The organism is Agromyces sp. Y575, assembly GCF_059445445.1.
Genome location: NZ_JCAIUI010000003.1, coordinates 1 through 221,246, shown reverse-complemented (window position 1 = coordinate 221,246; position 221,246 = coordinate 1). Strand labels below are relative to the sequence as shown.

230 protein-coding genes and 1 pseudogene are annotated in these 221,246 nt (G+C 68.5%); 119 read left to right on the top strand and 112 right to left on the bottom strand.

Annotated elements, in window-relative coordinates; genetic code table 11:
• Positions 1-210 precede the first annotated feature (210 nt).
• The 8 genes from AC1C2U_RS13145 to aceB all read right to left on the bottom strand — a co-directional run bounded on the left by AC1C2U_RS13145 (position 211) and on the right by aceB (position 8,496).
• Complete coding sequence (locus tag AC1C2U_RS13145) at positions 211-1,485, bottom strand: saccharopine dehydrogenase family protein (RefSeq protein ID WP_495362215.1); 1,275 nt, start codon at positions 1,483-1,485, stop codon at positions 211-213.
• Between the two features lie 61 nt (positions 1,486-1,546).
• Positions 1,547-2,446, bottom strand: coding sequence for a factor-independent urate hydroxylase (pucL, locus tag AC1C2U_RS13140; protein WP_495362214.1), 900 nt, complete (start codon positions 2,444-2,446; stop codon positions 1,547-1,549).
• A gap of 2 nt (positions 2,447-2,448) precedes the next feature.
• A complete protein-coding gene (uraH, locus tag AC1C2U_RS13135) occupies positions 2,449-2,796 on the bottom strand; it encodes a hydroxyisourate hydrolase (RefSeq protein WP_495362213.1) in 348 nt (115 codons plus the stop codon).
• Positions 2,793-3,377: a 2-oxo-4-hydroxy-4-carboxy-5-ureidoimidazoline decarboxylase gene (gene uraD / locus AC1C2U_RS13130; protein ID WP_495362212.1), complete on the bottom strand. Its 585-nt coding sequence runs from the start codon at positions 3,375-3,377 to the stop codon at positions 2,793-2,795. The genes uraH and uraD overlap by 4 nt, the downstream gene beginning before the upstream one ends.
• Positions 3,367-4,788 (bottom strand): allantoinase AllB, encoded by a 1,422-nt coding sequence (gene allB, locus AC1C2U_RS13125; RefSeq protein WP_495362211.1) that lies wholly within the window; start codon positions 4,786-4,788, stop codon positions 3,367-3,369. The genes uraD and allB overlap by 11 nt, the downstream gene beginning before the upstream one ends.
• A complete protein-coding gene (locus AC1C2U_RS13120; RefSeq protein ID WP_495362210.1) occupies positions 4,785-5,636 on the bottom strand; it encodes a bifunctional allantoicase/(S)-ureidoglycine aminohydrolase in 852 nt (283 codons plus the stop codon). The genes allB and AC1C2U_RS13120 overlap by 4 nt, the downstream gene beginning before the upstream one ends.
• Entirely contained in the window at positions 5,633-6,895 is a 1,263-nt protein-coding gene (locus AC1C2U_RS13115) for a DUF6986 family protein (protein WP_495362746.1), read from the bottom strand. The genes AC1C2U_RS13120 and AC1C2U_RS13115 overlap by 4 nt, the downstream gene beginning before the upstream one ends.
• A 2-nt stretch (positions 6,896-6,897) precedes the next feature.
• Positions 6,898-8,496, bottom strand: a complete 1,599-nt coding sequence (aceB, locus tag AC1C2U_RS13110; protein WP_495362209.1) for a malate synthase A — start codon at positions 8,494-8,496, stop codon at positions 6,898-6,900.
• Between the two features lie 124 nt (positions 8,497-8,620).
• Between aceB and AC1C2U_RS13105 the strand changes: the two genes are divergently transcribed.
• The 3 genes from AC1C2U_RS13105 to xdhC are packed head-to-tail and all read left to right on the top strand — an operon-like array spanning position 8,621 to position 13,433.
• Positions 8,621-10,111: a xanthine dehydrogenase small subunit gene (locus tag AC1C2U_RS13105; RefSeq protein WP_495362208.1), complete on the top strand. Its 1,491-nt coding sequence runs from the start codon at positions 8,621-8,623 to the stop codon at positions 10,109-10,111.
• Positions 10,108-12,498, top strand: a complete 2,391-nt coding sequence (xdhB, locus tag AC1C2U_RS13100; protein WP_495362207.1) for a xanthine dehydrogenase molybdopterin binding subunit — start codon at positions 10,108-10,110, stop codon at positions 12,496-12,498. Before AC1C2U_RS13105 ends, xdhB begins: the two co-directional genes overlap by 4 nt.
• A 14-nt stretch (positions 12,499-12,512) precedes the next feature.
• Positions 12,513-13,433: a xanthine dehydrogenase accessory protein XdhC gene (xdhC, locus tag AC1C2U_RS13095; RefSeq protein WP_495362206.1), complete on the top strand. Its 921-nt coding sequence runs from the start codon at positions 12,513-12,515 to the stop codon at positions 13,431-13,433.
• On the opposite strand, the gene AC1C2U_RS13090 is transcribed toward xdhC, so the two are convergent.
• On the bottom strand, positions 13,427-13,966 hold the full coding sequence (locus tag AC1C2U_RS13090) for a nucleoside deaminase (protein ID WP_495362205.1): 540 nt from the start codon (positions 13,964-13,966) through the stop codon (positions 13,427-13,429). The two genes, xdhC and AC1C2U_RS13090, sit on opposite strands and share 7 nt — an antisense overlap.
• Before the next feature lie 130 nt (positions 13,967-14,096).
• Between AC1C2U_RS13090 and AC1C2U_RS13085 the strand changes: the two genes are divergently transcribed.
• Together AC1C2U_RS13085 and AC1C2U_RS13080 are read left to right on the top strand one after the other, a co-directional pair.
• The gene (locus AC1C2U_RS13085) at positions 14,097-15,374 is read left to right on the top strand and encodes a molybdopterin molybdotransferase MoeA (protein WP_495362204.1); all 1,278 of its coding nucleotides are present in this window, start codon (positions 14,097-14,099) and stop codon (positions 15,372-15,374) included.
• Positions 15,371-16,393: a DUF6457 domain-containing protein gene (locus tag AC1C2U_RS13080; RefSeq protein ID WP_495362203.1), complete on the top strand. Its 1,023-nt coding sequence runs from the start codon at positions 15,371-15,373 to the stop codon at positions 16,391-16,393. Before AC1C2U_RS13085 ends, AC1C2U_RS13080 begins: the two co-directional genes overlap by 4 nt.
• A gap of 31 nt (positions 16,394-16,424) precedes the next feature.
• Here the strand turns inward: AC1C2U_RS13080 and AC1C2U_RS13075 are convergent, their stop codons facing one another.
• Entirely contained in the window at positions 16,425-17,642 is a 1,218-nt protein-coding gene (locus AC1C2U_RS13075) for an MFS transporter (protein WP_495362202.1), read from the bottom strand.
• Between the two features lie 222 nt (positions 17,643-17,864).
• On the opposite strand from AC1C2U_RS13075, the gene AC1C2U_RS13070 reads away from it, so the two are divergent.
• The 9 genes from AC1C2U_RS13070 (at position 17,865) to moaA (ending at position 29,238) form a co-directional block, all read left to right on the top strand.
• A complete protein-coding gene (locus AC1C2U_RS13070) occupies positions 17,865-21,620 on the top strand; it encodes a nitrate reductase subunit alpha (protein WP_495362201.1) in 3,756 nt (1,251 codons plus the stop codon).
• 31 nt (positions 21,621-21,651) lie between these two features.
• Entirely contained in the window at positions 21,652-23,319 is a 1,668-nt protein-coding gene (gene narH / locus AC1C2U_RS13065) for a nitrate reductase subunit beta (protein WP_495362745.1), read from the top strand.
• On the top strand, positions 23,316-24,035 hold the full coding sequence (gene narJ / locus AC1C2U_RS13060; protein ID WP_495362200.1) for a nitrate reductase molybdenum cofactor assembly chaperone: 720 nt from the start codon (positions 23,316-23,318) through the stop codon (positions 24,033-24,035). Before narH ends, narJ begins: the two co-directional genes overlap by 4 nt.
• Entirely contained in the window at positions 24,032-24,790 is a 759-nt protein-coding gene (gene narI / locus AC1C2U_RS13055; protein WP_495362199.1) for a respiratory nitrate reductase subunit gamma, read from the top strand. Before narJ ends, narI begins: the two co-directional genes overlap by 4 nt.
• Before the next feature lie 78 nt (positions 24,791-24,868).
• Positions 24,869-25,276 (top strand): TOBE domain-containing protein, encoded by a 408-nt coding sequence (locus AC1C2U_RS13050; RefSeq protein WP_495362198.1) that lies wholly within the window; start codon positions 24,869-24,871, stop codon positions 25,274-25,276.
• Positions 25,273-26,124, top strand: a complete 852-nt coding sequence (gene modA / locus AC1C2U_RS13045) for a molybdate ABC transporter substrate-binding protein (RefSeq protein ID WP_495362197.1) — start codon at positions 25,273-25,275, stop codon at positions 26,122-26,124. The genes AC1C2U_RS13050 and modA overlap by 4 nt, the downstream gene beginning before the upstream one ends.
• Positions 26,121-26,972: an ABC transporter permease gene (locus tag AC1C2U_RS13040; protein WP_495362196.1), complete on the top strand. Its 852-nt coding sequence runs from the start codon at positions 26,121-26,123 to the stop codon at positions 26,970-26,972. Before modA ends, AC1C2U_RS13040 begins: the two co-directional genes overlap by 4 nt.
• Positions 26,969-28,111, top strand: coding sequence for a sulfate/molybdate ABC transporter ATP-binding protein (locus AC1C2U_RS13035; protein WP_495362195.1), 1,143 nt, complete (start codon positions 26,969-26,971; stop codon positions 28,109-28,111). The genes AC1C2U_RS13040 and AC1C2U_RS13035 overlap by 4 nt, the downstream gene beginning before the upstream one ends.
• A 41-nt stretch (positions 28,112-28,152) precedes the next feature.
• Positions 28,153-29,238 (top strand): GTP 3',8-cyclase MoaA, encoded by a 1,086-nt coding sequence (gene moaA / locus AC1C2U_RS13030; RefSeq protein ID WP_495362194.1) that lies wholly within the window; start codon positions 28,153-28,155, stop codon positions 29,236-29,238.
• 87 nt (positions 29,239-29,325) lie between these two features.
• On the opposite strand, the gene AC1C2U_RS13025 is transcribed toward moaA, so the two are convergent.
• Together AC1C2U_RS13025 and AC1C2U_RS13020 are read right to left on the bottom strand one after the other, a co-directional pair.
• Positions 29,326-29,739, bottom strand: coding sequence for a molybdenum cofactor biosynthesis protein MoaE (locus AC1C2U_RS13025; RefSeq protein ID WP_495362193.1), 414 nt, complete (start codon positions 29,737-29,739; stop codon positions 29,326-29,328).
• A 52-nt stretch (positions 29,740-29,791) separates the two neighbouring features.
• On the bottom strand, positions 29,792-30,970 hold the full coding sequence (locus AC1C2U_RS13020) for a ThiF family adenylyltransferase (protein WP_495362192.1): 1,179 nt from the start codon (positions 30,968-30,970) through the stop codon (positions 29,792-29,794).
• Positions 30,971-31,099: 129 nt separating this feature from the next.
• Between AC1C2U_RS13020 and AC1C2U_RS13015 the strand changes: the two genes are divergently transcribed.
• Genes AC1C2U_RS13015 through AC1C2U_RS13000 form a run of 4 tightly spaced genes read left to right on the top strand, consistent with a single transcriptional unit; the run spans position 31,100 to position 33,628 of the window.
• Positions 31,100-31,348: a MoaD/ThiS family protein gene (locus tag AC1C2U_RS13015; protein ID WP_495362191.1), complete on the top strand. Its 249-nt coding sequence runs from the start codon at positions 31,100-31,102 to the stop codon at positions 31,346-31,348.
• Positions 31,349-31,363: 15 nt separating this feature from the next.
• Positions 31,364-32,659: a molybdopterin molybdotransferase MoeA gene (locus AC1C2U_RS13010; protein ID WP_495362190.1), complete on the top strand. Its 1,296-nt coding sequence runs from the start codon at positions 31,364-31,366 to the stop codon at positions 32,657-32,659.
• Entirely contained in the window at positions 32,652-33,128 is a 477-nt protein-coding gene (gene moaC, locus AC1C2U_RS13005) for a cyclic pyranopterin monophosphate synthase MoaC (protein ID WP_495362189.1), read from the top strand. The genes AC1C2U_RS13010 and moaC overlap by 8 nt, the downstream gene beginning before the upstream one ends.
• Positions 33,125-33,628, top strand: coding sequence for a MogA/MoaB family molybdenum cofactor biosynthesis protein (locus AC1C2U_RS13000; RefSeq protein ID WP_495362188.1), 504 nt, complete (start codon positions 33,125-33,127; stop codon positions 33,626-33,628). The genes moaC and AC1C2U_RS13000 overlap by 4 nt, the downstream gene beginning before the upstream one ends.
• Before the next feature lie 35 nt (positions 33,629-33,663).
• On the opposite strand, the gene AC1C2U_RS12995 is transcribed toward AC1C2U_RS13000, so the two are convergent.
• Positions 33,664-35,073 (bottom strand): FAD-binding oxidoreductase, encoded by a 1,410-nt coding sequence (locus AC1C2U_RS12995; protein WP_495362187.1) that lies wholly within the window; start codon positions 35,071-35,073, stop codon positions 33,664-33,666.
• Positions 35,074-35,248: 175 nt separating this feature from the next.
• Here AC1C2U_RS12995 and AC1C2U_RS12990 point away from each other — a divergent pair, with 175 nt between their 5' ends.
• Positions 35,249-36,250 carry an AraC family transcriptional regulator gene (locus AC1C2U_RS12990; protein ID WP_495362186.1) on the top strand — a complete coding sequence of 334 codons (1,002 nt, stop codon included), beginning with the start codon at positions 35,249-35,251 and terminating at the stop codon, positions 36,248-36,250.
• 194 nt (positions 36,251-36,444) lie between these two features.
• Here the strand turns inward: AC1C2U_RS12990 and AC1C2U_RS12985 are convergent, their stop codons facing one another.
• From AC1C2U_RS12985 to AC1C2U_RS12970, 4 genes are all read right to left on the bottom strand, one after another.
• Positions 36,445-36,579 (bottom strand): hypothetical protein, encoded by a 135-nt coding sequence (locus tag AC1C2U_RS12985; protein ID WP_495362185.1) that lies wholly within the window; start codon positions 36,577-36,579, stop codon positions 36,445-36,447.
• A 127-nt stretch (positions 36,580-36,706) separates the two neighbouring features.
• Positions 36,707-37,324, bottom strand: a complete 618-nt coding sequence (locus AC1C2U_RS12980) for a response regulator transcription factor (protein WP_495362184.1) — start codon at positions 37,322-37,324, stop codon at positions 36,707-36,709.
• A complete protein-coding gene (locus tag AC1C2U_RS12975) occupies positions 37,321-38,289 on the bottom strand; it encodes a sensor histidine kinase (protein WP_495362183.1) in 969 nt (322 codons plus the stop codon). Before AC1C2U_RS12975 ends, AC1C2U_RS12980 begins: the two co-directional genes overlap by 4 nt.
• A 227-nt stretch (positions 38,290-38,516) precedes the next feature.
• Positions 38,517-38,906 carry an MmcQ/YjbR family DNA-binding protein gene (locus AC1C2U_RS12970; RefSeq protein ID WP_495362182.1) on the bottom strand — a complete coding sequence of 130 codons (390 nt, stop codon included), beginning with the start codon at positions 38,904-38,906 and terminating at the stop codon, positions 38,517-38,519.
• A 217-nt stretch (positions 38,907-39,123) separates the two neighbouring features.
• Here AC1C2U_RS12970 and AC1C2U_RS12965 point away from each other — a divergent pair, with 217 nt between their 5' ends.
• Genes AC1C2U_RS12965 through AC1C2U_RS12950 form a run of 4 tightly spaced genes read left to right on the top strand, consistent with a single transcriptional unit; the run spans position 39,124 to position 42,683 of the window.
• Positions 39,124-40,050: an ABC transporter ATP-binding protein gene (locus tag AC1C2U_RS12965; RefSeq protein ID WP_495362181.1), complete on the top strand. Its 927-nt coding sequence runs from the start codon at positions 39,124-39,126 to the stop codon at positions 40,048-40,050.
• A gap of 56 nt (positions 40,051-40,106) precedes the next feature.
• Complete coding sequence (locus AC1C2U_RS12960) at positions 40,107-40,811, top strand: ABC transporter permease (RefSeq protein ID WP_495362180.1); 705 nt, start codon at positions 40,107-40,109, stop codon at positions 40,809-40,811.
• Positions 40,812-40,813: 2 nt separating this feature from the next.
• Entirely contained in the window at positions 40,814-42,061 is a 1,248-nt protein-coding gene (locus AC1C2U_RS12955; RefSeq protein WP_495362179.1) for a sensor histidine kinase, read from the top strand.
• A complete protein-coding gene (locus tag AC1C2U_RS12950; protein WP_495362178.1) occupies positions 42,054-42,683 on the top strand; it encodes a response regulator in 630 nt (209 codons plus the stop codon). The genes AC1C2U_RS12955 and AC1C2U_RS12950 overlap by 8 nt, the downstream gene beginning before the upstream one ends.
• On the opposite strand, the gene AC1C2U_RS12945 is transcribed toward AC1C2U_RS12950, so the two are convergent.
• The 4 genes from AC1C2U_RS12945 to AC1C2U_RS12930 form a co-directional block, all read right to left on the bottom strand.
• Complete coding sequence (locus tag AC1C2U_RS12945; RefSeq protein ID WP_495362177.1) at positions 42,611-42,910, bottom strand: hypothetical protein; 300 nt, start codon at positions 42,908-42,910, stop codon at positions 42,611-42,613. The genes AC1C2U_RS12950 and AC1C2U_RS12945 overlap by 73 nt on opposite strands.
• A 133-nt stretch (positions 42,911-43,043) precedes the next feature.
• Entirely contained in the window at positions 43,044-43,727 is a 684-nt protein-coding gene (locus AC1C2U_RS12940; protein ID WP_495362176.1) for a phosphatase PAP2 family protein, read from the bottom strand.
• A 147-nt stretch (positions 43,728-43,874) separates the two neighbouring features.
• A complete protein-coding gene (locus tag AC1C2U_RS12935; RefSeq protein ID WP_495362175.1) occupies positions 43,875-45,149 on the bottom strand; it encodes a multidrug effflux MFS transporter in 1,275 nt (424 codons plus the stop codon).
• A 339-nt stretch (positions 45,150-45,488) separates the two neighbouring features.
• Complete coding sequence (locus AC1C2U_RS12930) at positions 45,489-46,658, bottom strand: ROK family transcriptional regulator (RefSeq protein WP_495362174.1); 1,170 nt, start codon at positions 46,656-46,658, stop codon at positions 45,489-45,491.
• A 145-nt stretch (positions 46,659-46,803) separates the two neighbouring features.
• Here AC1C2U_RS12930 and AC1C2U_RS12925 point away from each other — a divergent pair, with 145 nt between their 5' ends.
• From AC1C2U_RS12925 to AC1C2U_RS12910, 4 genes are all read left to right on the top strand, one after another.
• The gene (locus AC1C2U_RS12925; protein WP_495362173.1) at positions 46,804-48,102 is read left to right on the top strand and encodes an ABC transporter substrate-binding protein; all 1,299 of its coding nucleotides are present in this window, start codon (positions 46,804-46,806) and stop codon (positions 48,100-48,102) included.
• 2 nt (positions 48,103-48,104) lie between these two features.
• Positions 48,105-49,097, top strand: coding sequence for a carbohydrate ABC transporter permease (locus AC1C2U_RS12920; protein ID WP_495362172.1), 993 nt, complete (start codon positions 48,105-48,107; stop codon positions 49,095-49,097).
• 2 nt (positions 49,098-49,099) lie between these two features.
• Positions 49,100-50,008, top strand: coding sequence for a carbohydrate ABC transporter permease (locus AC1C2U_RS12915; RefSeq protein WP_495362171.1), 909 nt, complete (start codon positions 49,100-49,102; stop codon positions 50,006-50,008).
• 115 nt (positions 50,009-50,123) lie between these two features.
• Positions 50,124-52,505: a beta-xylosidase/alpha-l-arabinosidase gene (locus AC1C2U_RS12910; RefSeq protein ID WP_495362170.1), complete on the top strand. Its 2,382-nt coding sequence runs from the start codon at positions 50,124-50,126 to the stop codon at positions 52,503-52,505.
• 35 nt (positions 52,506-52,540) lie between these two features.
• Here the strand turns inward: AC1C2U_RS12910 and AC1C2U_RS12905 are convergent, their stop codons facing one another.
• Positions 52,541-53,566 carry a LacI family DNA-binding transcriptional regulator gene (locus AC1C2U_RS12905; RefSeq protein ID WP_495362169.1) on the bottom strand — a complete coding sequence of 342 codons (1,026 nt, stop codon included), beginning with the start codon at positions 53,564-53,566 and terminating at the stop codon, positions 52,541-52,543.
• 203 nt (positions 53,567-53,769) lie between these two features.
• Between AC1C2U_RS12905 and xylA the strand changes: the two genes are divergently transcribed.
• Together xylA and xylB are read left to right on the top strand one after the other, a co-directional pair.
• Positions 53,770-54,960: a xylose isomerase gene (gene xylA / locus AC1C2U_RS12900; RefSeq protein ID WP_495362168.1), complete on the top strand. Its 1,191-nt coding sequence runs from the start codon at positions 53,770-53,772 to the stop codon at positions 54,958-54,960.
• A gap of 226 nt (positions 54,961-55,186) precedes the next feature.
• Positions 55,187-56,581, top strand: coding sequence for a xylulokinase (gene xylB, locus AC1C2U_RS12895; RefSeq protein ID WP_495362167.1), 1,395 nt, complete (start codon positions 55,187-55,189; stop codon positions 56,579-56,581).
• A gap of 126 nt (positions 56,582-56,707) precedes the next feature.
• On the opposite strand, the gene AC1C2U_RS12890 is transcribed toward xylB, so the two are convergent.
• On the bottom strand, positions 56,708-57,751 hold the full coding sequence (locus AC1C2U_RS12890; RefSeq protein WP_495362166.1) for a DUF1648 domain-containing protein: 1,044 nt from the start codon (positions 57,749-57,751) through the stop codon (positions 56,708-56,710).
• Entirely contained in the window at positions 57,748-58,098 is a 351-nt protein-coding gene (locus tag AC1C2U_RS12885; protein ID WP_495362165.1) for a GntR family transcriptional regulator, read from the bottom strand. Before AC1C2U_RS12885 ends, AC1C2U_RS12890 begins: the two co-directional genes overlap by 4 nt.
• Positions 58,099-58,228: 130 nt before the next feature.
• Between AC1C2U_RS12885 and AC1C2U_RS12880 the strand changes: the two genes are divergently transcribed.
• Positions 58,229-58,549: a hypothetical protein gene (locus tag AC1C2U_RS12880; protein ID WP_495362164.1), complete on the top strand. Its 321-nt coding sequence runs from the start codon at positions 58,229-58,231 to the stop codon at positions 58,547-58,549.
• A gap of 15 nt (positions 58,550-58,564) precedes the next feature.
• On the opposite strand, the gene AC1C2U_RS12875 is transcribed toward AC1C2U_RS12880, so the two are convergent.
• The 4 genes from AC1C2U_RS12875 to AC1C2U_RS12860 form a co-directional block, all read right to left on the bottom strand.
• The gene (locus AC1C2U_RS12875) at positions 58,565-59,668 is read right to left on the bottom strand and encodes a glycerate kinase (protein ID WP_495362163.1); all 1,104 of its coding nucleotides are present in this window, start codon (positions 59,666-59,668) and stop codon (positions 58,565-58,567) included.
• Positions 59,665-60,447: a ThuA domain-containing protein gene (locus AC1C2U_RS12870; RefSeq protein ID WP_495362162.1), complete on the bottom strand. Its 783-nt coding sequence runs from the start codon at positions 60,445-60,447 to the stop codon at positions 59,665-59,667. Before AC1C2U_RS12870 ends, AC1C2U_RS12875 begins: the two co-directional genes overlap by 4 nt.
• A 191-nt stretch (positions 60,448-60,638) precedes the next feature.
• Complete coding sequence (locus tag AC1C2U_RS12865; RefSeq protein ID WP_495362161.1) at positions 60,639-61,724, bottom strand: M24 family metallopeptidase; 1,086 nt, start codon at positions 61,722-61,724, stop codon at positions 60,639-60,641.
• Positions 61,721-62,731, bottom strand: a complete 1,011-nt coding sequence (locus tag AC1C2U_RS12860; RefSeq protein WP_495362160.1) for a LacI family DNA-binding transcriptional regulator — start codon at positions 62,729-62,731, stop codon at positions 61,721-61,723. Before AC1C2U_RS12860 ends, AC1C2U_RS12865 begins: the two co-directional genes overlap by 4 nt.
• 163 nt (positions 62,732-62,894) lie before the next feature.
• Here AC1C2U_RS12860 and AC1C2U_RS12855 point away from each other — a divergent pair, with 163 nt between their 5' ends.
• Genes AC1C2U_RS12855 through AC1C2U_RS12840 form a run of 4 tightly spaced genes read left to right on the top strand, consistent with a single transcriptional unit; the run spans position 62,895 to position 67,475 of the window.
• A complete protein-coding gene (locus AC1C2U_RS12855; protein ID WP_495362159.1) occupies positions 62,895-63,857 on the top strand; it encodes an NAD-dependent epimerase/dehydratase family protein in 963 nt (320 codons plus the stop codon).
• On the top strand, positions 63,854-64,795 hold the full coding sequence (locus tag AC1C2U_RS12850; RefSeq protein ID WP_495362158.1) for a 5-dehydro-4-deoxyglucarate dehydratase: 942 nt from the start codon (positions 63,854-63,856) through the stop codon (positions 64,793-64,795). The genes AC1C2U_RS12855 and AC1C2U_RS12850 overlap by 4 nt, the downstream gene beginning before the upstream one ends.
• Before the next feature lie 5 nt (positions 64,796-64,800).
• Positions 64,801-66,003 carry a mandelate racemase/muconate lactonizing enzyme family protein gene (locus AC1C2U_RS12845; protein WP_495362157.1) on the top strand — a complete coding sequence of 401 codons (1,203 nt, stop codon included), beginning with the start codon at positions 64,801-64,803 and terminating at the stop codon, positions 66,001-66,003.
• Complete coding sequence (locus AC1C2U_RS12840) at positions 66,000-67,475, top strand: aldehyde dehydrogenase (NADP(+)) (RefSeq protein ID WP_495362156.1); 1,476 nt, start codon at positions 66,000-66,002, stop codon at positions 67,473-67,475. The genes AC1C2U_RS12845 and AC1C2U_RS12840 overlap by 4 nt, the downstream gene beginning before the upstream one ends.
• Positions 67,476-67,622: 147 nt before the next feature.
• Here the strand turns inward: AC1C2U_RS12840 and AC1C2U_RS12835 are convergent, their stop codons facing one another.
• Both AC1C2U_RS12835 and AC1C2U_RS12830 read right to left on the bottom strand, forming a co-directional pair.
• The gene (locus tag AC1C2U_RS12835; RefSeq protein ID WP_495362155.1) at positions 67,623-67,760 is read right to left on the bottom strand and encodes a hypothetical protein; all 138 of its coding nucleotides are present in this window, start codon (positions 67,758-67,760) and stop codon (positions 67,623-67,625) included.
• Positions 67,757-68,131, bottom strand: a complete 375-nt coding sequence (locus AC1C2U_RS12830) for a Gfo/Idh/MocA family oxidoreductase (protein WP_495362154.1) — start codon at positions 68,129-68,131, stop codon at positions 67,757-67,759. Before AC1C2U_RS12830 ends, AC1C2U_RS12835 begins: the two co-directional genes overlap by 4 nt.
• Before the next feature lie 210 nt (positions 68,132-68,341).
• Here AC1C2U_RS12830 and AC1C2U_RS12825 point away from each other — a divergent pair, with 210 nt between their 5' ends.
• Both AC1C2U_RS12825 and AC1C2U_RS12820 read left to right on the top strand, forming a co-directional pair.
• Positions 68,342-69,394, top strand: coding sequence for a LacI family DNA-binding transcriptional regulator (locus AC1C2U_RS12825; RefSeq protein WP_495362153.1), 1,053 nt, complete (start codon positions 68,342-68,344; stop codon positions 69,392-69,394).
• 469 nt (positions 69,395-69,863) lie between these two features.
• On the top strand, positions 69,864-70,382 hold the full coding sequence (locus tag AC1C2U_RS12820) for a sugar phosphate isomerase/epimerase family protein (RefSeq protein WP_495362744.1): 519 nt from the start codon (positions 69,864-69,866) through the stop codon (positions 70,380-70,382).
• On the opposite strand, the gene AC1C2U_RS12815 is transcribed toward AC1C2U_RS12820, so the two are convergent.
• On the bottom strand, positions 70,372-71,112 hold the full coding sequence (locus AC1C2U_RS12815; RefSeq protein ID WP_495362152.1) for a TetR/AcrR family transcriptional regulator: 741 nt from the start codon (positions 71,110-71,112) through the stop codon (positions 70,372-70,374). The two genes, AC1C2U_RS12820 and AC1C2U_RS12815, sit on opposite strands and share 11 nt — an antisense overlap.
• 90 nt (positions 71,113-71,202) lie before the next feature.
• On the opposite strand from AC1C2U_RS12815, the gene AC1C2U_RS12810 reads away from it, so the two are divergent.
• From AC1C2U_RS12810 to AC1C2U_RS12800, 3 genes are all read left to right on the top strand, one after another.
• Entirely contained in the window at positions 71,203-72,384 is a 1,182-nt protein-coding gene (locus AC1C2U_RS12810; protein WP_495362151.1) for an FAD-dependent monooxygenase, read from the top strand.
• A gap of 58 nt (positions 72,385-72,442) precedes the next feature.
• Positions 72,443-73,774, top strand: coding sequence for a GNAT family N-acetyltransferase (locus tag AC1C2U_RS12805; RefSeq protein WP_495362150.1), 1,332 nt, complete (start codon positions 72,443-72,445; stop codon positions 73,772-73,774).
• A gap of 152 nt (positions 73,775-73,926) precedes the next feature.
• Positions 73,927-75,468, top strand: a complete 1,542-nt coding sequence (locus AC1C2U_RS12800) for a peroxidase family protein (protein ID WP_495362149.1) — start codon at positions 73,927-73,929, stop codon at positions 75,466-75,468.
• 42 nt (positions 75,469-75,510) lie between these two features.
• On the opposite strand, the gene AC1C2U_RS12795 is transcribed toward AC1C2U_RS12800, so the two are convergent.
• Positions 75,511-76,653: an AI-2E family transporter gene (locus AC1C2U_RS12795; protein WP_495362148.1), complete on the bottom strand. Its 1,143-nt coding sequence runs from the start codon at positions 76,651-76,653 to the stop codon at positions 75,511-75,513.
• A gap of 186 nt (positions 76,654-76,839) precedes the next feature.
• Complete coding sequence (locus AC1C2U_RS12790; RefSeq protein ID WP_495362147.1) at positions 76,840-78,279, bottom strand: lipase maturation factor family protein; 1,440 nt, start codon at positions 78,277-78,279, stop codon at positions 76,840-76,842.
• Between the two features lie 254 nt (positions 78,280-78,533).
• On the opposite strand from AC1C2U_RS12790, the gene AC1C2U_RS12785 reads away from it, so the two are divergent.
• A complete protein-coding gene (locus tag AC1C2U_RS12785) occupies positions 78,534-79,469 on the top strand; it encodes a hypothetical protein (RefSeq protein ID WP_495362146.1) in 936 nt (311 codons plus the stop codon).
• Positions 79,466-79,912, top strand: a complete 447-nt coding sequence (locus tag AC1C2U_RS12780; protein ID WP_495362145.1) for a GntR family transcriptional regulator — start codon at positions 79,466-79,468, stop codon at positions 79,910-79,912. The genes AC1C2U_RS12785 and AC1C2U_RS12780 overlap by 4 nt, the downstream gene beginning before the upstream one ends.
• A 69-nt stretch (positions 79,913-79,981) precedes the next feature.
• On the opposite strand, the gene AC1C2U_RS12775 is transcribed toward AC1C2U_RS12780, so the two are convergent.
• Complete coding sequence (locus AC1C2U_RS12775; RefSeq protein ID WP_495362144.1) at positions 79,982-81,430, bottom strand: phytoene desaturase family protein; 1,449 nt, start codon at positions 81,428-81,430, stop codon at positions 79,982-79,984.
• 21 nt (positions 81,431-81,451) lie between these two features.
• Positions 81,452-82,180: an NUDIX hydrolase gene (locus AC1C2U_RS12770; RefSeq protein ID WP_495362143.1), complete on the bottom strand. Its 729-nt coding sequence runs from the start codon at positions 82,178-82,180 to the stop codon at positions 81,452-81,454.
• A gap of 78 nt (positions 82,181-82,258) precedes the next feature.
• Between AC1C2U_RS12770 and AC1C2U_RS12765 the strand changes: the two genes are divergently transcribed.
• Complete coding sequence (locus tag AC1C2U_RS12765; RefSeq protein WP_495362142.1) at positions 82,259-83,080, top strand: MBL fold metallo-hydrolase; 822 nt, start codon at positions 82,259-82,261, stop codon at positions 83,078-83,080.
• Between the two features lie 5 nt (positions 83,081-83,085).
• Here AC1C2U_RS12765 and AC1C2U_RS12760 read toward each other — a convergent pair whose 3' ends face one another.
• A complete protein-coding gene (locus AC1C2U_RS12760; RefSeq protein ID WP_495362141.1) occupies positions 83,086-83,658 on the bottom strand; it encodes an NADPH-dependent F420 reductase in 573 nt (190 codons plus the stop codon).
• Between the two features lie 101 nt (positions 83,659-83,759).
• On the opposite strand from AC1C2U_RS12760, the gene AC1C2U_RS12755 reads away from it, so the two are divergent.
• Positions 83,760-84,278: a MarR family winged helix-turn-helix transcriptional regulator gene (locus AC1C2U_RS12755; protein ID WP_495362140.1), complete on the top strand. Its 519-nt coding sequence runs from the start codon at positions 83,760-83,762 to the stop codon at positions 84,276-84,278.
• Between the two features lie 167 nt (positions 84,279-84,445).
• Here the strand turns inward: AC1C2U_RS12755 and AC1C2U_RS12750 are convergent, their stop codons facing one another.
• A complete protein-coding gene (locus tag AC1C2U_RS12750) occupies positions 84,446-84,748 on the bottom strand; it encodes a DUF1540 domain-containing protein (RefSeq protein ID WP_495362139.1) in 303 nt (100 codons plus the stop codon).
• A 176-nt stretch (positions 84,749-84,924) separates the two neighbouring features.
• Here AC1C2U_RS12750 and AC1C2U_RS12745 point away from each other — a divergent pair, with 176 nt between their 5' ends.
• The gene (locus AC1C2U_RS12745) at positions 84,925-85,407 is read left to right on the top strand and encodes a hypothetical protein (RefSeq protein ID WP_495362138.1); all 483 of its coding nucleotides are present in this window, start codon (positions 84,925-84,927) and stop codon (positions 85,405-85,407) included.
• A 71-nt stretch (positions 85,408-85,478) separates the two neighbouring features.
• On the opposite strand, the gene AC1C2U_RS12740 is transcribed toward AC1C2U_RS12745, so the two are convergent.
• On the bottom strand, positions 85,479-86,414 hold the full coding sequence (locus AC1C2U_RS12740; RefSeq protein WP_495362743.1) for a cytochrome b/b6 domain-containing protein: 936 nt from the start codon (positions 86,412-86,414) through the stop codon (positions 85,479-85,481).
• 230 nt (positions 86,415-86,644) lie between these two features.
• On the opposite strand from AC1C2U_RS12740, the gene AC1C2U_RS12735 reads away from it, so the two are divergent.
• Together AC1C2U_RS12735 and AC1C2U_RS12730 are read left to right on the top strand one after the other, a co-directional pair.
• A complete protein-coding gene (locus AC1C2U_RS12735) occupies positions 86,645-87,286 on the top strand; it encodes a ClpP family protease (protein WP_495362137.1) in 642 nt (213 codons plus the stop codon).
• Positions 87,283-87,909, top strand: coding sequence for a ClpP family protease (locus AC1C2U_RS12730; protein ID WP_495362136.1), 627 nt, complete (start codon positions 87,283-87,285; stop codon positions 87,907-87,909). The genes AC1C2U_RS12735 and AC1C2U_RS12730 overlap by 4 nt, the downstream gene beginning before the upstream one ends.
• On the opposite strand, the gene AC1C2U_RS12725 is transcribed toward AC1C2U_RS12730, so the two are convergent.
• The 3 genes from AC1C2U_RS12725 to AC1C2U_RS12715 form a co-directional block, all read right to left on the bottom strand.
• Positions 87,891-88,406 (bottom strand): helix-turn-helix domain-containing protein, encoded by a 516-nt coding sequence (locus AC1C2U_RS12725; RefSeq protein WP_495362135.1) that lies wholly within the window; start codon positions 88,404-88,406, stop codon positions 87,891-87,893. The genes AC1C2U_RS12730 and AC1C2U_RS12725 overlap by 19 nt on opposite strands.
• A 76-nt stretch (positions 88,407-88,482) precedes the next feature.
• Positions 88,483-88,716, bottom strand: a complete 234-nt coding sequence (locus AC1C2U_RS12720) for a hypothetical protein (RefSeq protein WP_495362134.1) — start codon at positions 88,714-88,716, stop codon at positions 88,483-88,485.
• A gap of 388 nt (positions 88,717-89,104) precedes the next feature.
• The gene (locus AC1C2U_RS12715; RefSeq protein WP_495362133.1) at positions 89,105-89,743 is read right to left on the bottom strand and encodes an NAD(P)H-binding protein; all 639 of its coding nucleotides are present in this window, start codon (positions 89,741-89,743) and stop codon (positions 89,105-89,107) included.
• Between the two features lie 83 nt (positions 89,744-89,826).
• Between AC1C2U_RS12715 and AC1C2U_RS12710 the strand changes: the two genes are divergently transcribed.
• On the top strand, positions 89,827-90,300 hold the full coding sequence (locus AC1C2U_RS12710; protein ID WP_495362132.1) for an NUDIX hydrolase: 474 nt from the start codon (positions 89,827-89,829) through the stop codon (positions 90,298-90,300).
• 141 nt (positions 90,301-90,441) lie between these two features.
• Here the strand turns inward: AC1C2U_RS12710 and AC1C2U_RS12705 are convergent, their stop codons facing one another.
• Complete coding sequence (locus AC1C2U_RS12705; RefSeq protein WP_495362131.1) at positions 90,442-91,149, bottom strand: NAD-dependent deacylase; 708 nt, start codon at positions 91,147-91,149, stop codon at positions 90,442-90,444.
• 74 nt (positions 91,150-91,223) lie between these two features.
• Here AC1C2U_RS12705 and AC1C2U_RS12700 point away from each other — a divergent pair, with 74 nt between their 5' ends.
• On the top strand, positions 91,224-92,201 hold the full coding sequence (locus tag AC1C2U_RS12700; RefSeq protein ID WP_495362130.1) for a hypothetical protein: 978 nt from the start codon (positions 91,224-91,226) through the stop codon (positions 92,199-92,201).
• Positions 92,202-92,470: 269 nt separating this feature from the next.
• Here the strand turns inward: AC1C2U_RS12700 and AC1C2U_RS12695 are convergent, their stop codons facing one another.
• Together AC1C2U_RS12695 and AC1C2U_RS12690 are read right to left on the bottom strand one after the other, a co-directional pair.
• Entirely contained in the window at positions 92,471-92,671 is a 201-nt protein-coding gene (locus tag AC1C2U_RS12695) for a hypothetical protein (protein ID WP_495362129.1), read from the bottom strand.
• Between the two features lie 97 nt (positions 92,672-92,768).
• The gene (locus tag AC1C2U_RS12690) at positions 92,769-93,374 is read right to left on the bottom strand and encodes a class I SAM-dependent methyltransferase (RefSeq protein ID WP_495362128.1); all 606 of its coding nucleotides are present in this window, start codon (positions 93,372-93,374) and stop codon (positions 92,769-92,771) included.
• Positions 93,375-93,463: 89 nt separating this feature from the next.
• On the opposite strand from AC1C2U_RS12690, the gene AC1C2U_RS12685 reads away from it, so the two are divergent.
• The gene (locus tag AC1C2U_RS12685) at positions 93,464-94,255 is read left to right on the top strand and encodes an EI24 domain-containing protein (RefSeq protein WP_495362127.1); all 792 of its coding nucleotides are present in this window, start codon (positions 93,464-93,466) and stop codon (positions 94,253-94,255) included.
• A 33-nt stretch (positions 94,256-94,288) separates the two neighbouring features.
• Here the strand turns inward: AC1C2U_RS12685 and AC1C2U_RS12680 are convergent, their stop codons facing one another.
• Positions 94,289-95,455, bottom strand: a complete 1,167-nt coding sequence (locus AC1C2U_RS12680; protein WP_495362126.1) for an epoxide hydrolase family protein — start codon at positions 95,453-95,455, stop codon at positions 94,289-94,291.
• Positions 95,456-95,568: 113 nt separating this feature from the next.
• Here AC1C2U_RS12680 and AC1C2U_RS12675 point away from each other — a divergent pair, with 113 nt between their 5' ends.
• Entirely contained in the window at positions 95,569-96,507 is a 939-nt protein-coding gene (locus tag AC1C2U_RS12675; RefSeq protein ID WP_495362125.1) for a helix-turn-helix transcriptional regulator, read from the top strand.
• A 43-nt stretch (positions 96,508-96,550) separates the two neighbouring features.
• Here AC1C2U_RS12675 and AC1C2U_RS12670 read toward each other — a convergent pair whose 3' ends face one another.
• A complete protein-coding gene (locus AC1C2U_RS12670) occupies positions 96,551-97,735 on the bottom strand; it encodes a hypothetical protein (RefSeq protein WP_495362124.1) in 1,185 nt (394 codons plus the stop codon).
• A gap of 91 nt (positions 97,736-97,826) precedes the next feature.
• Here AC1C2U_RS12670 and AC1C2U_RS12665 point away from each other — a divergent pair, with 91 nt between their 5' ends.
• Positions 97,827-98,228 (top strand): RidA family protein, encoded by a 402-nt coding sequence (locus tag AC1C2U_RS12665; protein ID WP_495362123.1) that lies wholly within the window; start codon positions 97,827-97,829, stop codon positions 98,226-98,228.
• Positions 98,229-98,267: 39 nt separating this feature from the next.
• Here the strand turns inward: AC1C2U_RS12665 and AC1C2U_RS12660 are convergent, their stop codons facing one another.
• Complete coding sequence (locus AC1C2U_RS12660) at positions 98,268-99,260, bottom strand: ArsR/SmtB family transcription factor (protein WP_495362122.1); 993 nt, start codon at positions 99,258-99,260, stop codon at positions 98,268-98,270.
• An 80-nt stretch (positions 99,261-99,340) separates the two neighbouring features.
• On the opposite strand from AC1C2U_RS12660, the gene AC1C2U_RS12655 reads away from it, so the two are divergent.
• The 5 genes from AC1C2U_RS12655 (at position 99,341) to AC1C2U_RS12635 (ending at position 103,866) form a co-directional block, all read left to right on the top strand.
• Positions 99,341-99,766: a cupin domain-containing protein gene (locus AC1C2U_RS12655; RefSeq protein ID WP_495362121.1), complete on the top strand. Its 426-nt coding sequence runs from the start codon at positions 99,341-99,343 to the stop codon at positions 99,764-99,766.
• Between the two features lie 267 nt (positions 99,767-100,033).
• Positions 100,034-100,810 (top strand): class I SAM-dependent methyltransferase, encoded by a 777-nt coding sequence (locus AC1C2U_RS12650; protein WP_495362742.1) that lies wholly within the window; start codon positions 100,034-100,036, stop codon positions 100,808-100,810.
• A gap of 31 nt (positions 100,811-100,841) precedes the next feature.
• Complete coding sequence (locus AC1C2U_RS12645) at positions 100,842-101,081, top strand: hypothetical protein (protein ID WP_495362120.1); 240 nt, start codon at positions 100,842-100,844, stop codon at positions 101,079-101,081.
• A 71-nt stretch (positions 101,082-101,152) separates the two neighbouring features.
• The gene (locus AC1C2U_RS12640; RefSeq protein WP_495362119.1) at positions 101,153-103,315 is read left to right on the top strand and encodes an ATP-binding protein; all 2,163 of its coding nucleotides are present in this window, start codon (positions 101,153-101,155) and stop codon (positions 103,313-103,315) included.
• A gap of 32 nt (positions 103,316-103,347) precedes the next feature.
• Positions 103,348-103,866, top strand: a complete 519-nt coding sequence (locus AC1C2U_RS12635) for a gluconokinase (RefSeq protein WP_495362118.1) — start codon at positions 103,348-103,350, stop codon at positions 103,864-103,866.
• A gap of 48 nt (positions 103,867-103,914) precedes the next feature.
• On the opposite strand, the gene AC1C2U_RS12630 is transcribed toward AC1C2U_RS12635, so the two are convergent.
• Positions 103,915-104,520, bottom strand: coding sequence for a TetR/AcrR family transcriptional regulator (locus AC1C2U_RS12630; protein ID WP_495362117.1), 606 nt, complete (start codon positions 104,518-104,520; stop codon positions 103,915-103,917).
• A 268-nt stretch (positions 104,521-104,788) separates the two neighbouring features.
• Between AC1C2U_RS12630 and AC1C2U_RS12625 the strand changes: the two genes are divergently transcribed.
• The 3 genes from AC1C2U_RS12625 to AC1C2U_RS12615 are packed head-to-tail and all read left to right on the top strand — an operon-like array spanning position 104,789 to position 107,068.
• Positions 104,789-105,313 (top strand): hypothetical protein, encoded by a 525-nt coding sequence (locus AC1C2U_RS12625; RefSeq protein ID WP_495362116.1) that lies wholly within the window; start codon positions 104,789-104,791, stop codon positions 105,311-105,313.
• Positions 105,310-106,758 carry a dihydrolipoyl dehydrogenase family protein gene (locus AC1C2U_RS12620; protein ID WP_495362115.1) on the top strand — a complete coding sequence of 483 codons (1,449 nt, stop codon included), beginning with the start codon at positions 105,310-105,312 and terminating at the stop codon, positions 106,756-106,758. Before AC1C2U_RS12625 ends, AC1C2U_RS12620 begins: the two co-directional genes overlap by 4 nt.
• A gap of 4 nt (positions 106,759-106,762) precedes the next feature.
• The gene (locus AC1C2U_RS12615) at positions 106,763-107,068 is read left to right on the top strand and encodes an EthD family reductase (protein ID WP_495362114.1); all 306 of its coding nucleotides are present in this window, start codon (positions 106,763-106,765) and stop codon (positions 107,066-107,068) included.
• Positions 107,069-107,210: 142 nt separating this feature from the next.
• Here AC1C2U_RS12615 and AC1C2U_RS12610 read toward each other — a convergent pair whose 3' ends face one another.
• Positions 107,211-107,804 carry a helix-turn-helix domain-containing protein gene (locus AC1C2U_RS12610; protein WP_495362113.1) on the bottom strand — a complete coding sequence of 198 codons (594 nt, stop codon included), beginning with the start codon at positions 107,802-107,804 and terminating at the stop codon, positions 107,211-107,213.
• Positions 107,805-107,871: 67 nt separating this feature from the next.
• Here AC1C2U_RS12610 and AC1C2U_RS12605 point away from each other — a divergent pair, with 67 nt between their 5' ends.
• Positions 107,872-108,828: an NAD(P)/FAD-dependent oxidoreductase gene (locus tag AC1C2U_RS12605; protein WP_495362112.1), complete on the top strand. Its 957-nt coding sequence runs from the start codon at positions 107,872-107,874 to the stop codon at positions 108,826-108,828.
• 9 nt (positions 108,829-108,837) lie between these two features.
• Here the strand turns inward: AC1C2U_RS12605 and AC1C2U_RS12600 are convergent, their stop codons facing one another.
• A complete protein-coding gene (locus AC1C2U_RS12600; protein ID WP_495362111.1) occupies positions 108,838-109,470 on the bottom strand; it encodes an MBL fold metallo-hydrolase in 633 nt (210 codons plus the stop codon).
• Positions 109,471-109,552: 82 nt separating this feature from the next.
• Positions 109,553-109,942, bottom strand: coding sequence for a hypothetical protein (locus AC1C2U_RS12595; RefSeq protein ID WP_495362741.1), 390 nt, complete (start codon positions 109,940-109,942; stop codon positions 109,553-109,555).
• An 82-nt stretch (positions 109,943-110,024) separates the two neighbouring features.
• Between AC1C2U_RS12595 and AC1C2U_RS12590 the strand changes: the two genes are divergently transcribed.
• Positions 110,025-110,633, top strand: a complete 609-nt coding sequence (locus AC1C2U_RS12590) for a dihydrofolate reductase family protein (RefSeq protein WP_495362110.1) — start codon at positions 110,025-110,027, stop codon at positions 110,631-110,633.
• Positions 110,634-110,760: 127 nt separating this feature from the next.
• Here the strand turns inward: AC1C2U_RS12590 and AC1C2U_RS12585 are convergent, their stop codons facing one another.
• From AC1C2U_RS12585 to AC1C2U_RS12570, 4 genes are all read right to left on the bottom strand, one after another.
• Positions 110,761-112,284 carry an ATP-dependent DNA ligase gene (locus AC1C2U_RS12585; RefSeq protein ID WP_495362109.1) on the bottom strand — a complete coding sequence of 508 codons (1,524 nt, stop codon included), beginning with the start codon at positions 112,282-112,284 and terminating at the stop codon, positions 110,761-110,763.
• A 46-nt stretch (positions 112,285-112,330) separates the two neighbouring features.
• The gene (locus AC1C2U_RS12580) at positions 112,331-112,816 is read right to left on the bottom strand and encodes a hypothetical protein (protein WP_495362108.1); all 486 of its coding nucleotides are present in this window, start codon (positions 112,814-112,816) and stop codon (positions 112,331-112,333) included.
• 156 nt (positions 112,817-112,972) lie between these two features.
• The gene (locus tag AC1C2U_RS12575; RefSeq protein ID WP_495362107.1) at positions 112,973-113,812 is read right to left on the bottom strand and encodes an alpha/beta fold hydrolase; all 840 of its coding nucleotides are present in this window, start codon (positions 113,810-113,812) and stop codon (positions 112,973-112,975) included.
• 70 nt (positions 113,813-113,882) lie between these two features.
• On the bottom strand, positions 113,883-114,509 hold the full coding sequence (locus tag AC1C2U_RS12570) for a TetR/AcrR family transcriptional regulator (protein ID WP_495362106.1): 627 nt from the start codon (positions 114,507-114,509) through the stop codon (positions 113,883-113,885).
• An 84-nt stretch (positions 114,510-114,593) separates the two neighbouring features.
• Between AC1C2U_RS12570 and AC1C2U_RS12565 the strand changes: the two genes are divergently transcribed.
• The gene (locus AC1C2U_RS12565; protein WP_495362105.1) at positions 114,594-115,394 is read left to right on the top strand and encodes an alpha/beta fold hydrolase; all 801 of its coding nucleotides are present in this window, start codon (positions 114,594-114,596) and stop codon (positions 115,392-115,394) included.
• A gap of 77 nt (positions 115,395-115,471) precedes the next feature.
• On the opposite strand, the gene AC1C2U_RS12560 is transcribed toward AC1C2U_RS12565, so the two are convergent.
• Positions 115,472-115,774, bottom strand: a complete 303-nt coding sequence (locus tag AC1C2U_RS12560) for a hypothetical protein (RefSeq protein WP_495362104.1) — start codon at positions 115,772-115,774, stop codon at positions 115,472-115,474.
• A 9-nt stretch (positions 115,775-115,783) separates the two neighbouring features.
• On the opposite strand from AC1C2U_RS12560, the gene AC1C2U_RS12555 reads away from it, so the two are divergent.
• Entirely contained in the window at positions 115,784-115,927 is a 144-nt protein-coding gene (locus tag AC1C2U_RS12555) for a hypothetical protein (RefSeq protein WP_495362103.1), read from the top strand.
• Positions 115,928-115,980: 53 nt separating this feature from the next.
• Here the strand turns inward: AC1C2U_RS12555 and AC1C2U_RS12550 are convergent, their stop codons facing one another.
• The 4 genes from AC1C2U_RS12550 to AC1C2U_RS12535 all read right to left on the bottom strand — a co-directional run bounded on the left by AC1C2U_RS12550 (position 115,981) and on the right by AC1C2U_RS12535 (position 121,074).
• Positions 115,981-118,587, bottom strand: coding sequence for a purple acid phosphatase family protein (locus AC1C2U_RS12550; RefSeq protein ID WP_495362102.1), 2,607 nt, complete (start codon positions 118,585-118,587; stop codon positions 115,981-115,983).
• A gap of 257 nt (positions 118,588-118,844) precedes the next feature.
• Positions 118,845-119,579, bottom strand: coding sequence for a hypothetical protein (locus AC1C2U_RS12545; RefSeq protein WP_495362101.1), 735 nt, complete (start codon positions 119,577-119,579; stop codon positions 118,845-118,847).
• Positions 119,576-120,361, bottom strand: a complete 786-nt coding sequence (locus AC1C2U_RS12540) for an ABC transporter permease (RefSeq protein ID WP_495362100.1) — start codon at positions 120,359-120,361, stop codon at positions 119,576-119,578. Before AC1C2U_RS12540 ends, AC1C2U_RS12545 begins: the two co-directional genes overlap by 4 nt.
• Positions 120,358-121,074 carry an ABC transporter ATP-binding protein gene (locus tag AC1C2U_RS12535; RefSeq protein WP_495362099.1) on the bottom strand — a complete coding sequence of 239 codons (717 nt, stop codon included), beginning with the start codon at positions 121,072-121,074 and terminating at the stop codon, positions 120,358-120,360. Before AC1C2U_RS12535 ends, AC1C2U_RS12540 begins: the two co-directional genes overlap by 4 nt.
• Positions 121,075-121,258: 184 nt before the next feature.
• Between AC1C2U_RS12535 and AC1C2U_RS12530 the strand changes: the two genes are divergently transcribed.
• Both AC1C2U_RS12530 and AC1C2U_RS12525 read left to right on the top strand, forming a co-directional pair.
• Positions 121,259-122,059, top strand: a complete 801-nt coding sequence (locus AC1C2U_RS12530; protein ID WP_495362098.1) for a sensor histidine kinase — start codon at positions 121,259-121,261, stop codon at positions 122,057-122,059.
• A 29-nt stretch (positions 122,060-122,088) separates the two neighbouring features.
• A complete protein-coding gene (locus AC1C2U_RS12525; RefSeq protein WP_495362097.1) occupies positions 122,089-122,733 on the top strand; it encodes a response regulator in 645 nt (214 codons plus the stop codon).
• Between the two features lie 234 nt (positions 122,734-122,967).
• Here AC1C2U_RS12525 and AC1C2U_RS12520 read toward each other — a convergent pair whose 3' ends face one another.
• Positions 122,968-123,429, bottom strand: coding sequence for a MarR family winged helix-turn-helix transcriptional regulator (locus tag AC1C2U_RS12520; RefSeq protein ID WP_495362096.1), 462 nt, complete (start codon positions 123,427-123,429; stop codon positions 122,968-122,970).
• A 20-nt stretch (positions 123,430-123,449) separates the two neighbouring features.
• Complete coding sequence (locus AC1C2U_RS12515; protein ID WP_495362095.1) at positions 123,450-123,956, bottom strand: MarR family winged helix-turn-helix transcriptional regulator; 507 nt, start codon at positions 123,954-123,956, stop codon at positions 123,450-123,452.
• 88 nt (positions 123,957-124,044) lie between these two features.
• Between AC1C2U_RS12515 and AC1C2U_RS12510 the strand changes: the two genes are divergently transcribed.
• The 9 genes from AC1C2U_RS12510 (at position 124,045) to AC1C2U_RS12470 (ending at position 132,713) form a co-directional block, all read left to right on the top strand.
• Positions 124,045-124,977: an SDR family NAD(P)-dependent oxidoreductase gene (locus tag AC1C2U_RS12510; protein ID WP_495362094.1), complete on the top strand. Its 933-nt coding sequence runs from the start codon at positions 124,045-124,047 to the stop codon at positions 124,975-124,977.
• Positions 124,978-124,987: 10 nt separating this feature from the next.
• Entirely contained in the window at positions 124,988-125,869 is an 882-nt protein-coding gene (locus AC1C2U_RS12505) for an amidohydrolase family protein (protein WP_495362093.1), read from the top strand.
• A 4-nt stretch (positions 125,870-125,873) separates the two neighbouring features.
• Positions 125,874-127,064 (top strand): acyl-CoA dehydrogenase family protein, encoded by a 1,191-nt coding sequence (locus AC1C2U_RS12500; protein ID WP_495362092.1) that lies wholly within the window; start codon positions 125,874-125,876, stop codon positions 127,062-127,064.
• A gap of 22 nt (positions 127,065-127,086) precedes the next feature.
• The gene (locus tag AC1C2U_RS12495) at positions 127,087-127,539 is read left to right on the top strand and encodes a MaoC family dehydratase (RefSeq protein WP_495362091.1); all 453 of its coding nucleotides are present in this window, start codon (positions 127,087-127,089) and stop codon (positions 127,537-127,539) included.
• A gap of 69 nt (positions 127,540-127,608) precedes the next feature.
• Positions 127,609-128,598, top strand: coding sequence for an ABC transporter substrate-binding protein (locus AC1C2U_RS12490; RefSeq protein ID WP_495362090.1), 990 nt, complete (start codon positions 127,609-127,611; stop codon positions 128,596-128,598).
• Positions 128,599-128,673: 75 nt separating this feature from the next.
• Entirely contained in the window at positions 128,674-130,227 is a 1,554-nt protein-coding gene (locus AC1C2U_RS12485) for an acyl-CoA synthetase (protein WP_495362089.1), read from the top strand.
• The gene (locus tag AC1C2U_RS12480; protein WP_495362088.1) at positions 130,224-131,075 is read left to right on the top strand and encodes an ABC transporter permease; all 852 of its coding nucleotides are present in this window, start codon (positions 130,224-130,226) and stop codon (positions 131,073-131,075) included. Before AC1C2U_RS12485 ends, AC1C2U_RS12480 begins: the two co-directional genes overlap by 4 nt.
• Positions 131,072-131,848, top strand: coding sequence for an ABC transporter permease (locus AC1C2U_RS12475; protein WP_495362087.1), 777 nt, complete (start codon positions 131,072-131,074; stop codon positions 131,846-131,848). The genes AC1C2U_RS12480 and AC1C2U_RS12475 overlap by 4 nt, the downstream gene beginning before the upstream one ends.
• The gene (locus AC1C2U_RS12470) at positions 131,838-132,713 is read left to right on the top strand and encodes an ABC transporter ATP-binding protein (RefSeq protein WP_495362086.1); all 876 of its coding nucleotides are present in this window, start codon (positions 131,838-131,840) and stop codon (positions 132,711-132,713) included. The genes AC1C2U_RS12475 and AC1C2U_RS12470 overlap by 11 nt, the downstream gene beginning before the upstream one ends.
• Before the next feature lie 140 nt (positions 132,714-132,853).
• On the opposite strand, the gene AC1C2U_RS12465 is transcribed toward AC1C2U_RS12470, so the two are convergent.
• Positions 132,854-135,097: a tannase/feruloyl esterase family alpha/beta hydrolase gene (locus tag AC1C2U_RS12465; protein WP_495362085.1), complete on the bottom strand. Its 2,244-nt coding sequence runs from the start codon at positions 135,095-135,097 to the stop codon at positions 132,854-132,856.
• A 289-nt stretch (positions 135,098-135,386) separates the two neighbouring features.
• Here AC1C2U_RS12465 and AC1C2U_RS12460 point away from each other — a divergent pair, with 289 nt between their 5' ends.
• Entirely contained in the window at positions 135,387-135,872 is a 486-nt protein-coding gene (locus AC1C2U_RS12460) for a 2'-5' RNA ligase family protein (RefSeq protein WP_495362084.1), read from the top strand.
• 137 nt (positions 135,873-136,009) lie between these two features.
• Positions 136,010-136,309 carry a DUF1905 domain-containing protein gene (locus tag AC1C2U_RS12455; RefSeq protein ID WP_495362083.1) on the top strand — a complete coding sequence of 100 codons (300 nt, stop codon included), beginning with the start codon at positions 136,010-136,012 and terminating at the stop codon, positions 136,307-136,309.
• A gap of 42 nt (positions 136,310-136,351) precedes the next feature.
• Here the strand turns inward: AC1C2U_RS12455 and AC1C2U_RS12450 are convergent, their stop codons facing one another.
• The 3 genes from AC1C2U_RS12450 to AC1C2U_RS12440 all read right to left on the bottom strand — a co-directional run bounded on the left by AC1C2U_RS12450 (position 136,352) and on the right by AC1C2U_RS12440 (position 138,197).
• Complete coding sequence (locus AC1C2U_RS12450) at positions 136,352-136,729, bottom strand: PLDc N-terminal domain-containing protein (protein ID WP_495362082.1); 378 nt, start codon at positions 136,727-136,729, stop codon at positions 136,352-136,354.
• A gap of 34 nt (positions 136,730-136,763) precedes the next feature.
• On the bottom strand, positions 136,764-137,639 hold the full coding sequence (locus tag AC1C2U_RS12445; protein WP_495362081.1) for an LLM class flavin-dependent oxidoreductase: 876 nt from the start codon (positions 137,637-137,639) through the stop codon (positions 136,764-136,766).
• A 126-nt stretch (positions 137,640-137,765) separates the two neighbouring features.
• The gene (locus AC1C2U_RS12440) at positions 137,766-138,197 is read right to left on the bottom strand and encodes a hypothetical protein (protein WP_495362080.1); all 432 of its coding nucleotides are present in this window, start codon (positions 138,195-138,197) and stop codon (positions 137,766-137,768) included.
• A 318-nt stretch (positions 138,198-138,515) separates the two neighbouring features.
• On the opposite strand from AC1C2U_RS12440, the gene AC1C2U_RS12435 reads away from it, so the two are divergent.
• Together AC1C2U_RS12435 and AC1C2U_RS12430 are read left to right on the top strand one after the other, a co-directional pair.
• Positions 138,516-138,878, top strand: coding sequence for a hypothetical protein (locus AC1C2U_RS12435; RefSeq protein ID WP_495362079.1), 363 nt, complete (start codon positions 138,516-138,518; stop codon positions 138,876-138,878).
• Positions 138,879-139,306: 428 nt separating this feature from the next.
• Positions 139,307-139,597 (top strand): DUF4287 domain-containing protein, encoded by a 291-nt coding sequence (locus AC1C2U_RS12430; RefSeq protein ID WP_495362078.1) that lies wholly within the window; start codon positions 139,307-139,309, stop codon positions 139,595-139,597.
• Between the two features lie 41 nt (positions 139,598-139,638).
• On the opposite strand, the gene AC1C2U_RS12425 is transcribed toward AC1C2U_RS12430, so the two are convergent.
• The 5 genes from AC1C2U_RS12425 to AC1C2U_RS12405 form a co-directional block, all read right to left on the bottom strand.
• Positions 139,639-140,322 (bottom strand): NUDIX hydrolase, encoded by a 684-nt coding sequence (locus tag AC1C2U_RS12425; protein ID WP_495362077.1) that lies wholly within the window; start codon positions 140,320-140,322, stop codon positions 139,639-139,641.
• A 25-nt stretch (positions 140,323-140,347) separates the two neighbouring features.
• A complete protein-coding gene (locus AC1C2U_RS12420) occupies positions 140,348-140,758 on the bottom strand; it encodes a DoxX family protein (RefSeq protein ID WP_495362076.1) in 411 nt (136 codons plus the stop codon).
• A 65-nt stretch (positions 140,759-140,823) separates the two neighbouring features.
• Entirely contained in the window at positions 140,824-141,027 is a 204-nt protein-coding gene (locus tag AC1C2U_RS12415) for a hypothetical protein (RefSeq protein WP_495362075.1), read from the bottom strand.
• Positions 141,028-141,094: 67 nt separating this feature from the next.
• The gene (locus AC1C2U_RS12410; RefSeq protein WP_495362074.1) at positions 141,095-141,634 is read right to left on the bottom strand and encodes a PspC domain-containing protein; all 540 of its coding nucleotides are present in this window, start codon (positions 141,632-141,634) and stop codon (positions 141,095-141,097) included.
• Positions 141,631-141,954, bottom strand: coding sequence for a PadR family transcriptional regulator (locus AC1C2U_RS12405; RefSeq protein ID WP_495362073.1), 324 nt, complete (start codon positions 141,952-141,954; stop codon positions 141,631-141,633). The genes AC1C2U_RS12410 and AC1C2U_RS12405 overlap by 4 nt, the downstream gene beginning before the upstream one ends.
• Before the next feature lie 233 nt (positions 141,955-142,187).
• On the opposite strand from AC1C2U_RS12405, the gene AC1C2U_RS12400 reads away from it, so the two are divergent.
• The gene (locus AC1C2U_RS12400; RefSeq protein WP_495362072.1) at positions 142,188-142,841 is read left to right on the top strand and encodes a class I SAM-dependent methyltransferase; all 654 of its coding nucleotides are present in this window, start codon (positions 142,188-142,190) and stop codon (positions 142,839-142,841) included.
• A gap of 141 nt (positions 142,842-142,982) precedes the next feature.
• Here the strand turns inward: AC1C2U_RS12400 and AC1C2U_RS12395 are convergent, their stop codons facing one another.
• The 5 genes from AC1C2U_RS12395 to AC1C2U_RS12375 form a co-directional block, all read right to left on the bottom strand.
• Positions 142,983-146,057, bottom strand: coding sequence for a sugar-binding protein (locus AC1C2U_RS12395; RefSeq protein ID WP_495362071.1), 3,075 nt, complete (start codon positions 146,055-146,057; stop codon positions 142,983-142,985).
• 130 nt (positions 146,058-146,187) lie between these two features.
• Entirely contained in the window at positions 146,188-147,006 is an 819-nt protein-coding gene (locus AC1C2U_RS12390; protein ID WP_495362070.1) for a carbohydrate ABC transporter permease, read from the bottom strand.
• Complete coding sequence (locus AC1C2U_RS12385) at positions 147,003-147,908, bottom strand: carbohydrate ABC transporter permease (protein WP_495362069.1); 906 nt, start codon at positions 147,906-147,908, stop codon at positions 147,003-147,005. The genes AC1C2U_RS12390 and AC1C2U_RS12385 overlap by 4 nt, the downstream gene beginning before the upstream one ends.
• Positions 147,901-149,256: an ABC transporter substrate-binding protein gene (locus AC1C2U_RS12380; RefSeq protein ID WP_495362068.1), complete on the bottom strand. Its 1,356-nt coding sequence runs from the start codon at positions 149,254-149,256 to the stop codon at positions 147,901-147,903. The genes AC1C2U_RS12385 and AC1C2U_RS12380 overlap by 8 nt, the downstream gene beginning before the upstream one ends.
• Entirely contained in the window at positions 149,253-150,350 is a 1,098-nt protein-coding gene (locus tag AC1C2U_RS12375; protein ID WP_495362067.1) for a carbohydrate kinase family protein, read from the bottom strand. Before AC1C2U_RS12375 ends, AC1C2U_RS12380 begins: the two co-directional genes overlap by 4 nt.
• 117 nt (positions 150,351-150,467) lie before the next feature.
• Between AC1C2U_RS12375 and AC1C2U_RS12370 the strand changes: the two genes are divergently transcribed.
• Positions 150,468-151,217: a DeoR/GlpR family DNA-binding transcription regulator gene (locus AC1C2U_RS12370; RefSeq protein WP_495362066.1), complete on the top strand. Its 750-nt coding sequence runs from the start codon at positions 150,468-150,470 to the stop codon at positions 151,215-151,217.
• The gene (locus tag AC1C2U_RS12365) at positions 151,214-152,542 is read left to right on the top strand and encodes a 6-phospho-beta-glucosidase (protein ID WP_495362065.1); all 1,329 of its coding nucleotides are present in this window, start codon (positions 151,214-151,216) and stop codon (positions 152,540-152,542) included. Before AC1C2U_RS12370 ends, AC1C2U_RS12365 begins: the two co-directional genes overlap by 4 nt.
• A gap of 136 nt (positions 152,543-152,678) precedes the next feature.
• Here the strand turns inward: AC1C2U_RS12365 and AC1C2U_RS12360 are convergent, their stop codons facing one another.
• On the bottom strand, positions 152,679-153,296 hold the full coding sequence (locus AC1C2U_RS12360; protein ID WP_495362064.1) for a TetR/AcrR family transcriptional regulator: 618 nt from the start codon (positions 153,294-153,296) through the stop codon (positions 152,679-152,681).
• 68 nt (positions 153,297-153,364) lie between these two features.
• Between AC1C2U_RS12360 and AC1C2U_RS12355 the strand changes: the two genes are divergently transcribed.
• Positions 153,365-154,174: a DUF998 domain-containing protein gene (locus tag AC1C2U_RS12355; RefSeq protein ID WP_495362063.1), complete on the top strand. Its 810-nt coding sequence runs from the start codon at positions 153,365-153,367 to the stop codon at positions 154,172-154,174.
• Between the two features lie 115 nt (positions 154,175-154,289).
• Positions 154,290-154,457: a hypothetical protein gene (locus AC1C2U_RS12350; protein ID WP_495362062.1), complete on the top strand. Its 168-nt coding sequence runs from the start codon at positions 154,290-154,292 to the stop codon at positions 154,455-154,457.
• Positions 154,458-154,683: 226 nt separating this feature from the next.
• On the opposite strand, the gene AC1C2U_RS12345 is transcribed toward AC1C2U_RS12350, so the two are convergent.
• Both AC1C2U_RS12345 and AC1C2U_RS12340 read right to left on the bottom strand, forming a co-directional pair.
• Positions 154,684-155,049, bottom strand: coding sequence for a VOC family protein (locus tag AC1C2U_RS12345; protein ID WP_495362061.1), 366 nt, complete (start codon positions 155,047-155,049; stop codon positions 154,684-154,686).
• 394 nt (positions 155,050-155,443) lie between these two features.
• A complete protein-coding gene (locus AC1C2U_RS12340) occupies positions 155,444-156,805 on the bottom strand; it encodes a serine hydrolase domain-containing protein (RefSeq protein ID WP_495362060.1) in 1,362 nt (453 codons plus the stop codon).
• Positions 156,806-157,019: 214 nt separating this feature from the next.
• Here AC1C2U_RS12340 and AC1C2U_RS12335 point away from each other — a divergent pair, with 214 nt between their 5' ends.
• From AC1C2U_RS12335 to AC1C2U_RS12295, 9 genes are all read left to right on the top strand, one after another.
• Entirely contained in the window at positions 157,020-157,457 is a 438-nt protein-coding gene (locus tag AC1C2U_RS12335; RefSeq protein ID WP_495362059.1) for a DUF4190 domain-containing protein, read from the top strand.
• A gap of 212 nt (positions 157,458-157,669) precedes the next feature.
• Entirely contained in the window at positions 157,670-158,512 is an 843-nt protein-coding gene (locus AC1C2U_RS12330; RefSeq protein WP_495362058.1) for an alpha/beta fold hydrolase, read from the top strand.
• Positions 158,513-158,543: 31 nt separating this feature from the next.
• Positions 158,544-158,885 carry an ArsR/SmtB family transcription factor gene (locus AC1C2U_RS12325; RefSeq protein ID WP_495362057.1) on the top strand — a complete coding sequence of 114 codons (342 nt, stop codon included), beginning with the start codon at positions 158,544-158,546 and terminating at the stop codon, positions 158,883-158,885.
• A gap of 4 nt (positions 158,886-158,889) precedes the next feature.
• Positions 158,890-159,396, top strand: a complete 507-nt coding sequence (locus tag AC1C2U_RS12320) for an SRPBCC family protein (RefSeq protein ID WP_495362056.1) — start codon at positions 158,890-158,892, stop codon at positions 159,394-159,396.
• A complete protein-coding gene (locus AC1C2U_RS12315; protein WP_495362055.1) occupies positions 159,396-160,016 on the top strand; it encodes a dihydrofolate reductase family protein in 621 nt (206 codons plus the stop codon). The genes AC1C2U_RS12320 and AC1C2U_RS12315 overlap by 1 nt, the downstream gene beginning before the upstream one ends.
• A 79-nt stretch (positions 160,017-160,095) precedes the next feature.
• Entirely contained in the window at positions 160,096-160,824 is a 729-nt protein-coding gene (locus AC1C2U_RS12310) for a TetR/AcrR family transcriptional regulator (protein WP_495362054.1), read from the top strand.
• Complete coding sequence (locus AC1C2U_RS12305; protein WP_495362053.1) at positions 160,811-161,563, top strand: SDR family NAD(P)-dependent oxidoreductase; 753 nt, start codon at positions 160,811-160,813, stop codon at positions 161,561-161,563. Before AC1C2U_RS12310 ends, AC1C2U_RS12305 begins: the two co-directional genes overlap by 14 nt.
• An 89-nt stretch (positions 161,564-161,652) precedes the next feature.
• Entirely contained in the window at positions 161,653-162,048 is a 396-nt protein-coding gene (locus tag AC1C2U_RS12300) for a nuclear transport factor 2 family protein (protein WP_495362052.1), read from the top strand.
• 132 nt (positions 162,049-162,180) lie between these two features.
• The gene (locus tag AC1C2U_RS12295) at positions 162,181-162,537 is read left to right on the top strand and encodes an Imm8 family immunity protein (protein WP_495362740.1); all 357 of its coding nucleotides are present in this window, start codon (positions 162,181-162,183) and stop codon (positions 162,535-162,537) included.
• Positions 162,538-162,673: 136 nt separating this feature from the next.
• On the opposite strand, the pseudogene AC1C2U_RS12290 reads toward AC1C2U_RS12295, so the two are convergent.
• Positions 162,674-162,796: pseudogene (locus AC1C2U_RS12290) on the bottom strand (transposase); the annotation flags it as partial.
• 76 nt (positions 162,797-162,872) lie between these two features.
• Complete coding sequence (locus tag AC1C2U_RS12285; protein ID WP_495362051.1) at positions 162,873-163,448, bottom strand: hypothetical protein; 576 nt, start codon at positions 163,446-163,448, stop codon at positions 162,873-162,875.
• Positions 163,449-163,680: 232 nt separating this feature from the next.
• Between AC1C2U_RS12285 and AC1C2U_RS12280 the strand changes: the two genes are divergently transcribed.
• Positions 163,681-164,256 (top strand): hypothetical protein, encoded by a 576-nt coding sequence (locus AC1C2U_RS12280; RefSeq protein ID WP_495362050.1) that lies wholly within the window; start codon positions 163,681-163,683, stop codon positions 164,254-164,256.
• Between the two features lie 155 nt (positions 164,257-164,411).
• On the opposite strand, the gene AC1C2U_RS12275 is transcribed toward AC1C2U_RS12280, so the two are convergent.
• On the bottom strand, positions 164,412-166,493 hold the full coding sequence (locus AC1C2U_RS12275) for a hypothetical protein (RefSeq protein ID WP_495362049.1): 2,082 nt from the start codon (positions 166,491-166,493) through the stop codon (positions 164,412-164,414).
• 236 nt (positions 166,494-166,729) lie between these two features.
• Between AC1C2U_RS12275 and AC1C2U_RS12270 the strand changes: the two genes are divergently transcribed.
• Positions 166,730-168,004, top strand: a complete 1,275-nt coding sequence (locus AC1C2U_RS12270; RefSeq protein ID WP_495362048.1) for a matrixin family metalloprotease — start codon at positions 166,730-166,732, stop codon at positions 168,002-168,004.
• A 116-nt stretch (positions 168,005-168,120) separates the two neighbouring features.
• On the opposite strand, the gene AC1C2U_RS12265 is transcribed toward AC1C2U_RS12270, so the two are convergent.
• From AC1C2U_RS12265 to AC1C2U_RS12255, 3 genes are all read right to left on the bottom strand, one after another.
• The gene (locus tag AC1C2U_RS12265; RefSeq protein WP_495362047.1) at positions 168,121-170,805 is read right to left on the bottom strand and encodes an ATP-dependent Clp protease ATP-binding subunit; all 2,685 of its coding nucleotides are present in this window, start codon (positions 170,803-170,805) and stop codon (positions 168,121-168,123) included.
• Between the two features lie 308 nt (positions 170,806-171,113).
• Entirely contained in the window at positions 171,114-172,847 is a 1,734-nt protein-coding gene (locus tag AC1C2U_RS12260; RefSeq protein WP_495362046.1) for an AAA family ATPase, read from the bottom strand.
• Positions 172,848-172,981: 134 nt separating this feature from the next.
• Entirely contained in the window at positions 172,982-174,604 is a 1,623-nt protein-coding gene (locus AC1C2U_RS12255; RefSeq protein ID WP_495362045.1) for a P-loop ATPase, Sll1717 family, read from the bottom strand.
• Positions 174,605-175,038: 434 nt separating this feature from the next.
• Here AC1C2U_RS12255 and AC1C2U_RS12250 point away from each other — a divergent pair, with 434 nt between their 5' ends.
• The 3 genes from AC1C2U_RS12250 to AC1C2U_RS12240 all read left to right on the top strand — a co-directional run bounded on the left by AC1C2U_RS12250 (position 175,039) and on the right by AC1C2U_RS12240 (position 177,520).
• Entirely contained in the window at positions 175,039-175,998 is a 960-nt protein-coding gene (locus AC1C2U_RS12250) for an Rv1352/Rv1906c domain-containing protein (RefSeq protein WP_495362044.1), read from the top strand.
• Positions 175,999-176,343: 345 nt separating this feature from the next.
• Positions 176,344-176,817 carry a hypothetical protein gene (locus AC1C2U_RS12245; RefSeq protein ID WP_495362043.1) on the top strand — a complete coding sequence of 158 codons (474 nt, stop codon included), beginning with the start codon at positions 176,344-176,346 and terminating at the stop codon, positions 176,815-176,817.
• 88 nt (positions 176,818-176,905) lie between these two features.
• The gene (locus AC1C2U_RS12240) at positions 176,906-177,520 is read left to right on the top strand and encodes a Rossmann-fold NAD(P)-binding domain-containing protein (RefSeq protein ID WP_495362042.1); all 615 of its coding nucleotides are present in this window, start codon (positions 176,906-176,908) and stop codon (positions 177,518-177,520) included.
• Positions 177,521-177,573: 53 nt separating this feature from the next.
• On the opposite strand, the gene AC1C2U_RS12235 is transcribed toward AC1C2U_RS12240, so the two are convergent.
• On the bottom strand, positions 177,574-177,888 hold the full coding sequence (locus AC1C2U_RS12235; protein ID WP_495362041.1) for a DUF6966 domain-containing protein: 315 nt from the start codon (positions 177,886-177,888) through the stop codon (positions 177,574-177,576).
• An 87-nt stretch (positions 177,889-177,975) separates the two neighbouring features.
• Between AC1C2U_RS12235 and AC1C2U_RS12230 the strand changes: the two genes are divergently transcribed.
• On the top strand, positions 177,976-178,326 hold the full coding sequence (locus AC1C2U_RS12230; protein ID WP_495362040.1) for a hypothetical protein: 351 nt from the start codon (positions 177,976-177,978) through the stop codon (positions 178,324-178,326).
• Here AC1C2U_RS12230 and AC1C2U_RS12225 read toward each other — a convergent pair.
• Together AC1C2U_RS12225 and AC1C2U_RS12220 are read right to left on the bottom strand one after the other, a co-directional pair.
• The gene (locus AC1C2U_RS12225) at positions 178,323-178,895 is read right to left on the bottom strand and encodes a DUF6036 family nucleotidyltransferase (RefSeq protein ID WP_495362039.1); all 573 of its coding nucleotides are present in this window, start codon (positions 178,893-178,895) and stop codon (positions 178,323-178,325) included. The genes AC1C2U_RS12230 and AC1C2U_RS12225 overlap by 4 nt on opposite strands.
• Positions 178,892-179,470 carry a helix-turn-helix domain-containing protein gene (locus AC1C2U_RS12220; protein WP_495362038.1) on the bottom strand — a complete coding sequence of 193 codons (579 nt, stop codon included), beginning with the start codon at positions 179,468-179,470 and terminating at the stop codon, positions 178,892-178,894. The genes AC1C2U_RS12225 and AC1C2U_RS12220 overlap by 4 nt, the downstream gene beginning before the upstream one ends.
• Before the next feature lie 309 nt (positions 179,471-179,779).
• Between AC1C2U_RS12220 and AC1C2U_RS12215 the strand changes: the two genes are divergently transcribed.
• From AC1C2U_RS12215 to AC1C2U_RS12205, 3 genes are all read left to right on the top strand, one after another.
• Entirely contained in the window at positions 179,780-180,301 is a 522-nt protein-coding gene (locus tag AC1C2U_RS12215) for a hypothetical protein (protein WP_495362037.1), read from the top strand.
• Between the two features lie 239 nt (positions 180,302-180,540).
• A complete protein-coding gene (locus tag AC1C2U_RS12210; protein ID WP_495362036.1) occupies positions 180,541-181,716 on the top strand; it encodes a Fic family protein in 1,176 nt (391 codons plus the stop codon).
• On the top strand, positions 181,713-182,615 hold the full coding sequence (locus AC1C2U_RS12205; protein ID WP_495362035.1) for an NAD(P)H-binding protein: 903 nt from the start codon (positions 181,713-181,715) through the stop codon (positions 182,613-182,615). The genes AC1C2U_RS12210 and AC1C2U_RS12205 overlap by 4 nt, the downstream gene beginning before the upstream one ends.
• Before the next feature lie 21 nt (positions 182,616-182,636).
• Here AC1C2U_RS12205 and AC1C2U_RS12200 read toward each other — a convergent pair whose 3' ends face one another.
• Together AC1C2U_RS12200 and AC1C2U_RS12195 are read right to left on the bottom strand one after the other, a co-directional pair.
• Entirely contained in the window at positions 182,637-183,875 is a 1,239-nt protein-coding gene (locus AC1C2U_RS12200) for a type II toxin-antitoxin system HipA family toxin (protein ID WP_495362034.1), read from the bottom strand.
• A complete protein-coding gene (locus AC1C2U_RS12195; RefSeq protein ID WP_495362033.1) occupies positions 183,868-184,149 on the bottom strand; it encodes a helix-turn-helix domain-containing protein in 282 nt (93 codons plus the stop codon). The genes AC1C2U_RS12200 and AC1C2U_RS12195 overlap by 8 nt, the downstream gene beginning before the upstream one ends.
• Positions 184,150-184,359: 210 nt before the next feature.
• On the opposite strand from AC1C2U_RS12195, the gene AC1C2U_RS12190 reads away from it, so the two are divergent.
• Both AC1C2U_RS12190 and AC1C2U_RS12185 read left to right on the top strand, forming a co-directional pair.
• Positions 184,360-184,536, top strand: a complete 177-nt coding sequence (locus tag AC1C2U_RS12190; protein ID WP_495362032.1) for a hypothetical protein — start codon at positions 184,360-184,362, stop codon at positions 184,534-184,536.
• A 42-nt stretch (positions 184,537-184,578) separates the two neighbouring features.
• Entirely contained in the window at positions 184,579-185,370 is a 792-nt protein-coding gene (locus tag AC1C2U_RS12185; protein ID WP_495362031.1) for an aminoglycoside adenylyltransferase domain-containing protein, read from the top strand.
• 150 nt (positions 185,371-185,520) lie between these two features.
• On the opposite strand, the gene AC1C2U_RS12180 is transcribed toward AC1C2U_RS12185, so the two are convergent.
• Positions 185,521-186,039, bottom strand: a complete 519-nt coding sequence (locus AC1C2U_RS12180) for a nitroreductase family deazaflavin-dependent oxidoreductase (RefSeq protein WP_495362030.1) — start codon at positions 186,037-186,039, stop codon at positions 185,521-185,523.
• Positions 186,036-186,497: a hypothetical protein gene (locus AC1C2U_RS12175; protein WP_495362029.1), complete on the bottom strand. Its 462-nt coding sequence runs from the start codon at positions 186,495-186,497 to the stop codon at positions 186,036-186,038. Before AC1C2U_RS12175 ends, AC1C2U_RS12180 begins: the two co-directional genes overlap by 4 nt.
• A 122-nt stretch (positions 186,498-186,619) precedes the next feature.
• Between AC1C2U_RS12175 and AC1C2U_RS12170 the strand changes: the two genes are divergently transcribed.
• The 3 genes from AC1C2U_RS12170 (at position 186,620) to AC1C2U_RS12160 (ending at position 188,626) form a co-directional block, all read left to right on the top strand.
• Positions 186,620-187,222, top strand: coding sequence for a TetR/AcrR family transcriptional regulator (locus AC1C2U_RS12170; protein WP_495362028.1), 603 nt, complete (start codon positions 186,620-186,622; stop codon positions 187,220-187,222).
• A 167-nt stretch (positions 187,223-187,389) separates the two neighbouring features.
• A complete protein-coding gene (locus AC1C2U_RS12165; protein WP_495362027.1) occupies positions 187,390-187,980 on the top strand; it encodes a hypothetical protein in 591 nt (196 codons plus the stop codon).
• Positions 187,981-188,053: 73 nt separating this feature from the next.
• Entirely contained in the window at positions 188,054-188,626 is a 573-nt protein-coding gene (locus AC1C2U_RS12160) for a dienelactone hydrolase family protein (protein WP_495362026.1), read from the top strand.
• Between the two features lie 17 nt (positions 188,627-188,643).
• On the opposite strand, the gene AC1C2U_RS12155 is transcribed toward AC1C2U_RS12160, so the two are convergent.
• Positions 188,644-188,994 carry a metallopeptidase family protein gene (locus tag AC1C2U_RS12155; RefSeq protein WP_495362025.1) on the bottom strand — a complete coding sequence of 117 codons (351 nt, stop codon included), beginning with the start codon at positions 188,992-188,994 and terminating at the stop codon, positions 188,644-188,646.
• Positions 188,995-189,249: 255 nt separating this feature from the next.
• Between AC1C2U_RS12155 and AC1C2U_RS12150 the strand changes: the two genes are divergently transcribed.
• Entirely contained in the window at positions 189,250-191,247 is a 1,998-nt protein-coding gene (locus tag AC1C2U_RS12150; protein WP_495362739.1) for an acyl-CoA dehydrogenase family protein, read from the top strand.
• Between the two features lie 48 nt (positions 191,248-191,295).
• Here the strand turns inward: AC1C2U_RS12150 and AC1C2U_RS12145 are convergent, their stop codons facing one another.
• The 3 genes from AC1C2U_RS12145 to AC1C2U_RS12135 all read right to left on the bottom strand — a co-directional run bounded on the left by AC1C2U_RS12145 (position 191,296) and on the right by AC1C2U_RS12135 (position 193,293).
• Positions 191,296-192,171 (bottom strand): RNA polymerase sigma-70 factor, encoded by an 876-nt coding sequence (locus AC1C2U_RS12145; RefSeq protein WP_495362024.1) that lies wholly within the window; start codon positions 192,169-192,171, stop codon positions 191,296-191,298.
• On the bottom strand, positions 192,168-192,761 hold the full coding sequence (locus AC1C2U_RS12140) for a carboxymuconolactone decarboxylase family protein (protein WP_495362023.1): 594 nt from the start codon (positions 192,759-192,761) through the stop codon (positions 192,168-192,170). Before AC1C2U_RS12140 ends, AC1C2U_RS12145 begins: the two co-directional genes overlap by 4 nt.
• 187 nt (positions 192,762-192,948) lie before the next feature.
• On the bottom strand, positions 192,949-193,293 hold the full coding sequence (locus tag AC1C2U_RS12135) for a RidA family protein (protein WP_495362022.1): 345 nt from the start codon (positions 193,291-193,293) through the stop codon (positions 192,949-192,951).
• 328 nt (positions 193,294-193,621) lie between these two features.
• On the opposite strand from AC1C2U_RS12135, the gene AC1C2U_RS12130 reads away from it, so the two are divergent.
• Together AC1C2U_RS12130 and AC1C2U_RS12125 are read left to right on the top strand one after the other, a co-directional pair.
• Complete coding sequence (locus tag AC1C2U_RS12130; protein WP_495362021.1) at positions 193,622-194,230, top strand: hypothetical protein; 609 nt, start codon at positions 193,622-193,624, stop codon at positions 194,228-194,230.
• Positions 194,231-194,279: 49 nt separating this feature from the next.
• Complete coding sequence (locus AC1C2U_RS12125) at positions 194,280-195,059, top strand: PspA/IM30 family protein (protein WP_495362020.1); 780 nt, start codon at positions 194,280-194,282, stop codon at positions 195,057-195,059.
• Between the two features lie 65 nt (positions 195,060-195,124).
• On the opposite strand, the gene AC1C2U_RS12120 is transcribed toward AC1C2U_RS12125, so the two are convergent.
• Both AC1C2U_RS12120 and AC1C2U_RS12115 read right to left on the bottom strand, forming a co-directional pair.
• Positions 195,125-195,607: a recombinase family protein gene (locus AC1C2U_RS12120; protein WP_495362019.1), complete on the bottom strand. Its 483-nt coding sequence runs from the start codon at positions 195,605-195,607 to the stop codon at positions 195,125-195,127.
• 238 nt (positions 195,608-195,845) lie between these two features.
• Positions 195,846-196,916 carry an epoxide hydrolase family protein gene (locus AC1C2U_RS12115; protein ID WP_495362018.1) on the bottom strand — a complete coding sequence of 357 codons (1,071 nt, stop codon included), beginning with the start codon at positions 196,914-196,916 and terminating at the stop codon, positions 195,846-195,848.
• A 144-nt stretch (positions 196,917-197,060) separates the two neighbouring features.
• Between AC1C2U_RS12115 and AC1C2U_RS12110 the strand changes: the two genes are divergently transcribed.
• Complete coding sequence (locus tag AC1C2U_RS12110) at positions 197,061-197,375, top strand: hypothetical protein (RefSeq protein ID WP_495362017.1); 315 nt, start codon at positions 197,061-197,063, stop codon at positions 197,373-197,375.
• Positions 197,376-197,412: 37 nt separating this feature from the next.
• On the opposite strand, the gene AC1C2U_RS12105 is transcribed toward AC1C2U_RS12110, so the two are convergent.
• The 4 genes from AC1C2U_RS12105 to AC1C2U_RS12090 are packed head-to-tail and all read right to left on the bottom strand — an operon-like array spanning position 197,413 to position 199,201.
• Positions 197,413-197,739, bottom strand: a complete 327-nt coding sequence (locus tag AC1C2U_RS12105) for an ArsR/SmtB family transcription factor (RefSeq protein ID WP_495362016.1) — start codon at positions 197,737-197,739, stop codon at positions 197,413-197,415.
• Positions 197,736-198,203, bottom strand: coding sequence for an SRPBCC family protein (locus tag AC1C2U_RS12100; RefSeq protein ID WP_495362015.1), 468 nt, complete (start codon positions 198,201-198,203; stop codon positions 197,736-197,738). Before AC1C2U_RS12100 ends, AC1C2U_RS12105 begins: the two co-directional genes overlap by 4 nt.
• Before the next feature lie 36 nt (positions 198,204-198,239).
• Entirely contained in the window at positions 198,240-198,371 is a 132-nt protein-coding gene (locus AC1C2U_RS12095; protein WP_495362014.1) for a hypothetical protein, read from the bottom strand.
• A 5-nt stretch (positions 198,372-198,376) separates the two neighbouring features.
• Positions 198,377-199,201, bottom strand: coding sequence for an SDR family NAD(P)-dependent oxidoreductase (locus tag AC1C2U_RS12090; RefSeq protein WP_495362013.1), 825 nt, complete (start codon positions 199,199-199,201; stop codon positions 198,377-198,379).
• 185 nt (positions 199,202-199,386) lie between these two features.
• Between AC1C2U_RS12090 and AC1C2U_RS12085 the strand changes: the two genes are divergently transcribed.
• The 6 genes from AC1C2U_RS12085 to ectB all read left to right on the top strand — a co-directional run bounded on the left by AC1C2U_RS12085 (position 199,387) and on the right by ectB (position 205,342).
• Positions 199,387-200,715 carry a glycosyltransferase gene (locus AC1C2U_RS12085; RefSeq protein WP_495362012.1) on the top strand — a complete coding sequence of 443 codons (1,329 nt, stop codon included), beginning with the start codon at positions 199,387-199,389 and terminating at the stop codon, positions 200,713-200,715.
• A 286-nt stretch (positions 200,716-201,001) separates the two neighbouring features.
• A complete protein-coding gene (locus AC1C2U_RS12080; RefSeq protein WP_495362011.1) occupies positions 201,002-201,883 on the top strand; it encodes an RNA polymerase sigma-70 factor in 882 nt (293 codons plus the stop codon).
• A complete protein-coding gene (locus AC1C2U_RS12075) occupies positions 201,870-202,235 on the top strand; it encodes a hypothetical protein (protein ID WP_495362010.1) in 366 nt (121 codons plus the stop codon). The genes AC1C2U_RS12080 and AC1C2U_RS12075 overlap by 14 nt, the downstream gene beginning before the upstream one ends.
• 95 nt (positions 202,236-202,330) lie before the next feature.
• Positions 202,331-203,089, top strand: coding sequence for an SDR family oxidoreductase (locus AC1C2U_RS12070; RefSeq protein WP_495362009.1), 759 nt, complete (start codon positions 202,331-202,333; stop codon positions 203,087-203,089).
• Between the two features lie 6 nt (positions 203,090-203,095).
• Positions 203,096-203,878, top strand: coding sequence for an SDR family oxidoreductase (locus tag AC1C2U_RS12065; protein WP_495362008.1), 783 nt, complete (start codon positions 203,096-203,098; stop codon positions 203,876-203,878).
• A gap of 189 nt (positions 203,879-204,067) precedes the next feature.
• A complete protein-coding gene (gene ectB / locus AC1C2U_RS12060) occupies positions 204,068-205,342 on the top strand; it encodes a diaminobutyrate--2-oxoglutarate transaminase (protein ID WP_495362007.1) in 1,275 nt (424 codons plus the stop codon).
• A 91-nt stretch (positions 205,343-205,433) separates the two neighbouring features.
• Here the strand turns inward: ectB and AC1C2U_RS12055 are convergent, their stop codons facing one another.
• The 9 genes from AC1C2U_RS12055 to AC1C2U_RS12015 form a co-directional block, all read right to left on the bottom strand.
• Positions 205,434-206,000: a hypothetical protein gene (locus AC1C2U_RS12055; RefSeq protein WP_495362006.1), complete on the bottom strand. Its 567-nt coding sequence runs from the start codon at positions 205,998-206,000 to the stop codon at positions 205,434-205,436.
• A 66-nt stretch (positions 206,001-206,066) separates the two neighbouring features.
• Positions 206,067-207,698, bottom strand: a complete 1,632-nt coding sequence (locus AC1C2U_RS12050) for an ABC transporter ATP-binding protein (RefSeq protein ID WP_495362005.1) — start codon at positions 207,696-207,698, stop codon at positions 206,067-206,069.
• A gap of 7 nt (positions 207,699-207,705) precedes the next feature.
• Positions 207,706-208,821 carry a serine hydrolase domain-containing protein gene (locus tag AC1C2U_RS12045; protein ID WP_495362004.1) on the bottom strand — a complete coding sequence of 372 codons (1,116 nt, stop codon included), beginning with the start codon at positions 208,819-208,821 and terminating at the stop codon, positions 207,706-207,708.
• Positions 208,818-209,339 carry a GNAT family N-acetyltransferase gene (locus tag AC1C2U_RS12040; RefSeq protein ID WP_495362003.1) on the bottom strand — a complete coding sequence of 174 codons (522 nt, stop codon included), beginning with the start codon at positions 209,337-209,339 and terminating at the stop codon, positions 208,818-208,820. The genes AC1C2U_RS12045 and AC1C2U_RS12040 overlap by 4 nt, the downstream gene beginning before the upstream one ends.
• 3 nt (positions 209,340-209,342) lie before the next feature.
• The gene (locus tag AC1C2U_RS12035) at positions 209,343-210,515 is read right to left on the bottom strand and encodes an anhydro-N-acetylmuramic acid kinase (protein WP_495362002.1); all 1,173 of its coding nucleotides are present in this window, start codon (positions 210,513-210,515) and stop codon (positions 209,343-209,345) included.
• Positions 210,512-211,423 (bottom strand): N-acetylmuramic acid 6-phosphate etherase, encoded by a 912-nt coding sequence (gene murQ, locus AC1C2U_RS12030; protein WP_495362001.1) that lies wholly within the window; start codon positions 211,421-211,423, stop codon positions 210,512-210,514. The genes AC1C2U_RS12035 and murQ overlap by 4 nt, the downstream gene beginning before the upstream one ends.
• The gene (locus tag AC1C2U_RS12025) at positions 211,420-212,307 is read right to left on the bottom strand and encodes an ABC transporter permease (RefSeq protein WP_495362000.1); all 888 of its coding nucleotides are present in this window, start codon (positions 212,305-212,307) and stop codon (positions 211,420-211,422) included. Before AC1C2U_RS12025 ends, murQ begins: the two co-directional genes overlap by 4 nt.
• Positions 212,304-213,275 (bottom strand): ABC transporter permease, encoded by a 972-nt coding sequence (locus AC1C2U_RS12020; protein ID WP_495361999.1) that lies wholly within the window; start codon positions 213,273-213,275, stop codon positions 212,304-212,306. The genes AC1C2U_RS12025 and AC1C2U_RS12020 overlap by 4 nt, the downstream gene beginning before the upstream one ends.
• Before the next feature lie 79 nt (positions 213,276-213,354).
• Positions 213,355-214,905, bottom strand: coding sequence for an ABC transporter substrate-binding protein (locus tag AC1C2U_RS12015; protein WP_495361998.1), 1,551 nt, complete (start codon positions 214,903-214,905; stop codon positions 213,355-213,357).
• A gap of 190 nt (positions 214,906-215,095) precedes the next feature.
• Between AC1C2U_RS12015 and AC1C2U_RS12010 the strand changes: the two genes are divergently transcribed.
• The gene (locus AC1C2U_RS12010; protein WP_495361997.1) at positions 215,096-215,998 is read left to right on the top strand and encodes a MurR/RpiR family transcriptional regulator; all 903 of its coding nucleotides are present in this window, start codon (positions 215,096-215,098) and stop codon (positions 215,996-215,998) included.
• 53 nt (positions 215,999-216,051) lie between these two features.
• Positions 216,052-218,901, top strand: a complete 2,850-nt coding sequence (locus tag AC1C2U_RS12005; RefSeq protein ID WP_495361996.1) for an FAD-binding and (Fe-S)-binding domain-containing protein — start codon at positions 216,052-216,054, stop codon at positions 218,899-218,901.
• A 288-nt stretch (positions 218,902-219,189) separates the two neighbouring features.
• On the opposite strand, the gene AC1C2U_RS12000 is transcribed toward AC1C2U_RS12005, so the two are convergent.
• Positions 219,190-220,230: a ScyD/ScyE family protein gene (locus AC1C2U_RS12000; protein WP_495361995.1), complete on the bottom strand. Its 1,041-nt coding sequence runs from the start codon at positions 220,228-220,230 to the stop codon at positions 219,190-219,192.
• 392 nt (positions 220,231-220,622) lie between these two features.
• Here AC1C2U_RS12000 and AC1C2U_RS11995 point away from each other — a divergent pair.
• Positions 220,623-221,246 (top strand): DUF222 domain-containing protein (locus AC1C2U_RS11995; RefSeq protein WP_495361994.1); only part of this gene is annotated, 624 nt, incomplete at its 3' end.

Below are 221,246 nucleotides of genomic sequence, written 5' to 3'. Positions count from 1 at the left end.
GTCGCCAGATCGTCATCGAAAGTGCGCTTCCGGTCGCTTCGATGAGATCAGAGCGACACGAAGCGCACTTTCGACGAAGGGGATACGAAGAGGATAGGGAACGGGCGGGGATGGAGCGAGGGATGGAGTGAGGGCGAGGGACGGACGGGAAACGGGCGGACGGGACGGGAAACGGGCGGATGGACGGGAAACGGGCGGATGGGGCGAGGCTCAGGCGAGGCGGTCTTCGAAGCCCCAGGGTTGGCCGTAGCCGCCGTCGGTGATGGGGCGGGCCATGAGGTCGAGGAAGGGTGCGGCGTCGAAGGCTTCGGGTCCGAGCACGCCCCGGCCCGACCACGCACCGGTCGCGAGGAGCTCGAGGGCGATGACGGGGTTCAGGGCGGTCTGCCAGACCACGCACTGGCTGTCGTACTCGGCCATTGTCCATTCGTTGTCGGCGACGTGGTACAGGTACACCTCGCGCGGTCGCCCGTCGATGCCGATGCCCGTGACCCAGAGCCCGGCGCAGGTCTTGCCCGTCATGCGCGGGCCGATCGTTGCGGGGTCGGGCAGGGACGCGGCCACCACGTCGCGCGGGGCGACGTGCACCGGGCCGTCGTCACTGCGTACTCTGACGGGGCTCGTCGAGTCGAGGCCGAGCAGGTGCAGCACCTGCAGCACGTTGATGAACTCGGCACCGAGGCCGTACTTGAAGGTGACGCGTTTCGCGTCGATCCAGCGAGGCATGAGCAGCACCTCTTCGTGCTCGACGTTGACGCACTCGACCGGCCCGATGCCCTCGGGGAAGACGAAGACCTCGGGCTCGGAGAACGGCATTGTCGTGTACCAACCGGTCTTCATCTCGAATATGACGGGCGGGTTCAGGCACTCCTCGATCGTGGTCCAGATCGAGAACGAGGGCGCGAAGATCTCGTTTCCCGCCTCGTCGGTGACCACGAGGTTCGCGCCGTCGCGCACGCCGAGCTCGTCGATCTCGGCGAAGAGGTGATCGGCGGCGTACCGGGCGAATACGTCGCTGAGGCCCGGCTCGACGCCCATGCCCACGAGGGCGAGCCGGCCCGCGGCATCCCAGTCACCCGATTGTGCGAACTGGTCGTCGCCGAGCTTCACACCCGTGATGTCGTACGGGGCGACCGGATGCGGCTCTGACAGGCTCATCGCCATGTCGAGGTAGTCGGCTCCCGCAGCGAGCGCTCCGGCGAAGATCGACGGCACGAACTTCGGCTCGACCGCGTTCATCACGTGCGTCGCATCGAACTCGAGGGCGACGGCAGTGACGACGTAGGGGTCGCTCGCGTCGATCTGGGCGGTGTCGAATCGACTCGCGACCTCGTCGCCGTGCCTGGCGCGGATCCACGCGAGCGTGCGCTCGGCGCGTGTCTCGTCGTAGTCGGCGATCACGAGCAACTCGAAGAAGTCTCGGCGAGCGGCGATCTTGGCGATGGAGTCTCCGACGCCTCCGGCGCCGACGAGGAGGATGCGCATGAGCCGACGCTATCGTGACCCGGCGCAGGCGCCAACGGTCGATCCTGCCCGTATCACCGCCTCAGCAGAAGCCCGCGATGCCCTCCCAGGCGACGGCCGCGGGAGCGAGGCCCTCGCGGGTGACCGTCGCCTCGATGAGCCCGTAGGGCCGGTCGGCGGCGAAGAACACCTCGTTCGGGTTGTCGAGGCCGAACGCGCCGAGGTCGACGACGAAGTGGTGCTTGTTCGGCATCGAGAAGCGGACCTCGGCGATCTCGGAGTGCGCCTCGAGCACACGAGCGCCCATGTCGAAGAGGGTCGTCTGCAGCGCCGCCGAGTACCCGTCCGTGAACGCCTCGAGCAGCAGGGCCCGCACGCTGTCGTAGACGTCGTTGTACTCGACGTCGGCGCTGGAGTACCGCCATCTGGCGGCGACATCCGTTGCGAGGATGCGGTCGGTCGTCTCCTGCAGGGTCGTGTAACGGTCTCTGGGAAAGCCTTCGAAGCCCGACTGTGTGGTCTTGAGCACCGTGAGTCCCTTGAGCCCGGCGATGACGTGCCGGTCGGAGCCGTCGGCGACGACGACGGCAGTGCGGGTCTCCTGCCCGGACCGCACGAAGGAGTGGTCGTGCGGCACCCCGTGCGCCTGGATGCGCTGCCACGGGAAGCTCTCGGCCTCCCAGCGACCGCCGGTCACCCAGTCGAACGACGAGGTGAAGTGATCGGCGAGGCGCAGGAGGAACGCCTCGGGCGAACCGATTCCATCGCGGGCGAACGCGAAGACGGTGTTCTTCTGCGTGTCGGTGGCCACGACGTGCGAGTTGTCGCCGACGAGGTGCGCCGCGACGAAGTCGCCGCGCAACTGGGAGGTGACGCTCAGGTCTTCGATCTCGTGCCGCGCCGTGTCGCGGGTGACCTTCACGACGCGAACCTCGGCCTTGCCGTACTGGTTCGCCCCGAGCACGATGGCGGGTTCGTCCATGGTCAGCTCCCTCGGTAACTCGAATAGGCGAACGGGCTCAGCAGGAGCGGCACGTGCACGTGCCGTCCGTCGTCGGCCACGACGAAGCTGATCTGCACGTGCGGGTAGAACGTCTCGGTGTCTCGAGCGGCGAAGTAGGCGCCCGTGTCGAAGCTCAGCCGGTACTCCCCGGCCGCGATCGTCTCGGGGCCGAGCCGGGTCACGCGACCGTCGGCATCGGTGACGGATGTCGCGACGAGACGCCAATCGTCACCGTCGCCGTCGCGGGCGTGGAGCTCGACGGCGACGCCCTCGGCCGGGCGACCGACCGTCGTGTCGAGCACGTGCGTGGTGATCCGGGAAGTGCTCATGCGAAGAGTCCCTTCAGTCGCAGCACGGCGATCTGACGCAGCTGCTCGGCGACGACGAGGTCCTCTTCGACGCTCGTGTGCCGCAGTCGCTCGGTCAGCACCTCGAGTATCTCGCTCGAGGTGCGGCCTGCGGCCCGGATGAGGAAGATCCGGCCGAACCGGCGCTCGTACGCGGCGTTGCCCGCCGCGAGTGCTGCCGCGACGGAGGCATCGCGCGGGTCGACTCCGGCCTGTTCGGCGCGCGAGAACGCCGCCTCGCGGCGCTCGCCGTCGCCGCGCTCGCCATCGTCGCGCCCGCTCGCAGCGTGCTCGCCCGTTTCGTGCGCTCCCGCGTCGCGCCAGGCCGACCCCCGCTCGCCCACAGCGCGCTCGCCGATGCGGGGATGGCGCGCAAGCGCCTCGTCGACCTCCTCGCCACTGAACGGCGACGCCGCGGTACCCGCGCGCGCGACGAGCTCGCCGACGGAGTCGTACGGGCGCCCGTCGACGAGAGCCTCGCACCAGCGGGTGATGTCGAGGCAGGGCCGGAGCAGCGCGATCGCCGCTTCGCGGTCGGCGGCATCGAACTCCTCAAGCAGCATGATGTTCCCCCTGCTCTTCGACATTCCGGCGCAGCAGCCGGCCGCGCGGCGTCGTGCGGTCGATCGGCGTGCCGGCGAGGTACGCGGCTCGCACGACGCCCGTGAGCTCACGACCGTCGTACGGCGTGATCGGGTGCCGGTGCTCGAGCGCCTCGGCATCGACCGTGAACGTCGCGTCGGGGGCGACGACGGCGAAGTCGGCCGCGGCCCCCTCGATGATGCGGCCCTTGGTCGTGAGGCCGACGCGTCGGGCAGGTTCGGTCGACATCCACTCGACGACCCTGGCGAGCGGGATGCCGCGGCGCCTCGCTTCGGTCCACACGAGCGGCAGCCCGAGCTGGAGTGAGGCGATGCCGCCCCAAGCCGCTTCGAAGTCGCCGTCGCCCGCGTACTTGAATTCGGCCGGCGCGGGTGAATGGTCGGAGACGACGAAGTCGATGACGCCCTGCTCGAGGCCGTGCCAGATGGCGTCGCGATTCTCTGCCTCACGGATCGGCGGACAGCACTTGAACTCGGTGGCTCCCGGCGGCACCTCCTCGGCGGCGAGCACGAGGTAGTGCGGGCACGTCTCGACGGTGAGCCGCACGCCGTGACGCTTGGCCGCCGCGATCCGGTCGAGGGCGTCGGCCGCGCTCAGGTGCACGATGTGGGCGCGCACCCCGGTGCGTGCTGCGCGCTCGATGACGGCGGCGATGGCAACGCCCTCGGCCTCGCGCGGGCGGGAAGCGAGGAAGTCGGCGTAGGCGGGGCCGTGCCGGTGGGGCGCCCCGCCGATGACGGCTGCGTCCTCCGCATGCACGACGAGCAGCGAATCGGCGGCACCGGCGAGCACCGACATCGCGGCCTCCATCTCGTCGGCACTGAGGGCGGGGAACTCGTCGACCCCCGAGTGCACGAGGAAGCACTTGAACCCGAACACGCCCTCGGCGACGAGCGGCTCGAGATCGGCCGCATTGCCGGGCACCGCACCGCCCCAGAACCCGACGTCGACGAAGACCTGCCCCTCGGCCGCAGCACGCTTCACTGCCAACGCCGCCACGTTCGTCGTCGGCGGGATGCTGTTGAGCGGCATGTCGATGATCGTCGTGACGCCGCCCGCCGCGGCCGCCCGGGTCGCCGAGGCGAACCCTTCCCACTCGGTGCGGCCGGGCTCGTCGACGTGCACGTGCGTGTCGACGAGGCCGGGGATCAGCACCTCGTCATCGGCGAGCTGCACGACGCGCGCGGCGCCGAGCCCGCTGCCGAGCCCGGCGCCGAGTGCTGCAATGCGCACCACGACGCCGTCGCGCACGCCGACTTCCGCGGGGGAGAACGCACCGTCGACGAACACCCGATCGCCCCTCAGCACGAGATCGAAGTCGAGGTCGGGGTCGAGGTCGAGATCGGGGTCGGGCCCCGCGGCATCCGTCATCGCAGTTCGCTCGGCTGCCGGGCGCCCGCTGCAGGGCCCGTCAGCCGAACCTGCCGATTGACGTCTTTGTAGAGCAGGTACCGGAACGGCCCGGGCCCGCCTGCGTAGCAGGCCTGGGGGCAGAACGCCCTGAGCCACATGAAGTCGCCCGCCTCGACTTCGACCCAGTCCCCGTTCAGCCGGTAGACGCCCTTGCCCTCGAGCACGAAGAGGCCGTGCTCCATGACGTGCGTCTCGGCGAACGGGATCGACCCGCCCGGCTGGAACGAGACGATGTTCACGTGCATGTCGTGCGCGAGGTCCTCGGGATCGACGAACCGGCTCGTCGCCCAGGCGCCATCGGTGCCCGCCATCTCGTCGGGCGTAACCTCGGCATCGCTCGAGATGAACGAGGCGGGCGGCCCCTCGCCCTCGAGCGGCTCGTAGGCCTTGCGGATCCAGTGGAAGCTCGTGAGCACGGCGCCGTCGTTCGCGAGCGACCACTCGGATCCCGCCGCGAGGTAGGCGTAGCCGCCGGGCCCGAGCACGTGGCGCTGCCCGGCGAGCGTCAGGCCGAGTTCGCCGGAGGTCACGAATACGACGCCCTCGACGCCCGCCTCCTGCTCGGGGTGCGGGGCGCCGCCGCCGGGCGCGATCTCGACGATGAGCTGCGAGAAGGTCGTCGCGAAGCCGGCGATCGGTCGCGCGAGGATCCACGATCGGGACTTCGCGAACCCCGGCAGCCTGCTCGTGACGATGTCGCGCAGCACTCCCTTCGGGATCACCGTGTACGCCTCGGTCACGATCGCGCGGTCGGTGAGGAGTTCGTTCTGGGCGGGCAGCCCGCCCTGCGGGGTGAAGTAGCTCATGCGACCTCCTGGTGGCGTCTCGGATGTGCAAGCCCGACGAGCGCCCCCTCGTCGAGGCCGGTGCCGGCGGTGACCTCGGCGACGGAGATCGCGCCGCAGCGCACGCCACGAAGCACGAAGCCCGCGAGCGCCCGCACACTGGCCGGTTCGTCGAGCACGGCACCGGAGATGCCGGCGCGGTGATCGCGAAGCCGGGCGGATGCCTCGGGGTACCCGTCGCGGTAGAACGCGTAGGTCGCGATGAACCGCGTCGGCAGCTGGTGGGCGTGCAGATCCCAGCCCTGGGGGAAGCCCCGTTCGAGCGACCGCTGCACGAGCCGGGCGTGCAGCCGCCACGCCTCTGCGGCTCGATCGCCGACCGGCAGGATGTTCGTCGAACCGTCGGAGAGTCGGATCCCCGTGCCTGCAACCGCGAGCTGCATGACGCCCTTCGCGAGGTCAGCAGCCGGGTGCTCCAGCGACTGGTGGCCGGCTGCGATCTGCAGCGCGGCGCTGTAGTCGTAGGTGCCGTAGTGCAGCCCACTGATGCGGCCGGGCGCAGCGAGCGGCAGCTTCGCGACGGGCGATGTGCCGTCGGCGCCGAGAACCAGTTGCGGCGTCTCGACCTGCACCTCGAATCTGAGCCGGCCCTCCGGCAGTCCGTGCGCGCTCTCGAGGGCCGCCGCGACCTCCGCCATCGCTTCCACCTGCTCGACGGTCGAGACCTTCGGCAGCGTCAGCATCAGGCCGCTCGGCAGGCCGCCGCGCTCCATGAGGGCCGTCACGAACACATCGAGGGTGCGGATGCCGCGGGCCCGCGTCGCCGCTTCGAAGCTTTTGAACCGGATGCCGATGAACGGCGGTGAGAATCCGGCGCCCGCCGCGGCGAGCACCCGTCTCGCGGCGCGGACCGCGTCGGCGTCCTCGACGTCGTCGCTGCGTTCGCCGTAGCCGTCCTCGAAGTCGATCCGCAGATCCTCGATCGGTTCGCGGTCGAGCTTGTCTCGCACGCGGGGCGCCACTTCGGCCGCGAGCGCGGCATCGAGCCCGACTTCGACGGCGAGCGCTTCGAGCCCTCCGAACCGGTCGACCGCGACGAGCGCTGCCCGCCCCCATTCGACGGACAGCTCGGGCGTGAACCGGTCGGCGGGCACATAGACGGTGTGCACTGGCTGACGCGATCCGTCGTCGCCCGGGTACGCGGTCGCGAGCAGCCGGTCGCTCGCGCTGAGGCGGGCTTCGATCGCGGCGAGCTCGGCAGCACGCAGGACGGTGCGCACGCTCACTCCAGCAACTCGTAGGCGGGCAGGGTGAGGAAGTCGACGTAGGCGCCCCCGAGGCAGAGCTGGGCGACGAGCTGGGCCGCGGGCTCGTAGTAGGCGACGAAGCGTTCGGGCGTCACGCCGGGGCGGAGCGCCTCGACCTCCTCGGCGAGCGCGGCGCTGACGAGGTCGAGTGTCACCGTGCGTCCGGTGTCGGCGAGCACGACTTTGTGGTGTCGCTGCTGCCACACCTGCGAGCGCGAGATCTCGGCCGTCGCGGCATCCTCCATGAGGTTGTGGAGCGCGACCGCGCCATTGCCCGAGAGCCACACCGCTGTGTAGGCGACGGCGATGGAGAGGTTGTCTCGAAGGCCGGCCTCGGTGACCTCGCCGCCCGCGGAGGCGACGTCGAGCAGTTGCGCCGCGGTGACCTCGACCTCGGGCCGCAGTCGGTCGATCTGGTTCGGCCGGTCGCCGAGCACGGTGTCGAAGACCTCGCGGCAGACGGGCACGAGGTCGGGGTGGGCCACCCAGGATCCGTCGAAGCCGTCGTTCGCCTCGCGGGCCTTGTCTGCGCGGACCTTCTCGAACGCCGCGGCCGTCACTTCGGGGTCCGCGCGATTCGGCACGAAGGCCGACATGCCGCCCATCGCCACGGCACCGCGCCGATGGCAGGTCTTCACGAGAAGCTCGGTGTATGCGCGCATGAACGGCGCCGTCATCGACACGGTCGCGCGATCGGGCACGATGAACTCGGGCCCGGCGTCGCGGAACACCTTGATGAGGCTGAACAGGTAGTCCCACCGGCCGGCGTTCAGGCCCGAGGCGTGCTCGCGCAGTTCGAAGAGGATCTCGTCCATTTCGAATGCGGCGGGGATGGTCTCGATCAGCACGGTCGCGCGGATGCTGCCGACCGAAATGCCGAGGTGCTGCTCGGCGAAGGTGAACACGTCGTTCCAGAGCCGAGCCTCGAGGTGGCTCTCGAGCTTGGGCAGGTAGTAGTACGGGCCGTGGCCGTTCTCGATGAGCCGGTGCGCTGTGTGGAAGAAGTGCATCCCGAAGTCGACGAGCGAGCCCGAGCCCCGCTCGCCGTCGATGAGCACGTGACGCTCGGGCAGGTGCCAGCCGCGTGGCCGGGTGACGACCGTCGGGCGACGGATGTCGGTGCGGAGTGTGTACGTCTTACCCTCGGGCGACGTGAAGGCGAGCGTGCCGCGACCTGCATCGCGGAGGTTCAGGATGCTTCCCACGACGTTGCCCCATGTGGGGCTCGACGCGTCCTCGAGGTCGGCGAGCCAGACCCGAGCACCCGAGTTCAGGGCGTTGATCGCCATCTTCGCCGGCGACGCAGGGCCGGTGATCTCGACCCGCCGATCGAGGAGCGCCTCTGGCGCGGGCGGCACGCGCCACTCGCGCTCACGGATCTCTGCCGTCTCGGGGAGGAAGTCGAGCCGTTCCCCGTTCGCGATGCGCTCACGGCGGGCGTGCCTCGCGGCGAGCAGCTCACGACGTCGAGCGTCGAAGCGGTGATGCAGTTCCTCCACGAAGGCGAGCGCGTCGGCGGTGAGGATCTCCTCGCCGCCCGCGACGTCATCGGCACGGGCGATCTCGATGGTCATATGGCTGCCGCTCCCTTCGAGGGATTTGCTCCAGACGCTCAGCTCATCTTCGCGCAGATGCCCTCGCGACGTAACCGGAATGTCGGGAATGCCGCGGCGTAGACTCGCGGCACGAGGAGAGACCATGGATCACATCGCTGTGACGGTCAACGGGCGGGAGCGCCCGTTGCGGGGCATCAGCCCGCACACGACGGCGCTCGACTGGCTGCGTGAGACCGGCCTCACGGGTGCCAAGGAAGGCTGCGCCGAAGGTGAGTGCGGTGCCTGCTCCGTGCTGCTCGCGACATCCGACGATCGAGGCGGCACCGCCTGGACGGCTGTGAACGCGTGCCTCGTGCCCGCTGCCGCGCTCGACGGCCAGGAGCTCGTCACCGCCGAGGGGCTCGGCTCCCCCGACTCATTGCACCCCGTGCAGGCGGGGCTCGCCCAGGGCGGCGGCTCCCAGTGCGGATACTGCACGCCCGGGTTCGCCTGCAGCATGGCGGCCGAGTTCTACCGCGCCGGCCGCGTGCGTGCGGCTGCTGCTGCGGCTGCGGCTTCTGAAGAAGGTGCAGCGGGCGAAGCGGATGCATCCGCCGATGAGCACGGACCGAACGGCTTCGACCTGCACGCGCTGAGCGGCAACCTCTGCCGTTGCACCGGCTACCGGCCGATCCGCGATGCCGCCTACGCCCTCGGCGAGCCCGAACCGGGCGACCCGCTCGCTGAGCGACGCGCGCAACCGGCGCCGGAGCCCCGGGCGACCCGGCTCGAGGCCGATGGCGAGCGGTTCCTCCGTCCGCCATCGCTCGACGAGGCGCTTCGGGTGCTGCACGAGCAACCCCACGCGGCGGTCGTCGCGGGCTCCACCGACTGGGGCGTCGAGGTGAACCTCCGAGGCCGGCGCGCGCCGCTCACTATCGCGATCGAGCACCTGCCCGAGCTCCGCACCGTCACGTTCGGCGACGCCGCGATCGAGATCGGCGCGGCACTGTCCCTCACCGAGATCGAGCGCCGCCTCGACGGTCGCGTGCCGCTGCTCGCCGACGTCTTCCCGCAGTTCGCCTCCCCACTCATCCGCAATCGCGCCACAATCGGCGGCAACCTCGGCACCGCCTCGCCCATCGGCGACACCACGCCGGCCTTGCTCGCACTCGAGGCGCGCGTCGTGCTCGTCTCCGCCGCCGGCGAGCGCGAGGTCGACCTCGCCGACTACTTCACCGGCTACCGCCGGACGCTGCGCCGGCGCGACGAGCTGATCCGCGCGGTGCGCATCCCCCTGCCGCTTGCCCGACTCACCGCCTTCCACAAGATCGCGAAGCGCCGGTTCGACGACATCTCGAGTGTCGCCGTGGGCTTCGCCCTCGATCTCGACGACGGCGTCGTAGCCTCGGCCCGAATCGGGCTCGGCGGCGTCGCGGCCACCCCGCTCCGCGCCCGTGCAACCGAAGCCCTGCTCGTGGGCAGGCCGTGGAGCCTCGAGACCGTCCGCGACGCGGCATCCGTGCTCGGGTCGGAGGGCACCCCGATGTCCGACCACCGGGCGAGCGCCGAGTACCGCTCGCTCATGTTGGGCACGGTGCTCCTGAAGCTCTTCCGCACCCATCCCCGCATCGCCGAGGAGGTGAAGGCATGAGCGAGCTCGCCGCCCGCCCCGCGTACCCGGTCGTCGGTACCCCGATGGCGCACGAGAGCGCTGCCCTGCATGTGACGGGCGCGGCCGTGTACACCGACGACCTCGCCGCACGACGCCCCGATGTGCTCACCGCCTGGCCCGTGCAGTCAGAGCACGCGCACGCGATGGTGGCCCTCGAGGTGCAGGCTGCACTCGCGGTTCCCGGTGTCGTGCGGGTGCTCACCGCCGACGACGTGCCTGGGCACAACGACGCCGGCGTCAAGGACGACGAGCCGCTCTTGCCGAGCGAAGCGATGTTCCACGGGCACGCGCTCGCGTGGGTCCTCGCCGAGACGGCCGAGGCCGCGCGACTCGGGGCCGCTGCCGTGAAGGTCGAGTACGAGCCGCTGCCCTCGATCATCACCGTGCCAGAGGCGGTCGAGGCGGGGTCCTTCCAAGGCATCCCCCGCACCGTGCGCCGAGGCGACCCCGAGACCGCCCTGACGACGGCGCCGCACGTCTTCGAGGGCGTCGCCGAGATCGGCGGCCAGGAGCACTTCTACCTCGAGACGCATGCCTCGCTCGCCCACGTCGACTCCGAGGGCCAGGTGTTCGTCGAGTGCAGCACCCAGCACCCGTCCGAGACGCAGGAGATCGTCGCGCACGTGCTCGGCGTGCCGAACAACCGGGTCACGGTGCAGTGCCTGCGCATGGGCGGCGGCTTCGGCGGCAAGGAGATGCAGCCGCACGGCCTCGCCGCGATCGCCGCGCTCGGTGCCGTGCTCACTGGCCGGCCGGTGCGCCTGCGCCTGAACCGCACGCAAGACCTCACGATGACCGGCAAGCGGCATCCGTTCCACATCGTCTGGAAGGCGGGGTTCGACGACGACGGCCACATCCTGGCGCTCGCGACGACGCTCACCTCCGACGGCGGCTGGAGCCTCGACCTCTCCGAGCCCGTCATGGGCCGGGCGCTCTGCCACGTCGACAACGCGTACTGGATCCCGAACTTCGTCGCGCAGGGGCGCATCGCGAAGACGAACAAGACCTCGCAGACGGCGTTCCGCGGCTTCGGTGGCCCGCAGGGCATGTTCGTGATCGAGAACATCTTCGGCCGGGTCGCGCCGGTGCTCGGCATCGATGCGGCGACCCTCCGCCGGCGCAACTTCTACGAGCCCGGCCAGACGACGCCCTACGGTCAGCCCGTGCGTCACGCCGAACGCCTGCACGAAATCTGGCAGCAGGTGCGCGACGACAGCGAATTCGACGCGCGACGAGCGGCGATCGCCGCGTTCAACGCCGATCACCCCGACACCAAACGGGCGCTCGCCATCACACCCGTGAAGTTCGGCATCTCCTTCACGCTCACCGCCTACAACCAGGCCGGCGCGCTCGTGCACGTCTACAAAGACGGCTCCGTGCTGATCAACCACGGCGGCACTGAGATGGGGCAGGGGCTGCACACCAAGATGCTGCAGGTCGCGGCCACCGCCCTCGGTGTCGAAGTCGAGACGGTGCGGCTCGCACCGACCCGCACCGACAAGGTGCCGAACACCTCGGCGACGGCCGCCTCGTCGAGCGCCGACCTCAACGGCGGCGCCGTGAAGGATGCCTGCGAGCAGATCCGCGACCGCATGGCCACGGTCGCCGGGCGGCTGCTCGGCATCGACCCGCGCGATGTGCGATTCAGCCGCGGGCAGGTCTCGGGGCTCGGGGCATCCGCGCCCTCGCTGCGCTTCGCCGCACTCGCGACCGCCGCTTACGACGCGCGCGTGCAGCTCTGGGCCGCGGGCTTCTATCGCACCGAGGGTCTGCACTGGGACACCGAGGCGATGCAGGGCTCGCCGTTCAAGTACTTCTCGTACGGCGCAGCGGCGACCGAGATCGAGATCGACGGCTTCACCGGCGCGACGCGCATCCTGCGCGTCGACATCGTGCACGACGTCGGCGACACGCTCTCGCCGCTCATCGACCTCGGCCAGATCGAGGGCGGCTACGTGCAGGGCGCTGGCTGGCTCACGCTCGAAGAGTTGCGCTGGGACACGGGCGACGGCGCCGGGCGAGGCCGCCTGCTCACGCAATCGGCGAGCACCTACAAGCTGCCGAGCTTCTCGGAGATGCCCGAGGTGTTCAACGTGAGCCTGTTCGAACGCGCGACCGAAGACGGCGTGGTCTACGGGTCGAAGGCGGTGGGCGAGCCGCCGCTCATGCTGGCGTTCAGTGCACGCGAGGCGATCCGCGAGGCCGTGGCCGCGTTCGGGCCCGTCGGGCACAGCGTCGAGCTCGCCTCACCGGCAACGCCCGAGGCCGTGTTCTGGGCGATCACGGACGCTCATCGTGCGACCGAGTCGGTCGAGGCGGATGCCCCGGCAGACGCCGCGCACGAACTCGCGCCCTCCGAGCGCTGAGGGCAGGTCACGCGATGGACTGGTTGGAGGCCGTGCAGCGGCTGCGGGCGGCACGCACGCCGTCGGTGATCGTGACCATGGCGATGGTGCGCGGGCACGCACCGCGCAACGGCGGCGCGAAGCTGGTCGTCTCTGCCGACACGCTCTTCGGCACGGTCGGCGGCGGCAACCTCGAGGCCACCGCGATCGCGCGGGCCCGCGAGATGCTCAGCGGCGGCGGCGCCGAGCCCGAACTGATGACGCTCACACTGAGCGACAAGGCCACGACGGAGTACGGCGTGCAATGCTGCGGAGGAGAGGTCACCATGCTGCTCGAACCGGTGCGGGTCGCTCCCGTGGTCGCCGTCTTCGGAATCGGGCACGTCGGGCTGGAGCTCGCGCGCATCCTCAGCCGACAGCAGCTCGAGCTCCATCTCGTCGACTCCCGTGCCGAGATGCTCGCCCCTGAGCGCATCGGCGCGCCGGGATCGAGCGGTCCCCTCGCGGACGCCGAGGCCGCCGTGCTGCTCCACCACCTGCCCGTGCCCGAGTCGGCGCTCGGATTGCTGCCCTCCGGCGCCCATGTACTCGTGATGACGCACGATCACGTCGAGGACCTCGCGATCGTCGAGGCCGCGCTGAACACCGACGGCATCGCCTCGATCGGGTTGATCGGCTCGAGATCGAAATGGGCGCGCTTCGAGAAGCGGCTCCGCGAGGCCGGTCATGATGACGCGTCACTCGCGCGCGTCGCGACTCCCATCGGCATCGCCGGCATCAGCTCGAAGGATCCCGCCGCGATCGCCGTGAGTGTCGCGGCACGCGTGCTTCAGCAGATCGAGGAGCAGTCGATGGCGGATGCGCCAGTCGATCACGAATCCACTGAGCCCGAACCCGCCGCATCGGCTGCGCCCACCGAGCACGCTCCGGCGTCGGCGGCGTCGACGACTCAGTAATCGATGCGCGCGGCGTTGTGCTTCCACGCGGTGAACGGGGCGACCGCTTGCTCGTGGCCGAGGTCGATGCGGCCCACCGGCATGGTGCGGCGGTCCTGCTCACCGCCCTCGAAATAGCGATAGAAGACCGCATCGTCGAAGCCGGCGTCCGCCGCGTCGTCGCGGTCCGCTGCGAAGTAGACGCGATCGATGCGCGCCCACAGTGATGCGGCGAGACACATCGGGCACGGTTCGCAGCTCGTATAGAGCGTGGCACCGCTCAGGTCGAAAGTGCCGAGGCCCTGGCACGCGGCCCGAATCGCGGTGACCTCCGCGTGGGCCGTCGGGTCGAGGTTCGCGGTCACGCGATTGACGCCCTCGAAGACCCGCCCGTCGGCGGCGACGACGATCGCGCCGAACGGGCCGCCCCCGCCCCGCACATTCTCGGTCGCGATCTCGATGGCGCGAACGAGGTGGTCGGTCGTGGTGGGCCCCGCGTCGGCGGCTCCGCTCCCGGAGCCGGACCGAGGTGTGCCGGTGCCTGGCGAGTCCATGGGTCGACGCTACCGCGGATCCGTCGCCGCGCCGAGGCGCCGACCCGGCCGCCCGAGCCGCGGTGCCCGGTTCAATGGCACCGTCCCAGTAACGTGGACGCATGGACGCGAAGCGTGTCAGGCGCGGCGCATGAGCCGCGGGGCCCACGAATCGGTCGAGGCCCATCTCGATCATGTGCTCGCGGGCATCCGTCCGCTCACCGCGATCGACCTACCGCTCGCCGAAGCCACCGGACTCGTGCTCGCTGAGGCGGTCGTGACCCGGCTTCCCATCCCCGCCTTCGACAACTCCGCGATGGACGGCTACGCGGTGCGCCGAGCGGATGTCGCGGGCGCAAGCATCGATCGACCCGTCACCCTCTCCGTCGTCGCCGAGGTCGCGGCCGGAAGTTCGCTCGATCCGGCGATCGGGCCGGGCGAGGCGGTGCGGATCATGACCGGCGCGGCGGTGCCCTCCCAAGCCGACGCGATCGTGCCGTTCGAAGACACCGACTCCGGCATCAGCACGGTACGAGTGACGACGGCGCCGAAGCCGCCGGCGCACATCCGTCGCGCCGGTGAGGATGTCGCGGCGGGCCGGCCGCTCCTCGATGCGGGTGCGATCCTGACCGGCGCGCGCCTCGCCGCAGTGGCGGCGGCCGGACACGCGCGGGTGGCGGTGCACCCCGCGCCGCGGATCGCCGTCATCGTGACGGGCAGCGAACTCGTCGAGCCCGGCACGCGGCTCCGGCGCGGGCAGCTCCCCGAATCGAACTCGCTGCTCCTGACCGGCTTGGTGGTCGAAGCGGGCGGCACCGTGGTTCGACTCGAACACGTGCCCGACGACGACGCCTCGTTCGCCGCGGCGCTCGCCCGGGCCGCCGCCGAGGGGCCCGACCTCGTCGTGCTCTCGGGCGGGGTGGGCCGGGGCGATCACGACATCGTGCGCGCGGCCCTCTCGCCGCTCGGCAGCGTCGACTTCCACTCCGTCGCGATGCAGCCCGGCAGTCCGCAGGCGTTCGGCACCCTGCCCGGCGGCGCGTTCGCCTTCGGCCTGCCGGGAAACCCCGTCGCGGCTGCCGTGTCGTTCGAGGCGTTCGTTCGGCCGGCGCTGCAGCAACTTCGCGGCGCGGCGCGGCGCGACCGCCGGCGGCTCACCGCCATCACCGACACGGGATGGCGTTCCCCGCCGTCGCGGACGCAATACCTGCCGATCGCACTCGTCGACGAGTCGAGCGTCGCGAGCGCCGCGAGCGACCGCGCCGTCACTCGGCCGGGGCAACTCCTGGTGCGGCCGGCGACCGCAGGCGGGTCCGCCTCGCACCTCGTCGGCGGACTCGCCGCAGCTGATGGCTTCGCCATCATCGGGCCGGGCATCGACGAGGTTCGCCGGGGTGACGAGGTGCAGATCGTGCTGGTCGGCGGATGACCGAGCGCACACCCCCGCAGGCCGCGAATCCGACTCGGTTCGCGCTCGACGCGGTGATCCTCGCGGGCGGTCGCTCCAGTCGCCTCGGCGGCACGCCGAAGGCCGAGCTCGAGGTCGGCGGTGTGCGCCTCGTCGACCTCGCGGTCGCCGCCGCCGATGCCGCCGGTGCGCGCCGAACGGTCGTCGCGGGTCCGTCGGGGCTCGTCGCGCCGCCGACGATCACTCGTGCCGAAGACCCGCCGTTCGGTGGACCGGTGGCGGGATTGGCGGCCGCGCTCGACGCACTGCACGTCGCTGAACTGCACGCCGCCGATGCGCATGCCGAGACGGAAACCGCGTGGGTGCTCGTGCTCTCCTGCGACCTCCCGCGCGCGGCTGGCGTCGCCGCTGCGCTGGCCGACGCCGCCCGCACTGCGGCGGCGTCGAGCACGACCGCCGCGTCGAGCACGAGCCGCATCGCGCCAGACGAGGACATCGATGGGATCTGCCTCGACGACGGTCGGCCCCAGTGGCTCGCCGCCGTCTACCGTCGCGATCGGCTGGGCGCCGCGCTCGCCCGACTCGGCGCGGTGCGCGACGCGTCGGTCTCGGCGCTCGTCGGGGGTCTCAGGCTCGACCGCCTCGCCGACCCCGACGGCCTCGCCGCCGACGTCGACACCTGGGCAGACCTTGCACATGCGCGCGAGGCATCCGCTCGCCCTGATCCGACGTCGCACCGCCCCGAGGAAGGAACCTCCATGACCGAATCCGCCGCCCCGCCCCCTTCGCCCGACGACCTCGACGAATGGGTCGCCGCCCTCGCCGCGGAGCTCGGCGTCGACGCCTCCGGCATCGCGATCGGCGAGGTGCTCGACCTCACGCGTGAGATTGCGCACGGCGTCGCCCGACCGGCGGGCCCGCTCAGCACGCTGCTCGTCGGCCTCGCCGCCGGCGCTGGCAAGGGCTCAGTCTCCGAACTCTCGGCCCGGGCCGGCGCGCTCGCCGCACGTTGGCCCGAACGCGGCGGACGCGACGCCTGAACTGTCGCTGCGCTCCCTCCCCCGTCGGAGCTCAGGAGCCGGATCGCGCGTCGCGAAGCATTCCGGCGACGACGAGTGCAACCGCACCGACGAGCACGAGCAGCCAGAGCCCGAGCGCATAGGAGTTCGTCTCCGGATGGTACGTGGCGCCCATCACGAGCGGGGGGAAGTAGCCGCCGAGGCCGCCCGCGGCTGCCACGACGCCGGACACCGCGCCGACCTTGTCCTTCGGAGTCGACGGCCCCACCCAAGCGAAGACCGCACCCATGCCGAGTCCCATCGCCGCAGCCATACCGATGAAGACGGCGCCGGTGAGCACCCCCTCGGCCGGCTGTTGGCCCACGATGTAGGCCAGCGAGACGATGCCCGCGAGCGAGATGAGGGAGACGATCTTCGGGCCGAATCGGTCTGAGAGCGCTCCGCCGATCGGGCGGGCGACCACCGCCGCCAAAGCGAACAACGCAGTGCGGGTGCCCGCGCCGATCGGATCGACGTCGTCGGGGTAGATCGTGGTGAGGTACTTCGGCAGGAACGTCGCGAAGGCGACGAAGCCGCCGAACACGATGCCGTAGAGGAACGCCATCGCCCAGGTGATGCGGAGCCGCAGCGCTCCCATGACCTTGGGGACGAGCCGCTGACGGCTCGGCTCCCACTCGGGCGAGTCCCGCAGGAACACCCACACCACGATCGCGGTCGCCACCATGATCGCCGCGATCAGCAGGTGCGTCGGCAGGTATCCGATGCTCTCGGCCAGTCGCGGCGTGAAGAATGACGCGACCGCGGTGCCGATCATGCCCATGCCGAACACGCCCGTCGCGAACCCCCGACGTTTCGCCTCGTACCAGGCACTCGAGAACGGAACACCGACGGCGAAGATCGTGCCGGCGACGCCCAGGTAGAAGCCGGCGACCATCAGCAGCGGGAAGTTCTGCAGCACACCGGCCAGGGCGACCAGAAGCACGGCCGGAACCGAGCCGAGCAGCACGAAGGTGAACATCTTGCGTCCGCCGAACCGGTCGGTGAGTGCACCGACGACGACGCGGCCGAGCGCACCGACCAGCACCGGCATGGCGAGCATGAGCGAGATCTGCCCCTCGTCGAGCCCGAGTTCGGTCGCATAGGTCTTCTGCAGCGGCGCGATCACCATCCACGCCCAGAAACCGATCGTCGAGGCGAAGGTCGCCAAGAGCACTTGACCGAGCTGCCCCCGCAGTCCTGTGCTTTTCTGTTTCGACGACGATTCGTTCATGCTGCCCCCTCGGCACGCTGGAGATCGTGACGTTCCTGAGGCAGACAGTACACATCGACGGCCGGGAGCGCACGCGTTCGCCACACGGCCCGAACGTGCGGCGACGCGCTGATACGCACGAGTCACTTCCCATTCGGCGGATCGCCGAGCACAATGACCGTAGGACGTGTCGGAACGCGGCCGTGGCCGACGCGAAGCACCAGCTGAACCGAGGAGGCTTCGATGAGCCGAACGCCCAGCCCTGCAGTCGAACCCGCCACCGATGGCCCGCTCGCCGACGCCCTCGTGAAATTCGGCCGGTTCCTCCGGCCTGGCGAGGTCTCGCCCGACCTCCGCACGGTCACCCTCGAGGGAGGGCGCCAGGGCGACATCTTCTACCGCGACCGCTGGTCGCACGACAAGGTCGTGCGTTCGACCCACGGTGTCAACTGCACGGGTTCGTGCTCGTGGAAGGTCTACGTGAAGGACGGCATCATCACGTGGGAGACCCAAGAGACCGACTACCCCTCGGTCGGGCCCGACTCTCCGGAGTACGAGCCCCGCGGATGCCCCAGGGGTGCCGCCTTCAGCTGGTACACGTACTCCCCGACCCGGGTGCGCTACCCGTACGTGCGCGGGACACTGCTCGGCCTCTACCGCGCGGCGAAGGAACGGGTCGGCGGCGACCCCGTGCTCGCGTGGGAGTCGCTCATGGCCGACGACGCGGCATCCCGCAGCTACAAGCGCGCCCGCGGCAAGGGCGGACTCGTGCGGGCCTCGTGGGACGAAGTGCTCGAGATCATCGCGGCCGCCCACGTGCACACGATCAAGGTGCACGGCCCCGACCGGGTCGCGGGCTTCTCGCCGATCCCCGCGATGTCGATGGTCTCCCACGGCGCCGGATCCCGGTTCATCAACCTCATCGGCGGCACCATGCAGTCGTTCTACGATTGGTACGCCGACCTGCCGGTCGCGAGCCCACAGGTGTTCGGCGACCAGACCGACGTTCCCGAGTCGGCCGACTGGTGGAACTCCACGTACCTCATGATGTGGGGCTCGAACGTGCCGGTCACCCGCACCCCCGACGCCCATTTCATGACCGAGGCGCGCTACCGCGGCCAGAAGGTCGTGACGGTGTCGCCCGACTACGCCGACAACACGAAGTTCGCTGACGAGTGGCTGGCCCCGCACCCCGGCACCGACGGCGCACTCGCGCTCGCGATGGGTCACGTGATCTTGCGCGAGTTCCTCGTCGAGCGGCGCACCGAACGCTTCGAGCAGTACCTGAAGAGCTATGCGGATGCTCCGTACCTCGTGAGCCTCCAGCCGCGCGGCGACGGCTTCGTGCCGGGCAAGTTCCTGACCGCGTCCGACCTCGGCGGGGCGGCGGCCGACGTCGACAATCCGCAGTTCAAGACGGTGCTGATGGGAGGCGACGGCGAACCGGTCGTGCCGAACGGTTCGCTCGGGCATCGCTTCGGGGCATCCGATCAGGGCAAGTGGAACCTCGATCTCGAAGGGGTCGACCCGAAGCTCTCGATCATGGACGGCACCGGCTGGACGGGCGGAACGGCGGCAGTCGACCTGCCGCGCTTCGACGTTGCGCCCGAGCCGGGCGCCGAACAGGAGGGCGGATCCGGCATCGTGCGCCGCGGCGTGCCCGTCGCGAGCGTCGCCGGGCGCACTGTGACGACCGTGTTCGACCTGCTGCTCGCCCAGTACGGGGTCGGCCGCGAAGGGCTCCCGGGGGTCTGGCCGACCGGATACGACGATGCGTCGACACCCGGCACTCCGGCCTGGCAAGAGGAGATCACGGGAGTGCCGGCAGAGAAGGCGGAACGCATCGGGCGCGAGTTCGCCGACAACGCCGAACGCTCGGGCGGCCGCTCGATGATCCTCATGGGCGCTGGAACCAACCACTGGTTCCACTCCGACACGATCTATCGCACCTTCCTCGCCCTGACCACCATGACCGGGTGCCAGGGCGTGAACGGCGGCGGCTGGGCGCACTACGTCGGCCAGGAGAAGGTGCGCCCCGTCACGGGATACACCCAGTACGCCACCGGTTCCGACTGGTCGCGCCCTGGCCGCGCCATGATCGGCACCGCATTCTGGTACCTCGCCACCGACCAGTGGCGCTACGACGGCCTGCCGGCCGATCAGCTCGCCTCCCCGCTCGCCGCGGGCCTCTTCGAGGGTCGCACCACCGCGGACTGCCTCGTCGAGTCGGCCAAGCGCGGCTGGATGCCGAGCTACCCGACCTTCGATCGCAACCCGCTCGACCTCGTCGACGACGCCCGAGCCGCCGGCAAGGAACCTGCCCAGTACGTCGTCGACAGCCTGAACGACGGCTCGCTACGGTACGCGTGCGAAGACCCCGACGCCCCCGAGAACTTCCCGAGGGTGCTGAACGTGTGGCGGGCGAACATCCTCGGCTCCTCGGGCAAGGGCAACGAATACTTCTTGAAGCACCTGCTCGGCACGGATTCGGCGGTGCGCGCTGCCGAGGCATCCGAAGACCGCAGGCCGAAGACGATCGACTGGCGCGATGACGCCCCAGAGGGCAAGCTCGACCTGCTCGTGACGACCGATTTCAGGATGACGTCGACCACGCTCTTCTCCGACGTCGTGCTGCCGGCGGCGACCTGGTACGAGAAGTACGATCTCTCGTCGACCGACATGCACCCCTTCGTGCACTCGTTCAACCCGGCGATCGCCCCACCCTGGCAGACGAAGACCGACTTCGAGATCTTCCACCTCATCGCGGGACGCTTCTCCGAGTACGCGGCGACGCACCTCGGCACCCGTGAAGACCTCGTCGCCGCACCCCTCATGCACGACACCCCCGACGCGATGGCGACCCCGCACGGCACGGTCGAGCACGATCTGCCGCTCGTGCCGGGCGTGACGATGCCGAAGCTCATCGTCGTCGAGCGCGACTACACGGCGATCGCCGACAAGATGGCGACCCTCGGCCCGCTCGCTGTGAAAGCCGGCATGACGACGAAGGGCATCGTCTTCGATCCGACACCCGAGGTCGCCGAGCTCGGGCGCCTGAACGGCGTCGCCCGGGCGGGCGCCGGGGCGGGGCAGCCGCTGCTCGACACCGACGTGAAGGCCTGCGAAGCGATACTCGCCCTCTCGGGCACCACCAACGGACGACTCTCGGTGCAGGGCTTCCGCCAACTCGAGCAGAAGACCGGACAGCAGATCGCGCAGCTCTCCCTCGACCACGAGGGCACGCGGATCCGCTTCGCCGACGTACAGGCCCGCCCCGTCTCGGTCATCACGAGCCCCGAATGGTCGGGTTCGGAGCACGGCGGACGCCGCTACACCGCCTTCACGATCAATGTGGAACATCTGAAGCCGTGGCACACGCTCACCGGCCGCCAGCACTTCTTCCTCGATCACGATTGGATGGCCGAGCTCGGCGAGAACCTGCCGATCTACCGGCCGCCGCTCGACCTGGCGCGACTGTTCGGAGATTCGCCACCGGTCGGTTCGACGAAGCCGAGCGGCGACCCCGCGGCCGCCGGTCATGCCGAGGTCGCCGTGCGCTACCTCACCCCGCATTCGAAGTGGTCGATCCACTCCGAATACCAGGACAACCTCTTCATGCTCTCGCTCTCGCGAGGCGGCCCGACGATCTGGATGAGTCCGCAGGACGCAGCGAAGATCGGCGTGCGCGACAACGAGTGGATCGAGTCGTACAACCGCAACGGCGTCGTCGTCGCGCGTGCGATCGTCTCCCACCGCATGCCGGAGGGAACCGTGTACATGTACCACGCGAAGGATCGCACGGTCGATGTGCCGCGCACCGAGACGAGCGGCCAGCGCGGCGGCATCCACAATTCACTCACCCGGGTGCTCCTGAAACCGAGCCACCTCATCGGCGGCTACGCGCAGCTCTCCTTCGCCTTCAACTATCTGGGGCCGACCGGCAACCAGCGAGACGAGGTCACCGTGATACGCCGTCGCAACCAGGAGGTCGTGTACTGATGTGTCGAGTACTGATGATGGGGGCAATCAGATGAAGGTCATGGCTCAGATGTCGATGGTCATGAACCTCGACAAGTGCATCGGATGCCACACCTGCTCGGTCACGTGCAAACAGGCCTGGACGAACCGCTCGGGGGTCGAGTACGTCTGGTTCAACAATGTCGAGACGCGGCCCGGAGTCGGGTATCCGCGCGGGTACGAAGACCAGGAGAAGTGGGGCGGCGGCTGGGTGCGCACGAAGCGCGGGCGCCTGAAGCTCAGGAGCGGCGGGCGCTTGAAGAAGCTCGCGACGATCTTCTCGAACCCGAAACTGCCTGAGATCCACGACTACTACGAACCGTGGACCTACGACTACGACATGCTGCTGAACGCCCCGGCGGGCGAGCACACCCCGGTCGCCAAGCCGAAGAGCCTGCTCACCGGTGAAGACATGAAGATCTCCTGGTCGGCGAACTGGGACGACGACCTCGGCGGCTCAGGCGAGACCATGGCGCAGGACCCCATCCTCCAGCACATGTCCGAGCACGTCGCAGCGGAGTTCTCGGACACCTTCATGTTCTACCTCCCGCGCATCTGCGAGCACTGTCTGAACCCCTCGTGCGTGGCATCCTGCCCCTCCGGGGCGATGTACAAGCGCGAGGAAGACGGCATCGTGCTCGTCGACCAAGACCAGTGCCGCGGGTGGCGCATGTGCGTCTCAGGATGCCCGTACAAGAAGGTGTACTTCAACCACAAGACCGGCAAGGCCGAGAAGTGCACTCTCTGCTACCCGCGGCTCGAGGTCGGCCTGCCGACCGTGTGCTCCGAGACCTGCGTCGGGCGCCTGCGCTACCTCGGCCTCGTGCTCTACGACGCCGACAAGGTGGCGGCCGCCGCGAGCGTCGAGAACGAGCACGCGCTGCTCGACGCCCAGCGCGACGTCTTCCTCGACCCCCACGACCCGGCCGTCATCGAAGCCGCGCGCGCCGAGGGCATTCCCGAGGACTGGATCGACGCGGCCCAGCGCAGCCCCATCCGGCGCCTCATCAGCGAGTACAAGGTGGCGTTGCCGCTGCATCCCGAGTACCGCACGATGCCGATGGTCTGGTACATCCCCCCGCTGTCTCCGGTCGTCGACGTGGTCGCCTCCTCGGGCAGCGACGGAGAAGACGCGAAGACCCTGTTCGCCGCGATCTCCAAGCTGCGCATCCCCCTCGAGTACCTCGCCGGGCTCTTCACCGCGGGCGATACGCGGCCCGTCGAGGCGTCGCTGCGCAAGCTCGCCGCGATGCGCTCGTACATGCGGGGCATCAACCTCGGCGAGGGCAAAGACGAGCGCATCGCCGATGCCGTGGGCATGACCGGTGAAACGCTCGAGGAGATGTACCGGCTGCTCGCGATCGCGAAGTACGAGGAGCGCTACGTCATCCCGGCCGCCCACACCGAGCAGGCGCGCGAGCTCGACGAGCTCGCCTGCTCGCTCGACTACGACGGCGGCCCCGGCATGGGCGGTGCCGGGCCCTTCGGGTCGTCCAGCGGCGAGCAGGTGCCGGTCGCGGTCGAGAACTTCCATGCACTGAAGAACCGGCAGACCGCCGACCGCCCCTCGACGCCGGGCCGGGTGAACCTCTTGAACTGGGACGGAAACGGATCAGCGGGCGGGCTGTTTCCGCCGAAGGGCAAGGGCGAGGCCGAGGGCGAGGGCGAGGGCGAGCAATGAGCACACGACTGCGCCTGCCGATGCAGATCACCCTGAATCGGATGCCGCGGCCGACGAAATCCCTGACGCTCACGCGCGATCAGCGGAATGCGTCGCAGATGGCGGCCTCGCTCCTCCTCGACTATCCAGGACCAGGCTTCGCCGCACGGCTCGGCCCGATCGGCGCAGCCGTCGCCTCGCTGCCCCGGCCCATCGCCGGCGAGTTCGCCATCTTCCTCGACCATGCGCGCGCCACGCCGCAGACCGAACTCGAAGCGCAGTATGTGGCGACGTTCGACGTCAAACGCAAGTGCTGCCTCTACCTCAGCTACTACACGGCCGGCGACACCAGGCGGCGGGGCACTGCGCTCGTCGCGTTCCTCGAGGCGTACCGGGCAGCGGGGTGGGAGTTCGATGCCGACGAGCTGCCCGATTTCCTGCCGGCCGTGCTCGAACTCGCGGCGCGCAGCGACTCGCCCGTGGCATCCGAGCTGATCGCATCGCATCGTGAAGGACTCGAGGTGCTCCGCACCGCGCTCGAACGACTCGACAGCCCGTACGCTGCGGTCGTTCGCGCCGTGTGCCGCTCGCTTCCCGAGATCGACGACGCGACCCGCGAACGCGTCCTCGCGCTGATCGACGAGGGGCCCCCGACCGAGACGGTCGGACTTTCGTTCCTCGGCAATCTGCCGCCGTTCACCCCGGCCGGGGGCCCGCCGGAGGAGGTCCGCACATGAATGCATTCGAGATCGTGCTGTGGGTGGCGCTGCCCTACGCCGCGTTCGCCGTGTTCGTCGTCGGCCACGTCTGGCGGTACCGCTACGACAAGTTCGGCTGGACCACGAGGTCGAGCCAGGTGTACGAGAACCGGCTGCTGCGCTGGGGGTCGCCGATGTTCCACCTCGGCATCCTCTTCGTCATCGCCGGACACTTCGTCGGCCTCATCATCCCGCGCGAATGGCTCTACGCCATCGGCATCGACGAGCACATGTACCACATCGGTGCGACCACGCTGGGCACTGCTGCCGCGGTGCTCACGATCGCGGGACTCGTGATCCTCATCTACCGACGCCGCACGGTCGGCCCGGTGTTCCTCGCGACGACCAGGATGGACAAGGTCATGTACGTCTTCCTGGGCGCCACGATCGCGTTCGGCACGGCCGCGACCGTGCTGCACCAGTTGCTCGGGCCCGGTTACGAGTACCGCGGCACGATCGGGCCGTGGACCCGCAGCCTGATCGGCCTGCAACCGCAGCCCGAACTCATGGCCGACGTGCCGCTCTCGTTCCAGCTCCATGTGGTCGCCGCGACCCTGCTCTTCGCCCTTTGGCCGTTCACCCGGCTCGTTCACGTCTTCTCCGCGCCGGTCGGGTATCTCTTCCGCCCCTACATCGTCTACCGTTCGCGCGATGCGCAGCGGCCAAATCGGCCCACCCGCCGCGGATGGGAGCCAGTGGAGCAGCCCGACCCCGAGAAGCTCACCCGGCTCTGAACGGCAGCTGGTCGTTGAGCGGCAGCTGGTCGCGCATCCTGCTTGCAATTCCGCAGCTGCGGATCTAACGTCGATTTTGTGACGCATTATCGGATCAGCGAAGCTGCCTCGCTCGTCGGCGTCAGCGACGACACCGTGCGCCGATGGGTGAACGACGGCCTCCTGACTGCGAGCAGAGACGCGTCAGGCCGTCAGGTCGTGCCGGGCGCCGAGCTCGCTGCCCGGGCGGTCTTGATCGCGACGGCACCCGCCGACCGCAGCCAGGTGCAGCGCAGCGCCCGCAATCGCATCGTCGGTCTCGTCACCCGGGTCGAGATCGACGGCCTGATGGCACAGGTCGAGCTGCAATGCGGCCCGCACCGGGTCGTCTCGCTGATGTCGGCCGAAGCGGCACGCGAACTCGCCCTCGACGTCGGCTCCCGGGGCGTCGCGGTGGTCAAGGCGACCATGGTCGCGATCGAGACCGACAAGGACCCCGTCGAATGACACGTCGCGCCCGCTCGGCAGCAGCGACCGTGACAGCCGCCGCGGCTGCCACCGCCGCCCTCGTGCTCGCGCTCACCGGTTGCGTCGTCTCCGACGGTGCCCCCGGGGCATCCGCGCAGCCAGAGACTGCGCCAGCGACCGAGCTCGAAGGGGAACTCACCATCTTCGCCGCCGCATCGCTCGGCGGCGCCTTCGATGAGCTCGCCACGCGGTTCGAGCAGCTGCATCCGAGCCTCGAGGTCGCGCCCATCAGCTACGACGGCTCCTCGGTGCTCGCCACCCAGCTCATCGAGGGTGCACCGGCCGACGTGTTCGCCTCTGCCGACGAGAAGAACCTCGACAAGGTCGTTGCCGAAGGTCTCGTCGAGGGCGAAGCCGAGACCTTCGCCACCAACGTGCTCGAGATCGCGGTGCCACCGGGCAATCCGCTCGGCATCGATCGTCTCGACGACCTGGCAGATGCGACGGCGAACGGCGCCGCGCCGATAGTCGTCGTCTGCGCTCCCGAGGTGCCGTGCGGCAACGCGGCGGTCACCCTCCTCGAGCGGGCCGGCGTCGACCTGGTGCCCGCGAGCGAGGAGCAGAACGTCACCGCCGTGCTCACGAAGGTGCGCGCCGGCGAGGCTGACGCCGGGCTCGTCTACGTCACCGATGTGCTGGCCGCAGGCGACGAGGTCGCGGGGGTCGCAGGGGTCGAGATCGAAGGTGCGGATGCCGCGACCAACGTGTACCCGATCGCCGCGCTCACGGGGGCGGCGAACCCCGAGGCTGCTGTGGCCTTCATCGCCTTCGTGCGCTCGGCCGAGGGCGTCGAGGTGCTCGCCTCGTTCGGCTTCGGGACGCCGTGACGACTCTTCTCCAGACATCGCACCGCGGCGGCTCCGAGCGCTTCGGCCCCGGCCGAGGCGCAACGCGCCTTCCCATCTGGCTCGTCGCGCCCGCCGCACTCGGCGGCGCGGTGCTCGTGCTGCCCATCGCGGCGCTCCTCGTACAACTCGACTGGGCGAACGTCCCGGCCGCGATGGGCTCCCCCGCAGCGCTCGAGGCTCTGTCGCTCTCGCTCATGACCGCGACGATCGCCACCCTCTGCTGCGTCATTCTCGGTGTGCCGCTCGCGGTCGTCATCGCCCGCAGCGCCCCGGCCCTCGGCGCGGTGCTGCGCACCCTGACCACGCTCCCCCTCGTGCTGCCGCCGCTCGTCGGCGGCATCGCCCTGCTCGCGCTCCTCGGCCGCAACGGGATGCTGGGCGACTCGCTCGCCCTGCTGGGCCTGCGTATCCCGTTCACGACCGCGGCGGTCGTGATCGCACAGACCTTCGTCGCCCTGCCGTTCCTCGTGATCTCGGTCGAGGGGGCACTGCGCAGCTTCGGGACCCGGTACGAGGCGGTCGCCGCGGGCCTCGGCGCCGGCCGCTTCACGGTGTTCCGTCGCGTCACCTTGCCGCTCGTCGGTCCGGGGCTGCTCGCCGGCACCGTGCTGTGCTTCGCGCGCGCACTCGGCGAGTTCGGCGCGACGGCGCTGTTCGCGGGCAACGCGGCCGGAGTCACCCGCACGATGCCGCTCGCGATCTACACCGCCTTCAACGGCGCGGGCGTCGGCGAAGACACGGCGATCGCCCTGTCGCTCATGCTCATTCTGGTGGCGGTCGCCGTGCTGCTCTCGATGCGGGCCTGGCGAGAGGATGCCACGCAGTGAGCACGCCGCCCGCGCAGCGCACGCCCGCGGCGAGCACGCTCGCCGTCGAGGTCGTCGCCGGCCGCGGCGACTTCACGATCGACGTCGCGCTCGGCGTCGGGGCGGGCGAGACGCTCGCGGTGCTCGGCCCGAACGGCTCGGGCAAGTCGACGCTGCTCGCGATCATCGCCGGGCATCTCGCGCCGACCGCGGGAACGGTGCGGCTCGGCGGTCGCACGCTCGTTGCACGACGAAGCGACGGCAAGGTCGATTCGCTTCCGATCGAGCGCCGGCGGGTCGCACTGCTCGGCCAGGAGGCGTTGCTCTTCCCCCACCTCACTGCCCTCGAGAACATCGCATTCGGCCCGCGGGCGACAGGCGCGCCGGCCGCCGACGCACGTCGCAGCGCCCTCGGCATGCTCGACCGGTTCGGTCTCGCCGAGTTCGCCCGCCGCCGACCGCGGGAGCTCTCCGGCGGTCAGCAGCAGCGTGTCGCGATCGCCCGGGCGCTCGCCTCGCGCCCCGACGCGTTGCTCCTCGACGAACCGTTCGCCTCGCTTGACGTGCAGACCGCCGCCGAGATGCGCAGCGTCATCGCCGAACAGCCCGGCGATCGGCCGATCCCGACGCTCCTCGTCACGCACGACCCGCTCGATGCGATCATGCTCGCCGATCGAGCCGCGATCCTGCAGTCGGGCCGAATCGTGGCGGAGGGGCCGACCGCCGAGGTGCTCGGCCACCCGGCAACGCCGTTCGCAGCCGCCCTCGCCGGCGTCAACCTCGCCACGGGCATCGGCACCGCCGACGGCTCGGTCGAGGTGACCGGACCGCGTGGCGCGCGACTCGTCCTCCACGCCGCCACCGGCAGCGTCGACCCGGGAGGCAAAGCTTCGGCGGTGTTCAGCCCGGGGGCCGTGCACGCAACTCCCACGGATGAACGGCAGCCAGCGGCATCCGTCGACCCGGTGCCGAACCGCTGGGTCGGAACCGTCTCGTCGCTGCAGAGCGCGCCCGGCGGGGTGCGCATCGTGATCACGGAGCATCCCGGACTCGTCGTCGATGTCCCGTCGGCGGCGGCGGTCGCATTGGGGCTCGCCGCCGAAACCCGGCTCACGTTCACCATCGCCGCGTCGGATGTCTCGGTGAGGGCGGTCGGCTGACCCCTCGGTGTTAGCGTTGACGCCAGACGAGGGGGTGAGCTGTGAAGACCGTGCCCTCAGACGCGCGCTCGGTCGTGCGCCGCCTGCCTGCCACCGGCCGTCTCGCCGACCAGCTCGATCGCCCGATGCGCGATCTGCGGATCTCCGTCACCGACCGGTGCAACTTCCGCTGCGTGTACTGCATGCCGAAGACCGTGTTCGGCCGCGACTACGCCTTCCTCGACCGTGACGAGCTGCTGAGCTTCGAAGAGATCACCAGGCTCGCTCGAGTGGCGGCGGCGCACGGCGTCGAGAAGCTGAGGCTCACCGGCGGCGAACCGCTGCTGCGGCGCGGCCTCGAAGACCTCGTCGCGAGTCTGGCCGAACTGCGCACGCCCGACGGCCGCCCGCTCGAGATCGCCCTGACCACGAACGGCGCCGCACTTGCCGTGAAGGCGGCCTCGTTGAAAGCGGCGGGCCTGACCCGGGTGACGGTCTCCGTCGACTCGCTCGACGACGCCGTGTTCCAGGCGATGAACGATGTGAAGTTCCCGGTCGCACGCGTGCTCGACGGCCTGCGCGTCGCGCACGAGGCCGGACTCGGCCCGATCAAGGTCAACATGGTCGTCAAGCGCGGCCTGAACGATCACGAGGTGCTGCCGATGGCCCGGCACTTCAAGGACACCCCGTACAGCCTGCGCTTCATCGAGTACATGGATGTCGGCAACTCCAACGGCTGGAGCCTCGACGAAGTCGTGCCGTCGTCCGAGATCGTCGAGACGATCGACCGCGAGCTGCCCCTCGAGCCGGTCGGCGCGCGGGCGCCCGGCGAGACGGCCGCGCGCTGGCGTTACCGCGACGGCGGCGGCGAGATCGGCGTCATCTCGAGCGTCACGCAGGCGTTCTGCGGCACCTGCAATCGCGCCCGAATCTCGACCGAAGGGCGGCTCTACACGTGCCTGTTCGCCTCGGAAGGGCACGATCTGCGGGCGCTGCTGCGCGGCGGCATCGACGACGACGGGATCGCGTCGGCCATGGGCGCGATCTGGGGCGCCCGCTCGGATCGCTATTCCGAGGTGCGGTCGAGCCTCACGCCAGAGCTGCGCGCGGCCCTGCCGAAGATCGAGATGTCGTACATCGGCGGCTGAGGCGCGTGCGGGGCCTCAGCTGGGCCGGGCCGAACACCACGCCCGGCGCGCGCGTCAGTACAGCTCACCCGAGATCGAGTCGCGAGGTCAGAGGCCGACCCACTCCGAGACGCCGTCGGTGAAGTGCTGTCGCTTCCAGATCGGCACCTCGTGCTTGATGAGCTCCACGAGGCGCTCGCAGGCGTCGAAGGCCTCGGCCCGGTGGGCAGCGGATGCCGCGGCGAAGAGTGCCACGTCGCCGATGCGCAGCTCGCCCACGCGGTGCGCCGCTGCCACGACGAGCCCGGTCTCGTCGGCGATGCGACGCACGCAGTCGGCGAGGAAGCGCTCGGCGTCGGGGTGGCCCCGATAGTCGAGCGCCTGCACACTGCGGCCGCCGTCGTGGTCGCGCACCACCCCGCAGAACATGACGACGGCACCGCTCGAATCGGTCTCGACGGCGGCCCGCACGGCGCCTTCGTCGATCGGCTCCGCCGTGATGACGGCCAGGAGTTCGGTCATGCGCGTCTCGTCTCTCGCGTGTGGTGGTCGATGGTGAGCGGATGCCCCGTGCTCAGCGCTGCACGAGGTCGTCGGCGACCGCCGCGAACGTCACGATGCCGCCCGCGAGGTAGACCACGTCGGAGTGCCCGCGGTCGCTGAGTATTCGCGCCGCGCGCCGCGAGCGCAGGTCCCGTTCGCAGTACACGACGACCGGCCGACACCCGGGTTCGGGGCCGGCGCCGCCGGCGAGCGCGGCGAGCGGCACGAGCACGCTGTCGCGGATACGGCCGAGCTCGGCCTCGGCCGGCTCCCGCACGTCGATCAGCGTGATCGGCGCGCCGTCGCGGAGACGCTGCAGGAGCTCGGCGGCGGACACCGCCTGGATCGCCGTCGACCGCCCCTCGGTGGGGATGGTGCCGCAGAACGCCTCGTAGTCGATGAGGCTCGTGATCTCGGGGGCGTCGGCGATCGACTCGTAAGCGATCTCGCGAGACCGGCCCGTCAACGTGTCGACCGTCGTCACCCGGCCGAGCAATGGCTCGCCGACTCCCGTGATGATCTTCACGATCTCGGTGGCCATGAGGCCGCCGATGGTCGCGCACAGGCTCGGCAGCACGCCGCCGAGCTCGCACGACAGCACCTCGTCGGGCGAGGGCGGCACGGGGAAGAGGTCGCGATAGCCGGGGCCGTGCGCGTGCCATGCGACGCCGACCTGGCCGTGGTAGCGGAGGATCGCACCCCAGACGAGCGGCACGCCCGCGAGCGAGGCGGCATCGTTCGTGAGGTACCGGGTCGGGAAGTTGTCGCTGCCGTCGACCACGAGGTCGTATCCCGTGAGGATGTCGCGGATGTTCGCCGAGGTGAGCCGGGTGCGGTGCCGCACCACTCGGCACTCGGGATCGATCGCAGCCACGGTGTCGGCGAGCGAGTCGACCTTCGCCCGGCCGACGTCGGCAACGCCGTGGCTCGTCTGCCGGTGCAAGTTCGAGAGCTCGACGAGGTCGTCGTCGACGATGCCGATGGTGCCGACGCCGGCACCGGCGAGGGAGGGCACGAGGGCGCTGCCGAGGCCGCCTGCGCCGACCACGAGCACGCGCGCGGCGGCGAGCCGACGCTGGGCGAGCTCGCCGAAGCCGGGCAGCATGAGCTGACGGCTGAACCGCGCGATGCGCTCGGGCACGAGCGGCGGGCCCGGCTCGACGAGCGGGCCGGGTCGCGTGCCGGCCTGCGGCAGCGTCGGCGGTTGCATGGACGTCATTGTACGCAGCACCGCCCGGAACGGGCCCCCGAACGACCGCCCGCTCGACCGCCCGCTCGACCGCCCGATCGTCTGCGCGATCCCCTCACCGCCCCGACCGGGCGGGGTAGCATCGTGGGCATGACCCTCGTGACCGTGCGGTACTTCGCCGCCGCCGCCGAAGCGGCCGGTCTCGACGAGGAGCACCTCGAATTGGGCGATGCAGCGACACTCGGCTCGCTTCGTGAGCTGCTGGTCGACCGCTACGGCGAGCCGATGGCCCAAGTGCTGAAGTCCGGCTCGTTCCTCGTCGACGGCACCGTGCGACGCGACCCCACCCATCCGCTCGCCGCACAGGTCGACATCCTGCCGCCCTTCGCGGGCGGCTGAGACCGAAGGGGTCGGATGCGCACGTTCGCCGAGCATCAACGCGTCGTTCGCGAGCTCCTGGAGCCGCTGAAGGCGCGGCTCGATGAGCCCGCCGGGTTCGAGGAGATCTCGATCCTGTCGGGGCGACAGGGAACGGATGCGCTCGGCCGGGTGCTCGCCGTCGACGTCGACTCCCCCACCGACCTTCCGGCGTTCGCCAATTCGCAGATGGACGGGTACGCCGTTCGCTCGGCCGACCTCGCCGGCGCCCGTTCCGACGCACCCGTTTCGCTGCCCGTCGGAACGACGGTGGCCGCAGGCGACCCGGTACGCACTCACGTGCCCGGCACCGCAGGCCCGGTCATGACGGGTGCTCCGATGCCCGACGGTGCCGATGCGGTCGTGCCGATCGAAGCCGCGGACCCACCCCGGTTCCAAGGGCTTGGTGGCGGTCGCCGCGACTCCGGGCCCGGCACCACCGTCGCCTTCGCCCGGCCGGTCGAACCCGGCACGTTCGTGCGCGATGCCGGCTCCGACGTCGCGCGCGGTGAACGACTCCTTCCCGCCGGGATGCGGCTCGGGCCCGCCCAGCTCGGCGCGCTCGCCGCCGCGGGGATCACCCGGGTGAAGGTGCGCCGGCCCGTCGCGGTGCTGCTCATCTCGACCGGTCACGAGCTCCGCCGCCCAGGTGAGCCGCTCGCGTCCGGGCAGATCCACGACTCGAACACCGCCATGCTCGCCGCCGCGCTGCGCGAGAGCGGGGCGAGCGTGCACGAATCGCTCGCCCCTGATGAGGCGAGCGCCGTTCTGGCGGCGGTCGAGGCATCCGCTGGACTCGTCGACCTGGTGGTGACCACCGGCGGAGTGAGCGCCGGTGCGTTCGAAGTCGTGCGCGATGCGCTCGCGCCCCTCGGGGTGGAGTTCGCCAAGGTCGCCCTGCAGCCCGGAGGCCCGCAGGGCGTGGGACTCGCACGAGTGCTCGGCCGTGACGGCGATCCGTTGGCCGTGCCCGTCGTGTCGTTCCCCGGCAACCCGGTGAGCGCCCTCGTCTCGTTCGAGTTGTTCCTGCGACCCGTGCTCCGCGCCTTCGCGGGCCTCGCCCCCGATCGAGCCCGCGCCCGAGTGCGGCTCGCACACGACGTGACCTCACCGCTCGGCCGCCACCAGGTGCGGCGCGGCGTCATCGACGGCAATGGCGACGTCGAGGTCGGCGCGCCGAGCTCGCACCTGCTGCACGCCTACGCGAACGCCACCGTGCTCGTGCACCTTCCCGTGGGAGTCGCCGCCATGCCGGCCGGCGCCCACGTCGACGTCTGGAGGATCGATGACTGAACCACGGCTCACCCACTTGCGCGGTGACGGCTCCGCGCACATGGTCGACGTGACCGACAAGGCGGTGACGCGGCGCACCGCGAGCGCGCAGGCGGTGCTCGTCACTCGCGCCGATGTCGTCGCCGCCATCAGCGATGGCACACTGCCGAAGGGCGAGGCGATCGGCACCGCGCGCATCGCCGGCATCATGGCGGCGAAGCAGACCTCGTCGCTCATTCCGCTCTGCCACCCGCTGCCGCTCACGAAGCTCGACGTCGACATCACGCCCGAGGGCGACCGGGTGCGCGTCGTCGCGACCGTCACCACGAAGGGCGTCACCGGAGTCGAGATGGAGGCGCTGACCGCCGCGACCGTCGCCGCGCTGACGCTCTACGACATGATCAAGGCCGTCGACAATCGAGCGGTCATGACCGACGTGATGGTGCTCGCGAAGGCGGGCGGCAAGAGCGGCGACTGGTCGCGCGAATGACCGAGGCCGAGCGGATGCCGCGCACCGCCGTCGTCATCGTCGCCTCGACCCGTGCGGCCGCCGGTGTGTACACCGATCGAACCGGCCCCGTCATCGCGGCGTGGTTCGCCGAGCGCGGCTTCGACGTCGCGCCGCCCGCGGTTTTCGCCGACGGGGAGGCCGTGCGCACGGCGCTGCGCGACGCCGTCGCTGCTTCGCCCTCCGTGATCGTCACGACGGGTGGTACCGGGCTCTCGCCGAGCGATGTCACCCCCGAGGCCACCGCGACCGTGATCGATCGCGAGGTGCCGGGCTTCATGGAGGAACTGCGTCGTCGCGGCGCCGCGACGACGCCCACCGCGCTACTCTCGCGCGGTCTCGCGGGCGCGGCCGGCTCGACGTTCGTCGTCAACCTGCCGGGCTCCGCCGGTGGCGTGCGCGACGGGCTCGCGGTGCTCGGCGAGGTGCTCGAGCACGTGCTCGATCAACTCGCCGGCGGCGACCACCCAGCTGCGAGCTGAGCTCGACGCGCCGTCGAGCTGGGTCGGCGGTCGTCTCAATCGACTCGAGGATCGATGTTCTGATTGATCCGGAAGAGATTGTGCGGGTCGTAGCGCCGTTTGAGCTCGACGAGCCGGTCGTAGTTTCCTCGGTACGCTGCACGCACGCGCTCCTGCCCTTCGTCCATCATCATGTTGACGTAGCCCCCGCCGACCGAGGTGGGGTGGAGATCCGCCCAGTAGCGCTGGGCCCAGTCCGTCACGGTGGCAAGATTGGCGGGATCAGGGTCGATGCCGGCGATCACCCCGTTCCACCCGCCGCTGCGGAATGCGAATGCGGTGGCATCCACCGCCACCCGGGCCGCCGCCCCGCTGATCGGGTAAAGATGCATCGTCGACGACGGCGTGGGGATGGTCTCGCCGTACGCCCGATGCATGTCGATGGCCTCATCCGTGATCTCCACGAAGACATCAGCCTTCCAGTACCACTGCAGTCCAGCCGGCAGCAGGCCGTCGAACGCGCTCTGGAGCGTCGGGTAGGGCATCGGTTGAACGCCCACCAGCAGGGGTGAACCGAACTCCCGCAGCTGGGCCAACAGGTCTTCGGCTCCGTCGTCGTGCGGCCCGGAATAGCACCAGACGATCCCGCAGACCTTCCGGCCCCACAGCTCCTCGGGGAACGGCGCCGCCGATGGGACCTCCAGCACGCCGATCCAGCCGTTGAGATCGTCCGGCAGGGCGGGGAGCAGATCCCGGTACCACCGGAACACCTCCTCGGCGTCGGCGATGTCATAGAGCACTGGGCCACCGATGATCACTCCGTCCTCGCCGACGGGGTGACACCGGAACGTGAACGACGTGGCCACACCGAAGTTGCCGCCACCGCCACGCAGCCCCCAGAACAGATCCGCATGGTCGTCTTCGCTCGCGGTGACGAACCCGCCGTCGGCGAGCACCACATCGACGGAGCGCAGGTTGTCGATGGTGAGCCCGAAGTGTCGGGTGAGATAGCCCGTGCCGCCGCCGAGGGTCAGCCCCGCGACGCCCGTTGTTGAGACGAAGCCCGACGGCGTGGCCAAGCCGAACGCGCCGGTCGCATGGTCCACGTCACCCCAGGTGCACCCGGCATCGACTCGCACCGTTCGTGCCGCCGGGTCGACGTTGGTCGACTTCAGCCCCGAGAAGTCGATGACCAGGGCGTCGTCCCAGACCGCGAACCCGGCGCCGTGGTGGCCGCCACCGCGCACGGCGAGTGGGATCCGGTGTTCGCGTGCGACGTCCACACACGCGATCACGTCTCCGACATCGGCGACCCGAACGACGGCCAACGGGCGGCGATCGATCGCGCCGTTGTAGACCGCTCTGGCATCGTCGAATCCGGGGTCGGTGCGCTCGACGAGCGTGCCCCGCAACCGTTCGCGCAGGCTCTCGAGTCCAGTCGTCACGCCGATTTTCACTGTGCTCATCTTCCGGTTCCTTCCGGGCACATCACCCTTGTGGGAGAATTGGACTTTCACACTAGGAGCGTCGGTCCACGGATCGGAACGCCCGCAGCGCCGGACTTCTTGCCCGTTCGTCCGGCGGCAACATCGATCGTGGCCGTGAGTCCGGCCGCGTTGCCTGAACGTCCGGAGGCACCGCATGGATGTCCTGTCCGACGTCCTCCTCGCTATACGCCTCAGTGGGGCCGTCTTCTTCGACATCGACGCACGATCACCGTTCATGTTGCAGAGCCCACCGACCGAGGCGATCGCAGCGAAGATCGCGGTGGACTCCGAGCACATCATCGCCTTCCACGTGCTGACGTCCGGCTCCTGCTGGGTGGAAGCAGTCGACGAGCCAGAGCCGGCCGTGTTGCTGCAGGCGGGCGACATGGTGATCTTTCCCGCTGGCGAAGCGAACATCCTCGAGTCAGCGCCAGGGATGCGGGGACAGCCCGACCTCCCGCTCTACTATCGTCCGGTGTCCGAAGCGCTGCCGTTCGTCATCAACATCAACGGCGACAGCACGGTCGACCCGTGCCGGATCGTGTGCGGCTACCTGGCATGCGACGAACGGCCGTTCAACCCGTTGCTCGAATCACTCCCGCGGATGGTCCATGCGCCCGTGTCCGAGCGGAGCTGGCGATGGATGACCGGCCTGTTGGACGCCGCCATCGAGGCCAGCGTCGGGCGCGACGCAGGGCAGGAGGCGATGCTGGCCAAGCTGTCGGAACTGATGTTCGTGGAAGCGCTCCGAGCACACATCGGCGGGCTGCCCCGAGAGGCGCGCAGCTGGGTGGCCGGACTCCGTGACCCCGAGGTCGGCGCATCACTGCGCCTCATCCACGGCCGGTTCGCCGAGCCCTGGAGCCTGGAGCGACTGGCAGGCGAGATCAGGATGTCGCGCTCAGTTTTCGCTGAACGGTTCACCTCGTTCGTGGGTGTACCCCCGATGACCTACCTGGCCCGGTGGCGGCTGCAGGTCGCCGCCGGCCTGCTGACGGGCGGCTCCCTCAATGTGTCCCAGGTGGCGGCCGCCGTCGGCTACCAGTCCGAGTCCGCGTTCAACCGGGCCTTCAAGCGACAGGTCGGCCGGGCCCCGGGCATCTGGCGGCGCGGAAGCTCAGGACCCGTGACGAGAGATCGACGGGAGCCGGGATGACGATGCCGTGACGCTACGCGGACCCGAGAGTTCGATCCGGTGAGGGATCGTCTACTGCTCGGCCGGATGCACCCGACGGCGGGTCAGAACCGGGGCTGCGTGAGCAGGTGCCAGACGAGCGCCACTCCGGCCACGTCGTACCCGATGCCGCCCCTCGTCCGTGAGCACCAGCGCCGGTCGTTCGTTGGCGTGGTTCATGCGGTCGGTTCGCTGTCGGCTGCCGGAAGGTAAGCGGTGATATCGATCGAGGTGTGTGGTGGCATGCTGATCGCGGTCGGATCAACGCGCGGCATCTCGCGGTCGGGCAAGGCAGCGTCGTACGGGTTCACGTCGTCTCATCTCAGGTCGCTGGCGGTCGGGATACGGGTAACGTACGTCGGGTCAGTCGGCGCGTCGATACGACCTTCGCGACATTCCGCCTGCCCGAACGCGAGAGCGGATCGGACGGCTGCTCGCTCATGACCCCGGTGATTCGATCTCACCGAGCCGTGACGCCTTCCCCACGGCGTCGGTGCGAGAGCTCGCTCCGAGCTTGGTGAAGATGTTGGTGTTGTGGCGTTTGACCGTGCCGACTGAGATCGACAACGATCGACCGATCTGCTCGTTGGACATCCCTTGACCGATCAGCCTCATCACGTCCTTTTCGCGCAGAGACAGGATCGAGACGACGAGCTCTGGCCGGTGAGCGGCGTCGAAGACGTCGATCGCGGAATGGATCGCGTCGACCAACTCGCTGGCCGGAGCCGACTTGGATACGAACCCGGCCGCGCCGGCCGCCCGCAGGTGATTCGCGAGGACTCGGTCGCGGTGCATCGTGACGATGAGGATCCGCGTCTCCGGCGCCTCAGCTCGAACCCGGCTGATCGTCGACAGCACCGGAATGCCGGGCATTTCGACATCGAGCAGCAGCACGTCGGGTCGCGTAGCGATCGCCTGTTCGTACGCTTGATCGTGCGTGGCAGCCTCACCGACCACCTGTACCCCATCGGCGGCGGAGAGCATCGCCCGCAGCCCTTCCCGGAAGAGCTCGTGGTCATCCGCGATGACCACGGTCACGGATGCCGCGCCCGTCACGTCGCAGCTCTCGCCACGAACGGCAACGTCAATCGGATGCCCGCAGCACCTGGAGCGTTGAGGAACTCAACCGTCGCTCCGATCACCCCGGCTCGCTCCGCCATTCCACGCAGGCCGAGTGAGGTCGGCCCGCGAGTGGCATCGTCGTAGCCGAGTCCGTCGTCGGTGACCGTGACCTGCAACTCGACCGGTGACCACGCCAGACGCGCCTGCACCGCGGTTGCCTGCTGTCCGTGCGAGCGAGCGTTGCGGGTGGCCTCGGCGACGATCGTGAACAGCTCCTCACGGGCAAGGTCGCTCAGTGGCCTGACCGTGCCGACCTGCGTGACGTGGACGGGCAGCGTGCCACGCCCACCGGTCGCGTAGGCGTATTCCTCGAGGGCTTCAGCCAGTTCACCGTCCCCGACCTGTACTCGGAGGTCGACGGCGATGTCCTGAGTGTCCAAGAGCGCATCACGAAGGATCCCGATCGCCGTGGCGACCTCCTCATCCGGTCGACGCAGTTGGGCCGCCTCCAACCGCTGTACGCCTGCCGCAATGCCGTGGGCGATCCGATCGTGCAGCTCACGCGCGAGACGCAGCCGCGCTTCACGGTCCGATGACCGCAGCTGATCCCGAAGCACCTCCACGTAGGCGATGGCGCCGGGCGGGAACCGCCGCCAGATCGCATGATGCAACGCCCGGGCGACGTCCAGATCCCGGCGCTGACCCCCCGCTTCGGCGACCGCATCTGCAACGAGCGGCAACGCCACTCCGAACAGCACCTCTGCCGCCATCAGCGGCTCCGACGGATCGATGTCCAACGTGGCCGTCCGCTGCCCGTGCGCGCTCAACACCTCGAGGTCGCTGTACTCAACTGCGACCAGCGGCGACTCGCCGCCGCCGCCCGACAGCGAGAAGGTCTCCGCAAGGATCGACTGGACTTGAAACTCCAGCCCGCCATCGAGCACCTCGGCGGTCGCCAACACGCTTCCTCGCTGCAGCAGCCGCGTATGCAACTCAGTGATCACCGCGCCGGAGACCTTGGGCACATCAATCCGCATACCGTTCCCCACTTGCCGTTCTCCGGCATTCGGCCATGGCCATTCCGCGCATGGCGCTCATCTGGACGGTACCCCGAAGCCGTCCATGGGTCGATACGACCTCCGGCACATCACGTGCCCGAAAGTTCGAGCACCCGATGAGGGAACCTCTACGAGCCGACGTCGTCGAACTCACGCCGCAGGTACTTCGGAGCCTGCACGCGCCACGCTTCCGTCATGAGCTCGGCGAGATGGTCTTCGTCGATGTCGGCCATGCGGAATGCGACCTTCGGCTCGCCCCAGCGGGTTGTGGTGCGCAGGAACACGTCGGGCGCCATTTCGACGAGGGCGAGCGCGTCCAGGCGCTCGGCGACCTTCACCCCGACGACGAGCTCGGCGGCGACTATCTTGCGTATGTCGGCGGGGATGCTCGGCCACGGATGGCACTCCCACGCGTACAGCTTGCCGCGAACGAACCACGCGGCGCCGCCCGTCGTCGCGCGCTCCTCGCTACCGGGCAGCGCGACGGCGGTGCGCCGCAGGTCGTCGAGGGTGGCCACGATGTGAGCCTACGTAGCACTTCCGACAGGAAGGCACGAGGTGTCGGTTGATTGATCCCCGCGCGGGTCGTTGCGGTCGCACAGCTCGGCGAAGTCGTCCCAGCGCGTGTGGTGCAGTGTCATCAACCGATCGGTTGATTCGTCGATCATCCGCTCACCCCGCGGCCATGGCCGCATGGGCGATGGCACCCTGCCCGCACCTCGCGAGACTCGAGACATGTCAATCATCGAAGTCTCCGAACTCACCAAGAGTTACGCCGGTCGCACCGTGCTCGACCGAGTCTCGTTCTCCGTCGAAGAGGGTGAGATCTTCGGCATCCTCGGCCCCAACGGCACCGGCAAGACCACGACGGTCGAGATCATCGAGGGCCTGCGCCGCGCCGACAGCGGCTCCGTTCGCGTGCTCGGATTGGACCCGGTCAGCGACGGCCGCGCCCTGCGTGAACTGGTCGGCGTGCAACTCCAGCACACCGCGATGCCCGACAACCTGAAGGTGTGGGAGGCCCTCGACCTCTACGCGTCGTTCTACTCGAATCCGCGCGATTGGCGAGAACTCCTCACCGAGTGGGGCCTTGCCGAACAGCGCAACGTGCGCTTCGCCAAACTCTCGGGCGGGCAGAAGCAGCGCCTCATCATCGCCCTGGCCCTCGTGGGCAACCCGCGCGTGGCATTCCTCGACGAGCTGACCACCGGGCTCGACCCGCATGCCCGCCGCGCGACGTGGCAGCTGATCAAGCAGATCCGCGACACCGGCGTGACCGTGGTGCTGGTCAGTCACTTCATGGACGAGGTCGAGGAGCTCTGCGATCGAGTCGCCGTCTTCAGCAACGGCACCATCGCCGCGATCGACTCGCCGGCCGGTCTGATCGACGGCGTCGGCGCCGAGCACCAGATGCGTTTCACCGTCGCGGCCGCCGGCGACTTCGATCCCGACCTCCTGTTCGAGCTGCTCCGAGCGGTACCCGGGGTGTCTGCGGTGCGCCGGGACGGCGGACAGGTGACCGTCGCGGGCACGGGCGACTTCGCCACGGCCGTCACCGGCGTGCTCGCCAGGAATCAGGCGGTGGTCTCCGAGCTACGCATCGACAAGCGCACGCTCGACGACGCGTTCACCGCGCTGACCGGTCGCCCGCTCGGGCTGTGACCATGACCGGTACGCCCGCCGTACGATCCCGATTCGATTCACCAGGAGCCCCCCGAATGACTGCCACCGCCAAACTCACCGTCGTCGAGACGAAGCTGCTCGTGCGCGATCCGGGTTCGATGTTCAGCTTCCTCATCCCCGTGTTCATCCTCATCGTCTTCGGCAGCTCGACCGGGCCCGGCGACACCGTGCTGCTGCCCATGACACTGGCCATCTCCATCGGCCTCGTCGGCCTGTACCTCATGCCGACCGCACTCGCGAGCTATCGGGAGAAGGGCATCCTGCGCCGGCTCGCGACCACACCGGTGCGCCCGGGGAGCCTATTGGTCGTGCAGTTGCTGCTGCAGTTCATGCTGACGCTCGTCAGTTGCGGGGTGCTGCTCGCCGTCGCGGGAACCGTGCTGGGCGTGCAACTTCCGGCGAGCGTGCTCGGCTTCGGCGTCGTGTTCCTGCTGGGCACGGCATCCGTCTTCGCAATCGGGCTGCTCATCGCCGCTCTCGCACCGAGCGGCCGCGCGGCGAACGGCATCGGGGTGCTGCTCTACTTCCCGATGGCCTTCCTCGCGGGGTTGATGCAGCCCGTCGGGCAGATGCCCGCTATCGTGGTGAAGATCGGGGAGTTCACCCCGTTGGGTGCGTTCCGGCAGTCGCTCCAAGACGTCTGGAACGGGGGCGCTCCCGATCCGCTGCTGATGGGCGTCATGGCCGTGTACGCAGTCGTCGTCAGCCTCGCGGCGGCGAAGTTCTTCCGCTGGGAGTGATCATGACGGCAGCGACGCCCGAGCAGCTCGAGCGGCACGAACGGCAGCTCGAGCGGCTCATCGCCGCGGTGCCCTATGTGTTGCTCCTGATCTCGACGACCCTCTCGGTGCTCACCGGACCGCAGGACTGGGGCGACCGTTTCGCCGCACTCGGTCTCGCCGTCGCGGCAGCAACATGGATGTGGGTGATGAGCGTCCGCCGCACCCCCGGGCCGACGTACGTCATCGGACTCATCGTGCTGATCGCGCTGCTCAGCCTCCAGGACACGTGGTTCGCGAGCTTCTTCGCGTTCACCGGGTACCTGCACTCCTGGCACTACCTGCGCGGCAACTGGCGCTTCGTCGGGGTGACCGTCACCGCGGCGATCAGCATCACAGCCTATATGGGCGGATTCCCGGAACCGACACCACCGGCCATCCTGACCTACCTGTTCTTCATCGCCGCGATCGTGGCGCTCGTGGGGGTGTTCAGCTTCCTGGGCGATGTCACGAACGAACGCAGCGCCGAGCGGAAGCGCATGGTGGCCCAGCTCGAGGAGTCGATCCAGGAGAATGCCGGGTTGCACGCCCAGCTCTTGGCGCAGGCCCATGAAGCCGGCACTCTCGACGAGCGGCAGCGGATGGCACGGGAGATCCACGACACCCTCGCCCAGGGTCTCGCGGGCATCGTCACGCAGCTCCAGGCAGCCGTCCGGGCCAGCGAATCGGGCGCGCCCGGGGTGTGGCGCGGCCACGTCGACAACGCCACGCGGCTGGCCAGGGAGAGCCTCGACGAGGCGCGCCGATCGGTCGCAGCGATCGCACCGGGGTACCTGGAGTCGGCGGACCTGCCGGAGGCCATCTCGACCGTCGCCGCCGACTGGGCCGATCTCAACGGAGTGCGGGTCGAGGTCTCGACCACGGGCACCGCGCGCCCGCTCCATCCCGAGGTCGAGGTGACCCTGCTCCGGATCGCGCAGGAGGCGCTGTCGAACGTCGCCAAGCACGCCGGCGCGAACCGCGTCGGGCTCACCCTGTCGTACATGGACGACCTGATCACACTCGACGTACGCGATGACGGCGGCGGCTTCGAACCGGTGCGCGCCAGCGACGGCGGAGGCTACGGCCTGACATCGATGCACCAGCGTGCGAATCGCCTCGCGGGCACCGTCGAGATCGAGTCCGAGCCCGGTGCCGGCACCGCGATCTCGGCCAGCATCCCGGCCCTGCCGAGGGTTCCAGCCAGTTCAGAGGAGAACCCCGGTGATTGAGCGCCCCATTCGACTACTGATCGCCGACGACCACCCCATCGTCAGGGACGGCCTTCGTGGCACGTTCACCGGCGATCACAGATTCGAAGTCCTCGCCGAGGCGTCCGACGGCGCGCAGGCCGTCGAACTCGCTCGCACCCTCGAGCCCGATGTGATCCTGATGGACTTGCGCATGCCGCGCATGGACGGCGTCAGCGCCATCCGCCGAATCGGTGAGCTCGGCCTCGCAGCACGCGTGCTCGTGCTCACCACGTACGACACCGACAGCGATGTGCTGCCCGCGATCGAGGCGGGCGCCACCGGGTACCTGCTGAAGGATGCTCCGAGCGACGACCTCCTGCGCGCCGTCCAGTCGGCCGCACGCGGCGAGGCGGTTCTGTCGCCCTCGGTGGCTACTCGGTTGATGGGCCGCGTGCGGGCACCGGAGTCGCCGCTGAGCGAACGAGAACTCGAGGTGCTCCGACTGATCGCTGCCGGGATGACCAACCGAGAGGCCGCGAATCGCCTGTTCATCAGCGAAGCGACGGTGAAGACGCACGTGCTGCACGTCTACACCAAGCTCGGCGTCAACGATCGCGCCGCCGCGGTCGCGACCGGATTCCAGCGCGGCCTGCTCACCTGACGCGTCGGCTTGAGCGCCGCCTCGATGATCGGCAGGAGGGCCAGCACCTCAGCCTCGACCGGTCGCCAGATGAAGTGGATGCCCACCGCACCCGTGCCGGACGCCCCGCTCAGCCAGAGGGAGTCAGCCGCGACCGTGCGGATCTCGCACGCCTGCACGAGCGGCGCGATTCGCGTGGCGAGCGCGCGCACCGCCTCGAGAGTGCCCACCGCGTCAGCGCGCGGCACGAGGTACTCCGACTGCAACTCGTCGCCGTTCGAGGGCGTGAAGTCGCTCTGAGCGCTGAGCGCCGAGTGCCGACACGAAGCGCACTCTCGACGCCCGGAATCGTCAGCGCGACGCGTCAGAACGCGGTGAACGTCACCCTGCCGCACGCGTGCGCCGCTCGCCCCACGCGATGCGCTCGCGCTCGAGCGGGTAGGCGAGAGCGGCCCAGAGCAGCAGCGCCACCCCGGCACCGGCGAGCGCTCCCCCGATGGTGTCGGTCACCCAGTGCGCGCCGAGATAGGTACGGCTCAGCGCCATCAGCACGGTGTAGACCGCGCCGAGCACCCACACCCAGACTCGCGGCACGATGATGCCCATGACGACCGCGATCGTCGCGGCGTTCGCGACATGCCCTGAGGGGAATGAACCGAAGTCCGACGAGACGATCATGTCTTCGGGCCTGGCCCTGCCGAACAGGTGCTTCAGCAACTGCACGACGCCGGCGCTCGCCGCCGACGCGACGATGAAGAACAGCGCCGCCCACGGACGCCGCACGAGCAACAGCAGCAGCGCAGCGCCGATCGGCACGACGAAGACGCCGATGACGCCGCCGCCGAGGGCGTTCATGCCGTATGCGATCCAGTCGCCGACCGGGCCGCGGAGGCTCAGAACCTCCTCGGCCCACTCCTCATCGATGGTGAACTGCAGCGCGCCCGAGCGGGCCGTGAGCAGCAGCCCGAGGAGTGCGGCGATGAGCAGCGCGGCACCGCCCGCGATGAGCGGAACGCGACGAGCGACCCGCTTCGCCCTGGACTTCTCGACGGCCTCGTCAGTCATCCCCCCACGCTAGCGGCGGGGCCGCAGCATCCGCGTCATCCCGCCCTGCCGTGTCAGCCCGCCCTGCCAGGTAGGCACACGGCGAGGCGGCGCGCAGGGCACGGCGAGCGGATGTCTCGTGGCCGGCCACGAGGCATCCGAAGTCCGTCAATCGCCGAGCGGCGGCACCGTCTTCGGGCGCACGAGCCCCCAGAGCGCGGCGATCGCCACGACGGCAGCGAGCGTCATCACGAACGCCATCGGCACGGCGCTGCCGACGCCCAGGAGGCCGATGAGCGGCGAGATGACGCCCGCCAGGCCGAAGTTCAACGCTCCGAGCAGCGACGCCGCGGTGCCGGCCTCCGCTCCGTGGTGCGCGAGGGCGAGCACCTGCACGGCCGGGAAGGAGAACCCGCACGCGAGGATGTAGAACCACAGCGGGATCGCCGTGCCCCAGAACCCCGACCCCGAACTGTCGAGCACCATGATCGTGATCGCCATCGCGAGGTGCACGATCGTGGCGGCGGCGAGGATCCACTGCGGCTGCACCGGCCCCCGCATGAGGCGGGAGCTCGTCTGCACGCCGATGATCACGCCGACCGAGTTGACGGCGAAGAGCAGGCCGTACTCCTGCGCGTTGAACGCGTAGACCTCTTGGAACAGGAACGACGAGGTCGAGAGATAACCGAACAGCCCGGTGAAGGTCATGCCACCGATCAGCGCCGCACCCAGGTAGACGCGGTCGCGGAAGAGCACGGCGTACCGGTCACGCAGCGTCGAGTGGCCCGCGACGTGACGGCGCGATGGGGGCAGCGTCTCGACGATGAAGAACCCGACCGCGGCGACGACGGCGGCACCGTAGATCGCGAGCACCACGAAGATGCCGCGCCAGTCCATGACCTGCAGCAGCTGGGAGCCGATGACCGGCGCGATCACCGGCGCAAGTCCGTTCACGAGCGCGAGGCGCGAGAGCATGCGCACGAGCGGCTTGCCGCCGAAGAGGTCGCGCACCATGGCCATCGCCACGACACCGCCGGCTGCGGCGCCGAAGCCCTGCAGCAGGCGGAAGACCGAGAGCCAGACGATGTCGGGCGCGAAGACAACCGCGACGGATGCCGCGATGTGCAACGCCGTGGCGAGGATGAGCGGTAACCGGCGACCGACCTTGTCGCTCCACGGGCCGACGATGAGCTGGCCGAGGCCGAACCCGACCATGGTGCCGGTCAGCGTGAGCTGCACGGCCGCGGCGGAGACGCCGAGTTCGTCTTGCAGCACCGGGAAGGCCGGGAGGTAGAGGTCGATCGTGAACGGTCCGAGCGCGGTGAGCGCGCCGAGCACGAGCACGTAGACGAGTCGCTGGCGGCCGGTGAGGCGCTCGCCCGGGTGCGCAGGACGGTTGTAATCGTCGGGTCTGATGATGGGAATGGAGGAGGTTGAGGACATACGTGTTCCTGTGCGTGCTCGAGCGTGAACGGAAGACGGCGCGCGCCCTCGGGCGCCAGAGATGACGGACGACGGCGCCTCGGGCACCGTCATGCGTGGGATTCGGGGCGGCCGGCACCGCCTCGAATCGATTCGACTGAGTCCAGTGTACCCGTTCATGCGGCACCCGACGCAATGCCTCAACAGCTCCCCCTTGCAGCAATTCAGGAGCGGAGGTGTGTCGCGCCGGTCAGGCCCGGCGTGTCGCGGCGACGCGCCGCGTGCACTCCTGAATTGCTGCAAGGAGCGGGTCGGTGGGTGGTGGGTGGTGGGCTGAATGTGGAGGAGGCGGGGGCGGGGTCAGCCGTGGGCCAGCGGGTCCGCGAGCAGTGCGGAGAAGGCGGCCTCAGCCGCACCGATCATGAGACGATCCTCGCCGAGGGCGGCGACACGGATCGCGAGCTGCTCGGTCGCGGCTGGCATCGCCTGCTCGACGACCTCGGCCTCGAGCGCGCCCGGGTCGCTGCCGGCCACGGTGGCGAGAAAGCCGCCGAGCACCACGAGCGAGGGGTTCAGGGCATTCACCGCATTCACGAGCGCAGTCGCGAGGATGCGCCGCTGACGGGCGAGTTCACCCGCGACCTCTGCCTGATCGGACCCCGCAAGGGCCGCCGCGAGCGTCGGTTCGTCGGCACTCACGAGCCCGACCACCTCGAGCAGCCGTGCACGACTCACCTCGTCTTCGAGCACTCCGCCCGCAGCACGCCGGTCGGCCGAGTCGGCGATGCCCGGCCGGTTCTGCCCGAATTCGCCCGCGTAGCCGCCGGCGCCGCCCACCAGCCGTCCGTCGAGCACGATGCCGCCGCCGATGCCGCTCGCGCCGCCGTTCAGGTACACGAGATCGTCGACGTCGCGGCCGGCGCCGAAAAGGTGCTCGGCGATCGCGCCGAGACTCGCGTCATTGCCGGCGGTGACGGGCAAGCCCGTCGCCTGCTCGACGAGCGTGCGGATCGGGGCATCCGCCCAGCCCAGGTGCGGCGCAAGACGCACCATGCCATCGGAGGCCCGAACGAGGCCGGGCACGGCGAGCCCGACGGCGACGACGCGCGCGGAACGCAGTGCGCCCGCCCGCCAACGCTCGAGCGTCTCGGCCGCGATCGCCGCGACCTCATCGGGCCCGACGAGATGGTCGACCTCGAGCCGCTCGCGCACCTGCACCGCACCGTCGAGTCCGACGGCGGCGACGGTCACCGCGTCGACCTCGGGGTTCAGCGCGAGGGCGAGCACCCTCGGGTCGGCCGCGATGACCGGCGAGGGACGGCCCACCCTGTTGGTCGGGTCGGGAGCGCGCTCGACGGCGAGACCGAGGTCGACGAGCTCGGCGGCGAGCGTCGCGACTGTCGAGCGGTTCAGCCCGGTCAGCGCCGTCAGCCGGGCCCGTGAGAGCGGCCCTTCGAGGTGCACGAGTCCCAGGAGTTTCGAGAGGTTACGGCGGTGAACACCATCAAGAGTGCCGTCTCGTTCTGCCACGCGATAACTCTAAGGGGAGCCTCGGATTCGCTCCCGTTCGGCGCGCCGGATTTGTTGCGGTTGACGGCATATCCGATTGCCGCGTATATTCAAGGCGTCCAGATCACTTTCGACGCAGTCGTCGAAACTTTCGAGAGGTTCAATGATGAACAGACGCAGCACTACACGGCTCGTCACGCTCGCAGCAGCAGCGGGCCTCGCCGTCGCCTCGCTCACTGCCTGTTCCGCGGGCGGCGACGACGGCGGCGGCGGTGACGGTGACGTCACCCTCACGTGGTGGCACAACGCCACAGCCGGTCCGCTGCCCGCGGTCTGGAAGGAGGTCGCCGCTGAGTTCGAGGAGGCCCATCCCGGGGTCACCGTCGAGCAGACCGGCTACCAGAACGAAGAGCTCCAGCGCACTTTGATCCCGAACGCCCTCGCCGCCGGCGACCCGCCCGACCTCTTCCAGGTCTGGCCCGGTGGCGAGCTGCGCGATCAGGTCTCCAACGACTACCTCATGCCGCTCGACGAGGCCATCCCCGACACCGTCGAAAGCGTGGGGGCCACCGTCAACCCCTGGCAGGTCGACGGCAAGACCTACGGCATCCCGTTCACCTTCGGCATCGAGGGCTTCTGGTACAACACCGACCTCTTCGAGCAGGCCGGCATCGACGAGACGCCGACGACACTCGACGACCTCGTCGACGCGGCGGGCAAGCTGCGCGAGGCGGGCATCACCCCGATCGCGGTCGGCGCAGGTGACAAGTGGCCGGCCGCGCACTGGTGGTACCAGTTCGCGCTGCACTCGTGCTCCCCCGAGGTGCTGCAGGCATCAGAGACCGAGCTCGACTTCAGCGACGACTGCTGGGTCGAGGCGGGCGAGCAGCTCCAGGCGTTCCTCGGCATCGAGCCGTTCCAAGAGGGCTTCCTCGGCACCCCCGCCCAGACCGGCGCCGGCAGCTCGGCCGGCCTCATGGCGAACGGCCAGACTGCGATGGAACTCATGGGCCACTGGAACGCCGGCCAGATCGGCAGCCTGACGGCCGATGGGGAGGTGCCGGCCTTCCTCGGATGGTTCCCGTTCCCCGGCATCGACGGCGCGGCCGGCGACCCGACCGCCTCGCTCGGCGGCGGCGACGGCTTCGCCTGCGCGGCTGAGGCGCCGCCGGAGTGCGCCGAGCTCCTCGAATACATCATGAGCGAAGACGTGCAGGCGCGCTTCGCGGCAAGCGGCTCGGGCATCCCCACCGTGCCGAGCGCGGTCGCATCGCTCGAGGACCCGAACCTGAAGGCCGTGGCCGAAGGCCTCGCAGCATCGTCGTTCGTGCAGATCTGGTTCGACACCGCATTCGGCACGACTGTCGGCAACGCCATGAACGAGGGCATCGTGAACCTCTTCGGCGGCGCCGGTACCTCCGAAGACATCGTGAAGAAGATGCAGGACGCGGCGGCGACGCTCTGACCATGACCAGTGTCATCGAATCGGTCGGGTCCGCGGTTTCCGCGGGCCCGGCCCCCACCCGTCACTCCCGCCCCCGGGCAGGCAAGACGCGCAAGCGGGTCGAGATCGTGCTGTTCGTCGGCCCGGCCCTGATCCTCTTCCTCGGCTTCGTGATCCTGCCCGTGCTCCTCGCGGGCGTCTACAGCTTCTACAACCTGCCGCAGGCGTTCCAGTGGGACGACCTCGCCGACCCCGAACGCTTCGTCGGCTTCGACAACTACACGCGAGCGCTCGGCGACCCCGCATTCGTCCGCTCCGTCGGCAACAACTTCCTGATCCTCGGGCTGTCGCTGGTGATCCAGGGACCGCTCGCGATCGGCATCGCGCTGCTCCTCAACCGCAAGCTGCGCGGCCGTGGCCCGCTGCGGCTGCTCATCTTCGTGCCCTACGTGCTCGCCGAGGTCATCGCCGGCCTCGCCTGGAAGCTGCTGTTGCAGCCGCAGGGCGGAGTGAACACCATGCTCGAGGCCGTCGGCCTCGGCTCGCTCCAACAGAACTGGCTCGCTGATCCGAACATCGCCCTGTGGACGATGTTCGCGATCCTCACCTGGAAGTACGTCGGCTTCGCCATCCTGCTCATGCTCGCCGGCCTGCAGGGAGTGCCCGAAGAGCTCGCCGAGGCCGCGGCGATCGACGGCGCCAGCTGGTGGCAGATCCAGCGGCACATCACCATCCCCCTGCTCGGTCCGACCATTCGGATCTGGGCCTTCCTGTCGATCATCGGAGCATTGCAGCTCTTCGACATGGTCTGGGTCACCACTCGCGGCGGCCCCCTCAATGCGACCTCGACGATGGCCACCTACATGGTCGAGAAGGGCCAGTTCGGCGGCCAACCCGGGTTCGGCAGCGCAGTCGCCGTCATCCTGTTCCTCATCTCACTGGTCGTCGCACTCGTCTACCAGCGTTTCGCCCTCCGCCGCGATCTCGCCGGCTCCATCACGAGAGGAGCGAACTGATCATGTCGGTCGCTTCCACCGCCACCACCGCCGCGGGCGGTTCCCGCATCGCCACCCGACGCGATCCTGGCGGTCGTCAGCGCTTCGACTGGGGTCAGCCTTTCGTCTACCTCGTCGCGCTCGTCGTCGCGGCGGTCGCGATCGGGCCAGTGCTCTACGTGTTCATCGGCGGTTTCCGCACGACGGCCGACCTCAACGCGAATCCGGCGGGCTTTCCCGCCCCGTGGATCTTCGACAACTGGAGCCTCGTGCTCGGCTCGCCTCGCTTCTGGGGCAATGTGCTCTCCAGCATGATCCTCGCGTTCGGCACCACGGCAGGCGTCGTCATCGTCGGCGTGATGGCGGCGTTCGTCATCGCCCGGTACACCTTCCGGGGCCGTGAAGGGCTCTACCTTCTCTTCGCCGCGGGGCTGATGTTCCCGCTCACCGTCGCGGCGCTCCCACTGACGTTGCTGCTGCGCACCCTCGGCCTGCACGGCAGCTTCCTCGGGGTCATCATCCCCTCGATCGCGTTCGCGCTGCCCACGACGATCATCATCCTCGTGCCATTCCTCCGAGCCATCCCCGATGAGCTCGAAGAAGCCGCAGCCATCGACGGCACAACGCGCGTCGGCTTCTTCTGGCGCATCCTCCTGCCGCTGTCGATGCCCGGGCTCGTCACCGTCGGCGTGCTCGCGTTCGTCGGAAGCTGGAACGGCTATCTGCTGCCACTGCTCGTCATCAGCACGGGCACGCTGCCGCAAGAGCTCTGGCCGCTGCCGCTCGGCGTGACCCAGTTCGCGACGCAGTACTCGCAGGACACCGGCGCGGTGCTCGCCTACACGTCGCTCGCGATGATCCCGGCGCTCGTGTTCTTCCTGTTCGCCGAGAAGCGCATCGTCGGCGGCCTCACCGGGGCGGTGAAGGGATGACGACTGGCAATGACCGGGCGACGGATGCTCCGTCGGCCACCCCGACCCGCCCGCTCACTTCTTCTTCACTCTCGCCGAACGACGTGTCGTCGGCGCCCAACGGGAGCCAAACGGCATGACCACCGCACACACCACCCAGCCCGCGACGGATGCCTCGTGGCGCGAGCCTGCCCTGCCGATCGAGGAGCGCGTGGCGTACCTCGTCGGCGAGATGACCCTCGACGAGAAGCTCGCCCAGCTCTACGGGGTGTGGGTCGGCGCATCGGACGAAGGCGGCGACGTCGCGCCGCACCAGCACGACCTGACCGACGATGTCGACCTCGACGAGTTGCTGCCTGCGGGTCTCGGCCAGCTCACGCGTCCCTTCGGCACGGCGCCGGTCGACGCTGCGGTCGGCGCGATCTCGCTCATGCGCACGCAGGAGCGCATCGTCGCCGCGAACCGTTTCGGCATTCCGGCGCTCGCGCACGAGGAGTGCCTCGCGGGCTTCGCCGCGTGGGGTGCGACCGCGTACCCGGTGCCGCTGTCGTGGGGCGCCTCGTTCGACCCCGAGCTGGTGGAGCAGATGGCCCGCCGCATCGGAGATGACCTGCGTTCCGTCGGTGTGCATCAGGGGCTCGCGCCGGTGCTCGACGTCGTGCGCGACGCCCGGTGGGGGCGGGTCGAGGAGACGATCGGCGAGGACCCGTATCTCGTCGCCACTGTCGGATCCGCGTATGTGCGCGGCCTCGAGTCTTCGGGTGTCGTCGCGACCCTCAAGCACTTCGTCGGTTACTCGGCTTCACGTGCCGGCCGCAACCTCGCTCCGGTCTCGGTCGGGCCGCGTGAGCTCGCCGACGTGCTGCTGCCGCCGTTCGAGATGGCCGTGCGCGAGGGCGGCGCCCGCAGCGTGATGAACGCTTACACCGACCTCGACGGCGTGCCGTCGGCGGCCGACCGATCGCTGCTCACCGGCTTGCTGCGCGAGACGTGGGGCTTCGACGGCACCGTCGTCGCCGACTACTTCGCGGTGGCGTTCCTGAAGTTGCTGCACGGCACAGCCGGCACTTGGGGCGAGGCCGCCGGCGCGGCACTCGCGGCGGGCATCGACGTCGAGCTGCCGACGGTGAAGGCCTTCGGCGAGCCGTTGCGGCGCGCGGTCGAGCAGGGAGTGGTCGACGAGTCGATCGTCGACACGGCACTTCGGCGAGTGCTGCGTCAGAAGGCGGCGCTCGGGTTGCTCGACGAGGACTGGTCGCCGGTTCCCTCGGCGCTCGCCGGCCTCGACCTCTCAGCTCCGGAGTCGCTGCGCGGCTCGGTCGACCTCGACTCCCCCGGCAACCGCGCGCTCGCGACACGGCTGGCCGAGCAGGCCGTCGTTCTGCTCCGCAACGACGGCACCCTGCCGCTCGCGGCGGCCCCGACGATCGCGGTCATCGGCCCGAACGCCGACGACCCCTCTGCGATGCTCGGCTGCTACTCCTTCCCCGCGCACGTCGTGTCGCAGCATCCGGGTGTGGCCATCGGCATCGAGATTCCCACGGTGCTCGAGGCGTTGCGTGACGAGTTCCCCGGCAGCGACATCCTGCACGCGCGCGGCACGAGCGTCGACGGCGGCGAGACCGATGAGATCGCGGATGCCGCGGCGCTCGCGGCATCAGCCGATGTCGTGGTGCTCGCGCTCGGCGACCGGGCAGGCCTCTTCGGGCGCGGCACGAGTGGCGAGGGATGCGACGTGGAGTCGCTGACCCTGCCCGGCGCCCAGCAGCAGTTGCTCGATGCGGTGCTCGCGTCGGGCACGCCGACGGTCGTGACCCTGCTGACCGGGCGGCCGTATGCGCTCGGCAGCGCGGTCACCGACGCCGCGGCGATCGTGCAGGCGTTCTTCGCCGGCGAAGCGGGCGCCGCGGCGATCGCGGGCGTGCTGAGCGGCCGCGTCGAGCCGAGTGGCCGGCTGCCGGTGAGCGTGCCCGCCACGCCCGGCTCCCAGCCGACGACGTACCTCGCCGCGCCCCTCGCACGCGCCAGCGACGTCTCGAACGTCGACCCCACTGCGGCATTCGCCTTCGGGCACGGGCTCGGCTATTCGACGGTCGACTGGCTGTCGTTCGAGGGCGACCTCGCCGAGATCGGCACTGACGGTGAGGTCTCGGTACGCCTCGTATTGCGCAACGCCGGCGAGCGCCGCGGCGTCGAGATCGTGCAGCTGTACCTGCACGACCCGGTCGCCTCCGTCGTGCGCCCTGTGCAGCGGCTGGTCGGCTTCGCGCGCGTCGAGCTCGAGCCCGGCGAGGTTGCCGAAGTGCGCATGTCGGTGCACGCCGATCTCGCCTCATTCACGGGCCGAGACGGCCGACGGGCAGTCGAACCGGGCGAGATCGTGTTGAGCGCTGGTCGGTCGAGTTCCGACCTCGTGTTCGCGCACTCGGTGCAACTCGTGGGCGAGATTCGGGCGGTCGACCACGAGCGGCGGCTGCACCCGACGATCGTGGTCGAGCGCGGGGCATCCGTCGACTGATTGTGATTGGTTGTCTGCGGCCTGGGCGCTCCGGCTCAGGCCGCGGGCGGGGCGGTGCTCTCGCGCACGACGAGGCTCGTCGCGAGGTCCATGCGGGGAGTCTGCTGCTGTGGCGCTTCGCTCAGCCGGATGACGAGTCGCGCGGCCTCCTCGCCCATGCGCCGCAATGGCTGGTGCACGGTCGTGAGTCGCGGCGTCACCCATCGGGCCAACGGAATGTCGTCGTACCCGACGATAGAGAGGTCATGCGGCACCGCCAGCCCCCGAGCCCGTGCAGCGTCGAGCACGCCGAGGGCCTGCAGGTCGCTGCCCGCGAAGATCGCTGTGGGCGGCTCGCTGAGGTCGAGCAGCTCGCCGGCGCGTTCGAAGCCGCCGGTCACGTGGAAGTCGCCATAACGGACCCAGTCAGGCCGGATCGGCAGGCCGGCCGAGTTCATCGCCGAGCGGTAGCCGTCGAGCCTGGCGAGCGAACACATCATGTCGTCGGGGCCGGTGATCGCGGCGATGCGGCGGTGGCCGAGTTCGATGAGGTGACGGGTCGCCATGAGCCCGCCCGCCCAGTTCGCCGAGCCGACCGACGGCGCGTCGGGCGAGGGGTCGCCGGCGGGGTCGACGATGACGAACGGGATGGCGCGGGAACGCAGCCGTTCCCGGTATTCGGGTGCCAGGTCGGAGAAGACCAGCACGACGCCGACGGGGCGGCGGCGCATGACGCCCTCGATCCAGTCGGGGTCGGGTGCGTGCCTGCTGCCGCTGACGGTCAGCACGACGCTCAGCCCGCGCTCCTTCGCAACTGTTTCGACGCCGTTGATGAGCTCCATCGACCAGATGTCATCGAGCTCGTGGAAGACGAGTTCGATGAGTTCGGCGCGCGTCTCGGACCGTGCGCCGCCGCGTCGCACGTAGCCGCGGGTCGCGAGCAGCGTCTCGATGCGCTCGCGCGTGGCGGGCGAGACATCCGATCGGCCGTTGAGCACTTTCGAGATCGTCGCCAGCGAGACGCCGGCCTCATCGGCGATGTGTGAGAGCGTCACGCGATCGGATGCGGAGTCCACAGTCATGTTTCGATCGTATCGACGAAACTCCTACCTCGGTACGGTGCCGCGCGGGTGCCTGCGCCGCGACCTGATGGTTCGCGGTCAGCGAGCAAGCGGGTGATGTGGCGCTTCGAAACAAATCGTTGCCGCCGGCTTGCATCCGCCCATCGCGAGCGTTATGTTGATGATCACAACAAATCAACGACGATGCTGAGAAGGCGAATTCCATGTCCAACGCCCCCACCCGCGACGACAAGTTCTCCTTCGGCCTCTGGACCGTCGGCTACAACGGCACCGACCCGTTCGGCGGCCCCACGCGGCATCCGCTCGATGTCGTGCACGTCGTCGAGAAGCTCGACGAACTCGGCGCCTACGGCCTCACCTTCCACGACGACGATCTCTTCGCCTTCGGGTCGACGGATGCCGCGCGCCAGACCCAGATCGACCGGTTGAAGGGCGCCCTCGAGGCCACCGGCATCATCGTGCCGATGGTGACCACGAACCTGTTCAGCGCCCCCGTCTTCAAAGACGGCGGATTCACCTCGAACGACCGCGACGTGCGCCGCTTCGCGCTGCGCAAGGTGCTGCGCAACATCGACCTCGCCGCCGAGCTCGGTGCGAAGACCTTCGTGATGTGGGGCGGGCGCGAAGGCGCCGAGTACGACGCCGCGAAAGACATCCGCCAGGCGCTCGAGCGATACCGCGAGGCCGTGAACCTGCTCGGCGACTACGTCACCGACAAGGGCTACGACATCCGGTTCGCGATCGAGCCGAAGCCCAACGAGCCCCGCGGCGACATCCTGCTGCCGACGCTCGGCCACGCGCTCGCGTTCATCGAGACGCTCGAGCGCCCCGAGCTCGTTGGCATCAACCCCGAGGTCGGCCACGAGCAGATGGCGGGCCTCAACTTCGCGGCCGGCATCGCGCAGGCGCTGTACCAGGGCAAGCTCTTCCACATCGACCTCAACGGCCAGCGAGGCATCAAGTACGACCAAGACCTCATGTTCGGCCACGGCGACCTGTACAACGCGTTCGCCCTCGTCGACCTGCTCGAGAACGGCGGCCCCGATGGCGGCCCGACGTACGACGGCCCGCGCCACTTCGACTACAAGCCCTCGCGCACCGAAGACGAGACCGGCGTCTGGGACTCGGCGGCCGCGAACATGGCCAACTACCTCATCCTCAAGGAGCGGGCGGCGGCATTCCGCGCCGACCCCGAGGTGCAGCAGGCGCTCGAGGCGGCGAAGGTGAACGAGCTCGCACAGCCCACCCTGCGCGACGGCGAGAGCTACGACGACCTCATCGCCGACCGCTCGGCCTTCGAGGAGTTCGACGCCGACTCCTACCTCGGCGGCCACGGTTTCGGCTTCGTGCGCCTGCAGCAACTGGCCACCGAGCACCTCCTCGGCGCGCGCTGACCATGCGTGGCCGCAGCCTCGTTGCTCACCAGGTCTCGAGCTCCCGCTCCAGCTCCAGCTCCAGCTCCAGCTCCCGCCCACCCCGCGCTGCAGTAATTCAGGAGCGGAGGCGTGTCGCGCCAGTCAGGGCCGGCGTGTCGCTGCGACACGCCCGGTGCGCTCCTGAATTGCTGCAGGATGCGGCGGTTGAGCGGGCAAGGGCAGGGGCAGCGTCCCGGGCGGGCGCATGACGCTCGTCGCGGGGGTCGACTCGTCGACGCAGGCCTGCAAGGTCGTCATTCGCGATGCCGCGACCGGAGCCCTCGTGCGCTCCGGCCGCGCGCCCCACCCCGGCGGCACCGAGGTCGACCCCACCGCCTGGTGGGGAGCCATGCTCTCGGCCTTCGCCGACGCGGGCGGACTCGACGGCGTCGAGGCGATCTCGATCGCCGGGCAGCAGCACGGCATGGTCGTGCTCGACGCCGAGGGCCGGGTCATCCGCGACGCGCTGCTGTGGAACGACACCCGTTCAGCGCAGGCGGCGCGTGACCTGATCGATGAGGTCGGTGCCGCCGAGTACGCCCGCCGCACCGGCATCGTACCCGTCGCCTCGTTCACGGCGACGAAGCTGCGCTGGCTGCGCGATGCCGAACCGGATGCCGCGGCGCGCGTCGCTGCGGTCGCGCTCCCCCACGACTGGCTGACCTGGCGGCTGCGCGGTTACGGGCTTGCGGGCGAGTCGCCGCTCGGACCGGTGCTCGGGGAGCTCACGACCGACCGTTCCGACGCGAGCGGCACGGCGTACTGGGGCTCGAGTGGCTACGACCGCGAGCTGCTCATCCGCGCCCTCGGTCACGACGCCGTGCTCCCCCGCGTGCTCGAACCGCACGAGACGGCCGGTCGCACGCCCGACGGCATCGTGGTCGGGGCGGGTGCGGGCGACAATGCCGCCGCCGCACTCGGCCTCGCCGCGGCATCCGGAGATGTCATCGTCTCGATCGGCACGAGCGGCACGGTCTTCGCCGTGACGGATGCCGCCATCGCCGACGCCTCGGGCACGGTCGCGGGCTTCGCCGATGCGACCGGGCGGCGCCTGCCCCTCATCGCGACACTCAACGCCGCCCGCGTGCTCGACGCGACGGCCGGCTTGCTCGGCGTCGACCACGTCGAGCTCGGCCGCCTCGCGCTCACGGCGGAGCCCGGGGCATCCGGAGCCGTGCTCGTGCCGTACTTCGAGGGGGAGCGAACGCCCAACCGCCCCGACGCCACCGCCTCGTTCTCGGGCCTCACGCTCGCCAACACGAACCGACCGTCGATCGCCCGAGCCGCCATCGAGGGGCTGCTGTGCGGCCTGGCCGACGGACTCGATGCCGTGCGCGGGCAGGGCGTCGAGGCCGCCCGCGTGCTGCTCATCGGCGGTGCGGCGCAGAATCCGGCCGTGCGACGCATCGCCGCGCAGGTCTTCGACGTGCCCGTCGTGGTGCCTGCCCCCGGCGAGTACGTCGCCGACGGTGCCGCCCGGCAGGCGAGCTGGGCCCTCACCGGCGAGCGCCCCGCGTGGCCGCTCGACCTCGACGAGGAACTCGCGCCCGACACCCGGGCCGTGATCCGCGAGCAGTACGCCGCCCGCGCCCACCCCTGACCTGACCCGACCTGACCCGACCTGAGTTGCCCAACATCGTACAAAGTCGGGATGCCGCGGGGCGGGTCGTCGTGAGCGGGTCCCGGGGCGACTACCGGGTGACCTAGGCCGGCGGCGAGCAAACCGTCATGCTCGACGGCCGCTGAGCTGAGCGGCGATGAGCCCGTTCAGCAATGCGGCACCCGTCTGCGCATCGGGCACCGTGACGACGATGGATGCACCATGCGCACGCTCGACCTGAATGGCAGGGCCCGATCGCGCGATGTACCCGCGACGCCCCGAGCCATCGCTCCGGAAGCCCCACCCGCCGAACTCGGCCGAGCTCACCTCCACCGCCGCGGCCGAGACGACGTCATCGAGCGGCACGAACAACACCCGAAAGCGCAGCGGCGTTGCGACCCGCAGACCACGGGCGTCCACTGTGACCCGAGCCGTGAGCGTCGTCATCAGGAATCCGAGCACGAGGAGGATGCCCACCGTCCATGCCCACATATTCGGTGTGATGATGAGCGGAACGAGGGCCGCGAGCATCGCCGCCGCCGCGAGCAGGAACACCAAGGGCGGCGATGCGACGGTGGCCGTCCAGACCGCCACATCGCCGGGCGAGAGTGCGATCGCCGGAGCAGGTGTCGGTGCACGCCGCGGTCTGCGCGGCGCCCCGGGCAGCACGACCCATGCGAGCACACCGACGACGAGCGACAGCCCGAGCGCAATGAGCCAGAGCAGTAGGAATCCACCGGGTATCGCGACGATGTCGCGGCCATCGAGTTGCGGCGCGGTCGAGGCGATGAGCAGCACCGAGAGGAAGGTGACCGCCACCGCCCCCATCACCGCCGACACGCGCACGCCGTCGGACAGGCCGGATGTCGGGGCATCCGTCGATCGCCGCACTCGCTCGATCGAGCGCATCGAGCTCAACGCCGACCACGAGGTCACTGCGGTGATGATGCCGCCCGCCGACGCGTAGATGACGAGCAGCACCCAAGGCGGCGCGAATCCGTCAGGCATGCCGTCGGCGCCCCAGTGGATCACGACTTCGGCGGGAAGCCGGGGCAGCCAGGCGATGAGCACGATAAGGCCCGCGGCGAGGATCGCCACCGGTATCCAGATCACGACGACGAAGAGGGCGACGTGGTCGCTTCGGTGGCTCGCGGCGGGTCGGTCGTTCATCGGTCGAGTTCCTCTCTCATGAGTGCCATCACCGTGTCGCGGGCGATGCCGTTGGAGCGGATCGTCGCTCCGAGCGCGGCGATCAGGCGGGTGACATCATCGAGGTCCGGCGATCCGACGACGATGGCCCCGCGGCCCCGACGAAGCTCGACGAGCCCCTCGTCGCGCAGCGCCTGATAGGCGTGCAATACGGTGTGCAGGTTGATGTCGAGCGAGTTGCCGAGCTCCCGTGCCGCCGGCAGCCGAGCACCGGTGACAAGCCGCCCCGACAGGATCTCCGAGCGCAACGACCTGACGAGTTGCTCGAAGATGGGTACCGGCGATGACGGCTCGATACGGATGATCATGCGACCAGTATTCTAGTTATGACTAGAACAAGTCAATCCAATTCACTCGCGATCCGCCGTGCCGGGCGCTTAGCATGGGAGTGAGACGTCGCCCCGGTGACGGCGCCCGACGTACGACGAGGGAGCGATGATGTCCGAATCGAACCGACCCGCTGAACCGCAGTTGCCCGCCGAGCCGAACCCGCCCGCAGATGCGGCCGAGCCCACCGACGAGGCCGTGCCCACCGACGACCTCGAGGGCAGCTACACCGAGGTCGACGGCGAAGCACCGCACAAGCGAACGGTAGCCGGCGAGTACACACGAACCGACGGCGTTGCCGACGACGAGTCTTCCGTCGGTGACTACACCTCGACCGAGGAGCACCCCGACATGCACGATCCGGCCGAGCGCCACGGCAAGTTCGTGCGCGCCGAACCCGCCAAGCCTCATCCGGGGCTGCACCACACCTGACCCGGAGCGCGTCGCTCAGCGAACGGCATCGCCCGCCGCGCGGCCGGCGAGTGCTGCGCCGGCGGCTTCAAGCCACCTGACCGGGTCGGCCATCGCGGCGGGCGCGCCACCTGCGAGTTCCGCCAGGGCAACGGATGCCGCGTACCATCGCGGCTCGGACGTGATCCCCCCGGCGACGAGCGCCACCGGCGCGCCGGCCGCCGCGGCCAGACGGGCCACCTCGCTCGGCGCCTTGCCCGCCCCGGACTGACCGTCGAATCGTCCCTCGCCGGTGATCACGAGCGCGGCGCCGGCCAGATCGCGACCGAGCCCGATGGCGTCGGCGACGCGCGCAGCGCCGCCGCCCATCTCGGCACCCCAGGCGAGGAGGCCGAAACCGGCTCCGCCCGCAGCGCCCGCGCCCGCGGTATCGGGCGAGACACCGGGCACGAGCCGGGCGAGCCGGGCGAGGTTGCCGTCGAGCACCTCGACCGTCGCGGCATCCGCACCCTTCTGCGGTCCGAACACCGCTGCGGCGCCCATCTCGCCGAGGAGCGGGTTGGTGACATCTCCGAGGAGCATCGCACCGCCGTCTGGCAGCGGCCGCAGACCCGAGAGGTCGACGCGCGCGATCGTGCCGAGACCGCGATTGCCGAGCCGCACCGGGCGCCGGTCTGCGTCGAGGAAGTGGGCACCGAGCACGGAGAGCGCGCCGACTCCCCCGTCGGTGGAGGCGCTGCCGCCGAGCGCGAGCAGCAGGCGAGTGGCCCCGTGGTCGAGCGCTGCGGTGATCGCCTCGCCGAAGCCCGCGGTGTGCGCGTCGAGCGGCGCGAGCGGATCGAGCAGCGTGATGCCCGAGGTCGCGGCGAGCTCGACGACTCCGGTGCCGTCTGGCAGCAGCAGCCAGTGCGTTTCGACGGGCGCAGAGACCGGACCGCGCACCGAGATCGGCATTCGCCGCGCACCCGGCGCGGCGATCTCGAACGCGTCGAGAGTGCCTTCGCCGCCATCGGCCATGGGTCGCAGCACGATTTCGTCGCCGGCCCGAACCGCATGCCAGCCGCGTGCGAGGGCGGCCGCGGCATCCGCGGCGCTGACCGTGCCCTTGAAGGAGTCGGGTGCGATGACGACGCGGCTCACGGCACGTTCGCCGTCGGGCCCGGCACTCGGGCGAGCCAGGCGAGCGAGCGCGCGAGCAACTCGCGGTGGCCGACCGAGTCGTAGGAGCGCACGTCGTGCCCGAGCGCGTCGTAGACGAGCCTCGAGCGGCCGATCTCGCGCGCCCAGACGAGCGCGTGCCGCGTGCCCTCGTGCTCGTGCTCGGCGATCGGCTCGATCACGTCGAGGAGCCGGAAGTCGGTGTACCGCTCGTCGAACACCTCGAAATCGGCGAGCCCGTCGACGATCGCATGGTTGCCGACGACGTGCACCAGGGCGTCGCCGATCGGCGGATGCCACGAGTGGTCTCGCACCCAGCGCGCGCCGAGCGCATGCTCGTACGCGGGGTAGTCGCGCAGGCTCGCGGCGGCCGAATGCACGGCGAGGAGGCCGATGCCTCGGTCGAGAGCCGCGTCAAGGGCGGCGTTCGCCGCAGCAAGCACGGAGGTGTCAGGTGCGTCACGCGCGTCTCGTGGGTCAGGTGCATCCGGTGCGGCCGGAGCGGCCAGCGTGCCCGGTGCGTCCGGCAGGCTTGGCGTGTCGGATGTCGCCGCGGGACTCGGCCCCTCGGGGTCGCCGGCGTTCACGACGATGAGGTCGACGTCGACCCCCAGGCTCGCCAATGCGGCATCGATGTCGTCGGTGGTGGTCACCGTGTAGCCGGCCGATTCGACGAGCTCGGCAAGCCGCGGACTCGTCTCGGCGTAGGCGTGCCACGGGTCGGCATAGCGGCCGGTCCCGGTCAGAATGACGGCATGCATGGCGCCTCCTCGCGTTTCGGGCATCGTATCGCGGGGCATCCGGTCACGCTTGCTGCAGCAGCAGAGCCCAGCCGAACGGCGCGAGCGTCACCTGTTCGATCCGCTCCCCCGTCACGGCGTCGACACCGGCCACGGCAACCGTCACCGACGGCTCGCCCGCGGCGCAACCACGAGTCGTGGCACGGAAAGCGCTATCCTGACCCTACCCGGTCGAGCTCGATCGGTCGGTCGAGGCCGACCACCCGCCGCGTCGGCCATCGCGGGTCGACCGTGAGCACCTCGACGCCCGACTCGCCCACGAGCACCGTGTCTTCGACCTTCGCCCCTGGAGCGGTGGGATTCCACGCGAACGGCTGGCGCACCTGCACGAGGTCCGCCACGGTCGGCGTCGCCCGCGGATCACGGCCCGCGTAGCCGGCCGCTCCGCCCTGATGGTGACGGCGCCACTCCTCGGGGTCGAACCCGTGGCGCCCATAGGCGGCGATGCCGAGCTCGAACGCCGCTCCGATGGTGGCGCCGATGCGGGTCGCCGCGAAGAATTCCGCCTCGACCTCGAGGATGCGTCGTTCGGCGTCGCGCTCCTCGGCCGGCGCCTCGCCCCAGCGCACCCAGCGCGTCGCGTTCGAGATGAGTCCGTGCCGCCTGCCGCATACGACGAGCATGGCCCGGTCGCCGATCGGCCACGACGTGGGCAACGGATGCCTGTGGCCGAGCCTCGATCGTCCGGAGACGAGCGTGACCAGCGGATCGATGCCGCGGGCAACGAGGTCGGCGGCCAGCCGCGCTGCCACGTCGAACTCGGTGTCGCGAGGATCGGCGGCACTCGCGGCATCCGTCATCGCCTCGGCGACCTCGCGGCAGAGCGCGCGGTATCGGGCGAGCTCGCCCGGCAGCAGGCTCGCTCGCGCAGCCCGCAGCTCGGCCGTGGCATCGGACTCGTCGATCGCGGCGAGCCCGGCAGGCACGAGGGAGTCATGCCACGGCACCCGCACGACGTCGAATCCGTCGGCGCCATCGAGCTCTTCGGCGAGCAGTCGATCGGCCTCGTTGTCGAACACCCGCAATTCGTCGCCGGCGCGGTCGACGACGATCGCCGCGACCGGGTCTCCCGCGAGCGAGACGTGGGTGCGGGCGCCGTCGAGGTACCACGCGACCGACGCGTGCGAGCGGAGCACGATCGCGTCGACTCCGCGTTCATCGAGTACGCCAAGTACCCGCGCGCGTTTCGCGAGGCGGTCTGCGGCGCTCGTCGCGCCGGGCGCCGAATCGGCGCTCATCGCACGGGCCCCGTGCTCTCGCGGGCTTCGAGTCGCGGCCGATAGAGCACCGAGTGCTCGATCGGGCCACCGGCGATCAACGTGCGCAGTCGCGCCCACACCTGCGCGCCGATCTCGCCCCGCGGCACCGACATGCTCGTCAGCCGGGGCGTCGCATATCGCGACATCGGCACGTCGTCGAAGCCTGCCACCGAGAGCTCGCCCGGCACGTCGACGCCGAGTTCGCGCAAGCGGGCCATGAGGCCGAGGGCGACGAGGTCGTTGAAGGCGATGACCGCGGTCACTCCGCCCCGCGCGGCATCTCGCACCGCTTCGGCCGCGCCGTCGCCGTCTTCGGGACGGGATCCGCCCGGGATCAGGTCGATGCGCATCGACGGGTCGGCGGCGAGCGCCTCTTCGACGCCGCGCAGTCGCTCGGCGTTCGAGGCGCTCGTCGTCGGGCCGCTGACGTACGCGATACGACGGTGACCGAGACCGCTCAGGTGCTCGACGAGGTCGCGGATGCCGCGAACGTAGTCGACGCCGACGATCGGCACGTCGGCCTCGGGCAGGTGCCGGTTGACGACGACAACCGGCGCGACCCGCTCGACGAGGCGGCGGAGGCGCTCTTCAGGCATGCGCGGTGCGCAGAGCACGAGCGCGTCGCATCGCTGCCGCGCCTCGACGGCGATGGCCTCCTCATCGTCGACGAGCTCGGCGGTGTCGGCCACGAGCACGCGATAGCCATCGGATGCCGCGGCGAGACTGAGCCCCTTGAGGATGCCCTGGAACAACGGGTTCTCGAGGTCGGGCACGACCATCGCCACGGTGTCGTTGCGCCCGTGCACGAGGCTGCGGGCCGCGACGCTCGGCGAGTATCCGAGCGCGGCGACGGCGGCCTGCACGCTGCGCACGATCACCGGATCGACCGACTGCTTGCCGTTCAGCACACGGGACACCGACGCCTGCGAGACGCCGGCGCGCGCCGCGACGTCGGCGATCGTGATTGCGCGGCTGCGTTCGGCCATCGTGCACTCCTCTCGCGCCGCAGTGCGGCGAACTCTCATGGTCGCGTCTGGTCGAACAGATCGGGAAACCGGTTCCTCAGTGTAGCTGTCAGCTTGCCCAACGGATCAGGTTTCACTTAGGCTCTGGCAGAGAAAGCGGTTTCTCGAAACGTCAGGAGCACGGATGCGGATCCTGGTCACCGGATCATCGGGCAGGCTCGGCCGCACGCTCTGCGCGGGCCTCGCGGCATCCGGTCACACCGTCGTCGGCGCCGACCGCTCACCGGCCGGCCTCGCGGGCATCGACGAGCGCGAAGTCGACCTCCTCGACGGCGCCGCCGCGCTCGCGCTCATCGACGAGGTGCATCCCGACGCCCTCGTGCATCTCGCCGGCATCGCGGTGCCGTTCAGTGCACCCGAGCCCGAGATACTGCTGACCAACACGGCGCTGGCGCACGCCGTGCTCGACGCGGCGGCCGAGACGGGCGTGGGGCGCGTGCTCGCCGCGAGCAGTCCCACGCTGATCGGCTACAGCTCACCGGCGTGGCGGGCGTCTGCGGTGCCGATCGACGAGACGCACCCGGTCGAGCCCGCGAACGCCTACGCCCTCTCCAAGCTCGTCATCGAAGAGGCCGTGCGCATGTTCTCGCGAACCGCCGCCGGCGCGTACGGCTTCTTCCGCCCCTGTTACATCGTCTCCCCCGAAGAGTGGGCCGGTGCGCCCACCCAGCAGGGCCACACCATGGTCGAACGGCTCGATGACCCCGCACTCGCAGCGGTGAGCCTCTTCAACTACCTCGACGCCCGCGACGCGGCATCCTTCGTCGACGCCTGGCTCGCCGCGCCCGCCGAGGTCGTCGACGGAGAAGGGTTCTTCGTCGGCGCCGCCGACGCACTCGCGCGCACCCCGGTCGCCGAACTCTGGCGCGAGTTCGCCCCCGGCCTCGGCGAAGCGGCCGACCGACTGACCGGCACGAGCCCGGTGTTCGCGATCGACAAGGCCGCGGCGCTGCTCGGCTGGCGGCCCGAGCACGACTGGCGCAGCGAACTCGACGCAGTACCAGCACCCGCGTCAGCACCCGCGCCCGCCGTTGCGGCACATCCTGCCACACCGCACACACCGTTCACCGAACCGAGAGTTTCATGACCGCCGTACCCGCGCCCGTCTTCGACGGAGTGCTGTTCTTCCCCGTCACCCCCTTCTCGGCCGACGGCACCGTCGACCACGGCATGCTCGCCGAACACGTGACAAGCCGGCTGCCCTTCGGGCCGGGCGGAGTCTTCCCCGCGTGCGGCACCGGCGAGTTCCACGCCCTCTCGGCGAGCGAGGCGATCGAGGTCGTGCGCACGACCGTCACCGCGGTCGCCGGCCGGGTGCCGGTGATCGCCGGCGCCGGCGGTCCGCTCGGACATGCGATCGAACTCGCCCGCGGCGCTGCCGCAGCCGGCGCCGACGGCCTGCTCCTCCTGCCGCCCTACCTCGTCTCGGGCACCACCGACGGGCTCATCGCCTGGGTCGAAGCCGTCGCCGCGGCATCCGAGCTGCCCGTCATCGTCTACCACCGCGGCACCGCTCACTACACGGCAGACGCGATCACCCGGCTCGCCGCGAATCCGAAGGTCGTCGGCTTCAAAGACGGCACCGGCGACATCGGCCTCGCCCAAGAGATCGTGCTCGCCACCGAGGCGACCGGCCGCGAGCTGGCGTTCTTCAACGGGCTCCTCACCGCCGAGCTCAGCCAGGGCGCCTACCGCGGCATCGGCATCCCGCTCTACTCCTCTGCGGCGTTCGCGATGATCCCCGAAGTCGCCGCGCTGCACTACCGCGCGTACACCGACGGCGATGAGGAGACGCGGCTCCTGCTCCTGCGCGAGTTCTACGCCCCGCTCGTGCGCCTGCGTGACGAGACGCCCGGCTTCGGGGTGTCGCTCGTGAAGGCCGGGTTGCGACTGCGCGGCCTCGCGGTGGGCTCGGTGAGGCCGCCGCTCGTCGATCCCACGCCTGCGCAGGAGGCGCGACTGTCCACGCTCCTCGATTCCGGTCTCGCGCTGGCCGAACGCCTGAGCCCGGCCGCGGTGCGGTGAGTGACATGACGGCGACGGATGCCGCGGCGAACCGCGCGACAGGCATCGCCGATGCCGCCCGCACCGGCAGGGAAGACGGCGCGGCAGCGCCGGCCGGCACGACGACGATCCGGCGCATCGCGACCCGGCGCATCCGGGTGCCGCTCGGGCGCCCATGGGGGCCCGACGTGCGCGACCTCTCCCTCATCGAGGTCGTCGTCGAAGACTCCGCCGGCGACCTCGGCCATGGCTTCTCGTGGACCCCGTCGATCGGCGCCGCCGCAGTTCAGGCCCACCTCGACCATGACATCGCGGCATTCGCCGTGGGCCGGGCCGCTGACGCCGAGGCCCTGTGGCAGCCGCTCTGGATGGACCTCCACGAGGGCGGTGGTGGCGGCATCACGACGATCGCGATGGCGGGGCTCGACCTCGCCCTGTGGGATCTCGCCGCCCGCCGCGCCGGCGCCGGCATCACCGATCACCTCGGGCGCCGCCACGAGACCGCCGAGGTCTACGGCAGCGGCGTGAACCTGCACTACTCCCTCGACGAACTCGTCGCGCAGGCCGAGCGCTGGGTCGCTGCGGGATTCGACGCCGTGAAGGTCAAGGTCGGCAGCCCAGACCTCGCCGACGACGTGCGGCGCATCGCCGCGGTGCGCGAGGTCATCGGCTCCGATCGGCGGCTCATGATCGACGCCAATCAGCGCTGGAGCCTCGACGCCGCCGATCGTGCGATCGGCGAGCTCGCGGCCTTCGACCTCACGTGGATCGAGGAACCCCTGCGCGCCGACGACCTCGCCGGCCACGTCGCCCTCCGCGCGCGCGTCGACGTACCGATCGCACTCGGCGAGAACCTCTACACCCGCTACCGCTTCGCCGAGTTCATCGACGCCGGCGCCGTCGACCTCGTGCAGCCGAACATCGTGCGAGTCGGCGGCATCACCCCCTTCCTCGCCATTGCCGAACTCGCCCGCGAACGCGGAGTCGAACTCGCACCGCACCTGCTGCTCGAACTCTCGTCGCAACTTTCGCTCACCCTGCCCGGCGAACACCTCGTCGAAGCCGTCGAAGACGCGTCGTTCTCCGAGCTGGGCGCTCTTGCCGAGCCCTCGCCGATCGCGATCGAGGGCAACCGCGTGAGCACGACAGGTGGGCTCGGACTCGGCATCCGGTTCACCGACGATCGGGCGGATGCCGCGGCATCCGCTCACCTCACGGAGGAATCATGACCGACACCACCATCGCCCCCGATACCGCCACCGGCCTCGACGCAGTGGCCGACGCCGCCCGACGGGCGTTCTCGACCACGGTTGCCTCGACCGCAGCCGAGCGCGCCACCTGGCTCACCGCCGTGGCCGACGCACTCGATGCGAACGGCGCCGAACTCATCTCGGTCGCCGGCGACGAGTCGCACCTCGGCCTCCCCCGCCTCACCGGCGAACTCGCCCGCACGACCGCGCAACTGCGGCTCTTCGCCGAGGCGATCGTCGAGGGCTCCTACCTCGAGGCGACGATCGACCACCCGAGCGCCACGACCACGCCGCCGCGACCCGACCTGCGCCGCCTGCTGCGCCCGCTCGGTCCGGTCGCGGTGTTCAGCGCTTCGAACTTCCCGTTCGCCTTCTCGGTCGCCGGCGGCGACACCGCCTCGGCCCTCGCCGCGGGTTGCCCCGTCATCGTGAAGGGCCACTCGGCCCATCCGCGCCTCTCGCGCCGCACCGCCGAGGTCGTGACGGACGCGCTCACCGCGGCCGGCGCCCCCGACGGTGTCTTCGCCCTCGTCGAAGGACGCGAGACCGGCGTCGCCCTCGTGCAGCACCCGGCGGTGCGAGCCGTGGGCTTCACCGGATCGCTGCACGGGGGCCGGGTGCTCTTCGATCTCGCGTCAGGGCGACCCGACCCGATTCCCTTCTACGGCGAGCTCAGCGCGGTGAACCCCGTGCTCATCACGGCGGCGGCGATCGCGGCACGGGCCGACGAACTCGCGACGGGCCTCGCGGCATCCTTCACCCTCGGTGCCGGACAGTTCTGCACGAACCCGGGCGTCGTCTTCGTGCCCGCCGGCTCCGGATTCGCCGAGCGGGTCGGCCGCCTCGTGCCGACGGATGCCGCGCAGCCGATGCTCACCGACGGCATCGCCGCTGCCTACGCCAACGGGCTCGGCGAGCTCGCCGCCCGCCCCGACGTGTCGGTCGTCGCTGGCAACCCGGCGCAGCAGCCGGGCACGGGTTCGGCCGTCGTGCTCGCGACCACGACCGACGCTGTGCTCGCCGACCCCGCGGCACTGCTCTCGGAGTGCTTCGGCCCGACGACGCTCATCGTCGAGTACCGCGACGTCACCGACGCCCTCGCGGCGATCCGCGCTGTCGGCGGCAGCCTCACTGCGACCGTGCACGCCGAACCCGGCGAGGAACTCGGTGACATCCTCGCCGTGCTCACCGAGATCGCCGGCCGCGTGCTCTTCGCTGGCTGGCCGACCGGTGTCGCCGTGAGCTGGGCACAGCAGCACGGTGGGCCGTGGCCGTCGACGACGTCGATCCACACCTCGGTCGGAATGACCGCACTTCGCCGCTTCCTGCGCCCCGTCGCCTACCAGGACGCCCCCGAGGCGGCGCTGCCGCCCGAGCTGCGCGAGTCGAATCCGCTCGGCATCCCGCGCCGCGTCGACGGCGTGCTCACGCTCGGGCCGCAGGCCTCGTAGCGCCCGACGTACACCGCCGGTCGAGTAGCGCCCGACGTGCAACGCCGGTCGAGTAGCGCCCGACGAAGGAGGACGCGTATCGAGACCCCGCACCAGGTCTCGATACGCTCGCTGCGCTCGCTACCGACCAGCGCCAACGCCGCTCGCCTACACCCCCAGCTCGAGGTCGGCGATGAGCACCGGCTGGCCCGTCACGAGCGAGAGGTTGCCGGCGATACCGACCGAGACGGCCCTCACCCCATCGGCGTAGCCGGCGACCCGACCGAGCGGAGCGTCATCCGTCACTCGCTCGAAGACGTGTTGCAGCAGGTACGCGTCAGCAGCTTCTCGACGACGACGTCGGCGCCGGCCCTCAGCGACCGCACCACGTAGTCGGCGTGCGTGAGGTCGGGGGTGGTCACGATGACTCGGTCGATGCGTTCGTCGCGGATCATCCGCTCGAGGTCGCCGGGCGCGTACCGCTTCGGCGTCGGATGCCCCGCCGCCACGACCTCGCGCTCGTAGACGTCGAGTCGGCCCGGGTTCGAATCGCTCCATGCGACGAGCTCGGCGACCTCGGGCACGTGCTCGGCGCCGAGCACCGTGCCGGTGAGGGCTCCGACGTACATGCCGGCCCGGCTGCCGGTGCCGATGAGTCCGTATCGTTCCTGTGCCATCGCTCGCTCCACTTGGGTTGGGTGAGAAAGCGCTTCCTCGGCGATGCGGATCGAAACAGACTTACAAGCCAGCTCGCGTGGGAAAGCGCTATCTCGTAGACGCGTCATCTTCTACCAGCTCCGCACCATGCGGCCAAACCCTCCCGCTCGCGCGTCATGCTGCGCGATAGAGTCGAGCCGCCCGAGGGGGCGGACATTTCGGGAGGACCCATGACCGACGGCGGCATGACCACGAGCCGGCGAGCGCCGGCGACCTTGCACGACGTCGCACGCGAGGCCGGCGTCTCACTCGCCACGGCATCGCGCTCGCTCAACGGCAGCACCCGCAAGGTCAACGAGGAGTACCGCCAGCGCGTGCTCGCCGCCGCCGCGAAGCTCGACTACTCCCCGAACCTCTCGGCCCAAGCGGTCGCTCGCGGCACGTCGACGACCGTGGCCCTACTCGTCGCCGACATCGCCGACCCATACTTCTCGCAGATCGCGGCGGGTGTGGTGCGCGAGGCCGATCAAGCGGGCCTGATCGTCACGATGGCCGCGACCGAGCGTGACCCCGAACGCGAGCTCGAGCTCGTTCGCAGCCTCAGGGGGCAGCGACCCCGGGTCATGATCCTCGCCGCCTCGCGCCGCGACGACGACCCGACGTCGGCAGCGCTCGCCGAGGAGCTGCGCGCCTTCGAGGCCAACGGCGGACGCGTCGCGTTCATCAGCACGAATGACCTGCCGTTCAGCACGCTGAGTCTCGACAACACCGCGGGCGGCGAAGCGCTCGCCCGCGCCCTCGTCGATGCTGGATACCGAAACTTCGCCGCGATCACCGGCGCAGAGGGCCTGCGCACGGCTGACGACCGGCTCACCGGGTTCCTGGCCGGCCTCGCGGCATCCGGTCTCGCCATCGCTCCGTCGCTCATCGTGCGCCCCGCCTTCACACGTGACGGCGGATACGACGGCATGCGCACCCTCATCGAGCGCGGCCTCGGCGACACCGAACTCGTCTTCGCCGTCAACGACGTCATGGCGGTCGGCGCGATGTCGGCGATCCGTGACGCCGGACTCGTGCCGGGGCGCGACCTCGCGGTCGCCGGCTTCGACGACATTCCGACGGTGCGCGACGTCACGCCGCCGCTCAGCACGGTGCGCATCCCGCTCGAAGAGGTCGGCCGGCGGGCGTTGCGCCTTGCGCTCGGCGAATCGTCCGACACCGACGAGCAGCCCGTGCCGACCGAGGTCGTGCTGCGCGATTCGACTCCGGTCCGCTCGCGCTGACCGCGCCGCCCGCACGCTTCACTCACCTCGAGACCACTCGTGTTGCACGGGGACGCGGATGTCCGCGGTCCGGTGCGACACCAATGGTCTCGAATGCGCTGCGGCTGGTGGATTCTCGGGCAGCGGAGGCCTCGGGGTCAGCCGGACTCGAGGCATCCCGGCGCGTCGTCAACGCGACCGAAAGGGCAGTTGGTGCTGCAATGATCACGCCAGAGCAACACCAACCGCCCTTTCGACGCGGGCGACGCACGGCGAGCCACGAATCACCAACCACGAACCACGAACCACGAGCCACGAGCCACGAAAGTGTTGCGAAATGGCGTCCCACTCATTTACACGCGGGTAAACGCTTTCCGCAGCGACGCGGCGGCCTCCGCCACCCGCTCCCGGCTCGAACAGGACACACCACCGTGGCAGCGCAGATCTCCCCGCAGGCCCAGCAGACCCCGCCCACCCCCGAGGCAAGGCGATCTACACCGAGAAGCCCACCGCGGAGGCCCTCGCCGAGCTCTCCCCCGACGCGCAGGCGGCCGGTGTCATGCTGGCGATCGAGCCGCTGCATCCGATGTACGCCTCCCACCGCGCCGTCGTGTCGACGCTGCAGCAGGCGCTCGACCTCGCCGCCCCCTTCGACCCCTCGGTCGTGGGCGTGACGGTCGACACCTTCCACGTCTGGTGGGATCCCGAGGTGCTCCCGCAGCTCGCCCGCGCCGGCGCCGAGCGGCGCATCGCCACGTATCAGGTCTGCGACTGGAAGACCCCGCTGCCCGCCGACGTGCTGCTCGGGCGTCACTACCCTGGCGAAGGCGTCATCGACTTCGCTCTGCTCACCGCGGCGGTCGAGGCGACCGGGTACACCGGCGACATCGAGGTCGAGATCTTCAACCAGGCGATCTGGGATGCCCCATGGCCCGAGGTCGCCGCCCGCTCCGCATCGGCGTTCAACGCCGCGATCGTGCCGCACCTCGCGGCATCCGTCACCGCCTGACGCTGCCCGCGCGCTCGGCGATCAGCGCGGCGACCCCCGCGAGCACGCGCCCGACGCCGAATCGCAGCGCTTCGTCACGTGCCCCGTCGTGCGCGGCCTCCGCGAAGGCGCCTGCGGTCTGCGGATACGTGTCGGCGCGAGCGGCGAGGATCTCGGCGAGGGCCGCCGCGAGATCGCCCTCGGGCGTCGAGGATCGTGCACCTTGCCGAACGATCGACATCACGTGCCCGACGAGCAGGGTGAGCACGTCGAGCTTCTCGCCGCCGTGCAGCGGAAGACCCGCCATCGCGGCCAGGCCCACCTCGAACCAGGCGAGTTCGCCCGGGCCGGGCGTGTGCGGTCGCTGCACGAGTTCGACGGCCCAGGGGTGGGCGAGCGTACGCGTGTGGATGCCTCCGGCCCACGCCGTCAACGCAACGCGCCAATCCGCCCCCTCGGTCGCGGCGGGCACGCCGAAGGCCGTGTCGAGCATGACCGCGTCGAGCTCGGCGCGACCGGGAACGTAGCGGTAGAGCGCCATCTTCGTCGTTCCGAGTCGATCGGCGACGCGCTGCATCGTGACCTCGTCGAGCCCGGCGTCGTCGGCGATGTCGATCGCGGCCTCGGCGACGCCGTCGAGGGTGTACTTCGGCTTGGGCCCCGGCCGCCGCTGCATCGACCGCGGCGGCTCGGCCCAGAGGATGGCTGCGGTTCCGGCTGCTGACGCCGTGATCTGCTCACGCTCGGTCATCGGGTCCTCCTCGAACGCTATTTGCGTCCATCGTATGCGATTCTGTTACTGTGTCCATTAGACGCAATTACTGAACGGAAGGAAACACTCATGGCAGCCACGAAGATCCTCATCTCCGGTGCGAGCATCGCCGGCCCCGCATTGGCGCGGTGGCTCGGCCGCAACGGCTTCGACGTGACGGTCGTCGAAAAGGCCCATGCGGTGCGCCCCGGAGGCCAGGCCGTCGACTTCAAGGGACGCACCCATCGCGAGCTCCTGGTTCGCATGGGAATCCTCGACGACGTGTACGCGGCGCAGACCGCGAAGACCGATTGGCGCATGGTCGACGCGAACGACCACGTGAACGCCGTCGTGCCAGGCGAGTTCATCGGCGGCGACGTCGAGATTCCGCGCGGTGACCTCGCCGGCATCCTGCATCGACTCTCCGCCGCCGACGCCGAGTACGTGTTCGACGACGAGATCACCGCGATGGCCGAGACGGTTGCCGGCATCGACGTCGCCTTCGCGCGCCGGCCGAGCGAACGATTCGACCTCGTCATCGGGGCCGACGGCGTGCACTCCGCGGTGCGACGCCTGGCATTCGGGCCCGAGGAGCAGTTCGTCGAGTCGCACGGGTACTACTACGCGATCGCGAGCGGAGAAGCGCCGCTCGGCGACCTCGAGACGCGGCTCGCCAGCGGGCGCGGGGTCGCCTACGGCTACAACGAGCCCGACCGACTGGCGCTCCTCGGAGGCCAGAAGGCGCCGAACCTGTTCGTCTTCCGAGCCGAACACGCCGACTACGACCGGCGCGACACCGCATCGCAGCGCGCCTTCCTCGAGTCCGCCTTCGCGGGAGTCGGATGGCGGGTGCCCGCCGCGCTCGCGGCGAGCAGAGGGGCATCCGATTTCTACCTCGACGGTCTTGCGCGCACGCGCATGACGTCGTTCACCCGGAGTCGTGCCGCGCTCGTCGGCGACGCCGGCTATGCGAACACCCTCGGCGGGTTCGGCACGGGGCTCGCCCTCATCGGCGCGTACATCCTCGCCGGCGAGCTGATCGCCGCCGGCGGCGACCATGAGGCGGCGTTCGCGGCGTACGACCGCCGCATGCGCAAGCCCACGAAGATCGCCCGCTCCGGCAACGCCGGCCCCTTCCTCGCACCATCGTCGTCGTGGCGCATCCGGATGCGCGACTGGACGTTCGCGAACCCCCTGATGTACCGCTCGATGATGTGGATGACCGACACGTTCGCGACGGACGACAGCATTCCCGACTACCGGATGCGGTGACGGCCGGCGGGCCACCACGTCCCGCACAGGCGGCCGAGCCCCCGACTACGATGGATTGATGTCGTTCGACCTGCAGGGCTTCCCCGCCGATTCCGCGGCGTTGGCCACGCTCGCTGCGAAGGGCCTCGCGTACCGACTCGTCGATACGACCGACGTCGCCGCCACCTCGGCGTGGGTGCAGGCCGACTTCCGCGGCTTCCACCACGCGCGTCCGCGTCAGATCGACCTCGACTTCGACCTCGGGATGCTCGCCGACCGTCGCGTGCACGGTGTCTACGACCCGACGATCGCCGATCCGGCGGTGCCGGTCGCCACCGTCTCGAGCTGGCCCACGGGCCTCAGCGTGCCCGGCGGCCGCAGCGTCGACGCGTGGGCCGTGAGTTCGGTTACCGTCTCACCGACGCATCGGCGCCGCGGCATCGCCCGGGCGCTCATGCTCGCGGAGCTCGCGAACGCACGCTCGGCGGGCGCCGCACTCGCGATGCTCACGGCGACCGAGGCCACGATCTACGGCCGGTTCGGCTACGCTCCGGCCGCGCGTGCGGCGACGGTGTTCGTCGATCGCCGTCGGGCGCACTGGATCGGGCCGGATGCCCCGGGCCGCGTGCAGTTCGTCGATGCGACCTCTCTGCGCGAGATCGCACCGGCGCTCGCCAGGCGCTCCGTCGCGCGCACGCCCGGCGAGATCGATCGCTGGCCGGGACTCCTCGACCGCGTGCTCGGACTCCACGACCCCGAGGGCGAGCGTTCGCGTTCGCGGCGAGCTGTGCGCTACGACGACGAGCGCGGCCAGCCGCAGGGTTTCGCCGTCTTCCAGATCACCCGCGAGCCGAACGAGCCGGGTGTCGCGGAGTTCGATTTCCTCGCCGCGGCCACCGATGACGCCGAGCGGGCTCTGTGGCGATTCCTCGTCGAGCAAGACTACGTGTCAGGCACGCGCGGCTTGCTGCGTTCGGTCGACGAGCCGCTGCCATGGCTGCTCGAAGATCCTCGTGCTGTGACCGTCTCCGACGTCGTCGACCACTTGTGGCTGCGCATGATCGATCCGGTCGCTGCGCTCTCCAAGCGCCGATACAGCACGCCCGGGCGTCTGATCATCGAAGTCGACGATCCGGTCGGCATCGCGGGCGGGCGATTCGATCTCGTCGTCGACGACGGCGGCAAGGCCGAGGTGACCGCGATCGAGACGACGGATGCCGCGGCATCCGCTCGGGGCGTTCGCAGCATCCGCCTCGGGGCCCGCGAGCTCGGCGCGATCTACCTCGGCGGGGTGCACCCGTCGGTGCTGGCGCGGGCCGGACGCATCGTCGAGCTCGTTCCTCGATCGATCGACCTCGCCGACCGTATGTTCGCGTCGCAGCGAACCCCGCATCTCAGCATCTGGTTCTGATCTCAGGGGCAACCCTGATGAGGAATCCTCAGTTCAGCGCGTAGCGTCGCGCTCGTCAACAGCCGTGACTGCGACGAGATGGAAGCCCCGACTCCGGCGATCGAACCGCCGGTACATCCGTGCGTTTGCGACGTGTCTGAAGGGCCAGAGCCATGCAACATGCGAACGCGCACTCCATCGTGCCATTGAACGTCCCCCACTCGAGAAGCCACGAAGGGCGCTTCGGTCGCCTCTTCGGTCGCGGATTCACCACGTGGTCGCCACCGGGCGCTACTGAGGCCGAGAAGTCGCTCGCGATCAGCACCTTCGCGGTCGACCAGATGTTCACCGACGACCCGCTGCCCGAGAGCGCCACCCCCGTCGGGTACACCTACTTCGGGCAGTTCATCGATCACGACATCACCTTCGATCCGCAGTCGAGCCTGACCAAGCACAACGACCCCGACGGGCTGCAGAACTTCCGCTCGCCGCGGTTCGACCTCGACAGCCTCTACGGCCGCGGGCCCGACGACCAGCCGTACCTGTACGACCGCGCCCGTTCGCTGCATGACGGCTACCACGGGTTCCTCAAGGTCGGAACGGGCGAGTCCCCGAAGGAGCCGGATCTGCAGCGCAATGCCGACGGCGTCGCCCTCATCGGCGATCCCCGCAACGACGAGAACCGCGTCGTCGGTCAGCTGCAGCTCGCGTTCGTACTCGCGCACAACAGCACGCTGCAGAAGCTCGCGGATGCCCCGGATGCGGGGCTTCGATCGGGCCACGAGTTGTTCCTCGAGGCGCAGCGCATCACCGTGTGGTTCTACCAGTACCTCGTGTGGAACGACTTCGTCTCGAGGATCGTCGCACCGTCGGTGTTCTCGAAGGCGATCGCCTTCGACGAGGATGCCGGGGACGGCGATGGGCCCTTCTACACCGTGACCTACGGCCTCAAGGACGTCTACGACTGGAGCGAGAACCCGTTCATGCCCGTCGAGTTCTCCACGGCGGCCTACCGCTTCGGGCACTCCATGATCCGAGCCGAGTACCAGTTGAACTTCCCGATCCAGGGCGGCATCGGTGCACCGTTCGGCAAGCCGATCTTCTCGACGCCGGGTGTCATCCAGCCGATCCAGCCCGTGCCGGGGCCGTCCGACCTGCGCGGAGGCTCACCGCTACCCGACCGGCACTCGCTGCAGTGGGACTGGTACTTCAGGTTCCCGTCCTCGGGCGGTCCGTTCCCGCAGCTGGCGCACAAGATCGACACCCACCTCAGCAAGGCGGTCTTCACGATCCCGGGCGGACCGACGCCGAATCCGCTGGCCGAACTCAACATCCGGCGCGGATGGCGCATGGGCCTGCCCCCCGCGACGGAGGTGGCGCACGCGCTGCACATCCGCCCGCTCGAGGGCCTCGACCCGCTGGAGGAGTCGCTCTGGGTCTACATCCTCAAGGAGGCAGCCGAGCAGGCCGACGGCGAGCACCTCGGCGCCGTCGGTTCGACGATCGTCGCCGCGGTGTTCTCGGGGCTGCTGCGCGGCGACGCGTTCTCGTACCTCAACCGCGACCCGCATTGGACGCCCGCGAAAGAGCAGGCCGGCGGCACCGCGCTGTTCGAGAAGATCTCGCTCGACCCCGAGAAATGGGAGATCACCGACTTGCTGAAGGCCGCGGGCGTGCCGATCACCGGAGACGACATCGACGCCCTGTTCGCCTGAAGAACTGGGCCGAATCATCCGACTCGGCGAACGGTGCCGGGGCTACATGTTGTCTTGGCGGGGGAAGACGACCTTCTGCACGATGATGATGAGCGACGCCGCGACGGGGATCGCGACGAGCGCGCCGAGTACGCCGCCGAGCGTGCCGCCCGCGACGGCCGCGATCACGACGAGTGCGCCGGGCACCGCGACGGCGCGGTTCATGATGCGCGGGCTCAGCACGTAGGCCTCGACCTGCATGTAGATCAGGTAGTAGATGGCCGCGGCGAGCGCGGTCGCCGGCGACGCCGCGAATGACACCAGGGAGATGATGACCGCGCCGCTGAGTGTACCGATGAGGGGCACGAGCGAGAAGAGGAACGCGATGAACGCGAGCAGGATCGGCGCCGGCGCCCCGATGATGGAGAGGTAGATGAGGCTCAGCACGCCGTTGATCGCACCGAGGGTGACCTGGCCGATGACGTAGCGACCGACCGAGCTCGTGATCTCCTCCGACACGTCACGGAAACCGCTTCGCGAGCTCGCGGGCACGAATCGCGCCGCGTACCGCTTCATCGAGTCGAGGGAGGCGAGGAAGTACAGGGTGAGGATGAGCACGATCGTCGCGCCCGTGAACCCGCCAGCGATGCCGGCACCGACGGCGAGGATGCCGCCGCCGAGCGAGCCCAGGTTCGCGGGGTCGGCGAGCCACTTGCCCGCGGACTCGATCGCGTCCTGGATGGCGTGCTCGCTGCCGCCGAGGGTGTTCAGCCAGGCCACGAAGTCGCTGTTCTGCACGTTCTTGAGGATGTCGTCCCAGTTGTTCACGATGTTCGTGGTCTGTTGGACGACGATCGGCACGATCGTCGCGATGAGTCCGACGAAGATGCCGATCACCCCGACGAACACGATGACGATCGCGACCCACCGCGGCATGCCTCGCCGTTGCAGCCAGCTCACGATGGGATCGAGGCCGAGCGCGAGGAAGAGCGCGAGCGCCACGTAGAGGATGACCGTGCCCAGCTGACCGAGGATGCTGCCGAGGAGGAGTGCGAGCAGCACCCCGAGCGCGCCGATGAAGCCGATGCGGAATGCTCGGATCCTCAACTCGGGCCCTCGGGAGCCCGCGTCGCTCGTGATCTGCGCCGCGGCAGGCGCTGTCTCCGGCGCTGGTTCCGGCGCCACTCGCTTCGTTCGGATCCGCATGAGTCCGACGGTAGCGGCAAGCTGCCCAGCGAGCACGTGGTTGACTCGGCGAGTTCGATCCGATAGTGCACCCCCGGCAACGGCTGGAATGTAGGACATCAGTCGGTATGTAGGACGTTCCTGCGCGCGAACGTCCTACATACCGCCTCGTGTCCTACACAACTCGGAGGAGCCGCGGCGACCGACTCAGCCGAGCCCCGACGGCGGCATCACCTCGCCCTGCAGCGTGCGCACCCAGCGGTCCCCCGTCGCCCGGAACTCCGCACGTGTCGCGAAACGATAGTGGTGGGCCCGGGCGCGCACCCAGCGGGGCGCCGACCCCGCGAACGGGTCATGCGCGAGCAGCGCGAGCGTCGAGGCATCCGCTTCGAGCAGGCGAAGCAGGAACACCTCGAACCAGGGCTCCCACATCCGCCCGAGCGGCAGGAACCACATGAGCCAGTCGAGCCGCAGATGGTACGGCGCCCACTGCCGCGGCACGGCGCGCAGCGGCCCGGGTTTGCCCTTGAAGCCGTATTCGCGCCAGTCGGCGTCGTCATCGGGCGCGTCGGCCAGCGTGCCCTCGATGACGATCTCGATGCGCCGCTTCGTCACAGTGCCGAAGGCGCCGTAGGCGTTCACGAGCATCCAGCGGTTGAACGACGCGTTCATGAGCTGACGGCGCGAGAAGAGGTTCTTGATCGGCCAGAAGCTCAGCACGACGAGCAGGGCGGATGCCGCGAGCACCACGATCGCCCACCAGAGCGGCGTCGCCGCGGCATCCGTACCGAGTTCGACCGGAATCGCCGGGATCAGCCAGTGCCAGGCCGAGTCGGTGATGGCGGATGCCGCGAGCACGACCGTGATCCAGTTGAGCCACGCGAAATTGCCGGTGACGATGAGCCAGAGCTGCGTGAGGATGACGATCGCCGCGGCCGTCGAGCCCACGGGCCCCGGCACGAACAGCAGGAACGGCACGACGAGCTGCGCGAAGTGGTTGCCGAGCACCTCGCTCTTGTGGAACCAGCGCGGCAGCAGGTGCGCCTGGCGACTCAGCGGATTCGGCATCGGCTGCGTCTCGTGGTGGTACATGAGCGCCGTGAGGTCGCGCCACTCACGCCCTCCGCGGATCTTGATCATGCCGGCACCGAATTCGAGCCGGAACACGAGCCACCACACGGCGACGATGATCGTGACGGGCGGCGGCGTCTCGTTCGAGCCGAGGAATGCGACCGTGAAGAGCGCTTCGCAGAGCAGCATCTCCCACCCGAAGCCGTAGAAGGTCTGGCCGACGTTCACGATCGAGAGGTACCCGATCCAGAGCGCGAGGAAGACGAGCATCGGCAGCCAGGGCGGGCCGAGCTGTGGAAGCCCGACCACGACGGATGCCGCGAGCACGAGCCCGGCGACGGCGAGCACCACGAGGCGCCGATCGGTGTAGCCCCAGCGGAAGAGACTCGGTCCGCGCAAGCGCGGCGCGAGCCGGAGCAACTCGGGCACTGGCAGGAAGCCGTGCTCGCCGAGGAGCGGCCGGAACTGGTTCAGCGTCGACAGGAACGCGACGAACGCGAGCGCGCCGACGCCGCGCTGCAACACCTGGCGCGCGATCTCGTAGTCGTGCGCGTCGAACCAGTCGAGCCAGTCCACACCCTCACGCTACGCCCGTCGCCCCTGTTGGTTGAGCCCGTCGAAACCCGCCCACCGTGGAAGTTCCCCAGCTGCGGGTTGAGCCCGCTTTTGCGAGTACTCCCGGCGTAGCTTCACCGGTTGCTTCACAATCGGTCGTTCTTCACACCCCTGAAGGTCTCAGAGCTATTGAAGCGAAGGCGCTCTCCATCAATTGTGTATTGCTTACTGTATTGCACCCTTGATACATTCGTCATACACAAAGGAGGCGCACTTTGGATGTCATCAGCGACATGATTGCACACGTCCTGCCCTCGACCTGGCTCGCGGCAGCAGTGCTCGTTGCGCTGTCGGTAGTTGCGCTTGTCGCGGTCCAATTGCGCCCCGTCCGCCGACTGCTAACAAATTGGTTCGTCCGGCATATCGACGTGGAAGTGCCGGCTTCGATCACCTCGGGTCTGATGATCAGCGAGCACAGACGGGTCTCGGGAGCGGTGTTAGGAGGGATCATCGGACTTGCAGCTGCCACCTTTTTCGTCTACTTCGTCGGCGCCGATCGAGCTCAACCAGCCACACTCTTTCTGCTTGGCTCGTACGCAGTGAGCGCGGTGGTTGGGCGCTCAATCGCGTCCTGCATCGGAGCTCTGTCAATCACTTCTTCCACCGTTCGAGTTGCAAACGTGCGTCACCGCGAGATGCTGGACTACCTTCCGGCGTGGGCAGGCATCACAACTCGAGTCACAGTGGCGCTGTCCGTCGCAGTGTTGGCGATACTCGCCCTCTCACCCCTGCTTTGGCAAGTCGAGCTCGCTGTATTTCCAGCCTCCTTCAGCGTGGCCGCCATTGTTACCGCGCTGGCCGTCGTCTCGCTCATCGCATTCGAGGCTGGCTCTCGCCTCATTGCCCGCTCCCCCCAGCGGCAGGACTCAGAAGTCACGTTGGCGTGGGATGACGCACTTCGTTCGTCGGCTGTCCGAGATCTCGCTTCGGCGACGTGGTTGCTAGGCCTATTCGGTCTATTCTTCGGATTCGGGGAGGTCGCACTCGCGCTGTCGCCCGCCCAACCGCCGGCCATAGCAAGCGCGTCGGCGTTCAATATTGTTGGGACAACGGCTTTGATCGCTGTGATCGGCGTAACACTTCACCCACGCACTCGCACGTATGCATTCCGTCGACTTCACCCGGAGTTGATTGGAAACAGTGCCCGGTGATCATCAGTGTGGACGCCTCCTCAGCAACACCGCCCTTCGACCAGGTACGAGTGCAGCTGATCTCAATGATCAACTCGGGCGCTCTGATGCCTGGCACTCGTTTGCCGACAGTGCGCGCTCTGGCCGCGGATCTGCACCTGGCACCAAATACGGTCGCGCGGGCCTACAAAGAACTCGAGGAAGCGAGATTCGTCCATACCCGGGGCCGAGCGGGCACCTTCGTGGCAGCCGGAAGTGACAGTTCAAAAACGCAGGCCATGGAGGCGGCGCGCGAATACGCCGAAACGATGCAGAGCCTTGGGGTATCCCCCGCTGACGCGATCAACTTCGCCACAGCTGCACTCACAGCCACCGGCAGCGTTTCACTCGCAAGCCCGATGGAGCTCCAACCTCGGAGCGACGTCGCCGCCAGCGGCGAGCAGATTCCCGCCAACGCGACCTGAAAGTCACGGGTTGAGCCCGTCGAAACCCGCCCACTGTGGAGGTTTCGGCAAGCTCAACCCACAGACGCGTCAGCGAATGCCGAAGCGCTCTCGCAGCGCGAGCTTCGCGGCGAACCAGCCGTTCATACCGTGCACGGCGGGCCCGGGCGGTGTCGCGCTCGAGCAGAGGTACACGCCGTCGACCGGCGTGCGCCACGGCGCGGTCGAGACGACCGGCCGTTTCACGAGTTGCGCGAACGAGAGCTCGCCTGCGTAGATGTCGCCGCCGAGGTAGTTCGGGTTGTACCGTCCGATCTCCGCCGCCGAGCTCGCGGCAGAGGCGAGCACGACGTCACGGAATCCGGGCGCGAACCGCTCGACCTCGGCGGTCACGAGTTCGGTCGCGTCGAGTGTCGAGCCCGCCGGCACGTGCGTGTACGCCCAGAGCACATGCTTGCCCGCCGGCGCACGGCTCGGGTCCGCGACCGTCGGCTGGGTGACCAGCACATACGGATGCCGCGGCGCCCCGCTTCCCCCACCACCGGCCGGCACCCCGGGCTGAAACCCCCGCGACACCGCGTTCTCGGCGGCGGCGATCTCGGCCCTGCTGCCGCCGAGGTGCACCGTCGGCGCCAGCCCGACCTCGGCATTCGCCCACGGCACCGGGCTGCTGAGCGCGAAGTCGACCTTCGCGACCCCCGATCCGTAGCGGTAGCGGCGCAGGGCGCGCGCGTACCGCGCAGGGAGGTCGGCGGTGAAGAGCAGCTCGGGCGAGGTGTCGAGCAGCACCGCGCGGGAGCCCGCCACCTCGGACAGCGAGGTCACCGCGGCATCCGTCACGATCTCGCCGCCGCGCTCTCGGAGCTCGTCGGCGAGCGCATCCGCGATCGTCTGCGAGCCGCCGACCGGCAGGCCCCAGCCGACCCCGTGCCCGTGCATTGCGAGCAGCAGCCCCGCGCCCGCCGAGGCGAGTGAGGGCATGCCGCCCGCGGCATGCGCTACGGCGCCCGTGAAGAGGGCGGGTGCCACGTCGTCGCGGAAGCGCGCGTTCCAGGCGGGGCTGCCCTGCTCGAGGGCGCGCAACCCGAATCGCACGGCGGCGATCGGGTCCCGTGGCACACGCAGCAGCTGCGAGCCGGTGAAGTCGACGACCCCGCGGCTCCGCGCGAGGAGCGGGGCGATCAGTTGCCGCCATGCCCGGCCGTCGACGCCCAGGCCATCGACGGTGCGGTCGAGGTCGCGCCAGGCGAGCCCTGCGCGGCCCCCGTCGAGCGGGTGCGCGTAGGACAGCTCGGGCACGATCCATTCGATGCGATCGAGCAGGCCGAGCTTCTTGAACACCGGCGAGGCGAGCGCGGCAGGATGCACCGCCGAACACACGTCGTGCAGGAACCCGGGCAGCGTGAGCTCCGTTGTGCGCAGCCCGCCGCCGATCGTCGGCGCAGCCTCGAGCACGCGCACCGAGAGCCCGGCGCGGGCGGCGAGCACTGCGGCGACGAGCCCGTTGGGCCCGCTGCCGACGACGGTGACGTCGATCATGCGCTCACGTCGATCATGGGATCAGAACGAATTGAGGTAGACCCACGGCAGTCGGTCCATCATGAGTCGGTGCCGGTTGCCCTCGGCATCAGGAGCGTCGTCGGGCACGGCCGGCTCGCGATCGCGGTGCTTCTGCTCGTCGGCGTACTCGTCGTCCTCCTGCCAGAGGATCGTCGATCCGCCGTGCGCGATCTTCGCGACGTAGGGCCGCACCTCACCGCTGCGCAGTTCGGCAAGCGCTTCGTCGACGGATGCCGCGTGCGCCAGTCCGTGCAGGGTCACGTAGGTGGGCGGCCAGAGCGTCATCGATCCGGCGGTGTGGCGATCGAGCGCGTCGCTCGGGCGCAGCCATTCGGCGGCGGCGACCTCATCGGGTGCGAGCCGCAATTCGCCGTCGGGCACCCGCACGGCGAAGAACGTCGTGGTGAGCTGCTTGGGTGAGCCCTTCGGCGGCGTCCAGCGCGAGAACGGCACGAGCTCGGCGGGGTCGAGCACGAGGCCGACCTCTTCACGCGTCTCGCGCACGGCGGCGCGGCGAGCGGCGTCGATTCCGTCGATAGAGCCCCCCGCCGCATCCGTTTCGTCGACTGCGCCACCCGGGAAGACCCACGCACCGGCGAACGAACCTCGATCGCGTGGCCGCTCGGCGAGGAGCACCTCGAGCCCGCGCTCGCCGTCACGCAGCAGCACGACGGTTGCAGCGGACCCGGTGGTGGCCGGGTCGGTCAAGGATTCGAGATCGCTGTCCATGCCCTCAGACTAGGCCGCGGATTGCTCAGGCGCACCGGTCGCTCACTCTCCCGCCGAGCCGCGGGATACACTGCCCGGATGGATCAGGACACCGGCCCCGGCGAGCGCGTGTCGACGTTCGCACGGCTCGTGCTCGCGCCCAACGCCGGGCCGATGACCCTCGACGGCACCAACTCCTACGTGTTGCGAGCGCCGGGTTCGGCGGGCGTCGTCGTGGTCGACCCGGGCCCTGCCGATGCCGCGCATCTCGCGGCGCTCGCGAGCGCCGGCCCGGTCGAGCTCGTGCTCGTCACGCACCACCATGCCGATCACTCCGAGTCGCTCGAAGCGTTCCATGCGCTGACGGATGCCCCGGTGCGCGCGATCGACCCGGCGCTCTGCATCGGCGGGGCGCCGCTGGCCGACGGCGAACGCATCCACGCCGCCGGACTCGAGATCGAGGTGATCACGACCCCCGGCCACACGGCGGACTCGGTGTGCTTCGCCCTTGCCGCCGACGTCATTGCGAGTGCGACTGCGGGATCATCCGGAACCGTGCTCACAGGCGACACGATCCTCGGCCGCGGCACGACGATCATCGCCGATCCCGACGGCGCCCTCGGCCCCTACCTCGACTCGCTCGAACGGCTGCGCGGCGCCGGCACGCCGGGTCCGGTGGGCGTGCTGCCCGGTCACGGACCCGCGCTGCCCGACCTCGCGGCGATCTGCGACGCCTACCTCGCCCACCGCGCCGAGCGCCTCGAACAAGTGCGGAACGCCCTGCGCGCGATCGGCTCGGACGCCTCGGTCGGCGCTGTCACCGACGTCGTCTACGCCGACACGGATGCCTCGGTGCGAAGCGCAGCCGAGGCATCCGTTCGAGCGCAATTGGCCTACCTGCGGCAGCAACCGCTCGCCTGACCTGATCAGGCGACGAGTGCGAGTCCCGCGTTCCAGCCGACCTTCTCCTGCACGGCGAGGGTGAGCTGCAAGAAGCCGATGGACTCGAGCTCGCGTGCCCGCGAGAGGCGGCCCGCGTCGACCGCGACCACGCCGCCCGCACGCACGATGTCGGCGAGTGCTCGCTTCGCGTCGTCGTCATCGCCGGCGATGAGCACGGTGGTGGGGTTCGAACCGATGGTCTTCGCGGCCAGGGTGGCGGCGAAGTTCGTGTTGAAGGCCTTGAGCACCTTCGAGTCGGGCAGGGCTGCGGCGAGCTCGTTCGCGGCTGAACCGTCGGCGGGAACGACGAGACCGTCGAAGGTCTCGAAGTCGAGCGGGTTCGTGATGTCGACGACGATCTTGCCGGCGAGTTCGGCGCCGCGTGCGGCCACGATCTCGGCGAGGGCGGGGTGCGGCACAGCGAGCACCACGATGTCGCCGGTGATCGGCTCGACTGTGTCGCGGCCGACGTACTCGACGGTGTTTCCGCCAGCGGCCACGATGCCTCCGATGGCCGTACCCATGTTGCCGTTTCCGATGATGCTGACGGTCGTCATGTTGATCCTCTCAGCGCCGTTCGACGCGATTACTTGTCCCGACAACCATCACCATACGCGGAATCAGTTGTCGCGTCAACCAATGAGGTAGACTCGCGGATATGACGGATGAGACGCGGTGGCTCGACCCCGAAGAATCCGCCGCGTGGGTGCGCCTCGTGGCGCTCGCCGAGCTGCTCCCCGGCGCCCTCGATGCGCAACTGCTGCGCGATGTCGGACTCACGCACTTCGAATACGGCGCACTCATGGCGCTCGCGTCGGCACCGACGCGCACCATGCGCATGACCGTACTCGCGTCCAGCACGAACGCGACGCTCCCCCGCCTCTCCCATGTCGCCCGCCGTCTCGAGGAGCGCGGCCTCATCGAGCGCTTCCCCTGCCCCGAAGACCGTCGGGCGACGAACGCCAAGATCACCGATGCGGGTCTCGCACTGATCGCCGAAGCCGCCCCGGGCCACGTCGCGACCGTGCGAACGAAGGTGCTCGACGCGCTCGCACCCGAGCAGCTCGAGCAGCTCTACGACATCGCCGGCGCCGTGCTCGCACGACTCGACCCCGACGGGCGGCTCGCTGCGACCTCATGCCAGTTCAGCGAGGGCCCCGTCACCCCCGTCAACTGATCCGATTCGGTCTACCCGCACATCGAGAGTGCGCTAGATGTCGGAATCCGGCGCCGAAAACGACAGTTGGCGCACTCTCGACGGGCGGCGGGACGACGGGCGCGATGGGCGCGCGCGGTGGGGGGTGGTCGGAGAGGTAGTGACGATGTGCACTCGGGAACGCGCGCTCAGCGCGGTTCGTAGGTGAGGCAGTCGGCGTCGTCGCTCCCGGGCCCGATGCGAACGGATGCCGCGGTGCACTCGAGCTTCGAGTTGTGGATGCACTCCGACCGCTGGCAGGCCCCGACGTGCGTCACGACCTTGTCGAGTCCGCCCTTCTCTCCGAGCGGGATGAACGTGGCGCACTCGGCATCGCCGACGGAGCCGCCGATCGTGACCGCGGCCGCGTGGCAGTGGGAGTGGTCGTTGTAGGAACATCCGGCCACCGAGCATTCGGCAACGGCGGGCAGTTCGTCGAGCGTCATGCTCATGGTGACCTCCAGTGCGGTGCGCGGCTTTTCGTTGGGGCGATAGTACGCCCGCGCGTGTCGGCCGCACAGCGTCTCCGGGACAAGTTTCCGCAGATCATCGCCACTTTCTTCTGAGGCGAGGCTTACCTATCCAGCAGCCGGGCCCGAATGTCGGAGGGGTGCGGGAGGCTGCCTCCATGGCATCCGACGACTTCGAATTCCTCTACGGCGAGTGGCACGTGCGCAACCGCAAGCTCCGCGACGTCACCGATCCCGACTGCACCGAATGGGTCGAGTTCGATGCGACCGCCGAGGTGTACCCGATCCTCGACGGCTTCGGTCACGTCGACCGCATGACCGTGCCCGAAGCGCCCGACGGCGGTGCGTTCGAGGGGTTCACGCTGCGCCTGTACGAACCGGGCGCCGACCTCTGGCGCATCTGGTGGAGCTCGACGCGGTTCCCCGGAATACTCGACACCCCCGTCGAAGGTCGGTTCACCGACGGGCATGGTGTGTTCGAGGCCGACTTCGAACTCCGCGGCGCGCCCGCGCGCGAACGCTTCGAGTGGCTGACGAGCGACCCCGAGCATCCGCACTGGCAGCAGTCGTTCTCGCTCGACGGGGGTGCGAATTGGCAGCCGCCGAACTGGCACATGCACCTGACGCGCCGCGCGTCGTAACTCAGCACATGCCCTGACACCCGCCTGCCAGAGCAACCGCGGCTCGGCTCAGCTCACCCAGTTCACCCAGCTCACCGCGAGACGGTGCCCATGCAGCTCGCGATCGGCTTCAGCACGGCGGGGCGCACGGCGAACCAGCCGGCCACGAGCACCACGAGCGACGCGGCGAAGATCCAGAAGCCCGCCCACGATGCGTCATCGCGGCTCGCGTACATCGCGTCGAGGTTGCGCAGGGCGCCGGTGGCGAAGACGAGCGTGACGTGCACGATGACGAACGCCACGAACACGAGCATCACGGGGTAGTGCAGCGCACGCGCGAGCGACGCGGGATAGACGCGATTCAGTCGCCCGGCGCGCTGCGGCCATACCGACGAGAGGCGCAGCCCCGTGATCACGGCGAGCGGAGCCACCACGAAGACGATCGCGAAGTAGCTGAGCAGCTGCAGGCTGTTGTAGTTCACCCACGCGTGCTCGATCGGCCAGTCGAGCGAGGCGTACTGCAGCCCCGCCGACACGGCGTTCGGCCAGATGTCGGCGCTCGTCGGCACGATGCGCATCCATTGCCCGGTCACGAAGAGCAACACGATGAAGACGATGCCGTTGAGCACCCAGAGCGCGTCGACCACGTAGTGCAGCCAGAGGTAGATGCCGATCCTCCACGGCGGGGTCTTGGTGCGCACCAGGCCCTCGTTGTTCCGCACCCACCTGGCCGGCGGCCGGCCGCCCTTGCGCAGCAGCAGACCGGAACGCACGAGCAGCACGATGAAGAACCCGTTGAGGAAGTGCTGCCACCCGAGCCACGCCGGAATGCCGACGGGCGCATCCTCGGGCAGCGGAGTCGTGCCCGGATACCGCGTGATGAACTCCTGCACCGACGGCTGGGCGCGCAACCAGATCGCGAAGAGCACGACGGCGGCGAGCAATGCGACCCCGACGAGTACCGCCCACACGAACGGAAGCCACCGACTGCGCCGACGGGTCGCGTGATGCGGGGTCGGGTCGCTCAGACGGGTCACCGACACATTTTGACACGACGGCGCGTGCGCACGCCGAGCGCCAGAGCCGAAGAGTCACGGATGCCGCGGCATGCCCACTGCCCGCACGGCCGTTCTGCCCGCAAACCGTGCCGACAACTGTGCTGCTGTCAGCAGCACTGCCCTCGGCAGTACCGCTCACGGCAGCACTGCTCTCAGCGGCATCCGCCCCACGGCCGACGGCCCGCGCGCACGCTGGAAGCATGAGCGACAACGAATCCCCACCGATCCAGCCGATCGACGCCGAACTCACGAAGCGCCTCTTCCACGAGCGCATCATCGTGCTCGGCGACAGCCTCGACCAGCAGGTCGGCAACCGGCTCTGCGCGCAGCTCGTCACGCTCGCGGCCGATGACCAGCGCCGCGACATCCGCTTCTGGATCAATTCGCCCGGCGGCTCGGTCTCCGCCATGCTCGCGATCGCCGACCTCATGCGGTCGATCCCGAACGACGTGTCGACGATCGCCGTCGGCATCGCGGCGAGCGCGGGGCAGTTCCTCCTGAGCGCCGGCACGAAGGGCAAGCGGTTCGCACTGCCGCACGCACGCATCCTGATGCACCAGGGCTCGGCCGGCATCGGCGGCACCGCCGTCGACGTCGAGCTGCAGGCCGACGACCTGCGCTACACCCGAGACACGGTGCTCGGCATCACAGCCGAGAACACCGGCCAGCCGATCGAGCGCATCGCCGAGGACTCCTTGCGCGACCGCTGGTACACCGCCACCGAGGCCGTCGACTACGGCTTCATCGACCGCATCGCCGACGGCTTCGGCGAGATGTTCCCACAGGGACGCGACCCCCAGGTCGGACTGCAGGCGCAGACCGGATTGCGAGTGCCGGCATGAGCAGCTACACGATCCCCTACGTCGTCGAGAAGCGCGGCAACAGCGAGCGTTCGCTCGACGTCTACAGCCGCTTGCTCTCGGACCGCATCGTCTACCTCGGCACCGAGATCGACGATGGGGTGGCGAACGTGCTCATCGCACAGTTCCTGCATCTCGCCTCGGAGTCGAGCGAGACGCCCATCAGCCTGTACCTGAACTCCCCCGGCGGCTCGCCCGGCGCTGCGCTCGCGGTGTACGACACGATGCAGCACATCCGCCCGAATGTCGCGACGACGTGCGTCGGCCAGGCCGTCGGTCCGGCGGCCGTGCTGCTCGCCGGCGGCACGAAGGGGCAGCGGGCGATCCTGCCGCACGGCCGGGTGGTGCTGCACCAGCCGTCGACGCAGGGGCGCGGCACGATCCCCGACCTCATCCTGCACGCCGACGAGGTGGTGCGCGTGCGCGCCGAGCTCGAGGCGGCCCTCGCGGCTGACACCGGCCGTGACGCGGTGACCCTCCGGCACGACACCGACCGCGATCTCATCCTGCCTGCGAGCGCTGCCGTCGAATACGGGCTCGCCGATCACGTGCTGACGACGCAGGTCGAGGTGGCGGCGTCGCGAGGTTACGCGGCGAGCAGGTAGACGCCCGGTCCGGCGGGCGCGTGCAGCCCGCCGGACAGGACGACGGCCAGCGGATGCTCCCCCGCCGCGCCGACCGTCTCGACCGTGTCGACCAGGTCGACTCCGTCGACCGCGTCGGCCCGGAACGCGAACGACGCCTCGACTCGCAGTAGTTCGCGCCGCTCGGCTTCGCGTCGCTCGGCCTCCTGACGCTCGGCGAGCGACGAGCCGACGCGCTGCACGACGTCGACGAGTTCGAGCCCGAGCGACTCGGCGACCGAGCCGAGCACCTCCGACGAGGGCTCCTTACGTCCGCGCTCGATCTCGGAGAGGTACTGCGGCGAGACACCGGCAGTCGCTGCGACCTCCGTCAGGATCCGCTCCTGGCCGAGCCGTTCGCCGCGCAGCACCTCGCCGAGCGCGTGTCGCCACAGCGGCTTCGCTGCGTTCGGCCGCGGAGCACTCGGCTCCGAGGCGCGTCGATCAGTGGCCCGTGTGAACTCGACGACCTTGCCCATGACCCCGAGGCTAGCCGCGGCATCCGCTCGCCGTCAGGCCGATCCGCTCAGAGCAGAACGCATCGACCCTGCTCGGTCACGCCGGCGGGTTGGCGGGATCGACCGTCTCGATCGTGTCGGCCTCGACGGCGTTATCGGCATCGAGGTCGTTCGGGTCGTCACCCTGCGATGCTCCGTTCCGGGCGGCGTCTGATTCGGCCGTCTCCGTGTCGTCGGCCGCGTTGCGCTGCTCGGCGTCGAGGTCGTTGGCACTGGTGTCGACGATGCCCCGAGCTTCGTGTCGTTGCGTCGTGTCTCGTGGATCGGTCATGATGCCTCCGCGGTAGGGATGCATCCAGCGTGAGCGGGGTCCGCGGCATCCGTCAAGAGCTTGACGTGACGCCGAATTCGTTCATCGAACTGAGCTACGCCGCTGGCAGCCGCGGGCGCTCTTCACCGTGCGGGTGAGCCAGAACGACCGCAACTCGATCATGCTCGGCTGAACGCGACGCGCTGCAATGCTGGCGCTCGAGCCCGCTCGCGGGCAGAATGAACCCACTGACGTGGAGGTGCACGATGACGATTGATGCAGTGCTGTGGTCGATTCTCGGAACGTTCTTGACGGTCGGCGGGGTGCTGCTCCTCGCGGCACTCTGGTCGCTCATCCGCCGGCCACGCGAGCACTGACCCGGCGTGAGGCCGTGCTCGGCAGCACTCGCTCAGCCGAAGGCGTCGGCGATCGGCGTGCCGCCGCCGTTGAACCGGATGGTGCGGTGTGCCGTGTGCGGTCGATGCAGCACTTCGGCCGCGACCGCGGCGACATCCGCTCGGTCGACGGTACGGCTCTCGGATGCCTCGGTGTCGATGCGTCCCGTGCCGTCGCCGTCGGTCAGTCGGCTGGGGCCGAGAATCGTCCAGTCGAGCTTCGTGGTCGCGAGGTGCTCGTCGGCCGCGGCCTTCGCCTCGGCGTAGGCGTGGAAGGAGTTGTCCTCGGGCACCGTGTGGTCGGGCGATTCGAAGTACGACACCATCACGTAACGCCGAACGCCCGCGCGTTCGGCCGCGGTCATCGACCGGATGGCGGCGTCGCGATCGACGGCGTACGTGCGTTCGGGACTGCCGCCGCCGGCACCGGCCGACCAGACCACGGCATCGTGTCCGTGCAGCAGTTCGGCGAGCGTGTCGACGTCGAGCTGCTCGATGTCGGCGACGACCGGGTTCGCTCCGGCCGCCTCGACGTCGGCGGCGTGATCGGCGTTGCGGATGATCGCGTCGACGACGTCGCCGCGCTCGGCGAGCAGCCGTTCGAGTTTCAGGGCGACCTTGCCGTGGCCCCCGATGATGATGATGCGTGCCATGTGCAGCTCCTTCAGCTCGTTCAGCTCGTTCAGCTCGTTCAGTCCACGCTACCCCCGGCACGCGAAGGCTCGCGCGGTGGACGATGTCGGTGACGAGCGCGGGATTGCTGCTGTTCCGTGAGTCGCCCGGGCTCGAGGTGTTCATCGCGCACATGGGAGGGCCGTTCTGGGCGCGGAAGCAGGCCGGTGCCTGGTCGATCCCCAAGGGCGGGTACGCAGACGATGAAGGGCCGCTCGCGGCGGCGCAGCGCGAGTTCGCCGAGGAGATCGGTACGCGAGCGCCCGACGTCGACGTCATCGATCTCGGCGACTTCCGGTATTCCTCAGGCAAGCGCGTGCGCGTGTTCGCCGGCCGGGCTCAGCGCTTCGAGGTCGCCGAGGTAGCCTCGAACACCTTCGAGCTCGAATGGCCGCCGCGGTCGGGCCGGCTTCGCGAGTTCCCTGAGGTCGATGCAGCTCGATGGGTGCCCATCACCGAGGCGCACGAGCTGTTGGTCGCGGGTCAGCGCCCCGCGCTCGACGCACTCCGAGCGCGGCTCGACGCAGAGCACGACTGAACGCGAGCGCGGCTCGGCGACGTCGATGGCGGTGCCGGCGGCGGCGGCGCTGGCGACGTTGCCGGCGCTCACGCGATGACGCTCGCGCCGTTCACGCCCGTGCGTCGAGCCGCCCGTCACGCCCGTGCGTCGAACATCCCGTCACGCCCGTGAGTCGAGCATCCCGTCGACCCACTCGGGCACCACGAGGCTCGCCGGGCCGTGCCGCACCTCGTCGAACAGCATCGTGATCTCGCTCGGCGCGAGGTTCAGCTCGACCGTGCGCGCGCCGTACTCGGCGGCCGTCGAGACGAACCCGGCAGCCGGGTACACCGCCCCCGAAGTGCCGATCGCCGCGAAGACGTCGCACGCGGCGAGCGCGCGCTCGATACGGTCGAGCTCGTAGGGCATCTCGCCGAACCAGACGACATCGGGGCGCAGCATCCGCTCGCCGCAGGCTGGGCACTGCGACCACTCGATGAGGTCGGCCGCCACCGGCGACCGGCCGCCGCAGGCGGCGCAGAGCGTCGAGCCGAGCTCGCCGTGCATGTGCACCACACGGCGGGACCCGGCACGCTCGTGCAGGTCGTCGATGTTCTGCGTGACGATGAGCAGCTCGTCGCCGAGGCGGTCGTCGAGACGCTGTTCGAGCCGTACGAGCGCGTCATGGGCGGGGTTCGGAGCGACCGCCGCGACCGCGCGCCGTCGCGCATCGTAGAACCGCTGCACGGTGTCGGGGTCGCGGTCGAACGCCTCGGGCGTCGCGACATCCTCGACGCGGTGGTTCTCCCACAGCCCGCCGGCGTCGCGGAAGGTCGGCACCCCGCTCTCGGCGGAGATGCCGGCTCCCGTGAGCACCACGATTCGCATGCACCCAGTACATCGCACCCGCGTGCGCCGCGCCGGTCCTTCCTCCCTGACCCGGGATCGGCGAGGATGAGTGCGTGCCCGGGCAATCGTTGACCGACATCGCCGAGGAGTTGTACGCGCAGCTGCCCGATGCGTTCACCGCGGCGCGCAACGAGCACGCGAAGTCGGTCGCTGCCGACGATCGCGAACTGGCAGCCGGTGTTCGCGAGCTACGTCGTCCATCGCCTGCGGCGTGGCTCGTCAACCAGCTCGTTCGGCATCGCGGCGAGCAGGTCGACTCGATCATCGACCTCGGAGCCCAGCTTCGCGAAGCCGGCGACGAGCTCGACGCCGGAACGCTCGCGCAGTTCGCCCGGCAACGCCGCCAGCTCGTCTCCGCACTCGCCCGCGAGTCGGGCGAGCTCGCCGAGTCACTCGGCAACCCGGTGCGCAGCCCGGTGCTCGACGAGGTCTCCCAGACGATGCAGGCGGCGATGTCGGATGCCTCTGCCGCCGACGCCGTGCGCACCGGGCGGCTCGTTCGCAGCCTCGAGGCCGTCGGCCGCGAGGTCGATCTCGACGGCGCGGTGGCCGGCGGCGATGCGGATGCGGATGCGGATGCGCCAGGCCGCAGCGACGCTCACGGCCGGCGATCGGACGGCACGACGGCGCCGAGTGCCGGAGACCAGACCGAGGACGACAGCGGCGGCACCGGCTCGGGGGCGAAGGCGAGCGCCCGAGCGGCCGAGCAGGTGAGCGCGGAGGCGGCACGACGCGACGCGCGAGAGCGGGCCGAGCGGGCAGCACGGGAAGCGCGGGAAGCCAGTGCTCGAGCGGCGGAGGCCGAACGAGCGCTCGACGATCTCGAGCAGCGCATCGCGACGCTCGGCCGACTGATCGACGATCGCTCCGAGCAACGCGACGACCTCGAGAAGCGATTGCGCGAGGTCGAGACCGAACTCGGCGATGCCGAGCGCGAACTCCGCCCGCTCGGTCGGGAGCACGACCGCGCGGCGCGGTCGGCGAGTGAAGCTCGCGACGCAGCCGATGAGGCGCAGGCCGCGCTCGACTGACCGGCCGTCAGCCGCCGGCGCCTTCGCCCGTCCCGACGCGAACGGCACGGAATGCTTCGGCTCCGCGCCGTCGCCGCGTCAGTCGCGGGACTGCTCGAGCAGATCGGCGACGTACGTCGTGATGTCGACGGGCTGGGTGGGCGGCAGCGAGACCGCCGCGGGGTCGATGGAGTTCGCAGGCATTTTCGATTCCCTTCGTGCGCGAGTGCGCGCACTCAGGGATGTCCGGCAGCCGGCACCCGGTTCCACGAGCCGTGGACGAATGGCGCTCAGCGCTCGATCGAATCCTGTCCATCGGAACCGCGACGCGCGAACACGCTTCGCAGCACGAAGAACACGATCACGGCGACAATGGCCACGATCACGAGCTTGCCGACGAACCAGAGCAGGCTGAACAGGACGTCGACGAGGAACCATGCGATGACGACGGCGACGATCACGCCGATGACGGTCCAGACGGTGCGGCTCATGGTTCAAGGGTAGTCGAGGGCGACGGATGCCTCACGGCGGGCGCGATTCGCCCGCTGGCGCCGCTCGCCGGCGGGCGCGACTCGATCGCCGTCGCCGTCAGGGCGCATGCCCGTCGAAGAGCAGGGTCGGCACAGCGCCGAACGGCATCGAACGCACGCGGAGCGGGCGCACGTCGTCGCCCACGAACCCCGCATCGGCAAGCGCCCGCTCGGTGTCGCGGTCCCAGTGGCATCCGTGGCAGAACCTTGCCGTGAACGGAGTCGCGACGCGCTGCAGGGCGCGCTTCGCGGTGCGCGGGGGCGCGGCGACGTGATCGATGAACACCACCCGGCCGCCGGGCGCGAGCACGCGCCGCACCTCGGCGAGCGCCATCGCCAGGTCGTCGACCGAGCACAGCACGTAGGTGGCGACGACGGCGTCGACCGAGCGATCGGGCAACGGAATCGACTCGGCCCGCGCGTCGAGTGGTTCGCCGTGATGGCGCCACTCGCGGGCGCGCGTGGCGAGTTCGGCCCGCCGCGCGGCATCCGGTTCGAGGCCGACCCAATCGACGTCGGGATGCAGCGCGCCGAAGTTCTCGCCCTCCCCCGCGCCGATCTCGAGTACCCGCCCGCGCACGCGACCGACGAACTCGCGCTCGAGGTCGTCGAGCTCGTCGTCACCGATGAGGCCGGATGTCGCGGCAGGGCGTCGTTGTTCCATGCCGCCATGCGAGCACGTCGGCGGGCGCGCGTCAACTCGCGCTCCAGAGGACGAGACATCTGTCCGGAGCAGATCGCTAGGCTGGTGCGATGCTCAGGCGATTCCTGTCGGGCGCGGCCCTGCTCGTGCGCGGGTTCGGCTTCTGGCGGCGGCGACCCGGCGTCATGCTGCTCGGACTGATCCCTGCGGCGATCGTCTTCGCGGTCGTGGTCGCCGCACTCGTCGCGCTCGGCATCCAGCTGCCGGCCATCGTCGACTGGGCGACGCCGTTCGCCGATGCGTGGCAGGAGTTCTGGGCTGCTTCGCTGCGCATCGCCCTCGCCGCGGTCACGTTCGCGGGCGCGGTGCTGCTCGCCGCCGTCACGTTCACGGCGCTCACGCTCGCCGTCGGCGATTCCTTCTACGAGCGCATCTGGCGCGCCGTCGAACTCGAACTCGGCGGCGAGGTGCCCGATCGCGGAGCCGGGTTCTGGCGCGCAGCCGCGGATGCCGCCGGGCTCGTCGCCCTCGGCGTCGTCTCGGCGCTCGTCGTGGGCCTCGTCGGGCTCGTGCCCCTGATCGGTGCGATCGCCGCGCCCGTGCTCGGCGTCGCGCTGTCGGGATGGCTGCTCGCCCGCGAACTCACCGCGCGAGCCTTCGAGGCCCGAGGCATCACCTCGGAGACGCGCAGGGCACTGCTGCGCGGGCATCGCGCCGAAATGCTCGGCTTCGGCGTCGCCACGCAGCTGTGCTTCATGGTGCCGCTCGGAGCGGTGGTCACCATGCCGGCGGCGGTCGCCGGTTCGACGATGCTCGCCCGGGCCGCACTCGACTCGGCGCCAGTGGTTCTCCGACGAGAATCAGGATCAGCGGCCGATCACCGCCGCCAGGGCAGTGCGTGATCGCGCTGATCCGCTCGCTTCACAACCACGCGCTCAGCTCGGCGCAACAGGTCGGACGGAGGGTGTCGCGCCGAAGAAGGCGCGGATGTCGCCGGCGACGAGTTCGGGCACCTCGAGCGCCGCGAAGTGGCCGCCCTGCTCGAAGCGGCTCCAGTGCACGATGTTCGAGTTGTCGCGCTCGGCGAAGACCTTGATCGTCTGGAAGTCGTCCTTGAAGACCGCGACTCCCGTGCGCGCAGCGCTGACCTGCGGCTCGGCGGCGGCACGGGCGTTCTCGAGGTAGCTGCGACTCATGCCAGCCGCGGCATTCGCGAACCAGTTGACGCTCACCTCGGTGATGATCTGCTCGAGCGAGACGAGCGAGGTGCCGTTGCCGAACGAGTTGAAGAGCTCGCTGTACGCGAGCAGTCCGATGGGCGAGTCACTGAGGCCGACCGCGACGGTCTGCGGGCGGCTCGCATTCATCGTGTTGTAGCCGCCGACCGACTGGAACCACTGCATGTGCTCGAGCCCCGCGTAGTCCTGCGGCGTGAGGTGCTCGAACTCGGTGGGGTCGCCGCTCGGGAACGAGAAGAGCTGCAGCACGTGCAGTCCCAGAAAGCCCTCGGGGTCGAGGAGTCCGAGTTCACGGGCGACCATCGCGCCGTTGTCGGAGCCGTGGATGCCGTACTCGGCATATCCGAGGCGACGCATGAGCTCGTCGTAGGCGCGGGCGACGCGGGCAACGGTCCAGCCCGCTTCGGCGACCGGGTTCGAGAAGCCGTAGCCCGGGGCATCAGGAATCACGACGTCGAAGGCGTCTTCGGCGCGACCACCGTGCGCGACCGGGTCGACGAGCAGGTCGATGAGCTCGAGATAGTCGACGGACGAACCCGGGTAGGTGTGGGCGAGCAGCAGGGGGGTCGCACCGGGATGTGCCGAACGCACGTGGATGAAGTGGATGTCCTGACCGTCGACCTCGGTCACGAAGTGCGGGAACGCGTTGATGCGGGCCTCCACAGCACGCCAGTCGAGGGTGCGCCATGCGTCGAGCGCCTCGCGGAGGTAGGAGTTCGGGGTGCCGGCGTCCCAGTCGTCGGTCGGTGCGGGCTGCGGCAGGCGGGTGCGGGCGAGACGCTCCATCAGGTCGTCGATCTCGGCCTGGGCGACCTCGATCCGGAAGGGGCGGATGTCGGTGCTGGTTGCGGTGGTGTCGTTCATGTCTTCGACGGTACGGTGCATATAGGCACGTTCAGTTCCTAATCAAAACAGTTCCCGGAGATTGTTTCCCGGAGCCCTCCGAGAGGCTCGTCATCGCCGACACTGCCACACGATTGCTCGCCCTGCTCGCCCTGCTGCAGACGCGGCCCGACTGGACGAGCACCGAACTCGGCGCCCGACTCGGCGTGACGCCTCGCACCATCCGCAATGACATCGACCGGCTGCGCGAGCTCGACTACCCGGTCGACGCGACCCGCGGCGCCGCCGGCGGCTACCGACTCGGGGCCGGCGCGAAACTGCCCCCACTGCTGCTCGACGACGAGGAGGCGGTCGCCGTGGCGATCGGTCTGCGCGCCGCGACGGGCATCTCGGGCGTCGAGGAGTCGAGCTCCCGCGCGCTCTCCAAGCTCGAGCAGGTGCTCCCCTCGCGACTGCGGCCGACAGTTGCAGCCCTCGCGACCGTCGTCGAGCGAGCGCCTGAGAACACTGGCACCGACGCGCCCGACCCCGAGGTCGACGCGGCCGTGCTCACGGCGATTGCCGGCGCCATCCGTGACATCGAATGGTTCCGGTTCGACTACCAAGGCGCATCCCGCCTCATCGAGCCGTACCGGCTGCTCAGCTGGCAGCGCCGTTGGTATCTCGTCGGGCGCGACCCGTCGACCGAGGAGTGGGGCACGTTCCGGGCCGACTGGATCGAACCGCGCATGCCGACGCGACGGCGCTTTGCGCCCGCCTCGTTGCCGGGCGGGGACTACACGGCGTTCGCCATGCGCTCGATCGCCGCGAGCGGGTGGAAGGTGAACGCACGCCTTCGTATCGCAGCACCCGCCGACGCCGTGCTCGCACGCATCAACCACGCGGTGGGCGTCGTCGAAGTGGTCTCCGACACAGAGTCGGTCCTCGTCACCGGCGCCGACTCGCTCGACACGATCGCCGCCTATATCGGAATGCTGGGCATGGACTTCTCGGTGGATTCGCCGGCCGAGCTCCGGCCGCTCCTGCTGACGCTCAGCGAGCGGTACGCACGTGCAGCGAACATCACCGTCTGAAGCGATCGGACGCCGATCGATTCGAGAGCGTGCAGGCTCGAGCTCAGCGGCACGTCTTCGAGCGCTCGATGAGCTCGTCGGAGGGATGACCGTAGAGCCATTCACCGTTGCCGTTGGGGTCGGTATGTCCCATGCCGATCGCCCACGCAACGGCCCACGGCTCGTTGTTGTCTGCGTATTCGCCGACGATGTCGTAGCACTTCGAGGTGATGGCGTGACCCACCTCGTGCGTGACGAGCGCGACCATGAGCGGGTCGCCCCACTGCTCGGCGATGCTGTTCGAGAGCGTGATCGTCGAGAGGCCGCCCTCCCACGTGTCCCACGTGGCCGTTCCACCGGCCGAGCCGTTGTCACCGTAGCCGATGACGATCGGCGCCCAGTCGAACTCGAGCAGCACACCGCCCGCGATCGAACGCGCGTACGCCTCGACGGCGACCCGCTGCCCGTACAGCGGCCCGGCCTTCTCGGCTTCCTCGGCGGCGTGCGTCGACTGCAGCGCAGTGGCGGCGACCACGTATTCGTCGACCCGCGCAGGAGCGTCGTAGCCCCAGGTTCCACCCGCGAGCTGCTCGACCGCGTTGCGGAAGTCGATGTGCTCGATATTGCGCGCCGAGCCGTTCGCCGCTTCGATCGAGGCTGCGACGGGGGCGATCGCCTCGACGAACACGAGCCCCGAATCGGCGGTGGCGCTGTCGGCCTCGGCCACGGATGACGCGTGGCGCTCTGATTCGTCGGCGCCGTCGTGCAACCGCTCGGTCTCGGCGGTGAGCGCTTCGGAGGCGGCATCGAGATCGGCGTACCAGACCGGGCGCGGCAACGGCCCCGTCGGTTCAGCTGATTCGACTTCGAAGTCGGGTGCCGCCTCGATCAGCGCGCCGAGCTCGCCGGCCACGGCCGACAGATCGGTTTTGGCGACGGTGTCGACGAATCCGTCGGGTGCGGCGAGCAGCGATGTCGCGATCTCGGCGGTCTCGGCGGCATCCGCTTCGACGACGCCCGTCGAGTCACTGACCACCTTCGCCTCGGCCACCGCTGCACGGTGGGCGGCGACCGCCGACGTGAACCTCAGGTTCGCGATCGTATGGGTCGTGAGAATCGCTGCGGCGGCGAGGAGGAACAACGCCGCGCCGATCACCAGCCACGTGATGGTGCGCCGCAAGTGGGGCGCGGCAGAGGATGAGGGCACGACGGCTTCGGGCGCCGGGCCCGCGATGGGTTCGAGGGTCACCCGTGCAGTATCGCTGTTCACGGCCCGGTTGGGCAATCCGGTCGTCACGGCTTGCCGCGTGTTGTCAGAGGTTCATGCAAGCGTCAAGCCCATGGAGATCACCCTTTTGCAACCCGCCGGGCTCGTCGTGAGTCCGGCGTTCAGCCACGTCGCCATCGTGCCCGCCGGCGCCGCGACCATCTTCGTGGGCGGCCAGAACGGCGTCGACACCACTGGCGCGGTCGTCTCGAGCGACGTTGCCGAGCAGTCGATCCGCGCGATCGACAACGCGGCCATCGCACTCGAAGCGGCGGGCGCATCGCTCGCCGACGTCGTGCAGTGGACCGTGCTCATCGCCGCCGACGCCGACCTCGGTGCCGCATACGGCGCCATCGCGCCGCGGCTCGCCACGGGCGGCGCTCCGCCGCTCGTCACAGCCGCACGGGTTGCGGCGCTCGGCGTGCCGGGCGCCCTCATCGAGGTGAGCGCCATCGCTGCGGTGATTCCGGCCTGAGTGAGCAGATGCCGTCGCCGCGTGCCCCTCGACATCCGCTCAGCGAATCGCGGCGCCGACCATCGCCTCGCCGAGTGGCGTGCGCGAGTGCAGCACTCGAGCACCGTCGCGCACGCTCGCGATGAGTCCGCTGTCGCGCAGCACCGAGAGGTGATGTGAGGCCGTCGAAACGGCGATGCCACGATCGGTGGCGACTTGCGAGGTCGTGCGGGGGTCGTGCGAGCTCAGCAGGATCTCGGCGCGCGCCGGACTGATCAGGGCACCGAGCGAGCGCGATGCCGCCGCGGGATCCTGCGCCCACGTCTCGGTCACGCCCTGCGCCGGGTAGAAGAGCGTCGGCTGCGCCGGCCGCTCGGTCAGCACCGCGCATCCCAGTCCGCTCATGACCGAGGGGACGAGCACGAGCCCGCTCCCTCGGCAGTCGACGAGCTCGCTGTGCTGGCGCAGACGCACGCGCACGGCATCGCTGTGCCACGTGACCGATTCGTTCAGCCCGGCCACCATCACGGCGATTCCCTCGGTCGTGACGCGGCGAGCCCGCACAGCGATGTCTGCGCGCAGGATCCGCTCGAGGTGCGGCCAGACGGGGGCGAGGAGCGAGTCCCAGAGTTCGCCCCACGCGTCGGCGATCATGCCTCTGGCGCGGATCGGGTGCTCGATCATGCGGGCGATCGCCTCGTGCCGGTGGCCGCTTGAGCGGGCGAGCATCTTGGTGAGGTCGGCTCGGAGCAGCTCTGGGCGCACGGCCCGCAGTCGCGCAGCTTCATCGGCCGGGCTCATGTCCCAGCTCGGCGTCGCGGTGAGGAAGTCGGGGAAATACCCGGCCTCGCCGACGATCACGGCCATGAGTTCGAACGGCTGCTGCGGTACCCGTTCGCGCACGCTGCGCAGCCAGCCCCACTGCCTCGGCTGCTCGGCGGGCCGCTGCAGTACGCGCATCGCATGGCTCAGTTCGTGCCCCGGCGAGACACCGAAGCGGATCGCCGAGATGTCATCGGGTGCCAGTCTGAAATCCACGAACTTTCGATCCACATCGAAATGCTATCGAGTCGGATGACGCGGGCAGAGCCTGTTCTCAACGAATTGCCGCTCATGTCGACGAAAGGCACCCCATGAACCTCGCAGCACCGACGCCCGCAACCGTGGCTCCAGTCACGCCGACCCTGCCGAGCACGGCGTCGACGAAGACGCCCGCGCCGACACCACCCATCGTGCCCGCCGAGCTCATCCGGCTCGGAACCGGCCGCACCCTGCGCTTCGTCGGGCGTGAGCACGGCGCCGCCGTCTCGTACTTCCTCGTCGACAACGAACCCGGGCAGGGGCCGGGCCTGCACCGCCACCCGTACTCCGAGACGTGGATCGTGCTGGACGGCGAGGCCCACCTGACGATCGGCGACGAGCAGTTCGTCGCCACTGCCGGCGACACGGCCACCGCTCCGGCCGGAGCGTGGCACCGCTTCGTCGCGGGTGGCGCCGGGCGACTGCGCATGGTGTGCATCCACGCGTCGGACGTCATCGAGCAGGAGTTCGCCGAGTGACCACGCGCGAGGTCGGGCGACCTCAGCCGAAACTGGTCAGCACTGACACTGAGTAAATCTCAGTGTGCTGCACGGATGCGGCGCCAGTCGAACGCGCGCACGATTGGCGGATCCTTCTCATCCGAGTGCATCGAGGAGACGACCATGACCGAATCACCCGTGAACCTGCAGGTTGAGCCTGCCGAAGCCTCGCCCGAGCAAGTGTCCCGACACGCTCGACCCGCAGCAGACCCGGCCGATCAGGCCCTCAAGGCGAAGCACCGCACCATGTGGGCGTCGGGCGACTACCCGACACTGGCCTCAGACTTGGTCTGGAGTCTCGGCGCCACCCTCGTCGACGAGGTCGGGGTGAACCCGGGCGACCGCGTGCTCGACGTGGCGGCCGGCTCCGGCAACGCAGCCATCCCCGCCGCACTTCGGGGCGGCACCGTCGTGGCGAGCGATCTCACGCCCGAGCTCTTCGATGTCGGCCGACGACGCGCACAGGAGGCGGGCGCTGCGCTCGAGTGGCGTGAGGCCGACGCCGAGTCGCTGCCGTTCGACGATGCGGCCTTCGATGCGGTCGTCTCCTGTCTGGGCGTCATGTTCGCACCGCACCATCGGCAGGCAGCGGGCGAGCTGCTGCGCGTCACCCGCCCCGGCGGTCGCATCGGCCTGCTCAGCTGGACGCCCGACGGCTTCATCGGCCAGATGTTCCGAACCATGAAGCCGTTCGCGGCCCCCTTGCCCCAGGGCGCCGAGCCTGCACCGCTCTGGGGCGACGAGCACCACGTGCGCGAACTGCTCGGCGACGGCGTCGACGATTCCACCGCACGACGCGAGAGCGTCACCATCGACCGGTTCGACTCACCCGAGGAGTTCCGCGACTACTTCAAGCGAAACTACGGTCCGACGATCGCGGTGTACGGCCGCATCGCCGACGACCCCGACCAGGTTCGAGCGCTCGACGATGCTCTCGTCGAACTCGCCCGATCCCACGGCCTCCGCTCAGCCGGCGACGCGATGCAGTGGGAGTACCTGCTCGTCACCGCTCGCCGAACCTGACGCGGTCAGGGCCCCACCCGAAGGAGCTGTCATGTACCAGAGCGAGGACTACCTCGTCTTCGAGTTGCATCAACGAGGCGAAGAACGCATGCTGCGGGAGCTCGAGCAGCGCCGCGTCATCGCGGAGCGCGCCGCCGAAGAGGCGGAGGTGCAGGTGACGGATGTCGCGCGGCCGCCGTTCCTCGTGCGCTGGCGGCGCCGCCTCACCTGGGCGGTGCACTCCACGAGCCACGCGGCCCCGAGCGGCGGCCCCACCCCGATCGCGTCGTGACGCTCGCCGATGCCGATTCCCGGGTGGACGCATCGGTGCGGCGCGCGACGCCCAGGCCTACACTGGGCGTCGTGGCCGGCCACCCGCTCACGCCACGCGAAAGCGCGGTGCTCGCCGCCATCGAGCGGCGCCTGAGCAACCCCGAGATCGCCGCGGAGTTGTTCATCTCCGTGCGCACCGTCGAGAGCCACGTGGCGAGCCTTCGCCGCAAGCTCGGCGCCGACAGCCGGGCCGCGCTCATGGTCGCCGCGGGCGACCGGCACGAAGCATCCGTTCGCCTGCCGCGCAATGCTTTCGTGGGGCGCACCGCCGATCTCGGGGCCGTCGCCGATCTCGTCGATCGCCATGGGTGGGTGACCATCGTCGGCCCCGGCGGCGTGGGCAAGACACGGCTCGCGCTCGAGTTCGCGAGGAGGCGCCATGGCGAGCGCGCACCCGTCATCGTCGAACTCGAGCACGCGGAGCCCGACGATGTCGTCGCCCGCATCGCGCGAGCGCTCGACCTCGAATCGGCGCCGGGCGCCGACGTCTCGGCCTCGATCGCCGTCGCCCTGGGCGCCCGCCCTTACCTGCTCGTGCTCGACAACATCGACCGGGTCGGCCCGATGGTCGGTGAGGTCGCCGCGTTCATGCAGGCGACGACCCCGAGCCTCAGAATCCTGACCACCTCGCGCACCCCGATCGGCGACACGGCCGAGCAAGTGCATACGCTCGCGCCGCTTGCGGTCGAGGGTACGGATGCCGCGGCGACCGAGATGCTCCTGGATCGCCTCGGTGATCGAGGGCAGCTCACCACCCCCGCCGAACGCGACCTCGCCGGCGAGATCGCGACGCGGCTCGACGGACTGCCGCTCGCGATCGAACTCGCGGCCGCCTGCGCGCGGCACCTCTCGCTCGCCGAACTCGCCTCGCGTCTCGAACGGGACTTCGCGATGCTCGACCGCGCGGTGCCGATGGGCCGTCATCGCACGCTCGACACGGCGTTCGAATGGACGTGGGACCTGCTCACCGACGATGAGCGAGAGGTGCTGTGCCGACTCGGCGCACTCCCCCGAACGTTCGACGTCGATCTCGCCGCGGCCGTCACGCACCCGGGCGCCGAGGGGGTCGTGCTGCGCTTGCTCGACCACTCGATGCTCGTGCCGACCGGCGGGCACCCACGCCGGTTCCGCCTGCTCGCGGTCATGCGGGAGTTCGTGCTCGCACGCACCGACGCCGCCACGGTGCGCGAAGTGCTCGAACGCCATGCGGAGTACTACGCCGCCCTCGCATCCCAGTTCATCGTTCGTGCACGCGTCGATGACAGTGCCGAGGCCATGAGCCTGTCGGCGCGCGTCTGCCCCGAGGTGAACGCGGCACTTCGTTGGGCGCTTGCGGCGGGGCATCCGTGCGCCCTGGTACTCGCCGCCGACCTCGCGATCGGCATCGAGCAGTACGGGTCGGATGTCGACAGCGTGCGCACGCTCGCGAGAGCCGCGCGCGACGAACGGCTGCTGTCCACGGCATCCGCCGACCAGTTGCTGGTCATCGGCAACGGGCTCTCGTACTACGACGTGCAACTCGTCGAAGAACTCGCCGAGCGGGCCCTCACGATCGCCGACGACGACCGGTCGCAGCTCGCCGCTCATCATCTCGCCGGAATCGCCGACGCCTACCGCAGTCGCACCGACGCCGCGATCGTGCATCTCGCCGTGGCAGAACAGCTCGCGCTGGCCCTCGCCGACGAGTGGGAGCTCGCTGCCGTGCATCAGATGCGTGGCATCGCGTTGCGCGGCCCGTCGACCGCCGAGGCATCGCGTGCGATCGCCGAGTTCGACGCGGCCATGCGCGGGTATGCGCGGGCGGGCGACGCGACCCATGTGAGCAATGCCCGGTACATGATGGCCCACACCGCGGCCGTGGCGGGGATCGAGCGTGATCGTGCGGTCGTCTGGGCGGCCGAGTGCGCCGAGTACGCGCGCGCCGCGGGCAACGTGCACGAGCTCGCGCACGCCGAGCTGGTGCAGCAGACGCTCCGGGTTCCGGATGTCGCGAGCGGTCTCGATGAGCTGGTCGACGTCTTTCGCCGGCTCGGCGACGTGCGCTGCACGACGCGCGGCCTGATCCTGCAGGCCGACCGGGCGGAGCCGGCCGAACGGAGCCGCCTGCTCGAGCGGGCGCTCGAGTTCGCCGACTCCGCCGGTGACCAGGCGAACCAGTCTGCGATCCGCGAACGCCTCGCGATTGCCGGCTGAGCGCGCGACGTGCACGCGGTTAGGCTCTGACGATGGGCATCTACGTCGTCGTCATGGGCGTCTCAGCCGTCGGCAAGTCGACGATCGGCCGAGCGCTCGCCGACCGCCTGAACGTGCCCTTCCGCGATGCCGACGACCTGCACCCCGAGGCGAATCGGCGGAAGATGGCGTCGGGAGTCGCTCTCGACGACCTCGACCGCGGGCCGTGGCTCGACCTCGTGGGCGCTGAGATCGGATCGGCGGACACGGGCATCGTCATGGCATGCTCCGCCCTGAAGCGTGGGTACCGCGACCGCATCCGTGCCGCCGCGCCGTCGACCGTCTTCCTGCACCTGCACGGCTCGCCCGAACTGCTCGCCGCGCGCGCTGCCGCCCGCACCGGTCACTTCATGCCGCCGAGCCTGCTCGCTTCGCAGCTGGCGACACTCGAGCCCCTTGCGTCAGACGAGGCCGGCTGCACGATCGACGTCACCGGCGGCTCGGCTGCGATCGTCGAGCGGGCGCTCATCGCGCTCCGCCCCGACGTCGAGTCGCTCACACCCCGATCGTGAGCGCCGCCGTGTTCCTGTGCCCACGCAGGTCGATCGAATCGGAGGTTTTCACCGTCCGCTGTCGTCGACCGGCCTGAGGATCGAGGAGAATCCCGCCTCGAGAGAGTCTGCGATGGCGGATGGATCCCCCAGGTAGCCGTTGACCATTGCGCCGTCACGGAGAATCATGAGCTGATTCGCCACCGACCGCACGTCGCTCCCGCCGGTTTGCGCGGCTATCGCGGCGAAATGATCGAGCATCCAGGCCCGGTGTGCATCGACGGCGCGGCGAACGGGATCCTGGGGGTCGGGATACTCTGCAGCCGCGTTGATGAACGCACATCCGCGGAAGCCTGGGCTGCAGCTCGCTGCTCCGATGCCGGCAGCGATGGTGCGTGCCGTCGCAAGCGGGTCTCCCGCGTGGACGGTGCTCTTCATCCAAGCCTGTTCGGCCTTCGACTGCTGCTCCAGGTAGGCGACCACGAGGTCGCTCTTCGTGCGGAAATGGCGATAGAAGGTGACCTTGGTGATGCCGACCTGCTCGATGATTCGGTCGGCGCTTGTCGCCCGGATGCCGTGGTTGTAGAAGAGTTCGTTGGCGGCATCGAGAATTCGCTGTCGTGTGTTCGCGCCGCCCGATGTCTTCGCCGCGGGGGCGGTTGTCTCATCGTGCACTTCGGGCTCCGCTCAGGAATTGGACTGATCACGTCAGCGCTCGCGCATCCCCTGACGACATAGACGTACTAGTAACCATACTCGCGGAGCCGGTCCACTCGCAACCAGTTCAGACAGCCGACGAGGGGAACAAACGCCACGTTTGCGCTTTCCCGATGACAGGGCTATGTTCTGTCGGTAGACGTACTAGTCACTCTACATACGCACTATTCGAAATGAGATGTTGAACATGTCAGATACCACCTCCTCGACGGGCATGAGCAGCACGTTGCGCAGCCTGTACTTCGTCCGCTTCGGGTTCACCGTGGTCTGGGCGATATTGCTGTTCCTGACCGGCGGGGCCGCGGGAGCCTTCCTCACGACTCTGCTGATCGTGTACCCGCTGTTCGACGCAGCATCCGTCTTCTGGCAGATCCGCTCCGAAGGCGACAACCGTCGCGCGAAGGTCTCGGAATGGATCAATGTCATCGTCAGCGTTCTCGTGGCGATCGCCCTCGGCTGGGCATCGACGGTGTCGGCTTCCACCGCGCTGACTGTGTGGGGCGTGTGGGCCATCGGCGCGGGTCTCCCCCAGCTGATCACCGCCATTCGCAACCGCCGCACCGGTGGGCAGGTGCCTCAAATGCTGTCCGGCGGCATTTCCCTCCTCGCCGGCGGGGCATTCATCGCGCAGGGTCTTCAGGGCAACGGGATGATCACGGGAGTGGCGGGTTATGCCCTTCTGGGTGCGGTCTTGTTCCTGATCTCCGCCATCCGTCTGTCCATGGTGCTGCGGAAGAAGGTCGCAGCATGACCGCCGGCTCCATCGCACACGACTACGATCTGATCGTCGTCGGCGGCGGAGCGGTCGGCGAGAACGTCGCCGACTACGCCACGAAGCACGGCATCCGCGTCGCGATCGTGGAATCCGAGCTCGTCGGAGGCGAGTGCTCCTACTGGGCGTGCATGCCCTCCAAGGCGCTCCTGCGCAGCGGACACGCGATCCGCGCCGCACGCCGCCTGGCGGGAGCGCGCGAGGCGATCACCGATCACATCGATGCCGCCGCCGTCCTTGCGCGACGCACGTCCTTCACGGACGACTGGAACGACGACGGCCAGGTCTCCTGGATCGAATCCGCCGGCATCGACCTCATCCGCGAGCACGGCCACATCACCGGCACAGGGCAGGTCACCGTCGGCGATCGCGTCTACACGGCCAAGGCCGTCGCAGTCGCGACCGGCTCCGTTCCCGTCCTCCCTCCGATTCCCGGCCTGGCAGAGGCCTCGCCGTGGGGCACCAGGGAGGCCACCTCCGCTGACCACGTACCTCCCCGGCTCGCCATCATCGGGGGCGGCGTGGCCGGCACCGAACTCGCGTTCGCGTTCTCGTCTCTCGGCTCACAGGTCACACTGCTCTCCCGCACTCGCCTGCTCGAGCGCGAAGAGCCGTTCGTGGGCGAGCATGTCGCCGCAGCGCTGATTGCTGAAGGCGTGAAGGTCGACACCGCGGCGGGCCTCGCCAGAGTCGACCGCGACGCCGATGGCATCGTCACGATCACCTTTGCCGACGGCACCACCCTCAGCGCGGACGAGCTCCTCGTGTCGACGGGGCGACGCCCGGCCACCGACAACCTCGGTCTCGAAGCACTGGGACTGGATGTCAGCCGCGGAATCACCGTCGACGACACCATGCTCGCGCACGGCACCGACTGGCTGTACGCAGTCGGTGACGTGAACGGACGTGCGATGCTCACCCATCAGGGCAAGTACCAGGCACGCGCCGCGGGGGAGGCGATCGCGGCACGGCTGAGCGGATCGCCCGTCGCCAACGAGAAGTGGGGACAGCACGTCGCCACCGCCGACCATGCGGCAGTTCCGCGCGTCGTGTTCACCGACCCTGAGGTCGCCGCCGTCGGTCTCACCGAGGAAGGCGCCAGGCAGAAGCAGCTCAACTACCGCGCGGTCGAGTACGACCTCGGCTGGGTCAGCGGAGCGAAGCTCCATGCCGACGGCTATACCGGACGCGCAAAGCTCATCGTCGACGAGGACCGGCAGCTGATCGTCGGCGCGACGTTCGTCGGGCAGGACGTCGCTGAACTCGTGCACGCAGCGACCATCGCCATCGTCGGAGAAGTCCCCATGGACCGGCTCTGGCACGCGGTGCCCGCGTATCCGACCATCAGCGAGATCTGGCTCCGGCTCCTGGAGACCTACGGCCGGCCGGCCGAAGCACAAGTACGCGACCAGAAAGGAATGTGACATCATGCCCACGAAGATCACCATCATCATCGAGAACCCCGCCGACTCGGCCCAGTTCGAAAACGCCTACCCGGAGATCGTCGCCCTCGCCGAGCAGCTGCCCGCGCTGCAGCGAATCGAGGCGGCAAAGGTCTGGCCCAAAGAGGACGGAACACCCACTCCCGCGCATCGCACCCTCGACCTGTACTTCCAGTCGTACGAAGCCGCCTCGGCGGCCGTCGCGACGCATGTCGCGGGAGAGTTCTTCCAGCGACTGATCGGCACGGGAGTACCGTTCAGCGGCTTGTTCTCCGACATCGAACGAGCCTGACCAGCGTCGGGCGCGCAGCACTGAAGACTGCGCCCCGGCGATCATGCCCCTTCTTCTCGCGCGTGTGGGATGCGCGAGAAGAAGGGGCATGACGCCGGTTCGAAGTCGCCGCGTACTTGCGCGCCGACACATGGTCGATCGCTCACGCGCGTGCGTCGTCCGCCGACCCGGTGCGCAGGTGCACCCGCTCCCCCTGCACGCTCAGTAGGTTGAGGATCTCGGCCGGCTCGCTCGAGGCGCTCGCGTGGCCGTGCGGAACACGAGTGTCGAACTCCGCTGCCTCGCCTGCTTCGAGGATGATCTCCTCGTCGCCGAGCGCGAGACGCACCCGACCGCTCAGCACGTAGATCCAGTCGTAGCCCTCGTGGGATCCCTGCGCGACGGGCTGATCGCTCGGATACCCCGGCAGCACCATCTTGAAGGCGCGCAGCTCTGGGTTCTGCCTGGTGAGCGGGATGATCGCCCGCCCGTCGCGGTAGAAGGGCTTCGGGTGGATGCGCGGGTCGGCGATCTGAGGTGCGCCGACGAGGTCGTCGAGGTTCGCCCGGTAGGCGGCGGCGATGCGAACGAGGAGTTCAAGGGTGGGCCGGCGCAGCCCCGATTCGAGGCGCGAGAGCGTACTCGTCGAGATGCCCGTCTCGGACGCGAGCTCGGCGAGCGTGTACCCACGGCGGCGGCGGAGCCCACGAAGCCGCGGGGCGACCGAGTCGAGCATGGCTTCGATGTCGTCGACCATCTGACTCCTCCTTGCCGTTTCGGCAATGTGCGTTGCGTCGATTTCAGACTATCGGGAGGGTGGACGCATGCAACGTGAATCGTGGGATGTCATCATCGTCGGCGGCGGCAGCGCCGGGCTCAGCGCCGCCCTCATGCTCGTGCGCGCTCGGCGCCGGGTGCTGGTGCTCGACGGCGGTGCACCGCGCAACCGCTTCGCCGCCCACATGCACGGCGTGCTCGGCCGTGACGGCTGGTCCCCGCGCGAACTGCTCGCGCGGGGCCGCGAAGAAGTCGAGCGCTACCGCGGTGTCGTGCGCGACGGCGAGGTCGCCTCCGTCGAGGTCGCGCGCAGCGGCGCCGTGGCCGCCGACGAGGGTGGCTTCACCGTGACCCTCGACTCCGGCGAGGAGCATTCCGCACGTCGCCTGCTCGTGGCGACCGGCCTTCGCGACGAGCTGCCCGAACTGCCCGGCCTCGCCGAGCAATGGGGCACCGGGGCGGTCGTCTGCCCCTACTGCGACGGCTGGGAGGTGCGCGACGGGCGCATCGGCGTCCTCGCCACCGGCGAGCGCAGCGTGCACCAGGTGCAGTTGCTGCGGCAGTGGTCGTCGTCGGTGACCTTCTTCACCAACGGCACGGATGTCACGACCGACGCCCTGGCCGGGATGACCGCTCGGGGCATCGCCCTCGATGACCGGCCGTGGGCTGAGGTGCTCGCCGATGATGACGGGCGACTCCGCGGCATCCGCCTCGCCGACGGCGCCGTCGTGCCGCTCGACTCGATCTTCCTCGGCCCGCGTTTCGTGCCGAACGACGCACTGCTGCTCAGCCTCGGCGCCGCCTCGGGCCCGGCCATCGGCGAGGGCGACTGGGTCGGCGTCGACCCCACCGGGCGCACGAGCGTGCCCGGGCTCTGGGCGGCGGGCAATGTCGTGAATCCGATGGCCTCGGTGCCGCTCGCCTCAGGCGTCGGCAATCTCGCCGGCGCGGCGATCAACGCCGATCTGATCGAGGAGGAGATCCGCGCCGCACGCGCCGCGTGATCGTGCCGCCTAGGCGAGCGTGACCGACTCCCCCACCGCAAGGCGGCGAATCTCGGCCCCGGCGTGTTCGGCCTCGTGCTCGAGCCAGCCGTCGATGTGCGCCAGCCCGTGCTCGTTGAACAGGCCGTCGTGGGTCGCGTAGGCGCGCTGCGGCCCGATCTCGCGCAGGTACGCGACCATCTCGGCCCCGAGCATCCACGGTGCCTGGGCGGGCAGGAGCAACGTGGGCACCGGCACCCCCGGCACCGTGAGCGCGTCACCTGGGTAGAACACTTCGTCGTCGACGAGGAAGCCGAGGTTCGTCGAGATCGGGTTGTCGGGATGACTCCGGGCGTGCCACTCTCCGAAGACGCGAACCGGGAAGCCGGCGGCCTCGAACCGATCCCCGTCGCTCACGACGTGCACGGTCGCGGGAATGCCGGCGAGCAATTCGGCCACCGCGGCGGACGTCCACACCTCGACCTCGGGGCCGCACGCCGCGAGCCGCTCGACATCCACGTGGTCGGAGTGCCCGTGCGTGATGAGCACCGCCTCGACCCCGTCGAGAACCGGCCCGTCGGTGAACACGCCGGGGTCGATCACGAAAGCACGCCCGTCGCGTTCGAGTCGCGCGCAGGCGTGGCCGTACTTCGTGAGCTCCATGTGTCCACCCTTCCGATCCGCTTCGTCGCCGATCCTACGGTGAGATCCGATCGCGTCGGCGAGTCGAGTCCGGCTGCTCGGCTCAGATCTCCCTGTGGCCGGGATCCGCCGCCGCGAGCGTGCGGATGACCGGCTCGGCGATCGCCTCGAACTCGAGCACCGCGACCTCGTTGCGGCCGGCGCGCGTCACGGGCCCCGGCACGAACAGGGTGCGTTTCGGTCCGCGGCGCCAGTAGCGGCCGAGCAGGAACCCGTTGACCCAGACGAGCCCCTTGCCCCAGTACAGGGTGTCGAGGAACAGGTCGGCCGGGGCATCGAGTTCGAACTGGCCCGCGGCGAGGAACGGGCCGGCCGGGAACGGCGCGCCGGCCGCGCCGCTCGTCGTGCGCGCGAGTTCCGCGAACCCGCAGCGCTGAGCCCGCTCCCGTCGACGAGGGGCTCGCGGCGGGCGGCGATCGGTCGTATCGTGCAGACGGGATCCGCTTCAGGACCGACCGAATGATCGACGGATCCGACCGCACGTCGAACGCCGTCTCACCGCGAAGGAGCAGATCATGGGAATCATCGTCGTCGACCTCTTCATCACCCTCGACGGGGTGTATCAGGCCCCGGGCAGCCCAGACGAGGATCGTGATGGCGGATTCGAGTTCGGCGGCTGGCAGGGCGCGTACTTCGACGACGAGTCGGGCGAGTCGATCGGTGCCGGCATCGATCGCCTGCAGGCGTTGCTGCTCGGCCGCAAGACGTACGACATCTTCGCCGGCTACTGGCCGAACGCCGGCGACCAACCCATCGCGACCAAGTTCAACGCGGTGCCGAAGTTCGTCGCCTCGAATACGCTGACCGATCCGAGCTGGGCTGGAACGACGGTGGTGACGGATGTCGCGACCGACGTGGCCGCGATTCGCGACCGCTTCGAAGAGATTCACGTCATCGGCAGCGGTGACCTCGTGCAGTCCCTGCTCAGGGAACATCTCGTCGACCGACTGAATCTCTGGGTCTACCCGATCACCTTGGGCACCGGCAAGCGACTCTGGATCGACGGCCTGGTGCCGTCGGCCTTCACACTCGCCGAGCCGCCCAAGGTCTTCCCGAAGGGTGCGATCCAGCTCATCTACGAGCCCGCGGGCGAGCCCGTTACCGGCATCGACATCTCGGAGTAGCCCTGACCCGCGCGCCCAAGCGCCCGCCGATCAGGGCTGCATCAGGGGCATCAGGGGCATCAGTATCGGGGCGCATCGAAGAGATCAGGAGCACTCGGGAGCTGTGTGCCATCCGCCCATTCACGCGCTATCCCCGCAACAGCCCGCGCAGCGTCTGGATCGTGTCGGCCTCGGCCGCACGCTTGTCATCGCGATAGCGCTTGACGCGCGCGAAGCGCAGCGCGATGCCGCCGGGGTAGCGACTCGAGCGCTGCACCCCGTCGATCGCGATCTCGACGACGATGCTCGGCTCGACCCACACGGTGTTCGCGGTGCGCCGGGTCTCGATCTGCGGGAACCGCTCGGTCTGCCATCGCAGCAGCTCGTCGGTGAGCCCCTTGAACGTCTTGCCGACCATCACGAACTCGCCCGGCTCGCCGAACTCGCCGACGGGGTCGAGCGCCCCGAGGTGCAGGTTCGAGAGCCATCCGGTGCGCCGCCCCGAGCCCCACTCGCACGCGAGCACGACGAGGTCGTAGGTATGCACGGGCTTCACCTTGATCCAACTCGACCCGCGCCGGCCCGCCGCGTACGGCGAGCCGATCGCCTTGACGACCACGCCCTCTTGCCCCGCGGCGAGCGCGTCGCGGGACACCCGCTCGGCGACCTCGGGGTCGGCGGTCACCTCGCCGGGGATGCGCTGGGCGGGCGCGATGCGCTCGAGTTCGGCGAGCCGCGTCGAGAGCGGTTCGTCGAGCAGGTCGCGCCCGTCGACGTGCAGTACGTCGAAGAACCACGGATGCAGCAGGGTGTCGCGCGCGGCATCCGCACCGAATCGCGACATCGTCTCTTGGAACGGTCGTGGCGCACCGTCTTCGTCGAGTGAGAGCGTCTCGCCGTCGAGGATGACGTCGCGCACCGGCAGGCTTCGCACGACGTCGACGACTTCGGGTAGGCGGTGCGTGACGTCGGCCAGGTTGCGGGTGAAGACGCGCACCTCGTCGCCGGCACGATGCACCTGGATGCGTGCGCCGTCGAGCTTGAACTCGACGGATGCCTCGCCGGTGGTCTCGAGGGCGGCCGCCGCACTCGACGCGGTCGCCGCGAGCATCGGCAGCACGGGCCGCCCGACGACGAGGCCGACGGCTTCGAGTTCGGCTTCGGTGCCGGTGAGCGCGAGCCGGGCGGTCTCGCCGAGATCGCCCGAGAGCATGGCGGCACGGCGTACGACGTCGCCGGGGCGATCGGCGGCGCGTGCGATCGCGTCGGTCAGCACCCCCTCGAGTGCGCCGGTGCGCACCTCGCCGAGCAGCACCCGGCCGATGAAACCCTGCTCGCGTTCGGTGGCACGCCCGATCAGCTCGCGCAACTCCCGAGCGCGCTCACCCGATGACCCGGCACCGGATGTCGCGGCCAACCGCTCGAGCGCGGCGTCGAGCTCACCGATGGTGATGCCGGCCTGATCAGCGGGTGCCGCTGCCGCCGCGGCGACCCCGCGCCATCCGACGCCAACGCGGCCTTGCCGAGGCTTGCCCACCAGAAAGCCGACCGCCGGCGCGATCTCGTCGGGTTCGAGGCGGCGCAGCAGTTCGGCCAGCGCGTCGACCTTCGCGAGTCGCGAGCGGGTGGACGCAACGGTGTCGGCAGTCAGCACGAGTTCGTCGAGCAGCACAGGGCCAGTCTCCCACCGGCATCCGACATACCCCCAGCCGAATGGTTCACGAACTCGAAGACGAGCTGCTCGTCATCTCGCGGGGCTTGCCGGCGCGCTTGGCGCTCGTCAGGTACGCGCTGGCCGTCGGGCTGAACATCGCGGCCGTTGCCACGATGACGAGCAGGATGTGCGCCATCCGGACGACGAGGAAGACTGCTCCGAGCGGGCCCCCGCTTCCGAAGGCCTCGAGCATGGTCTCACCGTCTGCAAGAGCGAACGCGGCCGGAACGACGAGCGATGCGAGTCCGATGACGCTCAGCAGCCCGGTCAGCCCGATGCGGGCGGCGCGACTTCCGCGGAGGAGGCGGGTGATCATGACGATGGCGACCGTGTACACGACGACGCGGATGCCGAGACCGAGCCAGGCTCCGGCGTCCAGCCCTCCCTGCCCGGCGATCTCGCTGATGGCGAGCACGGATTCGATGGCTCCGGCGGCGACCGCCGCGAACCATGCTGACGCTGAGATTCTCACGCTGGTTGGTGTGTTCATGCGGCGACACTACGAACGGCATCACCGTCGTCGCATCCCTCAGAGGAGCCATCTCGCCCCATACGTCGGTAGGGGCGCGGGCGAGTCGAAGCTCAGCGCGTGCCGCCGCGCATTCGGTCGAGCGGGTCCAGGTGATCGGCGCTGGACTCTACCCGGCTACTCGAGGAACGCTGCAACAGACGCGGTGAACCGATCGGGGTCGTCGAGCCACGGGAAGTGGCCGGCACCGGCCTGCACGACGAGTTCGGCGTTCGCGAACAGTGACGCGAACTCGGCCACCATCGCTGAAGGCGAGTTCAGGTCGACCTCCCCGGCGAGCAACAGCACGGGCGGGTCGAATGCGCCGAGGGCCGAACGCGTGGCCTCGGGATGGAACGCGCCCTCGGCTCCGAAGACGGCAGCGGCCTCGTTGTTGCGATGAGCGTCATCGGCGGCCCGATGCGCCTGCGCCGCGGCATCCCATCGCCCGTAATAGAAGGGCCCGACAGCCTGCCAGCTGTCGTCGGTGGCCTCGCCGGCGACGATGGCCTCGAGGGCCGCAAAGGATGCCTCGAACCACGGCTCTTCGGCGCGCAGCCGCGCGGTGGTGATGCGCATGTCGGCGGTGACCACGAGCCCGACGGCCGAGGGACTCGGGGTGACGAGCACGAGCCTGCCGACTCGATCGGGGTGGCGGGCGGCGTACAGCACCGCCACGTTCGTGCCCGCGGAGTGCGCCAGCAGGTCGAACCGTTCGAGTCCGAGGTGCTCGCGCAGCGCCTCGAGGTCGTCGACGAGACGATCGCAACGGTACGACGAGACATCCGTCGGCACGGCCGAGTCTCCGGTGCCCCGGGGGTCGAGCAAGATCAACTGCCGGTGCGCCGAGAAGCCGCCGAGGTTGCCCAGGTATACGGAGTCCAGCATCGGGCCGCCAGGTACGCAGACCAGCGGAGCGCCCTCCCCCTGCAAGTGGTACGCGAGTTCAGTGCCATCGTGTGCACCGAAGAGAGGCATCCCGTCGATCATGACATCGACGCCCGTCGCGTGGGGCGATTCCGTCGTGCGGATCGCCGAACGCTCATCGTCAGGCGCCATAGGCGGCGAGGAACACCCGCGTCGCGTGCGCGGCGTGTCGGCGCATGGCCTCTGGGGAAGGAATGGCGGCATCGCCGAGGAGCATCGCCTCGTTCACCGGCTCCCCCATGACGAGCCAGTTGAAGGTCGTCGCCGCCTCCAACGGATGCTCGATGCGAAGCAGCCCGCGCTCGGCCAATGAAGTCATGACCTTCGCGAGCGAGCGGATGGCGCGCTCCGGACCGTTCTCGTACAGGGCTCGGGCGAGGTCGGGAAAGCGGCCGACTTCGCCGATCACCAGGCGGCGCAGGTTGAGCAGCCTCGGGGTCATCACCACGGCGAGCTCGTTCACGGCGTAGCTCTCGAGGTAGCGGGCCACATCGCCGTCGGGAGCCGGCTCATCGTCGAGGTCGTGCAGGCCGTCGCCCGCACTGCCGGTCATCGAGGAGACGAGTTCGACGAAGAGCGCCTCTTTGCTGCCGAAGTGGGCGTAGACGGTCTGCTTCGACACCTGCGAGAGCTCGGCGAGTTCGTCCATGCTCGTGCCGAGGTAGCCGTTGCGCAGGAAGAGCTGCTCGGCCGCGGCGAGCATCGCGCGGCGTTTCCGCTCCGATCGGGGCAGTTCCGTGGCGACCATGGTTCCTCCTCTTGACGCGCAGTACTGAACAGTCTAGTTTGATCAAATCAAACTGGTCAGTCCATTTCATGAGAAGAGGAATCCATGTCCGAGTTCGTAACCACCTCCGCCGGAGACCGAGTCGCCTACGACCGGCGCGGTGAGGGGCCCGCGCTGATCTTCGTGGTCGGCGCCGGGCCGTGGCGGGCGATCGATCCCGACACCACGCGCACGGCCGAACTCGTCGCCGAGCGTGGCGTCACGACGATCGTCTACGACCGAGTCGGTCGGGGCGAGAGCCGCGCCGACGGCACGATCTCGCTCGAGCGCGAACTCGCGGCGATTGAGGCACTGATCGAGGTCGCCGGCGGCAGCGCGGTGCTCTGCGGCCACTCCTCGGGGTGTTCGATCGCCCTCCGTGCCGCGGTGAACGGGCTCGCCGTCAGTGGGCTCGCCCTCTGGGAGGCCCCATTCGCCCCGCCGAACAGCGGCGCACGCGACTGGGCCGATGAAGTGAACCGGCGCATCGATGCGGGCGACTTCGGCGGTGCGCTCGACGAGTACATGAAGGACATGCCGCCCGAGATCCTCGAGATCGTGCGCAGCATTCCCGCCATGATCGACCAGGCGCCGAGCCTTCGGCCCGATGGCGAGTCCCTCGCCTGGGCCGAGTCGGCACCGCATGCCGAGCTCTTCGGCGGCATCCGCGTGCCCGTGCTCGCGATGGTCGGCGTCGATACCTACGACATCATGACGCCGGCCGCCGAGTCCATCGCGAACGCCGTGCCCGGTGCCACCTGGAAGGCCATGCCGGGCAGCGAGCACGGCTGGGAGCCCGAGGCAATGGCCACCGAGCTCGCCGCGCTCGTGCACGCGGCGCAGCGAGTTACACCGCTTCGAGGCTGACGGCCTGCGCCACGTCCTTGTTCGGCCAACAGTCGACTGTCGCATGAAGGCCGGCTGGGGCGAAGGCCGTGCCGCGCTCAACGCGCGCGCAGCACCGCAGCTTCGATGCCCCACCCGAGCGCGATCGTGCGCTCGTGACGCCAACCGGCGACTGCTGCGAGGGCGGTTAGCGCCACTTCATCGCGGAGTCCGACGCCGTTCGCCGCCAGGGCCAGCACCGGCGATTCGTGCGCCGCCGGGTTGAGCGAGTCGGCGCGGGCCGCGTCGACGACCACCAGCATGTCGACCCGTTCGCGGAGCCGACCGAGCAGCTCGCGCGCTTCGGCATCGGTGCGATGCCCCAGGGCGAAGGCCGCGATCGCGAGATCGGCGCCACCCACCTCATCGCGATGAAGGACGGACGCATCGTCGCGGAAGGCACACCCCAGGACATCGTGACGACCGAACTGATCCACGAGCTGTTCGGCTTGTCGGCGCGCATCATCTTCGACCCGGTGTTCGGCTCCCCGGTCGTGCTGCCCGGCGCCGCCTGAGCAGGCGCAGTCGAGCGGATGCCGCGTGCGCCGCGACATCCGCTCGACTCGTGCTAGCCCAGCGAGACCGAGCCGGTGGTGCGCCGCCGCCGGTGAATCGCGACCGCGGTCACGAGCCCGCCGAGCGCGAGCAGCGCCCCGGCGGCCCAGATCGCGGCGGATGCCTCGGCTCCCGTGCTCGCGAGGTCGCCGCTTGCACCAGCACCAGCGCCGACACCTGCACCACCGCCATCTACGCCGGCGGCCGCGTCGACCTGAACGGCATCCCAGCCGATGAGCGAGCCGTCGGCCGCCTGGACGACGAGGCGGTGCTCACCCGTCGCGGTGCCGATGCGCACCACGGTGGTGAACTCGCCGCTCGCGTCGGCGGTTGCGCCGCCGAGCAGGGTCGGCTCGGAGTGGAGCCACGCCCACACGCCGGTGCCGGCGCGCTCGTCGCCGAGGCCGACGGTGAAGGGCTCGCCGAGAGTCACCGTCGCCGGCACGGTGAGGCCACCGCGGTTCGCGTCCGTCAGCTCGGCCGGGTCGATCGGGACGGGTGCGTCGCCGGGCTCGCCCGGGCCGGGCACCTCAGGGTCGACGGGCGGTTCGACGCCAGCTTCGGTGACCCATTTGCGACCGTCGTCCTTCTTGGTGACGGTGAACTCGTCGTAGACCGCGCCGACCGGCAGCTCGGTCGTCGCGTTCGGCTGCTTCTCAGCGAGGTACGAGCGGTAGACGAGCTTGTCGCCCGACACGTTGACGACTTGGTACGTCGTGACGCCCGCGCCCCGCAGCACCTGGGTGGCGTTGTTGTTCGTCCAGACGTTCTTCTCGTCGGACTCGAGCTCGTAGTGCTTCGCACCCGAGTTGGAGACGATGTAGACCGGGCCATCCGTGATGCCGGGGGTCTCGGTGACGTCGTCGTTGTTGTAGCCGCGAGCGTAGGTGTGGTCGTGGCCCATCATGACGAGGTCGATGTCGTGCTTCTCGAAGATCGGCACCCAGTACTCGCGCAGCACGGGCTCGTCGCGCCCCTCCGAGGCGGAGTAGACGGGCTGGTGGAAGGTCACGACGTTCCACTTCGACGGGCTGGACTCGAGCACGTAGTCGAGCCAGGCCGCTTGGAACTGCGTCCACAGTTCGGAGACCTTCGTCGACGGGCAGTCGGTGCCGGCGCAGCCGGGCAGCACGTCGGGCGTGAGGAACGTCGTGTCGCGGGTCGCGTTCAGGGTGATGAAGCGCACGTCCTGGTAGTCGGTGAAGTACACCGTCTCGGCGGCGAACTGAGTCCAGTGCTCGAAGTACGCGGCGTACTGCTTCGCGACATCCGTGTCACCGTCGGCGAGGTCGGCGAGTTCACCGGTCGTCTCGGTCGTCGGGTTGTTGCGCGGGTACTCGAAGTTCGCCTTCCACGACTTCAGGAGCTTGTCGCCCGAGTACTCGTGGTTGCCTGGAGCGGCCATGACGTTCGTCGCCGCCGCCGAGTTCTCCATGCCCTTGAACCAGTTGAGCCACTCGGTCTCGTTGCTGCCGGTGTTGATGAGGTCGCCCGCGTGCACCGAGCCGATCGAGTCGGGCGCGGTCTCCTCGGCCTGTCGCACGACCGACGGCCACGTCGTGTCGAGCCCGATCTGCGCGTCGCCGTAGTAGACGAACTGGAACTCGTCGGCGTTCGGGTCGGCGGTGCCGAACTCGAACCAGTCGCTCCAGCTGCCTTCGAGGCCGACACGGTACTCGTACTCGGTCGCGGGCGTCAGCGTGTCGACGGTCGCCGAGAAGTGCTGCTTCGGGTTGCCGTTGACCGTGCCGGCCGCGTACGCGTCGATGGTGCGGATGTCGGTGGAGCCGGCCGTGCGGATCTGCACCTGGCCCGACTCGTGCGAGACGTCGCCGGCGAGCCACGAGAACGACTGCGAAGTCATCGGCGTCTCGGTCGGGGTCAAGATGACGCGTGTCGGCGGCGCCACGACGGGCACACCGGGCTCACCCGTCGGCAGCAGCCGGATCGAGGGCACGTCGAGGTAGATGTCCGAGCTCGTCTCGCGGTCCTGGTAGAGCGCGATGGCCACGGTGTTGGTGCCGTCGACGAGCACATCGCCGCCGGCCTCGAACGTGCCGGGCGCGGGGTCGGAGGAGCCGGAGCCGGCGTACTGCACGTTGCTCGTCTCGCTGACGCGGTCGGCGTCGAAGCCGGCGACGCGTTCGCCGTTGATCCACACCACTGCGCCGTCGTCGTAGAGCAGTTCGCCGACGATCGATCCGACCTCGTCGGAGACGCCCGTGGCGAGCTCGAACGTCGTGCGGAAGAAGAAGGTCGGCACGTCAGGCGCGGCCACGCCGTCGAGGTACTGGTTCAGCAGGGTCTTCGGCGTCTGCGGGCCCACGGGCGCGAGCTTGCCGTTCTTCGCGCCGAAGCTGCCCTGCGCCGACTTCCAGGTGCTGTCGTCGAAGCCGGTCGTCGTCCAGACGCGCAGCGGCTCCGCGCCGCGCGCGGGGTCGGTGCCGTCGTCGAGGTACTTCCAAGTGGTGGTGCCGGTGCTGATCACGGGCTCGGTCGGAACATCGGGGGCGGCCAGTGCCGGCACCGGCGCCGCGAGCACACCGCCGAGCAGGGCGAGCAGCGCAGCGGAGACCGCACCTCGCCTCCCCCAGCGTGTCGCGTTCTTCGTCGTGGTCATCTGATTCCTTCGTCGCATGGGTAGGCGGGTGGGCATGGTCACGCACGGCCCTCGCTCGCGGGGCGGCGGGCGCAGGTCGCGCGATCTTGTCCCGCGCCCATGCAATCGGGGTCGGATGTCTCGGGGCTGGCCAGCAGGCATCCGCGAGGTGAACCGGCATTAATGCCCGCAAGAACCAAAGGATCCGCATGCGGGCGTCCGATCACCGCCCGGCTTCCGATGCGTGCGGTCGTCCTGAGTTGCGACTTTGGCTGGGATTACGGGTCGCGACGGATGAACTGTGTGATTCCGAGTGCGCCGATCAGAATGATCCAGGCGCTGGCCACGAGTGCGCCAGTTCCCGTGGTGAGGAAGGGGTCGGTGGGGTCATAGAGCTGTGCCGCCGCACGGTCGGGCAGCCAACGGGCATGCTCGGTGAGGCCTGCCAGGACGGGCGAGATGATCAGCACGAGGCTGAGCATGCCCACGAGTGCGGGTACCAGGTGCCGGACGATGAGGGCGACGGCGTGGGAGAGCAGGCCGATCAGTGTGAGGTATCCCGCTGCTCCGACGAGGGGCCACAGTTCCGTATCTCCCGTCGGTTGCGGTACGGCGAAGAGGGCACGGGTAATCGAGGCGGCGGTCAGTGCCGCCGCGATTGTGGCTATAGCGGTGAGTGCGATGGTAGATCCTGCCGCGACTGTCTTGCCTGCGGCTAGGAGGCCACGGCGCGGCACCACGGTGAGGCTCGTGCGAATCTGACGGCCGATGTATTCCTGGGTGGCGGGGAGGATGCCGAGCAGAACGAACCCGGCTTGGATGAATGGCACTGCACGACGTGCGGCATCCACAGCCGTCACCGACGCTCCCTGGCCAATCGCGCTGGCGGCAATAGCTGCGGTGATCAGCGCTCCGATGAGGATCGTGCCGAGAATGGTGAGGATGGTGACGGGGAGGGTTCGCAGCTTGTCGAGTTCGGACGCGATGACGTTTCCGATGCGCACCGTGCTCACGCATCCCGGTGGCGGAAGACGACCGCTGCGATCACCAGAAGCAGAACGACCCAGCCGGTCATGATCAATGCCCCTGGACCGGCATCCAGTCCGCCCTCGATGGTGCGTAAACCGAAGAGCTTGAGTCCTGCCATGTCGGGGAGCCAGTGCGCAGCTGGGGTGAGTTTCGTCAGGAGGAGTGAGACCGACACTACGGAGCTGTTCAGGATGAGGATGATGAGCGGGATGATGCCGTTGCGGGTGAGGACGGTGATCGTGAAGGCGATGAGTCCGGTGAGGGTCCAGTAGAGCGCACCGCCGAGGCAACGGACGAGTGCGTCGGCTAGCGTGATGGTCTCGGTTTCCTCATCGCCGATGACAGCGCGTGCGATGCTGATGGCGAGGGGCATGGCGACCGCCGCGACGACAATGATGAACAGGCAGACCGTGATTGCCTTCGCGATCAGGAGCCGCACGCGATGCGGCATCGCGGTGAGAGTCGCGGTGATCTGCTGTCCTCCGCCGACATCGGTGCTGTTGGCGGTGTATTCGCTGCTGAACACCATGACTCCGATGACGACAGCGCCGACCGTGCCGAGTGGCATCGCGGCGAATGCCGTCTCGAACGGCGACGTGGATGCGTGCATCTCAGGCTGACCCGCGCCGAGCGCGGCACGAGTCGACAACGAGTTGAGCAGGGTGATCGCGACCGATCCCAGCAACGTCACGGCGATTCCTGCCCAAACTCCGGGCAACGTTGCGGCCTTGTGCAGTTCAGCGCCAATGGCGCGGATGAGGCTCATCGTCCGTCCTCGACCCGGGTTGATTCGGTGAGGGCGAAGAAGGCGGCCTCGAGCGTCGGATACCCCGCGGTGACTTGAGCCAGCGAGCCGTCCGCGACGATGTGTCCACCGGCGATGACCACGAGGTCGTCGGCGATCTCCGCGACCTCGCTCATCAGATGGCTGGACAGCAGGACGGTCCCACCCGCATCGGCATGGTCACGCAGCAGCCTTCGTATCCACCGGATGCCCTCTGGATCGAGGCCGTTCACCGGCTCGTCCAGCACGAGCGCCGCCGGCTCGCCAAGGAGTGCCGCGGCAAGGCCCAGTCGTTGCCCCATGCCGAGGGAGAGATTGCTGACGCGGGTGCGCCCAGCGTCTGCGAGGCCCACCTGTTCAAGCACGTCGTTCACGCGGCGCTTCGGGATGCCATTGCTGCGTGCTACCCAGGCGAGGTGGTTGCGGGCGGTGCGAGAGCGGTGTGCGCCAGAGCCGTCCAGCATGGATCCGACCGTGCGCAGCGGATCACGCAGGCTTCGGTACGGCCTCCCATCGATCAGTACGGACCCTGCAGTGGGACTGTCGAGGCCGAGGAGGATGCGCAACGTTGAGGACTTGCCCGCCCCGTTCGGCCCGAGAAATCCGGTCACTCGGCCGGGCAACGCCTGGAAACTCGCATCGGAAAGCACGGTGCGCGAGCCATGCCGTTTGGTGAGCGCGTCGATGGAGAGCATGACACCATGTCAGTCGAGAACCGCCCGAGCGTCATCGGACCAGTGACCTGTCTTTCGAGGTCTTCTCGGTCTCAGGTCTCTCCGACCCAGGGCCGATGCTCGCGAAAGCGCCGGAATATAAAATTGGTTGATGGACTCCGCCCGCCCCACGTGGCGCTCACGCGTCTGGCTCGTCGCGTTGATCGTGCTCGTCGCGATCGTGCTGGTTCTGGCGATCACCGGGACCGACAGACCTGTTGCGGGCTGGATCGCGTTGGTCGTGACCGCGATCATCATCGTCTTGGTGATGGGCTGGGCCTTTGCCCGCTCACGGTCGCAGCGCAAACACTATGAAGACGACTTGGCAGCGTGGGCGGCCGAGCGTGCGACGCAGCGCGAACGGCTGCGGATCGCTGCCGATCTGCATGACCTGGTCTCCCACGGAATCGGACTCATCACCGTGCGCGCCGCCACTGCCCGCTGCATGACAGGTCCGAACGGCGAGTCCGAACGGATGAGTGCGCTGACCGACATCGAGCACGCCAGTCGTGAGACCACCACCGAGCTTCGCCGGATGCTGGGGGTTCTCCGCACCCCAGGCGTGGCCCCCTTGCGTCCCGCCGACACTCTCGACGACCTGCCCTCGATCATCACGGCCGCGAATGCAGCCGGCGTCACCGCCAGCCTCGACATCGACTCGGGAGGTGATGTGTCACCCGGTGCACAGCTCACCGTCTGCGCCATCGTCCGTGAGGCACTCAACAACACCCTCCGACATGCCGGCCCCACGACCGCGCGCATCAGCGTCCACCGGAACGGCGACGCGATCGTCGTCGACGTTCACGACGCCGGACCGCGAGAGGGCTGGTTCCCACACCCCGGCGCAGGCCACGGACTCAACGGCCTCCGTGAACGCGTCACCGCACTCGGAGGCACCATTCACACCCACACCAAAGGAAAGGGCTTCCACCTGACTGCGCGCTTCCCCGATCAGGGGAACCCGTGAACAACGCATTAGACACAGCCGCGATCCGAGTGCTCATCGTCGACGACCAACCGCTGCTCCGCCACAGCCTCACGATTCTCGTCAACGGGACCTCAGGCCTTACGGTGGTCGGGGAAGCCGCCACAGGTACGGACGCCGTGCGCCTTGCACGCGAACTCACCCCCGACGTCACCTTGATGGACATTCGCATGCCCGGCGGCGATGGCATCGAGGCGACACGCAATATCGCTGCGGACCCCGCACTCGCGTCCTGCCGAGTGCTCGTGCTCAGCATGTTCGAGCTAGATGAGTACGTCTACGGCGCACTTCGAGCCGGGGCCAGCGGCTTCCTTCTCAAAGACGCTCACCCAGACCAGCTCCTCGACGCCATCCGCCGTACCCACGCCGGCGAATCCCTCTTCGCACCAACCATCCTGACCCGGCTCGTCGAGCACTACGTCAACCGCCCAGCCGCTACACCGGCTCGAAAACTGGATCCGATCACCGAGCGGGAGACCGAAGTGCTCACCCTCGTCGGACAAGGGCTGTCCAACGACGAAATCGCCACCACGCTCATCATCTCGATCAAAACCGTCAAGACCCACATCGGCAACCTCCTCGCCAAACTCCACGCCCGCGACCGCGCCCAACTCGTCATCACCGCCTACGAAACCGGCCTCGTTGCCCGCGCATGATCCCTCAAATCGCTCCTGTCCTGCTGCATGAATGCAGACCACGGCGAGACCTAGGGTTGACGATTACGGTCCGAGGCCGTGTTCGTGCTGCGGTCCAGGGCGTCAATTTCAGCTCACGCACACGTTTCAGCTCACGTCTGCACAGCTCGCTCCGGCCTGTGGTTTGCTGACGAGTGGCGGTGTTCTTTTGACCAACAGTCCCGATAGAGCCCTGCGGACCACCTGCCCGCAGAGTCAGTCCTCCAAGGCCACCCGGCGGAGCAGTCGAAGCAGTTCGGCACGCTCCACTGCATCGAGGCGGGCCAGCGCCTGGTCCTCGGCACCCTGGGCGGCCGCTCTCGCCCGCGCGTAGAGCTCTTGTCCCGCGGGCGTCGCCGTGATGACGTTCGACCGCCGGTCCGCCGGGTCTGCACTGCGCCCAACTAATCCATCTCGCTCCAGTTCATCGACGATTCCGACGATCTGACTCGCGTCCAAACGTAGGAAGTCCGCGAGTTCACGCTGCGAAGGGGCGGCACCGCTGCAGGCGAGAGAAAGTACGGAATAGGGCCGCACCTTGAGACCCAATGGTGTCAAGGCGGCGTTGGCGAGGGCGGTTCCGATCGACCGCGCCCGCGCTGCCAAGAACTCGACTTCATCAGTCAGCGAAGTAGCGGCGAGCCTCGCAGCCCTCGTCGACACGTTCACTTCGGTCACGGATCCACCTCCGCGACCGATTATCCCGTGCGCTCGACGTTCAGGGCGACCGAGCCGCCTGCGCGCCGGGAATCGAGGGGCTCGATCTCTTTGCCGCTGAACGTCGACTGCAGGAGCACAAGGAGTTGGGCACGGTCTGGCTCGTCGAGGTCGCCGTGCGCAGTACGTTCCGCGACACCCGTCGCGGCATGCGCTCGCGCAAAAAGAGAATTGCCACTCGGTGTTGCCACCACCACTTTTGCCCGGCGATCCGAGGGATCGGGCTGGCGGACCACGAGCCCCCGCCGCTCCAGGTCGTCCACGAGGGCTACGACCTGGCTGGGATCGAGTTGTAGCAACTCTGCGAGTTCCCGCTGCGATGCCCCGATCGCTGAGACCGCGATGGCAAGCACGGAGTACGAACGCACCGTCAGCTGGAGCGGTGAGAGCACCCGGTTTGCTGCCGCATTGGCCCTGACACTCGCCCGCGCCAGCATGAACCCGAGATCGCCATGAAGGGCCGTTGCGCGCAGCTGGTCGCTCGTCATGACCCAACCGTATCAATACATGGTTGCTTCAATCATTGACATATTCAATGGATATGTGGTCTCATGGCCAACAACAAAGGAGTTGTCTATGTCACTCGACGGCAAAGTAGCCATCGTCACAGGTTCGGGCCGCGGCCTCGGCCTCGCATACGCACACGAACTCGCGAAGCACGGCGCATCCGTCGTCATCAACGATATGGACGCCGCCACTGCCGACGAAGCCGTCGCTTCGATTCGCGCTGCAGGCGGCACCGCGACATCGGTTGTCGCCCCGGTTGGACCGACTGAGACCGCCCGAAAACTCGTGGCCACCGCGATCGACGAGTTCGGCCGTCTCGATATCCTCGTAACGAACGCCGGCGTCCTTCGTGACGCCGTGCTCTGGAAGATGAGCGACGACGACTTCGACACCGTCATCGGCGTTCACCTCCGCGGCACCTTCACTTGCGTCCGGGAAGCGGCTTCGCACATGCGAGAGAGCGGCTCAGGCGGTCGCATCATCTGCATCGGATCCCCCACGGGCCAGCGCGGCAATTTCGGTCAGACGAACTACGCGGCGGCGAAGGCTGGCATAGTCGGGATGGTTCGCACGTGGGCACTCGAACTCAAGAAGGCCGCAATCACCGTGAACGCCGTCGTACCGGTAGCAGCGACGGCTATGACCGCAACCGTGCCGTACTTCGCTGCCGCCGTCGAGGCGGACCGCGCCGGGGAGCCTATGTCCCCGTTCTTCCGGCAGGAGCTCGGTTTCGGAACGTCCGAGGATGTCGCCGGTACGATCGCCTATCTCGCCTCGGACGCCGCCGCGGGCATCAGCGGCCAGGTGATCGGTGTCGGCGGCGACAGGCTCCAGATCTGGTCGCATCCTGAACCGGTCGTCTCGGTGTACCGCGACGGCGGCTGGTCGTACGAGGTCCTCGAAGCCGACTTCCCCACGATCATCGCCGGCAACCTCCAGTCGGTCGGTGAGAAGTTCCCGCAGCTGCCCGACGACCTTCAGCGCACGGCGTCCACTGCCTGACCAACCGGCCATGTCCCGTTACGAGCCAGCCATCGATCTCGGTTCCCTCACCGCGATCGACATGCACGTGCACATCGAGGTGGACCACGACGGGCACGCGTCGCTACCCGGAGACCTCATCGATGCGGCATCGCGGTACTTCCGTACCGACGGGCCACGCCCCGACCTCGATTCCGTCGCGGCCTACTACCGCGAGCGGAGTATGGCTGCCGTCGTGTTTACGGTCGATGCCGAGACGAACCTCGGCCACCCCGCGCTGTCCAGCACCGAGATCGCCGAGGGTGCGGCGCGCAACAACGACGTGCTCATCCCGTTCGGCTCCGTGGATCCGCATCGCCCCACCGCCGTCGAGGAGATCCGGCGCCTGACTGAGGAGAGCGGCGTCCGCGGTTTCAAGTTCCACCCGACCGTCCAGGGATTCGACCCAAGCGACGAGCAGTGGTATCCGATCTACGCCGCGGTTCAGGATGCAGGCGTGCCGGCCCTGTTCCACACAGGACAGACCGGCATCGGCGCCGGCGTGCCCGGCGGTCGCGGCCTCCGGCTCGGGCTCTCGAACCCGATGCTGCTCGATCCTGTCGCCGCGGACTTCCCCGACTTGCAGATAATCATGGCCCACCCCTCGGTGCCCTGGCAGGACGAGGCACTCTCGGTCGCCACTCACAAACACAACACCTGGATCGACCTGTCGGGCTGGAGCCCCAAGTACTTCCCGTCGGAACTGGTGCGCTACGCCAACACGCTTCTCAAAGATCGTGTGCTGTTCGGCTCCGATTTCCCCTTGCTGACGCCCGATCGTTGGCTCGCCGACGCCGCGGAGACGGCTCTCAAGCCCGAACGGCTGCCGGCGATCCTCAAAGACAATGCCGCCCACCTCCTCGGGCTCGGGTGACGCCATGGCCGCCATCGACTCCACTTCCCCCATCGGCATCGATCCGTTTGGATTCGCGGACGCCCACCTGAGCGCCGCTGCGGCGGGCATTCTCTCGACCCTGCGGGAGACGCTCGATCGCGACATCCGGCCACTGATGACGGATGCGTGGGAGGCGGCGGCGATGCCCGCCGCCGTACTCGACGCACTCGTGCCGCTCGACCTCATGTCCCCGGAAGGCGTCTCGGCCGACGAGGCACGTTCCAGCATGTTCGCGGGATTCCGCAACTACGTGCTGGCTCGCGCGGATGTCTCCGTCGCGACGTTGTACAACGCACAATCTGGCCTGTTCCGCACCACGGTGCTGCTCGGAGGTTCCCCGGAGCAAGCAGCGATGCTCGACCCCCAGGTGATGAGCTTCGCGCTGACTGGCGTATTCGCGCTGACGGAGCCGGATCACGGCTCCGACATCGCGCGCGGGCTGGCCACTACCGCTCGGCGGGACGGCGACGACTGGGTGCTCGACGGCGCGAAGCGCTGGATCGGAGGTGCGGCCGACGCCGATGTCCTCGCGGTCTTCGCGCGCGATGTCGACGACGGGAACGTGAAGGCGTTCCTCGTGCCGCGCGCGGCGTCCGGCGTCTCGGTCGAGCCCATGGGCGGCAAGATCTCCCTGCGGCCGATGCAGAACGCATCCGTCGTCCTCAATGGCGTGCACGTGGCCGAGGGCGATCGCCTCCAGCGGGTCGACTCGTGGCGTGACGTCGCGTCCATCCTGCGAGCCATGCGATCGGATGTCGCGTGGATCGCCACCGGTCTGCAGGCCGGCGCGCTCGAGAGCACCCTGCGCTACGTGAACCGACGGCAGCAGTTCGGGCGTCCGATCGCCGGGTTCCAGCTCGTGCAGGAAAAACTCGCCCGGATGCTCGGGAACCTCACGGCATCACTCGGCATGGTCGTCCAGCTCTCCGCTCGCCAGGACGCCGGTGATGCGCGCGACGAGAACTCGTCACTCGCAAAGATGCACACGGCGCGCATGGCCCGCGAAACCGTAGCACTCGGGCGGGAACTGCTCGGCGGCAACGGCATCCTCCTCGAGCACGATGTCGCCCGCTTCTTCGCGGACGCCGAAGCCGTCTACTCCTACGAAGGCACTCACGAAATCAACTCCCTCGTCGTCGGTCGCGCATTGACCGGCGCTTCCGCATTCGTCTGAACCCTTGGAAAGGCCCCCACCCATGACCACGACCGTCACCTACGACGCCCTCCCCGGCCTCGCCGGAACCGATCTCGGCTACTCCGACTGGCTCGAAGTGAGCCAGGACCGCGTCAACCTCTTCGCCGATGCGACCGATGACCACCAATGGATCCACGTCGACCCGCAGCGGGCCGCTGACGGCCCCTTCGGCGGTGCTATCGCCCATGGTTTCCTCAGCCTCTCGCTGACCGTGAAGTTCTGGACGGAACTCCTCGAGGCCGAGGGGGTCGCTACGAAGGTGAATTACGGACTTGACAAGGTCCGGTTCCCCTCGCCCGTGAAGGTCGGCGCGCGCGTGCGCATGAACGCCGTCATCGCCGAGGTCACCGAGGTTCCGGGCGGATATCAACTGCACGTGGATCAGACGATCGAGATCGAGGGCGCATCCAAGCCCGCGGTCGTCGCCCGCGGACTGTACCGCTTCTACGCCTGACCCGTCTGTCTTTACTGCACCACCCCACCCGCCTCGGCGGTCCATTCGAGTAACGAAGGAGTCACTTTCATGGCAAGTATCAGTAAGTTCGGCATATTGGCAGCAGTGGCGGCAGTCAGCCTCACGCTCGCCGCCTGCTCGAGCGGTTCGCCCAGCGGCGACACCGCGGCCCCTGAAGGGGAATCCAGCGACCTGACGCCCATCACCGTCGGCCTCCTACCCATAGCACCCGCCGCTGCCGTGCAATACGGCATCGACCAGGGCATCTTCGAGGAGCACGGGCTCGACGTCACGACCCAGATCGCGCAGGGCGGCGCCGCCATGCTTCCGGCCGTCTCGACAGGCCAGCTCGACTTCGGAGTCGGCAATCCGCTCTCCGTACTCGTCGCGGCGAGCCAAGGAGTCGACGTGCACGTCGCCAGCGGATACTCGTTCTCCCTCGAGGAAGGTGAGGACATCAATGCGGTAATCACCCGGACGGGCGACGGCATCGAGTCGTGGTCCGACCTCGACGGCAAGCGTGTCTCCGTCAACGCCGTGAACACCCAGGGCGACCTCACCATCAAGGCATCGGTCGACGCCGACGGTGGCGATTCCGAGTCCATCGAGTTCATCGAGATCGCCTTCCCAGATGCCCTCGCCCAGCTCGACAGCAACAACGTCGACGCCGTCTGGGTCCCCGAGCCCTTCCTGTCGCAGGCCACTGCCGCGCCCGACAAGTACTCGGTGCTCGGCTACCCGAACCAGAACACCATCCCCGGTCTGCCGACGATGGTCACCTTCACCTCGGGGACGGTCGCGGACGACGAGAGCGACACGGTCCAAAAGTGGCGCGATGCCATCGCCGACGTGCTCGCGGCCGCCGCAGCTGATCCCGAGGGCTTCTCGGCGACCATCGCGGAGTTCACTGGCATGCCCGCGGAGGCAGCGCAGAACCTCCGTCTCGAGCGCTTCTCCGCCGATCTCGATCCTCAATTGCTCGCCGACCTGACCGACTTGGCGTTGGAGTATGGATTCATGGAGTCCGAGCCCGACCTGGACACCGTGATCATCCCCTAGGGACACCGGGTTGGGGGCGCCGCGCAGGCGCTCCTACCCCGACACTCCTCCACCGAATGCAATGAGGCATATTCCATGAAGAACGCGGGACTCGGCACCTGGATTTCTCGACGCCGGGCGAAGTCGTACGGGGACGTCGCGATCGTCTCCTCCGGCGGGGCTCTTCGGTACGAAGAACTCTCCGAGCGCATCGCGCGCCTGGCGAGCGCACTCACGAGTCGGGGCGTGGCCACGGGCGACCGCATCGTGTTCGTCGGCAATAACCACCCCGACTTCCTCACGACCTTCTTCGCGTGCGGAGCCATCGGTGCGATCTTCGTGCCTCTGAACACCCGGCTCGCCCCCCGCGAGCTCGAGTACATGATCGAGGACTCCGGCGCCACGACTCTCGTGACCCTCCAGGCCACACGGGAGCTCGCGCGCGCCGCCGCCTGGTCGAGCGTTCTCACGCGCCGCTTCGTCATCGATGGCCCAGCCGAGCTTCCGGCTGTCGAGTCTTTCGAGGACGCCATCGCCGCGGCCTCGGCAGAGCTTCCCGACATCGCGGTATCGCTCGAGGACCCTGCGATGATCCTCTACACCTCCGGAACCACCGGCCGCCCGAAGGGCGCCGTCCTGACGCACGGAAACCTCACCTGGAACTCGATCAACGCGCTGGTCGACTACGACATCACCTCGGACGAGGTGACGTTGCTCATCGCCCCCATGTTCCATGTCGCATCGCTGAGCATGGGCGCACTGCCGACGCTCCTCAAGGGAGGAACGATCGTGCTGCATGAGAGGTTCGATCCCGGGGCCGTGCTCGAGGCCATTCAGGCCCACGGTGTCACGAGCCTCTCTGGTGTGCCGACGACGTTCCAGATGATCGCCGAGCATCCCGCGTGGGCAGAGACCGACCTCTCTTCCATCCGCAAGCTCACCTGCGGCGGATCGAGCGTCCCGCTGCGCGTGGTCGAGGCCTACGAAGAGCGCGGCCTGAGTTTCTCCTCCGGGTACGGGCTGACCGAGACGGCGCCCGGAGCCACGGCGCTGCCGTATCGCAAGGCGCGCGAGCACATCGGCTCATCGGGCATCGCCCACTTCTTCACGGACGTGCGCATCGTCGGCGAAGACGGCCGGGTTCTGCCCGCCGGCGAGGCGGGAGAGATTCAGATCAGCGGACCGAACGTCATCCCGGAGTACTGGAATCGGCCGGAGGCGAGCCGCGAGGCGCGCGACGGCGTATGGTTCCGCTCCGGCGACATCGGATTCTTGGACGACGACGGCTATCTGATGGTCAGCGACCGCCTCAAGGACCTGATCATCTCCGGTGGCGAGAATATCTACCCCGCTGAAGTGGAACAGCTGATCATGGAGATCAGCGAGATCACGGCCGCCGCTGTGATCGGCGTCCCCGACGACCGATGGGGAGAAGTTCCGATCGCGATCGTCGCCCTGCAGGAGGACGCGCAGCTTTCCGCGGAGGCCGTCATCACGCACTTGACGGGACGCCTGGCCAAGTACAAGATCCCGCGAGCCGTGGTGATCGTGGATGACCTTCCGCGCACCGCCAGCGGGAAGGTGCGCAAGGTCGACCTGAGGGAGCGTTTCCGTTCCCTGCCCGAACTCCATGGAGAGGTGATCTCATGAGCGCTCCCGCAGCGCCGGTCGACACCGTCACACGGAGCATTGCCGCAGCGGACGCGTCGCGTCGTCGGCGCCGGTTCCGTCCCCGTCGCATGCTGCTCGGAGCCGCCGGCGTGCTCACATTCCTCCTCGTCTGGGAGATCGCATCCCGCACCGGCCTCGTCGATTCCACCTACCTTCCCCCAGCCTCGGTCGTCATCGCGACGCTGTTCTCGAACGCGACCCTGACGGGCTTCTGGATCGCGGTGGGGCAGACGCTCACCTCCTGGGCTCTGGGTATGCTGCTCGCCACCGCCCTCGCCGTGCCGCTCGGTATCCTCATCGGCCTGTCGCCGTTCCTGCAGAAGGCGACTCGGTCCACAGTGGAGTTCCTGAGACCGATCCCCTCCGTGGGCCTTATCCCCTTGGCCGTCCTTCTCTTCGCCGTCCCGCTGCAGCAAAGCCTGCTCATCGTGACGTACGGGGCCTTCTGGCAGGTGTTCATCCAAGTGCTGTACGGGGTCGCAGACGTCGACTCCGTCGCGATGAACACCGCGCGGAGCTTCGGATTCACCTGGTGGCAGCGGGTTCGCGACGTCGTCTTCCCGACAATGCTCCCCTACCTGCTGACAGGCATCCGGCTCGCCGCAGCGGTTGCCCTCATCCTCGCGGTCACCGCAGAACTCGTCATCGGCACCCCGGGGCTCGGCAACCAGATCGCGTTGGCGAAGGAGGCCGGCCTCTACGCCTCGACGTACGCGCTCGTACTCGCCACCGGCCTGCTGGGCGTACTCATCAACGTCGGCGTCCGCGCGCTCGAGCATCGCCTGCTCGGTTGGCACCAGTCGGTGCGAGAGGAGGTGGCCGCATGAGGAAGACACTCGTCTCCTTCAGTTATGCGCTCGGGCTGCCGCTGATTCTCATCCTGATCTGGTGGGCGCTCGGCCTGAATGCGACGAGCATCTTCGTTCCCAAGCCGGGCGAACTCCTCACAGAGTTCTTCGAAACCTGGGTCGGCGATCGCTTCTTCACGGATGTCCTCCCGAGCCTCGCTCGGTTCGCGGTGGGCACCGGCATCGCGATCGTGTTCGGCATCCTCATTGGACTGCTCGTCGGACTCAGCCGCGACCTTCGCGCCTTCACGGAGCCGACCTTCGAGTTCTTCCGCGCGATCCCACCGCCAGTGCTCATCCCGATCTTCGGCCTGCTGATCGGCGTGAGTGACGGCATGAAGGTGGTCGTCATCGCCGCAGGGGCAATCTGGCCGGTCCTGCTCAACACCATCGAGGGAGTGCGCGCAGTCGATTCCGTGCAGAGCGAGACGACGCGTTCCTACGGCATCCAAGGATTCTCACGCGTGCGCTTCCAAGTGATGCCTGCGGCCGCACCCAGCATCCTCGCCGGCGTTCGACAAGCACTTCCGATCGGGATCATCCTCATGGTGATCAGCGAGATGTTCTTCTCGTCCTCAGGACTGGGCTTCTCCATCATTCAGTTCCAGCGCCGCTTCGCGATCCCCGAGATGTGGTCGGGAATCCTGCTGCTGGGACTGATCGGCTACGCCGTCTCGATGATCTTCAAGTTCGTCGAACACCGCATCCTCCACTGGTACTACGGATTGAAGGACATCGAGAATGCCGCCTGAGAGCACCCCCGGAATCTCCCCCACTCCACGCGGGCGCAGCCTCCCGGCCGAACAGACGCTGCTGTCGGTGCAGGGCCTGCAGAAGGTCTACCGAACGGATGCGGGCGACATCGAAGCCGTGCGCAACCTGACCTTCGACCTCGGCAAGAACGAGCTCACATGCCTCGTCGGGCCATCGGGCTCCGGCAAGACGACGCTGCTCAAGTGCATCGCCGGACTGCTCGAACCGACAAGCGGCGAGATCGTCCTCGACGGCAAGCGCGTGACAGGCCCCCCGAAGAAGATGGCCGTCGTGTTCCAGGAGTACGGCCGGTCGCTGTACCCATGGCTCCGCGTCGAGGAGAACGTCGAGCTTCCGCTCCGGAATGCGAGAGTTCCGAAGCCCGAACGGAAGCGACTCGTGGCGGAGGCGATCGAGAGCGTTGGCCTGTCGCACGTTCCGAAGTCCTACCCGTGGCAGCTGTCCGGCGGGATGCAGCAGCGCGTCGCCATCGCGCGCGCCATCGCCTACCAGCCCGAGGTGCTGCTCATGGACGAGCCGTTCGCGGCCGTCGACGCCCAGACCCGCGCCGACCTCGAGGACCTCGTCCGGGCCATCCGGAAACGGCTGGGCGTGACCGTGCTGTTCGTGACCCACGACATCGACGAGTCCGTGTACCTCGGCGAGCGCGTCATCATCCTGTCTTCGTCGCCCACCGTCGTCCAGGAGGACCTCGTGATCGACCTCCCGCAGGATCGCGACCAGCTCGAGACGCGTGCGCTGCCGCGGTTCACCGAACTCCGCCACCACGTCTACGAACAGATCCAGCTTGCGAAGAAGGGATTCCGCCCCGACTCGGCTCGAGCCCAGGCACCCGCCCGGTGACCTCCTCGGCGGGATCGCCTCTGCACGCAGCGATGGCAGCCCGACCGCCGGCTGAGTTTGCCAACCGTCGCGCGGTGCCGCTCACCGACCGTTCGGGGACCCGACCGTGGTGGCCGAGTCCCCGAAGCGTCAGCGAGTGATCACCGCACCACGAGCGCGATGCCGATTCCCCTCGTCGGCGAGACGGTCGCATCGCCGGAGTACGACGCGACAATCGAGTGCGCACCCCGAGTCAACGTCCCAACGGGGATGCTGGCTTTACCGTCAGCAATCGTGCCCGTCACGGTCCTGCCCGCCACGGTCACGGTCACCGTGCCAGTCGCGTCCTTCCCGACCGGCAGTATCCGCACCACGACGGTGACGGGCCTGGAACTCGAGGAGAGCAGCGGACTGGTGGTGACGAGCGCCGCCGACGCGCTGCGCACCGTGAGCGGCGTGCTGCTGGCGGTGCTGGAGTCACCCTCCCCAGAACGAGCGGTCACCCTCACGCTCAACTCGCTGCCCTGGTCAATGAGCCTGACGGTGTAGCTGGACCCGGTTGAGCCGGCAATCGGTCGACCGTCCCGTATCCATTGGAAGCTGAATGTTGGTACCGATCCCGTCCAGTCGCCTGCGGTCGCCGTGAGCGTGCGGCCCACGTCGGGGCTTCCCGTCACGACCGGCGCGGAGATATTCACTGGCGTGGACGTCACCTCGCATGTGAAGCTGTCGGCGCGGTCACGATCCCCGCCGCCATAAACGGCAACCGAGGGGTACGGGCAGAGCGGTCGCGTCAGGTCGGGTGACCAGCTTGCGGGCACCTCGGGGTTCGTCGGATTCAGCGAGGCGACGATCCGATCCGGAGGCGTTCCTCCCTCGACCCACTCGACGAGCGCCGCGAGCGCGGCGTACTGATCGGTTGCAGGTCCGCCTTGAACGTGGCCCATACCCGGGACCTCGAAGTAGCGAGCGAACTGGTCCGCCTTGTCGCCGTAGCCGGCCTGAAGCCCTTCGTACCAAGAGGCGGTGTCATCCGGCGAGAACACGCCGTCGGCGGCGCCGTGAATGACGATCATCTTGCCGCCGCGGTTGCGGAGCGTATCGAGGTTCGTCGGGTTGGGCGGCGTCATGAACGACATAGCGCTCTCGGTGTAGACCCCGTTGGTGGTGTAGATCTTCGAGGCAAGAGCATCGATGTCCACGCTCATCGCGTACTGCCCCAGGCCAGGAAGCGCCGGCGCATCGGGCGGGGTTGTGAAGATGTAGCCGGCCGCACCCGGGTCCAGGCTCACGGATGCGTTGAACTCCCACCCTGCCCAGCCTGACTGCACGATGCCAGGATCGAAGGGGAAGGAGCTATAGATCGTTTCTCCGGCGCGGGTGCGGGCACCGCCGAAAATGTCGGCCACCACCACCTTCTGCGCTGCAGTCAGGCATGTTCCATCGCGGGCCGCCGTGCACGTGGGCACATCGCGATCAAGGGAGAACACCTCTTGGCAGAGCGAACTCGCTTGGACCGCTCCGTCTTCGAGCCCGTCGAGGGCGTCGCAGCGCGTCAACACGGCGCCCGCAATCGTTGCGCGCTCCGCAGGCGTCAGTGCGCTCGACAGGTTCGCCGGGTCTGTTGCCACGGTGGCGTAGCGCTGCGCGCCCCAGATTTGAGCCACAGCGGCTTTGGGCAGATTGAAGCCGGGCGCCAACGCGAGGAAACCGTCGTATTGGTCGGCATATCGGGCGGAGCCGACCATGGTGTGCCGGCCGCCATTCGATCCTCCGGTCATGTACGAGCGGTCGGGTCCACGTCCGTAGCCCGCGGCGATGAGCGCCTTCGCCATCGGGGTCAGTGTGCCTACTGCTTGGTACCCATAGTCGAGCCGCGCCTGGGGATCGAGGCCGAAGGTTGGATTCTGGCTGCCGGAGTGTCCTGCATCCGAACTGATCACCGCGAAGCCCGTCTGAAGGCCACTCTCCCCGCCACCGACGCGCCCGAGCGCCGTCGCAACAGATCCATCGATGCCTCCGTTGGCCTGATACAGGAATCGCCCGCTCCACTCCACCGGCAACCGCATCTCGAAGCCGATGGCATAGGACTGACCGTCGACAGAGCTCACCCTCTCGTTCATCACGCCCTGTACGAGACAGTGCTCGCCGACGGATACCCCTGCGACCGGCCCGACGGGCACTCTTTCCGCGATGGTGATCCTCGTGTGCGGAAAGACGAAGCCCGCGAGGGACTCGCACTGCTCAAGGGAACTCTGCCGCGCAGGGCTCAGCTGCGGGAGTCCCCCCTCGACTGTCGCCCCTGCCGGAGCCGCCGAGGCGGGAACCGCCACTGAAGAGAAGAGCAGCGTTGTCGCGGCGATCGTCGCACCGACGGTGGTGATCCAGCGCTTGCGCGCGTTCATTGCGAACTCCCGATGACGACTGACGCCGTACCCCTGCACTTCGTTGTGACTGACATGTCGATTCCTCTCCATGCGTCGCCGACGAGGCAGCCCGCCGACGACGGCGGTGAATTCGACGGGCAACACTGCCCGGCGTACCGCCAAAGTATCGCCGTTGATTGGAAATTGCAATCATTGGATTCTTCCATTACTCGACGCCAGTCGGTCAGTATTTGCGCTCGCTCACCCGGAGAGTCAGGAGATTCCTCTGAGGCCGTATATCGTCGAATTCCGCAGCTAGCCTCGGGGAATGGAAGAAAGGCGTCTGCTCGCCGTGATGGCGACCCCGCTCGAGGTCCCCGCGCTGGTTGAGCGGAATCGCTGGCCTGTGCACGTAACCATTGCTGGCAACTTCCACGTCGATGACGGCCGGGTCAATGATGTTTCAAACCAGCTCGCGGCTGTCGCCAGTGATGTCCTCGCATTCGACGTCAACCTTGGGCCGACGGCTCAATTCGGACTGGAGCAGAACATCGCGGTGCTTCTGGCTGAACATCCGGCCCTTTACCGTCTGCACGAGTCGTTGGCCGCCGCGCTGAAGCGGACACCCGGGTTCGCAGCCGTCGAGCCGGACTTTTGGGAGGTCGGTTATCGCCCACATGCGACTCGTGGTCCGTTTATCAGCGTCGGCGAAGGAGACATTTTGTCGATCAGATGGTTGACGTTGGTGTCGCTCGATGAATCCACAGGGCGGAGGATCACAACCATCGAGCTCGACCTACATGACCCCCGGTGAAGGGTCCTCGATGGTCAGAGACTTCGATTCTCACGCACTTGTCAATTTGCCAAGTGCGTGACAAGTCATCTGAGAATATGACAGGTTGCGTGAGAACCCACACGTGTCCTCCCGAGCGGCGGTCATATCCTGATGCGATGAACTTCACGTTCCGTGGCGAGATCTGGTTCTGGCGCGGCCCAGCTCCGTGGCATTTCGTCACGGTGCCCGCGGAAGAGTGCGCCGCCATCGAATCGGTCGCACCGCTCGTCACCTACGGTTGGGGCATGATCCCGGTCACCGTGCGCGTCGGCGGCAGCGAGTGGGCGACTTCGCTCTGGCCGAAGAACGGCGAGTACATCGTGCCGCTGAAGGCGTGGGTGCGTGCGGCTGAGGAACTCGAGATCGGCGACACGACCGAGGTGCGATTGACGGTCGCCACCCGAGCTCTCCGTTGACTCAGTCTGCAGGTCGAAGCGAACGGATGCCGCGCGCCAGCGTCAGCTCGCGGGGTCGCCGTCGGCTTCCCGCTTCCGCCGTTCGAGTTCGGCTCGGCGCTCGTAGTACTCGATCTCGCGGTCGAGGTCGGCGAGCTGCTGCTCGGTGGAATCGACCTGCGGCATGGCGGGCCCGTAGTTCGGCTGCGGTCGCTGCGATCGCTGCGCCATGAGCGAGCCGATGCCGTCACCGGCCGACGACCCGCCGTACTCGCGTCCGATCACGAACCACAGCAGCGTGCCGATGAGCGGCAGCAGCACGACGAGCAGGATCCAGGCGAACTTCGGCAGATGCCGCACCTGGGACTCGTCGCGCGTGATGATATCGATCAGCGCGAACACCATCGCGGCGACCACGATGACGGGAAAGACGGCAGCCATGGCCGTCAGCATATTGGGCCGGGCGAATGCGGCGCTACGGCGAGACCAGCCGAGCCACCTCGCCGACCTCCCGCATGAATTCCTCGACGTCGGGCTCGTCTGAGGTGGGTTGCAGCACGACCGCGTCGACGCCGGCCGCGAAGAACCGCTCAGCGGCCTCGGCGACGGCGGATGCGTCGCCGACGGCGGCCAGTCGCTGGTCGTCGGGCATGTTCCACTGCGTGAGTTCTCGTGCGACCCGTTCGTCGGCCTCCTTGCCGCCGAACGCGGCCATCAGATAGACGACCACCTCGTTGCGCCCCTCACGCCCGGCAGCGCTGCGCCCTGTCGCGATCGTCGCCACGGCCTCTGCGGCGCGATCGACCGTCGTGCCGCCGGTGAGCACTGTGCCATCGGCCACCTCACCGGTGAGCTGCAGCGTCTTGGGGCCTTCACCAGCCGCGTACACGAGCGGCGCCGTCGCCGGCGGCCAGTCGAGCTTCACTCGATCGAGCTTCACGTATCGACCGTCGGTCGTGACCTCCTCGCCTGTGAGTAGCTGCCGCAGCGCCGGAACATACTCGCGCATGAGCGTCAGCGGCGAAGCGACACGGCTGCCCGTCTGCGCCATCCACCGCTGCACCCCATGCCCGACGCCGGGCAGCAACCGATCGGGGAACATGCGCTCGATGGTCGCGATCTCCATGGCGGTGATCGCGACGTTGCGCAAGGGCATCGGTGCGACGCCGATGCCCACCCGCAGACGCTCGGTCCACGCGAGGGCCGCGGCGGCTGCGGCGAAGGCCGACTGTTGGAAGCAGTCCTCCCAGAGCCAGAGTTCGGGCACTCCCCCGTCTTCGGCGGCCGCGACCGCGAGTCGGAACTGCTCAGGTGGGAACGCAGGCTGGAAGATCGCTCCGATTCGACGCATGCGACAACTTTGGCAGCACCCACCGGCATGCGCCCACTGTCGTTCACCGAGCGGATGCTTGAACCCGGCGTCTCGCCCGGCTCGACATCGCGGTCCCCGAATCGACCAGCTGTTCTGGCCGCAAGCTCAGATGGAGAGCTGGATATCGGCGTGCCTGTTCCCGCCACACTGTTCCGTGCCGTCGATTCGCACCCAGTCGGCCTCGATTCCGCCTTCTGCGATGACGGCTCCATCTTCATCGGTGAGCCGGTAGCCGAGAACGGGAAGGCCGCTGTTCAAAACTGCGGACCAGCCATTCGTGCTGTCGCCCGAAAAATCAAAGACTCCGGTCGGCAGGGGCGTCTCGGTTGAACCCACCTCGAGCGGCAGCTCCACCGGGCCAGGAGTGCAGGACTCCCCTTCGCACAACGCGAGTTCAAGGCCCGGCCGGGGATCGAGAAGTTCGATGCGTGCGGCGCTGCTGTGGCCGATCGTCGTGCAGGCGAGGAATGGGGGCACACAACCGGTGAGCAACAGAAGCGACACCACGAACAGTGGCACCACCTTCAACAGTCGCATCCAATCAGGCTACGAGCCTGACGATCGCGGTCCGCCGAATGTTGTCGGACCGTGACACCCAGAGAGCTCAGCGGCACTTCGACGTTGACGGCGACAATCACCGGAGAACAACCGACTCAGACAACGATGCCTCTGCGAGCCAGAAGTGCCCAGAGGCCTTCCTTCGGAGCTCGATCCCTCAGCAAACGGTCCGCGCCGAGGTGCCACGTGCTTGGGCGCCGCTTGCGTATTTCTCGGCAAGCGACTCTGAAAACACCGCCGGCATGCGCGCCCACTGTCGTTCACCGAGCGGATGCTTCGATCGGGCATGATGGGGCGATGACCGACCTTTCCGCGCCATCCGTCGAGGCCCGCCCGAGCACCAATTTCAGACTGCTCGGGGTGATCGCCTTCGCCGTCGGAGTCGCGAGTGTCGTGATAACCCGCCTGCTCGGTCTCGTCACACCGTTCCTGATCAGCACCGCACTGCCGATGGCGTACGAACTCATCACCACGCTGGGGCTCGTCGCCAACGTGCTCTCACTCGTTCTCGGCATCGGGGCACTCGTGCTCGGCCTGATCGTGCTGCTGCGGCGCGACGCTCCGAAGGGATTCGCCGCCGCGGGCACCGCACTTGGCGGGGCAGAGGTGCTCAGCGCCCTCATCGGACTCGGGCAGTCCGCGGTGTACTCCATGATGTGACCGAGGTCTCGAGGGAGGCGGCATGACGAGCTCGAAGTACGCGACGACCATCGGCTGATCAACTCGATCTGGCGAGCGCACGTCGACGAACCTGACGAGTATCTCGAGCCGGCGAACGAGCATTGGGGCCTCGCGTTCACGCGATCGCCCGACGGGTCGATCACAGCCGAACTCTCCGGCCCGACGCCGAAGCCCCGAATGCTCGTCGGCATCGCCGGCGCGAGTTCGGCTCCGCGTCCGAGCACGACCCGCATGCCCGCATGCCATTCGCCCACTCCGCTCGTCGCTCGCGCCGAACGCCCGGCGCCGGTTGATCGTTCGATCTTCGATCTTCGATCCACGTCGAAATGATGGCGATCGGATGCCGCGAGCCGCAGTCTGGACTCAACGGATGCCACGCGGCATCCGCCCGCGAAAGGAAGCACCGCATGTCATTCCAGGCCTACCTCGACACCATCGAGAAGAAGACCGGACTCACCCCCCGGCAGCTCGTCGACCTGGCCGCCGAGCAGGGCTTCGGCCCGGGCACGAAGGCGACACCGATCGTCGCGTGGCTGAAAGCGGACTACGGCCTCGGGCAGGGGCACGCGATGGCGCTCGTGCACGTGATCACGAAGGGTCCGCAGATCAGCACGAAGCACGTCGGCACCGACGGCGTGCACAGCGACGCCACCGACACCCTCTGGCTCGACGGCGCCGCGACGAACCCGAACGGGTAGCGCATCGCACGCGGGGCGATGAGCATCAGCTGAGCAGCGCGTCACCGGCCTACGTTGTCGGGCTCCACGGTGCGTGCCTGGTCCCACGGCTCTGCCCAGCCGAGATCGTCGAACATGCGGTCGAGCACGAGCGCGGTGAAACCCCAGATGAGGCGACCTCCGACGGTGAACGCCGGCGAACGGTACGTGTGCGAATCGAGCTTGAACGCCGTGTTCGCCCGGTTCGCCGGGTCGAGCAGATCGCCGACCGGCACGCGGAACACATCGACGGACTCGTCGTGATCGACCGCCGCGACCTCTGAAGGCCGCGTCCACCACGCCGGCACGGGCGTGACGAGGTGATTGCTCACGGGCACGGGCATCGGCGGCAGCGTGCCGAGCGGCTCGACGCCGTCGGGGTCGACGCCGGTCTCTTCACGGGCTTCCCGAAGCGCCGCGGCGATCGGTCCGTCATCGGATGCATCGAGCCGGCCGCCCGGGAACGCGATCTGCCCCGCGTGGCTGCGCAGCGTCGCCGCGCGGCGGAGCAGCAGCACATCGAGGTCGCGCGCGACCGCCGCGTCGGTGCGGGCGGGGATCGCGTCGAGCACTCCGAACAGCACGAGCACTGCCGCCGGGCGTGCGGTCGAGGCATCCGAGAGGTCGCGTGGCATGTCGGGGTGCCAGTCGAGGCCGCGCTCGCAGAGGGCGATGAGTTCGGCGCGAGCGTCGGTGGTCACGGGCATGGCTCCACCATACGGATCCCCGCTGTCAGCGACGCGGCTCAGCCGTCGACCAGATCACGAGCGCCACGAGCAGCGGCTGGAACAGCAGGCGGATGCCTCGGGCACGATCGGAATCCAGGCCGAAGGCCGCCCGTCTCTCGGTGAACTGCGCGATGTTGCCCGGGAACACGGCGACGAAGAATGCCGCGACGATCCATCCGATGCGCCGGCGCTCGCGCGGAAGCGCCACGAGCGCACCGCCGAGCCCGATCTCGACCGCGCCCGAGGCCACAACGACGGCATCGGCATCCATCGGCACCCACGACGGCACCTGCGCGCGAAACTCCTTGCGCGCCCAGAACAGATGACTCACCCCGGCGAACACGAGCCCTGCGGCGAGCGCGATTCGCGCGATCGTGCGGGGCGTGGTGCTTGTGGGAACGTCGCTGCGTGCCATGTCGACCTCCGGCCCTGGTCTGTACGCCCACACTACGGCGTTGTGTTCGTCGCCGCGCCTGTGCGCTATTCCTTCGCGAAGACGTTCGGGGCGATCTCGACCGAGTCTTCAGGAGCCGGTGCTCCATCAGGTCCATCGACTCTGACGACATAGCTGCCGCTGGCCCCTCCGCCACCGAACTCCGGCGCCCCACCGCAGACGATCACCCATTCCTCGGAGTTCGGATAGATGAGGAGGCAGACGCGATCAGCTTCCTTGCCCTTCGCCAAGTAGATGGTGTTGCCGCCCGCTGAGGGCCTGACCTCACTCGGGTAGGGAAGGAATCAGAGCTTTCCTTCAGGCTGTTTGCGTTCTCGGAGCGTCGCGAAGTCTCCGGTACTCGTCGAGAGTTTCGACGCGGGGAACGAAGAGAAGCAGCGCAAGGTAGACGATTCCGATGAGGCCGCCTGTCACCAGCGCAAGGAAGACGGCTATGGTGCGTACCCAGTCGACGCGAAACTCCCCGCGGGCTGCGATGCCGAGGCAGAGTCCTCCGAACCACTTTCCCTGATCGATGCGGCACCAGAACGGACCCCGCGCTTGCGCTCGAGAGGACCCGGTCGCCTCGTCATCAATGTTGACTGCGCCAGCGCCAGCCAGCAGTTCACTCATGCGTGTATCGCTGATCGGGACGCCGGACGCCTCGACGACGTGGCGCATCTGCTCACCGAGGGAGGCTTCCAGGTCGCGGATGGTTTCGTCCGCGTCGGGGTCTGATGTCAGCGCCAGGCGAGCGTCCTCGATATACCGAAGGAGACGCCGGTATGCGGCGGCGGTCATGGCAATCGCTTCCGCGTGTCCGCTGAGCGTGATGTATCGAGTCTGTTGCACCGTCATCGTCCAATCGTTTCAAGAGTGCCCGTGAGAGCCCGCCAGTAGTCACGGAAATCGGTGAGTTGTGTTCGTCCCGTTTCGGTAAGGGAGAAATACTTCCGGGGCGGCCCAGATGATGACTCCTCCCACTCGTGCTCCACGAGTCCGTCGCGCCGCAGCTTGTTCAAAAGCGGGTAGAGCGTTCCCTCCTGAACGGGGAATCTCGCCTCTCGCAGGGCGGCGACGATTTCGGCCGCGTAGCGGCGGCGGTCTTCTATCGACGCGAGAACCAAGGGTTCGAGCATGCCTCGGCGCAGCGCAGCGAGCTTGCTATCGTCTTCCATACCGGTACTGTATCACCGCAAGGTACCTGTAACTGTATTCAATGCCAGATCGCCCCGAGTCGGCGCACCCTGACGAGCGGTTCCGTGGCGAGCGGCTCGAGCTGGCCGGGTGACCGACGGGCGGGGCATCGGGGCATCGGGGTGTTGCCGAAACGGCAAACCGGTGTGCCACTCGAGGTTCAGATCCGTACGCTCTCAGCAGCAGAGCAGAGCACCCGGAAGGAAGCACACCGATGAGTCGACACGAGCACGAGCCCACCGAGGCCGAGGCGGCAGAGCTGTTCGAGCCGTCGAGTTGGGAGGAGCGCTACTCCGGCGAGCAGACGGTGTGGAGCGGCAATCCCAATCCGCAGCTGGTCGCCGAAGCCTCGGCGCTGACCCCGGGCACCGCGCTCGACGTCGGCTGCGGTGAGGGCGGCGACGTGATCTGGCTCGCCCGACAGGGGTGGAAGACGACGGGAGCCGACTTCTCGGCCAACGGCCTCGCCCGCGCGGCCCGGCATGCCGCCGAGGCAGGCGTCGCCGACCGCACCGACTGGTGGCAGGTCGACGCCCGCACGTTCGCCGCCGAGAGCCGGTCGTACGATCTCGTCACGACGCACTTCCTGCACCCGCCCGACGGCGGGATGGTCGAGGTGACCCGCCGGCTGGCGCAGGCCGTCGCACCCGGCGGGCACCTGCTGGTGGTCGGTCATGCGCCGTCGGAGGTGTTCACGCACCTGTCGACGAGTCATCGCAAGGCGATGTTCCTCGCCGAAGAGCTGCTGCCCGCCCTGCCCGACGACTTCGAGGCGCTCGTCGTCGAGCAGCGCCCGCGCACGATGGTTCGCGACGGCGTGACGGTCGACGTGCACGACGCCACCCTGCTCGCGCGACGGGCGTCATGACGCGTCCCAGTTGGATATACATACCACCTGAGTGGGCTCGATGCCTCCGTCGCCGACCTCGGTAGGCGAGTCGGCATTCCGGTGTGACGAATCATGAACGCCCGGCTCCCGTGACGGGAGCCGGGCGTTCACGAGCTGAACTCAGCCCTTGCCGGGCCGGTGCGCCTCGATCGGGAAGCTCCACGCGTTCACGCCATCCCCCGATGTCGAGTCACCCGAAGGCTCCTCGGCGTAGGAGACGAGGATCTGCGCGTCGTCGGCGAGTGCAGAGCGGATGCTCGCATCGATCGGCACCGTCAGCTTGCCCTTGCCTGCGTCGACCTCCTGCTCGAACGATGCCAGCAGCCGACCGCCCATGTCGGGTGCCCACGGCGGCGCCGCACCATCCGACGGGGAGCAGGCTTCGAAGCCGTAGACATCGCCGGCGCAACTCGACGTCCAGACGGGGATGAATGACGTGTCGCCCTTCCAGAGGAAGACGCGCACCGTTCCGGCCTCGCCGGACCGGTACGAGATCTGCACCTTCTTCTGCTGGATCTTCACGTCGCCGATGCTCATCGCATCGCTCGGCTGCACGCCCGAGATCGTGCCGCCCCGCGTCGCCGACTGCGCGACCGTCTGGGGCGACTGCACACCCTGCAGGGCGGTGTCGGGAATGATCGGCTCAGTCGACTCGACCGGCCGATCGGCAGGCGGCGCGTACCCGTCGAGGTACGCGTGACCCCATCGATACGGCTCCGACTGCTGGCTGCCGAAGGCAGACCATGCGGTGCGAGTCTGACCGATGAAGTCCTGCGTGTCGGAGTCGTACGGCGTGACGTTCAGCCCGAGATACCCCGGGTCGACGTCGTTCAGCGCTGCGTCGCCCTGCGGCACCGCGCTCGTCGGCCCGACGGCTGCCGGAAGTGCGGCGAGCGGCACCTTCACCTCGACGTCGTAGCCCCCGCCGGCGAACGTGCCGTCGGCCTGGCGTGCGACCTCGACGGCCACCTCGACGCCCTCGGCGTTCAGGCCGCCCTCGACGGTCTCGGCGAGCGGACCCGTCGAGAACCCCTGGTGGTTGTCGGCGTCGCGAGACCAGCACGGCCCGTCTGCCCCGTTGCCGTTCGTCGCCTCAGCGTCGTCGGTGAAGGGGAACATGCCGAGCTTGAAGGTCGACGAGGTGTCGATCGAGTCACCCCGCGGGTCGAGCAGCAGTTCGACCGAGTCGACTAACCAGTGGCCGAAGCAACGGTCGGGCGTCGAAGCGGCACTCGCCACGTCGTCGGTCACATGGATCTGCGCGTACAGCGCATCATCGTGCCAACCGAGCCGGGCGATGCTGCCCGCACCGCAGTCCACGCCGTCGTCGGCGCAGGCCGCGCCCTCCCAGCGCGTGCCCACGTTGACCGGCGTGCCGGTGTAGACGTCGTCGGCGGTGCCGTCGATCGTCGGCGCGGCATCGAGCTGCGGGATGACCACGGTGGGCACGACGTACACGGTCTCGTTCTCGGTCGACGTGCCGGCACCCGAAGTGGTCGTCGCGGTGAACGTCGCCGTTCGGCTGCCGGGGTCCGCCGGATCCGTGTGGGTGACGACGAACTCGATCGTCGTCGTCTCGCCCGGGGCGAGACCCGCGAAGGGCTTCACCGCCGCATCGGCGACGAAGCCTGCCGGCACAGTGAGGGCGATCTCGCCCGACTCGGCGCCGGCGGCGCGGTTGGTCACCTCGACCGGCACGGTCACCGTCTCACCGGCACCGACCTGGGCGACCGCCACTGAGCGGCCACCGACGTAGGCGTCGTGATCCTGCGTCCACTGCTCGTACTCGGCCGCAGTGCCCCAGCGCTCGAAACGCCCCTCGACCGGCGCGACGAGGTCGATGCGCGTGTCGTTGTACGCGGTCACTCCGTCACCGGCGAACTCCGCCGCGATCTTGTACGTGGCGGGGGCCGCGTCGGCCGCGGGAGTGACGGTGAACGTCGCCTGCGCGGCATCCTCATCGCTGATGCCGTCGATCTCGACCGGGTCGGAGACCTGCCAGCCGTCGGGCACGACGAGACTCACCGCGCCGCCGCCGAGCTCGCCGTCACCCGAGCGCAACGCGACGGTCGCGGTGAACGGCTCGCCTGCAGCCTCGTAGTACTCCTCGGCTGAGAGCGAGAACTCCGAACCGAGCGGCATGCCGCCCGGGTCGGCGACGACAGCGCCGTAGAGCACGGCGTCGTCGTTCGCGGCGTCCGGCGAGGTGTTCGGCTGCATCGGCACGATCGACTGCGAGACGCCGTAGCGCTGGCACGTCGGATCGACGAGCGTGGTCTGCATCGTGCGCGCCTGTGTGGGGTGCGCCCTGCCGCCCTCGCGGCCGACCTGCGCCCAGGTCTTGGCCGATCCGGCCGCCTGGCCGGCGAGATTGCCGTCGGCCCACGCATACGGCGATTCGTAGCCGGTCCACGTGCCGACAACGGTGAACGGGTTCGTCGCCGCGGGCACGAAGCCCGTGTTGCAGGCCGGGCCGGCGGTGCCACCGGTGCCCGTCGTCAGCCCACCGGCGAGCACCTTCTTCACCTGCCACGGCTCGACCGCGCCGACGCCGGTGAGCTGCTCGGGGTACATGTTCGGGTCGGCGGCCGCAGCCGCGGCTTCCCAGACCATGCGCCCCTGTGCGTACTGGTGGTTGCCGTGCCCGACGGCGAGCGACGGCGTGCTGCCGACGAGGATCTCGGGCCGCGTCTCACGGATGATCCGCACGGTGCGGCTCAGCGTCTCTTCGGCGTTCCACACTTTGGCCGTGAGCGGCGCCGAGGTGTTGTAGAAGAAGTCGACGCGGTCGAGGTTGAAGATGTCGATGGTGCCGGATCGAACGTGCGACGTGCGATCTTCGTTCTCGCGACGCACGCCGAGGTCGGGGCCCGCCTCGGGGCCGACCGAGTTCGAACCGCCCTCGCCTCGCGTCGCCATGATGATGCCGCACCGCACGCCGTAGAGGTCGTGCCAGACGCCGCAGGGGGTCGTGAACCCGGCGTCATCGTCGGGGTGGGCGTAGATGCCCATGATGTCGATCTTCTCGCGCTCGGTCTCCGTGGCGATCGAGGGATCTCCGACGTCGAACTTCAGCGCCGCGTCTGGTGGGCCTGAGTCTCCGTTGCCCATCGTCGCGGCGACCGCGTTGCCCGGGCCCATGAGCGCGACGACCGTGATCAGCGACGTGAGCAGGATTGCGTGGTGACGTTTCATGCGGTCCTCCATTGGACGCTCAGGACGACTGACTGCCACCCTGAATCGCGTCCCACGCTAGAGCAGATTCGATCACGCGCGCAAGCAGGTGCGTGCAGATTCGCGCAGCTTGATGCGCGAATCTGCTCGCTCACTCGCGCACTGCGCCCTCGATCATGCCCTTGATGAAGTGGCGCTGCAGGAAGATGTACAGCGCGACGACCGGCAACGCGACCATCACGGCACCCGCGGCGAGAAGGGCCGTGCCTTGCGTGTACTGCCCCTGGAAGAACGCGAGGCCGAGCGGTGCCGTTCGCACGTCGCCGTTCGGCGACATCACGAGCGGGATGAGGAACTCGTTCCACGTCCACATGAAGACGAGCAGCACGAGGGTGAGGATCGCTGGTCGCCCGATCGGCACCAGCACCTGCCAGAGGATGCGCATCGAATTGGCGCCGTCGAGACGAGCGGCCTCGATGAGCGCCCGGCTCGAGGAGCGGAAGTACGTTCGCATCCAATACGTGCCGAAGGCGATCGACATCGCGATCTGCGGCGCCGCAACTCCCCAGACGGTATTGGTGAGGCCCAAGACGCGCAGGTCGAAGTAGAGCGGCACGATGAACGCCTCGGTCGGCACCATGATGCCGAGCAGGAACAGGTAGAAGACGAGCGTCGCCCCGCGGAAGCGCATCGTGCCGAGCGCATACCCGGCGAGGATCGAGGCGAGCACCGAGACGACGACGACGATCGCGGCCACGACGACGGAGGTCAGCATGTACTGTCCGAACCGCCCGACCTCCCACGCCTCGGGGAAATTCTCGGGATGGAATATGCTCCCCTCGCGGGCGGCCGAGGCGTCTTTCGGCCCGAAAGCGAGAGTGATGATCACACCGATGGGGCCGAGCACGACAAGAGCGAACGCGATGAGCACGACGTAGTTCGCGCCCCGTTCGATCGGGGAGACCTTCATTTCCGCTCTCCGATCATGTTGACGATGGCGTTGATGGCGAACACCACGAGGGTGAGCACGATGCCGACGGCGGTGGCGACACCGACATCCCCGAGTTGGAAGGCCCGGCGGTAGATCTCGTAACTCGGCACGGTCGTCGAGGTGCCGGGGCCTCCGCTCGTCGTGACGTAGACGAGGTCGAAGGTCTTGAGGGCGGCGACGATCGTGAGGGTGAGCGCCACCGTGATCTCACCGCGCACAGTTGGCAGGGTGATCGCGAAGAACTCGCGCACCGGGCCGGAACCGTCGAGTCGTGCCGCTTCGTACAGTTCGCGCGGCACCCGGCTCATGCCTGCCATCAGCAGAACGGTGACGAGGCCGGTGCACACCCAGGTGCCGATGAGCCCGACGGCGGGCAGAGTGAACGTGTAGTCGCCGAGCCACGGGCGGGTCAGCGAATCGAGCCCGATGAGGCGCAAGAAGCCGTTGAGCGGGCCGTCGGGCGCATAGATCTGCCGCCAGGTCACGGCGACGACGACCATGGCGATGACCTGGGGCAGGAAGATGACGCTTCGGAAGAACCCGAGCCCCCTGACCTGCGAGCGAGTCAGCAGCGCAGCGAGCACCAGCCCGATGACGAGGGGCAGCACGGCGTAGAAGAACACGAGCACGAGGGCGTGCCAGAACGCCTCGCGCAAGCGCTCGTCGTAGAGGATCTCGACGTAGTTGTCGAGGCCGACGAACGTCGATTCGCCGAGGCCGTCCCAGTCGAAGAGGGAGTACTGGGCGGCCCGGCCCAGCGGGAAGAGCAGGAATCCGCCGTAGATCAGCAGGGCTGGAGCGAGGTACGCCCACGCCACCCAGCCCGATCGGGCGGGACGCCGAGTGGCGCCCCGCCCGACCGTTGTGGAGCCGTCAGCCATTGCTTGCGACGAACTCCGCATAGTCGGCCTCGAGCGCCTCCGTGAACTGCTCGGGAGTCACCTGGCCGGCCAGCAGGTCTTGCAGCGACTGCCCCATGGTGTCGGCGAAGGTCGGCGTCGCGTAGTCGAGGTACGGCAGCAGGCTGCCCTCGCCCGTGACGGTGCCGAACACGGTGAACACGTCGGCCATCACGCCCGACGAGGGCGCGAGTTCGGCCGTGCGGTTCACCGGCAGGTTGCCGGTCTCCGCGAGAACGTCCATCGCGTCGTCGTTCGTGATGAAGTCGATGTACGCGGCCGCCACGTCGTTGTTGTCGGCGGCCGAGGTGATCGTGAAGGGCAGGCCGGTGCCGCCGGTGGTCGCCGGCGTGCCGTCGGCCGTGTTCGGGATGAAGAATCCGGCGTCGTCGCCCATCGCATCAGCGAGGTCGGCTGCCAGCCATGAGCCGCCGATGAGGAACACCCCGTCGCCCGCAGCGAGCGCCTGCCACGCCGCGTCGTAGTCGGTGCCGTTGACCCCCTCATTGAAGTACCCGGCGTCGACCCAGCCCTGCATCGCAGCGGCCGCCTCGACGTTCTCGGGCGTAGTCCAGCTCTGGCCGGCGTTGCCGAGTCCGAGGTCGGTGATCACCTCGGCGTCGACGTAGTCGCCCTGCAGCGGGCCGAACACGTGGAGTGCCGGCCACTGCTCGATATTGCCGAGCTGCATCGGGGTCTCCCCCGCTGCAGCCGCCGTCTTCAATGCGGCATCGAACGCACTCCAGTCGGCGGGCACCTCCAAGCCGAGCCCTTCGAGCTTGCTCTTGGAATAGAAGACGCCCACGACCTCACCGACCTGCGGCAGTCCGTACAGATTGCCGTCTCCGAAGACCTTCGCATCCTCGCTGTAGGTCGAGTACTGCAGCACCGACGGCGAGTACCGGTCGAACCATCCGTAGGCCTCGGCGTAGTCGTCGAGCGGGCGCAGCTGGCCCGCGCCGACGAACTGCCCCATCGTGTTGCGGCCGTTGTTCGCCTGCACCACGTCGGGCGCGTCGGCATCGGTGAGGGCCAGCCGAAGGGTGGTCGCGAGGTCGTCGAACGACTGCGAATTGCGATCGATCGTCACGTTCGGGTACTTCTCCATGAACGCGGCATTGAGCTGTTCCATCTGCTCGTTCTGGCCGCCGCGCACCTCCTGGTCCCACACCGTGAGGGTGACGTCGCCGACGCCCGAGATGTCGGTGCTGATCTCTCCCGTGTCCGCGGAGTTCTCAGGGCCGCCGCTTCCGGGTGCGCAACCTGCGAGGGCGAACATGAGCGCAGCACCTCCCAGGGCAGCTGCGGTCAGTCGGATGTTTCGCTTCATGATGTACCTCTCTTGTCGTGGAACGATCGCCGGGCTGCTGCTGCCCGGTAGTCGGCGAAGGGGAAGGTGAATTCCGATCTGCGACGACCGGATGTCTCGGGGAGCACGTCGTTGAGGAACGAGAAACGCGCGACGAGCTCGCGGTCGCCGGCGCGGCGCGTTCGATCCCACCAGTCGGCGAGGTCGCCCCAGCCGGGCGCGGCAAGCGCTCCGCCCGGGAATTCGACGGCGAGGGCGGCACACAGCGCGGCGAACGAGAGGCTCTGCTCGAGCGGCCATTCGCGCAGCGTTCCGAGCACGAGTGATGCACCGAACACGTCGCCGGCGCCCGTCGCATCGCGCCCGTTCGCGGGAACGGCGGGCACCGTCACCTCCTCGCCGCGCGCTGAGTCGATCGCGACTGCTCCGGCTTCGCCGCGCGTCACGACGACGAGCGGCACCCGGTCGGCGAGGGCTCGTGCAGCGGCGACTGCGGAGTCCGTGCGTGTGTAGGCCATGGCCTCGGACTCGTTCGGTGTGAACGCGAAGCAGTCGTCGAGGGGCTGCAGGTCGGCAGGGTCCCACCGCTCCGTCGAGTCCCAACCGATGTCCGCGAAGATCTTCGTGCCGGCGTGCGCCGCCGCCCGCCACCAGTCGTCTGCGCGAGCCCCGCGAGACATCGCGCGCAGGTCGGCGAAGGTGGCACGCGCAGTGACGCCGACGCCGACGAGCTCGCCGGGCGTGACAGGGGCCGCGACCTCGTGCGTGATCATGCTGCGATCGCTGCCCGACGCGATCGAGACGGTGACCGGAGTAGGCCAGTTCGGCACCAACCGCGACGAGCTGAGGTCGATGCCCTCTCGATCGGCGAGGAACTCCCAGCACCAGCGACCGTAGACGTCGTCGCCGAGGGTTGCGGCGAGCGCGGTGCTCAGGCCGAGGCGGGCGGTCGCGACCGCGAGATTGGCGACACCGCCGGGACTGGCGTCGAGCGCGTCGGCGTGCACTTCCGTGCCGGGCCGGGGAGTTGCGTTCACGTCGGTGAAGACCAGATCGAAGAAGACCGGCCCGGTGAGGAGCACGTCGACGGCATCGCTGACAGCTCGTTCAGCCACGAATCCTCCTTGACTGCGATCACGTGCGCGATCGTCGATCGGGTTTGACTGAACATACTCTCGAATGAACGCTTCTGCGTCAATTCATGCTCGAAGTTGACTGCTACGATCGTCGACATGCTCACAGCAACGCGACAGGCGCACATCCTGAACTCCCTGCGCAGTGACGGCGAAGTCACCGTCGAAGAGCTCGCAGAACAGTTCGGCGTGTCCCTGTCCACCATCCGTCGCGACCTCAACGCGCTGAGCGCGGAAGGCCTGCTCCGACGCGTGCGCGGCGGGGGCAGCATCGAGCCCGACCAGATTCCGTTCACCGACGTCGAACGGCAGCATCACCCCGAGAAGGCGCGCATCGCCGAGCGGGCCGCCGCACTCGTGGCCGATGGAGACGTCATCATCATCGACATCGGCACGACGACGGCGCTGCTCGCCCGGCAGCTCCGCGGCCGACGCATCACGGTCATCACCTCGAGCCTCGCGGTCATCGACGAACTGCGAGACGACGACGTGGTCGAACTCATCGTGCTCGGCGGCGCCGTGCGCAAGAACTACAACTCGATGATCGGCACCCTCACCGAGCAAGCGCTCGCGCAGATTCGCGCGACGACCTGCTTCCTCGGCACGAGCGGCATCAGGGCCGACGGCACCATCTCCGATACGACGGGCATGGAGGTTCCGATCAAGCGAGCGATGATCGAGTCATCCCAGCGCACCGTCGTGCTGGCGGACGCCTCGAAGTTCCCGGGTGTCGGCGTCTTGAGCGTCTGCGGCCCCGAACTGATCTCGGCCGTCGTGACGAACGACGATGCGGATGCCGCGACACTCGGCGTGTTACGCGAGGCGGGCGTCGAGGTGAGCGTCGCGTGAAGCTCACCATCATCGGGGGCGGCGGGTTCCGCGTTCCCCAGGTCTTCGAGGCCGTCTCCGCCGATGACGCTCCCGTGCGCATCGATGAACTGCGCCTCTACGACGTCTCGGAATCACGCCTGCAGACGATCGGCGCGATCCTTTCGAGCCTTGCGAAGCAGCGACGGCATGTGCCGACCATCACGCTGACGACCGACCTCGAAGAAGCCCTTCGCGGCACCGACTTCGTATTCAGCGCGGTGCGCATCGGCGGCACCCAGGGGCGCATCCTCGACGAGCGCACCGCGCTCGACCTCGGCGTGCTCGGTCAAGAGACGGTCGGCCCCGGCGGCCTCGCGTACGCGCTCCGCACGGTGCCGTTCATGACCCGGCTCGCCGAGACCATTCGCAAGGTCGCGCCCGAGGCGTGGGTGATCAACTTCACGAACCCGGCGGGCATCGTCACCGAGGCGATGCAGCGGGTGCTGGGCGACCGGGTCGTCGGCATCTGCGACACCCCGATCGGGCTCATCCGTCGCGCAGCCACCGCCGCCGGCGGATCCCCCGACCACACCGGTTTCGACTACGTCGGCCTGAACCACCTCGGGTGGCTCCGCTCGATGACGGCGAGCGGCGAAGATCTGTTGCCTCGGCTGCTCGCGTCCGATCAGGCGCTCGAGAGCATCGAAGAGGCCCGCCTGATGGGCTTCGACTGGGTGCGGGCACTCGGCGCATTGCCGAACGAGTACCTCTACTACTACTACTTCACGCGCGAGGCGACCGAACGCATCCGCTCGGCGCCCTTGACCCGCGGCGAGTTCATCGATCAGCAGCAGGCCGCGTTCTACGGCGCCCCTGGCGATGACCCGCTCGCGACGTGGATGACAGCTCGACGCGAACGCGAGTCGAGCTACATGGCCGAGAGCCGGGCAGCCGACGAAGAGCGCCACGAGTCCGACGTCGACGGCGGCGGGTACCACGAGGTCGCGCTCGACCTCATGGCCGCCCTCGCCACCGGTCGATCCGCCACGATGATCCTCAACGTGCGCAACAACTCGCTCGTGCCGCAGCTGCCCGAAGACGCGGTCGTCGAAGTGGGCTGCGTCGTCGACGCCGAAGGCGTGCACCCGTGGCCGATCGCACCGGTCACGGGAGAGATGCTCGGACTGATGACGCAGGTGAAGTCGGCCGAGCGGCTCATCATCAGCGCCGTTCACGAGCGGTCGCGGGAGCAGGCCTGGCGGGCGTTCGCGGCGCATCCGCTCGTCGATTCGGTCACCGTGGCGCGTTCGCTGCTCGACCAGTACAGCGAGAGCTTCCCCGAGATCGGCGCGCTGCTGCCCTGAGCGGGAGCCAGGCGCATACCTCCACCACTCATCAGGGTTCACCAAGCGAAGCGCCCGGTCTGAGCCGTTCACTGCAGCGGCGGCGGAGTACACGGCGAGGCGTTCGCGCAAGGAGCCGGCGTGCCGCCCAACTCGCTCACGTTCCCGGCGAAACGGATGCGCTTCCGTCTGCTCCCTCGCGGTAGCGCGCCCAGCCCTCATCGAGGAGTCGGAATCCTGCATCGATGGTGGGTTCTGGATCCGCCTCGCGGGTCGCGCTGAGCTGGATGTGCAGCGCGAACCGCACGTAGAAGCGGATCTCGTCGCTCGGTTCCGTGACTCCGAACTCCTCGGTGATCGCGGCGACCAGGGCATCCTCGTGGCGGAACCACATTTTCTCTGCGTAGTCGACGAGGGCCGGTGTTCCCTCCATGAGGGTGAGGATCTGGCGTTGGGGCTCGGACTTCATGGCGGCGATCTCTGAGAGGTAGTGCGCCTTCAGCGCGTCGGAGATCGAAGTCCCGGGCGTCCGGCCGCTGACCGCGGCCCCGAGGCGCTCATGCCGCTCGTCTTCGTCGCTGAAGACGAGCGCCTCCTTCTGGGAGAAGTGCGTGAAGACCGTCTTGGGCGATACATCCGCCTGGTCCGCGATCTCACGCACGGTGACCGCGTCGAAGCCGCGTTCGAGGAAGAGCGCCGTCGCCGCGTCGAGGATCGCCGCCCGCGTTGCTGCCTTCTTGCGCTCGCGCCGTCCCGGGGCAGCCGCATCAACCATGGCTCGATCCTACTAGTGTCGGACTCTCGCGACATTGACACTCAAAGTAGTCTCGGTATACTTCGTGCGTGAGTGAAGCGAATGAAACGACGGCCATGACCAAGAACATCGACGCGCGGCTCAGCACCGCGCAAAAGGAATCCGTGAACGACGCGAAGCCTGAGACACTCGTCCCCGACGCGCGTCCGCCTGCGCAGCGCCGAACCGCAGGAGCGTTGCTCATCGCCGGGCCCGCGATCTTCTTCCTTGCCGAGTTCATCGCCGCCGCGGCGTGGACAGATCCGCCCTACAGCTACACGTACCACTTCATCAGCAACCTCGGTGTCCCCGAGCCCTCGACCCTGTTCGGGCAGTACATGTATTCACCGCTCGCATGGGTGATGAACGCCGACTTCTTCCTGTTCGGGATCACCATCCTCGCCGGTATTGCGATGCTGCGCGGCTTGTCGGGTTGGCGCCGATGGGCAGTGCTGGTGCCCGCAACACTGCTAGCCATCGGCGGGGTCCTGCTCGCGGTGTTTCACGGCTCAGGCGAGGCGCTCGTGAATGGCACCGGCGAACTCCACAGCTTGGGCGCTTTCGCGGGCTTCATTGGCGCCAACGTACTGGCCACCGTGCTCGGGAGCATGCGTCGGCGCGTCGGCTTCTCTCCGATTATCGGGAGGACGCTGGTCACGGTCGGCGTGCTCGGTCTGCTTTCGACGACGCTCTACCTCTTCGCGATCTTCTCTGCGGGCGATACCGTCATCGGCGTCATCGGCATCATCGAACGCGGCGCTGTCTATCCGTTCCTGATCGGCCTCATCTGCGCGGGAACGTCGATTTGGCGTCGCCACGCCTGCGTCGACTACGCTGCCGATCGGCGATCCGCCGCGTGAAAGAGGGGAAGCCGCTGCTCCACGAGTTCACAGTCGAGGAGGATGTTTGAGCGCTCGCCGCAGTGATCCAGGCGGCGACGGGCGCCCGCGTCTAGGGCACTTCTCTCTCAGCGCCGTGCACGAGCAGTCTCGTGAGCAGGCCTGGCGCGCGTTCGCGGCGCATCCGCTCGTCGACACGGTCAACGTGGCCCGTTCGCTCCTCGATCGCTTCAGCGAGGAGTCCCCCGAGATCGGCGCGCTGCTGCCCTGCGCTCGACGCACGGTCACGATGGCGCACGTCTGAGCTGCGCGTGATGCCGTTGCCATGATCCGACATCGCGCGCGCTTGGCTTGCGATGCAGGTCGCGCACGATCTCGCCGCAGAACGGGCCGCCGGAACCCCGCAGGTCCGCAATCTCACCACGGCGACCTGACCGCTGCACATGGGCGACTTCATCCACGGCAACGATGCGGGCTACCAGGCCCTCGCGGCATCCGTCGACCTCTCGCTCTTCGACTGATCCGAACAGTCATCCGATGTGACTGGCGACGTTGATCACGCGACCCGCAGGGTCACGGACGAAGAACCGACGGATGCCCCATACCTCGTCACGGATCTCCCTCACGATCTCCAACCCGTCCGCTTCGGCCTGAATGTTGGCGGCATCCACATCGTCGACCTCCACTGAGATGTCAACTGACGTCACTTCCGGATCCACGGCGGTCGGGCTGTGCCACGCGACGATCAGTTGCGTGGTCGGCGTGCTCTTCGACGCGAACATGAGCATGCCGTCCTCATCCATCGCGACACGAAAACCGAGAAAACTTTCGTAAAACTCTCGCGCCGCCGCGGGGTCCTCCGTCACGATCACCGGCATCGCCCTGCGGATCTCCATGGACACAGTCCTACACCCATTGCTTCCGTGACGGCCGCTGGCGAGGTCGAAGTGTTCACCACTCGAGCGCGCCTGCTTCGTCCTGGAAGGTTCCGGTCGGGCCGTCCAAGCCGCGTCCAGTGACGCGGAAAAGCTGGCGATGCTCGCCTCTGCGGCCGAGCCCTCCACGGCCGCACTGCAAGAGATTCGGAAGCACGCGTGACGACGATCGGGATCATCGGCGCAGGCGAGGTCGGGTCCCAGATCGCCCGCACGTGATCGCGCACGACTTCGGAGGAGCCGTCGCGCTCCGCGCCCGGCTCCTGCACGGTGCGGGTTGGCGCGAACCCCTTGCATCGATGGTCGGTTGCGGATCCCTCTCGCGGGCCGGCGTGGATGCAGGGGCTCGCCGCCCTCAGCCGAGCGCGGCGATGGCGTCGGCGACCAGCTGCAGTTCGGAGGGCTCGTCGTCGACGGCGGGGGTGAAGCCCATGCGCACCACGACGAGGTCTTCCGACGGCACCATGATGACCTTCTGGCCGTCGTGCCCGTTCATGGAGTACGTGTCTTCGGGCAGCTCGGGCCAGCGCAGGGTGCCGTCGGGCAGCGTGTTGGTTCGGAAGCCCATCGCCAAGCCGAAGTCGTCGGTCTCCTCGTAGTCGACGTTCGTGAGGGTCTGCTCCATCCAGCCGTCGGGCAGCAACTGCTCGCCGTTCCATTCGCCGTTCTGCAGTGTGAACTGGCCGATCGCGGCCCAGTCGCGCGGCGCCGCCCAGAGGTACGACGAGCACACGGGCGTGCCCACGGCATCGGGTTCGAAGACCGCCGACGAGAGGCCGAGCGCGCCGAGGATCGTCTGCCTGGGCAGGTCGGCGCCGAGCCCGGTGCGCTCGGTCAGCACCGAGCAGAGCAGCGTCGTGCTGCCGCTCGAGTACTCCTGCACCGTGCCGGGCGCGTGCTCGAGCGGCAGGCTCGCGACGTAGGCGCCCATGTCGGGCTCGAGGTAGAGCATGCGGGTGATGGGCGTGCCGAGGTCGTAGGTCTCGTCCCACTCGAGGCCGCTCTGCATGCGCAGCAGGTCTTCGACGGTGATGTCGGCGCGCTCGTCGGTCCACTCGGGTCGGAGGTGGTCGTCGTCGAGCGAGACGACGCCCTGCTTCACGAGCATGCCGGTCATCAGCTCGGCGACGCTCTTCGACATCGACCAGCCGAGCTGCGGCGTCGAGGCGTCGAAGCCGTCGGCGTAGCGCTCTGCGACGAGCTCGCCGTCTTTCACGACGACGACCGCGCGGGTGCCGAGCGCTTCGATGTCGGATGCCGCGAGCTCGTCGCCGAACGCACGGCCCATCGCCTGCTCGAGTGCCGCGTCGACCTCGGGTGTCGCCGCGGCGGGAGCTGCGACATCCGTGAACGGATTGCCCGTCGCGTCGATCGCGGTGGCATCGCCGAGCTCGGGCCGATGGTCGGCGAGCGTGCAGCCGAAGCCCTCGGCGTACCACGCCGTCTGGTGCGCGATCGCGCCGACGATCGAGGCCGTGGCCTTGCCGGCATCCGTGTCGACGTCGACCTGCAGGTAGGGCACGAGCGGGTTCAGCGGCAGGTCGGTGGCGGGGTCGTCGCGGCCGGCGACCTCGGTGACGGCGCACGCGTTGTGCGCGGCGTACCCGGTGCCGGTCAGCAGGATCGGCTGCTGCCAGAGGTAGACCCCGGTGAACGCGGCGATGAGAACGAGGGCGGTGACGGCGACGATGACGATCACCCGGCGGAGGATGTGCACGAGCGGATGCTAGCAAGTACGACACGTGCGGCCCAATCGCTGTTCGATTTCCACCAACGGAGCAACCATTCGCCCCCTCGACGCGAGCCTTCTCGACATTCTCGGCACGTCTGCCATCATCGTCCAGGAGGCATTCAGCATCGGCAGAGCGGTCTCGCTCGCACCAGGTGCCTTCGCTATGCCATCACAGCACCGTCCACAACAGAGGAGCACCATGACCGACCCGAGCCAGCAGCCCCAGCCGGGCATTCCCCAGCCGCCCGCAGCCGCGCCGACCGCGCCCGGCTACCCCGCCGCGCCCGGCTACCCCGCGGCGCCGGGTTACCCCGCCGCGCCGGTCGCGCCCACGGCTGCCCCCGTGGCTCCCGGGAAGGGCCTCGGTATCGCGGGCCTCGTTCTCGCGATCGTACTGCCGCTCGTCGGCCTCATCGTGAGCCTCGTCGCGAGGTCGCAGTCGAAGAAGGCGGGCGTGAAGAACACCCCGGCGACCGCCGGTATCATCGTCGGCTCGATCCTGACCGCGGTGGCGATCATCGTCACGATCATCGTCATCGCGGTCAGCGCATCGCTGATCGGCGGCGTCGTCGACATGTGCAGCGAGCTCGGCCAAGGCGTCTGGGAAGTCGAGGGGGTCACTTACACCTGCGGCTGATCGCAGCGCGTATTCAGCAGGGCGACGCCCGACCCTCGAGGGGGTCGGGCGTCGCCGTTGTGAAGGATCTCGATGCGCGCTTGGCGCTCGACACTCAGAGGCTCGAAGCTTCAGGGCCTCGCACCACTGCGCTCTTCCGAGTTCGCCTTTCACCGCTCTGGCGAACTCATGGTGCAACGTCACCCGAGTAGAAGCCGAGTTAGCCTGAGGCCATGGAGCAAGCCGCGCAGCCCGACCGAACATTGGAGTGGCGCGGTCGAACCGTCGCGTGGCAGAGCTTCGGCGAAGGCCCTGCGCTGGTGTTCCTGCACGGAACCCCTTGGTCGTCCGCGCTCTGGCGGCCGCTGGCCGAAGCGCTCTCGGCGAGGTTCACCGTCTACCTGTGGGACATGCCGGGGTATGGCGCTTCGTCGAAGCATCCGGATCATGCCGTCGACCTGGGGCTGCAAGGCGAGCTGTTCGCCCAGCTGTTGCAGCAGTGGGAGCTCGATCGCCCGCACGTGATCGCGCACGACTTCGGCGGCGCCGTCGCGCTCCGCGCCCGGCTCCTGCATGGTGCCCGGTACGCCTCGCTCTGCCTCGTCGACGTCGTCGCGCTGCGCCCGTGGGGCTCAGCGTTCTTCACCCTCGTGCAGCAGCATGCAGACGTTTTCGCCCAGCTCCCGGCGGCGATCCACCGCGGCGCCATCGAGGCCTACATTCGGGGCGCGAGCCACCGGGGCCTTAGTGAAGCGGAGCTCGAGATGCTCGTCGCCCCGTGGGCCGGGGAACTCGGCCAACCCGCCTTCTACCGGCAGATCGCGCAGGCCGACGAACGGTTCACCGAGGAGGTCGAGGGGCGCTACACCACCGTGATCGAGCCGACGCACATCGTCTGGGGCGTCGATGACACCTGGATTCCGGTCGACCGGGCTCACCGGCTCCACGCGCTGATTCCGGGTTCGACGCTCGCCCTCATCGAGGGAGCGGGGCATCTGATCCAACTCGACGCCCCCGCGCAATTGTCGGCCGAACTCACCCGGTGGACCGAATCTGTGCGCGGCTCCGGTTTGTGACACTTGCCGATATGGGTATATGTTTGCTGTCATGGCACGAGCAGCGACCACGTCGGACGTCTTCAACGCCATCGCCGAGCCCCGGCGTCGGGACATCCTGACGCTGCTGCGGGCAGGCGAACGACCGGTGACGGAGGTCGCCGAGGAGCTGGGGATGTCCCAGCCCGGCGCGTCGAAGCACCTGCGGGTGCTCCGAGAGGTCGGGCTGGTGCGGGACCGCAAGGTAGGCAAGCAGCGCCTGTACGACGTGGACGCCCGTGGGCTGCAAGCGGTTCACGAGTGGACCGGCGGGTTCGAGCAGTTCTGGAACGAGAGCTTCGATCGGCTGGACGCATACGTGCAAGACCTCAAACAGGAAAGACAAGAGGAGTAGCTGAATGACGACGACTGGACGAGAATCGCGGGCGCACTCCGCGACAGCCGACCGCGAGACCGTGATCTCCCGAGTGATCGACGCCCCGCGGGAGCTGGTGTTCGAGGCGTTCACCGAGGTGCGGCACCTGTCGCAGTGGTGGGGGCCGGAAGGATTCACCACCACCACGCGGGCCTTCGAGTTCCGCGTCGGCAGCGAGTGGGACTTCGTGATGCACGGGCCGGACGGCACCGACTACAGCGAGTGGATCACGTGGACCGAGATCGTTCCGCCGGAGCGGATCGCGATGCTCCATGGCGAGTACCGCGGTGACCCGCATGCGTTCGAGTCGGTGCTCACGTTCGCGCCCGACGGGGAGGGGACCCGGATCGAGATGCTCACGGTGTTCCCCACCAAGGAGCTGCGTGACGAGGCGATCGAGAAGCACGGTGCGATCGAGGGTGGTCAGCAGACCCTGGGCAACTTGGCTGCCTACGTCGCAGAGATCGTTCGGAAGGGAGCGGAGGACTGATGGCCGGCAAAGTGTTCTTCAGCGTGTCGATGTCGCTCGACGGGTTCATCGCGCCTGAGTCCCCCGACGAGCTGATGGGGCAGCAGTGGATGGAACTGCAGCAGTGGGTGTTCCGACAGCGGTTCTTCCGAGAGAACTTGAAGCTCGGCGAGGGCGGCGAGGAGGGCCGTGACAACGACATCGTGCGGGAGACGTTCGAGCGCACCGGTGCGAGCGTGATGGGCAAGCGCATGTTCGACGCCGGTGAGCAGATGTGGCCGGAGGAGCCCCCGTTCCACACGCCGGTGTTCGTCGTGACGCATGAGAAGCGCGACCCGTGGGAGCGGCAGGGCGGAACCACCTTCCACTTCGTGAACGACGGTATCGAGTCCGCGCTCGACCACGCCCGCGAGGCCGCCGGCGAGCAAGACGTCCGCATCGCGGGAGGCGGAGAGACGATTGTGCAGTATCTCAATGCCGGCTTGATCGACGAGTTCCATGTCGCGCTCTCGCCCGTGCTGTTCGCCTCTGGAGTCCGCTTGTTCGAAGGCGTGGACGCAGGCCGAGTGGCTCTCGACCTGGTTCGTGCAGAGCCTTCGCCGAAGACGACGCATCTCACCTACACCGTGCATCCGCGGTAGGCGCGGAGAGCGGCGCGGGCGCTCGCGTTGCGCCGCTCTCGTTGCAGGTTTACACTGTAAACAACGAAGGGAGCACGAGATGGCGGCACGCCTCGACGCCGATGCGATCGCCGACGCAGCCATCGTCATCGCCGACCGCGACGGCTTGAGCGCAGTCTCGATGCGCCGCGTCGGCGCCGCACTCGGCATCTCGGGCATGGCCCTCTACCGCCATATCGCCGACCGCGACGACCTCGTCGTGCGCATGGCAGCACGCGTGGCGACCGAGCACGCGCTGGTTCCGCGCGGCGACGCAAGCTGGCGTGAATCCCTCGAGCACCTCGCATTGCACATGTGGCATGCATTCGAACGCCATCCGTGGCTCCTCGGCGCCGTGATCTCCCCCGGCCGCGTGCTCGACCTCGCGAGCGTCGAGCAAACCGGCCTGGTGCTGCACCGCTTGAGCGCGGCCGGAGCCGACGACGGCACCGCCGGCGACGTGTTCATCGGCACCGCCGCGATCGTGATGGGTGCGGCCGCATTGACGCTCACCTCACTCCCCCATGAGCGCGCCATCGACTACAGCATCGATCGACTCTCGACCGATGCCGATGCCGATGCCGACGCCGCCTCTGACGTCAACTCCGCCGCCGCACTCGCATCCGACCCGCAGGTCTCGCGATTCCGCGCCCGCCCGCTCAACGCGGCCCGCGGGCGGCACATCCTGCAGACCACGCTGACCCGCTTCCTCGACGAGGTCGAGGCAAGCCTCACCCCGCCTCCGACTCGGGGGCATGACCGAAAGGAACCCCAAAATGCGTCTCTCTGAGAAGGTCGCCATCGTCACCGGCGGTGCCGGCGGCATCGGCCAGGGCATCGTGCGCCACTTCCTCGTCGAGGGTGCTTCCGTGCTCGTCGTCGACCTGATCGACCAAGCGGCGGGTGAAGAGCTCGTCGCGGGCCTCGCGAAGGGCCGCCCGGCCCGCTACCTGCAGATGGACATCTCGAATGCCGAGAACGCTCCCGTCATCGTCGCCGCCGCGGTCGAGGCGTTCGGCAAGCTCGATGTGCTCGTGAACAACGCCCACGCGTCGCAGCAGGCACCCATCATGGAGACCACGCAGGAGATGTGGGATCTCTCACTGGGCAGCGGCATGTACGCGACGTTCCATCTCATGCGCGCCGCGCACCCCGAACTCGTGAAGACCAAGGGCGCGATCGTGAACTTCGCCTCGGGCGCCGGCATCAAGGGCATGCCCACGCAGGTCACCTATGCCGCCGCGAAAGAGGCGATTCGGGCGATCACGCGCGTTGCCGCACACGAGTGGGCCGCCGACGGAGTGCGCGTGAACCTCGTCTCACCCGTGGCGCTCACGCCGGGCATCCGCCAGTGGGCGGAGGCAGCCCCCGCCGAGTACCAGAAGGTCGTCGACGGTGTTCCGCTCGGCCGACTCGGCGACCCCGAGCACGACATCGCCCCGGTCGTGGCGTTCCTCGCGAGCGATGACTCCCGTTATATGACGGGCCAGACCCTCATGACCGACGGCGGATCGACCATCATGCCCTGAGCGCTGTGCGCCGTGCGTCGTTCGCCGATTCCGACTCTGAAGAGCACTCGGTGATTGTGCGCGGCCGTCGACCGGAGCATCCTGAACTCATGAGCGACCGCGAAGAGTTCTTGATTTGGCTGCAGAGCGAGTTCGTGCGGGCCGAGCGCGCCATGTTCGACGGCGACGACGGCCCGCGTCGCGCGATCTGGTCGGAGCACGAGCCGGTCAGCGTGCTCGGCGCGTGGCGCAACGCCACGAATCGCGCCGAGCTGGCCGAGGCGTTCGAGGTGCTTGCGACGAGCTTCTCGGACTGCACCGACTACGCGTTCGACCTCATCGCCTTCAACGTGCTCGGCGAGATGGCCTACACCGTGGGCTACGAGCGCGCCTCGGCCTCGATCGACGGAGAGCCACGCACCTTCACGCTGCGCGCCACTCAGGTCTATCGCCGCGAGTCTGACGGATGGCGCGTCGTGCACCGGCACGCGGACACGGCCGGGTAGTTCGACGAAGACCGAGTGCGATTGGCGCTAGGGCGTGTTGCCAAACCCAGTCGGCGGCTCGGTGGGCCAGTCTGGCGTCATGCCAGGTGGCGTGATCCGCCGGTGGCACCGTCGTGGGGCAGGATTGGCCACATGCGTGCGACGTTGAGAAGTCTCGTCTTCGACCCTGATCCCAGTAGCGTGTCTGCCAATGCGTCGGAGTTCAGAATCAACGCTCGGTTGACGGTTGGGCCCGTCGACGGCCCTGGTGACGAGACATTCGACGTCACCGTCTGCACGCCCGAGTGGCTCGCTCAAGCCTGTCGGAAGACGGACGGCATCTACGACGCGCGACACCACGTCGTCGTCACCATGGAGCAGTTCGACCAGCGAGTCCTCCACGACTGGTTCGAGGGCAGAGTACAACGCGTCGAGGGCGACGACTGGAGCCAGATCGGCTGCCGTCTGGGTCGACTCGGCTTCTGGGAGTTCGAGGACTACACGCCCTAGGGTCAGTTGCTAGATGTCGCCGGTCTGGTGGGCCATCGACTGGACCTGCTCGAGCACGCGCGCCCACTCCCCGGCCTTCGATCACCGGTCGAAGTTCTTGTAGATCGTGTTCCAGTTCCCGAACCGCCTCGGGCAAATCCCGCCACGGAGCCCCGGTACGAAACCGCCACGCCGTCGCCTCCACCACCGTGCGTCGGTCCACTGGCGGGCGGCCCGTGGCCTTCATGCCCGGGAACAACGGCCCGAGCACCGCCCACACTTCATCTGAGATCACATTCCGCGACACGACGCACAGCCTGGCCTACCCGACCTCCGACCGGGTTTAGCACAACGCGCTAGTCGTCGCCGTCGAACAGCCCGCCATCGAGCAGCCAGTGGTGACGCAGACGGAGCGCGCGTTCGGTGCTGGCCAGGACGGTGGCCACCAGGAGCGTGATGTTGAACGCGACCGGGAGCTGGATCGGAGAAGTGAAGGAGCCGACATTCTCGGCGACGGGTGGAATCTGGGAGATCTGCTCCACGATCTGCGGGACGCCGAGGATCAGGGCGACGATGAGCACAGCGATGGACGCGAGCCCGATGGCACGGCTCATAGCCGGATGCTCGCGATCCAGGCGCGCACGCCGGCCCTCGGCTGAGGCGGGATCGGGTACCAGCTGCTGCTCGGCCCCGGCATCGCTCAGGTAGTGGCAGCGCTTCAGCCCGTAGCTGCTGGCGACCACCTCGACGGTACCGCCGGGCACCGGGAACGCCGCGGGGAGCTTGGATCCGGCGTGATGCAGACCGTCGCTGTAGAGCTGCGCCCAGACTTCGCCGTTCGAGTCGCCCGCGAGCTGCACGTCGACGGACCAGATCTGACGCAGGCCGTCGTCACGAATGAGGCGAAGATGGAACAGCGCGCGAGAGAACATCTGCCACCACCGAAAACGCTTGAGCGCGTGCCCATCACCAGGCTTGACCTTGCGAGCAGCGCGCCGACGCTTCCGATCCGAAACCACACCAGCCACCCTAGCGACTCGCTCTGCGGCAGCGACCGAGCGCCATGACCACCTCGAGTGCGGTCGGCGCCATTCGAGCTCGTTGCGGACGAGTCCGGGGGTTTTCCGGATTCCCCGTGTTGCACGCGCTCTCTATGTTCGAAACATGCCTCTCGCCGCCCTCCTTCGAACGTGGCTCGCCTCCGTCGTCGCCTGCCTTCCGCTCTTCGCCTTGCTGCTCATTCCCGAACTCATGCGCAGTCGGGCGGGCAGCGAGCAGCTGCTCATGATCGGCATCGTCGCCATGCTTGTGCTCGTCGTCGCGGCGTTCACGGTCGCGCCGGTGTTGAGTGCGATCGCAGCGCCGAGCGCTGATGGATGGACGCCGCGGTCGGCCTTGCGGGCGACACGAGCGGTGTGGCACTCACACACCGCCCGCGCCTGGCTGGCCATCGGTGTTGCGGTGCTCATCTACGCGATCGGGCAGGCCGTCGGCTACTGGGTCGGCGCGCTCGTGCCATCGGTGAGCGACAACCCGGCGGCGTTCGGCACCGATCCATCTGAGCCACGGTGGCTGATCGACTACCCCGCATACGCGCTACAAGCCGTCGTGATCTACACCTTCACGACCCTCGCGATCGCCTGGTACGGATGCCGCATCCGCTCGCTCTCCCTCACCCTGGCCGCTGGTGCTGTGTCCCTTCACGGTTCTCGGCCACCCCGTGCGGCGTCCACAAGCTGAGCTTCGCCGAGTGGCAGGTGATGGGCGCGCCGACCGCCGTCGACGAAGCTCGGGTTCCCGACGCCTCAGGTCGTGTCAAAACTCCCGGAGCCCGCAGACGCGCGGATCTGGAACTGCGGCCCATGCCCGCGGCCCACCCGTTCGGGAGGTTGAGCTCACCGTCCCTCGACGACCGGGTCAAGACCAGCGCCCAAGGCCCTCAGAAAGACGTGCGTCTGCTCCAGTTCATCGGCCGACGGCCAACCGTGAGCGGCTTTGGCAGCACTTGCAGCGACGTCTCCTGGGTGCCGCTCGAGGGCGGTCAGCAACGTCGGTATCGAGTGATGCTGGTCATCAAGGAGCGAGCTCGTCACTCGCAGGCGGAACAGGGGGTCCAACTTCGGACTGCCCGCGGTCAGCGCGATGAGCAGAATCGTTGCTTGGTCGACGAGTTCATCCGCCTTCTCGTTGCTGAGTCCGAACCTGGTGAGCAGCCCGGTTCGCATCGCCGAGTCGGCGAGCTGACTGGGCTCCGTGACTCCGATGGCCTTCAACGATGTTCGGTGGGTCGCAAAGACACCGATCTCCCAGCCGGTCTTGAACGGCTTGAGCACTGCGTCCCTCATTGCAGGCTCGTTGCCGAGCCCGTCGAGTTCGGGGTCCTCGAGCGCGCTGGCGCGGTAATCATCGAGCCAACACACACTCTTGAGCTGCTCGGCCGCTTCGCCGATCGTCGATCCGCGAGCCGACTCGTCAACCGTCGCGAGGGCCTTCCGCGCGAGATAGCAGGCGTACGAATACCGCGTACCGAAGTCAATCGACTTCTCCGCCTCCTCCGCCCATTTCTCCGCCAACTCGCGGTAACTCTCGGCAGCCAGCGGCTCGCGGAGTGCCAGCGTGATCGTCTTTTGATCTCGACCGTCGGTCAGGATCAGGTAACACAGACCGGCTCGCTCCCGTACACGAGCAACAGCCTCCTTGATGGGTTCCTGCTCTTCCGGGGTCAACTCCTGGAGCACATCAAGGAGGGCACCGACGATTCGCGTCGCCCGATCGCGCCGCTCATCCGACGGCCAGCCGTGCGCCGAGTAGTTGCGGGCAGCGGTCGTGTAGAGGGTCATCAAACGAAGGAGGAGGACGCGCGGTTCGGAGTATTTGTGCGCATCCGACTCCTTCACTGTGTGCCACTTCTTGCCAGGCACGTCCGAAGCAATCTCAGCTCGCCCGCTCAGCACTGCAGCACGGTTGATCATCGGCTCGAGTCGGTCCATCAACCCCTCGGAGTCCGTGTTTTCGTCGTACCGCAAGAAGACGTCTTCATACTCGATCAGGATGCTCTGAGGGTCGACCTGGATGGCCTCGCGAATGTACGCATGCCGGTTCGCACCCGCAGATGCACGGGCAACGGAGAGCAGACCGATGCCGCGCCACGACTGGGGCCGGTAGAAGCCCACGACGTCGGGGTACTGCTTCGCGAGGATGGTCGCGGCGAAGCCGGCAGCGAGCTTCAGGAGCTCCGCCGGATGGCTCGCGTCCGACGGGTCGAGAGGGAGCCGGAGGGGGGTCTCTTCGATGACGCGGCCGTTTCGGCGAAGCGTCGCCACGCCGTCTTGTGCGTCGAACACAGTGACCTCGAGTCGCCAGGGTGTCAGGTTCAGCAACAGGTTGAACCCGTTCCCGATCAGTTCTACGAACCAATGACTCGATCCGGATGCCACCACGACGACATCGTTCAGATCTCCTGCGCTTGGCCGTTCGATGACTCGACCTTTCGGGGCATCCGCGTTCATGGACCGCAGCTGGGTGAGCAACTCGGTGGACCATGCGCTGTTCGCTGAGCCGGACGGCTGCACGACCGTCGCATCGAGCCGCGCAGTCGTCGCCATGCCCCACGCGAGGCAGATGGTGCCGCCGATTCCGAGCATGGCTGCGATCACGAGCATCACCGCCAGGACCTGCGTCGACGTGTCGGGTAGTGAGACGATCCAGGCGAAGAGCGCCGAGGTGCCACCGGTGACCACGTATCCGAAGATCTTGGCTGATCGGCTCTCACCTCGTGTGATCCTGGCCTTGGCCCATGGCGCGACCGCAACGATGATCCGCGCCGTGACGATCAGCGCCAACCAGCAGAGTCCCCCGCCGATGACGAGGTGAGTGGCAGGCTGTACCCACTCGGTATTGAAGTCGTTCCACTCTTTTGGGATGTCGCCGAGCGGCGATACATCGAAGATGCTTGTTCCCGCCGCGATCGGCTGCACGTCTCCTCCCAACAACGACCTCGAGCGATAGCGTCCTCCCCCGCGCGGAGCGCAGCAAGGGAGCATCACACCCCAGTTCAGGGTGCACAGTGCAGCGATCAGTCACTCGCGCCCGTCTGGCATCCCCCGAACTCGGGGTCTCGGGCTCGGCCGCGCCGTGAGTATGCTGCGGGTGTCCGCGCAGCGCCGCAGGGGGCGACCGGGCTCATCCGCACCGCGACGCTTGGGGGACACGCATGTCGAATCAGGATCAGCCGCTCGAGAAGCTGAGCTTCTCGGGAGGCGTCATCACGTATCGGATCGCGAACGCGCCGACGACGCAGCCGGCGCTCACGCCGGCCGAGGTCGCCGCGCAGCTCGCCGAGGCCTTCGCCCGATGGGAGGAGGTGTCCAACTTCGACTTCCAGCAGGTCGAGACGAGCGATGCGCTCTTCGACCTCTCGTTCACCGACTTCGACCGCGCGGACTGGGCGGACTGGCGCAAGGACAATCCGAACGCGATCGCACGCATGACACCCGGCAGCGGCGACCACCGCAACATCGCCTTCGATGACGGAGAGAACTGGACGAAGGCCGAGCAGGACATGGCGGGCCACGCGGTCAACCCGGTGCTGTGGCTCCTCACGACCCTCGTCGGCAACCCCATCGTGAAGAACCTGGTCGCGGTGGCCGTGCACGAGGTCGGGCACGCGTTGGGGCTGGAGCACACGAACGATACGCAGTCGATCATGCAGCCCTCGGTCACCGTTCGCGACGGGTCGCTCTTCTACTACCTCAGCGACCAGAGCCTGCGGCAGGTCGACATCGAGACGCTGGAGCGGCTCTACGGCGATCCGCACGTGGCGGCGCCACCGCCCGCGTCGCCCGTCGGGTACGCGATCGTCGGCTCGACGTTCAGCGTTGCCAAGCAGGACTCGTCGTCACCGCACACGCTCGTCGCCGCCTGCTGGGGCGAACGCCAGGGCTCCTCGGTCGAACTGATGCGCGCATACGCCTGGGACCAGGAGCGCGGCGCGCAGGGCTATGCGCAGTGGATGCTCTACCTGCGCAACACGAACGACCTGTACAACCGGTGGTTCGTGGTGGGCGGAGGCACGTACGTCGCGAATTCCCCCAACGTGCACCTCACGATCAGCGAGCAACCGGACGGCAGCAGCGTGATGGTGAACGCGTCGGACTACAGAGTCATGGACCAGTGGGGCGATCAGAATGGAGTGCAACGGCTCGTGGCCCGGGCAAGAACGCACAACGATGCGGCCAAGGCCGACTGCGACAGCATCATGTACTTCTCCGTACATCGAGGGCTCGGGAAGAATCCGGCGTCGTTGGTCGGCACGTTCACGGACATCGGCACCGCCGGATTCAACGAGAAGTACCGGGCGCGGGTGTGGGGCGAATCCTCCGGCGCGCACCAGCACCGACTCGCCCGCGCGCGCACTTGGCCCGACGGTGGCAGCCGGCCGAAGTACGACAATGCATTCTCCGAGACCTACGGCTGGTTCGCGACGTAACCCGGTGGCGCCGGGCGACGACCTCGCGGCGCCACGAAGGCCCGGCCGCTCGTGAGCGGCCGGGCCTTCGGGTTGCGGGGTCTCGTACGGCGCTGGCGCGCCTACTCGACAGACGATTACGCGGCGAGCTGCACGATCGCGTTCGGCACGGGCGCGACGACGAACTCGCCGTCGACCGCATCCACCTGCACGCCCTCGCCGTCACCGACGCCACCGCTCACGAACAAGTCCGCGATGCGGTCGTCGATCTCGCGCTGGATGACCCGGCGCAGCGGGCGAGCACCGTACTCGGGCTCGTAGCCGCGTTCGGCCAGCAGCGACACCGCGGCATCCGTCACCTCAAAGGTGACCTCGCGCGATGCGAGCCGGCGCTCGGTGGCACCGAGCATGAGGCGCACGATCTGCTCGAGCTGCGGCTGGTCGAGCTTCTTGAACAGCACGATCTCGTCGATGCGGTTCAGGAACTCGGGCCGCATGGCCTCGCGCAGCTTGCCCATGACACGGTCACGCAGGTCCTTCTCGGAGGCGAAGCCCGAGGCATCCGCTCCGGCGACGAAGCCGAGTGCACCCGACCGCGACGCGAGGAACTCCGAGCCGACGTTCGAGGTCATCACGATCACCGCGTTGCGGAAGTCGACCGTGCGACCCTGGCCGTCGGTCAGGCGTCCGTCGTCGAGCACCTGCAGCAGCAGGTTGAACACGTCGGGGTGCGCCTTCTCGATCTCGTCGAACAGCACGATCGAGTAGGGGTTGCGCCGCACGCGCTCGGTGAGCTGGCCGGCCTCGTCGTAGCCGACGTATCCGGGAGGGGCTCCGACGAGTCGCGACACGGTGTGCCGCTCGCCGAACTCGCTCATGTCGAAGCGAATCACGGCGGTCTCGTCGTCGAACAGCGACGACGCAAGCGACTTCGCCAGCTCGGTCTTGCCGACACCCGTCGGCCCGAGGAACAGGAAGCTGCCCACCGGGCGATTTGCGTCGCCCATGCCGGTGCGGTTGCGGCGCACGGCCTTGGCGACCGCGGTGACCGCGTCGTCTTGGCCGATGACGCGCCCGTGCAGCTCGCCCTCGAGGTCGCCGAGGCGCTCGCGCTCACTCTCGGTGAGGCGGTTCACCGGAATACCGGTGGCCCGCGAGATCACCGCGGCGATCTCGGCCTCGTCGATGACGACGCTCTGCCGGTTGGGCTTCTCACTCTGCTGGTTGAGCTTGTCACTCTGCTGGTTGAGCTTGTCACTCTGCTGGTTGAGCTTGTCGAAACCCCCACGGCTAGACGCCTCATCCAACTTCCCCTGCACCTTCGAGATCTCATCGCGAATGCGCGAGGCCTCTTCATAGTGCTCGCCCGTGACGGCGGCGTTCTTGTCGGCCTCGAGCGACGCGAGCCGCTCGATGAGCGCCGACACGTCAACCTTCACGCCGAGCCGCAGGCGCAGTCGCGCCCCGGCCTGGTCGATGAGGTCGATGGCCTTGTCGGGCAGCACCCGGTCGGTCAGGTAGCGCGCGCTCAGTTCGACGGAGGCGCGCAACGCGGCATCCGTGTACTCGACACCGTGGTGCTCTTCGTACGCCGACTTCAGACCGTGCATGATGAGCACGGCGTCTTCGAGGTTCGGCTCGCCGACCTTCACCGGCTGGAACCGGCGCTCGAGAGCAGGGTCCTTCTCGACGACGCGGTATTCCTTGAGCGTCGTCGCACCCACGAGGTGCAGGTCGCCACGCGCGAGGCGCGGCTTCAAGATGTTGCCCGCGTCGGTGCCGCCGTCGCCAGAGCCGCCCGCACCGACCACGGTGTGGACCTCATCGATGAAGATGATGAGCTCGCCCTTGTGTGCGGCGATCTCGTCCACGGTCTTGGTGAGGCGCTCCTCGAAGTCGCCGCGGTAGCGGGTGCCGGCGAGCATGCCGGGCAGGTCGAGCGAGATGACGCGCTTGCCGAGCAGTGCCTCGGGCACCTGCTCTTCGACGATCGCGCGGGCGAGGCCCTCGACGATCGCGGTCTTGCCGACGCCGGCCTCACCGACCAGCACCGGGTTGTTCTTGGTGCGGCGGCTGAGGATCTCGATGGTCTGCTCGATCTCATCGGCGCGCCCGATCACGGGGTCGAGCTCGCCGTTCTCGGCCAGCTCAGTGAGGTCGGTGCCGAACTTGTCGAGCATCGGCGTCTCGGATGCCTCGGACTCACCGCCATCTGCGGATTGAGCCTGTCGAAATCCCTCACCCTCAGCATCAACCGTCTCACGCATGCCCTGCGTGAGCGCTTCGGCGGTAACCCCAGCGCGCGCCAACACCTGCCCCGCAGGCGCGTCTTGCCCCAGCACGAGCGCGAAGAAGAGGTGCTCAGGGTCGATGTACGTCGATCCGCTCGAGCGCGCGACCTGGTAGCTGTGGAACAGCGCGCGGCTCGCGCTCGGCGTGATCGTGGCCGAGTTCGCCTTCTCCTGCTGGTTGAGCCTGTGTTCCTGCTGATTGAGCTTGTCGAAATCAGCCGCCGCAGGCAGCCGCGCCTCGGTCGCGGTGATGAGCTGCTCGGGGGTGACGCCGATGCGGGCGATGGCCTGCTTGACGGCGTCGTCTTCAACGATCACGCGCAGGATGTGCAGCGCATCGAGCTCGGTCTGGCCGCGCTCGAGCGCGAACTTGCCGGCGCGCTGCAGGATGCCCTGCGTGCGTGCAGTCAAGAAACGGCTGAGGTCGATCGAACGCGCCTGGCGCGAGCGCTCGCCCTCAAGGTAGCGGTTCAGAAACTCGTCGAACGAGTTGGTTTCGTCACCGTTCTGGGGTGTGAAGTCTTCGGGCACCAATCCTCCTGAAGTAGAACTTGAGTTGGGTACGCTCAAGTTCAACAAGATGGGGGCGTGGGTATTCCCTCTCTTCGGCCCGACCCGCTTGAAGGGGCGATGCGATGACACACGCACTCACCGCCGACCGAGCGCTCGCGGTCGCTTCCCTGACCCCGCTACATCCGCCCTAGGCCGGCCGTTCGCAAACGACGATCGACCTAGGCGAGGTGCTCAGACGTGAGCGCATTCTGCGGTTTCACTGGCATATGAGCGGCGCCCTGGGAACGAAACGGACAACGCGACGTCCCTGGCGGTCGCATTCTTCTCTAACTCTCAGCGAGATCGTTTGCTCGCCGAATCGCATTGGCGAGCTCCCTAATCTTCTCCCGCAGGTCCTTCGGCCACGATTCCATCGGGACCGATCGTTGCGCAATCCGACGGGCGAGGATCACCTTGCTTGGCTTCGTTGCCTTGCCAGGGAACGAGCCCCCCAGAGGGGATTCCCACTTGTCAATCTGAACCTTGTAGTTTTTGCCGGGGTACTGAGCGTCAACCTCTTCCTGAAGGATGGCGGACGAAACATAGTTCTCGATTGTGTAGCCGGCCGTTACCCAGGCGATGGAGCCGCCACTCGCCGCTTCTGAAACTACGCGCCTCTTTGTAGCCCCGATCTTCGTTTGCGCTGTTCGCTTGTCAGAATCAATGATCACCGCGGCGTTTCGATTAATTCGGAGCAGATCTATGAACTCATCTGTTTCTTCGTCATCTACTGAAAGGTGATTCAGCAAGACGCCGCCGTAGAACATGATCGAATAGTGGGCACCTTCCACAAGTTCCGGCGCATATGTGCTGAGCCAGTGCCGCACGTAGATCCTGTCGCTCGGCCCCTCGACCCAAACGGCATAGTTCGACTGGACGATATCGCTCGCACGGCTTCCGATGTCCGCTGCTGCCCGTGCGACACCGGACGGAGTTGCGATCTCTTCGGCGACTGTCCATTGAGCAGGCATTGTGAGATGGGTGATTGTTGTCGATCCGGTGTTGAGGAACGCGGGTGAATGTGTCGAGACGAGGTAGTGGTTGTCGGTCTGGCCAAGATAGGCAACGAGCTTCCGCTGAAGCGTCGGGTGCAGATGGACCTCGGGCTCTTCTATGCAGATGAGCTTGCCGCTAAACGTGGTGGCGTTCGCCGCTAGGAGGATCACCTCTGCGATGCCCGTTCCGGATTCCTCCAGCCTTCGGACCGCACCCTTCGTCTCCACAGAGATCGTGGACTTACTCTCGGGGATCCTGATGACCGCCGCGGGGTCCTCTAACACGTCCTTCACAAACGCCTGAAGCGATGACCAACGCCGGGTGTCGTCCACGTGCGTTTCGGGATCAGGTCGCTCGATGCGAGCGAGCTCCGGAATTAGACCCCGGCCGGTGCCCCAAGTGTCATCCCCGTCGCGAGCCCCGGTCAGTTCCCGGACGGCGCTGACCCAGTTGGTATCCGGGATAAGAGCCCAGGGGTTCCACACTCGAAGCACGTTCTCGAGGTTCTGACGGTCATCACTGCTGTTGCCATGGCTGAACGCACTCGAAAGGCTCGGCAGGGACAGGGTGGAACCCGCTTCCTGAGCGCCGGCGTAGAACTGGGACGGAACGAGTTGGAAGGAGTTGTTGGCGCCGAGCTCGAAATCAAGCCAGAAGTGGTCGCTCGAACCATGAGCAAATGAAGGTGCCGAAAACACACGGCGCAATTCGCTGAAACCGTCAAGCTTGAACTGCGCGACAACGGTTTCGGTGAGGCGGAAGCAAAGCGAGAAAGCCGATGGCATGTCCGAATTCGGTCGCGGCTCGTCACCCAGCTCTTTTCGAAAGGCGTCGTTCGCGCTAGCTAAGTTAGCGCGAAGCGGCCGAAGCACTCGGTGCATGAAGGCAAGTGCGTTGCTTTTTCCTACGTTGTTGCGGCCGACAAGTAGGTGAATCTTGCCCATCGGGCCAAACCTTTGTAGGTCAGGCCCGCCAAAGCTCCGGTAACCACGAACACCAAATCCTGCGAAATCCTCGAGCGCCATTTTGCCTCCGCTAACTTGCCGATCGTATCGGCACCGCGCTGGCTCACCGGGTTGCTTGCGTGAACACCGTGAAGCCCTTCATGACGGATGACGAAATGCGTGCCATCGGTACTCGGGATCGGATGTGCTATTCATCAGCTCGACGCGCGTACATCAAGCGCTGCGTGATACATCCTGTGAACGTGAGCGGCGCTGAGTTTCTCCATCGAGGCCGCTGATCCTAGGAGACGCGGACTTTCAGAATGAAACTGTGGCGCCTTTGTCTGGCCAACGGCGAACCCAACCAAGCCCAGTTGATAGAGGAGCTCGGAGAGTGGCCCGTACGTTTCGGCCCAACTCGATTTCCCTGAGGACCAGACGGCCTCCGACAGATCAGTCATCCAACCAATGCCCTCGAAGCTGGGCTCGGTGATCACGAGAAATGCCGAGTCCAGTCGATCCGTGTATTCGCTAATGGTCATTCGCGCGGGACAGCCTCGAAAGACGTCAAACACTTTGGCAATTCCGGGGAATGTCGTCTTCCACTCATCTCGTAGAGCCAGGAGCCGATTCGCTGAATACGTCGCCTCTGCCGAGTGAATGTCCTCCCATGAGAGGCGAGTCTTCCCCACACCCGTTCCTAGGCACTCGTTCATGAATGCGATCGCATCCCGTGGCCGGAGGAGGGTGCGGTCGAGTATGTAGTTGATCGCACTTCCGCGGGTACGGTTGGGATTCGGGACGAGGTCCCGAACACTTTGGGCGTCGAGGCCCAACGGCGGAGCTGCAACCCGGACCCGTTCGTCCAGCAATTCCTCGAGGTCCGATTCTGTCCAGCGCATCCTAAGTACCAAAGAACGGAACTTTTCCTCCTGGCCAGCCCCACGACGCCCGAAGTCGAGTTCTTGAAAGAGATTAGTTCGAAGGGCAACCAAAACCTTCAGGTTGCTCACCCTCTTTAGATCCAGAACAGTTCGGAAAAGACACCGCACTAGGTCGTTTGCCAACCGCTCATCAACCCAGTCGCGGTCAAGATCATCGATAACCACATATGTGAAGTGCTGATCGTCGAGTACATCCTCGTTGAGAACAGCGATCATCTTGTTCAACTTCGAGATCTGTGTGGCATTGACCACACGCTGATAACGATCGGCCTCTTCCTTGCGAGTTTCGGATGAAATCTCGGCGTTGGCCGCCGCACCCAAACGTGCAGGACCAGCTTTGAGCGATGCGTCTGCACCAATCGTCTGAGTGAACTTATCCGTGATGTCTCGAACCCGTTCTTCCGCCTCACACCAGAAGCGACCTTCAAACTCGTCGAGGTACTCGAGCGCCGCTTGCTTGGCAGGGTCGCGGGAAATCTTCTCTCGAATCTGATCAAGGAACTTCTGTTTGGCGGCCGGTTCGTTCACGCGATATCTGTGGCGAAGCACCTCAACCAAAAGCACGTGCTTCCACAGCGCGGTCCAGAAGAGATCAAGGTTCACGTCAAGAGAGTCGAGGTAGCGAATGACCCCTAAGTCAGTTATGTAGGGGAGCGCAAGGTCCTCCGGGTTGATCCGGATGCAGTGTCCCTGAGCGTCGTCCTCCAATCTTTGGAAGGCTGCAGATTTTCCAGCGCCGGTCCGCCCCACAATGAAGCAGCGCGGGTCGGACCTTGAACGAATCACGTCGTAGTCGCTTGAGTTGAAAAATGCCCCGGAGAGGAGTGGATCCGCTTCTGCTTGCTCGCCCCCTAGTGTGAATCCGCTCTTCAGCCTCGGCTTCTTTGCCGACATCCGATCCGCCAATCCCGATGTAACGATGTCCTGGGGACGCGTTGCGCGCTACCGTGAAACGTATCGTAGGTCGCCCCCCGAGCGTTCAGAACCCAGTACCCGCAAAAGGGGGGCAACGGGCGCCCGTATGCCCCGCGGACTGGGTCTCCCGCGCTGCTCGCGCCGTCGATACGATCGTCCAACTGGACGAATGCGAGATCCACATGTCGCTATCCCGCGACGAGTTCCGGAAGAAGCTGGCGACATCTGCGGGGCGCGCGGAGTTGGGGCTGAGACTCAGTGCCGAGCAGGCTGCGGAGATACTGGCGGACGACGTACTCGTGGACTCCTGGTATCGCAGGTCAACCAGCACGCCCGCCGCGCCTCCGCCCGCAAAGCTCATCAAGCCCGCACCGCCAAAGAGTGAACCCAGCTCCACTCCGCAGCTTTCGTACATGGACGCCGCAGCGAGGACCGCAGGGCGACTCATTCGGGCGACGATGAATTGGGTGCGGGCGACCACGAGAAAACAGCGACTTGCTACAGGGCTCATCGCAGGCGCCATCATCGTCGCCCTGGTCGGCACCATTGTCACCGTGAACGTCGTATCAGACGCGCTGCGAAACACGGAGGCGCAAGCAGCCGAACAGCAGCGCATCACCGCTCTAGAGATGGCCGCCGCTCAGGATCTTGAGACCGAGCACGCCAACGCCGACAGACTTGTCGACGACGAGGAAGCATTCGTCGAATCTGCGCCTGAGTGGGCCGACGCCGAACTCTTTACTGATCTGAAGAACGCGTACCGCGATCTAATCGCGGCAAATCGTGGTGACGACCTAAAGATGATTCGAAATGGCATTACAGATTTCCGTGTAGCCAAGTCACGTCTTGGCACCGAAGAAGAGGCGCTTGCCCAGCGGGAAGCGGAGGCGGCGGCTGTCGAGGCCAAACGATTTCGTGACGCCGTCATCGCGGCCGGCGGAGCGCCTCCCGCATCGCAGACTGATGAGGCCCTGGTGATCGATAACCAAGAATGGTGCAGCAGGTTGATGACTTCGGTCCCTTCTTCACCCGGTTCCGTAATCTCCGAGCTCAGAACCGCGCCCGCGGAACGTCACGTCGCCATCCAGTTCTTCTGTCCGACACTCGCTGATCTCGCCAACCAGGCACAGCTCGCGTTCGCCGATGGGAATCACGTCGTGGGTGGCGCGCCCGGGCCAAACGGCACCATCGCAGCAGGTATCTACCGTACGTTCGGAGCCGTATCCAATTGCTACTGGGAACGCCACACTGGCGGCGGCGAGATCATAGACAACGAGTTCATCACGCATGCACCCGACGGTGCTCAACTGACCGCAAACTCCGGTGAAGGCGTCAGCACCCAAGGGTGCGGGCTGTGGGTGAAGGTCGGGTAACATCGCCGGGCCTGCCGACTGCATTGGCAGAGCTTGCAAAGCGCCGCCCATCAGTGGCGTCAGAGTGGTGCAAAGCGTTGCTTCCGCATCGGCCATTCGCCTGCGCGGCGAACGACCCACTCAGCCATTTCGGGCGGCATCGCCGACCTTCCCCCGGGTACCATGCGATCTTCTCGCGCAGGTGGTTCTGCGACTCGATAGGCCAGTCGATCGACGCCTGCACCTACTGCCCCCAAGACCCCCAGTGTTGGGCACATTGCCCCAAAGCGACCTCAAATCGAAGCGGGGCTCGAGTGCGGTAGATAGCGTGGAGCCCGCTCCTCCGTTGCTCTAGAAAGGCAATCCATGACTCAACTGCGCAATACTTGGTTGACCCAACTCGCACTAATCACCCTGCTTGGGATCGGCCTCTCAGGCTGCGCAACAAGCACTCCGGCCGGGACTACGACCGGCTCAGATACCTCGAGTGATGAAACCGAGCAGCAGGAGCAGCCCGCCGATCTCGTCGGCGAGTGGGTACAGACCAACTCTGCATCGGAAGACAGTTACCAGGCCGCCATGATCACTGCAGACGCGATCGAGATCAGCTGGGTCTCCGACGCCGGTAGCACGCGCGCGCTGTACTGGGCGGGCACGTACACGGCACCGACCGCAGCGGGCGCGTTCGAGTGGACCTCGCAGAACGACACCGAGAAGACGTCCGGCGCGATGCTTGCGTCTGGCGATGCAACCAAGGTGTTCTCGTTTGACGATGACGTGATCCGGTACGACGTGACAGCGATGGGCGTGACGACGACGGTCGAACTGGAGCGTCAGTAGGTTCAATGCGAATGACGATGCCGGCCCGACGGCGCGTGCCGAGGACTTCGCGATCGTGACCGGCGAATCACGGGCGCGGCGCTGAAGTTTGCTGGAGCTGATCCTTGACTACACGATCCTCAAGGCCGGCATGATCTACGGCCGGGGCGACCCCCTCATCGACCACCTCAGCCGCACCGTGCAGACCCTGCCGGTCTTCGCAACGGTCGGCTTCCGCGAGAAGCCGATCCGGCCCATTCCGATCGACGACCTCACCGACATCCTCGAGGCCGCGGTCGATGGGTGGATGCCGCGCCCTTCGACAGGCTCAGGGAGCACCTATGCCGTCGTCGGTGCCGAGCAACTCACCTTGTCGAAGGCCGTGCGGCGCGTGGCATCCGTTCTCGGACGCCGCGTAGCCGTTGTGCCTCCCTTCGACAAGCTCAGGGAACAGACAAGCTCAGGGAACAGACAAGCTCAGGGAACATCGGCGCAGTACGCGCTCGCGCAGGTCACCGAGTGGACCATGAAAGTGCCGCGCGTCGCGAAGGCCCAGGTGCGCATGCTCGCCGAGGGCGTGACAGATGCCGCGCCGCCCGCGGCGCCCGCAGTGCCCGTGCCCGACGATCTGCTGTCGCGGCGCAGTTCACGGCCGAGCAGATCCGCGCGAGCCCTGCCCGAGCCCGGCGGGTTCGGGTGGAAGGACCTGCGGGTCGGTCGCTGAGGCGCATGTCAAGTGAGGTGTTCTTCTCGCCCAGCGTCCGATTGCAACGCCCGCTAGCTTTTCCGATGCAGAACGATTCGAAGACTCGTCGCCTCTGACCAGACCTCGTTCCGGATCGCGACGAGCTCCTCGTTGATCGCGTCAATGTCCGCCTCGGCAATGTCATGACCGTTCAGAGGGTGCAGGACGAGATCGTTCAGACTTCCCATCCCCCCGAATGCGCTGAGGAGATGGTCGAGTCCGGTCGCATCGCCGGATTCGAGTCTGCGAAGATCTGTGCCGATCCAGTTCGACCACCCTTGCTCGCCGTGACTTTCAAGCAGCGCAGATAGTCGGGCGAGTGCGTCGAACAGAGGTTCATCGGTCACTGGCCAAGCATCGCATCAACTCGGGCCGACGAGAGCGACCGGTTGAACGATGCGGGACGCACCTCGCGAGCCCCACCCCGTTCGCGGATGCCGCGTGAGACCGTCGCCGTCGTCGGCGCCGAGCAACTCCTGCTGGCGAAGGCCGTGCGGCGCGTGGCATCCGTTCTCGGCCGCCGCGTGGTCGTGGTGCCGTGGCCGGTGTGGGCGCAGTACGCGCTCTCGCAGGTGACCGAGTGGACCATGAAAGTGCCGCTCATCGCGAACGCCCAGGTGCGCATGCTCGCCGAGGGCGTGACGGATGCCGCGCCGCCCGCGGCATCCCTACCCGACGACCTGCGCCCGCGGCGCACGTTCACCGCCGAGCAGATCTGCAGCGCGCTGCTCGCCGAGGGCGGCCGCTTTGGATGGCGCGACCTGCGGGTGAGTCGGCGCGCTTAGAGCCGAACCGGCGGGGGCGCTGCCGGCGGATCCAGTGGCCCATCCGCGAGGATGCGCTCGACCATCGACCATGCACGCTCAGAGAGCGCGTCACCGGGGAAGTACTCGCTGAACAGTGCGTCAGCCGCTTCGACCGAGTCGACCTCGCAGATCGCGAGCAGCTGGCGGATGTCGTCGGTGTCGCGGCCGGGTCGACTGGCCTTGAGTTTCATGGCGAGTAGCGCTTCGGCTGACGCGACCTCGATCGTCACGAGTTCGTCGCGGTGGATCGTCTCCCACAGGATCTCGCGACCCCACCACGGCGCCAAGCCCGCCGCCTTGAAGTTGAGCCAGTCGCGCTGCCATCCGCGCCGATCGGCTATGCGCTCGGCGGCGGTCATGACGGCTGTCTCCGATCCTGGCCGTACCTGCACGGCGTCCAGATCGACCGTGGTTCGCCGATCGAAATGGCGCAGCACGAGCGCCCCTCCGCCGACGATCCTGAGTCCGACGGGTTCCCCGGCAGCATGCAACTCCTCGACAAGCTCCCGTAGGCCGTCGGTCAGGTCGTCGCGGTCGAAGAGGATCACACGCTCTCCAAGGAGTCTCGCCAGATCAAGACGCCGTGCTCGAGGAACTCGGTCGGTACATCACCGCGAGGCGGAGCCGGATCGGCAGGGTCGATCTGCAGCACACGGGCGCGTTCGAGGCTCCGCTCGGGCGCAAGCACCCAGGTCGGCAGCGGGACACGCTGTGCGTTCAACCGGTACGCGACGAGAGCCGCGATCGCCGAGTCCCACGTCTTCGACCCCGTCGTCTCGGGCTCCGTGATCGCCAACACACCGCGGAGCAGCCCTCGCTCCGCGACGAGATTGTCATTCATCTGGATGAAGTACCGGAACGCCAGCTGCGCGTCGTCACGCTTCACGGCGCCACGGATGGCTGCCGCGACCGTGGCGACATCGTCACGCGTCGTCGCGGCCGCGTACAGACGGTGACCGCCTCCGGCGAGCAGCCGGCTCGCCGTGTCGAAGCGCGGAGTCTCATGGCGCCCCTCGACGAGCGCCACGCGACTCTGCGAAACCCCCGACCGGTCGGCAAGGTCACGCTGCGTCAGCTTGCGAGCACGCCGAGCGGAGCGAACGAGCGTCGAGATCTCAGCCATGCGTCTCCCACTTCGCAGTATCTGATGCGGTAGTCGCAATCATAGTTGATTTAGTGGGTTTTGGGGGCGTGGATGCACCCGACCTCGCCGAAGGCCTGACCGATACGGCGGCGACTCGTCGGCTGGGAGCGTGCCCCGACTTCACGCAGAGCCCGACCTCTCCAAGTGGGTGCCGATCACGGACTCCCTCGGATTCCGCTGCGAGTAGCGAGAAGCACACATCAACCTCGAGCCGCAGTGACATCCGCTTGCCCGGGTCCCGAAACAGCTGCCACGATGCCTGTAGCCCAACGAGACCGGAGATCGCCGATGCCCGACACGCTTGACCGCGCGCCAGCTGCCACACTCTCGACGCTGCCAGGCGCGGCGATCATCCGCCGCATCCGAGGCATGCTCTTCTCAGCAATCGGCACGGCGTTCGTCTACTCCATCCTCGGCACGGCGAGCAAAGGCCGCTGCTCCGGCGGACTCAGCGGCGATGGCGGGTACGTCGATGGGAGCGGCGATCCGACGGCCGTCGTCCCGATGTGCGTGAACGTCACGCTGCGGCCGAGCTCGATCGTGTTCTTCGCGATCGCGGTGATCGTCATCGTTGCGTTGACACTCGTGCTGCGACGCGCGGACTCCGAGGCCGCGGCCCTTCGAACCATCGACCGAGCGATGATCGTCATCGTCGCAGGCACGATCGCGTGGGCGGCGTTGGCACTGATGTCGTTCCTTGCGCTCCCGTTGGACTCCTGGAATGGCGTTGAGCCCTTCACGATCCCGTTCACGTTCGGCAACATCGACATCGACATCTCGCCGGTGCAGTCTCTACCGACGGCCGAGTGAGACGGACGCGGTGGCGCCGTTGCGCGCCCAGTAGGCCTCACTCGCGTGGCGCCCTCAGGCGCAGCTGATCCCGCCATCGCGGCGCGCGCGGCGATCTTCATACTCCGGATTCCGGATGCTCCAAGCGATTCATTGCTGGAATCACGCACCTCTGAATCGCAAATCTCTAGACCATTCGATCGGTGCAGACCCGCGGAATCTAGCCGAATCCAGCACTTTGCCGTAAAATACGGACCATCATGGCCGCAAATACTCGCATCGCGTCGAACAACAACGAGTTCACGTTTCCGAGCTTCGAATTCGATTCGCCACTCGCAGCCGCCGTTGTCGAACTCGAACGACTGCGAGGAGAGATCGGCGTCGGAACGACCCCCGCCCAGGTCTTCCATGAGCTGCACGGGCTCTTCCAGTTTCTCTCGAGCATGATCTCCGCGCGCATCGAAGGCAATCGCACGACGATCCTCGACGCGATCGCCGGAGCACAAGCCGCAGAGACCGAGCCCGACCAGGTCGATGAGACCGTTCGCGAGATCCTGAACCTCAACGAGGTCATGGAGTTCATCGACGAAGCCGACCACGACCGACCGATCACACATGCCTTCGTGCGTGAGCTGCATCGCCGAGCGGTTGACGGACTCATCCGCGAAGGTGACCCGAGACCGGGCGCCTATCGCAATCGCGATGTCGCGATCCAAGGAGCAACGCATCGACCGCCGCTCGCGCAATCGGTACAAAGTGAGATGGACCGCTTCCTCGAGTTCGTGAACCGACCAGTGCAGACGCATCAGCAGCTCCTGCACATCGCCATCGCACACCACCGTTTCCTCTGGATCCATCCATTCCAGAACGGCAATGGGCGCGTCTCGCGACTGCTCAGCTACGCCATGCTCGGCCGACATGGATTCGTGAGTCCGATCGGACTTCGCGCCGTCAACCCCACCGCGGTGTTCGGGGTGTCGCGCGCCGAGTACTACGACGCCCTCGCGACGGCCGACGATCTCAGCGATCCCGGCACGATCGCGTGGTGCGAGTTCTTCATCAGCGGGCTCCTCACCGACCTGCGCCGACTGCACCGCCTGCAGAACATCGAGTTCGTGCGCGCGGAGCTCATCGCACCCGCCCTCGAACGATTCGTGCGCTCTGGAGGCATCTCCGCGCGGGAACGCGAGGTGATGCTATTCACGTTCGATCAGGAGCTGGTCAAGGCGGGCCAGCTCGAGCATCTGCTCCCGGGCAGCCCGTCGATCAGAAGTCATGCGTTGCGGCCCCTACTCGACCGGGGGTTACTCAAGCCGACACATGTCGGTGGTCGTTCGTACTTCGTTTCGTTCGGCCCGAATGAGCTGACGCCTTTCCTGATCCGTGAACTCGACCGGGCAGGATTCCTGCCACCGCTTCTGAAGGAGTCGGTATGACCGCGACCGCCCGACGCACCGCGATCACCGGTGGCACCGGATTCGTCGGACGCCACCTGGCCGAACGGCTCGGGCCCGAGGCATCCGTCGTCATCTCTCGCCGCACCGGCGTCGACACCAGCGACGTCGACGCGCTCACCCGCGCGTTCGAGGGGTGCGAGGTCGTCGCGCACTGCGCCGGGATCAACCGCGAGATCGGCGACCAGACCTACCAGCGCGTGCACATCGAGGGCACCGCGAACGTGATCGAGGCGGCCAAGCGCGCCGGGGTGCGTAAGGTCATCATGCTGAGCTTCCTGCGCGCACGGCCCGACTGCGGTTCGCCGTACCACGAGTCGAAATGGGCGGCCGAAGAACTGATCCGCGACTCGGGCCTCGACTACACGATCCTCAAGGCCGGCATGATCTACGGCCGCGGCGACCACCTCATCGACCACCTCAGCCACACCGTGCAGACCCTGCCGGTGTTCGCGACCGTCGGCTTCCACGAGAAACCCATCCGCCCCATCCCGATCGACGACCTCACCGACATCCTCCAAGCCGCGATCGACGGGCGGATGCCGCGTGAGACCGTCGCCGTCGTCGGCGCCGAGCAACTCACACTGTCGAAGGCCGTGCGGCGCGTGGCATCCGTTCTCGGCCGCCGCGTGATCGTGGTGCCCTGGCCGGTGTGGGCGCAGTACGCGCTCGCGCAGTTCACCGAGTGGACCATGAAAGTGCCGCTCATCGCGAAGGCCCAGGTGCGCATGCTCGCCGAGGGCGTGACGGATGCCGCGCCGCCCGTAGCATCGGTGCCCGACGACCTGCGCCCGCGGCGCAGGTTCACGGCCGAGCAGATCCGCGAGAGCCTGCCCGAGCCCGGCGGGTTCGGGTGGAAGGACCTGCGGGTCGGCGGCTGAACGCGGCCGACTGCGCACGCGTCAGGCGGTCGGTTCGCCGGCGCCACGCCCTTCGATCAGGTTCGTCGTGAATGCCCGGATCTCGTCAACCAGACCGGGATGGGCACGCGGATGCGGCACCGAGACATCCACCGCTTCGAGCACTGACGCCAGCGTCTCGTCGACGACCGCTTCGGCGTCGCGGAGCCCCCACCCGCGCCCCTCCAAGATGAGGTGCTCGCGCGTGATCACGCGATGCCGATACTCGCCATCGACCGCGAGCCCGAGCTCGCCGTCGTTCGGCTGGTGCACCTGCGGCACCACATCGTAGGCGGGTGCGAGCATGATCGAGCCGTCGATCGGATGCAGCAGCGAGACGTTCTTCGCGTGGAGGTCGAGGTTGCCCACGGCAACCGACAGCACCACCAGGCGCAGCAGTCGATCCATCGATGCGCGGTCAGCGACCGTCGAAAGCACGGCAGCCATGCGCGCCAGGCTCGTTCGACCGCCGTATCGCTGGTACTTCTCGATGCCGACCGCTCCGAGAGCCTGATTGAAGTCTTCCTGGTGCACCCGCGCCTGCGGGGCATCCGACGCTCGGTCATAGCGCTCGATGACGAGAGCCGCGACCCCGTTGAATTCCTCGATGCCCGTCTCATAGGCCAGCAGACCGACCGCGCGAGCGAGGCGGGCACCGTACTCCTCGTCGAAGATCACGGTCGGGAGTTCGCGGGACTCGGGCTTCAGGATGTGCGTCGAGGGGAAACCGTCGAGCGCTCGGCTCCATGCGCTCCCGTTACGGACGAGCACGATCTTGTCTTGCACACCCGCCAACGAGGTCTTACCGCCGATCGGCTTGTTCCCGAGCGGATTCTCCTGCACGTGGCTGAGCAACTCGGAGACATCAGCGGTCGAGAGGGCCTCGATCGATGGCTGACGCGGCTCACCGGGCACCTCCGGATCCCAGATCTGCAGGGCTCCAGCGACGTCGCGACCGTATCGGCGCAGCATGCCGATCACATCTTGCTCTGCAATGCCCGCCTCGTGAGCCAAACGGGTGAGCATTCGCCCCTCAGGAAGCAGTTCGCGGAAGAAGGCCTGCCGCCGAGCCTTGCGCGCGCGAGTCGGCACTGCGGCGAGCGGGATCGAGACAGAGAGCACCAGACTGTCGAGGCCGAACGTCGCGACGGCGGCGGGATCGGGCACGAAGTCGAACGTGCGCCATGTGCCGGCCAGCACCCCGACGGGTACGCCATACAACTCGACGACGAGATCAGCCACGGTCGTCGACCTCACCACGGGATTCAGGGGAATCGCTCGGAACGATCGATTCGGCGGGGGTGATCGTCGCGGTGAGCTCGACGCCGGTCTCGCGCATCATCGCGAAGAGACGGTCGACAAAGATCGACGGCTTGCCCGCCTCGATCTCCCAGATGTAGCGCTGAGTCGTGCCGAGCCGCTCGGCGAGTTCGCGCTGCGTCAGGCCGTTGAGCAGCCGCGCCTGCTGCAGGATGCGCCCGAGCGAATCGGGGCTCGTGACCTTGCCTGTGTACATGGCTTCACCTCGCTGACGTGGAAATCGTAGTCATGCTACGTGACTACGATTTCGGAGTCAACTGGCCTGACTACACTATCGGAGTCGGCCCATCCCGATCGACGACCTCGCCGACATCCTCGTCGCCGCGATCGACGGGCGGATGCCGCGCCCTTCGACGGACTCAGGGAACATCGGCGCAATACCGCTCGCACAGGTCACCGAGTGACCATGAAGGCGAAAGCCCAGGTGCGAATGCTCGCCGAGGGTGTGACGGATGTCGCGCCGCCCGCGGCATCCGTGCCCGAAGATCTGCGGCCGCGGCGCAGGTTCACGGCCGAGCAGATCCGCAAGAGCCTGCCCGAGCCTGGCGGGTTCGGGTGGAAGGACCTGCGGGTCAGTCGCTAGGCCCCACACTGTTGCGACGGCCCACCTTGCTAGCGTGGCGGCATGGAGGAGCTGCTCGAACCCGTGCTGAACCATCTCGACGAGGCCGGTCCCGGTGAGATCGTTGGCGTTTACTTGTACGGCTCGGCCGTGTCGGGCGGTCTCCGCCCAGACAGCGACATCGACATCCTCGTCTTGGCGCGCCGCTCGCTCACCACCGAAGAGCGCGGGGCGCTCACGCGGGTGCTGCTCGGTGCCTCGAGCGGATCGGCGCATACGCGCACGTTGTCGGACGGCAGTCGCGGCCGCCCACTCGAACTGACATGCGTGGTCATCGGCGACGATCGCCGCGGCCCGGAGCCTGCCACACACGACTTCCAGTTCGGCGAATGGCTGCGGGCCGACATCCTCGATGGGCAGACTCTGGAGCCGACCATTGACCCCGACGTGCCGATCCTGCTCGCGACGGCGCAAACCGCGCACCGGGTACTGCGCGGCCGCCCGCTCGCCGAAGCCGTCGACCCCGTGGCGCCCGCCGTGCTGCGCGAAGCCATGCTCGCGATCATCCCCGACATCCTCGAGGAGATCGGGGACGACGAGCGGAACACGCTGCTCGCCTTCGCCCGTATCGTGACGACGCTCCGCACCGGTGAGATCGTGCCGAAGGATGTCGCCGCTGCATCGGTCTCGGCCACGTTGGAGCCGAGGGAACGGGCGCTCCTCGAGCGCGCACGGACCGGCTACCTCGGTGAGGCGGTCGACGACTGGACTGGCCTCGGCGACGAGGTCACCGCGCTCTCTCACGCGTTGGCGACGCAGGCGCAGCAACTCGCAACGACCGACGGGAACGCGTAGCGGCACAGATCACCGAACACCTGCGCGCATGGCGGGTGCGAGGAGGTCTGGCCCCCTCGAGATCGGGGATGTACCGCAGTGCGAAGCGTATTGATTAGATCAATCGAATACTGGAGGTGACACGATGCCGGCCCATCCCGGTCGACGACCTCACCGACTCGGGGTGACCCGGTAGACCGGGTGCGCCTCGGCAAGACGATCGAATGTTGCGAGCGGGGCGTCCGTCTCGCACCCGATGTGCGGACGCGCGCCCGGCGCGATCGCCACATAGCGGCGGAGGATCGGGGCCCGCTCCCTCACCGGCACGAGCTCGAGTCGCACACCCTCCTCCTGACGATGTCGGACGAGCACCGCCTGTCCGTCCGCAGCCTCGACGTTGCGGACCCAATTCACCATTGGACCGAGCATCGACACCACGTATTCGGAGCCGTTGAGCCCGGTCACCACGATCGGCACGTCGGCCATCAGGCCAGAGCGCCGACCGCGGACTCTCAGCACGGCGGTGCGGTCGGAACACACCAGCCCCTTCGAGTAGAGCACTGCGTCGAGCCGATTCCACCATCGCATCACGCCGGCCGGCCGGCCGCGCCGGTACATCCTGCGTTTCAGAGCGCCGAGCCAGCCGACCACGGCGTCAACGGCCGCTCGTGGCGCGGCCGTCGCGCTCATGGCCGCTTTCGGTTCAGCAGCACCACCGCCACGACCCCCGCGGCGATCGGCACGAGTTGCAGCCAGCCATGCAACGGAGCCAACCCGACATCCCCCGAGGTGTCGACGACCGTGAGCGCCGCGGCCGCGATCACCACCGCGACGAGCACGAGTCCGCTGGCCAGCCAGCCCACTCCGCGCCGGCCGGTTCGGGTGAACCAGATCGTGACGAGCCAGCCGGCCACGCCCAGCACGCCGACGGTCGTCAGGATCGCCAGATAGGCCGAACCCGCGGCATCGATCGCTCCTGCATCGAGCGTTGGGTACGACGAGCGGATGTGGGCGGCAAGCACCTGCGTCGTCGCGCGATCGATGAATGCGTAGGCCGTCACTGCGATCGTGAGCACCAAGCCGGCCCACATCACCGGAATCGCTCCAGAACGGGTCGTGCTCGACGGGGTCATCGTTTGCGTGGTCATTTCCATCCCTTGCGTGTCGTGCGAACCTTCATTTGAGAAAGTCACTGTCTTATAGACCGTCACTGTACAAAAGTTTTGAGATAGCCGCAAGCAACCAGACAGTGACCTGCTAGCGTCGCCGTATGGCAGGACTCAGAGAGCAGTGGAGGCGAAGCGCCCGAACGGCCATCCAAGAACGCGCCCTCGACCTCTTCGACGCACGCGGATTCGACGCCGTGACCATCGAAGAGATCGCGGCCTCGGCCGAGGTGTCGCCCTCGTCGGTGTACCGCTACTTCGGTACCAAAGAGGGTCTGCTCGTCGCCGACGAGTTCGACAGCATGAGCCCCGAGTCCCTCGCAGGCATCTTCGATCCGACCGATCCAGTCGAGAGCCTCGTGCACGTCGTCCGCCGGTACGAAGCCGCTCCCGGTAAGACGACGACCAGCGCCACGACCACCACCGGGTCCCTCGAGGCGAGCCCGTGGCGCAGGGTGCGCTACTTCTTCACGGAACCGTCGGTGCGGATGGCAGCCACCGCATCGCTCGACAAAGCTGCCCAGCGCATTGCGCCTCTGCTGGCCACCGAGGGCGGGCTGACTCCGGCGCAAGCGCACGTTGCGGCGAATGCGCTCGCATTCGGCTACTTCGCTGCCCTCGAAGCGTGGTTCGAAGACGGCGGCACCCGCCCGATCGCCGAGTACGTCGAGGATGGCCTCGCCCCGTTGCGCCGAATCTGGGCCTGAGGTCTCGCAGAGCGACGACTCCCCCGAAGCGTCGGGCGGGCTGCAGCGTTGTAGCGCTCAGTCGTGGTGCCTCCCTTCGACAAGCTCAGGGAACAGTCGACAAGCTCAGGGAACAGTCGTTCGGGTGGCGGGACTTGCGAGTCAGCGCCGACTCGTAGGCTGGAAGCGTGCCCCGACTTCACGCAGAGCCCGATCTCTCCAAGTGGGTGCCGATCACGGACTCGCTCGGATTCCGCGGCCGCCGCCACCGTAAGGCGGCGATCGCAATGCTCCTGTCGCAGGCCAAGGGACCCGACGCCGCACCGCCCGGCGCGGGCAGCGGCTTCAGCGCGTGGGCGATGAGCCAGGCCGTACCGTTCCTGATGCGCAAGGCCGCGGGCCGGGTACTCGTGTGGGTCTGGAAGGCGGAGCCGGAGCTGCTCGTCGTGATGGCGCAGGTGCAGGCGGCGACCCCGCAGCTGCGGACGGCGCGGGCATCGATGCCGATCGAGTACGACGACACCGAGGAGTTCCGCGGCAATTACCTCGGCGTCGGTGAGAAGCTCGCGATGCCACTGCCGCCGGGCGGCCGCCCGCCGTTCGCAACGTACACGTGGGATCTCGGCTCGCACTTCGTGAGCGTGACGGCCGTGTGCAACGATCGCGAGCGATTCGGCACCGTCATCGGAGCCGTCGACGAGCTCGCGCGCGGCATCCGCGTCATCGACGACCTCACCATCGGGGAATCGGCGACGGTGCTGCGCATCGACCCGGCCTGAGTCGACATCGTCTGATCAAGCGAGTAGCTTCTCGATCGAAACCGGAGAACGCTCGGCGAACGGGGAAATCACGATGTCAGAGGTACTGCTCTTCCACCACGCACTCGGCCCCACCGAGGGGCTGCACGCCTTCGCGAACGAATTGCGCCAGGCGGGCCACGCCGTGCACACGCCTGATCTGTTCGAAGGGCGCACATTCGCCTCGATCGAAGAGGGCGTCGGATACGCCAACGAGGTCGGATGGGGCGAGATCATGGCGCGAGGCGAGCGCGCGGCGGAGGCGCTGCCGAGCGAGCTCGTCTACGCGGGATTCTCGCTCGGGGTCGTGCCCGCGCAGAAGCTCGCCCAGACCCGCCCCGGTGCGAAGGGCGCGCTGTTCTTCTATTCGTGCCTTCCGCCCGCGGAGTTCGGCGCGTGGCCGGCCGGCGTCCCGGTGCAGATCCACGGCATGGACGCCGATCCGATCTTCATGGAGGAAGGCGACGTCGACGCCGCCCGTGAGCTCGTCGAATCCACCGACGACGCCGAACTCTTCCTCTATCCCGGCGACCAGCACTACTTCGCGGACTCCAGCCTGCCGAGCTACGACGCGGGCGCGACCGAGCTCCTCCTGCGGCGCGTGCTCGAGTTCCTCGCGCGCATCTGACGGTGCGGTGCGGCGCCCTACGCCCAGCCGAGCTCGCGGAGCCGAGCATCGTCGAGCCCGAAGTAGTGCCCGATCTCGTGCACGAGCGTGATGTGCACCCGCGAGCGCAGCGCCTCGAGGTCGGCGCTGTGCTCCTGCAGGTTGTTCTTGTACAGCGTGATGCGGTCGGGAAGCTCACCGAACCCGTAGACCCCGCGTGTGGTCAGCGGATGCCCGCTGTACAGGCCGAAGAGCCGCGGGCGCTCCCCCACCGGCTGGTTCTCGATCATGATCGCGACATTCTCGACCCCACGCACCATGTCGTCGGGGAGCGCGTCGAACTCGTCGGCGACCAGTCGCTCGAAGTCGTCATCGGAGATCTCCACCACGTGCCAATTGTGCGCTCAGAGTTGCACCCTTGCTTCGGGGCTCGCGGGCGTGCTCGGCGTCGGCGTGATCTCGCGAGGTCGGGCGCGTTGACGCCCCGCGGCCGCGGGGCGTATACCTGAGCGATAACCAGCGCGCCACACAGCGGTTGCAGTCGATGATGTGACGACCCGCCAGGGGAACGCCCCAGCGGGTCGACTCGGCCCGGTGGCTGGGAGCGGGAGGCGTGGCGCAACGAGGAGGTTCGCGTGAGCAGTATCCCTGAGTCTTCTGATTCCCCTGAGCGCTCTGAGCGCTCTGAGCGCTCTGAGCCCACCGGCTCCCCCGTCGGCGAGATCGACGAGCAGCAGTCGCGCGCGGTTGCCGAGGCAGCGCGCGAGCAGGACTGGCGCAAGCCGAGCTTCGCACGGGGCCTCTACCTCGGGCAGTTCGACCTGTCGCTGATACATCCGCACCCTCGACCCGCCCCTGGCCGCCGCGAGCGCGGCGAGAGGTTCCTCGCTGAGCTCGAGTCGCTCCTGCGCGCGGTCGACGTCGCGCGCATCGAGCGGGAGTCACGCATCCCCGACGAGACCTTCCAGGCCCTCGCCGACATCGGTGCATTCGGGATGAAGATCCCGGTCGAGTACGGCGGCCTCGGGCTCGGGCAGTTCTACTACAACCGCGCGCTCGTGATGATCGGGTCGGTGAACGCCAGCCTCGGCGCGGCGTTGTCAGCGCACCAGTCCGTCGGTCTGCCCGAGCCGCTCGTGCTCGCGGGCACGGAAGAGCAGAAGCGGCAGTTCCTGCCGCGCTGCGCGAAGGGTGCGATCAGCGCCTTCCTGCTGACGGAGCCGGAGGTCGGCTCGGACCCCGCGCGGCTGCGAGCCACAGCAGTACCGACCGAGGACGACGCGGCGTACGTGCTGAACGGCACCAAGCTGTGGACCACCAACGGGGTCGTCGCCGAGCTGCTCGTCGTGATGGCGCGCGTGCCCGAGTCCGACGCGCACCGCGGCGGCATCAGCGCGTTCATCGTCGAAGCCGACTCCCCCGGCATCACCGTGCGCCGCCGCAACGCGTTCATGGGGCTGCGCGGCATCGAGAACGGGCTGACCTCGTTGCAGAGTGTGCGCGTGCCGCGCGAGAACCTGATCGGCCGCGAGGGTCAGGGCCTCAAGATCGCGCTGACCACCCTCAACGCCGGCCGGTTGGCGATCCCCGCCATCTGCGCCGGCGCCGGCAAGTGGAGCCTCAAGATCGCACGCGAGTGGTCGCAGGAGCGGGTGCAATGGGGGCGACCGGTCGGCGAGCACGCCGCAGTCGCACACAAGATCGCCTTCATCGCCGCGACGACGTTCGCACTCGAGGCGGTGGTCGACCTGTCGGGGGTGCTCGCCGACGAGGACCGCAAGGACATCCGCATCGAGGCGGCGCTCGCCAAGATGTGGGCTTCGGAGATGGGATGGCGCATCGCCGACGAACTCGTACAGATCCGTGGCGGCCGCGGGTTCGAGACCGCGGCGTCCCTCGCCGCCCGCGGCGAACGCGCCGTCGGCGCCGAGCAGGTGCTGCGCGACATGCGGATCAACCGCATCTTCGAGGGCTCGACCGAGATCATGCACCTGCTCATCGCGCGGGAGGCCGTCGACGCGCATCTCACGGCCGCCGGAGACCTGATCGATCCGCACCTGGACATCTCCCGCAAACTGAAGGCCGCCGCCTCCGCCAGCGGGTTCTACGCCCGCTGGCTGCCGCAGCTGGTCGCCGGCAAGGGCGACCTGCCGACGTCGTACGACGAGTTCGGCGCGCTCGCGTCGCACTTGCGCTACGTCGAGCGCACCAGCCGCAAGCTGGCTCGCGCGACCTTCTACGGGATGGCGCGCTGGCAGGGCGCCCTGGAACGCAAGCAGGGGTTCCTCGCCCGCGTCGTCGACATCGGCGCCGAACTGTTCGCCGTGTCGGCTTCGTGCGTGCGCGCGGCGATGATCGCCGCCGACTCGCCGGAGCGAGGCAAGGCCGCGTACCAGCTCGCCGACACGTTCGCCGAGCAGTCCCGCCATCGCACCGAGCAACTGCTGGATGCCCTGTGGCACAACACCGATTCCGCCGATGAGCGCCTTGCCTCCCGAGTGCTCGACGGCCGCTACGCCTGGCTCGAGGAAGGCATCATCGATCCCAGCGAGGGCACCGGCCCCTGGATCACCGAGGAGCTGCCCGCCGACGCGACGGAGAACGTCGCGCGCCGCGTCATCCGGCCGACGAAGGAGTCGTAGCCCCGTCGCGGGGGCTGCGAAACTCCGCATCGGCAGTCTCGTCGCGAGTCACCGAGCCAGCTCGGCCTCCGCCCCCAGCCACCCCAGCTTGTCGGGGTTCGCCATCGAGAAGATGCGCGTGATCCGCCCACCCTCGACGGTCAGGCTCACGACCCCCGCCACTTGTCCGTCGAGGTCGACCCGGATGCCCGGCTGCCCGTTCAGCCACGTCGGAGAGGCGACGAACACACCGGGGTACTTCGCGAGCCCGGCAACCAGGTACCTCGCGATGCGGTCGGCGCCGATGATCGGTCGAAGTGCGGCGCCCTTCACCTTGCCGCCGCCGTCGGCAACCGAGACCACGTCGGGTGCGAGCACGTCCATCAGCCCCTGCAAATCGCCGGTGTTCAGGGCGGCGACGAATCGCTCGACCGCCTCCTCGTGCTCCGAACGCACGACGTCCATGCGCGGCCGCCGCGCGGCGACGTGGTCCTTCGCCCGGTGCGCGATCTGCCGCACGGCCGCTGGCGACTTGTCGACGGCGACCGCGATCTCGTCGTACGGCACGTCGAACACCTCGCGCAGCACGAACACCGCGCGCTCGGTCGGCCCGAGCGTCTCGAGCACCGTGAGCATCGCGATCGAGACGCTCTCGGCCAACTCGACGTCGTCCGCGACATCCGGACTCGTGAGCAGCGGCTCGGGCAGCCACTGCCCCACGTACGACTCGCGGCGGCGCGCCACCGTGCGCAGGTGATTCAGCGCCTGCCGTGTGACGATGCGCACGAGGTAGGCGCGCGGGTCGCGCACCTCGTCGCGCGCGACATCCGCCCAGCGCAGCCATGACTCCTGCAGCACGTCTTCGGCGTCGGCCGCCGAGCCGAGCATCTCGTACGCGACCGTGAAGAGCAGGTTGCGGTGGGTGACGAACGGATCGTCGGTCATGCCGCCGAGCCTACGTCAGCCGGCCGGGACGCGAGCGGGGGCAAACCGCACGAGTCGGAGAACCCTTCCGAGCGAATGCCGAGCGTGATGTTCATGCGCGCACTCATGTTCATGAACGCTACCCGGGCGGTGAGCTCGATGAGCGCTGCCGGCCCGAGCGCGTCGAGCAGCGCGGCCGACTGCTCGTCGGTCACCGCGGGCGGGGTCTGGCTCATCGCCTCGGCGTACTCCATCACGCTGCGCTCCAACGGCGAGAAGACGGATGCCTCGCGCCAGCGCGGCACCTCGCGCACCTTCGACTCGTCGAGCTTGTCGTTGTGCGCCATGAAGTAGTTGAGGTCGAGGCAGGCGCTGCAGCCCACGTACGCTGCTGCGGCCATGACGGCGTACGAGTCGAGGCTGGGGTCGAGCTCCTTCCAGCGCAGGACCTTCTGGCCGATGCCCATCGCGTCTTTCATCACGCGCTGGTGGTGCCACAGCACGCCGAGCGAGTCGGGCACCTGACCGATCATCTTGCGGGCGCCGAACTTCACGAGCGCGCCGTACAGACCGGTGACTTCGGTCGGGGGGATGCGGGTGTCGGTGGTCATCGTGTCCTCCAGAGGTGTCATCGACGGGCTCTGCGTTCAGCCCGTCGACATGGAGACACCGGCCGGCGAGCGGATGTGACATCCGCGGTGCCCACCGCAAGGGAGTTCGACGAACAGAGACCCGCGGATGTCGCGTGCCAACACCTGCCCATTGCCGATCGGAACACCGGATCGGCCGGCGATGCGCTCAGTCGAGCTTCGCTATCGCTTCGATCTCGACGCTGAATCGCGAGTCGATCAACGCCGACACCTCGACCAACGACGCAGCGGGCGGCGGATTGCTCCACCGCCTCATCAACACCTGACGTACCGCGGGCAGATCGCCGATATCCGTGAGGAAGTACGTCACCTTCACGACATCGTCAACGCCCAGAGCATGCGCCCGAAGTCGTGCTTCGATCTTGTCCAGTACGGCATCCACCTGGTCACCGACGCCGCTGTCCACAGAGCCGTCCTCGAGCAGTGGCGTCTGTCCGGAAATAAAGACCAACCCTGCCGCAGATCGGTCGTCAGAAAACACACGAGTCGCCATGACACGACTCTATGCTCATGCGCATCGGGCAGGAGTCGCGGCCGACAACGACCAGCCCGGAATCGCGGGTGACCGCATCGTCGAGGTCGCCGGCGACGTCGGTGGTACGCGAAGAAGTCCGCTGCGAAGAGCAGGCGCCCAACGCCTCCGAATTCGCACAGAGCCCTAACGCTTCGGCTGCGGCAAGCGTAGATTGCGTTATATCGCGTTTACGACATGACTCTGACGCAGTGACGAAGCTGGACGAAGGCGGACACATGGACCCGAATCACGAACGACGGCTCACAGGGGGCAACGCCCTCGAGCGCACCGACGGGAGGTGGGAGTCGTGGAGGTCCTGCTCTGGATATTCCTCTCGTTCCTGATCTTCGTCGTCGTCGCGATCACCGCAGTCGTCTTCATCCTGCGAGCGGTGTACCGACGGCTTCGCCGCAATCGCGCTCTGGCCGACACGGCGCTGCGAACACGCGCCGGTTTCAGTCGGGGTCCGCAGCGAAAGATCCTCTCCCTGCGGGTGCGGCTCGCAGAAACGCTCGACAGCGGGCAGGCCGCGGTCGACCTCGCAGGTCGCAGCGAAGGGCCGCGGGGCGAGCTTCCGCGACTCTTCCGCCGCATCCAGGAGGAGTGCGTCGCTCTGGATCTGCAACTGCGGCTGCTGGAGAGCGAGAAGGATTCCGCCGTGCTGGCCGAGGAACTGCCCGCGGCCGCCGATCGCGTCGATCAGGTGGCGGGACTGGTGCGGCGGTTGCGTTCCGCGGTCGCGTCGGGACTCACGGGCTCGACCGACGACACCCTCACCACTCTCCACGCCGACATGGAACGGGAGGTCGCCGCACTGCATGCCGGCGTGCAGGAACTGCACCGACTCAACCAACGGGACGAACGCTTCGAGCCGACTCGACAGCCGGTCACCGACCGCGTCCGCCGTCCGAGATGAGTCAGTCGTCCGAGACAAGTCCGTCGTCCGACATTAAGGGGACCCAACCATGAGCAACACCTCGCGGATCAAGACCATCTTCCGGAGCAAGACCACCAAAGCCCTCGACAAGGTGGAAGACCCTCGCGAGACCCTCGATGACAGCTACGAGCAGCAGGTGAAGCTGTTGCAGGAGGTGCGAAAGGCCGTCGCCGAGGTTGCCACGGCGAAGAAGCGCATCGACCTGCAGGGGCAGGAGATGGGAACCCGGTACCAACGCCTGGGCGACCAGGCCCGTGAGGCGATGGTGCAAGGCCGCGAGGACCTCGCCCGCGCGGCGCTCGAGCGCCGCGCACTGCTCGAGAGCCAGGTCGCGAAGCTGCAGGAGCAGTACACCGTGCTCCAGAAGCAGACGTCGCAACTGCAGGAACGGGAACGTCACCTCGACGAGCAGGTCGCCGCGTTCCGCATCGAGAAGGAGACCATCAAGGCCACCTACACCGCCTCGGAAGCGCAGGTGAAGGCGAATGAGACAGTGGCGGGCATCGGATCGAACATGAACGATATCGGCGTCAGTCTCGACCGCGCCCGCGACCGGGTCGCCCAGATGCAGGCGCGTGCCGCCGCCACCGACGAACTGCTCGCCAGCGGGGCGCTCAAAGACCTCACCGCCGCACCGGATGCCGACATCGAACGACAGCTGGCGGTGCTCTCGGCGAAGGCCGACGTGGATCGTCAACTGCAATCCATGAAGCAGGCCGGCACCACCAGCACCAGCCCCGGATCCGCGAGTCGCCGCGACGGGCCCGACGCGTGGCTGAGCATCGGACAGGCGCCGAACACGCCCTGAGTCGGTTGCCGCGCGCCGAACGCCGGTATCAGGGCGGTGAGATGGCGATCGAGCGGACCGCGCGTTCAGGCCTGTGCGTCTTCGAGGTGCGGGGCGCCGTGGCTCAGCACCTTCACGACCAGGTTGTGCCGGGCCAGGGTTCGAATCGTGCGCGTGACCTCGTCGCGATCGCGGCCGAGTGCGCGTTCGTTCGCCACCACGAGCACGTCACCGGCGCGCAGCGTGCCGAAGAGGCGGCCGAGCCGCTGCTCCCACGTCTCGGGCGCCTCGGCAGCGGGGTGCTTGAAGTCGAGGATCGCGACGCCGAAGTCGGCCAGGTCGTTCCGCTGCTCGACGACCGACGGCATGTCATCGCGCGCGACGACGAGGCCGACGAGACGCGCCCCCTCGGGCCGCGCCTTCCACCAGTCGCGGTTGCGCTGCAGCTCCTCGAAGCACTCGGGACAATCGAGAGCGTGGTGTCCGGGGCCGTGCGGTGCGCGCGAGGCAACGGGCGCGGGCGTCGACGCCGCGGCATCCCTCGTCGAACCTGTCGTGCGCTCAGCCATGCCGTGCCCCTTCGCGTCGACTTCCATTCTGGCCCTCATCGCGGCCGGCTGCGACCCGCACGCCGGATCGCGGCGTCGGCGGGCTCCGCGGAACACCTCGCCGCGACTGCCGCGACGGCGCAACCTGTGCCGCGACGAAGCGCCGAACGCCGGACACGAGGTGGCGGATGCCCCGCCTCGATCCGCGCGGCACCGACTCGAGCGCGACGGCGGTGCGGACTGACCGCGGCCCTCCCTCTCAGGCGACCTCGCGCATGAACTCGTTGAGCTCGTCGGCCACGAGCTGCGGCTCTTCGAACGCCATGAAGTGCCCGCCGCTTTCGGCCGCTGAATAACGACGGATGTCGCTGGCCGCGCGTTCGGCGATCGAGCGCGGGAAGAGCGGCATGTTCCACTCGTGGCTCTGCGTCACCGCGACCGGCACCGTGATCGTCGGCCGCTTGCCGTTCTGCAGCCGATCGAGGTCTTGCCGGAACGAGGTGCCGATCGAATCGGTCACCCAGTACAGCGTCAGCATCTCGCACAGGCTGTCGCGGTCGAAGCGAGACTCGAGGTCGCCGCCGCAGTCGCTCCACGCCCAGAGCTTGTCGATGATGAAGGCGGCCATGCCGGCCGGTGAATCGACGAGCGCCGCCGCGATCGTGTCGGGCCGCGTGCCGATGATGGCGCCGTACCCGCTGTCTTGTTCGCCGCGCTCGTCTTCCGAGTCGAGCCAGACCTGCTCGGCGGGAGTGATGGGCTCTTCGTAGTCGGCCGGGAACGGCCCGTGGATGACGTGCAGCCCGGCGACCTCATCGGGGTACATCGTTGCGAGCCATCCGCACGCCGAACCACCGATGTCACCGCCGAAGGCGAAATACCGCTCAGAGCCGAGCGTCTCGGTCATGAGCGTGTGGAAGGTCTCTGCGACCGCACGACGGGTGGCAGGCTCATCCGGCAACTCCGACCACAGATACCCGGGCAGCGACGGGACGACGACGTCGACGTCGAGCAGGTCGGCCAGGCGCAGCAGTTCGAGGTAGGTGCTCGGCCAGCCGTGGGTCAGCAGCACGGGCGGTCTGCTCGAATCGCGACGGATATGCACGAAGTGCATGCCACGTTCGATGAACTGCGGATACGTGTTGAGTCTCGCCTCGGCGGCGCGCCAGTCGAACGCGCCGCCCCAGTACTCGACGAGCGTGCGCAAGTAGGCCGGATCTACGCCGGCATTCCAGCCCTCCGCGCTCGGTTGCGTGAATCGGGTGCGTGCGAGCCGTGACCGCAGGTCGTCGAGCACATCATCGGGTACGGCGAGAGTGAATGCAGGCATTCACTCATCCTGCAGCATGCGGGGCAGCCGTTAGCCTGAGTCGGAGCGAACCACGAAAGGCAGTGCGGATTGAGCGAGGACCGACCCCAACGGGGCGCGCGGTCGCGCTCGTGCCGCGTGACACCCGATGAACCGTGAGACCCGATGAACTCTGACGACCCGACGGCACGCCGAATTCAGCTGACACTGCGCAAGCCCTGGTTCGCGCTCTACGCCCGAATCAAACCGACGCTCGTGATCGCCGGGCGCGGCCAGCCCGCCCAGTGGGGAATCGGCACGTGGCAAGTGCCGGCCGACGAGACGGTCGTCGTCGGGGTGTTCCTGTTCAACCGGCTTTGGCGCTTCGGCCGCGCCGAGTTCGCGCTCGACCCGCAGCATCCGCCCGCGCTCGTGTACCGGGCGCCGGCGCTCCCCTTCCTGCGCGGTCGCATCCGCACGAACGCGGGTTCGGTCTCGTAACGGCCCGACCCGCCCGAACGGTTGGTCGTCGGAGCCGCTAGAGCGAGAGCCCCTCAGCGATCTGCTTGATCGCCGCCAGACGGTTGTCCCACTCCGCCCCGATGGCGTCGAGCCGGCGAGCGGTGTCGCTCAGCTGCGAACCGAGCACCCGGTACTGCACCTCGCGCCCGACGCGAATTGGTTCGACGAGGCCGACCTCCTGCAGCACGGCGAGGTGCTTCGCGATCGCCTGCCGGGTCACGGGCAGGCGCCCGGCGAGGGCCGACGCCGAAGCGTCGCCCTCACCGAGTGCGGCCAGAATGCTCCACCGGGTCTCGTCTCCGAGTGCGGCGAACATCGGAACCAGCGTTCCGGTGGTCGTCACGCGTCGCCCTCGAGCAGCGCGACGAGCTTGTCGAGTTCGGAGACCCAGCCTTCGGCATTGCTCGCCATGTTGGCTGCCGGGTCGGAGGTGCGGTCGAACCCGGTCTCGACGACCGTGAGCTGCGTGCCCTCGGGCGCCGGCTCGAGGGTGAAGGTGAAGACCGTCGAGCGGTCGACGGCATCGGGCAGCCGCTCGGCCGCGTCGTCATTGCCCCAGCGGTACGAGACCATGCGCGGGGCATCCATTGCCTCGACCCGCAAGGGCACGGAGCCGTAGTTGGGGAAGGTGATGGTACCGGATGCTCCGACTCCCGTTCCATCGAGCACGGTGCGCCCGAACCACTTGGAGATGTGCTCGGGCTCGGTGACGGCGGTCCACACCTTCTCGATGGGCGCGGCGATGCGGATGGTGCGCCGCACCGTGAAGCTGCCCTCGTCGATGACGGATGCCTGATTGTCGGTCATAGTCACAATGATCTTCCTTTCGATGGTTGCCTGCAGCTATTGGGTTGCCACAGGTTCTAGTGCGGCGATCGCCGCAGGCTTGAGGAATCCTGTCGCCCGTGCGGCGATGATGGCGATCACCGCCACGACTGCACCGGTCAGTACGGCCGCCTGCAGGACGGATGCCACCAGGCTCAGTCGACGAGCGCCCCCGCCGAGAGGTTCGCGATCGCCCCGGTCATCGAGCGCGCACGATCGGATGCCGCGAATGCGAGGTACTCCGCGACCTCCTCGAGCACCGGCAACCGGCCGAGCAGTGTGGTGCCCACCAACCCCGTGAGCCATTGCTCCAAGGGGATGCCGCCGGCTTGGGCGGTGCGGCCGAACATCTCGCCCGTGTACGAGGTTTCGAGGGCGTCCGACATGGCGTGCGGACGCACGCAGACCACCCGCACCCCATCGGGCCCGAGCTCGCCGGCGAGCGCGCGCGAGAAGCCCTCGAGCGCAGCAGACTGGGCCGCGTTGCCGATGAGCCCGCGACCGGTGAGCCGCGCACCGGGCGTCGAAACCGTGAGGATCACACCGCTGCCCTGCGCGATCATGTGCCGCGACACGGCCTTCGCAGTCACGAAGTTCGTCTGCAGGTACCCGACGACGGGGTGCAGGTAGTCCTCGAGCGACGTCTCGGCGATCGGCAGGCCCTGCACGTGGTCGAATCCCACCGCATTCAGGGCGATGTCGATGCGGCCGGCAGCATCCGCCGTTTCTTCGACGTGCCGGTCGACCGCAGCCTGGTCCATCGCGTCGACGACGGCGATTGAGACATCCGCCCCCTCGGCTCTGGCGACGGATGCCGCAGCCTCGAGTCGCGGCAGGCTCCTACCTGCGAGGAACAGCCGTGCGCCCTCGCGGGCGAACACTCGCGCCGCCGCGCCGCCGATCGAACCGCCACCGCCGTGGATCACGGCCACCTTGTTCTGCAGCAGCATCACGCCGCCTCCATCTCCGTCGTCGTCCATTCGATTCTGGGTTGTTGCAATCTCATGGTTGCAGGTCCAACAGGGAAGTGCAACCCGTAAGTTGCAAGTCTTCACGGCAGGTGCCGACCGTCGCACATCGTGCGTCCCGATTGCGTGATGTCGGCGCATCCGCCCCCCGAGTTGGTGTCTGGTGCGCATGCCACCCGATGCGTAGCATGACCGGCATGAGCGACGGCGAGTCGGCACCCGGCACTGGCCCTCACGCCGCTTCAGCCGCCCGGCGCACCTACCTCTTCGTGCTCACGGATGCCGGCGGCACCGTTCCCCCCGAGCTCGGCGTCGTGCGCCGACTCGTCGACCGGGGTCACCGCGTCACGGTGCTCGCCGAGGAATCGATGGCCGACCAGGTACGCTTGACGGGCGCGTCGTACCTGCCGGGAAACGCAGAGCCCTCGGGCGAGTTTCGCGACTGGGAACTCAAGACGCCGATGCGCCTCGCCCGGGGCATGGCCGAGCACATGATCTCCGGACCCGCTCCCGGTCAGGCACGTGACACGACCGCGGTGATCGAGGCGATCGGGCCCGACCTCGTCGTGACCTCCGCCTTCGCCGTCGGCGGGATGATCGCGGCCGAGGCGCGAGGGGTTCCCTACGATGTGCTGCTGCCGAACATCTACCCGCTGCCCGCGCCGGGCATGCCGCCGTTCGGTGCAGGGCTGTCGCCCGCGCGCGGGCCACTCGGCCGGCTGCGGGATCGACTACTCGGCCCCGCAGGCGGCCGGCTGTTCGACCGGTATGCGCTCGCGCAGGTCAACGAGGTGCGCGCCGAGCACGGCCTCGATCCGATCGCGACGACGTGGAGCCAGCAGCATCGGGCCCGGCGTCTACTCGTGCTCACCTCTGCGGCGTTCGACTTCCCGGCGACCCTGCCGGAGAACGCCGTCTACGTGGGGCCCATCCTCGACGACCCCGCGTGGGCGATCGACGACGACTGGACGGCACCCGCAGGCGACGGGCCGCTCGTGCTCGTGGCCATGTCCTCGACGTTCCAGAACCACCTCGACTGCCTGCAACGCATCACCGACGCGCTCGGTGGCCTTCCGGTTCGCGGACTCGTGACCACCGGGCCGGCAGTCGCCGCCGACGCGATCCGCGCCTCGGCGAACGTGACGGTCGTCGCATCGGCGCCGCACCGTGCGGTGATGCGGCAGGCCGACCTCGTCATCACGCACGGCGGTCACGGCACCGTGATCAAGACCCTCGTGGCGGGACTGCCGCTCGTCATCCTGCATCACGGCCGCGACCAGGCCGACAATGCGGTGCGAGTCACGACCCGCGGAGCCGGCGTGGCCGTGGCTCGCCGGGCGCCGGCGAAGAAGATCGCCCGGGCCATCGCCGAGGTGCTCGACGACCCCGGCTACCGACGTGCTGCGACGGAACTCGGCGAGGTCGTGGCGCGCGACGCCGCGAGCACGTTGTTGGTCGACGAGCTCGAACAGGTCGCGCCGCCCGACGCCCGAGAAGCCGCGCGCCACGAGGCATCCGGCCCCTGAATGGGTGCGACCCGGTCACTTGCCCCAGCCCGCCTACCGTTCCGCGAGAGCCAGTCGCCCGGCGAGCAGTACAGACCGGGCACGCGCCGTATTTGTGACAGCCGGGGCCGAACGGATACCGCGAGCATGCAAGATTCGAAATTCGGGATCTCGCGCGCCCGAAGCATCCGGAATATCATCCGAAGATCCGAACGAATTCCTCGGATGCTGTCACATCCGTGGGATGCGCCCGGTCTCAGTTGAAAGGGACGACTACGCTCCCAGCTGTCGACTGACGGGATCAGACATGGATGCGAACCTCGACGACGCCCTCGCCGTCTTCCAAGGCGTGCGCGGGCGGCTCTTCGGCATCGCCTACCGAATGCTCGGCAGCGCGAGCGAGGCTGAAGACATCGTGCAAGACGCGTGGTTGCGCTGGCAGGGCACCGACCGCTCGGTCGTGCAGGAACCGCCGGCCTTCTTGGCCACAGCCACGACCCGACTCGCGATCAATGCGCTGCAGTCGGCCCGCGCTCGTCGCGAGACCTACATCGGCCCATGGCTTCCCGAGCCGATCGATACGAGCGCCGACCCGACGCTCGGCGCCGAGCGCGCAGAGGCCCTCGGCTTCGCCGTGCTCGTCATGCTCGAGCGGCTCACCCCGACCGAGCGGGCCGCCTACGTGCTGCGCGAGGCCTTCGCCTACCCGTACGACCAGATCTGCGAGATCGTGCAGGTCTCAGAGACGGCCGCTCGACAGCTCGTCAGTCGCGCGCGCAAGCACCTCACCGGCGAGCGGAAGCGCGACGTGCCGCAATCAGAGCAGCGGCGACTGCTCACCGCCTTTCTGAGTGCCGCGAAGACCGGCGACCTCGTCGAGCTCGAGCGCCTGTTCGCCGAAGACGTCGTGTCGTACTCCGACGGCGGCGGGCGCGTGCGGGCATCGAAGTTCCCGGTGGTCGGCCGCATGCGGGTGGCGAAGTTCGTGCGTGCCTTCCACACCCACTTCTGGAACGGGGTGGACATCACGGAGGCCGATACGAACGGCCAGCCCTCGGTGCTGCTCTCGAAGGACGGCACGACGTTCGCGGTGATCACCGTGATCACCGGCGCGCGGGGCATCGACCAGGTGCTCTGGATGATGAACCCCGACAAGCTCGGCGCCGTGACCTCTCGTGCCTCAGCATGACCTCGCCGCTCGCCTGCTCGCCGCGCTCGAACACCGTGATGAGCTTGCGCTGGCGAGCGCCCTGAACCGCGACGTGTTCCTGATCATCGACTCCGGCGATGAGACCGGGGGCGAACTGCTCGGGCGCGCACGCGTCATCAGTGCGCTTCATGAGCAGGTGGCGAAGCATCCGGATGCCTCGTTGCAGGCCGTGCACGTCAACGGGCGGCCGGGGCTCGCACTCCGCCGCTTGAACGGCGAGGTCGTCGGCGTGATCGGCATCGACGGCGCGGCGACGATCGAGGCGCTGTGGCTCTCGACGGCGCCCCTGAAACTCGCCCGCTGGAATCGCCGCCGCCCCGAGATCGAATGACGAGTTTCGCCGCCTCGTCACAGATCGGGCGGCAACCCGGTCTGAGCTTCATGACAGCAGCGGAACCACCGCGGCCCTGACGGAAGGCACCAGTCATGAAGATCATCGTCATCGGAGGCACCGGCCTCATCGGCTCCAAGGTCGTCGAACACCTCACCGAGCACGGCCACGAGGCCGTCTCCGCCTCGCCGAACTCCGGCGTGAACACCATCACCGGCGAAGGGCTCGCCGAGGTGCTCGTCGGCGCGAACGTCGTGGTGGATGTCTCGAACTCGCCGTCGTTCGCCGCCGACGACGTGCTCGCGTTCTTCACGACCTCGACCAGGAACCTTCTCGCCGGCGAGCGGGAGGCCGGGGTCACCCACCACGTCGCCCTCTCCATCGTCGGCGCGGAGCTCCTGCCCAACAGCGGGTACCTGCGTGCGAAGGTCGCCCAGGAGAAGCTCATCGAGGAGTCGGGCCTGCCGTACTCCATCGTTCGCGCGACCCAGTTCTACGAGTTCATGGGCCGTATCGCCGACGAGGTGACCGTCGATGGCGTCGCTCGTGTGTCGACCGGGCTCATGCAGCCGATCGCGGCAGCGGATGTCTCGGCCACCGTGGCACGGATCGCCGCGGGCACGCCCCTCAACGGCACGCTCGAAATCGGCGGACCGCAGCGCATCGGCCAAGACGAGCTCGTCCGCACCATGCTCGAGGCCAAGGGCGACACCCGCACCGTGATCTCCGACCCCGAGGCGCACTACTTCGGTACGAAGCTCTCGGGCGGCGAACTCACCCCCGGTGCCGATGCCCAGCTCTCGACCGCGTCGTTCTCCGACTGGCTCACCGCCCAGTCGGCCTCGGTGAAGTAGCCCGCCATGCGCATCTCGGTCATCGGCGGCACCGGCCTCATCGGCACGCGACTCGTGGCGCGGCTCACGGCCGACGGCCACGACGTGGTCGTCGCGTCACGCGCGACAGGCGTCAACTCCTACACCGGCGAGGGTCTCGCGGAGGCTCTCGCCGGGGCGGAGGCGCTCATCGACGTCTCCAACTCGGACTACCTCGACGAGGCGGCCGCGAACGAGTTCTTCTACGGCTCGACGCTCAACCTGTTGACGTACGGCGCCGCGGCGGGGGTGGCGCACCACGTGGCGCTCTCGGTCGTCGGCACCGATCGGCTCGCTCGCACCGAGGGCGGGTACTTCGCCGCGAAAGCGGCGCAGGAGCGTCTCATCGTGCAGTCGGGTCGACCGTACTCGATCGTGCACGCCACCCAGTTCTTCGAGTTCATCGCGAACATCGCCGACGCCGGAACGAGCCGGAACGTCGTGCGGCTCTCACGGGCGCTCTTCCAGCCGATGGCCGCCGACGACGTCGCCGCCGCGGTGGCCAAGACCGCCGTCGGCACGCCCCTCTACCGGGTCGTCGAGTTCGCCGGTCCCGAGCAGTTCCGGCTCGAGGAGCTCGTGCGCCGCCAGTTGCGCACTCGAAACGACCTGCGCGACGTGAAGGTCGACCCGCTCGCCCGGTACTTCGGCACCGACCTCGACGAACGCGAACTGCTTCCCGGCGCCGACGCGACGATCGCGCCGACCCGGTACGAGGAGTGGCTCGCGGCCGGCGGGCGGCCGAGTGTCGACCTCGAAGGAGTCTCGTGACGCCGGGCACAACGTCCCGCAAGAGGCTCCCGCCGCATTCGCGGCAGCGGTCGTCGAGGTGACACGACCGGCCTGACGGTCGCTCGACCGAACACCAGAGCCCCTGACGGCAGACCGCGTGCAGGGAACGGTCGGCCGGAAGCCGTACAGTCGAGTCACCCCCCGTGTCTTGAGAGGAGACCGCCTGCCATGAGCAGCGACGCAGCCCTGGAAGTCTTCGACCGTCGTGAGTCGGAGGTGCGCGGGTACATCCGCTCATTCCCGACGGTGTTCGACCGCGCGACCGGTTCGACTCTCATCGACGCCGACGGGCGCGAATACCTCGACTTCTTCGCCGGCGCCGGCGTGCTCAACTACGGGCACAACAACCCCGCGTTCACTCGCGCCCTCATCGAGTACCTCGAGCGCGATGGCATCATCCACGGCCTCGACATGGCCACTTCCGCGAAGAAGGCGTTCATCGAGGCCTTCGAGCAGTACGTGCTCGAACCGCGGGGGCTCGACTACAAGATCCAGTTCACGGGGCCGACGGGCGCGAACGCGGTCGAGGCAGCACTCAAAGTCGCCCGCCAGGCGACCGGCCGCTCCACGGTCGTGGCGTTCACGAACGCGTTCCACGGGCTCAGCCTCGGCGCGCTCGCCGCGACAGGCAACAGCCACTACCGCGGCGCAGCTGGCGTCGGCCTCGACAACGTCACACGCCTGCCCTACGACGGCTACCTCGGAGCGGATGTCGACACGCTCGACCTGCTCGAGAAGATGCTCGACGACCCGGGTTCAGGTCTCGACCTGCCGGCAGCGGTCATCGTCGAAGCTGTGCAGGGCGAGGGCGGCATCAACGTCGCGAGCGCGACGTGGCTGCGGCGGCTCCGGGAGATCACGGCCGCACGCGGCATCCTGCTCATCCTCGACGACATCCAGGCCGGCGTCGGCCGCACCGGCACGTTCTTCGCGTTCGAAGAGGCTGGAATCGTGCCCGACATCGTCACGGTCTCGAAGTCGATCTCGGGCTCGGGGCTGCCGATGTCGCTCGTGCTGCTGCGCCCCGAGGTCGACGTGTGGAAGCCGGGCCAGCACACCGGCACGTTCCGCGGCAACAACCTCGCCTTCGTCTCCGCGCGGGCCGCGCTCGAGACCTACTGGGCCGACTCGGCGTTCACCGACGCGATCGCCGTGAAGTCTCGGTTGCTGCGCGCCGAACTCGAGCGCATCGCCGCCGACCACCCCGACCAGGGCTTCGTCGTCCGCGGCCGCGGCCTGATATTCGGTCTCGCCTGCGACGGCGACCGCGCGCTCGCGGGAAGCATCTCGGCCGAGGCGTTCCTTCGCGGCCTCGTGATCGAGACCTCGGGCGCCCACGATGAGGTGCTGAAGTTCCTGCCTGCGCTGACGATCTCAGAGGATGAGCTCGGCCGCGGCCTCGCCATCGTGCGCGAAAGCCTCGACGCGGTGCTCGCGCGCTGAGCTGCACGCGCTGACCCGGGTGCGGGTGCGGGTGCGGGTGCGGGGTGACGATGGTGACAGCGGCACCCAGGGCCGCTGAACGGGCGTCTGCTCACTGACCGCCGCGCTGCTCTCGGATCCAGCGGCGCCGCTCGGCGAGCATGACCTCGATGTCGCGCACACGCTCGAGTTCGACCTCGTCGATGGGATGCCCTGTCGTCTCGATCACGACGGTGACACCGCCGATGCGCCCTGCCGCTCGTGCGGTGTCACCGCTCGACCAGAGTTCGAACGGCTCGGCGACGCCGTCGACCGCGAGCGCGATGACTGCGTCGGGAGTCGGTGCCTCCTCGGCCGGCCACTGCGGTTCGAGCATGCGTGCGAACGCCTCATGCGCGATGCGCTCGGCGACCATGCTCCTCGGCTCGGTGACGTCGACCAGCACACCGACGCGCGGCCGGATGCCGGAATCGTCGAAGTTCGCGCCGTCCCACCCGACGGGGAGGAACATGATCGAGCGGATGCCGCTGCCGAACGCCCACTCCGAGAGGATCACCCGACCGGGCCATCCGCGAACCGCGTAGGCCGGTCGCTCCGCGAAGGAGCGGCGGATGTGCTCGTCGCCGTCATCGATGAGCGCCCAGAATTCGTCGGGCGTGAGTTGGCCGGCGAATTGCATGCCGCCACCCTGACGGAATCCGGCATCGCCCGCAAGGGCGACCGAGTCATCGCCGCCGGACTCAGCTCAGGACGCCAGCGCGGCACCCGGAATCGCGGCCAGCAGCTCTTGCGTGTACGGGTCTCGGGGGTTGTCGAAGATCTGCTCGGGCGTGCCGCTCTCCACGATGCGGCCCCGCTGCATGACGTGCACCTCGTCGGAGATCATGCGCACGACCGCGAGGTCGTGGCTGATGAAGAGGTAACTGAGCCCGAGGCGGGCCTGCAGGCCGGCGAGCAGTTCGAGGATCTGCGCCTGCACGAGCACGTCCAGCGCCGACACCGCCTCGTCGAGCACTACGAGGTCGGGCTCGAGGGCGAGGGCGCGGGCGATCGCGACACGCTGGCGCTGACCACCAGAGAGTTCGTGCGGCAGCCGAGACGACATGGCGACCGGCAGCGCGACCTGCTCGAGCAGCTCGGCGACACGCTTCCGGCGTGCGACCGAGTTGCCGACGCGGTGCACCTTGAGCGGCTCGGCGATCGACTCCTCGACCGTGTAGCGCGGGTCGAGGGAGGCGTACGGGTTCTGGAACACGGGCTGCACACGACGGCGGAACGCGAAGAGCTCGCGACGCTTCAAGCGCGTCAGGTCCGTTCCATCGAAGTCGATGCGGCCGGCCGTGATCTGCTCGAGGCCGAGCACGAGGTTCGCCGTCGTCGACTTTCCCGAACCCGACTCCCCCACGATCGAGACCGTCTTGCCACGTGGAATCGTGAAGCTCACACCGTCGACGGCGGTGAACTTCGTCGGTTCGCCCGCCTTCGGAGACCGCAGTGCGAACTCCTTGCGCAGATCGGTGACCTCGACGAGCGGGCGGGCGTCGACGTCGCCCCCGCGGACCGGCAGCGGCTCTCGCCTCGAGGCGAGACTCGGTGCTGCAGCCAGCAGCAGCCTCGTGTACTCGTGCTTCGGGTTCGTCAGCACCTCTGCCGAGGTGCCGGTCTCGACGACGTTGCCCCGGAACATCACGACGATGCGGTCGGCGCGCTCGGCAGCGAGCGCGAGGTCGTGGGTGATCAGGAAGACGGCCGTGCCCATCTCGCCCGTGAGCTCGTCGAGCTGGTCGAGGATGCGGCGCTGCACCGTGACGTCGAGCGCCGAGGTCGGTTCGTCGGCGATGAGCAGGCGCGGCTTGCAGGCGAGGCCCATGGCGATGAGGACGCGCTGCCGCATACCGCCAGAGAACTCGTGCGGATACTGGCGGGAGCGCTGCGCGGGGTCGGGAATCCCGACGAGCTCGAGCAGTTCGATCATCCGGGCACGCACGGCCTCCGCGGTGCCGTACCCATGAACCTCGAGCGCCTCGCCGATCTGTTCGCCGACGCGCATGAGGGGGTTGAGGTTCGACATGGGGTCTTGCGGCACGAGGCCGATGCCGACGCCGCGCAGCTGCACGAGCTCGTTCTCGCCCAGCTCGGTGATCTCGCGACCCTCGAAGCGGATGCTGCCCGCGGTGATGACGCCGTTGTCGGGCAGCAGTCGGTTGATCGCCGCGGCCGTCGTGGACTTGCCGGAGCCCGACTCGCCGACGACCGCAACGGTTTCCCCCGCCGCGACGTCGATGGAGACGTCGTTGACTGCGGTGACGAGTTCGCCGCCGGTGCGGAAGGCGACCGAAAGCCCGCTGATGCGGAGAACCGGTTCGTTCGAGGTCATGCGGCATTCACTCCTGTGTGCTGAGGGTCGAGGCGAGCGCTTCGAGCGCGCGCTGCCAGTGGAAGTCGGTCGGCTGCGGCTCATCCGCGAGCAGGCGGTTGCTCGCGAAGGCCACGGCGATGCGCCGGCCGGGCACGAAGCCCACGGCGCAGCCGGTGAATCCGGGGTGCCACAGCAGCGGCATCTGCTCGCCCCGCAGCACGAGCTCGCGGCGCCGCCAGCCGAGCGCCTGCTCGGGGTCGGGCCCTGCTGCGACGACATCTGCGGTGATGGCGGAATTCCAGAGCTCGGGTTGATCGTCGGCCCGGCTCAGTGCGGCCGCGACATCGAGCAGGTCGTCGATGGAGCCGAAGAGCCCCGCATGACCCGCGATGCCGCCGAACGCGTGGAAGCAGTTGCCGTCGTTGGCCGTGCCGTTCACCGACGCGGTACGCCAGGCGAACCCGTCATCGGGCCACAGGGCGGGGTACGGATGCCCCGTCGCGACCATGCGGCGTTCGACCTCGTCGCCCCGGGCGCTCGTCGCAACTTCGCCCGTGACGGGTCCGTAGCCGAGGGTGCTGAGCGCGAGCGGTCGCACGACGAGCTCGTCGACGGCCGCGACGAGCGACATGCCGGCGGCCGCCTCGACGACCCGGCCGAGGGTCATGAAGCCGAGATCGGAGTAGTGCCGCTCGGTGCGGGGCGCGTACCGGAGCGGGAGAGCGTCGAGCGCATCGAAGGGATCGGAGTCGGGGGCGAGGTAGAGCGGCTGCCACTCCCAGAGGCCCGCGCGATGCTGCAGCAGATCGCGAATGCTCGTGTCGGGCGCACCGCCGAAGCTCGGAACGAAGCTCACGACCCGGTCGTCGAACGAGAGCACGCCCGCCGACGCGAGGCGGTGCAACGCGGTCGTCGTGCCGACGACCTTGCTCACGGAGGCGAGGTCGTGCAGCGTGCCCCGGCTCATGGGCGTGCCATCCGGCCGCTCGGGAGCAGCGAGGCCGGCAGCGGCGACGGAGCGCTCACCGTCGATGTCGACGCCGATCACGCAGCCGGCCGGAGCGGCGGCGGCATCAGCCGCCACCACGGCTTCGGCAGCGGCTCGGAGGATCTCCTCGGTGCTCATGAGATCGGCGCTCATGCGGTCGACTCCTCGCCGCGGCGCAGGCGAAGTTCGGGTTCGCCGAACTCGTCCTGCGTGCGGGCGCCCCCATCGGGCAGCCAGCCGCGGCCCCGGTAGAACGCGATCGACGGCGCGTTCGCCTCGAAGACCCAGAGCGCGACCGAATTCGCACCGTCGTCACGCAGCGTCTCGTACGCGGTGTCGAGCAGCCGCGTGCCGAGTCCGAGGCCGCGAGCGTCGGGAGAGACGTAGAGCGAATGAACGGCACCGCCGTGGCCGTCGCGATCGCGGTCGCCCCGAGGCTCCACCGCGAACCGGGTGACGCCCTGCACGACGCCGTCGCTCTCGGCGACGAGCACGGTGCCCACGGGCGAGGCGAGTACCCGGCGCCAGAGCGCCTGCGCATGTGCATCCGTCATCGCATCGATCGCAGTGGCCGGGAGCACGCCGACGTAGCTCTCGCGCCAGCAGGCGAGGAAGACGGCGACGATGCCGTCGCGGTCGTCACTCGTCGCTGCGCGGAGCGTCACTGGCATGGCTCAGGCTCCCGCCTCGAGCACGAGGGAGCGCAGACCACCGGCGAGCGGCTGCGGCAGCACGAGCGGGCCATCGCCCGGCGTGATCGTGCCGAGGATGCGCGGTGCGCGCGCACCGGTGCCGCCCGGCACGGTCGCCGCGACGCCGTGCAGCGTGCACCAGCCGATGAGTGCGAAGGCGATCGCCTCTTTGCTGTCGGCCGGGGCGCCGAGTTCGTCGGCGAGCACGATCTCGACACCGGGCAGCGCTTCGCGGAGCCCGCCGAGAATCAGCGGATTGCGACATCCGCCGCCCGAGACGGCGAGGAAGCCGATGCCGGCCGAGTGCACGTCGCGGGCGACCGTGCGCACGGTCAGCTCGGTGAGGGTGCGGATGAGGTCGGGGACCTCGAGCGAACGGCCGATCCGCGCCTCCGCGGCGCGCACGTAGGCGAGGTGGAAGTGCTCCTTGCCCGTGCTCTTCGGCGCCGAAAGCGCGTAGTACGGGTCGTCGAGGAGCAGCGCGAGCAGCTCCTCGTCGACGGAGCCGCTCGCCGCGATACGCCCGTCTTCGTCGTAGCCGAGGGAATTGAGCGAGCTGTCGACGACGACCGCGTCGACGAGGGCGTTGGCCGGACCGATGTCGTAGGCGACGAGGGAGTCGCCGCCGATGACCGTCATGTTCGAGATGCCACCGAGGTTGAGCGCGGCCGAGACGCCCGCGTGATCGCGCAGCAGCAGCTCGTCGAGGAACGACACGAGCGGTGCACCATGCCCGCCGGCGACGATGTCCCTGATGCGCAGGTCGGAGACGACCGGCACGCCGAGGAGCTCCGCGATCCACGCGGGCTGGCCGATCTGCAGAGTGCCGAGTGCCTGGGCACCGTCGACCCAGTGATACACGGTCTGGCCGTGCGACGTGACGGCGTCGACGCCGCCCACCGCGTCGCGAGCGACGAGTGCGGCATCGGCGAACGCTTGGCCGATGAGGGTGTCGAGCTCGCAGATCTCGGCGAGCGTCGTCGGAGCCGGCGGCAATGCCGAGATGAGCCGCTCGCGCAGCTCGGGCGCATACGGGGTGCTCGCCTCGTGCAGCACCCGCCCCGAGAGAGCGCCTTCACGCTCGGTGAACTCGACGACGGCGACGTCGATGCCGTCGTGCGAAGTGCCCGAGATCATGCCGAGAACGCGCATCATGCACCTTCCATCGCGGGTCGGAGCCTGCCATCGGCAGCGGCGAGGCGCGCCGCCGCATCGCTCGGCGACAGGCCGAGGGCGAGGATGAGCACCGAGGACTTCACGTCGTAGCCGGTCTCGACCAGGGTCGCCACCGCGCGCTCGCGCGGCACCTCGGCGATCTCGGCCACCATGCGCACCGCGCGGTCGCGCAGCTTGTGGTTCGTGGGCTTCAAGTCGACCATGAAGCTGCCATAGGTCTTGCCCTGACGCACCATCACGATCGTCGAGAACATGTTGAGCACGAGCTTCTGCGCCGTGCCGGCCTTCAGCCGCGTCGAACCGGTCAGCACCTCGGGGCCGACGGCCACCTCGATCGGGAATTCGGCGACGGCGCTCAGCTGGGTGTCGAGGTTGCACGACAGCCCGACGGTGAGGGCGCCGAGCGCACGCGCACGCTCGATGGCCGCGATGACGTACGGGGTGCGACCGCTCGAGGCGATGCCGACGACCGTGTCGAGCGGCCCGATGCGAGCCTCGTCGATTGCGGCGGCTCCGGCCGGCGCATCGTCTTCGGCCCCTTCGGTGGGCGTCACGATCGCCGATGCCCCGCCTGCCATGATCGCGAAGACGAGCTCGGGCGGCGTGCTGAACGTGGGCGGGCATTCCGAGGCGTCGACCACGGCGATACGGCCCGGAGTACCGGCGCCGACGTAGACGAGACGCCCGCCACGCGACATCCGCTCGCTTGCTGCCTCGATCGCCGGAACGATCTGCGGCAGCGCACGGCCCACCGCGCCCGGAACCGTCGCGTCGGCCTCGTTCATGGCGCCCGCGATCTCCGCGACGGTCATGCGGTCGAGCTCCGCGTAACGCGGGTTGCTCGCCTCTGTGGCGAGGGTCGCCAGGTCATCGCCTTGCGTACTCATTTCTTTCCTCTGTTTCTGGGGTCGAGAGCGTCGCGCAGTCCGTCACCGAGCAGGTTCAGACCGACGACGAGAAGGACGATGACGACGCCGGGCGCGAACATCGTCCACGGCGCGATGCCGATGAGGGTTCGTGCCTCGAAGATCATGGAGCCGAGCGACGGGGCCGGCGGCGGCGTGCCGAGGCCGAGGAAGCTGAGCGACGCCTCGGTCAGCACCGCCCAGGAGAGCGAGAGCGTGACCTGCACGATGATGATCGAGGTGATGTTCGGCAGCACGTGGCGGAACATCACCATCGCCCGGCTCTGGCCGGTGCTCGTGGCCGCCTTGACGTACTCGATCTCGCGGAGCGACAGCACTGGGCCGCGCGTCACGCGGATGAAGATCGGCACATACACGATCGCGATGGCCACGGCGATCGTGAACCAGTTGCGGTCGAAGACCGAGGCGAGCGAGAGGGCGAGGAGCAGCGGCGGGAACGCGAACAGCACGTTCGTGAACCCCGAGATGACGCCGTCGGAGACGCCGCGGTAGAAGCCGGCGACGACGCCGCAGAGTGTGCCGACGACCGTCGCGAACGCCACGGCGACGAGCGAGATGAGTGCCGAGTTGGCGACGCCCGCTGCCACCCGCGAGAAGACGTCGCGGCCGAACTGGTCGGTACCGAACCAGTGCGCGGCCGACGGCGGCTGCAGGCGCGACGGCGGGTCCTGCGCGATCGGGTCGTACGGCAACAGCCCGAAGGCCGAGAGCAGGCTGAGCACGCCGAGGATGATGACGAGGATGAGACCGATGAGGCCGCTCCTGCTGCGGAGCAGGAGCCGAACCCGCTCCATCGTGCGCCCGCCGCCGGGAGCAAGGGTCGCCGATTGCGTGATGTCGGTCATGATGCACGCACCCTGGGGTCGATCATTCGATAGAGCAGGTCGGTCGCGAGGTTCACGAGCACGAAGGCGAGTGCGATGACGAGCACCGTGCTCTGCACGAGCGCGTACTCCTTCTGCTGGATGCCGAGCAGCACCTGGCGGCCGATGCCCGGCAGTGAGAAGATCTGCTCGACGACGACCGCGCCGCCGAGCAGGTAGCCGAACTGCAGGCCCGTCATCGTGACGATGGGCACGAGTGCGTTGCCGAGCACGTGCTTGGCCTGCAGCCGTCGCAGCGGAACGCCCTTCGCCTTGGCGGTGCGGATGAAGTCGTTCGAGCGGATCTCGAGCACCGCGGTGCGCGTCGTGCGCATGATCGGCGCTGCGATGCCGAAGCCGAGCACGATCGACGGCAGCAGCATCTGCTGCAGGTTCAGCCACGGGTTGTCGAAGAAGTAGGCGTAGCCCTGACCGTTCGGATTGAACCCGAACGTGGAGGCGAGCCACGCGAGGAGCGTCGTCGCGAGCAGGAACGCGGGGATCGACAGGCCGGCGAGGCCGATGACCTGCCCGAACGCGTCGCGCGGTGAGTCGGGCTTCGACGCCGAGAGCATGCCGAGCGGGATGCCGAGCGCGAGCGCCAGCACGATCGAGAAGATCGCCAGCTCGATCGTGACGGGCAGCGACTGGGCCGTCAGCTCGAGCACGCTCTGCTGCGCGCGGGCCGAGAAGCCGAGATTGCCGGTGAAGATGTTGCCGAGCCAGCTGAAGAACTGCACGAAGAGCGGCTGGTCGAGCCCGTAGTACGCCTCGAGCGCCTGCTGCTGCGCCGGGGTGAGCGCCGCGGCCTCGGTGCCGAGACCGGCCGTGATCTGGTTGCCGGGGATCGCCCGCAGCATGATGAAGACGAACACGGCGACACCGAGCAGCGTCGCCAGTGCGGCGAGGACGCGCCGGAGTACCGGGTTCCTGATGAGTCGTCGAAGCATGGTCTTCCGGGTTGAGCGAGGGTGAGCCGAGTTGAGCCGAACGGCGCGGCGCATGTGTGGTTGCCGCGCCGTTCGGGGCCTAGTTGACCGTCGTGGTTCGGAGGTACTGCAGCGAACCGTTGGCCATGGGAGTGAAGCCCGCCACCTCGGATGCCGCGGCGGTGTAGGTGTAGCTCGTGAAGAGCCAGATCCACGCCGCGTTGTCTTCGAGGTTCTCCGAGACCTGCGCGTAGATCTCCTTGCGTTCATCCGCGTCGGCGCTCTGCCTGCCCTCGGCGAAGAGCGCGTCGAGTTCGGGCGAGCTGTAGCCGGCGACCTGGTTCAGGTTGCCCGTGCTGGTGAAGTACCGGCCGTACATGCCGTCGGGGTCGGGGCGTCCGCCGTTGAGGGCGACGGCTGCGTCGAAGTCGGCGGCGACCCAGCGGTCGACGTATGCGCCCGACTCGAGTACTTCGAGGTCGAGCGTGATGTTCGCCTCGGCGAGCTGGGACTTGAGGTTCTGCGCCTCGTTGACGCTCGTCGCGTACTCGCCCTGCGAGACGATCGTCTTGATCGTCACGCCGTCGGACTTGCCGGCCTTGTCGAGGTAGTCGGCGGCCTTGTCGAGATCGCGCTCAGGGCAGGGGCGTGCGTCGGGGTCGGAGCGATATGCCGGTGAGGTGATCGGACCGGTCACTTCGCCCTCGCCGAGAGCGGCGGTGTCGAGCACCTCCTGGCGGTCGACGGCGCACTGGATGGCCAGGCGCACGTTCACGTCGGCGAGGTCGCCGCGCCGGGTATTCAGCTGCAGTGCGTGGTAGCTCAGCTGCGGCGTCTTCTCGACTGTGACGGCGGAGCCCTCAGCGGTCTGGGCGACGAGCGGGTCGTCGAAGATCGCGAGCTGCACGTTGCCGGACTGCATGGCCGAGACGATGGAGGACTCGTCGGGGATGACTCGGAACTCGACGGTGTCGAGCTTGACGGCATCGCCCCAGTACGCGTCGTTCTTGGCGAGGGTCAGCGACTGGCTGGGCTTGCGGTCGTCGAGCACGAACGGCCCGGTGCCGTTCGGTGTGGTGTTGAGGTCGGCCTCGGTGTCGTCGGAGGAGAGCATCGCCATGTTGACGACGGCGAGGTTCGCCGGCAGGCCCGAGTCGGGCGCGGTCAGGCTGAGCACGACGGTGTTCTCGTCGGGTGCCTCGACGGCGGCGACCGACGCGAGCGAGCTGCGCGCGACGGCTGCCGTCGCTTCGTCTTGGATGGCGTCGAGCGAGGACTTCACGTCTTCGGAGCCGAAGGTCGAACCGTCGGCGAACGTGACGCCCTCACGCAAGTGGAAGGTCACGGTCAGGCCGTCTTCCGAGACCTCCCACGACTCGGCGAGACCCGGCACGACCTCGAGGTCGGCGTCGAACTCGGTGAGCGTGCCGTAGAGGTTCTGCAGCACGTTGACGGCCTGGAACTGGGTGGCCTTCCAGGGGAAGAGCGTGTCGGGGTCGCTCGTGACGCCGAGGACGAGCGAGCCGCCTGCGGCCCCTGCGTCGGACGGGGCGGGCTCGGACGACGAGCAGCCGGTGATCGTCAAGGCGACGGCTGCGGCCAGGCCGACCGCCGCGAGGGCGCCGCGCGTGGCGCGGTTGCCTTCGTTCATGGGGGAACTCCTCAGGGCTAGTGCTGCCTCGTCCGGTGGTACATCGCTGTGGTGCGCCGGCTCGAAGAGCATCGATGATCTCAGTAGGTCACGAAAGTACATCACATGGACTACCCATGTAACAAACTTTCTCCTAGTGTTGTCTGCACGCGCCCGTGGCGGGCAAGAGAGTTGTCGACGAGGAGAACCCATGCCTGCACAGGAGGCCCGCACCGCGGAGCCCGGCCAACGCGCTGTGCTCGTGCGCATCCGGGCGATCCTCCCCGAGCTGCGCCCGAGCGAACAGCGCATCGCGTCGCTGTTCGTCACCGAACCGAGCGTGATCGCCGAGCTCTCGATCGCCGAACTCGCCGCGCGCTGCGACACCTCGACCACCTCGGTCGTGCGCTTCTGCAAGCGCATGGGCTATGAACACCTCAAAGACCTGCGCATGGACGTGCTGCGCGACATCGCCCGCGAGACGTTCGAGACGGCCGCCCTGCCCGAGGTCTCCGGCGACATCGACCGCGACGACAGCCTCGACGACATCGTGGCGAAGGTGTCGATGGCCGAGACGCTCTCGATCGCCGACACGGCGAAAGTGCTCGACATCGCCGCCCTCCAGTCGGCCGTCGACACGGTCGGCGCCGCGCACCGCGTCGACATCTTCGGTGTCGGAGCGAGTTCCTTCGTCGGGCTCGACCTGCAGCAGAAGCTCACCCGCATCGGTCGAACCGCCCTCAACTGGTCCGACCCGCACGCCGCGTGGACTTCGGCGGCGACGCTGCGCGCCGGAGCCGTCGCCATCGCCGTCTCACACAGCGGAAGCACCGTGGACACCATCGCGTTCCTCGCGATCGCGCGAGCAGCGGGGGCGACGACGATCGCGCTCACCAATCACGGCAGCTCCCCCCTCGCTGAGCACGCCGACATCGTGTTGACCACGGCCGCGCGTGAGACCGGCTTCCGCTCAGGCGCGCTCGGCAGCCGCATCGCGCAGCTCATGGTCGTCGACTGCGTCTTCATCGGCGTCGCGCAGGCCAGCTACGACGAGTCGATGGATGCGATCCGCAACACCTATGCCGCCGTCCACCATCTCCGCGCGCGCGCCTGACATCTCCGCGCGCGCCTGACCGCCCGACCAGCCTCCACAGGAAGCCGCAACGCATGACCTCGCCCGCAACCGCCCAGCGCTCCGCCGTCGGCCCAGGCGACGAACGACTCGCCGCCGAGCTCGGCCGACTCCTCGGCACGACCGGGTCGGATGTCTCGGTCGCCGAGTTCGACCGCATCGTCGCGGGCGTCGACGCATCCCACGTGCTGCTGACCCCCGCTGCAGTGGTCACGGCCCGAAGCGTCGACCAGGTCGCGGCCGTGTTCGGGTTCGCGGCCGACGCGGGCCTCGGCGTCACCGTGCGATCGGGCGGTACGAGCCTCTCGGGGCAGGCGGCGAGCGAGGGGATCCTGCTCGACACACGCACCGCCTTCCGACGCATCCAGCCCGAGGCCGGTGGCGAGCGGGTGCGCGTGCAGCCGGGCGCGACGGTGCGCCAGGTGAACGCCCGACTCCTCCGGCACGGCCGCAAGCTCGGCCCCGACCCGGCCAGCGAGATCGCCGCGACCATCGGCGGCGTGATCGCCAACAACTCCAGCGGCATGGCGTGCGGCACGCACCACAACAGTTACCGCACGCTCGCAACGTTGACGTTGGTGCTGCCGAGCGGCACGGTTGTCGACACATCCGTGCCCGATGCCGACTGTCGACTCGCCGAAGCCGAGCCCGAACTGCACGCCGGCCTCGCCCGGCTCCGCGATCTGGTGCGGGGCCGCGCCGATCTGCGCGTTGAGATCGAGCGTCAGTATCGCGGCAAGAACACCATGGGGTACGGCCTCAACTCCTTCCTCGACTTCACCGAACCGGTCGAGATCCTCGCGCACCTCATGGTCGGCAGCGAAGGCACCCTCGGCTTCGTCGCCGAGGCCGTATTCGACACAGTGGCGATCGCCTCGAGCATCGCCACCGCCCTCCTGGTCTTCCCGACCCTCGAGGCGGCCACCGGCATCCTGCCCGTGCTCGTCGAGACCGGCGCCGCGACCCTCGAGCTCATGGACGCGGCGTCGCTCCGAGTCATCCAGGCCGACCCCGCGGCATCCGGCATCATCGACGACCTCGTGATCGACGGCCATGCCGCCCTCCTCGTCGAGTACCACGGCAGCGACGACGCCCACCTCGCCGAGCAGCTCGACCGGGCCGGTGTCGCGCTCGCTGCCGCAGGCGCACCCGCCCTCGATGTGACGCGCGATGCGAAGGAACGCGCCCGGCTCTGGCACTTCCGCAAAGGCCTCTACGCCGCGATCGCGGGAGCCCGCCGGCCGGGCACCACCGCGTTGCTCGAAGACATCGCGGTGCCGGTCGAGCAACTGGCGGCGACCTGCGCCTCACTACAAGAGCTGTTCGAGCGACACGGCTACGCCGACGCCGTGATCTTCGGCCACGCGAAAGACGGCAACATCCACTTCCTGCTCACCGAGGACTTCACCGCCGAGGGTTCGATCGCGAGGCAGGCGCGCTTCACCGAGGAGCTCGTCGAGCTCGTGCTCGGCGCCGGCGGAACGCTGAAGGCCGAGCACGGCACGGGCCGCATCATGGCGCCCTTCGTCGAGCGCCAGTTCGGCGCCGAGCTCTACGCCGTCATGCGCGAGATCAAGGCACTCTGCGACCCCGACGGCGTCTTGAACCCCGGTGTGCTGCTCACCGACTCGCCGACCGCGCACCTCGAGCACCTGAAGCTCACGCCCGAAGTCGAGGCCGAGGTCGACCGCTGCGTCGAGTGCGGGTACTGCGAACCGGTCTGCCCGAGCAAAGACGTCACGATCACGCCGCGCCAGCGCATTGCGGTGCGCCGGGCGCGAGCCGCGGCAAAGGCTGCGGGAGACACTGCGCTCGACGCACGCCTCGCCGCTGCCGAGGAGTACTCCTCGGTCGAGACCTGCGCGGCCGACGGAATGTGCCAGACGGCGTGCCCGGTGCTCATCAACACGGGTGATCTCGTGCGGCGACTGCGCGAGCAGGATGCGAACGCGCCGACCCGCACGATCGCGGCCGGACTCGCCGACAGCTGGGGCGTCGTGAGCCGAGGCGCGTCGCTCGCCCTGACCGCAGCGAAGGCTGTTCCGCCGATCGCCACCGCGGCGAGCGCCGCCGGGCGCGCCGTGCTCGGCAGCGACGTCGTGCCGCAATGGACGAGCGACCTGCCGCGCGGCGGTCCGAAGCGGGCGCATGCCTCCTCCGCCTCCGGCGAGATCGTGTTCTTCTCCGCCTGCGTCGGCTCGATGTTCGGCCCGGCAGAGGGCAGCATCGGCGCGGCATCCGCGTTCCGGCTGCTCTGCGAACGGGCCGGCGTCGAACTCATCACGCCCGCCCGCATCGACGGCCTGTGCTGCGGCACGCCCTGGAAGTCGAAGGGTCTCGCGGCCGGCTACCGCACGGCGATCGAGAAGACCGTGCGGGCGCTGCTCGCTGCTTCCGACGGCGGGCGATTGCCGATCGTCTGCGACAACTCCTCGTGCACCGAGGGGCTCGTGCACGCGCTCGAGAACGTCGGCGAGCTCGACGGCACGCCAGTCTCGCTCCGCATCGTCGACGCGGTCGACTTCGCCGCCGAGCACCTGCTCCCAGCGCTCGACGTGAGTGAGCAGCTCGACTCGCTCGCGCTGCATCCAACGTGCTCGAGCACGCGACTCGGCTCGAACGACCACCTCCGCGAACTCGCGAGCGCCGTGGCCGTCGACGCGGTCGTGCCGGATGCCTGGGGCTGCTGCGCGTTCGCCGGTGACCGGGGCATGCTCCACCCCGAGCTCACGGCATCGGCCACTGCCGCTGAGGCGGCGGAGCTCGCCGAGCGCGACTTCGATGCGCACGCCTCGTGCAACCGCACGTGCGAGATCGGCATGACGCGCGCGACGGGCGAGCCGTACGTGCACATTCTGGAGCTGCTCGAGCGCTCGACCCGCTGAGATCCGGAGCCGGTCACGCGCCGTCAAGCGCCGTCAACGCGGCTCGTGAGGATCGGCCAACACTTCCAGGCTCTCGAAGAGACGCTCGCGTTGAGCTTCGTTCAGTGCACGCGCAGGAGGACCGGTCGGATGCGATCGCCGCCGCGATCGGCCATCGGGCGGAGCGGCACGGGCTTCGCTGACGCGCTCGCCGTCGGCACCGGCGGCACGGGCTTCGCTGACGCGCTCGCCGTCGGCACCGGCGGCACCGGCTCGGTGACGCATCGAGGCGCACGTCAGCCCGTCCCATCACCACCAGCCGTGGCCGCGGCATCCGTCCCGCCAACCGCGATCGCCCGAGAACACATCGTCGATCCGCCAGACTTCACCGTCGAGAGTAACGACGAAGGCGGCGTCACGTGTGAAGTCCAGCGACGTCGGGCGGTCGAGTCCGTCGACGACGACCTCGAATGTGCCGCCCCGGTCGACCTTCAGCAGCGCTCCGGTGTCGGGCAGCGCGGGCGAACCCTCGGGCTCGCCTTCCGGCCAGTCTCCCTGCGAGAGGGCGTAGAGGCCGCACTTGCTTCCCTCTACGTCAACGAGGAGGGGGAATCCGGATGCCACGTCACGAGGTGTCGGGCGCCAGAGGCTGAGCGAGACGACCTTGCCGTCCTCCGGGTTGTGCGGAACAGGTCCGGCTTCGGCGACGTAGAGCTTCGGCCCGACGAGGTCGAGTCCCGTAGGCACGATGTTCTCGAACTGCGTCAATTGCGTGACCCGGCCAGACAGGGCCGCGAACACCAGTCGGTTGTGATGGCCGTCGGTGACCAGGAACCCGCCCGGTACCGGCTCCATCGCGTACTGCACACCACCAGGGATGAAGAATGCCGTCGGGGGTGGATTCGCGATCGACCATGCGCCGATGTCCACGACGAGGGTGTTACTGTCTGCGTCGTCGATGCGATAGATGCCGCTGACCGAGGTGCCACCCGCATCGGGTCCGACCAGCGTCACGAGCGCGTACGCGGTCTTTCCGAGGAACCCGACGTCGATCACGCCGCCGATGGGATTGACCGCCGGCGGCAAACCGCTGGCGAAGGTCGATACGGTCCCGGTCTTCGTATCGATGCGGGCGATCTCGCCCGTCGCCCCCTCGGCCACGTAGAGGGCGCCGTCCGGCCCGATCGTGCTGCCGCTCGTGCCCTGCAACCCCGATGCGAGCAGCGTGGCCACCGGCTCGGACTCGTCGTCGTGTCCGCCGCTCGCGTTCGCGATCGACGGCATGAGGAGCGAAGGCAGCAATGCCACCGTCATGACTGCGCCGAGGAGCGCAGTCCGCTTGAGACCCATTTCTCTACCTCCCGTTACCTACGAGAAGGCCGGCCGCACACCGCTGCTGCGGTCGTACCCCCAGGCGCTGCCCGACGTCGGTTCACGGAAGTCCTCGCTGCACCTCTGGGCAGCTCGTCGCCAAGCATGCTCCTGCATGAGGGAATCGTCAAGGAATCCTCATGTCCGCATGTCTTCGGAATTGCTTCAGGGGCGAAGTGCAGGTGAAGGACGCCGTCGCTGTGTCAGGTGCTTGTTCTTTGCTGATGTCGCCACGGACTTCTCCCACGACTTCTCCCCCCGACTCCTCCTCCACAGGTGACCGTCGGCGGAAGTTATTCACAGGCTGACCGGCAGTTTCGCTGCGGTTCCGGGTCGGTTGGAATGTCGGTGGGTGCCGGCAGAATGGCATCATGACCACCACCGCCGAAGCGTTCGAGCAGCTGCGATCCTCGCTGCTCGACGTCGCGGGGTTCGATGATGCTGCGCGGTGGTCCGATGACGAGTTGCTCGCCGTGACGGCCGCGATCGAAGCGGCCGGGCGGGTCCTCGACGCACACCGGGTGGCCTGCGCCGGCGAGATCGGGGAACGGTCCCGGGTCGAGCTCGGCAGTGAACGATTGTCGACCCGTCGTGGGTGCCGCTCGCCCGGCGAGCTGCTCGAGCGAGTCAGCCAGGTCTCGGGCGGAGAAGCGCGGCGGCGCATCGCGCTCGGCACGGCCACCCGGGCCCGCACGGGTCTGACCGGTGACCTGATGGAGGCGCAATTTCCCGAGGTCGCGGCGGCGCTGGCCGATGGCGAGTTGGGGGCAGATGCCGCGGGCACGATCGTCCGCGAGCTCGATGCCACCCGGCGAGTGGCCGACCCCGTCGCCCTCCGTACCGCCGAACACGAACTCGTCGCAGCTGCGATCGCGTCCGGTGACGCGTACCCGGTGCGGTGCACGGCTGATGAGGTTCGGGTGCAAGCGCAGGCGTGGGCCGCGTTCCTCGATCAAGACGGCCCCGAACCCGACGACGAACGCGCGATGCGGCGC

Excerpts from the sequence above, each read along its gene's own strand:
- AC1C2U_RS12385 (WP_495362069.1), bottom strand. The coding sequence starts at position 147,908 with ATGGCTGACGGCTCCACAACGGTCGGGCGGGGCGCCACTCGGCGTCCC.
- AC1C2U_RS12885 (WP_495362165.1), bottom strand. The coding sequence starts at position 58,098 with ATGATCATCCGTATCGAGCCGTCATCGCCGGTACCCATCTTCGAGCAA.
- AC1C2U_RS13090 (WP_495362205.1), bottom strand. The coding sequence starts at position 13,966 with ATGGACTCGCCAGGCACCGGCACACCTCGGTCCGGCTCCGGGAGCGGA.
- AC1C2U_RS12190 (WP_495362032.1), top strand. The coding sequence starts at position 184,360 with ATGAAGGCGAAAGCCCAGGTGCGAATGCTCGCCGAGGGTGTGACGGAT.
- AC1C2U_RS12180 (WP_495362030.1), bottom strand. The coding sequence starts at position 186,039 with ATGAGCGCGACGGCCGCGCCACGAGCGGCCGTTGACGCCGTGGTCGGC.
- AC1C2U_RS12125 (WP_495362020.1), top strand. The coding sequence starts at position 194,280 with ATGAGCAACACCTCGCGGATCAAGACCATCTTCCGGAGCAAGACCACC.
- AC1C2U_RS12320 (WP_495362056.1), top strand. The coding sequence starts at position 158,890 with ATGACGACGACTGGACGAGAATCGCGGGCGCACTCCGCGACAGCCGAC.
- AC1C2U_RS12070 (WP_495362009.1), top strand. The coding sequence starts at position 202,331 with ATGAAGATCATCGTCATCGGAGGCACCGGCCTCATCGGCTCCAAGGTC.
- AC1C2U_RS12065 (WP_495362008.1), top strand. The coding sequence starts at position 203,096 with ATGCGCATCTCGGTCATCGGCGGCACCGGCCTCATCGGCACGCGACTC.
- AC1C2U_RS12615 (WP_495362114.1), top strand. The coding sequence starts at position 106,763 with ATGCCCACGAAGATCACCATCATCATCGAGAACCCCGCCGACTCGGCC.
- AC1C2U_RS12690 (WP_495362128.1), bottom strand. The coding sequence starts at position 93,374 with ATGGAACAACGACGCCCTGCCGCGACATCCGGCCTCATCGGTGACGAC.
- AC1C2U_RS12695 (WP_495362129.1), bottom strand. The coding sequence starts at position 92,671 with ATGAGCCGCACCGTCTGGACCGTCATCGGCGTGATCGTCGCCGTCGTC.
- AC1C2U_RS12445 (WP_495362081.1), bottom strand. The coding sequence starts at position 137,639 with ATGCGTCGAATCGGAGCGATCTTCCAGCCTGCGTTCCCACCTGAGCAG.
- AC1C2U_RS12540 (WP_495362100.1), bottom strand. The coding sequence starts at position 120,361 with ATGAGCCTCATCCGCGCCATTGGCGCTGAACTGCACAAGGCCGCAACG.
- AC1C2U_RS12775 (WP_495362144.1), bottom strand. The coding sequence starts at position 81,430 with ATGATCGACGTCACCGTCGTCGGCAGCGGGCCCAACGGGCTCGTCGCC.
- AC1C2U_RS12705 (WP_495362131.1), bottom strand. The coding sequence starts at position 91,149 with ATGCGAATCGTGGTGCTCACGGGAGCCGGCATCTCCGCCGAGAGCGGG.
- AC1C2U_RS12730 (WP_495362136.1), top strand. The coding sequence starts at position 87,283 with ATGAGCAGCTACACGATCCCCTACGTCGTCGAGAAGCGCGGCAACAGC.
- aceB (WP_495362209.1), bottom strand. The coding sequence starts at position 8,496 with ATGACCATCGAGATCGCCCGTGCCGATGACGTCGCGGGCGGCGAGGAG.
- ectB (WP_495362007.1), top strand. The coding sequence starts at position 204,068 with ATGAGCAGCGACGCAGCCCTGGAAGTCTTCGACCGTCGTGAGTCGGAG.
- AC1C2U_RS12810 (WP_495362151.1), top strand. The coding sequence starts at position 71,203 with ATGGCAGCCACGAAGATCCTCATCTCCGGTGCGAGCATCGCCGGCCCC.
- AC1C2U_RS12795 (WP_495362148.1), bottom strand. The coding sequence starts at position 76,653 with ATGCGGATCCGAACGAAGCGAGTGGCGCCGGAACCAGCGCCGGAGACA.
- AC1C2U_RS12215 (WP_495362037.1), top strand. The coding sequence starts at position 179,780 with ATGCCCGACACGCTTGACCGCGCGCCAGCTGCCACACTCTCGACGCTG.
- AC1C2U_RS12280 (WP_495362050.1), top strand. The coding sequence starts at position 163,681 with ATGCCTCTCGCCGCCCTCCTTCGAACGTGGCTCGCCTCCGTCGTCGCC.
- AC1C2U_RS12305 (WP_495362053.1), top strand. The coding sequence starts at position 160,811 with ATGCGTCTCTCTGAGAAGGTCGCCATCGTCACCGGCGGTGCCGGCGGC.
- AC1C2U_RS13145 (WP_495362215.1), bottom strand. The coding sequence starts at position 1,485 with ATGCGCATCCTCCTCGTCGGCGCCGGAGGCGTCGGAGACTCCATCGCC.
- AC1C2U_RS12550 (WP_495362102.1), bottom strand. The coding sequence starts at position 118,587 with ATGACCACGACGAAGAACGCGACACGCTGGGGGAGGCGAGGTGCGGTC.
- AC1C2U_RS12470 (WP_495362086.1), top strand. The coding sequence starts at position 131,838 with ATGCCGCCTGAGAGCACCCCCGGAATCTCCCCCACTCCACGCGGGCGC.
- AC1C2U_RS12295 (WP_495362740.1), top strand. The coding sequence starts at position 162,181 with ATGCGTGCGACGTTGAGAAGTCTCGTCTTCGACCCTGATCCCAGTAGC.
- AC1C2U_RS12770 (WP_495362143.1), bottom strand. The coding sequence starts at position 82,180 with ATGGACAGCGATCTCGAATCCTTGACCGACCCGGCCACCACCGGGTCC.
- AC1C2U_RS12440 (WP_495362080.1), bottom strand. The coding sequence starts at position 138,197 with ATGCGACTGTTGAAGGTGGTGCCACTGTTCGTGGTGTCGCTTCTGTTG.
- AC1C2U_RS12575 (WP_495362107.1), bottom strand. The coding sequence starts at position 113,812 with ATGCCTCTCTTCGGTGCACACGATGGCACTGAACTCGCGTACCACTTG.
- modA (WP_495362197.1), top strand. The coding sequence starts at position 25,273 with ATGACACGTCGCGCCCGCTCGGCAGCAGCGACCGTGACAGCCGCCGCG.
- AC1C2U_RS12555 (WP_495362103.1), top strand. The coding sequence starts at position 115,784 with ATGAAGGACGGACGCATCGTCGCGGAAGGCACACCCCAGGACATCGTG.
- AC1C2U_RS12825 (WP_495362153.1), top strand. The coding sequence starts at position 68,342 with ATGACCGACGGCGGCATGACCACGAGCCGGCGAGCGCCGGCGACCTTG.
- AC1C2U_RS12490 (WP_495362090.1), top strand. The coding sequence starts at position 127,609 with ATGGCAAGTATCAGTAAGTTCGGCATATTGGCAGCAGTGGCGGCAGTC.
- AC1C2U_RS12570 (WP_495362106.1), bottom strand. The coding sequence starts at position 114,509 with ATGGTCGCCACGGAACTGCCCCGATCGGAGCGGAAACGCCGCGCGATG.
- AC1C2U_RS12255 (WP_495362045.1), bottom strand. The coding sequence starts at position 174,604 with ATGTCGGCAAAGAAGCCGAGGCTGAAGAGCGGATTCACACTAGGGGGC.
- AC1C2U_RS12005 (WP_495361996.1), top strand. The coding sequence starts at position 216,052 with ATGACCTCGCCCGCAACCGCCCAGCGCTCCGCCGTCGGCCCAGGCGAC.
- AC1C2U_RS12020 (WP_495361999.1), bottom strand. The coding sequence starts at position 213,275 with ATGCTTCGACGACTCATCAGGAACCCGGTACTCCGGCGCGTCCTCGCC.
- AC1C2U_RS13010 (WP_495362190.1), top strand. The coding sequence starts at position 31,364 with ATGCGCACGTTCGCCGAGCATCAACGCGTCGTTCGCGAGCTCCTGGAG.
- AC1C2U_RS12920 (WP_495362172.1), top strand. The coding sequence starts at position 48,105 with ATGACCAGTGTCATCGAATCGGTCGGGTCCGCGGTTTCCGCGGGCCCG.
- narI (WP_495362199.1), top strand. The coding sequence starts at position 24,032 with ATGAATGCATTCGAGATCGTGCTGTGGGTGGCGCTGCCCTACGCCGCG.
- AC1C2U_RS12860 (WP_495362160.1), bottom strand. The coding sequence starts at position 62,731 with ATGGCCGAACGCAGCCGCGCAATCACGATCGCCGACGTCGCGGCGCGC.
- AC1C2U_RS12535 (WP_495362099.1), bottom strand. The coding sequence starts at position 121,074 with ATGCTCTCCATCGACGCGCTCACCAAACGGCATGGCTCGCGCACCGTG.
- AC1C2U_RS12080 (WP_495362011.1), top strand. The coding sequence starts at position 201,002 with ATGGATGCGAACCTCGACGACGCCCTCGCCGTCTTCCAAGGCGTGCGC.
- pucL (WP_495362214.1), bottom strand. The coding sequence starts at position 2,446 with ATGGACGAACCCGCCATCGTGCTCGGGGCGAACCAGTACGGCAAGGCC.
- AC1C2U_RS12610 (WP_495362113.1), bottom strand. The coding sequence starts at position 107,804 with ATGGTCGACGACATCGAAGCCATGCTCGACTCGGTCGCCCCGCGGCTT.
- AC1C2U_RS12175 (WP_495362029.1), bottom strand. The coding sequence starts at position 186,497 with ATGACCACGCAAACGATGACCCCGTCGAGCACGACCCGTTCTGGAGCG.
- AC1C2U_RS12645 (WP_495362120.1), top strand. The coding sequence starts at position 100,842 with ATGTACCAGAGCGAGGACTACCTCGTCTTCGAGTTGCATCAACGAGGC.
- AC1C2U_RS12450 (WP_495362082.1), bottom strand. The coding sequence starts at position 136,729 with ATGGCTGCCGTCTTTCCCGTCATCGTGGTCGCCGCGATGGTGTTCGCG.
- AC1C2U_RS13015 (WP_495362191.1), top strand. The coding sequence starts at position 31,100 with ATGACCCTCGTGACCGTGCGGTACTTCGCCGCCGCCGCCGAAGCGGCC.
- AC1C2U_RS12710 (WP_495362132.1), top strand. The coding sequence starts at position 89,827 with ATGTCGGTGACGAGCGCGGGATTGCTGCTGTTCCGTGAGTCGCCCGGG.
- AC1C2U_RS12910 (WP_495362170.1), top strand. The coding sequence starts at position 50,124 with ATGACCACCGCACACACCACCCAGCCCGCGACGGATGCCTCGTGGCGC.
- AC1C2U_RS12850 (WP_495362158.1), top strand. The coding sequence starts at position 63,854 with ATGACCGCCGTACCCGCGCCCGTCTTCGACGGAGTGCTGTTCTTCCCC.
- AC1C2U_RS12010 (WP_495361997.1), top strand. The coding sequence starts at position 215,096 with ATGCCTGCACAGGAGGCCCGCACCGCGGAGCCCGGCCAACGCGCTGTG.
- AC1C2U_RS12230 (WP_495362040.1), top strand. The coding sequence starts at position 177,976 with ATGCCGCGTGAGACCGTCGCCGTCGTCGGCGCCGAGCAACTCCTGCTG.
- AC1C2U_RS12015 (WP_495361998.1), bottom strand. The coding sequence starts at position 214,905 with ATGAACGAAGGCAACCGCGCCACGCGCGGCGCCCTCGCGGCGGTCGGC.
- AC1C2U_RS12935 (WP_495362175.1), bottom strand. The coding sequence starts at position 45,149 with ATGTCCTCAACCTCCTCCATTCCCATCATCAGACCCGACGATTACAAC.
- xylA (WP_495362168.1), top strand. The coding sequence starts at position 53,770 with ATGTCCAACGCCCCCACCCGCGACGACAAGTTCTCCTTCGGCCTCTGG.
- AC1C2U_RS12160 (WP_495362026.1), top strand. The coding sequence starts at position 188,054 with ATGTCAGAGGTACTGCTCTTCCACCACGCACTCGGCCCCACCGAGGGG.
- AC1C2U_RS13105 (WP_495362208.1), top strand. The coding sequence starts at position 8,621 with ATGGATCACATCGCTGTGACGGTCAACGGGCGGGAGCGCCCGTTGCGG.
- AC1C2U_RS12405 (WP_495362073.1), bottom strand. The coding sequence starts at position 141,954 with ATGGAAGACGATAGCAAGCTCGCTGCGCTGCGCCGAGGCATGCTCGAA.
- AC1C2U_RS12325 (WP_495362057.1), top strand. The coding sequence starts at position 158,544 with ATGGCACGAGCAGCGACCACGTCGGACGTCTTCAACGCCATCGCCGAG.
- AC1C2U_RS12330 (WP_495362058.1), top strand. The coding sequence starts at position 157,670 with ATGGAGCAAGCCGCGCAGCCCGACCGAACATTGGAGTGGCGCGGTCGA.
- AC1C2U_RS12565 (WP_495362105.1), top strand. The coding sequence starts at position 114,594 with ATGTCCGAGTTCGTAACCACCTCCGCCGGAGACCGAGTCGCCTACGAC.
- AC1C2U_RS12870 (WP_495362162.1), bottom strand. The coding sequence starts at position 60,447 with ATGCATGCCGTCATTCTGACCGGGACCGGCCGCTATGCCGACCCGTGG.
- narH (WP_495362745.1), top strand. The coding sequence starts at position 21,652 with ATGAAGGTCATGGCTCAGATGTCGATGGTCATGAACCTCGACAAGTGC.
- xdhB (WP_495362207.1), top strand. The coding sequence starts at position 10,108 with ATGAGCGAGCTCGCCGCCCGCCCCGCGTACCCGGTCGTCGGTACCCCG.
- AC1C2U_RS12915 (WP_495362171.1), top strand. The coding sequence starts at position 49,100 with ATGTCGGTCGCTTCCACCGCCACCACCGCCGCGGGCGGTTCCCGCATC.
- xylB (WP_495362167.1), top strand. The coding sequence starts at position 55,187 with ATGACGCTCGTCGCGGGGGTCGACTCGTCGACGCAGGCCTGCAAGGTC.
- AC1C2U_RS12955 (WP_495362179.1), top strand. The coding sequence starts at position 40,814 with ATGACGGCAGCGACGCCCGAGCAGCTCGAGCGGCACGAACGGCAGCTC.
- murQ (WP_495362001.1), bottom strand. The coding sequence starts at position 211,423 with ATGAGTACGCAAGGCGATGACCTGGCGACCCTCGCCACAGAGGCGAGC.
- AC1C2U_RS12800 (WP_495362149.1), top strand. The coding sequence starts at position 73,927 with ATGCAACATGCGAACGCGCACTCCATCGTGCCATTGAACGTCCCCCAC.
- AC1C2U_RS12435 (WP_495362079.1), top strand. The coding sequence starts at position 138,516 with ATGACCGACCTTTCCGCGCCATCCGTCGAGGCCCGCCCGAGCACCAAT.
- AC1C2U_RS12145 (WP_495362024.1), bottom strand. The coding sequence starts at position 192,171 with ATGACCGACGATCCGTTCGTCACCCACCGCAACCTGCTCTTCACGGTC.
- AC1C2U_RS12590 (WP_495362110.1), top strand. The coding sequence starts at position 110,025 with ATGGGAATCATCGTCGTCGACCTCTTCATCACCCTCGACGGGGTGTAT.
- AC1C2U_RS12960 (WP_495362180.1), top strand. The coding sequence starts at position 40,107 with ATGACTGCCACCGCCAAACTCACCGTCGTCGAGACGAAGCTGCTCGTG.
- AC1C2U_RS12050 (WP_495362005.1), bottom strand. The coding sequence starts at position 207,698 with ATGACCTCGAACGAACCGGTTCTCCGCATCAGCGGGCTTTCGGTCGCC.
- AC1C2U_RS12115 (WP_495362018.1), bottom strand. The coding sequence starts at position 196,916 with ATGCCTGCATTCACTCTCGCCGTACCCGATGATGTGCTCGACGACCTG.
- AC1C2U_RS12750 (WP_495362139.1), bottom strand. The coding sequence starts at position 84,748 with ATGAGCATGACGCTCGACGAACTGCCCGCCGTTGCCGAATGCTCGGTG.
- AC1C2U_RS12085 (WP_495362012.1), top strand. The coding sequence starts at position 199,387 with ATGAGCGACGGCGAGTCGGCACCCGGCACTGGCCCTCACGCCGCTTCA.
- AC1C2U_RS12495 (WP_495362091.1), top strand. The coding sequence starts at position 127,087 with ATGACCACGACCGTCACCTACGACGCCCTCCCCGGCCTCGCCGGAACC.
- AC1C2U_RS12840 (WP_495362156.1), top strand. The coding sequence starts at position 66,000 with ATGACCGACACCACCATCGCCCCCGATACCGCCACCGGCCTCGACGCA.
- AC1C2U_RS12510 (WP_495362094.1), top strand. The coding sequence starts at position 124,045 with ATGTCACTCGACGGCAAAGTAGCCATCGTCACAGGTTCGGGCCGCGGC.
- uraH (WP_495362213.1), bottom strand. The coding sequence starts at position 2,796 with ATGAGCACTTCCCGGATCACCACGCACGTGCTCGACACGACGGTCGGT.
- AC1C2U_RS12515 (WP_495362095.1), bottom strand. The coding sequence starts at position 123,956 with ATGACGAGCGACCAGCTGCGCGCAACGGCCCTTCATGGCGATCTCGGG.
- AC1C2U_RS13000 (WP_495362188.1), top strand. The coding sequence starts at position 33,125 with ATGACCGAGGCCGAGCGGATGCCGCGCACCGCCGTCGTCATCGTCGCC.
- AC1C2U_RS12140 (WP_495362023.1), bottom strand. The coding sequence starts at position 192,761 with ATGACCACCGACACCCGCATCCCCCCGACCGAAGTCACCGGTCTGTAC.
- AC1C2U_RS13120 (WP_495362210.1), bottom strand. The coding sequence starts at position 5,636 with ATGAGCTACTTCACCCCGCAGGGCGGGCTGCCCGCCCAGAACGAACTC.
- AC1C2U_RS12635 (WP_495362118.1), top strand. The coding sequence starts at position 103,348 with ATGGGCATCTACGTCGTCGTCATGGGCGTCTCAGCCGTCGGCAAGTCG.
- AC1C2U_RS12400 (WP_495362072.1), top strand. The coding sequence starts at position 142,188 with ATGAGTCGACACGAGCACGAGCCCACCGAGGCCGAGGCGGCAGAGCTG.
- AC1C2U_RS12815 (WP_495362152.1), bottom strand. The coding sequence starts at position 71,112 with ATGACCGAGCGTGAGCAGATCACGGCGTCAGCAGCCGGAACCGCAGCC.
- AC1C2U_RS12760 (WP_495362141.1), bottom strand. The coding sequence starts at position 83,658 with ATGACGACCGTCAGCATCATCGGAAACGGCAACATGGGTACGGCCATC.
- AC1C2U_RS12345 (WP_495362061.1), bottom strand. The coding sequence starts at position 155,049 with ATGGAGATCCGCAGGGCGATGCCGGTGATCGTGACGGAGGACCCCGCG.
- AC1C2U_RS12260 (WP_495362046.1), bottom strand. The coding sequence starts at position 172,847 with ATGGCGCTCGAGGATTTCGCAGGATTTGGTGTTCGTGGTTACCGGAGC.
- AC1C2U_RS12995 (WP_495362187.1), bottom strand. The coding sequence starts at position 35,073 with ATGAGCACAGTGAAAATCGGCGTGACGACTGGACTCGAGAGCCTGCGC.
- AC1C2U_RS12245 (WP_495362043.1), top strand. The coding sequence starts at position 176,344 with ATGACTCAACTGCGCAATACTTGGTTGACCCAACTCGCACTAATCACC.
- AC1C2U_RS12410 (WP_495362074.1), bottom strand. The coding sequence starts at position 141,634 with ATGACGGTGCAACAGACTCGATACATCACGCTCAGCGGACACGCGGAA.
- AC1C2U_RS12100 (WP_495362015.1), bottom strand. The coding sequence starts at position 198,203 with ATGACCGACAATCAGGCATCCGTCATCGACGAGGGCAGCTTCACGGTG.
- AC1C2U_RS12045 (WP_495362004.1), bottom strand. The coding sequence starts at position 208,821 with ATGAGCGCCGATCTCATGAGCACCGAGGAGATCCTCCGAGCCGCTGCC.
- moaC (WP_495362189.1), top strand. The coding sequence starts at position 32,652 with ATGACTGAACCACGGCTCACCCACTTGCGCGGTGACGGCTCCGCGCAC.
- AC1C2U_RS12500 (WP_495362092.1), top strand. The coding sequence starts at position 125,874 with ATGGCCGCCATCGACTCCACTTCCCCCATCGGCATCGATCCGTTTGGA.
- AC1C2U_RS12890 (WP_495362166.1), bottom strand. The coding sequence starts at position 57,751 with ATGAACGACCGACCCGCCGCGAGCCACCGAAGCGACCACGTCGCCCTC.
- AC1C2U_RS12090 (WP_495362013.1), bottom strand. The coding sequence starts at position 199,201 with ATGGACGACGACGGAGATGGAGGCGGCGTGATGCTGCTGCAGAACAAG.
- AC1C2U_RS12335 (WP_495362059.1), top strand. The coding sequence starts at position 157,020 with ATGACCGACCCGAGCCAGCAGCCCCAGCCGGGCATTCCCCAGCCGCCC.
- AC1C2U_RS12055 (WP_495362006.1), bottom strand. The coding sequence starts at position 206,000 with ATGCAATTCGCCGGCCAACTCACGCCCGACGAATTCTGGGCGCTCATC.
- AC1C2U_RS12360 (WP_495362064.1), bottom strand. The coding sequence starts at position 153,296 with ATGGTTGATGCGGCTGCCCCGGGACGGCGCGAGCGCAAGAAGGCAGCA.
- AC1C2U_RS12025 (WP_495362000.1), bottom strand. The coding sequence starts at position 212,307 with ATGACCGACATCACGCAATCGGCGACCCTTGCTCCCGGCGGCGGGCGC.
- AC1C2U_RS12390 (WP_495362070.1), bottom strand. The coding sequence starts at position 147,006 with ATGAAGGTCTCCCCGATCGAACGGGGCGCGAACTACGTCGTGCTCATC.
- AC1C2U_RS12135 (WP_495362022.1), bottom strand. The coding sequence starts at position 193,293 with ATGGCGACTCGTGTGTTTTCTGACGACCGATCTGCGGCAGGGTTGGTC.
- AC1C2U_RS12250 (WP_495362044.1), top strand. The coding sequence starts at position 175,039 with ATGGACGCCGCAGCGAGGACCGCAGGGCGACTCATTCGGGCGACGATG.
- AC1C2U_RS12715 (WP_495362133.1), bottom strand. The coding sequence starts at position 89,743 with ATGGCACGCATCATCATCATCGGGGGCCACGGCAAGGTCGCCCTGAAA.
- AC1C2U_RS12425 (WP_495362077.1), bottom strand. The coding sequence starts at position 140,322 with ATGCCCGTGACCACCGACGCTCGCGCCGAACTCATCGCCCTCTGCGAG.
- narJ (WP_495362200.1), top strand. The coding sequence starts at position 23,316 with ATGAGCACACGACTGCGCCTGCCGATGCAGATCACCCTGAATCGGATG.
- AC1C2U_RS12925 (WP_495362173.1), top strand. The coding sequence starts at position 46,804 with ATGAACAGACGCAGCACTACACGGCTCGTCACGCTCGCAGCAGCAGCG.
- AC1C2U_RS12040 (WP_495362003.1), bottom strand. The coding sequence starts at position 209,339 with ATGCCAGTGACGCTCCGCGCAGCGACGAGTGACGACCGCGACGGCATC.
- AC1C2U_RS12185 (WP_495362031.1), top strand. The coding sequence starts at position 184,579 with ATGGAGGAGCTGCTCGAACCCGTGCTGAACCATCTCGACGAGGCCGGT.
- AC1C2U_RS12505 (WP_495362093.1), top strand. The coding sequence starts at position 124,988 with ATGTCCCGTTACGAGCCAGCCATCGATCTCGGTTCCCTCACCGCGATC.
- AC1C2U_RS12685 (WP_495362127.1), top strand. The coding sequence starts at position 93,464 with ATGCTCAGGCGATTCCTGTCGGGCGCGGCCCTGCTCGTGCGCGGGTTC.
- xdhC (WP_495362206.1), top strand. The coding sequence starts at position 12,513 with ATGGACTGGTTGGAGGCCGTGCAGCGGCTGCGGGCGGCACGCACGCCG.
- AC1C2U_RS12965 (WP_495362181.1), top strand. The coding sequence starts at position 39,124 with ATGTCAATCATCGAAGTCTCCGAACTCACCAAGAGTTACGCCGGTCGC.
- AC1C2U_RS13025 (WP_495362193.1), bottom strand. The coding sequence starts at position 29,739 with ATGACCGAACTCCTGGCCGTCATCACGGCGGAGCCGATCGACGAAGGC.
- AC1C2U_RS12455 (WP_495362083.1), top strand. The coding sequence starts at position 136,010 with ATGAACTTCACGTTCCGTGGCGAGATCTGGTTCTGGCGCGGCCCAGCT.
- AC1C2U_RS12170 (WP_495362028.1), top strand. The coding sequence starts at position 186,620 with ATGGCAGGACTCAGAGAGCAGTGGAGGCGAAGCGCCCGAACGGCCATC.
- AC1C2U_RS12220 (WP_495362038.1), bottom strand. The coding sequence starts at position 179,470 with ATGGCTGAGATCTCGACGCTCGTTCGCTCCGCTCGGCGTGCTCGCAAG.
- AC1C2U_RS13070 (WP_495362201.1), top strand. The coding sequence starts at position 17,865 with ATGAGCCGAACGCCCAGCCCTGCAGTCGAACCCGCCACCGATGGCCCG.
- AC1C2U_RS12465 (WP_495362085.1), bottom strand. The coding sequence starts at position 135,097 with ATGAACGCGCGCAAGCGCTGGATCACCACCGTCGGTGCGACGATCGCC.
- AC1C2U_RS12680 (WP_495362126.1), bottom strand. The coding sequence starts at position 95,455 with ATGAACGACACCACCGCAACCAGCACCGACATCCGCCCCTTCCGGATC.
- AC1C2U_RS12845 (WP_495362157.1), top strand. The coding sequence starts at position 64,801 with ATGACGGCGACGGATGCCGCGGCGAACCGCGCGACAGGCATCGCCGAT.
- AC1C2U_RS13085 (WP_495362204.1), top strand. The coding sequence starts at position 14,097 with ATGAGCCGCGGGGCCCACGAATCGGTCGAGGCCCATCTCGATCATGTG.
- AC1C2U_RS13080 (WP_495362203.1), top strand. The coding sequence starts at position 15,371 with ATGACCGAGCGCACACCCCCGCAGGCCGCGAATCCGACTCGGTTCGCG.
- AC1C2U_RS12110 (WP_495362017.1), top strand. The coding sequence starts at position 197,061 with ATGAACTCTGACGACCCGACGGCACGCCGAATTCAGCTGACACTGCGC.
- AC1C2U_RS12380 (WP_495362068.1), bottom strand. The coding sequence starts at position 149,256 with ATGAAGCGAAACATCCGACTGACCGCAGCTGCCCTGGGAGGTGCTGCG.
- AC1C2U_RS12600 (WP_495362111.1), bottom strand. The coding sequence starts at position 109,470 with ATGGAGCTCACGAAGTACGGCCACGCCTGCGCGCGACTCGAACGCGAC.
- AC1C2U_RS12000 (WP_495361995.1), bottom strand. The coding sequence starts at position 220,230 with ATGGGTCTCAAGCGGACTGCGCTCCTCGGCGCAGTCATGACGGTGGCA.
- AC1C2U_RS12460 (WP_495362084.1), top strand. The coding sequence starts at position 135,387 with ATGGAAGAAAGGCGTCTGCTCGCCGTGATGGCGACCCCGCTCGAGGTC.
- AC1C2U_RS12310 (WP_495362054.1), top strand. The coding sequence starts at position 160,096 with ATGGCGGCACGCCTCGACGCCGATGCGATCGCCGACGCAGCCATCGTC.
- AC1C2U_RS12905 (WP_495362169.1), bottom strand. The coding sequence starts at position 53,566 with ATGACTGTGGACTCCGCATCCGATCGCGTGACGCTCTCACACATCGCC.
- AC1C2U_RS12195 (WP_495362033.1), bottom strand. The coding sequence starts at position 184,149 with ATGTACACAGGCAAGGTCACGAGCCCCGATTCGCTCGGGCGCATCCTG.
- AC1C2U_RS12620 (WP_495362115.1), top strand. The coding sequence starts at position 105,310 with ATGACCGCCGGCTCCATCGCACACGACTACGATCTGATCGTCGTCGGC.
- AC1C2U_RS12120 (WP_495362019.1), bottom strand. The coding sequence starts at position 195,607 with ATGGCTGAGCGCACGACAGGTTCGACGAGGGATGCCGCGGCGTCGACG.
- AC1C2U_RS12855 (WP_495362159.1), top strand. The coding sequence starts at position 62,895 with ATGCGGATCCTGGTCACCGGATCATCGGGCAGGCTCGGCCGCACGCTC.
- AC1C2U_RS12880 (WP_495362164.1), top strand. The coding sequence starts at position 58,229 with ATGTCCGAATCGAACCGACCCGCTGAACCGCAGTTGCCCGCCGAGCCG.
- AC1C2U_RS12650 (WP_495362742.1), top strand. The coding sequence starts at position 100,034 with ATGTGGGCGTCGGGCGACTACCCGACACTGGCCTCAGACTTGGTCTGG.
- AC1C2U_RS13075 (WP_495362202.1), bottom strand. The coding sequence starts at position 17,642 with ATGAACGAATCGTCGTCGAAACAGAAAAGCACAGGACTGCGGGGGCAG.
- AC1C2U_RS12430 (WP_495362078.1), top strand. The coding sequence starts at position 139,307 with ATGTCATTCCAGGCCTACCTCGACACCATCGAGAAGAAGACCGGACTC.
- AC1C2U_RS12370 (WP_495362066.1), top strand. The coding sequence starts at position 150,468 with ATGCTCACAGCAACGCGACAGGCGCACATCCTGAACTCCCTGCGCAGT.
- AC1C2U_RS12420 (WP_495362076.1), bottom strand. The coding sequence starts at position 140,758 with ATGGCACGCAGCGACGTTCCCACAAGCACCACGCCCCGCACGATCGCG.
- AC1C2U_RS12580 (WP_495362108.1), bottom strand. The coding sequence starts at position 112,816 with ATGAACACACCAACCAGCGTGAGAATCTCAGCGTCAGCATGGTTCGCG.
- AC1C2U_RS12285 (WP_495362051.1), bottom strand. The coding sequence starts at position 163,448 with ATGTTCTCTCGCGCGCTGTTCCATCTTCGCCTCATTCGTGACGACGGC.
- AC1C2U_RS12665 (WP_495362123.1), top strand. The coding sequence starts at position 97,827 with ATGGAGATCACCCTTTTGCAACCCGCCGGGCTCGTCGTGAGTCCGGCG.
- AC1C2U_RS12940 (WP_495362176.1), bottom strand. The coding sequence starts at position 43,727 with ATGACTGACGAGGCCGTCGAGAAGTCCAGGGCGAAGCGGGTCGCTCGT.
- AC1C2U_RS12755 (WP_495362140.1), top strand. The coding sequence starts at position 83,760 with ATGACGGATGAGACGCGGTGGCTCGACCCCGAAGAATCCGCCGCGTGG.
- AC1C2U_RS12205 (WP_495362035.1), top strand. The coding sequence starts at position 181,713 with ATGACCGCGACCGCCCGACGCACCGCGATCACCGGTGGCACCGGATTC.
- AC1C2U_RS12605 (WP_495362112.1), top strand. The coding sequence starts at position 107,872 with ATGCAACGTGAATCGTGGGATGTCATCATCGTCGGCGGCGGCAGCGCC.
- allB (WP_495362211.1), bottom strand. The coding sequence starts at position 4,788 with ATGACGGATGCCGCGGGGCCCGACCCCGATCTCGACCTCGACCCCGAC.
- AC1C2U_RS12655 (WP_495362121.1), top strand. The coding sequence starts at position 99,341 with ATGAACCTCGCAGCACCGACGCCCGCAACCGTGGCTCCAGTCACGCCG.
- AC1C2U_RS12475 (WP_495362087.1), top strand. The coding sequence starts at position 131,072 with ATGAGGAAGACACTCGTCTCCTTCAGTTATGCGCTCGGGCTGCCGCTG.
- AC1C2U_RS12035 (WP_495362002.1), bottom strand. The coding sequence starts at position 210,515 with ATGATGCGCGTTCTCGGCATGATCTCGGGCACTTCGCACGACGGCATC.
- AC1C2U_RS12720 (WP_495362134.1), bottom strand. The coding sequence starts at position 88,716 with ATGACCGATCCACGAGACACGACGCAACGACACGAAGCTCGGGGCATC.
- AC1C2U_RS12315 (WP_495362055.1), top strand. The coding sequence starts at position 159,396 with ATGGCCGGCAAAGTGTTCTTCAGCGTGTCGATGTCGCTCGACGGGTTC.
- AC1C2U_RS12300 (WP_495362052.1), top strand. The coding sequence starts at position 161,653 with ATGAGCGACCGCGAAGAGTTCTTGATTTGGCTGCAGAGCGAGTTCGTG.
- AC1C2U_RS13020 (WP_495362192.1), bottom strand. The coding sequence starts at position 30,970 with ATGCAACCGCCGACGCTGCCGCAGGCCGGCACGCGACCCGGCCCGCTC.
- AC1C2U_RS12480 (WP_495362088.1), top strand. The coding sequence starts at position 130,224 with ATGAGCGCTCCCGCAGCGCCGGTCGACACCGTCACACGGAGCATTGCC.
- AC1C2U_RS12395 (WP_495362071.1), bottom strand. The coding sequence starts at position 146,057 with ATGAAACGTCACCACGCAATCCTGCTCACGTCGCTGATCACGGTCGTC.
- AC1C2U_RS12210 (WP_495362036.1), top strand. The coding sequence starts at position 180,541 with ATGGCCGCAAATACTCGCATCGCGTCGAACAACAACGAGTTCACGTTT.
- AC1C2U_RS12745 (WP_495362138.1), top strand. The coding sequence starts at position 84,925 with ATGGCATCCGACGACTTCGAATTCCTCTACGGCGAGTGGCACGTGCGC.
- AC1C2U_RS12735 (WP_495362137.1), top strand. The coding sequence starts at position 86,645 with ATGAGCGACAACGAATCCCCACCGATCCAGCCGATCGACGCCGAACTC.
- uraD (WP_495362212.1), bottom strand. The coding sequence starts at position 3,377 with ATGCTGCTTGAGGAGTTCGATGCCGCCGACCGCGAAGCGGCGATCGCG.
- AC1C2U_RS12830 (WP_495362154.1), bottom strand. The coding sequence starts at position 68,131 with ATGGCACAGGAACGATACGGACTCATCGGCACCGGCAGCCGGGCCGGC.
- AC1C2U_RS12865 (WP_495362161.1), bottom strand. The coding sequence starts at position 61,724 with ATGAGCGCCGATTCGGCGCCCGGCGCGACGAGCGCCGCAGACCGCCTC.
- AC1C2U_RS12765 (WP_495362142.1), top strand. The coding sequence starts at position 82,259 with ATGGATCAGGACACCGGCCCCGGCGAGCGCGTGTCGACGTTCGCACGG.
- AC1C2U_RS12805 (WP_495362150.1), top strand. The coding sequence starts at position 72,443 with ATGTCGTTCGACCTGCAGGGCTTCCCCGCCGATTCCGCGGCGTTGGCC.
- AC1C2U_RS12990 (WP_495362186.1), top strand. The coding sequence starts at position 35,249 with ATGGATGTCCTGTCCGACGTCCTCCTCGCTATACGCCTCAGTGGGGCC.
- AC1C2U_RS12270 (WP_495362048.1), top strand. The coding sequence starts at position 166,730 with ATGTCGAATCAGGATCAGCCGCTCGAGAAGCTGAGCTTCTCGGGAGGC.
- AC1C2U_RS12485 (WP_495362089.1), top strand. The coding sequence starts at position 128,674 with ATGAAGAACGCGGGACTCGGCACCTGGATTTCTCGACGCCGGGCGAAG.
- AC1C2U_RS12725 (WP_495362135.1), bottom strand. The coding sequence starts at position 88,406 with ATGGGCAAGGTCGTCGAGTTCACACGGGCCACTGATCGACGCGCCTCG.